The 196672-nt window shown below is 37.8% G+C and carries 201 protein-coding genes, 1 other RNA gene, 2 pseudogenes and 1 riboswitch; of the genes and pseudogenes, 123 read left to right on the forward strand and 81 right to left on the reverse strand.

All coding sequences use genetic code 11. The annotated features are described in order from the left end of the window. The 3 genes from AW165_RS14375 to AW165_RS14385 all read left to right on the forward strand — a co-directional run. On the forward strand, window positions 1-1318 hold a 1318-nt coding region (locus tag AW165_RS14375), incomplete at its 5' end, for a fimbria/pilus outer membrane usher protein (protein ID WP_155859643.1). Further along, complete coding sequence (locus AW165_RS14380) at window positions 1309-2337, forward strand: spore coat U domain-containing protein (RefSeq protein WP_060466206.1); 1029 nt, start codon at window positions 1309-1311, stop codon at window positions 2335-2337. The genes AW165_RS14375 and AW165_RS14380, both read left to right, overlap by 10 nt. 762 nt (window positions 2338-3099) lie before the next feature. Beyond that, the gene (locus AW165_RS14385; RefSeq protein WP_060466207.1) at window positions 3100-4362 is read left to right on the forward strand and encodes an integrase family protein; all 1263 of its coding nucleotides are present in this window, start codon (window positions 3100-3102) and stop codon (window positions 4360-4362) included. Window positions 4363-4367: 5 nt separating this feature from the next. Here the strand turns inward: AW165_RS14385 and AW165_RS14390 are convergent, their stop codons facing one another. The 7 genes from AW165_RS14390 to AW165_RS14420 form a co-directional block, all read right to left on the reverse strand. Continuing rightward, complete coding sequence (locus tag AW165_RS14390; RefSeq protein ID WP_060466208.1) at window positions 4368-4637, reverse strand: hypothetical protein; 270 nt, start codon at window positions 4635-4637, stop codon at window positions 4368-4370. Beyond that, on the reverse strand, window positions 4638-4934 hold the full coding sequence (locus AW165_RS14395; RefSeq protein WP_060466209.1) for a hypothetical protein: 297 nt from the start codon (window positions 4932-4934) through the stop codon (window positions 4638-4640). 28 nt (window positions 4935-4962) lie between these two features. Beyond that, window positions 4963-6084 (reverse strand): ATP-binding protein, encoded by a 1122-nt coding sequence (locus AW165_RS14400; protein WP_060466210.1) that lies wholly within the window; start codon window positions 6082-6084, stop codon window positions 4963-4965. An 11-nt stretch (window positions 6085-6095) separates the two neighbouring features. Beyond that, a complete protein-coding gene (locus tag AW165_RS14405) occupies window positions 6096-6419 on the reverse strand; it encodes a hypothetical protein (protein ID WP_060466211.1) in 324 nt (107 codons plus the stop codon). Between the two features lie 2 nt (window positions 6420-6421). Beyond that, window positions 6422-6862: a hypothetical protein gene (locus AW165_RS14410; RefSeq protein ID WP_060466212.1), complete on the reverse strand. Its 441-nt coding sequence runs from the start codon at window positions 6860-6862 to the stop codon at window positions 6422-6424. Between the two features lie 184 nt (window positions 6863-7046). Beyond that, window positions 7047-7481 (reverse strand): hypothetical protein, encoded by a 435-nt coding sequence (locus AW165_RS14415; protein WP_060466213.1) that lies wholly within the window; start codon window positions 7479-7481, stop codon window positions 7047-7049. A gap of 39 nt (window positions 7482-7520) precedes the next feature. Further along, the gene (locus tag AW165_RS14420) at window positions 7521-8177 is read right to left on the reverse strand and encodes a LexA family protein (RefSeq protein ID WP_060466214.1); all 657 of its coding nucleotides are present in this window, start codon (window positions 8175-8177) and stop codon (window positions 7521-7523) included. Window positions 8178-8289: 112 nt separating this feature from the next. Between AW165_RS14420 and AW165_RS14425 the strand changes: the two genes are divergently transcribed. The 44 genes and pseudogenes from AW165_RS14425 to AW165_RS14635 all read left to right on the forward strand — a co-directional run bounded on the left by AW165_RS14425 (window position 8290) and on the right by AW165_RS14635 (window position 39706). Further along, complete coding sequence (locus AW165_RS14425; protein WP_060466215.1) at window positions 8290-8490, forward strand: helix-turn-helix domain-containing protein; 201 nt, start codon at window positions 8290-8292, stop codon at window positions 8488-8490. A gap of 8 nt (window positions 8491-8498) precedes the next feature. Further along, window positions 8499-8855 (forward strand): helix-turn-helix domain-containing protein, encoded by a 357-nt coding sequence (locus AW165_RS14430; RefSeq protein WP_060466216.1) that lies wholly within the window; start codon window positions 8499-8501, stop codon window positions 8853-8855. 57 nt (window positions 8856-8912) lie between these two features. Beyond that, a complete protein-coding gene (locus AW165_RS14435) occupies window positions 8913-9233 on the forward strand; it encodes a hypothetical protein (RefSeq protein WP_060466217.1) in 321 nt (106 codons plus the stop codon). Continuing rightward, the gene (locus tag AW165_RS14440) at window positions 9230-10165 is read left to right on the forward strand and encodes a helix-turn-helix domain-containing protein (RefSeq protein ID WP_060466218.1); all 936 of its coding nucleotides are present in this window, start codon (window positions 9230-9232) and stop codon (window positions 10163-10165) included. The genes AW165_RS14435 and AW165_RS14440 overlap by 4 nt, the downstream gene beginning before the upstream one ends. Next, a complete protein-coding gene (locus AW165_RS14445; protein WP_060466219.1) occupies window positions 10162-10554 on the forward strand; it encodes a DUF559 domain-containing protein in 393 nt (130 codons plus the stop codon). Before AW165_RS14440 ends, AW165_RS14445 begins: the two co-directional genes overlap by 4 nt. A gap of 2 nt (window positions 10555-10556) precedes the next feature. Beyond that, on the forward strand, window positions 10557-11069 hold the full coding sequence (locus AW165_RS14450) for a hypothetical protein (RefSeq protein ID WP_060466329.1): 513 nt from the start codon (window positions 10557-10559) through the stop codon (window positions 11067-11069). Window positions 11070-11178: 109 nt separating this feature from the next. Continuing rightward, entirely contained in the window at window positions 11179-11778 is a 600-nt protein-coding gene (locus AW165_RS14455) for a hypothetical protein (RefSeq protein ID WP_060466220.1), read from the forward strand. Window positions 11779-11832: 54 nt separating this feature from the next. Next, window positions 11833-12045, forward strand: a pseudogene (locus AW165_RS19760) (hypothetical protein). Window positions 12046-12047: 2 nt separating this feature from the next. Then, a complete protein-coding gene (locus AW165_RS14460; RefSeq protein WP_060466221.1) occupies window positions 12048-12440 on the forward strand; it encodes a hypothetical protein in 393 nt (130 codons plus the stop codon). A gap of 197 nt (window positions 12441-12637) precedes the next feature. Further along, window positions 12638-12982 carry a hypothetical protein gene (locus tag AW165_RS14465; RefSeq protein WP_060466222.1) on the forward strand — a complete coding sequence of 115 codons (345 nt, stop codon included), beginning with the start codon at window positions 12638-12640 and terminating at the stop codon, window positions 12980-12982. Between the two features lie 57 nt (window positions 12983-13039). After that, window positions 13040-13687 (forward strand): putative metallopeptidase, encoded by a 648-nt coding sequence (locus AW165_RS14470; RefSeq protein ID WP_060466223.1) that lies wholly within the window; start codon window positions 13040-13042, stop codon window positions 13685-13687. 46 nt (window positions 13688-13733) lie between these two features. After that, window positions 13734-14243 (forward strand): DUF2280 domain-containing protein, encoded by a 510-nt coding sequence (locus tag AW165_RS14475; RefSeq protein ID WP_060466224.1) that lies wholly within the window; start codon window positions 13734-13736, stop codon window positions 14241-14243. Continuing rightward, complete coding sequence (locus tag AW165_RS14480) at window positions 14240-15898, forward strand: hypothetical protein (RefSeq protein ID WP_060466225.1); 1659 nt, start codon at window positions 14240-14242, stop codon at window positions 15896-15898. Before AW165_RS14475 ends, AW165_RS14480 begins: the two co-directional genes overlap by 4 nt. Before the next feature lie 11 nt (window positions 15899-15909). Continuing rightward, window positions 15910-17325, forward strand: coding sequence for a DUF1073 domain-containing protein (locus AW165_RS14485; protein WP_060466226.1), 1416 nt, complete (start codon window positions 15910-15912; stop codon window positions 17323-17325). Between the two features lie 70 nt (window positions 17326-17395). Further along, a complete protein-coding gene (locus tag AW165_RS14490) occupies window positions 17396-17986 on the forward strand; it encodes a phage minor head protein (protein WP_060466227.1) in 591 nt (196 codons plus the stop codon). Continuing rightward, on the forward strand, window positions 17987-18304 hold the full coding sequence (locus AW165_RS14495) for a hypothetical protein (protein ID WP_060466228.1): 318 nt from the start codon (window positions 17987-17989) through the stop codon (window positions 18302-18304). It abuts the gene before it with no gap. Between the two features lie 20 nt (window positions 18305-18324). Next, window positions 18325-19650, forward strand: coding sequence for a DUF2213 domain-containing protein (locus tag AW165_RS14500; protein ID WP_060466229.1), 1326 nt, complete (start codon window positions 18325-18327; stop codon window positions 19648-19650). Window positions 19651-19655: 5 nt separating this feature from the next. Further along, entirely contained in the window at window positions 19656-20144 is a 489-nt protein-coding gene (locus AW165_RS14505; RefSeq protein ID WP_060466230.1) for a hypothetical protein, read from the forward strand. A 61-nt stretch (window positions 20145-20205) separates the two neighbouring features. Next, a complete protein-coding gene (locus AW165_RS14510) occupies window positions 20206-21231 on the forward strand; it encodes a DUF2184 domain-containing protein (RefSeq protein WP_060466231.1) in 1026 nt (341 codons plus the stop codon). A gap of 13 nt (window positions 21232-21244) precedes the next feature. After that, window positions 21245-21655 carry an STY1053 family phage-associated protein gene (locus tag AW165_RS14515; RefSeq protein WP_060466232.1) on the forward strand — a complete coding sequence of 137 codons (411 nt, stop codon included), beginning with the start codon at window positions 21245-21247 and terminating at the stop codon, window positions 21653-21655. Window positions 21656-21658: 3 nt separating this feature from the next. Continuing rightward, window positions 21659-22045: a DUF4054 domain-containing protein gene (locus AW165_RS14520; RefSeq protein ID WP_060466233.1), complete on the forward strand. Its 387-nt coding sequence runs from the start codon at window positions 21659-21661 to the stop codon at window positions 22043-22045. Then, window positions 22042-22596, forward strand: a complete 555-nt coding sequence (locus tag AW165_RS14525; protein ID WP_060466234.1) for a hypothetical protein — start codon at window positions 22042-22044, stop codon at window positions 22594-22596. Before AW165_RS14520 ends, AW165_RS14525 begins: the two co-directional genes overlap by 4 nt. Further along, on the forward strand, window positions 22589-22957 hold the full coding sequence (locus AW165_RS14530) for a hypothetical protein (RefSeq protein ID WP_016802836.1): 369 nt from the start codon (window positions 22589-22591) through the stop codon (window positions 22955-22957). The genes AW165_RS14525 and AW165_RS14530 overlap by 8 nt, the downstream gene beginning before the upstream one ends. A 3-nt stretch (window positions 22958-22960) precedes the next feature. After that, on the forward strand, window positions 22961-23506 hold the full coding sequence (locus AW165_RS14535; protein ID WP_060466235.1) for an LIC_12616 family protein: 546 nt from the start codon (window positions 22961-22963) through the stop codon (window positions 23504-23506). Next, window positions 23503-24978 (forward strand): DUF3383 domain-containing protein, encoded by a 1476-nt coding sequence (locus tag AW165_RS14540; RefSeq protein WP_060466236.1) that lies wholly within the window; start codon window positions 23503-23505, stop codon window positions 24976-24978. The genes AW165_RS14535 and AW165_RS14540 overlap by 4 nt, the downstream gene beginning before the upstream one ends. 15 nt (window positions 24979-24993) lie before the next feature. Continuing rightward, on the forward strand, window positions 24994-25437 hold the full coding sequence (locus AW165_RS14545) for a phage structural protein (protein WP_060466237.1): 444 nt from the start codon (window positions 24994-24996) through the stop codon (window positions 25435-25437). Beyond that, window positions 25437-25901 (forward strand): phage tail assembly chaperone, encoded by a 465-nt coding sequence (locus AW165_RS14550; protein ID WP_016802832.1) that lies wholly within the window; start codon window positions 25437-25439, stop codon window positions 25899-25901. The genes AW165_RS14545 and AW165_RS14550 overlap by 1 nt, the downstream gene beginning before the upstream one ends. A 5-nt stretch (window positions 25902-25906) precedes the next feature. Further along, complete coding sequence (locus AW165_RS14555) at window positions 25907-26089, forward strand: DUF6889 family protein (RefSeq protein WP_016802831.1); 183 nt, start codon at window positions 25907-25909, stop codon at window positions 26087-26089. Window positions 26090-26096: 7 nt separating this feature from the next. Next, complete coding sequence (locus AW165_RS14560) at window positions 26097-28154, forward strand: cell wall hydrolase (protein WP_060466238.1); 2058 nt, start codon at window positions 26097-26099, stop codon at window positions 28152-28154. An 11-nt stretch (window positions 28155-28165) separates the two neighbouring features. Continuing rightward, entirely contained in the window at window positions 28166-28618 is a 453-nt protein-coding gene (locus AW165_RS14565; RefSeq protein ID WP_060466239.1) for a hypothetical protein, read from the forward strand. A 136-nt stretch (window positions 28619-28754) separates the two neighbouring features. Next, window positions 28755-29051, forward strand: coding sequence for a hypothetical protein (locus tag AW165_RS14570; RefSeq protein WP_228138760.1), 297 nt, complete (start codon window positions 28755-28757; stop codon window positions 29049-29051). Between the two features lie 82 nt (window positions 29052-29133). Then, complete coding sequence (locus AW165_RS14575) at window positions 29134-30036, forward strand: endonuclease/exonuclease/phosphatase family protein (protein ID WP_060466241.1); 903 nt, start codon at window positions 29134-29136, stop codon at window positions 30034-30036. Next, window positions 30033-30527 (forward strand): hypothetical protein, encoded by a 495-nt coding sequence (locus tag AW165_RS14580; protein WP_060466242.1) that lies wholly within the window; start codon window positions 30033-30035, stop codon window positions 30525-30527. The genes AW165_RS14575 and AW165_RS14580 overlap by 4 nt, the downstream gene beginning before the upstream one ends. Before the next feature lie 73 nt (window positions 30528-30600). Further along, window positions 30601-31194 carry a phage baseplate protein gene (locus AW165_RS14585; RefSeq protein ID WP_060466243.1) on the forward strand — a complete coding sequence of 198 codons (594 nt, stop codon included), beginning with the start codon at window positions 30601-30603 and terminating at the stop codon, window positions 31192-31194. 1 nt (window position 31195) lies between these two features. Then, a complete protein-coding gene (locus AW165_RS14590; protein ID WP_016802827.1) occupies window positions 31196-31489 on the forward strand; it encodes a phage baseplate plug family protein in 294 nt (97 codons plus the stop codon). Then, window positions 31490-32449 carry a phage protein gene (locus tag AW165_RS14595; RefSeq protein WP_057095618.1) on the forward strand — a complete coding sequence of 320 codons (960 nt, stop codon included), beginning with the start codon at window positions 31490-31492 and terminating at the stop codon, window positions 32447-32449. It begins immediately after the preceding gene. A gap of 1 nt (window position 32450) precedes the next feature. Continuing rightward, a complete protein-coding gene (locus AW165_RS14600) occupies window positions 32451-33113 on the forward strand; it encodes a Gp138 family membrane-puncturing spike protein (RefSeq protein WP_060466244.1) in 663 nt (220 codons plus the stop codon). 34 nt (window positions 33114-33147) lie between these two features. Beyond that, window positions 33148-33501 carry a hypothetical protein gene (locus tag AW165_RS14605; RefSeq protein ID WP_060466245.1) on the forward strand — a complete coding sequence of 118 codons (354 nt, stop codon included), beginning with the start codon at window positions 33148-33150 and terminating at the stop codon, window positions 33499-33501. A 2-nt stretch (window positions 33502-33503) separates the two neighbouring features. Then, the gene (locus AW165_RS14610) at window positions 33504-34688 is read left to right on the forward strand and encodes a baseplate J/gp47 family protein (RefSeq protein ID WP_060466246.1); all 1185 of its coding nucleotides are present in this window, start codon (window positions 33504-33506) and stop codon (window positions 34686-34688) included. Further along, entirely contained in the window at window positions 34688-35278 is a 591-nt protein-coding gene (locus AW165_RS14615) for a DUF2612 domain-containing protein (RefSeq protein WP_060466247.1), read from the forward strand. Before AW165_RS14610 ends, AW165_RS14615 begins: the two co-directional genes overlap by 1 nt. After that, window positions 35271-35879: a hypothetical protein gene (locus AW165_RS14620; protein WP_060466248.1), complete on the forward strand. Its 609-nt coding sequence runs from the start codon at window positions 35271-35273 to the stop codon at window positions 35877-35879. Before AW165_RS14615 ends, AW165_RS14620 begins: the two co-directional genes overlap by 8 nt. Before the next feature lie 64 nt (window positions 35880-35943). Further along, window positions 35944-38676, forward strand: coding sequence for a hypothetical protein (locus AW165_RS20160; RefSeq protein WP_060466249.1), 2733 nt, complete (start codon window positions 35944-35946; stop codon window positions 38674-38676). A gap of 52 nt (window positions 38677-38728) precedes the next feature. After that, the gene (locus AW165_RS14630) at window positions 38729-39118 is read left to right on the forward strand and encodes a hypothetical protein (RefSeq protein ID WP_033848481.1); all 390 of its coding nucleotides are present in this window, start codon (window positions 38729-38731) and stop codon (window positions 39116-39118) included. A 42-nt stretch (window positions 39119-39160) separates the two neighbouring features. Beyond that, entirely contained in the window at window positions 39161-39706 is a 546-nt protein-coding gene (locus tag AW165_RS14635) for a glycoside hydrolase family 108 protein (protein WP_060466250.1), read from the forward strand. A 65-nt stretch (window positions 39707-39771) separates the two neighbouring features. Here AW165_RS14635 and AW165_RS14640 read toward each other — a convergent pair whose 3' ends face one another. From AW165_RS14640 to AW165_RS14660, 5 genes are all read right to left on the reverse strand, one after another. After that, the gene (locus AW165_RS14640; protein WP_060466251.1) at window positions 39772-40458 is read right to left on the reverse strand and encodes a hypothetical protein; all 687 of its coding nucleotides are present in this window, start codon (window positions 40456-40458) and stop codon (window positions 39772-39774) included. Between the two features lie 60 nt (window positions 40459-40518). After that, complete coding sequence (locus AW165_RS14645) at window positions 40519-41478, reverse strand: hypothetical protein (RefSeq protein ID WP_060466252.1); 960 nt, start codon at window positions 41476-41478, stop codon at window positions 40519-40521. Between the two features lie 32 nt (window positions 41479-41510). Further along, on the reverse strand, window positions 41511-42809 hold the full coding sequence (locus tag AW165_RS14650; RefSeq protein WP_060466253.1) for a Y-family DNA polymerase: 1299 nt from the start codon (window positions 42807-42809) through the stop codon (window positions 41511-41513). A 3-nt stretch (window positions 42810-42812) separates the two neighbouring features. Further along, window positions 42813-43307, reverse strand: a complete 495-nt coding sequence (locus AW165_RS14655; protein WP_060466254.1) for a LexA family protein — start codon at window positions 43305-43307, stop codon at window positions 42813-42815. Window positions 43308-43422: 115 nt separating this feature from the next. Continuing rightward, complete coding sequence (locus AW165_RS14660) at window positions 43423-44067, reverse strand: SOS response-associated peptidase (RefSeq protein WP_060466255.1); 645 nt, start codon at window positions 44065-44067, stop codon at window positions 43423-43425. A 291-nt stretch (window positions 44068-44358) separates the two neighbouring features. Here AW165_RS14660 and AW165_RS14665 point away from each other — a divergent pair, with 291 nt between their 5' ends. The 3 genes from AW165_RS14665 to AW165_RS14675 all read left to right on the forward strand — a co-directional run bounded on the left by AW165_RS14665 (window position 44359) and on the right by AW165_RS14675 (window position 47238). Beyond that, window positions 44359-44895 carry a hypothetical protein gene (locus AW165_RS14665; RefSeq protein WP_155859644.1) on the forward strand — a complete coding sequence of 179 codons (537 nt, stop codon included), beginning with the start codon at window positions 44359-44361 and terminating at the stop codon, window positions 44893-44895. A 520-nt stretch (window positions 44896-45415) separates the two neighbouring features. After that, a complete protein-coding gene (locus tag AW165_RS14670; protein ID WP_081410676.1) occupies window positions 45416-46579 on the forward strand; it encodes an MFS transporter in 1164 nt (387 codons plus the stop codon). Between the two features lie 155 nt (window positions 46580-46734). Continuing rightward, window positions 46735-47238: a hypothetical protein gene (locus AW165_RS14675; protein WP_002115710.1), complete on the forward strand. Its 504-nt coding sequence runs from the start codon at window positions 46735-46737 to the stop codon at window positions 47236-47238. Between the two features lie 46 nt (window positions 47239-47284). On the opposite strand, the gene accC is transcribed toward AW165_RS14675, so the two are convergent. The 11 genes from accC to sbnA form a co-directional block, all read right to left on the reverse strand. Then, entirely contained in the window at window positions 47285-48652 is a 1368-nt protein-coding gene (gene accC / locus AW165_RS14680) for an acetyl-CoA carboxylase biotin carboxylase subunit (protein ID WP_002115704.1), read from the reverse strand. A 17-nt stretch (window positions 48653-48669) separates the two neighbouring features. Continuing rightward, window positions 48670-49089: an acetyl-CoA carboxylase biotin carboxyl carrier protein gene (gene accB, locus AW165_RS14685; RefSeq protein ID WP_000354611.1), complete on the reverse strand. Its 420-nt coding sequence runs from the start codon at window positions 49087-49089 to the stop codon at window positions 48670-48672. Window positions 49090-49106: 17 nt separating this feature from the next. Beyond that, entirely contained in the window at window positions 49107-49562 is a 456-nt protein-coding gene (gene aroQ / locus AW165_RS14690; protein ID WP_002115614.1) for a type II 3-dehydroquinate dehydratase, read from the reverse strand. Window positions 49563-49797: 235 nt separating this feature from the next. Beyond that, window positions 49798-51123, reverse strand: coding sequence for a Y-family DNA polymerase (locus AW165_RS14695; RefSeq protein ID WP_060466258.1), 1326 nt, complete (start codon window positions 51121-51123; stop codon window positions 49798-49800). A gap of 266 nt (window positions 51124-51389) precedes the next feature. After that, window positions 51390-53627, reverse strand: coding sequence for a TonB-dependent receptor (locus AW165_RS14700; RefSeq protein ID WP_060466259.1), 2238 nt, complete (start codon window positions 53625-53627; stop codon window positions 51390-51392). 153 nt (window positions 53628-53780) lie between these two features. Continuing rightward, a complete protein-coding gene (locus tag AW165_RS14705) occupies window positions 53781-54554 on the reverse strand; it encodes an HpcH/HpaI aldolase family protein (protein WP_060466260.1) in 774 nt (257 codons plus the stop codon). Further along, the gene (locus AW165_RS14710; protein ID WP_060466261.1) at window positions 54547-58074 is read right to left on the reverse strand and encodes an IucA/IucC family protein; all 3528 of its coding nucleotides are present in this window, start codon (window positions 58072-58074) and stop codon (window positions 54547-54549) included. The genes AW165_RS14705 and AW165_RS14710 overlap by 8 nt, the downstream gene beginning before the upstream one ends. Further along, window positions 58071-59276: an MFS transporter gene (locus tag AW165_RS14715; protein ID WP_060466262.1), complete on the reverse strand. Its 1206-nt coding sequence runs from the start codon at window positions 59274-59276 to the stop codon at window positions 58071-58073. The genes AW165_RS14710 and AW165_RS14715 overlap by 4 nt, the downstream gene beginning before the upstream one ends. A gap of 3 nt (window positions 59277-59279) precedes the next feature. Continuing rightward, a complete protein-coding gene (locus AW165_RS14720; protein WP_081410681.1) occupies window positions 59280-60920 on the reverse strand; it encodes an IucA/IucC family protein in 1641 nt (546 codons plus the stop codon). A 71-nt stretch (window positions 60921-60991) separates the two neighbouring features. After that, window positions 60992-62005, reverse strand: coding sequence for a 2,3-diaminopropionate biosynthesis protein SbnB (gene sbnB / locus AW165_RS14725; protein WP_003652251.1), 1014 nt, complete (start codon window positions 62003-62005; stop codon window positions 60992-60994). Between the two features lie 21 nt (window positions 62006-62026). Next, window positions 62027-63031 (reverse strand): 2,3-diaminopropionate biosynthesis protein SbnA, encoded by a 1005-nt coding sequence (gene sbnA / locus AW165_RS14730; protein WP_005803491.1) that lies wholly within the window; start codon window positions 63029-63031, stop codon window positions 62027-62029. A gap of 507 nt (window positions 63032-63538) precedes the next feature. Between sbnA and AW165_RS20165 the strand changes: the two are divergent. Next, a pseudogene (locus AW165_RS20165) lies at window positions 63539-63634 on the forward strand (hypothetical protein); the annotation flags it as partial. Window positions 63635-63659: 25 nt separating this feature from the next. On the opposite strand, the gene AW165_RS14735 reads toward AW165_RS20165, so the two are convergent. Further along, window positions 63660-64682, reverse strand: a complete 1023-nt coding sequence (locus AW165_RS14735; protein WP_060466264.1) for an ABC transporter substrate-binding protein — start codon at window positions 64680-64682, stop codon at window positions 63660-63662. Then, on the reverse strand, window positions 64683-65273 hold the full coding sequence (locus AW165_RS14740) for an ANTAR domain-containing response regulator (RefSeq protein WP_060466265.1): 591 nt from the start codon (window positions 65271-65273) through the stop codon (window positions 64683-64685). A gap of 386 nt (window positions 65274-65659) precedes the next feature. Here AW165_RS14740 and AW165_RS14745 point away from each other — a divergent pair, with 386 nt between their 5' ends. From AW165_RS14745 to AW165_RS14800, 12 genes are all read left to right on the forward strand, one after another. Then, window positions 65660-66001: a hypothetical protein gene (locus tag AW165_RS14745; RefSeq protein ID WP_060466266.1), complete on the forward strand. Its 342-nt coding sequence runs from the start codon at window positions 65660-65662 to the stop codon at window positions 65999-66001. Between the two features lie 11 nt (window positions 66002-66012). Next, window positions 66013-68559, forward strand: coding sequence for a nitrite reductase large subunit NirB (gene nirB, locus AW165_RS14750; protein WP_060466267.1), 2547 nt, complete (start codon window positions 66013-66015; stop codon window positions 68557-68559). A gap of 12 nt (window positions 68560-68571) precedes the next feature. Beyond that, the gene (gene nirD / locus AW165_RS14755) at window positions 68572-70194 is read left to right on the forward strand and encodes a nitrite reductase small subunit NirD (RefSeq protein ID WP_060466268.1); all 1623 of its coding nucleotides are present in this window, start codon (window positions 68572-68574) and stop codon (window positions 70192-70194) included. Between the two features lie 18 nt (window positions 70195-70212). Next, window positions 70213-72993: a nitrate reductase gene (locus AW165_RS14760; protein ID WP_060466269.1), complete on the forward strand. Its 2781-nt coding sequence runs from the start codon at window positions 70213-70215 to the stop codon at window positions 72991-72993. Next, window positions 72990-73619: a molybdenum cofactor guanylyltransferase gene (gene mobA / locus AW165_RS14765; RefSeq protein WP_060466270.1), complete on the forward strand. Its 630-nt coding sequence runs from the start codon at window positions 72990-72992 to the stop codon at window positions 73617-73619. Before AW165_RS14760 ends, mobA begins: the two co-directional genes overlap by 4 nt. Before the next feature lie 148 nt (window positions 73620-73767). After that, entirely contained in the window at window positions 73768-76041 is a 2274-nt protein-coding gene (locus AW165_RS14770) for a molybdopterin-dependent oxidoreductase (RefSeq protein ID WP_060466271.1), read from the forward strand. Between the two features lie 229 nt (window positions 76042-76270). Then, a complete protein-coding gene (moaA, locus tag AW165_RS14775) occupies window positions 76271-77311 on the forward strand; it encodes a GTP 3',8-cyclase MoaA (protein WP_081410677.1) in 1041 nt (346 codons plus the stop codon). Continuing rightward, complete coding sequence (locus tag AW165_RS14780) at window positions 77312-77566, forward strand: MoaD/ThiS family protein (protein ID WP_057068338.1); 255 nt, start codon at window positions 77312-77314, stop codon at window positions 77564-77566. It begins immediately after the preceding gene. 3 nt (window positions 77567-77569) lie between these two features. After that, complete coding sequence (locus tag AW165_RS14785; protein ID WP_060466273.1) at window positions 77570-78055, forward strand: molybdenum cofactor biosynthesis protein MoaE; 486 nt, start codon at window positions 77570-77572, stop codon at window positions 78053-78055. Between the two features lie 23 nt (window positions 78056-78078). After that, window positions 78079-79002 (forward strand): bifunctional molybdenum cofactor biosynthesis protein MoaC/MoaB, encoded by a 924-nt coding sequence (moaCB, locus tag AW165_RS14790; protein ID WP_000799986.1) that lies wholly within the window; start codon window positions 78079-78081, stop codon window positions 79000-79002. After that, a complete protein-coding gene (locus tag AW165_RS14795; RefSeq protein ID WP_060466274.1) occupies window positions 79002-80237 on the forward strand; it encodes a molybdopterin molybdotransferase MoeA in 1236 nt (411 codons plus the stop codon). The genes moaCB and AW165_RS14795 overlap by 1 nt, the downstream gene beginning before the upstream one ends. 217 nt (window positions 80238-80454) lie before the next feature. Beyond that, the gene (locus AW165_RS14800; protein WP_005068860.1) at window positions 80455-80937 is read left to right on the forward strand and encodes a winged helix-turn-helix transcriptional regulator; all 483 of its coding nucleotides are present in this window, start codon (window positions 80455-80457) and stop codon (window positions 80935-80937) included. A gap of 16 nt (window positions 80938-80953) precedes the next feature. On the opposite strand, the gene AW165_RS14805 is transcribed toward AW165_RS14800, so the two are convergent. Then, window positions 80954-82345, reverse strand: coding sequence for a PLP-dependent aminotransferase family protein (locus AW165_RS14805; protein ID WP_060466275.1), 1392 nt, complete (start codon window positions 82343-82345; stop codon window positions 80954-80956). Between the two features lie 129 nt (window positions 82346-82474). Here AW165_RS14805 and AW165_RS14810 point away from each other — a divergent pair, with 129 nt between their 5' ends. Beyond that, on the forward strand, window positions 82475-83338 hold the full coding sequence (locus tag AW165_RS14810; RefSeq protein WP_005068864.1) for a DMT family transporter: 864 nt from the start codon (window positions 82475-82477) through the stop codon (window positions 83336-83338). Between the two features lie 2 nt (window positions 83339-83340). On the opposite strand, the gene AW165_RS14815 is transcribed toward AW165_RS14810, so the two are convergent. The 4 genes from AW165_RS14815 to tusD are packed head-to-tail and all read right to left on the reverse strand — an operon-like array spanning window position 83341 to window position 84736. Continuing rightward, on the reverse strand, window positions 83341-83652 hold the full coding sequence (locus AW165_RS14815) for a TusE/DsrC/DsvC family sulfur relay protein (protein WP_002115694.1): 312 nt from the start codon (window positions 83650-83652) through the stop codon (window positions 83341-83343). A gap of 18 nt (window positions 83653-83670) precedes the next feature. Beyond that, on the reverse strand, window positions 83671-83955 hold the full coding sequence (locus AW165_RS14820) for a hypothetical protein (protein ID WP_060466276.1): 285 nt from the start codon (window positions 83953-83955) through the stop codon (window positions 83671-83673). A gap of 17 nt (window positions 83956-83972) precedes the next feature. Then, a complete protein-coding gene (locus tag AW165_RS14825; RefSeq protein WP_002115699.1) occupies window positions 83973-84323 on the reverse strand; it encodes a hypothetical protein in 351 nt (116 codons plus the stop codon). Window positions 84324-84367: 44 nt separating this feature from the next. Beyond that, window positions 84368-84736 carry a sulfurtransferase complex subunit TusD gene (gene tusD / locus AW165_RS14830; protein ID WP_002115623.1) on the reverse strand — a complete coding sequence of 123 codons (369 nt, stop codon included), beginning with the start codon at window positions 84734-84736 and terminating at the stop codon, window positions 84368-84370. A 65-nt stretch (window positions 84737-84801) separates the two neighbouring features. On the opposite strand from tusD, the gene galE reads away from it, so the two are divergent. Together galE and fumC are read left to right on the forward strand one after the other, a co-directional pair. Next, window positions 84802-85809, forward strand: a complete 1008-nt coding sequence (galE, locus tag AW165_RS14835; RefSeq protein ID WP_060466277.1) for a UDP-glucose 4-epimerase GalE — start codon at window positions 84802-84804, stop codon at window positions 85807-85809. 116 nt (window positions 85810-85925) lie between these two features. Beyond that, on the forward strand, window positions 85926-87320 hold the full coding sequence (gene fumC, locus AW165_RS14840) for a class II fumarate hydratase (protein ID WP_005068873.1): 1395 nt from the start codon (window positions 85926-85928) through the stop codon (window positions 87318-87320). A 98-nt stretch (window positions 87321-87418) separates the two neighbouring features. Here fumC and AW165_RS14845 read toward each other — a convergent pair whose 3' ends face one another. After that, on the reverse strand, window positions 87419-87712 hold the full coding sequence (locus tag AW165_RS14845) for a hypothetical protein (protein WP_017398949.1): 294 nt from the start codon (window positions 87710-87712) through the stop codon (window positions 87419-87421). 175 nt (window positions 87713-87887) lie between these two features. Between AW165_RS14845 and AW165_RS14850 the strand changes: the two genes are divergently transcribed. Then, window positions 87888-88598, forward strand: coding sequence for an alpha/beta fold hydrolase (locus AW165_RS14850; RefSeq protein ID WP_060466278.1), 711 nt, complete (start codon window positions 87888-87890; stop codon window positions 88596-88598). A 45-nt stretch (window positions 88599-88643) separates the two neighbouring features. On the opposite strand, the gene AW165_RS14855 is transcribed toward AW165_RS14850, so the two are convergent. Beyond that, on the reverse strand, window positions 88644-88907 hold the full coding sequence (locus AW165_RS14855; protein WP_060466279.1) for a hypothetical protein: 264 nt from the start codon (window positions 88905-88907) through the stop codon (window positions 88644-88646). 228 nt (window positions 88908-89135) lie between these two features. Between AW165_RS14855 and AW165_RS14860 the strand changes: the two genes are divergently transcribed. From AW165_RS14860 to AW165_RS14870, 3 genes are all read left to right on the forward strand, one after another. Beyond that, window positions 89136-89579, forward strand: coding sequence for a BLUF domain-containing protein (locus AW165_RS14860; protein WP_060466280.1), 444 nt, complete (start codon window positions 89136-89138; stop codon window positions 89577-89579). 241 nt (window positions 89580-89820) lie between these two features. Next, the gene (locus tag AW165_RS14865; RefSeq protein WP_002115670.1) at window positions 89821-90312 is read left to right on the forward strand and encodes a hypothetical protein; all 492 of its coding nucleotides are present in this window, start codon (window positions 89821-89823) and stop codon (window positions 90310-90312) included. A gap of 150 nt (window positions 90313-90462) precedes the next feature. Continuing rightward, window positions 90463-90551: riboswitch (glycine riboswitch) on the forward strand. Window positions 90552-90727: 176 nt separating this feature from the next. After that, complete coding sequence (locus tag AW165_RS14870; protein ID WP_060466281.1) at window positions 90728-91972, forward strand: D-amino acid dehydrogenase; 1245 nt, start codon at window positions 90728-90730, stop codon at window positions 91970-91972. 44 nt (window positions 91973-92016) lie between these two features. Here AW165_RS14870 and AW165_RS14875 read toward each other — a convergent pair whose 3' ends face one another. Beyond that, window positions 92017-92661: a hypothetical protein gene (locus AW165_RS14875; RefSeq protein WP_060466282.1), complete on the reverse strand. Its 645-nt coding sequence runs from the start codon at window positions 92659-92661 to the stop codon at window positions 92017-92019. Between the two features lie 100 nt (window positions 92662-92761). Here AW165_RS14875 and ispF point away from each other — a divergent pair, with 100 nt between their 5' ends. Next, window positions 92762-93253 (forward strand): 2-C-methyl-D-erythritol 2,4-cyclodiphosphate synthase, encoded by a 492-nt coding sequence (ispF, locus tag AW165_RS14880; RefSeq protein WP_005068887.1) that lies wholly within the window; start codon window positions 92762-92764, stop codon window positions 93251-93253. On the opposite strand, the gene AW165_RS14885 is transcribed toward ispF, so the two are convergent. The 5 genes from AW165_RS14885 to glnL all read right to left on the reverse strand — a co-directional run bounded on the left by AW165_RS14885 (window position 93241) and on the right by glnL (window position 98499). Beyond that, window positions 93241-93765, reverse strand: a complete 525-nt coding sequence (locus tag AW165_RS14885; protein ID WP_019767677.1) for a protein tyrosine phosphatase family protein — start codon at window positions 93763-93765, stop codon at window positions 93241-93243. The genes ispF and AW165_RS14885 overlap by 13 nt on opposite strands. A 193-nt stretch (window positions 93766-93958) precedes the next feature. Then, on the reverse strand, window positions 93959-94879 hold the full coding sequence (gene argF / locus AW165_RS14890; RefSeq protein WP_060466283.1) for an ornithine carbamoyltransferase: 921 nt from the start codon (window positions 94877-94879) through the stop codon (window positions 93959-93961). 112 nt (window positions 94880-94991) lie between these two features. After that, entirely contained in the window at window positions 94992-95645 is a 654-nt protein-coding gene (locus AW165_RS14895; protein WP_005803466.1) for a TetR/AcrR family transcriptional regulator, read from the reverse strand. A gap of 264 nt (window positions 95646-95909) precedes the next feature. After that, window positions 95910-97403 carry a nitrogen regulation protein NR(I) gene (glnG, locus tag AW165_RS14900; protein ID WP_060466284.1) on the reverse strand — a complete coding sequence of 498 codons (1494 nt, stop codon included), beginning with the start codon at window positions 97401-97403 and terminating at the stop codon, window positions 95910-95912. Then, the gene (gene glnL, locus AW165_RS14905; protein WP_002115631.1) at window positions 97390-98499 is read right to left on the reverse strand and encodes a nitrogen regulation protein NR(II); all 1110 of its coding nucleotides are present in this window, start codon (window positions 98497-98499) and stop codon (window positions 97390-97392) included. The genes glnG and glnL overlap by 14 nt, the downstream gene beginning before the upstream one ends. A 342-nt stretch (window positions 98500-98841) precedes the next feature. On the opposite strand from glnL, the gene rimO reads away from it, so the two are divergent. From rimO to lpxA, 12 genes are all read left to right on the forward strand, one after another. Beyond that, on the forward strand, window positions 98842-100185 hold the full coding sequence (gene rimO, locus AW165_RS14910; protein ID WP_002115588.1) for a 30S ribosomal protein S12 methylthiotransferase RimO: 1344 nt from the start codon (window positions 98842-98844) through the stop codon (window positions 100183-100185). A gap of 51 nt (window positions 100186-100236) precedes the next feature. Continuing rightward, window positions 100237-100965, forward strand: coding sequence for a UMP kinase (pyrH, locus tag AW165_RS14915; RefSeq protein WP_000852257.1), 729 nt, complete (start codon window positions 100237-100239; stop codon window positions 100963-100965). Window positions 100966-101049: 84 nt separating this feature from the next. Continuing rightward, a complete protein-coding gene (gene frr, locus AW165_RS14920; protein ID WP_002115638.1) occupies window positions 101050-101604 on the forward strand; it encodes a ribosome recycling factor in 555 nt (184 codons plus the stop codon). Window positions 101605-101609: 5 nt separating this feature from the next. Next, complete coding sequence (uppS, locus tag AW165_RS14925; RefSeq protein WP_002115643.1) at window positions 101610-102362, forward strand: polyprenyl diphosphate synthase; 753 nt, start codon at window positions 101610-101612, stop codon at window positions 102360-102362. Beyond that, window positions 102362-103186: a phosphatidate cytidylyltransferase gene (locus AW165_RS14930; protein WP_014206990.1), complete on the forward strand. Its 825-nt coding sequence runs from the start codon at window positions 102362-102364 to the stop codon at window positions 103184-103186. The genes uppS and AW165_RS14930 overlap by 1 nt, the downstream gene beginning before the upstream one ends. Further along, window positions 103187-104383: a 1-deoxy-D-xylulose-5-phosphate reductoisomerase gene (gene ispC, locus AW165_RS14935; protein ID WP_060466285.1), complete on the forward strand. Its 1197-nt coding sequence runs from the start codon at window positions 103187-103189 to the stop codon at window positions 104381-104383. It begins immediately after the preceding gene. A gap of 1 nt (window position 104384) precedes the next feature. Beyond that, window positions 104385-105740 (forward strand): RIP metalloprotease RseP, encoded by a 1356-nt coding sequence (rseP, locus tag AW165_RS14940; RefSeq protein ID WP_060466286.1) that lies wholly within the window; start codon window positions 104385-104387, stop codon window positions 105738-105740. Window positions 105741-105776: 36 nt separating this feature from the next. Next, window positions 105777-108308: an outer membrane protein assembly factor BamA gene (gene bamA / locus AW165_RS14945; protein WP_057068308.1), complete on the forward strand. Its 2532-nt coding sequence runs from the start codon at window positions 105777-105779 to the stop codon at window positions 108306-108308. A 40-nt stretch (window positions 108309-108348) separates the two neighbouring features. Further along, a complete protein-coding gene (locus AW165_RS14950) occupies window positions 108349-108849 on the forward strand; it encodes an OmpH family outer membrane protein (RefSeq protein ID WP_014206985.1) in 501 nt (166 codons plus the stop codon). Window positions 108850-108853: 4 nt separating this feature from the next. After that, window positions 108854-109924, forward strand: coding sequence for a UDP-3-O-(3-hydroxymyristoyl)glucosamine N-acyltransferase (gene lpxD, locus AW165_RS14955; RefSeq protein WP_014206984.1), 1071 nt, complete (start codon window positions 108854-108856; stop codon window positions 109922-109924). Between the two features lie 6 nt (window positions 109925-109930). Continuing rightward, window positions 109931-110416, forward strand: coding sequence for a 3-hydroxyacyl-ACP dehydratase FabZ (gene fabZ, locus AW165_RS14960; protein ID WP_002115603.1), 486 nt, complete (start codon window positions 109931-109933; stop codon window positions 110414-110416). After that, the gene (gene lpxA / locus AW165_RS14965) at window positions 110413-111201 is read left to right on the forward strand and encodes an acyl-ACP--UDP-N-acetylglucosamine O-acyltransferase (RefSeq protein ID WP_017385998.1); all 789 of its coding nucleotides are present in this window, start codon (window positions 110413-110415) and stop codon (window positions 111199-111201) included. Before fabZ ends, lpxA begins: the two co-directional genes overlap by 4 nt. A gap of 58 nt (window positions 111202-111259) precedes the next feature. Here the strand turns inward: lpxA and AW165_RS14970 are convergent, their stop codons facing one another. Next, entirely contained in the window at window positions 111260-112135 is an 876-nt protein-coding gene (locus AW165_RS14970) for a YbgF trimerization domain-containing protein (protein WP_060466287.1), read from the reverse strand. A 314-nt stretch (window positions 112136-112449) separates the two neighbouring features. Here AW165_RS14970 and ffs point away from each other — a divergent pair. Further along, an RNA gene (gene ffs, locus AW165_RS14975) (signal recognition particle sRNA small type) lies at window positions 112450-112546 on the forward strand. Between the two features lie 13 nt (window positions 112547-112559). On the opposite strand, the gene AW165_RS14980 is transcribed toward ffs, so the two are convergent. From AW165_RS14980 to AW165_RS14995, 4 genes are all read right to left on the reverse strand, one after another. After that, window positions 112560-113042, reverse strand: coding sequence for a regulatory protein RecX (locus AW165_RS14980; protein WP_005068912.1), 483 nt, complete (start codon window positions 113040-113042; stop codon window positions 112560-112562). Window positions 113043-113101: 59 nt separating this feature from the next. Next, window positions 113102-114148 (reverse strand): recombinase RecA, encoded by a 1047-nt coding sequence (recA, locus tag AW165_RS14985; RefSeq protein ID WP_002115680.1) that lies wholly within the window; start codon window positions 114146-114148, stop codon window positions 113102-113104. Window positions 114149-114293: 145 nt separating this feature from the next. Further along, window positions 114294-114722 (reverse strand): RNA-binding S4 domain-containing protein, encoded by a 429-nt coding sequence (locus tag AW165_RS14990; protein WP_005068915.1) that lies wholly within the window; start codon window positions 114720-114722, stop codon window positions 114294-114296. After that, the gene (locus tag AW165_RS14995) at window positions 114706-115392 is read right to left on the reverse strand and encodes an HAD-IA family hydrolase (RefSeq protein WP_060466288.1); all 687 of its coding nucleotides are present in this window, start codon (window positions 115390-115392) and stop codon (window positions 114706-114708) included. The genes AW165_RS14990 and AW165_RS14995 overlap by 17 nt, the downstream gene beginning before the upstream one ends. A 424-nt stretch (window positions 115393-115816) precedes the next feature. On the opposite strand from AW165_RS14995, the gene AW165_RS15000 reads away from it, so the two are divergent. Then, window positions 115817-116110, forward strand: a complete 294-nt coding sequence (locus AW165_RS15000) for a hypothetical protein (RefSeq protein WP_025465974.1) — start codon at window positions 115817-115819, stop codon at window positions 116108-116110. Between the two features lie 37 nt (window positions 116111-116147). Here AW165_RS15000 and AW165_RS15005 read toward each other — a convergent pair whose 3' ends face one another. Continuing rightward, on the reverse strand, window positions 116148-116684 hold the full coding sequence (locus tag AW165_RS15005) for a GNAT family N-acetyltransferase (protein WP_060466289.1): 537 nt from the start codon (window positions 116682-116684) through the stop codon (window positions 116148-116150). A gap of 29 nt (window positions 116685-116713) precedes the next feature. Continuing rightward, window positions 116714-117163 (reverse strand): Lrp/AsnC family transcriptional regulator GigD, encoded by a 450-nt coding sequence (gene gigD, locus AW165_RS15010; protein WP_017386002.1) that lies wholly within the window; start codon window positions 117161-117163, stop codon window positions 116714-116716. A 147-nt stretch (window positions 117164-117310) separates the two neighbouring features. Between gigD and kynU the strand changes: the two genes are divergently transcribed. The 5 genes from kynU (at window position 117311) to AW165_RS15035 (ending at window position 123392) form a co-directional block, all read left to right on the forward strand. Next, window positions 117311-118561 carry a kynureninase gene (kynU, locus tag AW165_RS15015; protein ID WP_060466290.1) on the forward strand — a complete coding sequence of 417 codons (1251 nt, stop codon included), beginning with the start codon at window positions 117311-117313 and terminating at the stop codon, window positions 118559-118561. Between the two features lie 40 nt (window positions 118562-118601). After that, window positions 118602-120008 (forward strand): amino acid permease, encoded by a 1407-nt coding sequence (locus tag AW165_RS15020; protein ID WP_060466291.1) that lies wholly within the window; start codon window positions 118602-118604, stop codon window positions 120006-120008. A gap of 7 nt (window positions 120009-120015) precedes the next feature. Beyond that, window positions 120016-120762, forward strand: a complete 747-nt coding sequence (locus tag AW165_RS15025) for an alpha/beta hydrolase (protein ID WP_060466292.1) — start codon at window positions 120016-120018, stop codon at window positions 120760-120762. Window positions 120763-121368: 606 nt separating this feature from the next. After that, window positions 121369-121650 (forward strand): DUF6527 family protein, encoded by a 282-nt coding sequence (locus AW165_RS15030; RefSeq protein ID WP_060466293.1) that lies wholly within the window; start codon window positions 121369-121371, stop codon window positions 121648-121650. Window positions 121651-122210: 560 nt separating this feature from the next. After that, entirely contained in the window at window positions 122211-123392 is a 1182-nt protein-coding gene (locus AW165_RS15035; protein WP_060466294.1) for a S8 family peptidase, read from the forward strand. A gap of 41 nt (window positions 123393-123433) precedes the next feature. Here the strand turns inward: AW165_RS15035 and AW165_RS15040 are convergent, their stop codons facing one another. Together AW165_RS15040 and AW165_RS15045 are read right to left on the reverse strand one after the other, a co-directional pair. Further along, window positions 123434-124888, reverse strand: coding sequence for a SulP family inorganic anion transporter (locus AW165_RS15040; RefSeq protein ID WP_060466295.1), 1455 nt, complete (start codon window positions 124886-124888; stop codon window positions 123434-123436). Between the two features lie 226 nt (window positions 124889-125114). After that, entirely contained in the window at window positions 125115-125747 is a 633-nt protein-coding gene (locus AW165_RS15045; RefSeq protein WP_060466296.1) for an SOS response-associated peptidase family protein, read from the reverse strand. A gap of 393 nt (window positions 125748-126140) precedes the next feature. On the opposite strand from AW165_RS15045, the gene AW165_RS15050 reads away from it, so the two are divergent. Beyond that, window positions 126141-127577 carry a glucose/sorbosone family PQQ-dependent dehydrogenase gene (locus AW165_RS15050; RefSeq protein WP_060466297.1) on the forward strand — a complete coding sequence of 479 codons (1437 nt, stop codon included), beginning with the start codon at window positions 126141-126143 and terminating at the stop codon, window positions 127575-127577. A gap of 54 nt (window positions 127578-127631) precedes the next feature. Here AW165_RS15050 and AW165_RS15055 read toward each other — a convergent pair whose 3' ends face one another. The 8 genes from AW165_RS15055 to AW165_RS15090 all read right to left on the reverse strand — a co-directional run bounded on the left by AW165_RS15055 (window position 127632) and on the right by AW165_RS15090 (window position 139314). Further along, window positions 127632-128075, reverse strand: a complete 444-nt coding sequence (locus AW165_RS15055) for a universal stress protein (protein ID WP_002120966.1) — start codon at window positions 128073-128075, stop codon at window positions 127632-127634. Window positions 128076-128222: 147 nt separating this feature from the next. Beyond that, window positions 128223-130313, reverse strand: coding sequence for a putative bifunctional diguanylate cyclase/phosphodiesterase (locus AW165_RS15060; protein ID WP_060466298.1), 2091 nt, complete (start codon window positions 130311-130313; stop codon window positions 128223-128225). Window positions 130314-130892: 579 nt separating this feature from the next. Then, a complete protein-coding gene (locus AW165_RS15065) occupies window positions 130893-131108 on the reverse strand; it encodes a hypothetical protein (protein ID WP_002120955.1) in 216 nt (71 codons plus the stop codon). 195 nt (window positions 131109-131303) lie between these two features. Next, entirely contained in the window at window positions 131304-131768 is a 465-nt protein-coding gene (locus tag AW165_RS15070; RefSeq protein ID WP_002121027.1) for a MarR family winged helix-turn-helix transcriptional regulator, read from the reverse strand. 844 nt (window positions 131769-132612) lie between these two features. Next, window positions 132613-134331 (reverse strand): fructose-specific PTS transporter subunit EIIC, encoded by a 1719-nt coding sequence (locus AW165_RS15075; RefSeq protein WP_060466299.1) that lies wholly within the window; start codon window positions 134329-134331, stop codon window positions 132613-132615. Next, on the reverse strand, window positions 134318-135265 hold the full coding sequence (gene pfkB / locus AW165_RS15080; RefSeq protein WP_060466300.1) for a 1-phosphofructokinase: 948 nt from the start codon (window positions 135263-135265) through the stop codon (window positions 134318-134320). Before pfkB ends, AW165_RS15075 begins: the two co-directional genes overlap by 14 nt. Before the next feature lie 15 nt (window positions 135266-135280). Next, on the reverse strand, window positions 135281-138136 hold the full coding sequence (gene ptsP, locus AW165_RS15085; RefSeq protein ID WP_019767689.1) for a phosphoenolpyruvate--protein phosphotransferase: 2856 nt from the start codon (window positions 138134-138136) through the stop codon (window positions 135281-135283). Between the two features lie 317 nt (window positions 138137-138453). Then, entirely contained in the window at window positions 138454-139314 is an 861-nt protein-coding gene (locus AW165_RS15090; RefSeq protein ID WP_025464285.1) for an alpha/beta fold hydrolase, read from the reverse strand. 141 nt (window positions 139315-139455) lie between these two features. Here AW165_RS15090 and AW165_RS15095 point away from each other — a divergent pair, with 141 nt between their 5' ends. Further along, complete coding sequence (locus AW165_RS15095) at window positions 139456-139911, forward strand: hypothetical protein (RefSeq protein WP_060466301.1); 456 nt, start codon at window positions 139456-139458, stop codon at window positions 139909-139911. Window positions 139912-139936: 25 nt separating this feature from the next. On the opposite strand, the gene AW165_RS15100 is transcribed toward AW165_RS15095, so the two are convergent. From AW165_RS15100 to brnQ, 3 genes are all read right to left on the reverse strand, one after another. Then, entirely contained in the window at window positions 139937-140191 is a 255-nt protein-coding gene (locus tag AW165_RS15100; RefSeq protein WP_005068965.1) for a hypothetical protein, read from the reverse strand. A gap of 259 nt (window positions 140192-140450) precedes the next feature. Next, window positions 140451-140870 carry a GlcG/HbpS family heme-binding protein gene (locus AW165_RS15105; RefSeq protein ID WP_060466302.1) on the reverse strand — a complete coding sequence of 140 codons (420 nt, stop codon included), beginning with the start codon at window positions 140868-140870 and terminating at the stop codon, window positions 140451-140453. Window positions 140871-141059: 189 nt separating this feature from the next. Continuing rightward, window positions 141060-142361 carry a branched-chain amino acid transport system II carrier protein gene (gene brnQ / locus AW165_RS15110; protein WP_060466303.1) on the reverse strand — a complete coding sequence of 434 codons (1302 nt, stop codon included), beginning with the start codon at window positions 142359-142361 and terminating at the stop codon, window positions 141060-141062. A gap of 352 nt (window positions 142362-142713) precedes the next feature. On the opposite strand from brnQ, the gene map reads away from it, so the two are divergent. Next, the gene (gene map / locus AW165_RS15115; RefSeq protein ID WP_002121088.1) at window positions 142714-143508 is read left to right on the forward strand and encodes a type I methionyl aminopeptidase; all 795 of its coding nucleotides are present in this window, start codon (window positions 142714-142716) and stop codon (window positions 143506-143508) included. A 47-nt stretch (window positions 143509-143555) separates the two neighbouring features. Here map and AW165_RS15120 read toward each other — a convergent pair whose 3' ends face one another. After that, a complete protein-coding gene (locus AW165_RS15120; protein WP_002120927.1) occupies window positions 143556-144455 on the reverse strand; it encodes a LysR family transcriptional regulator in 900 nt (299 codons plus the stop codon). A 242-nt stretch (window positions 144456-144697) separates the two neighbouring features. Between AW165_RS15120 and AW165_RS15125 the strand changes: the two genes are divergently transcribed. Further along, window positions 144698-145021 (forward strand): hypothetical protein, encoded by a 324-nt coding sequence (locus AW165_RS15125; RefSeq protein ID WP_060466304.1) that lies wholly within the window; start codon window positions 144698-144700, stop codon window positions 145019-145021. Window positions 145022-145068: 47 nt separating this feature from the next. On the opposite strand, the gene grxD is transcribed toward AW165_RS15125, so the two are convergent. After that, entirely contained in the window at window positions 145069-145410 is a 342-nt protein-coding gene (grxD, locus tag AW165_RS15130; RefSeq protein WP_002120913.1) for a Grx4 family monothiol glutaredoxin, read from the reverse strand. A gap of 227 nt (window positions 145411-145637) precedes the next feature. Between grxD and AW165_RS15135 the strand changes: the two genes are divergently transcribed. Further along, window positions 145638-146846, forward strand: coding sequence for an aspartate aminotransferase family protein (locus AW165_RS15135; protein ID WP_002121101.1), 1209 nt, complete (start codon window positions 145638-145640; stop codon window positions 146844-146846). A 55-nt stretch (window positions 146847-146901) separates the two neighbouring features. Here the strand turns inward: AW165_RS15135 and AW165_RS15140 are convergent, their stop codons facing one another. The 3 genes from AW165_RS15140 to AW165_RS15150 all read right to left on the reverse strand — a co-directional run bounded on the left by AW165_RS15140 (window position 146902) and on the right by AW165_RS15150 (window position 148285). Then, the gene (locus tag AW165_RS15140; RefSeq protein WP_032036362.1) at window positions 146902-147333 is read right to left on the reverse strand and encodes a CBS domain-containing protein; all 432 of its coding nucleotides are present in this window, start codon (window positions 147331-147333) and stop codon (window positions 146902-146904) included. A 144-nt stretch (window positions 147334-147477) separates the two neighbouring features. Beyond that, window positions 147478-147852, reverse strand: coding sequence for a DUF2750 domain-containing protein (locus AW165_RS15145; protein ID WP_060466305.1), 375 nt, complete (start codon window positions 147850-147852; stop codon window positions 147478-147480). A 199-nt stretch (window positions 147853-148051) separates the two neighbouring features. Beyond that, window positions 148052-148285: a hypothetical protein gene (locus AW165_RS15150; protein WP_002121063.1), complete on the reverse strand. Its 234-nt coding sequence runs from the start codon at window positions 148283-148285 to the stop codon at window positions 148052-148054. A 216-nt stretch (window positions 148286-148501) separates the two neighbouring features. Here AW165_RS15150 and AW165_RS15155 point away from each other — a divergent pair, with 216 nt between their 5' ends. From AW165_RS15155 to AW165_RS15180, 6 genes are all read left to right on the forward strand, one after another. After that, entirely contained in the window at window positions 148502-148861 is a 360-nt protein-coding gene (locus tag AW165_RS15155) for a hypothetical protein (RefSeq protein WP_002120892.1), read from the forward strand. A gap of 99 nt (window positions 148862-148960) precedes the next feature. Then, on the forward strand, window positions 148961-149287 hold the full coding sequence (locus AW165_RS15160) for a hypothetical protein (RefSeq protein ID WP_002120920.1): 327 nt from the start codon (window positions 148961-148963) through the stop codon (window positions 149285-149287). Between the two features lie 120 nt (window positions 149288-149407). Next, window positions 149408-150520, forward strand: coding sequence for a signal recognition particle-docking protein FtsY (ftsY, locus tag AW165_RS15165; protein ID WP_005068978.1), 1113 nt, complete (start codon window positions 149408-149410; stop codon window positions 150518-150520). 189 nt (window positions 150521-150709) lie between these two features. After that, window positions 150710-151306: a nitroreductase family protein gene (locus AW165_RS15170; RefSeq protein WP_002121011.1), complete on the forward strand. Its 597-nt coding sequence runs from the start codon at window positions 150710-150712 to the stop codon at window positions 151304-151306. A gap of 220 nt (window positions 151307-151526) precedes the next feature. Continuing rightward, entirely contained in the window at window positions 151527-152198 is a 672-nt protein-coding gene (locus tag AW165_RS15175; RefSeq protein WP_060466306.1) for a DUF2057 domain-containing protein, read from the forward strand. A gap of 78 nt (window positions 152199-152276) precedes the next feature. Next, window positions 152277-152801 carry a GNAT family N-acetyltransferase gene (locus tag AW165_RS15180; protein ID WP_060466307.1) on the forward strand — a complete coding sequence of 175 codons (525 nt, stop codon included), beginning with the start codon at window positions 152277-152279 and terminating at the stop codon, window positions 152799-152801. Window positions 152802-152813: 12 nt separating this feature from the next. On the opposite strand, the gene AW165_RS15185 is transcribed toward AW165_RS15180, so the two are convergent. The 8 genes from AW165_RS15185 to AW165_RS15220 all read right to left on the reverse strand — a co-directional run bounded on the left by AW165_RS15185 (window position 152814) and on the right by AW165_RS15220 (window position 158487). Beyond that, complete coding sequence (locus tag AW165_RS15185) at window positions 152814-153113, reverse strand: cyd operon YbgE family protein (protein WP_081037740.1); 300 nt, start codon at window positions 153111-153113, stop codon at window positions 152814-152816. Then, window positions 153114-153215, reverse strand: a complete 102-nt coding sequence (gene cydX / locus AW165_RS15190) for a cytochrome bd-I oxidase subunit CydX (protein ID WP_000270276.1) — start codon at window positions 153213-153215, stop codon at window positions 153114-153116. Window positions 153216-153225: 10 nt separating this feature from the next. After that, the gene (gene cydB, locus AW165_RS15195; RefSeq protein ID WP_060466308.1) at window positions 153226-154371 is read right to left on the reverse strand and encodes a cytochrome d ubiquinol oxidase subunit II; all 1146 of its coding nucleotides are present in this window, start codon (window positions 154369-154371) and stop codon (window positions 153226-153228) included. After that, on the reverse strand, window positions 154368-155954 hold the full coding sequence (locus tag AW165_RS15200; RefSeq protein WP_060466309.1) for a cytochrome ubiquinol oxidase subunit I: 1587 nt from the start codon (window positions 155952-155954) through the stop codon (window positions 154368-154370). The genes cydB and AW165_RS15200 overlap by 4 nt, the downstream gene beginning before the upstream one ends. After that, window positions 155954-156148, reverse strand: a complete 195-nt coding sequence (gene cydP, locus AW165_RS15205) for a cytochrome oxidase putative small subunit CydP (RefSeq protein WP_005306157.1) — start codon at window positions 156146-156148, stop codon at window positions 155954-155956. The genes AW165_RS15200 and cydP overlap by 1 nt, the downstream gene beginning before the upstream one ends. Window positions 156149-156523: 375 nt before the next feature. After that, window positions 156524-157132: an OB-fold-containig protein gene (locus AW165_RS15210; protein ID WP_060466310.1), complete on the reverse strand. Its 609-nt coding sequence runs from the start codon at window positions 157130-157132 to the stop codon at window positions 156524-156526. Between the two features lie 25 nt (window positions 157133-157157). Further along, window positions 157158-157466, reverse strand: a complete 309-nt coding sequence (locus tag AW165_RS15215) for a Rieske (2Fe-2S) protein (RefSeq protein ID WP_003652095.1) — start codon at window positions 157464-157466, stop codon at window positions 157158-157160. A 16-nt stretch (window positions 157467-157482) separates the two neighbouring features. After that, a complete protein-coding gene (locus tag AW165_RS15220) occupies window positions 157483-158487 on the reverse strand; it encodes an adenosine kinase (RefSeq protein ID WP_060466311.1) in 1005 nt (334 codons plus the stop codon). Window positions 158488-158724: 237 nt separating this feature from the next. On the opposite strand from AW165_RS15220, the gene AW165_RS15225 reads away from it, so the two are divergent. From AW165_RS15225 to AW165_RS15235, 3 genes are all read left to right on the forward strand, one after another. Beyond that, window positions 158725-160821 (forward strand): TonB-dependent receptor, encoded by a 2097-nt coding sequence (locus AW165_RS15225; protein ID WP_060466312.1) that lies wholly within the window; start codon window positions 158725-158727, stop codon window positions 160819-160821. Window positions 160822-161072: 251 nt separating this feature from the next. Further along, window positions 161073-164012, forward strand: coding sequence for an insulinase family protein (locus AW165_RS15230; protein WP_060466313.1), 2940 nt, complete (start codon window positions 161073-161075; stop codon window positions 164010-164012). Window positions 164013-164033: 21 nt separating this feature from the next. Then, window positions 164034-165185 (forward strand): phospholipase A, encoded by a 1152-nt coding sequence (locus AW165_RS15235; RefSeq protein ID WP_060466314.1) that lies wholly within the window; start codon window positions 164034-164036, stop codon window positions 165183-165185. 39 nt (window positions 165186-165224) lie between these two features. Here AW165_RS15235 and AW165_RS15240 read toward each other — a convergent pair whose 3' ends face one another. The 3 genes from AW165_RS15240 to ilvA form a co-directional block, all read right to left on the reverse strand. After that, on the reverse strand, window positions 165225-166562 hold the full coding sequence (locus AW165_RS15240) for a TrkH family potassium uptake protein (RefSeq protein WP_060466315.1): 1338 nt from the start codon (window positions 166560-166562) through the stop codon (window positions 165225-165227). A gap of 18 nt (window positions 166563-166580) precedes the next feature. Further along, the gene (locus AW165_RS15245) at window positions 166581-167231 is read right to left on the reverse strand and encodes a potassium channel family protein (RefSeq protein ID WP_005069007.1); all 651 of its coding nucleotides are present in this window, start codon (window positions 167229-167231) and stop codon (window positions 166581-166583) included. Window positions 167232-167374: 143 nt separating this feature from the next. Further along, window positions 167375-168922 carry a threonine ammonia-lyase, biosynthetic gene (gene ilvA, locus AW165_RS15250; RefSeq protein ID WP_014206951.1) on the reverse strand — a complete coding sequence of 516 codons (1548 nt, stop codon included), beginning with the start codon at window positions 168920-168922 and terminating at the stop codon, window positions 167375-167377. 101 nt (window positions 168923-169023) lie between these two features. Here ilvA and rpiA point away from each other — a divergent pair, with 101 nt between their 5' ends. After that, window positions 169024-169695 carry a ribose-5-phosphate isomerase RpiA gene (rpiA, locus tag AW165_RS15255; RefSeq protein WP_002046900.1) on the forward strand — a complete coding sequence of 224 codons (672 nt, stop codon included), beginning with the start codon at window positions 169024-169026 and terminating at the stop codon, window positions 169693-169695. Beyond that, window positions 169695-170375, forward strand: coding sequence for a SprT family zinc-dependent metalloprotease (locus AW165_RS15260; protein WP_002120938.1), 681 nt, complete (start codon window positions 169695-169697; stop codon window positions 170373-170375). Before rpiA ends, AW165_RS15260 begins: the two co-directional genes overlap by 1 nt. Here the strand turns inward: AW165_RS15260 and AW165_RS15265 are convergent. After that, complete coding sequence (locus AW165_RS15265; protein ID WP_060466316.1) at window positions 170372-171892, reverse strand: hypothetical protein; 1521 nt, start codon at window positions 171890-171892, stop codon at window positions 170372-170374. The two genes, AW165_RS15260 and AW165_RS15265, sit on opposite strands and share 4 nt — an antisense overlap. A gap of 184 nt (window positions 171893-172076) precedes the next feature. On the opposite strand from AW165_RS15265, the gene argC reads away from it, so the two are divergent. From argC to AW165_RS15295, 6 genes are all read left to right on the forward strand, one after another. Further along, the gene (argC, locus tag AW165_RS15270; RefSeq protein WP_016805956.1) at window positions 172077-173132 is read left to right on the forward strand and encodes an N-acetyl-gamma-glutamyl-phosphate reductase; all 1056 of its coding nucleotides are present in this window, start codon (window positions 172077-172079) and stop codon (window positions 173130-173132) included. 75 nt (window positions 173133-173207) lie between these two features. Beyond that, window positions 173208-173966, forward strand: coding sequence for a DUF6776 family protein (locus AW165_RS15275; protein WP_014206946.1), 759 nt, complete (start codon window positions 173208-173210; stop codon window positions 173964-173966). Window positions 173967-173975: 9 nt separating this feature from the next. Next, window positions 173976-174389 carry an ATP-dependent Clp protease adapter ClpS gene (gene clpS, locus AW165_RS15280; protein WP_002121129.1) on the forward strand — a complete coding sequence of 138 codons (414 nt, stop codon included), beginning with the start codon at window positions 173976-173978 and terminating at the stop codon, window positions 174387-174389. Between the two features lie 9 nt (window positions 174390-174398). After that, entirely contained in the window at window positions 174399-176675 is a 2277-nt protein-coding gene (gene clpA, locus AW165_RS15285; RefSeq protein WP_060466317.1) for an ATP-dependent Clp protease ATP-binding subunit ClpA, read from the forward strand. Window positions 176676-176678: 3 nt separating this feature from the next. Continuing rightward, window positions 176679-177041, forward strand: a complete 363-nt coding sequence (locus AW165_RS15290) for a YnfA family protein (RefSeq protein WP_060466318.1) — start codon at window positions 176679-176681, stop codon at window positions 177039-177041. 425 nt (window positions 177042-177466) lie between these two features. After that, a complete protein-coding gene (locus AW165_RS15295) occupies window positions 177467-178522 on the forward strand; it encodes a 3-deoxy-7-phosphoheptulonate synthase (protein ID WP_060466319.1) in 1056 nt (351 codons plus the stop codon). 49 nt (window positions 178523-178571) lie between these two features. Here AW165_RS15295 and AW165_RS15300 read toward each other — a convergent pair whose 3' ends face one another. Both AW165_RS15300 and AW165_RS15305 read right to left on the reverse strand, forming a co-directional pair. Continuing rightward, a complete protein-coding gene (locus tag AW165_RS15300) occupies window positions 178572-179489 on the reverse strand; it encodes an alpha/beta fold hydrolase (RefSeq protein ID WP_060466320.1) in 918 nt (305 codons plus the stop codon). A gap of 2 nt (window positions 179490-179491) precedes the next feature. Further along, complete coding sequence (locus AW165_RS15305) at window positions 179492-180052, reverse strand: PadR family transcriptional regulator (RefSeq protein WP_005069032.1); 561 nt, start codon at window positions 180050-180052, stop codon at window positions 179492-179494. 135 nt (window positions 180053-180187) lie between these two features. On the opposite strand from AW165_RS15305, the gene AW165_RS15310 reads away from it, so the two are divergent. The 4 genes from AW165_RS15310 (at window position 180188) to AW165_RS15325 (ending at window position 184560) form a co-directional block, all read left to right on the forward strand. Then, the gene (locus AW165_RS15310; protein WP_060466330.1) at window positions 180188-182212 is read left to right on the forward strand and encodes an NADPH-dependent 2,4-dienoyl-CoA reductase; all 2025 of its coding nucleotides are present in this window, start codon (window positions 180188-180190) and stop codon (window positions 182210-182212) included. 71 nt (window positions 182213-182283) lie between these two features. Next, entirely contained in the window at window positions 182284-182691 is a 408-nt protein-coding gene (locus AW165_RS15315; protein ID WP_060466321.1) for a nuclear transport factor 2 family protein, read from the forward strand. 38 nt (window positions 182692-182729) lie between these two features. Continuing rightward, complete coding sequence (locus AW165_RS15320) at window positions 182730-183446, forward strand: SGNH/GDSL hydrolase family protein (protein ID WP_060466322.1); 717 nt, start codon at window positions 182730-182732, stop codon at window positions 183444-183446. Window positions 183447-183465: 19 nt separating this feature from the next. Further along, the gene (locus AW165_RS15325; RefSeq protein WP_060466323.1) at window positions 183466-184560 is read left to right on the forward strand and encodes a YheT family hydrolase; all 1095 of its coding nucleotides are present in this window, start codon (window positions 183466-183468) and stop codon (window positions 184558-184560) included. A gap of 63 nt (window positions 184561-184623) precedes the next feature. Here AW165_RS15325 and AW165_RS15330 read toward each other — a convergent pair whose 3' ends face one another. Next, window positions 184624-185469, reverse strand: coding sequence for a metal-dependent hydrolase (locus tag AW165_RS15330; RefSeq protein ID WP_060466324.1), 846 nt, complete (start codon window positions 185467-185469; stop codon window positions 184624-184626). A gap of 241 nt (window positions 185470-185710) precedes the next feature. Further along, window positions 185711-186166 carry a hypothetical protein gene (locus tag AW165_RS15335; RefSeq protein ID WP_032003774.1) on the reverse strand — a complete coding sequence of 152 codons (456 nt, stop codon included), beginning with the start codon at window positions 186164-186166 and terminating at the stop codon, window positions 185711-185713. Between the two features lie 223 nt (window positions 186167-186389). Here AW165_RS15335 and AW165_RS15340 point away from each other — a divergent pair, with 223 nt between their 5' ends. From AW165_RS15340 to eno, 3 genes are all read left to right on the forward strand, one after another. Further along, window positions 186390-188027 carry a CTP synthase gene (locus AW165_RS15340; RefSeq protein ID WP_002121060.1) on the forward strand — a complete coding sequence of 546 codons (1638 nt, stop codon included), beginning with the start codon at window positions 186390-186392 and terminating at the stop codon, window positions 188025-188027. Between the two features lie 30 nt (window positions 188028-188057). Next, window positions 188058-188915: a 3-deoxy-8-phosphooctulonate synthase gene (kdsA, locus tag AW165_RS15345; RefSeq protein WP_017400378.1), complete on the forward strand. Its 858-nt coding sequence runs from the start codon at window positions 188058-188060 to the stop codon at window positions 188913-188915. Window positions 188916-188978: 63 nt separating this feature from the next. Next, a complete protein-coding gene (eno, locus tag AW165_RS15350) occupies window positions 188979-190268 on the forward strand; it encodes a phosphopyruvate hydratase (protein WP_002121066.1) in 1290 nt (429 codons plus the stop codon). Window positions 190269-190351: 83 nt separating this feature from the next. Here the strand turns inward: eno and AW165_RS15355 are convergent, their stop codons facing one another. Continuing rightward, the gene (locus tag AW165_RS15355; RefSeq protein ID WP_060466325.1) at window positions 190352-191029 is read right to left on the reverse strand and encodes a DUF421 domain-containing protein; all 678 of its coding nucleotides are present in this window, start codon (window positions 191027-191029) and stop codon (window positions 190352-190354) included. Between the two features lie 370 nt (window positions 191030-191399). Further along, on the reverse strand, window positions 191400-192080 hold the full coding sequence (locus tag AW165_RS15360; RefSeq protein WP_060466326.1) for a hypothetical protein: 681 nt from the start codon (window positions 192078-192080) through the stop codon (window positions 191400-191402). A gap of 374 nt (window positions 192081-192454) precedes the next feature. On the opposite strand from AW165_RS15360, the gene AW165_RS15365 reads away from it, so the two are divergent. The 4 genes from AW165_RS15365 to AW165_RS15380 form a co-directional block, all read left to right on the forward strand. Then, entirely contained in the window at window positions 192455-194647 is a 2193-nt protein-coding gene (locus AW165_RS15365; RefSeq protein WP_060466327.1) for a TonB-dependent siderophore receptor, read from the forward strand. A gap of 275 nt (window positions 194648-194922) precedes the next feature. After that, entirely contained in the window at window positions 194923-195312 is a 390-nt protein-coding gene (gene ftsB, locus AW165_RS15370) for a cell division protein FtsB (RefSeq protein WP_005069056.1), read from the forward strand. Next, the gene (gene ispD, locus AW165_RS15375) at window positions 195278-195994 is read left to right on the forward strand and encodes a 2-C-methyl-D-erythritol 4-phosphate cytidylyltransferase (RefSeq protein WP_060466328.1); all 717 of its coding nucleotides are present in this window, start codon (window positions 195278-195280) and stop codon (window positions 195992-195994) included. Before ftsB ends, ispD begins: the two co-directional genes overlap by 35 nt. Window positions 195995-196344: 350 nt before the next feature. Continuing rightward, window positions 196345-196672: 3-oxoacid CoA-transferase subunit A (locus AW165_RS15380; protein WP_155859645.1), on the forward strand; the 328-nt coding region annotated here is incomplete at its 3' end.

Here is a 196672-nt window from a genome sequence, read left to right on the forward strand (position 1 = left end):
CTCACTGACCTTAAGTGGCGGTGCAGAAGCTTCAACAGATGGGTTATCGAACCTCGGCACAGGATTTGCCAAGAATGTTTTGGGTATTGGGGTGATCAATGCCGACATTGCAGCAAGCCAGTATAAAGATGAAAATGGCTATTCTGCCTTGCTGGGTTTGGAAGGCCGCATCAGTAAGAACATTTCATTTAACACCAGTTACCGCAAAGTATTTGATAACTATTTTGACCTAGCCCGTGTGTCTCAAGTGAGATATTTAAAAGATAACCAGATTAATCCCGAGTCACAGAACTACCTGAACTACAGCGCACTGGCAGATGATATTTTCAGAGCAGGGATTAACTATAACTTTTATGCAGGTTATGGGGTTTATCTGGGTTATAACCAGATTAAATATAGCGATAACTCTTACAAGTTATTGTCTACCAATCTAAGTGGAAGTCTGGACAAGAACTGGGGCTTTTATGCATCAGCGTATAAAGATTATGAAAACCACAAGGACTATGGAGTTTACTTTGCGCTGCGATATACACCGTCCAGTAAAGTGAATGCGATCACGAGTGTTTCTAATGACAGGGGTAAAGCAACCTATAGACAAGAAATCAATGGATTTACTGATCCACAAATTGGTTCATTTGGCTGGGGTGGCTATGTTGAGCGCGATCAGGATGCAAATGAAAACAATGCATCGGTCTATGCATCTTACCGAGCACGAGCAGCTTACCTGACAGGACGCTATAACCGATTTGGAGACAACGATCAGGTTGCAGTTTCGGCGACGGGTTCATTGGTTGCGGCAGCGGGACGTATCTTTGCGGCTAATGAAATTGGAGACGGCTATGCGGTCGTAACCAATGCAGGGCCACAAAGTCAAATTTTAAATGGTGGTGTTAATTTAGGTGCGACCGATAAGTCTGGCCGATTCTTAATTGCGAATTTAAGACCCTACATGTCTCATCATATCTACCTAGACCCATCATATTTACCTTTAGAGTGGGAAGTTAGCTCTACGAATCAGACAGCGTTTGTAGGTTACCGCCAAGGAACCTTGGTTGACTTCGGTGCTCATCAGGTCATTTCTGGATTAGTGAAACTGGTTGATCAAAAAAATTCACCGTTAAAGCCGGGTTATGCCGTTCAAATTAATAGTCAGCAAGATGGAATAGTTGGTTACGACGGCGAAGTATTTATTCCAAACCTATTGAAGCAAAACAAACTTGAAGTTGATCTTCTGGATCATGGTTCATGCCAAGTTGTTTTTGCGTATGAAAATAAGCAATACAGTGCTAAAAAATTGGGGCCTTATGTATGTCGATAAATATTGCTAGCTTTAACCAACCGACAACATTTAGAGCACTTTCATTTATCCTGAAATATTTTTTGGGAACGGGTTTGCTATGCCTGATCTTTACATTTTTTAATTCCGCCCATGCAGATTGCACAGCTACAGCGCCAAATTCTGGCACATATACATACACTGCTGCAACAATTAACAATGATGCAGTACTGACGTACACTGGGACAATACGTTGTTATGGAGCACGTTCAACACCAGAAATTTCAGGTTATATGTGTATGAAAACCGTTTTTACTGGAACCACGAGTAGTAATAATAATATTTCATTACCCTATACGGTAACTGCAAGTGTAGGTGGGGCTGGCTCTTCTACCACTAATCAAAATTCGAATGTCTGGTATGGGCCTGTGAAAACCGTCTCTTCAAAGAATGTTATAAGTTACTCAATAAATATAAAAGTACCAGCTCGTACGGGTTCGCTCATGGCATATCCTAAAGGAACCTATACGGGTACGGTTCAGCTATTTTGGGACATGCAAGCAAGCTCTAGCACTGTGTGTGAGGGGGATAGTGGTGGAGGTTGGGATTCGGGTAATACCACCATAACTGCTAATTATGTTGTGCCAAGTTTGTGTCAAATAGATTCAACATCAAATGTCGATTTTGGAAATATTAATGATATTGGTAAGACTACTCGTGATTATACAGCTCAAGGAGTGGTGAATACGACCTGTAATAATGGACTGCTATATAGTATTTATTTGGGGGATGGGAATAACCGTATTGCTGGTGGCTTTAGGCAGATGACAAATGGTAGTGGTCAATACATCCCGTATCAGTTATATCAGAACTCGAATTATAGCGCGGTATGGGATACTACTGGTGGTGTAAGCGCAGTTGGAGGTTCTGGAGGTGTTTCTAAAACAGGTTCGGGCAATTCTCAGGGTACAAATGTCTATGGAAAAATTCCGCAAGGTACCACTATTTCAACAGCTCCGGGTAATTACTCAGATGCTATAGTTGTTACAGTAACTTATTAAGAATTTATTGGAATTTTATGTTGAGTATATTTTTAGGATTTGAGTTGAACACTTAGCATTTAAAAAGTGGTCTATAAATTTGGTGTTTAATTGTTCTAATTTAAAAGAAGCAGCTAGGTTTTTAAAAAGTAGGGGTGATAAGTGGTTAGCGGTAATGTTGTTTCAAGATGAGTAAAAACAGAAAAAGACAAATTAAAAAAATAAGAAAAAACATCTGATAAATATATACCTTATGAATATTAAATGTATTTTTACACAAGTTAACAGATTGTACAAATTAAATTACAGTTCTCTTTTCTTTATTTATTCTTTCTTATCAATAAAAAAAACTTATAGAGACAAGTCGATTCTCAATAATTTAATGATTTGTATTGGAAAACAAAGTGTTAAAATTGAAAGGCTGAGATGCTCTGATATGTTTAATTGTATTTTATTCGGTGAATCTACGAATCGAAATTTGTGGATGCTTAGTAGTACTAAAGACAAATGGCTACATGCGTGACAGCTATCCCGAATTTTAACCTCATGAAAATACAAAGGTTTATAAATTGTTTCAACCACTTACTATCCAAACTCGACTCGGTGGATTTTACTTTTTCTATAATATACCTGTGGGTTTTGTTGGATTATAAATTTTATTAAAATTAAATACTTATGTTGTGAAAAGGATGTATTTTATTGAGACTGAAAAGCGCTTGTAGACTATTTGTAGACTGTTGAGAAACATGCTTAAATTAAAGTTCGCTAAAACTGGTTTAAGACATGAAACTCAACAAATCTAATGTTGATGCTATTCCATTGACAGATAAAGGTCAAAAAATATATCGAGACTCAGAGCTCATTGGTTTTGCTGTTCGGATAACCAATAAAAGCAAAACATATATCGTTGAACGTCGACATGAAGGTGAGTTATTTCGGGTAACGATTGGTAAGACGACCGATATTCCTGCTACAAATGCTCGAGCAAAAGCTCAGATGATTCTTGCGAAAATTTCAAACAACGAATATGAAAAACCAACCAGATTAAAAAGTGTTTCTAATCCTTTAGACATTACTGTGAATGAAGCGCTTCAAATTTATATTGAAAAAAATGACTTTAGACCAAAAACCATAAAGCAGTACAACAAATACTTTGATCTTTATTTAGGGTGGGGCAATAGAAAGCTTTTTCAGATTACCAAACAGGAAGTATTAGATCGTTTTATAGAGGTATCAAATATAAGTGAATCATCTGCAAATGGATCCGTATCCCTTTTGGGTACCTTGTGGAAGTACATCCATGTCCTTTATTCAACAGATGAAAACCCAATTCTTAAAACCAATCCTGTTGACATCATTTCCGTAACTAGAGGTTGGAACAAGATTGGTAGTAGAGATAGGCATCTTCATAAAGACATTATTCACAAATATTACAACGCAGTACTCAACTATGAAGATGAGGTGAATCTTGAAAATACAGCAAGATCAAATACACACCGAGATATTGTATTGATGTGCATGTATACGGGATGCCGTAAACAAGAGGCATGTTGTTTAAAGTGGAGTGATTTAAATATTAAAAATGGCACCTTAACTTTTAGAGATACCAAAAACGGTACAGATCATACTTTCCCAATTGGTGATCATTTACATAGTATTTTGCGAGAACGCTGGTTATTAAGAGAAAACGATTGGGTGTTCCCAGCAACGAAGATGCCTACCTCTTGGAATATGCATGCTACAAAAGTGGATACACTATTAAATAGAGTTGGTGAGCAGGTTGACTATTACGTATCAATGCATGATTTCCGCCGTACATTTGCCTCTATATGCAATCTATTAAGGTTTAATATCTATGTGACAAAAAGACTTCTTAATCACACTGCTCGTCCAAGGGTCGACGTTACAGGTGGATATGTTCAAATTCCTGATGAGGAATTAAAAGCATCGATGAATATGATTGAGGCGGTTTACCAAGGGAAAATTGATTGCTTTAACTATCAATCAGTTTGGGCGGAAAGGTTAAAAGAAATAAAGGCGGTATAACCGCCTTATATCGTAGCAAGTTGTGCTGTGTTTAGCACAGTCTTGCTTTGTTCATACTTTAATACGTCTTTCTTCTTATATGAGACACGTCTTCCAATTTTAGAAAATGGCATAGATGACTGATCGCAGCGCATTCTTGCTAAAGTCCATGGCGAACAATCTAGATAAAGAGCCACAACTTCCTGAGGGAATTTCTGTTCTTCATTTGCCATGATAAAGCGGTCTAAATATTCTTGCTGTTCATCATCAGGTAGATTTCTCAAATCTTTTAGCATTCACGCCACCATTTTATAAATACGTTTAACTTCATGATTCAGCTCATCCATTGCTGAGCGACCTTCTTTGAAATACTTCAAAAGCATTAACTTGTAGCGCTCTTGAGCTGCTTTGTTCATCTCACCTTTATCGTTCAAGGTGAGGGTAGCTTTATTACCTTTTATTAGGTTCACCCCGTTTGGTGTACCACGTCCTCGATAGCCAGCATTAACATTGAAGACAATGAATTTCTCGAAAAGCTGCTGGGGTAGCAGCTTTGGCTCGAAAAGAAACTCTGGAGTAGTTTGTTTCGACATTAGAAAGGTTCCTCCAGTAAATAATTTTTCATGCTCTAATCCCTGTTTTAGACAATATTTCAATTTCTTGTTTAATGGCTTGAAGCTTTGCTGCTTCAATTTGAATAAGGGCATCTATGCCGAAGTGCTCACAAACTGTTTTTATATCGAGGCCACTTTCAGCAATAAAGTTTTGAAGTTCATCTCTTTGTTGATCTGAGATGCCGTTAAAATCAGGTGGACTAATCCATGTGCCACGTTGCTTATCAAATGTGCAATTCAAGGCTTTAGCACGCATTAACATTGTTTGACGCATGTTCTGGTAATACATGTGCTCTTTATCAAGCGACTCAGTTAATTGATTTAGGTCACTTGCATGCTCAGCTTCTTCACAGCTTTGTTTCCAATTTTCTAAGTCTTCTTGAGCTCTAGCTGCAGCAAGTTGTGCTGGTGTTAAAGTGTTGATGTGGTCCTTAGCTTGAGCGATAAGATCAGCTAAGAAAGTTGGATGAGATTTAAGATCTGGAACCCATACCTCACCAGTTTCACCACCTAATGCACCTGAGTTTTTCGCATGGTGAGTAGGAGAAGGTTTGAAGTTAATGACACGTGCATTTTTACCTTCACTCGTGGTAACGGTAGTTAGATAACCCATAATGTCTGCAATACGATAAAGTTCATTACGGTTTTTACCGCCTAGATCTGGTCGATAAATGATTTGTTCACCGTTTTGATCTTCTGAAGCATGGGCAATGAAAACCACATCTTTACCTAGGCTTATTAAGGTATTGATGTATTGCTTGAATGTCTGATTAGCTAGACCTTGAGCTTTAAGCTTTAATGCACCATCTTTTTGACGGTTGTTCGCCGTAAGTAATAAATGAGTTTTAATGCATTCAAGCATTGCGCCTACAGTATCAATAACAATAGTTTTATAGGGTGCAAGGTCTTGTGGTGTGAGGTCAGCAATATCTTTCCATTGCTGAACCTGAACAACTGCACCGCGACGGAGTTCACCAGTACGATGAGCACCACGGTCAAAGTCAAATGAAATAGCTTTATCCGCAGTAAAGCCCATAGATGTTTTACCTAGACCAGGATCGGCATATAGGTAAACAATGATTGCTTGAACCAAAAGGGTTTGGTCAGCAGTGATAATAGGTAGAGCCATTTTTATTATCCTTATCGTGAGCCTGTGAAGCCGCGCTTAGTTTTATAAGCTTTGCGTTCAATTGAAGTGATATGTGAGTTTCCCAAATCGATAGCCAATTTCTTTTTACGTTGAAAGCTGATCTCTTGCTTAAGTTCTTTCCAAACTTTTGGATACTCAGATTGGAACTTGGCCACATCTAAAGGCGTCTTAACTGAGTCCTTGATCTTGTAAAGAACCGAGCCATTAGCATTTGATGCATAGACAGTCCAGCCAATGCGAACAGAGTAGAGGCCAGTATTGTCACGTCCTAGATAAGACTTATAGCCGTCTGGATGCTTTTTGAAGTTAGCCATGATTAAGCCTCCACCAACTTATTACGTTCGATGAAGCCTTTTAGAATTGCATTGATATTGCGGTGATCGTTGTAATCAGTGAAATCGCCGTAAGACTTACCGTTTACATCGGTGATTTCATTAATTGTGAGCTGAGTTACATCAACTGCTGTAAATTCAGAACCGGGTACACCGTAGCTGTCTGGATGAGCTTCAAAGTCAAAGCTAACGTTTACTCGGAAGCCATCAAGTTTGATTACTGCTATACCTGAGGTTTTACCTGTGATCTTTGCTGTTTGAACGCCGTAAGTACTAGGTTGAATTTGCGGTGTAAAAGCCTGAGTGGTTGTTGCAAAACTAGATTGAGCTGTTTTGTATTCACAAGAAGCTAAACCAGCAATCAAAACAAGAGCGGTAACACCCGTAACTTTGATATGGTTGAATAGAATTGCATTTACGTTCATAATTGATCTCGCAGTTTGCAAAGCACATCGGAAGGTCAGAGAGTCGGTGTGCTTTTTTGTTGGCTACGAGACAAATATCGCATTTCCGATATTAAGAGTCAATAGGAATTCCGATATTATATAGAAATTCCGATTTTTTGATATTAAAAAACCCACCTTAAAGTGGGTTTGTAAAAGAGATTATTTATATATTAACTATTTGAACATTGTTGATGAGTCTAGAAACTTCTTCATATGTTTGTACTTCATCAATATTAAATTCTAGTAACTTCTGAGGCTGCATTTTTCCTATATGAAAACGGTAAGCTAAGCTATATGCATCATCTACTAACTGTCCAGTAGGCTCACTGTTTTCATCAACAAAACTTTTTATACATGAGTAAAAGCAGATGCCATTTTCCATTTTAACATTGATATGCTTCAATTTATTCGCTTGCTCAACAATACTATTAATCAAACTTTGCTCATCATAAAAGAAGTTTGATTCAAGTTCGATTAATTCTTCACCTTCCATATATACAAAACGATGTAAAGCAACGATAACTGCGGGTTCATATTTAATAGGGGATTCTGCAGTAGGTTGCCAATATGCTTGGTAAATTTTATTTTGAATGTACATTTAATCAATTCCATTTTAAGTGGTTTATATAAATTCTAATTAGCTTTTTCTTACTCTTCGTTTTCCACGATAAGTATATCTCATTGAATCAATAACTTGACCAATAAAAAAACAATCCTCGTCTATTGGAATAATATTTGGATGAAAATTCGGATTCATTGCTTGTAAAAAACGTGAACCATCCGATTCAATGACTAACTTTTTAAAAGTGGCATCTTTATCTTTACGCACTACAATAATATCGCCAGATTGCATATCCGAGTAATAAACTGTTGGGTCTACTACAATATAGTCTCCCTCAATGAAATCGGGCTCATTACTAACGCCACGTACTTTCAAATAGAAGCATTGTTCACAATCATCAGGTAGGGGAAACCATTCTGTTATTTGTGACATGTCAACTGATTCAACATTAGTGAAGTTCCCCGCTTGCACCCAAGATAAAACTGGAGCCATACGCGCTTGGATAGGTGTTACATTTGTAGCATCAATTTCTCCAACAACACCTTTTCTTAAATCTTCGGCAGTTACTCCTAATGCATTTGCTAATTCAAGTATTGAACCAGTTGATTTTGCATTACCAGTTTCAAGATCAGAAATAACAGATTGCTTGACTCCAGATTTCTGAGCTAATTCCTTTTGAGTCATCTTTTTAGCTTTTCTAATTGCTTTCAAGTTTTCGCCCAAAGTTGCCATATGGATTTCCTTAAATACCAATATCGGAATTCTGATACAAAACAGTATCGGTTTGGCTATTGTTAAAATATCGGAAAACCTATATATTTGTTTAAAAATATAGGAGCTTCTTATGAATCAATGGCCAACCATGATTTCAGATTTACGTGAAAAGGGCTTAACACAAACTCAAATTGGTACCGAAATTGGATGCTCACAGAATTACATAAGTAATTTAGAGCGTGGTGTATGTGGTAAGCGCTTATCTCATGAAATTGCAACCAGATTGCAAAAGCTTTGGAAAAAGCATTGCAAACACAAACAAGTGGCATAGGTAACAACATGACCAAATTATCAATTGATCTTTCTGCAAGCGCCAGAAATGACGTATCTCGCATATTGCATGGCCTTGATTCAGGTAATCAGAAAGAGATTGCTGAACAATTAAAGGTAGATCCAAGCACTATAACTCGACTTAAAACAGACAAGAAAAACAATGGGTTAAATGAAATTGAAATGTTTTGCGAGCTATTGAGTTTGCTTGGATTGAAGGTGGTACCAAAAGATTATCAAAGTATCGATAAAGAAAGAGTTGCAGCACTTTTAGTTATGTCTAAAAGCTGGATGAACCGCATAGAAACAGTGGATGACTTATTTCATGACGAAATCAGTGGTCAAAAAGAAAAGCTTGGATATTAAAAAAGCCTGATTTCGTGGATCAGGCTTCTTAATTCATCAATTTAGGAACCAATGAATATGCAAACTAATTTATCAAATCAATCGTCTAAAGACAATCTGCAAGAACAGAAGAGGCAGCAAATCATTCAATCTTGGTATGAGCCAGCTCTAAAAACGTTAGATGATTTACTTGAAAAGCGTAGAGAGAATTTGAGAAACCAAAACCGCAAAGAAAAAAATGCAGCGGTAAAACGTGATGAGTTTATGCAAGCACTTTCAGATCAGCACAGAATGCCACTTTTCCATGCTGGTCAAATCATCTCAAGTTTATATCGGGCTAAAAGAATCCGTTACTTAGGTAGCACTTTCATTCAGTTGAATGAAGAGGGGGATAAATGAGCTTAGATGCAACAATTTGGGCTTTCAAAGCAGAAGTGAAAACCTCAAGTCAAAGACTCGTTTTACTGGCTTTGGCTGATAGAGCGGGAGAGTCCCATAAGTGCTACCCAAGCATTAAACGTATGGTTAAAGACACCGTGCTTAACCGTAAAACAGTGATCAAAGTATTAGATGAACTCGAAGCAATTTCATTAATTAAATTTACAGGTGAAATCACTGGAAATGGTGTGAAGGTTTACCAGTTAATTGGTGTGATGGGCCGTGAAGAAAATGATTTAACTAATCCCAAAAATGGAACTAGTACCAATAACGGAACTAGTTCCAATTTCGGTACTGGTTCCAAAAACGGTACTAGTACCAATAATGGGACCGCAACCAGTCCCAAAAACGGTACCGAGACCAGTCCCAATATTGGGACACAGAACCTATCAGGGAATCTAACAATAGAATCTAAATATAAAAAAACATGGTTGAGTTTAAAAAAACTTGGTGAAGAAATTCTTTTGGCAACTGATCAGGAAATTTACGAGCAGATCAAAAACGCTACTTGGTTCGATCGAGAGTTACGTGCTTTTGAACTCTACAACGCTGAGAAGAATCTTTGTGATGAACTCATGAATTACCACTTTGCAGATTGGTTAATCAACGCATGTGGAAAATACCAAGCACGTGAACAATCTAAAAAACCAAATTCTGGAACACAGGTTCGAGTCCCGCAGGGAGAATCAAGCTCTCTTAGCTCAAAACAGATTTACTCATTTGCTCAAAAACTTTCTGTTCATCCAGAGTTTGCAAGCAAATACGCAGAAGGAAACGAGAGCTATGAACAACTAGCTGCTCGTATCGCAGTGAAGCTTACAGATCCTCAGCAACAACAGAAATTAATGCCATACCTAATTCAAGTTGGTTTCACTGGAAAGGGGGCCGCATGACATCAATGAGCCTTGCTGAATACCGTAAATTATTTCCTATTCAGAAAAATAAAAAGCGCCGTTCAGCAAAGGAAACTAGGGAACCAAGTGTAGGGGAGGTTTTATTAGCAACTCATCTTAAAGCCTGCAAGATTGATTTTGCGCAGGAATATAAGTTCCATCCAAAACGTAAGTGGCGGGCAGATTTTTTAATTACGGGAAAAAAGATATTGGTAGAGGTAGAAGGCGGGATCTGGAGCGGAGGCCGCCATACTAGAGGCAAGGGCTACATAGGGGATATGGAGAAATACAACGAAGCGGCAATGATGGGGTTTATGGTTTTACGGTTCAGCACAGAGCAAGTTAAAGCAGGCGTGGCGATTAAACAAATTGAGCAATTGGTGGGATGAAAATGAATATGCCAGTACAACACATTTTACAAGCGGTCGATTGGTCTAAATATAGTTTTGAAGAGTGGTGTCGCCAGCTTGGAGCATGGCTAAACGGTGATACAGAAACAATAGTCAAAATCGTTAAAACCATGCCAACTAAACGCATCACTCAAAAGCAACGTGAAAAATTAATGGCTATGTACATGAGTGATGAAACCTTAAAAGATCGCTTGTGTACTCGCCGTAAGGGTACTTGTTGTCAGTTAAATGATATTGAAGCACGTGCTATCCACAGATTAATACTTGATCTTCAATCTATAGATGATGAGGTTCTTCAGGAATGGATTGGGGCAATCTGGTGGCATTACGTTATGGGTGAGTCAATTCGTGATATTGCAAAGAGTAATGATACATATGGTTCGCAAATTCAACAGGACATTAAATGTGGCTTAGCTTTTATCAAATCTCGTTATCCGCATTTTCAAATTGAAAAGTTCATAAAAGTAGTTGTAGTAGAAAATCAATCAACTTGACTGTAAATACAGGGTATGGCATATTCGTGATAACTTGGCGATTTTGCATTTAAATCGACACTTTAAAAGGCTCGCATATGCGGGCTTTAATTGTATTATAGGATAAGAAATGTCTGCTGAAGTAGCTTCAATAACATCGGCTCTAATACAAGGCTGGTTTTCATTTGTTGGGGCACTTTTAGGTGCATTAGCTTTAATTGGTACTGTATGGTTTGGTGCTAAGTCTGCATTAAATGCACATAAAGCCGATAAGTTAGCAGAAGCGAAAAGGGATATTTACCTCGAACTTGTTAGAAAATGGCAAAAGTTCTTAATTACATGTCATTCATATAGAATTTTAAAAGATGAAGAATTTTTTGATGAATTCTTCATAATTGTTAAAGAACTCACGGCATCTTTACATGAATCAAGTTTTATTTCTGATCCCAATACTAAAGAAAAAATAATGATTTTTACGATTAGGTTCAGTGACTCACTAAAAGTAATAACTTTATATTTCAGGAATTGGTATGACACAGTCTCACTTGAGAAAAAAGAATTAATTAATAATGAAATATATGAATTTACGGAATTATTTGGTTTGGACGCATTATTTTTACAGAATGAATTGAGAAAAGAATTGGGACTTAGTGAGGATGAAGAAGTAAATCGAAGAATATTTGAAATGCAAAAAGAATTTTCAGCTAGAGTAAAGGCTGATTTGAAATAGTGGATATAACTTAAGACATGCTATAGTCCAGTCTGGTTAAAACTGGTAAGTAAGATGAATATCTGTGTTGGTGGTGAGCTGGATGGGCAAATGATAGAGAAAGAAGGGAAGTTATTATAAGCTTCTGACATCGATCCATTTTTTAAAACTGAATAATACAAACAGATTTATAACCGTTCTAACACCGTATACCATTTATGGTTACCGGTGGGATCTGATCTTCATGAAATGTCAAAAAGAGTATTAGATATTTTAAGAGCTAATTAATCATGAAAATACTAATATTGAGTATAGTTGTTTTCATAACTCAAATAGCAATTGCTGAATCACCAATGCAACCAGCATCAAAAGAATATGATTATTGTAATAAGACAGGAACTACATGTGGAGTAAGCTTTATTGAAAAATCTTTTGAAAATGGACAGATGGTAAATTCTGTAGGAACCATAGATGACTCAAATGAAGAACAACTATTAAATTTAGACCATTACTACAGAAAGGAATGTCTAAAATTTCTTGGACTAAGTACTGAATATGGAGTTCCAAATGATAAAAAGAGAAACTTTGGTAAGTGTCTCATTGAAAAATTAACTATAGCTATAGAAAATAGAAATTTGGAAAATGCTCATTATCTTGAAAGAACTATGCAAATATTTGAATAATAATTTAAAGAAGATTATTTTAATTAACGAAGTATAATTTAAGGTTTTGCAATTTATATTAAACTTCTTAAAGATTCGTTGAATAAGCAATTTTTGCTTAGATCATTATTTATATTTGTACTTTTAATAAATTCAAGTATTCTTAAAACTGCTTAAATATTAACTAAATTCTTACTTATGTAGGGGTGACTTTGAATATGACTAGACCAAAAGCAACAATTGGAAATCTCAACGTTACTGATTGTGATTTCGGTATAATTCAAGTAGGGAATTGCGAGATAGAAGTTACTGGAGATGCTAACTTCACTAGAACTGGTACTGCGATTCAGCAAATAGAGCAATATTTTGATTATGAAAAATTTTCCCGATTATTTAATAATCCTTCTACTGAGAAAATTGATGGGTTAATAAAAGATGTTCAATCACTTAAAGATAAAAAGTCTTTTAAATTGAATGAATTATTAGCTAAAAATGGTCTAACCGCTGCAGCAGAACTTGCAACAATTGCAACTTTTTTAATGCCTTTTTTAACTAATGGTTAATTTGAAATAATCTTTAAAAAAAACCACCTTCGGGTGGTTTTTTAATGGGTTTTATTTATGAAAAATGAAGTCAGCTTTCATGTACCAGTTCGACCAATGCCTCCAGAATGGATCTTTGAATTGGATACTCCAAACTTTGCACCAGCTCCAGAAATGTGGGAATGGATAGGCAAAGTATTTCTAGATCCAAAATCCAAATTATTTAACTCTGATCATATGCATTTACGTTCATTTCGATATCCCGATATCGCTGTGATGTGGGCTAGATCTGGCTTTAAAAAGCAAGGCCGTCAAGTCATCGGTACTACTGAAAAAGTCATGATCAATGCTGGTGGTTGGAAGAAAGAACGACAAGAAGAACAATACATCCAGTGGTTCAATTATTTACCTGAATACTTAATTACTTTTGATGCTTCATATTCACGCATAGCTAGTGATGTGAATTTTTGTGCTTTGGTTGAGCACGAGCTTTACCATATCGCCCATAAAAAAGACCAATGGGGAACACCTTCATATAACAGAGAAACGGGTATGCCTAAGTTAGCAATTCAAGGGCATGACGTTGAAGAGTTTACAGGTGTTGTTCGTCGTTATGGAGCAAGTGAGGATGTTAAAAGAATGGTTGAGGCAGCAAATACAAGGCCAGAGCTGTCACGTGCAGATGTTCATTACACATGCGGCACTTGTTACTTAAAGGTGGTTTAAATTTTTTTGCCACTCTACTTGGACTTACTTGGACGGATAGAGATAAATGGCAAGGCTTAATAAACGGGTAAAACTCTATATAGTACGGTCACTTGCTACCTATGAGACACCCTCTGAAACAGCGAAGGGTGTCCAAGAAGAATTTGGTATTACCGTCACAAAACAGCAGTGTGAAGCATACGACCCAACAAAGAAAACAGGGCAGGACTTAAGCGAAGAATTTAAAACTGAGTTCTACAAAGTCCGTAAGGAAATGAACGACAACCTTAGCGCAATTCCCATCGCAAATATTGCCTACCGCCTCAAGCGCCTACAACGCTTTATCGATCATGAACAATTCAAAGATAACCCGGTATTAGTACCTAGCTTAATGGAGCAGGCAGCTAAAGAAGTCGGTGGACTTTATACAAACCGTAAGGAAATTACAGGGGCAGGCGGCGGGCCAGTTAAAACAGAAAATACTGAAAAGCCAACCGCGCCAGTATATACACCTGATGAATTAGCAAAACTCACCCCGCAAGAGCTTTCGCGCTTAGTGATTAATGGAAAGCTATGACATACGCATTAGATGAAATAGCCCCTTTAATTAAAGAGTGGACTATTAACGTACGCTTGCCTGAAGTAATGACCGAGATGACACGGCGTTATTACTACAAGGCTGCAATTGAGCAAAACGAACTTAGTATTCAGGCGGAGTTATACAAGTGCCGTAAAGATCCAGTCCATTGGTTTAACAATTGGATTTGGACATATGACCCTCGTGGTATGGCATTTGGTTTGCCTGCCAACATTCCTTTTGTATTGAGACCTAAACAGGTTGAACTTGTGGCGTGGCTAGAGGAACGTGAAAGCACTCAAACACACGGACTAATTGAAAAGTCCCGTGATGAGGGGATGAGCTACGTTGTACTGGGTTTTTTCTTACATCGATGGTTATTTGTTGAAGGTTTTGCGGGTGGTGTTGGTAGTCGTAAAGAGGAATTGGTAGACAAGAAAGGCGACCCTAAAACCTTATTCCATAAATTCCGCGATATGTTCAGCAAAATGCCTGGTTGGATGAAACCTAAGGGCTTTGTTGAGAAAGTGCATGATAACTACATGCGCATCATTAACCCGGATAACGGCGCAACAATTACAGGTGAAGCTGGCGACAATATTGGCCGTGGTGGACGTACCACAATGTACTTTCTTGATGAATGGGCATTTGTTGAACGTCAAGAAGCTGTAGATGCTGCTATCTCGCAAAATACAAACGTTCATATCAAAGGTTCTACTCCTAACGGTATTGGTGATCGATTCCATCAGGATCGATTCAGCGGCCGTTACGCCGTCTTTACAATGCCTTGGCGAGCTAACCCGGATAAGAACTGGACCGTTACATACAACGGCAAAGTTATTTACCCCTGGTATGAAAAGCAGCTGGCCACACTTGACGATGTGGTACTTGCCCAAGAGGTCGATATTAACTACGCCGCTTCAGTGGAAGGTGTCTTGATTCCTTCAGCTTGGGTTCAGGCTTCATTAGATGCGCACGTTAAGCTCAATATTGAGCCTACTGGCGACCGTATTGGCGGCTTGGATGTAGCTGATGAAGGTAAGGATAAAAACTCATTTACAGGTCGTCACGGCGTTGTCATGAATTACTTGGCCACATGGTCGGGTAAAGGCGATGACATTTTCGGAACTACTCAAAAAGCAATGGATCTTTGCATTGAGCAATATATAGATACCTTGTTTTACGATGCCGATGGTCTTGGAGCTGGATGCCGTGGTGATGCCAGGGTAATTAATGAAAAACGCCGTGAGTTGGGATTATCTGAGGTTAATGTTGAATCATTCCGAGGATCTGGATCGGTTTATGACCCTGAAGGGGAAATGGTCGAGAAACGTCTTAATAAAGACTTTTTTGCAAATCTTAAAGCACAGTCTTGGTGGTCTTTGCGTTTGCGTTTCCAGGAAACTTTTAGAGCGCTCGAAGGACGTGATTATGATCCGGATATGATCATTTCACTCTCTACTGAAGATATCGATGCCAAGGAATTGGCATTACTCACTACTGAGTTATCACAACCAACCTACACAAAAAATGGTGTTGGAAAAATCCTGGTCAATAAACAGCCTGATGGTACTGCCTCACCTAACCGGGCGGATAGCGTCATGATTTGTTTTAACCCACAAATTGCTGAGCTCAACGTTTGGGGCAAGCTGTAAAAGAGAAAGTTATGGGCTTAATTAAATTTACTAAAGATTCATTCCAGAACTTTGCCGCTCGCGTTGGGTTAGGTACTGGAAATCAGCATGATCAGTCTGTTTATGGCTTTAATTTTTTAAGTCGTGACAGATTAAAGCTTGAAGCGATGTATCGATCATCTTGGGTAGTTGGCCAAGTTGTTGATGTAGTTGCTGACGATATGACACGTAAGGGTGTCAAATTGAATGGCCTATCAGATCCTAAAGAATCGGAAAAGATAGATCAGGAGATGGATCGCTTACAAGTATGGGGGCGGCTTAATAAAACAATTAAGTGGTCACGTCTTTATGGTGGTGCCATTGCTGTCATGATGATCGATGGTCAAAACGTATCAACACCTTTAAATGTCAACACTATTGGTAAAGATCAGTTTAAAGGTTTATTGGTTCTTGATCGATGGATGGTTCAGCCAACATTACAAGATTTGGTCACAGATTTAGGGCCTGATTATGGCACTCCGCGCTATTACGATGTGATTACCGATTCAGTTGGCTTGTGCAATCAAAGAGTCCACTATTCGCGCGTCATCCGTATGGATGGCGTTGAGCTGCCATACAACCAATCAATTGCTGAAAACCTTTGGGGTCAATCAGTTATTGAGCGATTGGAGGATCGGCTAACGATTTTTGATAGTGCTACTTTAGGTGCTGGCCAGTTGGTTTATAAAGCTCATCTACGGACTTATAAAGTTAAAGGGTTGCGTAGTCTTATTGCTGCTGGTGGCCAACTTTATGAGGCTCTTGTAAAACAGATCAATCAGATCCGACAGTGGCAGTCTAATGAAGGCTTAACACTAATGGATGCTGATGATACCTATGAAGCACATCAGTACAACTTTTCTGGTTTAGACAATATTCTGCTGCAATTTGGGCAACAGATTTCAGGTGCTACAGGCATTCCGCTTGTACGTTTATTTGGTCAGTCACCAGCGGGTTTAAATGCTACAGGTGAGTCTGATCTAGCCAACTATTACGACAATATCAACCAGCAACAAGAAGGCCGTTTACGTACACCATTGCAGATCCTGTATGCCGTGGTTCATATGTCAGTACTTGGTAAACCTATACCTGATTCATTTAGTTTTATATTTGCGTCTCTGTGGCAATTAGACGATGAGAAAAAAGCAAATGTTGCTAAAGGTGTTTCTGAAGCGGTTATTGCGGTTGAAGAAGCAGGCCTTATCAAACGATCCACAGCTCTAAAAGAATTGCGCCAATCAAGTGAAGTTACGGGTGTTTTCTCTCATATCACTGATGAAGAAATTAAAGACGCTGATGGTAAGGATCCACCGCCACCGGGTGAAGGTGTAGATGATGAAGAAACAAATAAATCGGATAACACCGAACCTGACGAGAAAGACCGAGATACGGTACAGCCAGCAGCTTAGAAAGATTGCTGGTTATGTCGATACTATCGTTAAGGGTTTTGATGTAAATGACCCCCGCACATATCCCTTAATGGTGGCTTCTTTAAATAAGTATGCCAATACTCTCCACCATTGGGCACAAAATGCCGCTGGTCGAATCATTACCGATGTTGCATTACGTGATGAGAAAACTTGGCTCATCTATGCACAAGGTCTTTCCCGTGGTGTGCGTGAACAGATCCGGAATACCGAAGTTGGTGCAGTATATCAGCAGCTTCTAAATGACCAGGTAAGGCTTATTAAGTCATTGCCATTAGATGCAGCTCAGCGTATTCATGACATTTCTACACGTTCGTTAATTGAGGGCAACCGTTCAAGTGAGATTGCCGGCTTGATTATGGCAACTGGCCGCGTCACAAGATCAAGAGCAAACACAATTGCACGTACTGAGGTTAGCCGAGCATCCTGCGTATTTACTCAAGCGAGAGCCGAGAATCTAGGTTCAGAGGGTTATATCTGGCGCACAAGTGAAGATGGTGACGTGCGGCCAAGCCATAAGGCTATGAATGGGAAATTTGTTGCTTGGAATAATCCACCAACCTTGGACAATTTAAAAGGACATGCCGGGTGTTTGCCAAATTGTCGTTGTTATGCCGAACCAGTTATTCCAGAGGATATTTAAATGCAAATTTTCTTCACTATTTTTGGCGGTCCACATGATGGGTATAGGTTCTCTCTTGGTATTCCAATGGATTGCGTTCATCTAATTGAACATTCACCAGTAGGCAATGTAAGAGGCCATGGCGAGCCAATTTATCGAGAGAGAGTAAAAACCGTTCGGTACGAAAAAAGAAGAATGTTCGTTAAAAAATATGGAAAGGTATTTTTTAAAGATGTTTATGCTTTTGATGAATATGATTTCAGAGAAGCATTAAAAGAGTTTCGGCATTCATTCAATCCAGTTTATAAAAAACACGACCACCTTCGGGTGGTTTTTTAATGCCTGAAAAAAGGTGAACCATGTTTAAAAGCAAAAAGACTAAGGACCAAAAAACGGTTGATCGATCCGAGATTTATACAACTGGTCAGTTGGGCCGTACACGTGAAATAACTCCAGAGGGTTATTTACTTTGTCGTGATGTGCCGATCGCTCGCATTGGCACATTGATGTATGCGGATGGTGAAGTTCCCATCACTGCTGACAATACTGGCTTGATCATCATTTATCGTGGTGAGGATGTTTTATTCCATCCAATTACCATTGCTAGCGCAGAAGGCAAGCCCGTAACAGATGATCATCCAAGTGATTGGGTAACACCAGATAACTGGAAACTTTTATCTAAGGGTTTTGTTAAAGATGTTCGCCGTGGTGAGGGTGCCGATTCTGATTATCTTATGGCCGACATATTGGTAACAGATAAAGAAACTATCCAAAAAGTTTTGGATGGGAAAGTAGAAATTTCTCTAGGCTACGATGCTGATTATACAGAAACCAGCAAGGGCAAAGGGTTACAGAGCAATATTCGGGTAAACCATATTGCATTGGTTGAAAAAGGGCGTTGCGGTTCCCGCTGCTCAATAGGAGATAGTTTTATGTCTGCTAAAAAGACACAAAAGAAAGAACCTTGGTATCAAAATTTGCTTGGATTAAAACGCACAGTTGACCAAGCTCTCGAAGAAGCAGACAAAACTGCGGATTCGGATGATGATGACAAAACTGAAGATGACGATGATGAACCTGAGGATAAAAAATCCAAGACTGGTGATGCTGCTATTAATCGTGAAATCCTCAAAATGCTCAAAACTATGGATTCTCGTCTGGTTAAGTTAGAAAAGAAAACCAAAGATAGTGATGATCCTGAAAAGAAAACGGAAGATGAAGACGACGATCCGGAAAATAAGACAAAGGATGACGGTGATTTAACCGAGCCAGAGCCAGCTAAAAAACTTGATGAATCTGGTACGCAAACTTATACCGGTGACTCATTAAAAGAAGTCATTTCACGTGCTGAAATTCTTTCACCTGGTTATCGCATGCCTACCTTCGACAGTGCGAACAATGGTAAAGCTGTTTTAAATACTAAACGCGCAGTACTTAAAACTGCATTTGCTACTGAAGACGGACAGAAAGCTATTACCCCATTTGTTGGTCAAAATCCTGATTTTGATAGCTTGCCAAGCCACACCATTGATGCTGTATTTGCAGGAGCATCGGAACTCATCAAACAACAGAACAATGCAAAGGGCATTCGTTCTGGAATTAAAACCACTGATTTTGGCCGAGCTGCTCCAACGCCAGCTGAAATTAATAAACGCAACCGTGAATTCTGGAACAAGCAAGGATAAGAATTATGTCTAATGCATTTTTATATCGCATGCCGAGTGGTATCCCTGGTGATGTCTCTCGTAAAAGCCAATCAACAATTGAGTCTCATCCAGTAGGTGGCCAATTTTCTGCATTTGGTCTATTCGGCAAAATCAGCAAAGTGAATGGTAAATTTATTCCACTGGAGGCGGCAGATACCGCAGCGGATATTTATGGACTATTAGTCCGTGCTTATCCAACTCAATCTGCCCAAAATGAGCTTGGAAAAGCCACTCCTTTACCTAACGGCATTCAGGATCAATTGCGCCGTGGTTATATGACAGTGAAATGTAATGCTGGTAATGCTAAGAAAGCAGGCACGGTATATGTACGAATCGCTGCTGCTACTGAAGCTAAACCAGTTGGAGGTGTTGAAGCCGCAGCAGATGGAGCAAACAGCATTATCTTACCTAATGCATTTTTTATGCATGATGCTGATGCGCAAGGCAATGTAGAAATCTCATTTAACATTTAAAAATTATTGAACAGCACGGCCACCGATTAGGTGGTTTTTTTGTGCCTGGAGAAAAGACAATATGAGTAAGCTATTAATTGCGAACACTATGGCTCAAGCTTTGGCCATGGGGACAGCAACACCAGTACGCGCACGTACTCTTGACCATATGATGACTTTTGATTCTCGAACAATTGATAGCACCGGTGCTTTCATGGTCGGTGAATTAGAACGTCTTGATCAAACAATGCATGAGCCTTTGGTAGATGTGACCTGGGGGCGTGATGTTGACTTACGTTCTGATGTATCAATTGCCGATGAGATTTCGAGTTTCTCAAATGCAACATTTGCAGCAGCTGGAGGCGCTTCACCTCAAGGTAAATCTTGGGTAGGTAAAAATGCAGATGCGATCCAAGGTATCGCGTTAGATATCGGTAAAACCGCACTGCCTTTAACTCTTTGGGCTAACCAAATTGGTTGGACCATTCCTGAGCTGGAATCTGCTCGTCAAGCTGGTCGTCCAGTTGATGCCTTAAAACACAGTGGTTTAATCCTTAAGCACAATATGGATACCGATGAGCAAGTTTATATCGGTGATGAAGTTATCGGTGTTCAAGGTCTTTTGAACTCTGACAAGGTAGGCGCTACCAACGTTAATAAGAGCTGGAAGTTGGCAACAGCAGACGAAATGTTGGCCGATGTGAATATGATTTTATATAACGCATGGATTGCTTCAGGCTTTGCAGTTTGTCCTTCTAAATTGTTATTGCCGCCTGAACAGTTTGGCTTAGCAGTAACACGTAAAGTTTCTGAAGCCGGCAATATTTCAGTTTTGGAATATATCAAAGTCAACTGTATTTCAAATGCTAAAAACGGTAAGCCATTAGATATCCAGCCTTCTAAATGGTGTATGGAGCGAGGTACGGCGGGTACTGATCGTATGATGTGTTATACGCAAAGTGAAAGCCGTGTTCGCTTCCCAATGGTTCCTTTACAGCGTACTCCCGTTGAATACCGAGATCTACGTCAATTAACTACCTACTACGGTCGTTTAGGTGCAATTGAATGGATTTATCCGGAAACAGCATTCTATGCAGATGGTCTATAAGGGGAATTAAGTCATGAGCAAACAAGTACAAATTCTTCTTTCTCGTCCAATAACTGTAAATCTTGGAACTGATGAAAACGGGCAACCGAAGTCTTTGAAATTACCCGTGGGTTTACAACACGTAGATGAAGAGGTTGCCAAAAACTGGTTTGTTAAGGCGCACTGCCAAGAGATTTCTAATAATGATATCCAGACAAGTGAGCTGCAAAAGCAACTAGAAATAGCAAATGAAGAATTAAGCATTCTTCAAACGCAGTCTGATGAAGCCGCAAAGAAAATCGGACAACTTGAAGGGACTATTAAAGAACGTGATACCGAAATCGCCAACTTGAAAATCCAGTTAGATAAAGCCCTACAAACGCAAGCTGCTGAAGTAAAGGCAAAAGAATCGGCTAAGGCAAAAGAACCACCAAAGGAAACTTAACCTATGATCAGTGAATCCTCTTTTCGTGAAGAAATGCCGGCATTTGCTGATACAACGCAATATCCGTCATTTCAGTTTAATTTCTATTTAAACCTTGGGAAAAAGTTACTTCGTGAGGAGCGTTGGGGGGATACGCTTGATTATGGTTTGACACTGTTTATTGCTCACTATCTCACGCTTTATAAGCGTGCGATGGGTGCTGCAAGCATTGGTGGTGATGCTGGAAAGATTGTGGGGAATGAAACATCTAAATCAGTTGATGGTGTTTCAAAGTCCATGGATGTTTCGGGCGTACTAATCGCTGATGCTGGCCACTGGAACCAGACCACATGGGGAGTTCAGTTTTATCAGTTCTTGCTGATGGCTGGCGCTGGAGGCATCCAACTATGAGCAGCGGTGTTAAATCAAGTGGTAAAGGCTTGACTGATATTTTCCAAGCAATGGCTGAACTATCGCAAATGGATGTATTAGTTGGGATTCCGCACGGGGAGGCTCGAACTGATGGAGATGGCCTAACTAATGCGCAGATTGGCTACCTTATGGAAGGTGGTTCACCTTCTCAAAACATTCCTGAGCGGCCATTCCTTGTGCCAGGCGTTGAAGAAGTTCAAGAACCGGTAGGCGATAAATTAGTTAAAGCGGTTGATGCTGCTTTAGCTGGTAATAGCCAAAGAATGATGATGTTGCTTGAATCCGCTGGAATGATTGCAATGAATTCAGTTCGGGCTTACTTCGTAAATGGTGAATTTGCCCCTCTATCTCTGGCCACAATCCGTGCTCGAGCACGCCGTGGACGTAAAGGAGCTAAGCAGTATCTAAAACAGCTTGAATCAGGACCTGCCGAAACAGGCCTAGTTCGGCCGTTGATCGATACGGGTGAGCTTAGAAAGTCGGTTACTTACGTAATTATGAAAAAGGATAAGGAGGTTAAGCGTGGCTAATCTTGATGTTTCAGACGTTTTACTAGATCCCGACTTTATGGAGACGGGCATTATTTGCAAGCGTACTGAGGTCATCGTGGGAAACAACGGACGATCGCAAGAGACGATTACAAATACCTCTTTTTCTGGTGTTGTTACTACAAATAACGGTATCAAAATGGACCGCCGTGCCGATGGTACTTTGATCAAGGGTGCGATCAACATTCACACGCAATTTGCTTTGATTCAGGGTGATGCAAATAACAAAGCTGATGAGATTACTTGGAAGGGTAAAACCTACATTGTGACTCAAGTCTTAGATAACTTGCATTATGGCCAAGGTTTTATAAAAGCTATTTGCGAGCTTAAACCACTGGGGTAAATCATGGGTGATTCTGCTACAGGGGGATATATCACCCCTGGCGGTGGATCTGCTTATGACCAAGAACTTGAGGACATCTTTCAAGCATTCATTGTCGGGATGACATCTTTACCAGGTGCAATGGTTCGGCCACGTTTCCAAAGAGATCCACCACCAATTCCCGAAATTGGTGAGGATTGGTGCGCCTTTGCTGTAAAGTCAATAATTCCTGATGATGGGCCTTACTTCGACCAGAAAGACGAAACAATGGATTCAATTCGACATGAAGAATTGACGCTGTTTTTATCGTTCTATGGCGACCATGGCCAAACGATCGCAAACGTCCTCAAAGATGGTCTAGGCATTCCGCAAAATATCGCGCAACTCAAAGCGCAAAAAATCAAATTTATCAAGGTGGGTGAGATCATCACCGCGCCTGACTTTCTCAATAATCAGTATGTACATAGATATGACCTAACCGCTGTCTTTAAGCGGCAAACATTACGTACGTTTGCAGTTAAATCTTTTGTAGATGCTGGACCTATAGAATTTCCGAGGAGTAATCCATGACATTGTCCACCTCTGATGTTGTTAATGTCTCCATTAGTTTGGCGGCTTTAGCAGCGGGGCCGCGTAGCTTTGGCTCTTTGCTTGTATTGGGGGCTACCGATGGCGTAGTAGATCCAGTTGAGCGTTTACGTGAATATTCAGATCCAACGCCAGTAGCATTAGATTTTGGCACTGATGCACCAGAATACAAAGCGGCTCAAAAATACTTTGGGCAAGTGCCTAAACCTCGAGTTTTATACATTGGCCGTTGGGTTAAATCGGCTAGTTCAGCTGTTTTAAAAGGTGCGGTTTTATCGGCGGATCAGCGAGATATTGCAAACTTCACAGCTATTTCTGACGGTTCGATGAAAATCACCATTGATGGTGTTGAAAAAATTGTCACTGCATTGAATTTATCAGCCGTGACTAATTTAAATGGTGTAGCTTCGGCATTAACAACAAAGCTTAGTACAGCGTCAGTAACTTGGAACGATGTATACAATCGCTTTGAAATTACATCATTAACTACTGGCACCACATCAACGATTTCTTACGCTATTGCCAATGCAACCGGCACAGATGTTTCTTCATTGATGGGCTTAACAGTCGGTCATGCTTCGGTACCAGTCAATGGTTATGCAGCGGAACCTTTAATGGATGCGATTACTCATTTAGCTGATAAATCCCTTAAATGGTACGGGTTAGATATCGCTGAGCCAATTTCTGACGCTGATGTTGAAGCAGTAGGAGATTTTATTCTTGCTGCAAATCCACCCCGTATTTATGGCCAGACAATTACAAATGCTTTGGCTTTGGAGGGTACCAGCACAACTGATCTGGCTTATAAACTCAGCAAATCCAACAATGGCCGAGTATTCACCATCTTTTCTGGTGATACCCCACATGCAGCAGCATCGGTGTTTGGCCGTGCATTTAGCGTCAACTTTAATGGCACAAATACAACCATTACATTGAAGTTTAAACAGCTACCTGGTGTAGAAGCTGAAGACTTGCAAGTCTCACAAGCGAAAGCTTTGAATGCTAAAAACTGCAATGTTTTTGCTGGATACAACAACGACACAGCCATTTTACAAGAAGGCGTGATGTGTGACGGCTCATTCATTGATGAGCGTCACGGTCTTGATTGGTTGCAAAACCATTTAGAAACAGCACTGTGGAATCTTTTCTACACCACACCAACCAAAGTTCCACAGCTGGAAAGTGGCGTAAATCGTCAATGTACGGTACTTGAGCGAGCATTAGAGCAGGCAGTAACTAACGGTCTTATTGGTCCCGGTCAGTGGAATGGTGATTCTTTTGGGGCCTTAGAAACTGGTGACTATCTTCCAAAAGGATATTACGTCTTTGCTAATAGTTTAGATGATCAGGCTCAATCAGAACGTGAGGCGCGTAAATCTCCAGTTTTCCAGATCGCAATCAAATTGGCTGGTGCAACACATTTCTCTGATGTGCTTGTCTCAGTTAACCGCTAATAAGGACAAGAAAATATGTCTACATATTCATTTATGGATACTCAATGCACGCTTGCCAGTGACGATGGGGTAATCGACCTAGGTTACGGTGCGGGCGTTGCAGATGAAGGTATTACCATTGCGATGGCTGGCGATGCTAACACCATGACTATTGGCGCTGATGGTGAAGGGATGCATTCATTAAGTGCCAATAAGTCAGGCACTGTGACTATACGATTATTAAAAACATCGCCAGTTAATGCCAAGCTCTCCAATCTTTACCACATTCAACGCTCAAGCACGAAAAAGTGGGGTAAGAACACTATCACACTGAACCATACCGGATCTGGTGACAATGCGACCGCCACGAAATGTGCTTTTAAGAAGCATGCTGATCTAGCTTATAAGACAGTCGGAGACTTTAACGAATGGGCTTTTGATGCAATTAAGATCGATCAAAAATTAGGAGCTTATGACTAATGCAAATTGGTAATCATAATTACGAAATTGGCCGCTTAGATGCTTTTGATCAATTTCACGTATCCCGAAAAATTGCACCTATTGTTCCTACGATTGTTCCCTTCATGACTGAGATCCTGAAAAGCAATGTAATGGATCTCTTAGATAAGTTTGGGGATGATCCCGATAACCCGGATCTAAGCGCTTTAGAAGATTTTGATCTAAATAGTTTTGGTGAGGCGATTCAGCCTTTTATCGATGCATTTGCGAAAATGCCAGAGGAAGATGCTAACTACGTTATGAAAAAGTGCTTATCAGTCGTTACACGCGATGGTGCACGATTGGTAGTTAAAGATGCCTTGATGTTCGATAACTTAGGTATCGAGCACATCCTCCCGCTAACAATTGCAGTGATCCGTATTAACTTGGGAAATTTTATTCAAGGGTTGCTTACTCAGGCATTGAGCAAGAAACAGCCCACATAAAATTTATGCATTTACCAGACCACGAAGATTGGCTTTTACGGCCGGTGATTCGTGGTCTTTGTCGTTTTGAGTCTTTAAAAGATGGAACTGTAGATCTAGCTGATATTGCATTGATGAACGATGCATTAGATGTGCAGGCAGATAACCAGCTTTTACTTGAAAGATTTAACGATCAAAAGAAAGGTTGAGATAAACATGAGCGATACAGTTATTCGTGATTTCTTAGTGTCCTTGGGTTTTTCTACGGATAACGAAGGCGCTAGAAAAATGGGCGATGCCCTCAAAGGGGTAGATCTCAAAGCAACATTACTGCATAAAACACTTTTGCTTTTGGCAACTGGTGCCGTTGTTGCTGTTGCTAAGACAGCAAGTGAACTCGATAAGCTGTATTACTCATCTCAACGTATTGGCGCATCTGCTTCAAATATTAGAGCCTACGGTGATGCAATCTCACAGATGGGTGGTAATGCACAAAATGCACTACAGTCTCTTGAGAATGTTTCGCAGAAAATGCGTAATTCACCCGGTTATGAAGGCATGCTAACAGGCATGGGGGTTGCTACCCGTGATGGTAACGGCCAATTACGTGACCGTGTGGAAGTAATGAAAGACCTTTCAAAGACTATGAAAGGCATGGATTACTACCAAGCAAATGCTTACGCAAGTTCACTAGGTATTGATGAAAATACTCTTATGGCCATGCGTGATGATAAGTTCATCAGCAACATGGAGAAATACCAGAAATTACGGCAGGACGTTGGTTTAACTGACGAACTAACTAAATCTGGTACCGAATTCATGGTCCAGTTCCGTGATATTACGATGACAACTAAGGCAATTACTGAAGTTGTTGTAATGACCGCAGGGCAAGCACTTATACCCATCCTCAAGATGATTAATAACTTCTTGCGAAGTGCTATTGCTTGGTTCGCTGAACTAGATCCAAGATTTAAAGCAATTCTGGCCACTGGATTAAAGTTTGCCTTACTCGCCGTCATCTTTGGTGGTTTTATTGGAACGATTGCTAAATTGGCCTCAGTATTGCCAATGTTGAAAGGACTCCTTTTCCTGATCAAGTCGTTACGTTTAGCTTTCTTAGCTTCTCCTATCGGTATTGTATTAGCGCTTGCCGCTGCAATTGCTGCATTGTGGGATGACTACCAAACTTGGAAAAATGGTGGTGAGAGTCTTATCGACTGGTCTAAATGGGAAGGTGGTATTGAAACGGCTATTGCCCGCATAAAAGAATTGGCTGAGTTAATCAAAAACCTAAAAGATAAAACTGTAGAGTTTGTCACTAAGGCAATTGATGATCCAGCGGGTACCGCGAAAGAAACAGCCGCAGCAATTACTGAAGCTGCTAAAACTGGTGCAGCTGCTGTGGTTAGTGCAACACAATCTACTGTTAATGCAATTAAGGAAAATGTGAGCATATCTAAAACTGGAAAAACGTTGCAACTTTCCAACCAAGATGTTGAAGATTTAATCAAAGTTACTTCAACTGAAGTGGTAGCATCACTTAAAGGTGAGGCTTTTACAAAACAGACCCATGGTATTGTTGATACTATTTTAAACCGTGTTGTGTCTGGTAAGTGGGGTAATACTGTTCGAGACGTAGCAAATGCAAGAAGGCAGTTTACTAAAATTACTGGACCTAAATCTTATAAAACAAAATCAGGCAAGGTTGTTAAATTGAATCCATACGGTTCTGTTCAAAATATGCCATTAAAAGATGTAAATCCTAAGGTCCGTGCAGAAGTATTAAGTTATCTTGAAAGACGGGTGAATGGTCAGGGATCAAGTGTAGGTGAACACTTGAACTATGCTAATCCTTATGTTTCAGATAAGAAAAATAGGGATGCATGGGTTGATGCATTTTTCGAAAAGTCAAAAAAAGATGGTTTGGTGTTTGGCTCGGGAAGAAGTGTTCATGGTCACGGAACTACGCAGGATTTAATTAAATATAAACCTAAGCCATTTTCGATAGCTGTGTTAGGAGGTAATAGCTCAATTGTTAATGGTCTTAATAACATGAGCATTAGAAATACATCTGCACCTGAGAATAACCCTCATAAAGATCAAGTTAATGCTGTAAACTCTAAAATCTCAAACGTTACTATTTATCAAAGCCATAAAACCGAGATGACTATTAATGGCGCCAATAATCCATATGAAACAGCTAATATGGTGAAACGACATAATGAAAATACAATGGTTCAAATGGCTAGAAATGCTAAGAGTATTGTGTCTTAAAAAGAGGGTATATGAAGTATTTACTTTTAATGTCTTGTTTATTGCTGCCAATTTCTTCGATGGCAGCACCATCACCTTATGCTGAAAATACATTTGGTCGAATGCCTCATAAAGATATTATGAGACTAAATAAAGATGCTTGTGAAGTGGAAGGGAATGCAACAGGAGATACAGCCAGTATTGAAGAATGTATTGATTATCAAGAAAAAGCATTCGATAAACTTGTTGAGATATACAATAGACATGACATAACTGCATCTTCATGGGGATTATGTATTGGTCAATCACATATTCATCCATCATTTAATTACGTGATTATGCTTGGTTGTATGAAAGTGGTTAAAGACATTTGTAAGGAGACAAAAGACGGTAAATGGGAAAATCCGAATCTATGTATGAAAAGTATAGAGTCTGGAGCATGGATTAATAATCCAAAAGTATATCAACCGTACAATCCTCAATAGAAATTTTGAAAGCATAAATTAAATAAGAAACGGATTATTTTCCATGAAAACTATTACTTGTTTACTAAGTTCTCTTCTAATTTCAGCCGCAGCATTTGCACATGAAAATCCTGACCGTATCGGGAAGTGTTTTGTTGTGGATGGGAAGAATGTTACTAAAGGATGTATTGTTGCCTCTGGTGGCGGTGCAGGTGGGATGTATACGCTTCTTACAATTGGTGAGAAAGAATACTTAATAGAAGAGTCAACCATGAATCCTGATATTGAAGAACGATCTATATCTATGGGTGGTGACTCAGATGAGCTATTGGAAGCAAAAGAGTACTATCGTGATAAGAAGACTAAGAAAGAGCTTAAAGAATATAAGGATGGTGCTTGGCTTTGTTATAGGCAAGTGGGTGGCAAGATGGATGCTTGCTATAGAACGCGTTAATTTTAAATAATTGATGAAAGTAGATTTTACTTAATGAGATAAGTAAGATGCTACGTTAACTAAATTAACTTTATGATTTAAAATGTCTTTAGATAGTTTGTCTTTAATTTGGTGGAATACAAGTTTGTCACCACCTACTGAAAAAAAAGATCTAAAAGAAAAACCATTAACAAAAGAGGAGCAATTGAATGCATGCGCAATTTATATTGAGTCACTTTTTTTATTAAATTATGATTTTATATGTTTGGGAGAGATTAGCCCTTCCGATATTAATCATTTAATTTCTCTATTAAATGTAGTTGATAGTAATTACTCATATATAAGTGGAGCTGAAAAAGTAGGAAGATTGATCTTTGATACCTGCATTTTCTTCAAAAAAGAATATGCTTTAATTGAAGATAGCTCTCAAACTAAAAATTTTATTTATTCGATTGGCGGTAGAAATATAAAAAGCGGTCAACGTTATGAATTTGAATTACCTTATAGTAAGAGTAGCTTAGTTTTTTATCTTTCTCACTGGCCAAGTAGGCAGACCTGTGATGATTCACTCTATAACAACATTGCGCAATCAATTAGAGTAAATATTGAAAAGGATCTTCTTTCTTCAAAACATGTAATTTTATTAGGTGACTATAATGTTGAACCTCATCACACTAGTATTGTTTCATGTCTACAATCCTCAAGAGAAAAAACATTAGTAAAATATAGAAAATTTCTTTTCTATAATCCTTGCTGGAAATTCTTATCTAGCTCTCAATATGTAGAAAATGATAATCAGTTGTTTGGAACTTATAGATTAAGAAAGTCTGGTTTATTCAGTGATTGGCACACAATAGATCAAATTCTGATTTGTAAAAAATTCCTTTTAAATGAATGGAATTTTAAAGATGAGCATGTAAAAATTATAGATGTTAATTCTTCGATGGGATTGCAAATATCAGATCATGCTGCTGTAAGTTTTTATATTGAAAGGAAAATTAAATGAGTAATTCGGAAAGAAGAGATTTTCTTGCATCTCTTAAGCATGGAATTGATGCTTCAGCAATACGCGAGAATAATTTAAATATTATTTTTGAAACTTTAATTAATGTAAAAGAAGATATTGAAAAATTCTCTGAGAAGAAAATTTCATTAAAATGGAGAGATAGCCAACGACACACTATGTTAAAAGCGGCTGCATTAGCTTCTACATTTGATCCAAGTCTTTCAGTATTACAAAAGCCAACAAGCCAAGTAATTTATATATTTTCCACTATTAATGAAACCCTGAGGGAAGATTTAACAGTTTTAGAACTAGGAACTGAAGGGTTCCCTTGCTCTGTAACTATTGATGGGAATAGGTTTACTTCTGCTGATATTGAAAGCTTTCAAGATAGTCTTGATCAATTATTATCATCACCATCAACTGGTGAAAAAATTAAAAAATTATTAAAGTTTGACCCAGACCATATAACTAGTCTTGATTCTCCTGAATAGTTCCTGAGTTAATAAAGAATCTAAATTAATTAAACCCTGCAATTGCAGGGTTTTTTATTACCCGGAGAAAAGCATGGCTATCACTGAAACAGTTGGCTCCCTCTTACTTGGTGGTCATCGTTCAATAATGGGTTTATTTGCTGATGTAGTAATTGAAGAAAACCTTTCTGATGAACTAGTTATTACAGAGCATCCAGTTGAAAAGGGTTCACCGATTTCTGACCACTGCTATAAAGCCCCCCCAGAAGTAACAATGAAAATTGGCTGGTTTGAAAGTGCTGGCAGAATGAATGGACTTATTGGCAATACGTTTATCGGTTCTGATTTGTCTCTACTAGGAATCTACCAAGGATTACAGGCTTTACAAGGTCAGCGTCTCGTTATCTCTACGGGCAAACGCCTTTATACAGATATGCTCATTAAGTCTTTAAAGAACGTCACAGAGGAGACTTCCGAAAATGCATTAATGATTGATATTGTTTTTAAGAAAGTTTTTATTTCAACCACTAAAGAAACATTAGTTTCTATTGCTGATCAGAAGAATCCAGAAGTTACCTCTGATGTGGTTGACTCGGGATCTAAACAGCCTAAACAAGTTGAACAGTCTATGTTGTCTCAAATCACTGGTTTAGGGCAGGTTGGTGGTGCTTATACGGTAGGGCTTTAAAATGGCTTTGTATGAAATCCCTTTGCTCGATCGCAACCAAAAGTTTTTTATCAAACTGAACAAGGTTAATTACCAGCTCAAGCTTGTTTATCGAAAACGATGGTACCTAGATATTTTTCAAACTAATTCTGAGCCTGTTGCCTTAGGTATTCCCTTAGTCTCAGGTATCGATATTTTAAGCCCATTTAGTCATGTAATTAGTGGCTCAATGTACGTTCAAAACCTCAATGAAGATGAGAGCCAATCATTTAGTGATTTAGGTACCAACATAAAGCTTTTTTGGCAGGATCCTTAAATGACTGAACAATGGAAGCGAAATTGCCGGCTAACCGTCCAGCTTAAATATGGGGAGCCAGAGGCATTAGATTTATCAGAAATGCGGATTGTTTTTCGTATTAATCAACCTACAGCTGAAACACCCAAAGCAGCGGAGTTTTATATCTATAACTTATCAGTCGATACCATGAACCGGCTTGCTGGCGAGGATAATTCCAACGTAGGGGCAATGGTGACTTTTGAGGCTGGTTACGGTGAAGAGTTGGCCACAATTTTTAAAGGTTCAACATTCCAATATCGTCGTGGACGTGAAAGCCCGACTGATACCTTTTTATGCATTCTGGCTCAGTCAGGTGATAAAGCTAAAAACTATGCGCTGGTTAATAAAACTATTGCAGCTGGTACCTCAGTCGATCAAGTCAAGAATGAGCTCGCAAAAGAGTATCAAGCGAATGGAGTGGAAACAGGCGAACTGCCACAGCTGAGTGATCAGAAATATGTTCGCGGCAAAGTAATGTTCGGGTCATTAGACGACCAGATCAGACAGTTTTGCAAAGATACCAACACTGAGTATTTCATTGATGATGAATACTTATACATGGTTGGCATCAGTAGCTTTTTACTTGACTCAGTTTTTGAAATGGATGCCAGCTCGGGCATGATTGGAATGCCTCAACTCACAACAGAGGGGCTAATGGTGAATTGCTTGCTCAATCCACAATTGCGCCGTGGTGGGCGAATTCATGTTGATACGACAAGCATCCAAACTCAAGCTTTTGATATTGATTATCAAAGTCAGGGAGTAGACCAGCCGCAGAAAGATCTTAAAACAGCTGGTGGCATTAATGGGATTTACATCATTAAAGCGGTCGAGCATTACGGAGATACACGCGGCGATGATTGGTATACGAGCACAGTTTCAGTTGGTCAGGGTGCTGTAGTTCCTAAATCAGGTATTACAATTACGGCGGTGGATTGATATGGCTTTAAGTAATAACGAAAGATCGCCTCATTTACTCAACATCATTAATGATGCGATTAAATCAGCCTTGGCCGTAGTCTGGACCAATCTTCCTTGTATTGTTGAATCTTATGATCCAGATAAACAAACAGTATCTGTTACCCCAGCTATTCAAATACCGGTTATGCGTGAAGATGGTTCAATGGATTTAGTGGATCTACCATTAATACCAGACGTGCCAGTGTGTTGGCCTAAAGCTGGAGGTTTTGCTTTAACATTTCCAGTTAAGCGGGGTGATGAATGTCTAGTACATTTCTCATCTCGATGTATTGACTTGTGGTGGCAAAACGGTGGCATTCAGCCACCGTTTGAAAACCGTAAACATGATCTATCTGATGGCTTCGCTACATTTGCGCCGCAATCTCAGCCTAACCGTTTAAAGAGTGTGGCCACTGATGCGGTTGAATTAAGAAATGATGCCGGTAATGCCAAGATCCGGATTAATGATGCTGGCGAATTAGAGTTTTTCGGTACCAAGGCATCTTTTAATTGCCCTGTTGAAATGAAAGATGGACTGGGTGTCTTAGGGGCGTTAAAAAATAACGATATTAATGTTGGTTCTAGCCATGGCCATTCTGGAGTTCAACCCGGTAGTGGTGATTCTGGTCCACCAAAACCTTAAATAAATGAGGGGTCGCCGAAAGGCGGCTTTTTTTATGCGCTATAGAAAGCTAGATGATGATGGGGATTATAGCTTTGGCCAAGGTCAAAATAATTTCCATATAAATACACCTGAGGGTGTAGCGCAGGCGGTAATGACTCGCCTTAAATTTTGGGTAGGTGAATGGTTTGCTGATACTTCCGACGGCACCGGATGGACTACGGACGTTTTAGGGAAATTCACCGACCATTTGTTTGAGCTCATGATTCGACAACGCATTTTAAGTACTGAGGGTGTTTTAAGAGTCGATTCGTTTGATAGTCAATTTGATGGTGAGACACGAAAGCTATCGATTCAATCAACCATTACAACGATTTACGGTTCAGCCAGTTTACAAGGGGAGATTTAAAGATGGCATTAACTAGCATAGCCCCTGTAATTAATCAGTATGGTGCTACAGCTGCAACTTATAGTGAAATTGTCGAGTACCTAAAGGATAAGTACCGAGGAATTTACGGCCAAGATGTTTACTTGGAAAACGATAGTCAAGATGGTCAGTGGATTGGTGTTATCGCACGTGCAATTGCTGACTGTAATGCTGAAGTTATAAATGCTTATAACTCTATGTCACCAAGTACTGCCGATACTGATGCGCTATCGCGTAATGTAAAGATTAACGGTATACGTCGTGCAGTGGCCACACAATCAAGTGTTTCGGTAGTATTGGTTGGTGTTGCTGGCACAACCATTAATAACGGTATTGTGAGTGACAAGAACAACAATCGTTGGTTATTGCCAGCACAAGTTATTATTCCATCTGAAGGGGAAATTGTTGTAACTGCTATAGCTGAGAAAGCTGGAGCAATTCTAGCGCTACCCAATGCTGTTACTACTATTTCAACACCTACACGAGGCTGGCAATCTGTAAATAATCCTCAGGCATCTACCTTAGGTGCTCCAGTTGAAAGCAACACTAAATTACGTCAACGCCAAGCCTTATCAACGGCCATTCCTTCGCGTTCTTATACAGAGGGGATTTTAGGCGCTCTATTTAGTCTTGATGGCGTGAGCCGTTGTAAGGTTTATGAAAATCAAAAATCATTTAATCATCCGCTAGGCTTGCCGCCAAACTCTTTGGCCGTTGTCGTAGCGGGTGGAGATGATCAATTGATTGCTGAGACGATTCGAGTAAAGAAGGCACCCGGTTGTGATCTGTACGGAAATACAACTGTGATTCGTCCAACAGTGTATGGTGATCCTGTCTCAATCGAGTATTGGCGACCTATTCAGAAGTCTATTGGTATCCGTTTTGAATTAACGACTAATTCAGATTACACGGTAGATATTGGGGAGCAAATAAAGAGCGCTTCAGCTGATTACATTAACCAGCTCGATATTGGGGACCGTATCGCAATTAATAAACTGTATGTACCAGCTGGCTTATACGGCGCATTAGATGCAAGGTCTTATGAAATTGAAAGCCTTCAATTAACTGTAGATGGTGTGCCTGTAGAAGGTGATTACACATTAGCCTTTAACGCCGTAGCCTATTGTGATTCAGACAATATCGAGATCAGTGTTGCCGGAGGTGGTTAATGCAAACAGATGATTACTTGAATCTGATCATTAATGAACACCGATCTAAACCAAACTTTAATGAGACAGTCAAAGTATCAATAGAGCCGATTATTGATTGCATGAATGTGCTGCAAAGCATGAATGAAAAGTTTGATTTAGATACAGCAAGTGGGGATCAATTAAACATCTTGGCCGAATGGGTAGGAGCTCCAACAGTTGTACCTGACATTGTGCCACTTCCTTTCTTTGGCTTTGAGGGGCAACCAGAGTCACTAACATTTGGTGAGACGGATGATCCTGATATTGGCGGCTTTTGGCGTGAATCAGGTGTAAGCAGTTACCGTGGCCAAAGTATCCCACCTCAAAAATTACCCTCTGTAGTGAAAGCAAAGATTTTGCTTAATAACTGCGATTGCACACTGGATGAAGCATTTGAAATCTGCAAGTTATTGACTGATGTGCCTTTCAAATTAAAGGACAACAGAGATATGACGGTCACGTTTGAATTTCTTGCCGAGTTTCAACCCATAGATAAAGAACTAGTTCGCTTGTTGTTTCCATTACCAAGCGGAGTTGAGCTAATTTTTTCGGATGAAGTAGATGGATAAGTTAGAAGAATTTAGCCTTAATGGGCCAAAAAATACCAATGGGTTAACTTTATTGAGCGGCTTCCCATCAAATAAAAAGCCAGCTCGTCAATGGTTCAATTGGTTATTCAATTCACTAACCAAAAAGATCAATGAAATTATTGATGGCAAGTTAGATGCAAGTGCTAATGCAGTTTCTGCAGCGAAATTAGAAACAGGTCGAAAGATTACTTTTACAGGAGTTGTAAAAGGAGAAGGAACTTTCGATGGATCTCAAGATATTACAATTGAGACTAAAGATGGTGGAACATTAGGCGAGAAAGCAATCGCTATTATTAGACTTAACGGTGTAAGTTTTGATTTAGTTAAAAGCCGAGGATTTGCTTCAGTTGCAAATATGGGTGGTGGCCAAATCGAATTTACTTTGACTGAAGATGCACCGGACCTAGATTACGGAGTTGTTTGTACTGGTACTGCTAATGACACAGCAGCAGTGAGCCTTCAGGAACGCGAAGATTTTGCACGTACTCAATCTAAATTTCGATTAATGGGAGCATATGGTGGTGATAACACTCAAGGGCCATACAACCCTAAGATCTGTACTGTAGTTGTCTATTACTAATCATATTGAATAAATTTTTCTAACCGCCGCAAGGCGGTTTTTTGTTGCGTGGAGATTCTCGAAGATGGCAACAAACTGGAATGCGGTTTTAGCAAATATTAATAATGCCTCTGACATCTTAGCTATTCTACGGAAAGTTTTAGGCTTGTTAGATGGCAAGGTCGATTTAACAAAGATCGATGAAATTATTAATGACATTACTAACATGCAAATGGATGTCGATACAGCATTAATAAACGTAACTTCCGCTTTATCAGAATTTGATACTGATGCTCAAGAAGCAATTGAACAGGTTATTGCAGCGGGACTAATGGAGGGTTTTACAACAGAAGCCGAGCTTTTAGCATCTCGTCCAACAGTCTTAAAAAAATATGCAAAGGCTGAAGACACAGATGTAATTTGGTTTTGGAATAAGCCAGAAGGTTCACCAGATGGCAGCTATTGGGTTAATACGGGTTTAAGCGAATTAACGCAAGCAAAAGACTATACAGATCTACGCGAGCGCTTAGGTTTATCCCGTAATATTTTTACATTGGATGAGATTAAAGGGATCGACTTTTCACGTATTACCAATCTCGCAGGCCGAACCGCTGTTAGCCGCATTGCACCAAAATCAATTAAAGTTGTTGGCACACCAAGTGCTCCATTAGAAGTACGTTGGCGTTTCAGCGCAGCACACTTTAAAGATACCGGAACTATATCCGCTTCTATTAGATTAAAAAGCGTTACTGCTAATGCTGGAGCTGCGGTAAATGCTGTTCGTTTTATGTTGTTTCAAACTTTAGTAAATGGTCAGTCAATTAAGACTGATTCAAAAACCATTGCTGGATCAGAAGCTATTACTTCTGAAAAAAATATAGTAATCGAAAACATACCTCTTGATGCAAATGCAGTATTTGTTGAAGTCGGATTTAGCATCACGGCCGTAACGAATCCGCGAGAACTAGTCTTTGAAGACTTTTGTATTTGCTCAGCATCGAAGGCTGTTTTTATTAGACCCCATGACAATCCAAAGAATTTATTCCCTGATCCATTGTACAGCGGCCAATATTCGACCACTTTTCAGGGTTTAGCACGTAATGAAAATAATCAGTTAATAATGACTTTTGAGGAGTCAGCAACCACTTTTCAAAGCCTTTATTCAATTCCAGCTGTTAATCAATTTGCACCTGGTGCAATTGTACGATTTGGTTCTGAAATTTTTAGTACTGCAACAAATGCGACTCATATGACGATGTTTTTCTATGATGCAGCTGGCGTGAGTATTGGGAGCTCTAACCAATCTGCACGTATTGCGAATAGTTACGATATTCTCTCTTCAGAATTTGAAATTCCAGCAAACTGCGTTCGTATTGATTTGAGATTAATGAAGGATGTAAATGCAACATTAGCAAAATTTAAACCCGCATTTTTATATAGTTCATTTCAAGATCGGGGCACATTTACACCTCAATTCCCACTCACTCTTATTCATGTCGATGCTGTAAGAGGTTTAGACAATAATAATGGAACACAGACATCTCCGCTAAAAACTTTAGACCGGGCAATGTTGATGGCTGGCTATAACACTCATGTTGTAGTCTATGGTGGCGACTATTATGAAGCTCCCCAAGTTTCCCCAAAAATTGGCATTCTCACTGTATCGGCTGCACGTAATTCTCGTGTTCGTCTTATTGGAGGAAAAAAGCTAACAGGTTTTACAAAAACTAATGGCTATACAAAAGTCTGGCAAGTTCCCCTAGCTACCAATCCAGTCAATGATGGGCAGGGAGGAACTGATCGATCAGGTTATTGGTTATATCAGTTAGATGTTACTGATGCTAAAACTGAAATTTTACGCAGATGGAAACATCAACTAGGGCGAATAAATCGATTATCAGATTGCGCTCAAATTTGGCGCGTTTACAGCATTTCAGAAATTGAGAATGCAGTTAAACCTAGCTGGTTCTGGGAAGCTGGCGTTTTATATCTGAGTTGTGTTGGCTTTGGCGATCCTAATACAGCTGAGATAAGAGTACCTGACACATTGTGGAGTCCTTTCTATACAGGCAACACAACCAAAAACCAAACAATCAGATTGGTTGGCATTGAGTCATATTTTTGGTTAAGTGGTTTTAGAGTTTGGGATTTTGCAAGTGTAGTGCTTGAGCGTCTTAAAGCTATTGGTAATCGTGTAAATGGTTATGAAATATCTGACAATGTTTTTATTCGTCAAGTAGGCTGCGAGGGTGCCGGTAATTGGGTTGATGGTAACGGCGGACATGTGTACAGGGAAAACGTCACAAAACAATCTTGTCGCTATGAAGGTGAAGATAATTATTTCCACGACAACGGTGATGATGGTTTTTCGTATCACGAGCTGTGGTCGGGATATACACTAGGAATGCTCTGTGAGTATAACGGTGACCGAGGCATTGCCGATGCTGTGGGCAGTCATATGGCTCATTATCAACCAATCCTCTATAAGAATGGTCAGGGGGACGGTAAATGGCCAATTGATGACGGCGCGGGGATTGCATGTGTAGGAACCGCTACAGATGGCGGAGTTAGTACTGATTCTGCGGTTTTTGGAGGTTTTTCAGAAGGTAACATTGTTAATTATAACGTTGGTGGGTCAAATGAAAATTTAATGAATCTATTTTACTGCGATTCTCACAATCCTGTTATCCATCATTTTAGCGCAACAAACGGTAAGTTGAATTTGCATAATTGTGGATATAGAGGAATGGGCACCGGAGAAATTAAATACACTTCGAATGGTGTCATAAACGTAATAAATTCTGAAAGAGTAACTTGATAACTCTGCAAATGCAGGGTTTTTTTATTGTCTTAATTTTCTGGAGAAATAAATGGAACCAGTTTCCACCAGCGGTTTAACAGCATTATTAAAATTTTATGGGGCAGCTATTATGGTGACTTTAGCGGTCGCTTTAGTTGCAGCAGTAGTATTAATGACACGTATGCCACGCTCACCACAAGAATGGGCTGTAGGCTTGATTTGTACAGTTGTATCAAGTCTTGCTGGCGGCTCATTCATTATCGTGAAGTGGGGGCTTCATGAATGGATTACGGACATTTGGGGAATGATCGCTCTTGGTGGCTTCTTCTTTATATGTGGTATTCCAGGTTGGGCTTTGGTCCGATGGATCTTCAACTTTATTGATAAACAGGAAGGTAAGACGATTGTCGAAGTAATTAAAGAAGTTAAGAAAGCCAAAAGAGATATCGAAAACAGTTAATGCCGCCTTCGGGCGGTTTTTTTACATCTAAAGGAAACAGAAATGAATATTGAACAATATCTTGAAGAGTTGATTAAGCGTGAAGGCGGGTATGTTAATAATCCTGCGGATCGAGGAGGGGCAACGAAATACGGTATTACTGAAGCTGTAGCACGTACAAATGGTTTTAAGGGTAATATGAAAGATTTACCACTTGATGTGGCCAAAGCAATTTATCGAAAAAACTATTGGACAGCTCCGCGATTTGATCAGGTGAATGGTGTTTCTACTGCTGTAGCTGATGAGTTATTAGACACAGGAGTAAATTGTGGTACCGGCTTTGCAAAACCGCTTTTACAACGTGCATTAAACTTGCTGAATAATCAAGGCAAAGGCGGTTGGCCAGATCTAACGGTAGATGGAATTTATGGCCCAGCTACCTTAAATGCTCTTAAAATCTATTTGGCCAAACGTGGGAAAGAAGGCGAGAAAGTGCTTGTGCGAGTACTTAATATTATGCAAGGCCAGCGTTATATTGAAATCTGTGAGCGTAATCCCACGCAAGAACAGTTCTTTTATGGTTGGATCGCTAACCGTATTTCACTATGAGGGTTATGGTTTTGCTGTGCATTCTACTATCAGGTTGCTCAGCATATGCAACAAATAAATATTTTTCATGGAACTCTATTTGAAGAGTTATTATCAATTATCACTTGTGGGAAGTAGTCTTTGATACCAGGTATATGGATTCCAAGCGATTCCATTGCATCTTTTGAAGGGTAACTTATCAACATAGTAATATCTATAATTTCACAGTCTTCAATCGTACAATCTTGTAAACCAAGCACACCAACAATTGAAGCGTTCTTGGGAAGTAATAATACACTTCCGTGACCTATAAAGTGCGTGTTTATATATTTTCCTCCAATGATTGCTATACATCCAGGTCCAACAATTTTACATCTCTTAAATACTTTATTTTTTTGGACTTGCATTGTGGGCAAATATAGATCACTTAAATTAATAATTTGGTCTGTGAAAAGATCTGAAAGGGGATTAATTGTAGATTTTGGAGTGGCAAGTGTTGCAAGATAATTTGCCTCAATCGATAACTTAGTAGCTTCGGCATTTTTCTTTTTTGATAAACTAATTAGATAAACCATAAGTGTAAAGATTAATGCACTTATGATAGCCACTATCACCCAGGTGAAAGAACCTAATTGATTTATTTCCTTAGATGCTCGAGCCCACAAAGCGGTAACAGTGGTTCCTAGTAAAACGAAAATTAACGTTATTATTTTCCATAATAGTTCCACCCATTCAGCACTAAGTTTAAATTTGTTTAGTAAATTTTTTAACATTTTATTTTCCTAATTCTTAATAACAGATATGTTTTATCATAACTATATTATTGATCTACTTTAATTTATATTAATTAAATCAGGCTTAGAAATTTTAAAGTTTTCATCGAGGATTATATTATCATCCAGATAAATATTTTGATATACAGATTCATCTTGTAGAATTGTAGTTTGTATTATCCTTAAGTCACACCAATCCTCTACCTTTAAATTAGTATTAAAAATTGGTGTAACCATCTCTAAAACTTGACCATTTAGTCCATGAATTACAAAACTACCAGCTACATATAAATTTGGAAGAGTGTTTTCTGCTATATCTTTTTTAGAACTGTAATGTGGATTAGCTGAAATAAATGTTTCGGCATTGTTTAGGTCTTCAAATTTATATTCTGTTTTATGTAGTAGAAGTAGAATACATATAGTAATTTTATCTGCATTTTTCCTAATTAGAGTTTCATTAATAATTATGTTATTCTTTTTTAATACGCCAATAATTTCTTTGATAACATCATTTTGTGTCAAAGGGGCTATGATACTGATACCAACAAAACATTTCTTTACCGCATCCCAGAAAAATTGTGGAAATTCACACTCGGTATATTTCGCAATCTTCGTTTGATCATCAATTACATAAGCTGTATCTAACATTTCCAAAAAGGTTTCTCTAGAAAATTGAAATTCCTGTAAGAAAACTTTGTTTTTTATTTCAAATGCCTGATTTTTAATTAATCTAATAATCCATGAAGGTAAATCATTAAATAGATCTAGCGGCTCATTGGGAGGGGAATAATGGAAAAGTGCTGTAAGTCTTAAACACCTGTCTAGCAGGGCTCTATTTACTATACCCCTATCTCTTACATCACTGTGGGCAACAAAATCTGCAATTTCTTTAAATTGTTTGTATCCTTTACAATATGGTCTCAAACTTATAAATAAATTTTCAACATTCGATTCATCGAAAACACCATTTTGTATTTTTGCTATATTTTTCTGAATCTGGTTTTTCTTAATTGGTTTCATTTTCTTTATGCTAATTTAATTAAACATATATATTAATTGGTAATAATTAATAATTCATCCCATTTGAATGGATTTCTACTAAGTTTATCTCGTGACATCGACCAGTTCCGACCAGGAACAAAACATGGTCCGACACCAATTTTTTTCTTTCCAAACTTGCTATGGATACCATCCATAGCTTTCATCAAACATTCTTTCTTTTCTATCATTTCAAAGTCGGTTAAAAGGTCATATGTATGGCCAGTTTTTGGCTCAAGTCCAGTCAGCACAACACCGCATTTTTTGTATTTAATTCCTTCTTTATAGATTTCGTTCAACATTCTTGTTGCTGCTTTAACAAAATCAATAGCGCAATCTGTGGGTTCAGAAAATGAACCAGTAATCGACTTATTATAAAAAGGTACATTTGGATCAAATGGATTTGAATGAACAAAAGCAATCATACACCCACATAAAAGCCCTTCATCACGTAGCCTTTTACAAGCATCTTGTGCATACATCGAGATAGCTTCCTTTAGGTCCGTTAGTTCAGTTACGCGACCACCGAAAGACCGGCTTGCAACTATTTGTTTTTTTGATGGGGGAGTATGTTCAATCTCAATACATGAGATGCCCTGTAATTCGTAAATAGTCCTTGCCATCACAATTGAAAACTTCTTTTGCATTTCACGTGGTTCAGCACAAGCTAGATCAAGCACAGTATTAATTCCCATGCTTTGCAACTTTTTTGAATGCTTACGGCCAACACCCCAAACTTCAGATACTTCAATTAATGAGAAATAATATTCTTTGTTGCAAGGATCCATATTTACGAGATCGCAAACACTATTAAAGCCTGCATTTTTTTTAGCTATATGGTTAGCTATCTTCGATTCTGTCTTACTTCTACCAATACCAACACAAACTGGCAAGCCTAGCCATTTCCATATTTGTTGACGCATTTGCTGACCAACTTTTTCTAAATCAAAGTTCTTCTCATAAGCAGAAAAGTCAACAAAACACTCATCGATAGAGTACGGTTCAACTTCTTCTGCAGTTACGTACGAGCTCAAAATCTTGTGAAAACGTCTCGACATTTCTGCATACATTGCATAATTACTAGAAAGTACGATTACGCCATGTTGCTGAACTAAGTCTTTAATTTGAAAAAGAGGCACACCCATCCTTATTCCAAGTGCTTTAGCTTCATTTGATCGCGCAACAGCACAGCCATCGTTATTTGAGAGCACGATGGTACTTTTACCATTCAAACTTGGATCAAAGACTCTCTCACATGAAACGTACATGTTATTTACATCGATGAGGAAAAAGACTTTGTTTTCATGTTTCATGACTTAATGCCGTGTCATTTTAATGATATGAGTGACAACGCCCCAAATAATCAATTCTTGTCCATCTAATAAGTAAATATTTTTATAATCTGGATTCTCTGCTTTTAACCACTGGCCAGACTCATCAATCATTAACCGCTTAACAGTAAAATCATTGTCTATCAGTGCAACAACAATATCACCATGTTTCGCGTCAAGGCTTCGATCAACAATTAGCTCATCATTAATATCTATTCCTGCGTTGAGCATTGATAGAGATGCAACTTTGACAATAAAAGTTGCAGTTTCATTTTTTATTAAGTGCTCGTTCATGTCGAGTGCTTTATCTACATAATCTTGTGCCGGGCTTGGGAATCCTGCAGAAATTTTTTCTAAAGCATAAGGGACAAGCATATGAGTTGTTGGTAAAACTAGCTTGATAGACATAACTTCAGACAAAGCAAAACCTTGAGTAAGGTAAGGCTTTATCTGGATAATGGATGGTGCAATTTCGCTCATAGAATACCCACTAACTTGAATTTGTAACATATTCAAGATGATATGCTAGAGCTTAGTTAAATTTCAAATTTAAAAAGTTGTGGATAAATAATGACTAGTCGTAACTTGTCGCGCTTCATTGCGCATTTGGTCGGAATTTCTTCAATTCTGACCTTGGTTGTGCTACGAACTCATCAGCAGGCATATCTAAGAAAAACTCCTTAGCTTCTTCATGTTTGCAGTGAAGCCAGTCATCTCTTAGCTCTGGTGGAATAACAATGATAGAGCGCTTTTCATCAGTAGGGGCATGGAATTGCTTCATGAAAGGGTGGTGATCAGAATTAATGGTCAGCATACTCATGGATCTGATTTCTTCACCGTTTACTACCGCATATTCATAAATACCAGCAATTGTAAAAGGCATATCATCTTTTCGATAGATTCCCCACCATTCCGGCTTATTGTTGATGTACTTTGGTTCAAAAATTACATCGGCAGGTATTAAACAGAATTGGTTTTTCTTCCAAGCATTTCGGAAGCTGGGCTTTTCGTGAACTGTCTCAGTTCTTGCGTTGTAAGTGTTATGAACTTTCTTAAGTTCCTTAACCCATGGGGCGACTAAGCCGAAGCGTGCTAATCGCCATTCCATTTGTTCTTTTTTAGAGAATAAAAGGGGAGCTTCATAGTTAGGATAGATATGAGATTTATATTCAAATGTTGGCTCAAACAGATCCAGCAAGTGAATTCTATCTTTTGCGATTGGTTCGTAGTTTGAGCACATTTTTTATATCCCTATTAAGCTTATTTATTCTTTATAAACAATGACTATAGGAAATTGTGAAAAATTGATCAATGAGCAATCATTAAAAATTCAAAAGGATGTTAGACTTTTATCATCTAGAATCTGCTGACTTATTAATAATATTATTTTTGCATCTACCTTATACAAAAGTATTATAAATAAATTTGCAAAAAATAATTTAGCAGCATTCTTAGGATTTAATATTTGTAATTATTATTAAATGTTATAATAATTTATATAAAAAAGATTTTTATTTATTTTGGGTAGGGTATGTATACAAATAGCTGTAATTATTGTGGAACTAGATTTTCTACGGATAACTATAATAAAGTATTTTGTTCAGGTCATTGCGCTGATAACTATAGAACTGCAATGCAAAATAAAAACACTCCAATAACTCGCACTCATACTCAGCATGATCATAATATTACACCTGCCCCAGGAATCTCTATTGAAGCTGTAATAGTTATTGCTGTAGGTGGAATAGCTTGGAAATCAATGAAAAATTGGGATGAATTTGAACCAGTAACTAGTCATATTTTACTTGCATTTAATTATCTTTTTTATAAGCCCCTTCATTTTACCACCAATATTTATGATTATTTTACTAGTATAGAGCAGAATCACGGGCATTGGTTATCTGTTGTTAAGTGGGGAGGATCTATATTTTATGTTCTTTTTGTTTTTTCTTTTTATTTAGCAATTATCACAATATTAAATGAAAAAAAGCTTACATGGGTTTGGGTTTTATTTTTAATCTCCCCTTTAATAACACATGGAGCATGGTATTTTTTATATCATAAATGAGATAAAAAAGCCTTGCCTGAATAAAGATTTATTATTTATTGTATTGAAAATAGTAAAATACTATTACTATCAATCAATTCGGCTGCTGAATAGGCCTGATAAACTCTCTTGTCTTTATCTAGCTTCGTATCATGCTCACAACTACATAATTATTTTCCAAACCTAATGACCAGCCTGCCTCTTTAAAGAATGGTTCGCCATACTTAATTGTGTACTCGATATAGAAGTAAACCCAATCTTTCATAAGTTCTTCACTCACTCTTAATAAAAAACAACTATCAACTAAGAATCGATAATAATTCATTTATAACTTATTCAAAATGATAGAATTACTCAGGTTTGAAAGTTGGGTGTGTTTTGCTTAAAAAGCATGCAGTCTACAAATTTTTTTAAATTAATTGAAAAATAAATTTGTAGACTGATTTGTAGACTGTTGAATTGCAAAATACAGCATTGTGGTACAAGCGGATGCAACTTTAATTATGATTAACTATTTGAAAATGCAAGATAAAGCAACCGAATGCAACCATTAACAATCACAGCTAGACTGTCAGGATTCTACTTTTTCTACTATTCCATTGTTGGCACATTCATGCCGTATTGGAATTTATATCTTCAAGATCAGGGATTTAATTATCAAGAAATTGGTGTTTTATCATCAATTGCGATTGTAACTCGTTTTTTTGCGCCTTTAGTTTGGGGTTGGATTGCTGATAAATCTGGTAGGCGGATGTTGCTTGTTCGGGTAGCAACTTGGATGGAGTCATGTATATGGTTGGCTATTTTTATAGTGCCAAATACTTTTCAATCAGTTGCTTTGCTTATGCTTATTTTTAGTTTCTTTCAAAATGCGATTTTAGCTCAATTTGAGGGAGTGACTTTATTTTGGTTGGGTGATCAAAAAGCTAAACTTTACGGCAAAATTCGTAAGTGGGGATCGGTTGGGTTTATTGTTGGGGTATTCACTATTGGGGCTATTTTAGAAATAGTGCATATTTCAATGCTCCCAATTTTACTATTAATTATCGCGTCTCTAGCGTTTATTTGGTCTTTCACAATCCGCGAACCTGATAGCGCGCCTACTTCCCAAAAATATTTAGAACCTTTACTTCCTGTTCTTAAGCGCCCAACAGTGGCTGCATTTTTTGCAATTGAATTTATTCTACTTTTTTCACATGCGCCTTTTTATAGTTTTTATAGTAATTTTCTGAAATCTTTGAATTTCAGTACGACTGAAATTGGATTTTTATGGGCCATGGGCGTTTTTGCTGAAATTTTTATGTTTTCAATTGCCTCAAAGATTTTTCAACGTTTTTCGTGGCGCAGTTTAGTGATAGTGTGTCTGCTAGTGACGAGCATACGTTGGATGCTAGTTGCAGTATTTTCACATTGTTTTATTGGTCAACTTTTTGCGCAGTGCTTACATGCCTTTAGTTTTGGTTTATTTCACTTGATCGCAATGAGAGTTATTTTTCAAAACTTTTCTGCTGGACAGCAAGGGCGTGGACAAGCACTTTATAGTACCATGTGGGGGTTAGGTGTAGCTTTCGGTAGTGTTCTGGCTGGGCATTTCTGGAAAATTCTTTCTGGTGAACTCATCTTTATGTGTGCCAGCGTGGTTGTGCTCTTAGGTTTGTGCTTTGTAAAGTGGCTTCCGAAACAAGTCGATTCTTCAACTACCTAAGCTTGAGATCATGCAAAACAAAGAATTTATATTGAAAAAAGCAAGTAAATATAAAATTGTTTGATGACTTGTTGTGACACGTTACAGTTGAAAAATATTGTTTTTATATGGTTATGGAGCAGTGATTTTGTCAAAAAATATGCTAACTTAACTTCATGCGTTTAATGATTAATAAATCTATGAAAAATATTTATATTATTGGATTATTGTGGGCTTGTTCTGGTTTAGCTGTGGCAGAAACGGCTACTCAACAGCCAGCTGAACAACCCGTTCGGACTGCAAGTAATCCTAATGCTATACGTATTGTTACGCGCCCTGAAATTATGGGATTATGGGGAATGGAAATTCCAAATAATAAGAAATGTGTGGAATATTATAACTTTCGTAGTAGTAATGATGTAGTGATCAAAAGCGGTCAGGAATGGTCTTATGGTATTTATGAATATCAACCATCTGATGACCCTAAAGAGCAGCTAGCCGCTTTAGTAATGCAAATTAAATTTGATAATAATAAAGTAGATTGCTCTGGTCAGAAGCAAGACCAAACAGGTGATGTCTCACAATATTTTGTACAATGGAAAAACGACCATACAATCAATTTCTGTTCAACGGCTAAGGGTGAGCAGTGCTTTGCGACTTTACGTCGGGTATTACCATAAAATTATAGATATAAAAAAGCCTCTTAAAAATAAGAGGCTTTTTTTATTATGCAGTTTCAGCTTTCTTTTCTTCCACTTGCTTTAACAAGTGTTTTTCAAGGTAATGGATATCCATTGCTTGAGAGCAGAAGCTCTTATCTTGCAAAATAAGATCTTTATGTAGAGGAATATTTGTTTTAATTCCCGTAAGGATCATTTCATCTAGTGCTTGACGCATACGAGCAATTGAAGTTTCACGGTCTTTACCATGAGAAATCAATTTAGCAATCATAGAGTCATAGTAAGGTGGAATGCTGTATTCTGGGTAGATATGAGAATCTAAACGAATACCAGCGCCGCCTGGCGCATAGAAACTTTCAATTTTACCTGGTGAAGGTAAGAAGGTTGTAGGATCTTCTGCATTGATACGGCATTCAATTGCATGTCCTTGAACTTTGATATCTTCTTGTTGAAGCTCTAGTCCTAGGCCACCAGCAATACGTAACTGTTGTTCAATAATATCGACACCGGTAACCATTTCAGTTACAGGGTGCTCAACCTGAACACGAGTATTCATTTCAATAAAGAAGAATTCACCGTCTTCAAATAAGAATTCAAACGTACCAGCACCACGATACTGCATCAACTGACATGCATGAACACAAGCTTCTAAAATATCAGCTCGAGCTTGCTCTGGTAGGTTTGGTGCAGGTGCTTCTTCTAGTACTTTTTGATGGCGACGTTGTAATGAACAGTCGCGGTCATATAAATGAATTGCATGACCATTACCATCACCAAGAACTTGAACTTCGACATGGCGAGGTTTTTGTAAGAAGCGTTCCATGTAAACGGTATCATCACCGAACCACATTTCTGCATCGCGCTGCGCTGCTTGAACTGATTCAAGTAGTGTATCTACACGCTCAACAATACGCATACCACGACCACCACCACCAGAAGCCGCTTTAACAATAAGCGGGAAGCCGATTTCTTTCGCTTCTGCCAAGGCATTGTGGATGGTTACTGCATGGTCGCAACCTGGTACAGTAGGTACGCCAGCTTTTTTCATGGCAACAATCGCAGAAACTTTATTCCCCATAAGGCGGATATGTTCTGGACGTGGACCAATAAAAGTAAAGCCTGAGCTTTCTACAATTTCAGCAAACTCAGCATTTTCTGAAAGGAAACCATAACCCGGGTGAATAGCATCAGCACCGGTAATTTCTGCAGCAGTAATAATTGCCGGGATATTTAAATAGCTATCACTACTTGCGCCCGGACCAATACATACTGCTTCATCAACAAAACGTAAATGCATCAAATCCTTGTCGGCATCTGAATAGATACCAACAGTCTTGATTCCTAATGTTTTACAAGCCCGGGTAATACGTAAAGCGATTTCACCACGGTTTGCAATTAAAACTTTTTGCAACATAGACGTCCCCGGGGTAATTACGCGCGATAACGGAATAAAGGTTGACCGAATTGGATAACTTCACCATTTTTCACTAAAATTTCTTCAATCACGCCACTTTGAGTTGCTTCAATTGGGTTCATGATTTTCATTGCTTCAATAATACCCAAAGTTTCACCAGCAGATACTGTTTGGCCTACTTTAACAAATGGTGCTTCACCTGGGCTTGGAGCAGCGTAGAACACGCCAACCATTGGAGAAGTTTCAACTGCTCCACGCGGTGTTTTTGCAACTGGTGCTTCTGCAACAGGAGCAGCCGGAAGTGCTACACCAGCCGCAGCAACGACAGGATTGCGACGAGTTAAAGCGATTGATTGATCACCTTCTTTAACTTCGATCGCTTGCAAGTCAGACTCAATCATTAAATCGATGAGTTTCTTAATTTTGCGGATATCCATGGGCGACTATTCCTAAACTAGTTTGGGTTAGATGGTTGAATTTTTTCAATAGCGTAATCGAGCGCAAAACGATAGCCTTTTGCACCTAGACCACAAATCACGCCAATTGCTTTATCAGATAAATAAGAATGATGTCTGAATGCCTCTCTTGCATGGACATTAGACAAATGAACTTCAATGAATGGAATCGCAACGCCAAGTAGAGCATCACGTAGAGCAACTGAAGTGTGGGTGAGGGCAGCAGGGTTAATAATAATAAGTTTTACGCCTTCAGTTTGTGCCTGATGAATACGATCAACAATGGCACCTTCCCAGTTGCTTTGAAAAGTATCTAATGTGATTGAAGCTTGTTGAGCTTGGCTAATAAGTTGTTGGTTAATATCATCTAAGGTAAGATGACCATATACTTCTGGTTCGCGTTTTCCCAGCAAATTCAAATTCGGTCCATGAATCACCAAAATGGTCGAACTCATTCAGATTGCTCCAGCTCTAAAGTTGCAAATATTCTTTGCAAGATGTCTGCAAAGTTTGCTTATTATGGCATATGTTTCTACAATTTTTTTATAATTTGTTTTCATCGTCGCAGAAAGGGTATACCAAATTCGGCTTATATATTGTAAATTTTGCGATGATTTAGCAATGTTAAAAAATGACAAAATTTCAAGTAATTTAATGGAGCTTATTTTAAACTGAATTGACAAAAACAGTTCATGTATTTTGTGTAACGGCTATAGAGTTCTCTCCAATCACTAATAGCTCATTCCATCGAGTTAGATAATTTTTTGAACGGTGACATTGTTTCATGTGCCAAGATGGATTACGGGAATGATAACCGACTTGTAAATAGTGACTGCCAAATCGGTTACGAACTGTGCTGAGCGTTTGCATTAATTGTTGTCTTTGCTGAATCAACTCAAGAGGTTGCCATAAATCATCAATGTGATGTTGACGAGGATGCAAACCACAAAATAAAACTCCAATCTTTATATATTTTTTATTTTCTTTATATAAAACATCAATTTGCTGCATGGCTGCTTTTGTTAATATGCATAAATCATCTGTTGCATAATTTAAGCCTATCGCTTGAGAAGATGCTTTTTTATAAGGTGGTTTATCTATTTTTTCATAAAGCAAGACTTGAACGCAGGCACAGAGCTGTTCTTGTTTCATTAAACGGCGATGAGCTCGGTTGAGATGAAAAATAAGTGCTTGCTTAATAATTTCAATGCTGGACAAAGCTTGAGCAAAACTACGTGATGCTAAAATTCGTTTGGTGACAATTGCAGGATCGTCGAGTTGAATACAGGATTGGCCTTTTAGCTCACGAATGGTACGCGCCATAACCACAGAAAAAGCTTTTGCTAGATGATGCTCATTGGCAAAAGTTAAGTCTAAGCATGAATAAATCTCATAACTCCGTAATTGTTTGACTAATTGATAGCCAATTCCCCAGACTTCTTTGACTGAAGTGTGTTGCATGAGGTCTTCAAGAAGCAGAGGATCTAAAGTGGTGAAATTACAAATTCTATTAAAGCTTCTAATTTTTTTAGCATAGTGATTGGCTAATTTTGCTTGAGTTTTTGAATATCCGATGCCAATACAACAGGGTAAGCTTAACCATTCTTCTAAGGTTTCTACGACTTTGACACAATAAGAATGAATATCTAGAGATTGAAGGTAAGGGGTAAGGCGAATAAAACATTCATCTATAGAATAAGCTTCTAAATCATCGGGCGAGAAAAACTCACCAAGAACTGAAAAAAAGCGACGTGACATTTCAGCATACAAAGTGTAGTTGCTTGAATAGACGTGTACACCTGCTTGAAGAGCTTCTTGTTCGATTTGATACCATGGAATACCCATTTTGATACCCATATTTTTTGCTTCTTCACTACGTGATACAACACATCCGTCGTTATTAGAAAGTACTACAACTGGTAGGTCAATAAGTTTGGGATTAAATAGTCGCTCACAACTCACATAACAATTATTAATGTCTACGAGCGCGTAAATTTCGCGGTGTGAGATTTCCATTATGATTTGCCCCATTAAAAATATTGGTAAAACTACATATTGATATTGTTTTCATAAACACAGTGAGAGGAAGTGTTGGATGAAAAAGTTGCATCTTGAATATGTAACAAAATCAAGTTAACAAAATTTTTAGCAGAATGCTAGGGTGGTTGTGTGGGTTTGCCTCAGGTTAATAATGGAAAAATTAGATAAGGAATTAATATTTTTAATAAAAAAGGAGATCGTATGGATCTCCTTTTTGTGACACATTCAATGTCAGTTTTTGATTACCACTTATGGCTATAAGAAACTTTAAGCGTTGCACCATTTGCCACTAAATGGCTAGTGTTATCGCTAGTTCGTAATAATTGGCTATATAGAGGATAATACTTGCGGTTAAACATGTTCTCTAAACCAATCGTCACAGTGTCTTTTTTGTTAAGCGCAAAGCTACTGATTAAATCTGCTGTTGTATAAGATTTTACATCATAGCGACCAAAACTATTTTTACCATTTAAGCGATAATCTTCTGAACCGAAGTAAGTAGCTTGTAGACGATTCGTCCAAGTTTCCGTTGGACTATAGGAAATATAACCTGTGAGTTTTAATGGTGGAATACGGAAGCCTGTCATGTCTTGTTCAGCACCGTTTTGCGGCTTTTCACGACCTTTCATCCATGTAACACTACCACCAGTTCCCCAAACATTGGCATCATCAAGATAGTCAAAAGTTGCTTCAACACCAGTGACTTTTTCTTTGGTTCTAGCGAGTACTAAACCATTGTTGAACGATTGCACAGCACCTAGGTCGGAAGTGGAGTGGAAGACCGCTAAACTTGAAGAGAAGTTATTGAAGTTTCCTTTCCAGCCTAACTCGTAGTTATCTACTTTTACGGGTTCTAAGAATGACGAACCAAGGTTAAAACCTTCACCAGCATTACGAATAATCAAACCAACATCAGGTAATTGGAAACCTTGGTTAAAAGATGCATAAATCGAGTGTTGGTCATTTGGAGAGAAAGTCACGTTAGCATTGTACAACCATGCATCAGCTTTCACTTTCCCGCCCTCAACGGTGTAAGGGTTGGGCTTACCTAATTGCGATAATGGAACAAAGCTATCAATTTGGGCATAGCTGTCTTCATAACGCGTACCTGCTTCAGCTGACCATTGGTCATTAAAGCGGTGTTTTAACTGTATAAAACCACCCACACTTTGCGTGGTGAGTTCAGGTAAATAAATAAGTTTGCCAATTTTTACAAACTCTAAGCCACCAGATTGATCATAAATTTTTTGATCGAAAATATCTAAAGGCATTTCGCTTTTTTCGCGGCTAAAGTCACCACCCCAAACCAGTGAGGTGTCACCTAAAAACTCAAGTGGTGTAGTAACAGTTAAGCGGCTACCGAGTACATTATTTTCTTGATAGATCTGATCTACTTGTCCTCCACGATTCGGATTTTTTCGTGCATCAAATGGTGAAAAACGGGTAAAGAAGTCGCGATAATAAATTTGTGCATCAACCTTATTACCAAAAAAGTCTTTATGGTTATAAGTTAAATTGTAGATCTGGTTTTCGTTTTTATTTTGGTCTTTGAGCTTTAAGCCTTTAATTGCTTTCGCTGGTACAGTTCCAGCAGGAGCATTTTTCACACTTGGGTCAGATGCATAATCTGAGTCTTGCTCGGCATTATAATAGTTTGCAGCGAATTGTAGGTATTGGTTGTCATCAATATGATAACCAAGTTTACCACCGATACTATAGCCATCAGAATCATATAAATCGCCCTGACTTGGTTCTGGTGCAACACGGTCACCACTTGCATCGTACGGGCTACCAATACGCTGATAACCAAAGTCTAGTGCATAGTCAAAAGCATTAAAGCTGCCTGTGAAATATTGATGAATATCGCCACTTAAAGCATTAGAACGGAAATTTGTTAAAGGTGTTTGAAGTCCAACAACTGTTTTTGCTGTAGGTTCGCCACCAGCCGCTTTCGTGGTAATTGAAATAATACCACCTGCAGCGCCACCACCATAAATTGCGTTACTGCCTCGAATCACTTCAATGTTGGCAATACTTTCAGGGTCAATTGCTGAAAGTCCGCGTGATGTGTCACGTGTAAGGTTCATTGGTACGCCATCAACCAAGATGAGGGCATTACGGCCACGTAAAGTTTGACCATAATCGGTAATGGTTCGGCTTGAATCTGACAGGCCCGGTACGGCTTTTGCTAAAACGGTTGCAATACTTCCAGATGAACCATTTCTTAAAAGTTCAATTTGTTTTTCATCTAGCTTGGTGACTTGTTTGGCAGAGGTAGAGAGTTCATCTGCACGTGAAGCGGTAATTGTAATTGTAGGAAGTGCCTCAGGCTTTTTTTCAACATCTGTTGTTTCAGAGGCTGAGGCTGCAAAGGCCGAGTTTGAGAGAAAGATGGCCCCACCAAGTGAAAGGAGTGGAATGATATTTTTTACTTCAGACTTCCTGGTAAAAAGTTTGTGACTTTTTATCTTATTTCCCATTGTCTCGCCCTGAGAGTGATTTTAAATTTGTCGAATTATAAGTGAGAATGATTGTAATTCACAATATCGTTGTTGGACAAAAAATAATAAAATTTATTTTTATTAATTGTTGTGTAGAGGAAGGTGCACCCATCGCTCTACACAACTGAAAATTTATGAGATTTCTTTATAAGAATTCAAATGATTTTGATGAGCACGGCGAATAATGCTGCGGTCATCACCGAGTACAAAAAGCTGAACGGATTGTTGTTTCCATGCCGCAATATCTTCAGGTTGTCGGGGAATAGCACAGAAATGCTTTTGACTATTTTTAGTCTTTGCATACATCTCTTGAACTTTTTCTTTCACTTTTGGATGGCTAGATTGCCATGGCATTCCCATAGATTGAGAAAGGTCGGCAGCACCTTCTAGAATAATATCAATACCTTCAACTTTTAATATTTCATCTAGTTGTTCTAGTCCTTCTAAGCTTTCTATCATGGCAACGACAACCGTTTCGTTTGCTGCGTGTTGAACAAAACTAGCTAAATCATCCATGCCATATCGATTTAACCTTGTCGAGTTGAGACCTCTTTGCCCAAGCGGCATATAGTGACAATAGTTCACGGCTTCTTGTGCTTGCTGAGCATTTTCTATACGCGGAAAAACAATACCCGTTACCCCTGCATCGAGCAGAGGTAGAACTAAATGGTTGGCGTTTAACGGCACCCTCACAAAGACATCAAGATTCATGGTTCTAGCGGCTAAAATCATCGTCTCGACTTGAGACGTAGTAAATAAAGTATGTTCCAAGTCGATAATAATAAAGTTGTAGCCCGCAAGTGCCATTTGCTCGACATTAATCGGAGAAGCTACGGAACAAAAGATTCCGTAGAGCGTCTCGCCATTTGCTATTCGTTTCTTAAAAGAAATCGAATGCTTATTCATATTCAATTTCCTTAATAAGGCTGAGCGGGTTCGGCGTGGTTTGTACTCTTAAGCGAATTTCCGGAAGGAAACGGCGGCTTGCGAGCTGTTCAATATCAATGGTGTCATCTGTAAAGTTAAACAATTCATATCGTTCGCTAAACTCTGGGTGAGCTTCTTTATGCTGATTAATAATGGTTCTTAACATGGTCCAGAATTTGATTTCATCGAAGTCATAATGTTCATTTAAGAAAATCGCTAACTCAGCCAGATTTACAAACCAGAGCGCATCTTGAGTAAAGTCTCTTAACTCATTTGGAGAGTGGGTTTCCAAGAACGAGTTCGGGTTAATCTTGGCGTGCTCTTTTGGCGCATCTTGTAAGTTGGGTAAAAAGTTCGGCTCACGTAAAAGATGACGACTAAAACGAATTCCATCATGGAAATCTTTCAAAGCAGCTTTAACGGGTAAGCCATTTTTATGAATTAGTACCATGTTTTGTGCATGTGACTCTAAAGCGAGACCGTGACACCACAAAATATGCATGATTGGTAAATAAGCATTGGTAAGTAATTTTTCTAACCAGAACTCAATACCATACTCTTGGATCCACTCATCGATTAGCGGTTTTTGGTCTGTATCGAGTTGCATTAGTCCTGTTACTGGCGTTGCCGATTCGCCTTCTTTTAAGTAGCTGTAAATACTTTCGCGCCAAATGCAAGCCAGTGCGCCGTATTGAACAGGTAGCGCAATTTGCTGGTTCACTGAAAGACCGCCGATCTCTCTTAAAATAACAGGCTTACGCTGTTTTTCTAAAATATGGTCTTGTTCAATAATGTTATAAAGCCAGTCACTCATTTTTGCCGCATTTTGAACGGTATGCGGTGCCAATACACGAGAGGTCGAGGTATTGACCAAGTTCATTGCCAATTTAAGAGAAAGCGCTGAGATGTCGCTAATATTTGATAATGTGCGAATGGACTGTTGCGGTAAATAAGTCGGACCTTCAATATCTAACGGAATGATCAGTTGGTTGCTGATTGCATCTTGATAATATAATTCAATAATTTTATCCCACTGCCACGGGTGAATTGGAGTGAGGATATAATCTTTAAAATCTACATTTTGCTCTTTCAATTGATTGTTAATGGCTTGTAGATCTTTTTCTGAAAAATGCTGTTTATAAAGCTGCTCTAAGTTAATGGTTTCACTTAAAACCAGTTTGCATAGACTATTATGAGTTGCAACCCATTGAACCGTAAAACCTTCAGAAAGCTCGGGTGCATATTTCTGGTTTTCTTTTAAATCGAAGCCGATACGAGACTTAAAACTCGGGTGATATAAATGGGCGTTGGTAATCCGCGCTTCTTGTTCTAAATAAGGCAAAGTTCTTAAAGGTTGGGCAGGTATTTGGCTCAAAGTCTGCGCATGTTTAACGTAAGTTAAATTGAGTTCATCATTAAAGTTTTGCCATTTAACTGGGTCAGCTTCAATAATATTTTTTAAATCGTCAAGTAGCGTTTTTAAGCTAGGACGAGTTTCAGCATCTAAAGTAATATCAGAACGGACTAAGCTTGAAGGATCTAACTTAATTCGTTTAAAACTGAAATGTCGTTTAGCCACGCAAGTATAAAAAACGGTATCGGAAACATAAAACTTGATCTGACCTTTAGAAAACTCGTATTTAAAAGTATTTTCAAAAATGAGTGCTTCTAATAATTGACTCATTACGCGATTTTCCGCGAGGGTTTTATAATTGGTTTGTTGTGTTGGTTGAAGAGGACAAAGTGCTTCTGCGCCGCGATATTTATAAATAGGGTTTTCAACTTCAATCCAGATAGGATTGCCACCACTGTGGTAGAGCGTATTTAACATATTTGCCTTAATTGGTAATGTGAGTGAATTAATTAATAAATCGCGATATTGCTGGCCTTTGGCGCTAAAATTTTCTTGTGTGAGCGTAAGGCGTGTGGCTTGCCAAAGTTCAGATTCTTCAATCACGGAAACTCGTGCAATTGCACTGATGAGATGAGCAATGTGATTGATCACGAGGTAATATTTTAAAAAGGTCCACGCATCTTTCTGAGAGAACCAAACGGTACTATCTTCAGAAATAGATGAGTCATCTTCTATCATTTCTGGAACAATGCTAATGCCTTCCATGTCTCGAAGAATAAGGCGATGTGGATAGCCGTTTTTAAATTCCATTAAACTATTTTGCATGTGCGCTTCTACGCTAATACCTTTATTTGCAAACAACTCAATTAATGGAATAAGCGAAACCTTAACGTACTGTTTCCACCAGAAAGTAATGAAGTCTTTCGCGTCTTTCGATTGTAGATTTTGGTTGGGTGCTGCTTGCTGAATAAAGCTGAATAGAGGAATCTCATGATGTTCGCTTTCTTCAACCAAGCCGCCCAGCATTCGGGTATTTTCTAATACATCAGGAGTGAGTCCCGCTCTATAAAGGATACCAAATGAACTTTCAAGCTCTGGAATTTTGACTGTTTTTGCCTCTAATTCTGGCAGAATCACAAGGTCGGGATATTGCTCATTAATCTTGTGATTGATAATGATTTTGCTCGCATCAATGGCACGTTCCATTTCATCCATTGGATTATTACGGATGAAACTGGTAATTCGTACATCAATTGATAGCTTTAAGAATAGATTCGATTGAGGTAACCACACGGTACGAACGGATGAGGTCGGCCATACCGTTTGACCTAAAGCGCCCAGATAGATCACGTCTTGGTTATCTAAATATTTCTTCAAAGATGGATGTTGACGTAAGAAGTTGGCTTGCCACGGATGCGTTGGCATGAGCTCGTAATTTGCTAAGTTTTCTTGCAAATGCTCTTTTGCAGCTTCTAAAACTTCATTTTCAATATGGTGAGAAGGCTGTTCTTCACTTACCAGCTTTTGAATTAAAGAAGAATGAATTGCAAAGTAATGAAGTTGGAAATTTGCGCCTAACTCAGGGCTATACTTTTTCATGTCTTCTTTAGAAAAACCTAAGTTGGCCTTAGAGGTCACATGAAAAGGGTGCCCATATAACATGCCTTGTTCGGTTGCCTGAAAACCACTAACTACTTTAGATGCTGTTTGAGATGGCTTATTTTCTAAAAAGAATTTTGTGTTCTCGATACTATTTACAATATCGGAGTACAGGTTCTTATTTTGGTTTTTATCTTTAAATAAACTATTCAACTCATCTGTAATCAGTTTCACTAAATTTTTAGGGTCGGTGAGCGAGTCGAACGTATTGTCATTTAAGTTTTGCAGGACAAAACCACGTTGATATCTGTGATAATCCGTAGTTGAAAGATGCTGAACTGCGCCATAAACAGTCGTGTTAGATGCATTAAACGTATAAGCAAAATACAGGGTACTGGGTTGCTCCGCATATAGGGTGAATAAAGGAGAGTCTTGAGCTGGGATAATATGCTCTTCAAGATTTACTTTAAGTTCACGAAAGAAAGTATTCAGGTACTGTTCGAAAAGTTTATAAGACCATGCATCTGTTGTAATAATTGAGTTCATTCTTGTGCCTCTTCTAAAATTGTATCCATTAAGAATCTGTTCAAAATCACCACTAATCCCGCACCGATAAAAAATAGTGAGGTGCAGATTAATGCAGCGGTGATATTGAAAAATGAGTAGGTGAGCGTGATGGTGATTGGGCCAACAAGTTGACCTAAGACAAAGGCACTGTTAGAAATACCAATCACTTTTCCTTGGCTTTGAGCGCCAGCTTTTAGAGAAATGGTGTGTAAGATCGAAGGAATAAGGGCTGCAAAGCAGAAGCCTTGTATGAGTCGTAATACAAGAATCAGCCAGAGATTAGAAACCCAGATCAATGCGAAAATCGTGATGCCGCAAATTAAGGATGCGTAAATGAAGTTATTAAAAGAATCTCCTTTATCATCATTTCTTTTTCCCCAATAGGTTGCAGCAATAAATGCTGCTCCCCATGAAAGCGCATGAATTGTTCCCGTTAAACTCGCAGCAGATAACGATGAATGAGTGCTTTGGCTTATTTCACTAATGTATAAAACGAAGCAAGACACCAAACCAAAACCGCCGGCTTGAACCAAAATGCCGGCGCTTAACCATGAAAAAATCGTTCTATCAAAGAAAGCGGGAAGCTTGGATTTCTCTTTGGTTTTTGTGACCTCTGCTTTAACGGGATTGGTTAATACAAATGACGCAATCAAAATTAAGGTCATCACAACAAATGCTGTCGCGTTAAGTAATACTTCAACCTGCCATTGATCCATAAATATCCCGCCGAGCACGGGACCACATAGGCAAGCTAGCGCAACACTACTTTGTAGTTGCCCAAAAGCGGCACCACGTTGTTGTTCATTAGAAAGATATGAAACATAGGCATTTAAAATCACGGAAAGACCGCAAAAACCGAGTAAAATTCGCGCGAAAATAAACAGGTATAAATGCTGGGCGCTCGCCATGAGCAGTATTGAAATACAGAAACCAGCCAGAGAAAGTAACAAGGCTTTTTTATGGCCGAATGTGTCGGATAGGTGACCCACAATCGGTGCGGTAAATAAACTGCCAATAGCCGGAGCCGCGAGTGCCAAACCTGCCCAGATAGTGGGAGCACTCATATGCGCCGTCAGTTTTTTCATATAGAGCGGCATGATCGGAATCAGCACCATAAGCCCGAAAGTGGAAAAAAACTGACAGAGCAAAATAATGAAATGATCTAGGCGAGATGAGCGCATGATTTAGATATCCATGGTCTCATAGCTAGAAACAGATAAGCTGTGATAAGGGTTTGGCGTACTTCCGATTTTACTTGGCATGCCTGTTGAGTCACTTTCTTGCGCAAGTAAAGGCGTAAGTAGTTGTTTGAATGGCCAAGTCTTATTGTCGAAAAGATAGGTTTGAATTTGCGATTTTGTTTGTTTTGAAATCGGTTGGGTTTCTACAAAATCTTGAATAATGTCTTGAACCATCTCCCAAAAATCGCTTTCTGTACGATCCGTATATTTCAAGGTAGCTAAAGCAATCGGGTAGAGATTAATTTGAATCCCTAAGGTAATGAAGTAATTAAATAAGTCTTCATTTTTAGTAAAGATAAGATTGTTCGGTGTACTCGTGTCAATGGTATAAACTGGAGGTGTAAAACCACTTTCTTCAATGGCTGTGGTACATATTCTTAATGTATCGTGGTCACGCAAAATAAAGCATTTCAACTTATTATTTTCATAACACACCATGGTGTTTTGCCCGTGACATTCAGGCATGATTCCTTTTGCCCAAAGTGTTAAGAATGTTTGAATAAAATGAACACTTAAGTCTTTTAGTAATGACCATTTGTCACCTTTAACGCCTAAAGTTTCCCAAGGGTCAACATATTTACAGCTTAAAGCTGACATAGTGATTGAGGCGATGTTTTTATCTTGGCAAAAATTGGGTAAATGTCTGACTTGACAACCGATTACACCTAAATTTTTTACAATCGGCTCTTGTTTACCGAGTACCCACCAATGCGTTTCATTACTCAAAAAGAGGCGATTTTTTATTAAAGCAGTTTGATTAATGACTTCATTTAAAAAATCGTAAGCCGTATGCCCATTCATTAAATAACGGCCTGGCATAGAGCGGATTGCACCTAATGTCTTGGCATTTGTTGAGAGTTTTAAATGCAAAGTAGGGTTTGCATTGTGAATAAGCGTTCTTAAAGAAGAAGTCGGTAAACCAATCGTGGTGACATGGTTTAGGTCAATACCGTCGTACTTATTTTCTTCAAACTTTAAATAGCGATGTTGCGTCTCTAACAACGGCAGGGCTAAGTAATCATCTGAAAGCTGAGCCATTTTGTCAGCAATAAGACTTTCCTCAACTTCTGTTAACAGAAGCTCTTTATGAGGAATCGACTCCATATTATTGATCACGTCATCTTTCTTAAATGCCCACCAATACACCTCAATTTCTTTTTGAGTTGTGAGTGGTGCAAGTTCACCTTTTGAGTGAGCGAATGGATGAAATGGACGATCAGCGACCAGTGATAGCAACTCGCTTTTGATTAAAGGTGAAGAAAATGAAAGGGCTGACTGTAAAATTTGAGGAATTCTTTCAGCCGTTACTAAGTTGTCGAGCCAATAATTAATCGCTTTTTGATGGTGTGGCGATGGCCACCAATTTGCTTGGGTTAAATAGTTAAAAACTTCAGAAATAGAAATTTCAGACGTTGTATTGTTTAAGACGTTATGAAGCAAAACTTCGGCTTGGGTAACATAGAAAGGATTTACACCATCTACTTTTAAACAGCTGAAATAGAATTCCAACTCATCATTGAGAGTAATTGCCAGATAAGGCTTTTTATAGGAAATATGATCTTTAAAATCTCCATAATTCTCCATGTAGAGTGCATCTATCGTTTTTTGTAGTTGTGCTGTGTAAATCCGATCTAACATTTTAGTTATTCCTATTCTTATAAAAGCGGTAGAACCGTGCCAACGTTTTGTTCTTGTGCAGCATTGAAGAACCATTTAGCGCAGACAATATCGTCAATCGCCATGCCCATTGGATTGAGCAAAATGATTTCATCTTCGTGTTCGCGGCCGTTTTTATGACCAATAATGATGTCGCCAAGTTCAGCATGTAGTTTTTCACGGCTGAATAAGCCATCTTCAACCAGCACGTTGATGACTTTCTTTTCTCGGTTTGATTGGTCCCAGTCATCTACAATCACTTTGTCTACTTTTAAGAAGACTTCAGGCTCAATATCCATAATTGAAATATTTGAAACAAAGCAGCCTTTTTTTAGCCACTCAAATGGAATGTAAGGCTTATCTGAAACGGTGCAGGTAATGAGGACATCGGCTTGCTGAATCGCAGACTTAGCGCTGTCGTGAATTTCAATTTCTAGATGTGGATATTCAGATAAGAACAGTGCTTTGAGTTTTTCAGCTGCTTCAGGGTTCACATCAAATAAATGGATTTTTTTCACTTGAGCATATTGTTCAAGCACAGTCTTAATTTGCATTTGAGCAATTGGTCCGCAGCCAATCACGGTAATGTCTGAAAAGTCTTTTTTCGCTAGATATTTAATCGAAACACCAGTAATTGCCGCAGTTCGCATGGCACTGATGAGACTGCCTTCCATCACCGCAACTGGATAATTTGTTTCTGAGTCATTTAAAACAATCAGTGCGCTGGCACGCGGAATATTGAATTTTTTAGGGTTATGTTGTCTTGAACCAATCCATTTGATTCCGGCAATCGGGTCGTTGCCGCCTAAATAACAAGGCATTGCGATAATACGGTCGGCAATATGGTCTGCACCTTGCCAGCGAAGATAAGGTTTTAAAGGTTGAACAAACTGTTTATTTGCATGCAGAGTTAAACCTTCAGTAATCGCTTCAATAAATGAATTACTATGATTTGCGCCAAGATTTAATAAATCTGATTGACTTAAGTAGCGAAGGGTAGCCAAATTGCTCATGAATATTTCCTAAGGAGAAGGTTAAACAGCATTTTGTAAAGTAAGGTTTTCTTGACGTCGTACGTTTCGATTGAAGTGACGCTTCTTGATCATTTCGAACCATTCATCTTCATAAACAAGATCGAGATAACGATCGCCGCGATCGGGCAACAGTGTTAAGACGCACGATCCATCAGGAATGGTTGGAATCAGTTTTTTGATGGCTGAAATTGATGAGCCACTTGAACCGCCAGCAAAGATTCCTTCGTGTTCAAGAAGTTCTCTGCAACCGAGTGCCGACTCATAGTCATCTACATAAATGACATCATCAATTTCATCGGGGGAGAGTAGTGGTGGGACAGTACTTGCCCCAATCCCAGGAATTTCGCGTGGACCAGATGTGCCACCGAACAACACAGAGCCGACGATATCGACTGCGATCACTTTTAATTCTGGAAATCTTTCTTTAAGGCGACGAGATACGCCCATAATCGTGCCAGAGGTACTTGCCCCAATCACGAGGTAATCAATCTTGCGATCAATTTGATTTAGGATTTCTTCTGCTTCTCCAAAATAATGGCTTTTCCAGTTATTTGGGTTTGCATACTGATTAATCCAAACAGCATTTGGAAGCTGTTGGCAGAGTCGTTTTACAGTATCAATTCTGGTTTTTAAATAACCGCCGTTTTGATCTTTTTCAGAGACCATTTCGATATTGGCCTTGTAGAGCTTCAACATTTGTAAGTTTGCTGAGGCAATTTTCGGGTCAATAACGGCAGTAAATTTTAATCCATATATTTTGCAGGCCATTGCAAGCGCAATCGCTAAGTTCCCTGATGAACTTTCAACAATATGACTATCTTTATTAATCACTCCAGATTTCAGGCCTTCCTGTAGCATGAATAATGCCGGACGGTCTTTAATACTTCCTCCTGGGTTTAACAATTCCATTTTCGCAATCACTGAGATCGATTGATGCGTGAATAGCCTTGATAATTGTAGTAGTGGCGTTTTACCTATGCAGTCGAGAATATTTTCATGGATCATGGTAGATCTTCTCAGGTTTTTATGTGGTGTGAATGATAATGATTATTAATTAAATTATTATTACCATTTGTGCCATGATTGTTGCGGTTTGTAACTCAAAACAGGAGGGACTTAGAGGATTTTTCACTAATTTTTTTTATCTAATTATTTGAATCGTAATATTTAAGTTTTACAAAAGGATTAATAAATAAATCTTTTTAAATATAATGACATAGGCAATAAATTACTTTATGGCTAAAAAAATTAATTTAATTAAGACAGATGCGAGAAATTATTTTGAAGAAATAAAATGAAATTTATGACCTCACCCGCGTAATTGATGCATCACTATTCTGTTTTGAGCATGGGTAGATTTAAGGCTTAAAGAAGGGATAAATATTTAAAGACTGACTTAAGATGCTTTGAATAATGAACTGAAAGTGATCAAGTGGCAGTTATTGATATGAAAATGTCTGAAAATGATACGCTTAGATAGATATGATCATTTCCATAAGCGCTATATTTTCAATGGATCAGTTGAGCGTAGAAAATATAGGAATGCGTGTTTCGCATTTTGTCTTATGGGTCTTTCAAGCTGTCTTTGTCATAAAAGACAGCTTTTTTTATGGTGATTTAATAAGTAGAAAAGTTATGAACGATAACGTTGTTTAGCTTGTTCATAAGCCTCAAGATTAATGCATTGAGCACCCAAGCTTGTGATTTGTGCTTGGTCGAGTTGAAGTTCATCCCATTTTTGCATTTGCTCGAGCAGCCAATAAAAGTCTTCAACTTTTGGAAGTGCACTTTCTTTTACTAAATGACGGACAATATCCTGAATCACATAGTATTTGTCGACATGTACTTCTTCTGAACAATGGAAGCGCACAATTCCAAACTCGACCAATAATTTTAAAATTGGAGCAAAATCGTCTAACTCACTCAATTCTTGTTGGGCTTTCATAATTGCCGTGGTGAGTGCAACCAGTGTTTGTGGATGCTGTTCAGCCCATTCTTGAGTTACGGCTAAAACCTTATCAGCCACAGGTGGAATAATGTTTTGACTTGAGCAAATCATTTTACTTAAACCTAAAAGCTCTCCTTGAGTATTCCAAGGTTCTCCTACACAAAAACCATCAATCACATGTTTGTCTAATGCTTCAACCATATAAGGTGGCGGTAATGTTTTGAGCTGGATAGATTGAGCAAGTACAGGGTTTGCTAAGGCGAGCCACTCTCGTAAACAATAATGATGAATAGAATGCTTAAATACATGCGCTAAAGAAATGGAGTGACCTTGTTCGAGATAATCTGCCACTTTTTGCGCTGTTACTTGAGCCGTATCATTTTTTTGAATTGCAAGTTGATGAGTAAGTTTTTGGCTTAAGCTAATAAAAGCACGGTTTTCACTTAAAACGAGTGATGTTTGCAGTGGCGTGCCAATTTGATCTGATCCTACTGCGGCCGCAGGTAACATTGCAGATAAGCAGTGAGCTGAATCTAATAAACCAAAAGCAAGGCGGTCGCGAAGACTTGCCCATGAAGCTTCTTTAACTAAAGTAACATCGAGCCCTACTTCGTCAAAGAAACCTCTTTGTTTTGCCCAAAGCAGTGCAAGACAATCAAGCAAAGGAATATAGCCGAGTTGTAATTGAGTCTTTTCTAATGTGCTCATTTATTCATCCTTTAGTTGATTGCCAAGTAATTTTTGGGCGTCAAGTAAACGCCGAGCCATTTCCCCAATCGTAATGCGGTGGCTCATGGCATTTTTTCTGAGCAACTGGAATGCCGTATCTTCAGGAAGGCCATGGAGTTGCATAAGTAAAACTTTGGCTTTTTCAACATCTTTACGATCAGCTAGTTTAGTTTGAGCATCTTTTAAATCTCCTTCGAGTTTTTTGTGTTTTTTATATTGCTCAATAGAGATTTCTAAAATGGTATGTAAGCGGGCAGGGTCTATGCCATCAACAATATAAGCAGTCACCCCCGCATCTATGGCTTGTTTGATTGTGTCTTTATCTGAATTCTTGGTGAACAGAACGGTAGGAAGGTCATAGCTACTGACACAGCTTTCAATAATGTCACGGTGAGGATGGTCCATATCAAGCAAGATCACATCAGCTTGTAAATGTTCGAGGCGAAAGATATTCAAGTGGTCCAAAGTAAGGCAAGCGACCACTTCAAAATTATTTTCAAGCAGACTTTTTCTTATATAGTCGGCTCGCGCATGATCATCATCAATAAGGGCTATTTTGAGTTTTGGCATAAGTTCAGAAAATCAGGCTAAGAAAATGCGCCAATTCGACGCGTTTTTTGTTATCAGTTTTTTAAGCAAGATTAGTGCCATCGAAAACTAGAGAAAAAATCGAGCTTTAATGGCACTTTAGCATGCCAAAGCATGGGGCTGATCAATCTTGGTGCAAAAATACGATTCATTTTGTAGCAAGGCGTATTTTTATTTAAACCATATAAGTGTGCAGTGATGGAGCAGGGAAAATAAGACTTAATTCTTTATGTGCACATTAAAAATCATTATCTATATGAAATTAAATATAAAAAATATTATCTTATTAAGTTTTTAAAATATTGGCATGCAAAGTGCTTACTTAATTACAGGTCGAAGACGACCATGAGTTTTAAAGACGGCCAACGATGTCCGTTCTGATCGAGTTTGTGAGTGCAACCGTACACACAAAGAAGTTACGTTCAGTCGGAGTGAAGGTCATGTCTTTATTTTTATTGCATAAAAAAGTTACATCTGAATTATCTAATTTTTCAGTTCCAGCGATGCGAGCCTTCTCTATGAGGGGGCTCGCTTTTTTTATTTCTTTTTATGACTTTGCTGTGTATTGGGCGTCGTCAACGAGTGAAAAAAATTGGTTTCAAGCAGCTACATGCTTCGTGATGTTGATTCGCTTCTCGGTAGAGCACAAAGCAAAAGAACAACGTCTATTTGAGAACGCAATAACGCAGCTTAAAAGCAACGTGATTTGAGGAGAAACACTATGAAATTGGTAATGATTGGTCATGGTATGGTGGGCCACAAATTCATCGAAGCCATTTTAGAAAAAGCAGATGATGAACTGGAAATCACGATTCTCGCGGAAGAACCTCGTATCGCGTATGACCGTGTACATTTGACAGAATATTTCTCTGGGAAATCAGCAAAAGATTTATCTTTAGCACGTTTTGACTTTGCTGATGCTCATGGCATTGACTTACGCCTAAATACCAAAGCAACTGCAATTGATACAGCTGCACAAACAGTCACAACCAATCATGGTGATGTCATCAGTTATGACAAATTGGTGTTGGCAACTGGTTCGTATGCATTCGTTCCACCAATTCCGGGTAATGACCGTGAAAACTGCTTCGTTTACCGTACGATTGAAGACTTAGACGCGATTCGTGCAGCGAGTCTTAATGCAAAAACAGGTGTAGTGATTGGTGGTGGTTTACTTGGACTTGAAGCTGCAAAAGCTTTACGTGATTTAGATTTAGAAACACATGTTGTTGAGTTTGCGCCACGTTTAATGGCAGTTCAAATTGATGATTTGGGCGGTAAAGTTTTACGCCGTAAAATTGAAGACCTTGGTGTAAAAGTTCATACACAAAAAGCGACACAATCTATCGAATGTGGCAACAGCACTACACATGTAATGAAATTTGCAGATGGTAGCGAGCTTGAAGCAGATGTCATTTTATTCTCTGCGGGGATCCGTCCACGTGATGAACTTGCACGTAACAGTGGTCTCGCGATTGGTGAGCGTGGCGGTATTGTCATTAATGATTATTGCCAAACTTCAGATAACAATATTTATGCCATTGGTGAGTGTGCGCTTTGGCAAAATAAAATTTATGGTTTAGTTGCACCGGGCTATGACATGGCGCGTATTGCAGCAAAACATATTTTAGATGAAGCGTGTCATTGCTTCGCTGGTGCAGACATGAGCACCAAGTTGAAGTTGATGGGTGTGGACGTTGCCTCTGTAGGTGATGCTCATGCCATGACTCCGGGTGCATTAAGCTACTTCTATGCAGATGAGCATGCATTGGTTTATAAAAAGATCGTTGTAAATGCAGATAAAACCAAATTGCTGGGCGCAGTTTTGGTGGGCGATGCCAAAGAATACAATGACCTTTTACAAATGATGTTAAACGGTCTGGCTTTACCTGAAGTTCCTGAAAGCTTGATTATGCCTGGCTTTGAGCAATCAGCAGGTAAGTCTGGTGGTAGCGGTGTAGATTTACTTCCAGACAGCGCGACCATTTGTTCATGTAACAATGTATCAAAAGCAGACATCTGCCAAGCAATTAGCGATGGTTCGACCTCTTTAGGTGCATTAAAGAAATGCACCAAAGCAGCAACAGCATGTGGTGGCTGTGCACCATTAGTGACACAAGTGTTGAAGTCAGAGTTGCAACGTCAAGGTGTGACTGTAAATAACCACATTTGCGAACACTTCCCGTACTCGCGTCAAGAGTTGTATCACTTGGTTCGTGTCAATGAAATTAAGACATTCGATGATTTGATTCATCAACATGGTCATGGTTTAGGTTGTGATATCTGTAAACCTGCTGCCGCAAATATTCTGGCATCTTGCTGGAACGATTTCGTACTTGAGCCAAGTCATGCAGGCTTACAAGACAGTAATGACTACTATTTGGGTAACATCCAAAAAGACGGTTCTTACTCGGTTGTACCGCGTATGGCCGGTGGTGAAGTGACTCCAGATGGTTTAATCGCGATTGGTCAAATTGCGAAGAAATATAACTTGTACACCAAAATTACTGGCGGTCAACGTGTTGACATGTTCGGGGCGCAAGTTCATGAGCTTCCATTCATTTGGGAAGAGCTGAATGCTGCGGGCTTCGAGTCTGGTCATGCTTACGGTAAATCATTGCGTACCGTGAAATCTTGTGTAGGTAGCACATGGTGCCGTTACGGGGTAGACAACTCCGTTGGTTTAGCGATTGAGCTTGAAAACCGCTACAAAGGTTTACGTTCACCGCATAAATTAAAAATGGCAGTGTCTGGCTGTACTCGTGAGTGTGCAGAAGCGCAAGGTAAAGATGTAGGTATTATCGCGACCGAAAAAGGGTGGAACCTTTATGTCTGTGGTAACGGTGGTATGAAACCACGTCATGCCGAGTTACTTGCATCTGACCTTGATAAAGCAACATTGATTCGTTATATCGACCGTTTCTATATGTTCTACATCCAAACCGCAGACCGTTTACAACGTACGAGTGTATGGCGCGACAACATGGAAGGCGGTTTAGATTACCTTAAATCTGTAGTGGTGGATGATTCACTTGGTTTGGCTGCCGAGCTTGAGCGCCGTATGGAACACATCATTGGTACATATCAAGACGAATGGCGTACTGCGGTGGAAAATCCTGAAGTTCGCAAACGCTTCCAAACGTATATCAACGCAGGAGCAAATGAACAGGCCGATCCACACATTCAATTTACAACTGAACGTGGTCAAATTCGCCCATTAACTGAAGCTGAACGTTCAGAAGACCGTATTCCAATGGTTGAAGCATAAAGGAGAGTTTCTATGAATATTGTACAAGACAAAAATATGCTTCCTGATAATCAGTGGATTGACGTTTGCGCACTCGATGATTTAACCCCAAACACTGGTGCGGGTGCGCTAGTTGGTGGTCAAGCGGTAGCAATCTTCCGTGTGGGACATGAAAAACGTGTTTACGTGCTGAGCAATAAAGATCCGTTTAGCCAAGCCAATGTCATGAGCCGTGGGATTATCGGTGATTTACAAGGTGAGCGTGTTATTGCATCACCAATCTATAAACAACATTTCAGTTTAGCAACGGGCCGTTGTTTAGAAGATAAAGACCAAAAGCTTTCAGTTTATCCAAGCAAAATTGTTGATGGTCGTGTTTGGGTCAATGCGGTGCCGCAGAAAACTTATATTACCAATACAGGTGTATCACAAGACAAACTTAAACTGGTATTGATTGGAAATGGCTTGGCGGGTATGCGTTGTCTGGAAGATTTACTTGATATGGCGCCAGACCGTTATGAAGTTACGGTGATTGGTGAAGAACCATGGGGTAACTATAACCGTATTATGTTGTCTCCGGTTTTATCGGGTGAAAAAACCATTGAAGACATTATGTTGCATCCACCAAAGTGGTATGACGATAAAGGCATTAAATTTATTGCCGGTGATAAAGCCGTAAAAATTGATCGCCCACGTAAAGTGGTTTACACCGAAAAAGGTCGGACAGTTGATTATGATCGTTTGATTCTGGCAACAGGCTCGGCACCATTTATTCCACCAGTTCAAGGTGTTGACTTAAAGGGTGTGTTAACTTTCCGCGATATTTATGACGTCAACACCATGATTGAATACTGCGATTCAAAAACCAATGCAGTGGTGATTGGTGGCGGTTTACTCGGTTTAGAAGCGGCGTATGGTTTAAAACAACGTGGTATGAATGTCACAGTTCTACATTTGATGGACCGTATTATGGAACGTCAACTTGATGGGCGTGCAAGTCAGTTACTTCGTCATAGTATTGAGCAAAAAGGCATTCATATTATTACCGAAGCCAATACAGAGGCGTTAATTGGTGATGAAAACGGTCATGTCAAACAAATCCGTTTGAAAGATGGCACAGTGTTAGATGCTGACCTTGTGGTGTTTGCAGTGGGCATTCGTCCAAATATTGCTTTGGCGCAAAGTGCTGGTTTACGTTGTAATCGTGGTGTATTGGTGAATGACACCATGCAAACATTTGACCCAAGTATTTACGCGGTGGGTGAGTGTATTGAACACCGTGGTCAAACTTTTGGTTTAGTTGAACCACTATGGGGTCAAGCTTTTATTTGCGCGACCCATTTGGCTGAACACGGCAGCTTAACTTTTAAAGCACCCACTGTACCGACTCAGTTAAAAGTCAGTGGTGTCGATGTATTCTCTGCTGGCAATTTTGAGCCGAAAGATGATTATGAAGACATTATACTGAACGATGAAAAACGCCAGATTTATAAGCGTATTATCATTCAAAGCGATCGGGTAATCGGTGCAGTACTGTTTGGTGATACTGAAGATGGCATGTGGTATGCAGAGTTAATTGCAGACCAAACACCTGTTTCTTCATTTAGAAATAAACTGCTATTTGGTCGAGATTTTGCATTAAAAAATGCAGGCTAAATAGGGAAAGGAGCAGTTATGAATAGTATTCCAAGCGTTGAAGTCGATAGCTCCGATCATGTTGCAAAAAACACTAAAACAACATGTCCATATTGTGGTGTAGGTTGTGGTGTTAGCGTAAACGTCCAACAAAAACCTCAAGGACCTGTGGTGCAAGTTGAGGGGGATGCTGAGCATCCTTCCAACTTTGGGCGCTTATGTATTAAAGGTAGCCGACTTGCGGATACTTTAGGGTTAGAAACACGTGTTTTACAGCCAATGATGGGGCGCAAAGCTGATCGGGTGGTAACGACATGGGATGCGGCAATCAATAAAATTGCCGATAAATTCCAATCTTGTATCGATCAATATGGTCGTGACAGCATTGCATTTTATGTTTCAGGTCAGCTTTTGACTGAAGACTATTATGTGGTGAATAAGTTTGTAAAAGGCTATTTAGGCACTGCAAATATCGATACCAACTCACGCCTTTGCATGTCATCTGCGGTGGCTGGTCACAAACGTAGTTTCGGTGAAGATATTGTGCCTGCGAGTTATGAAGATTTTGAACATGCAGATATGGTGGTATTGGTCGGTTCTAATACCGCATGGTGCCATCCTGTGCTGTATCAGCGGATTATGCAGGCTAAAAGCCACAATCCCGATATGTTTGTGGTGGTAATTGACCCACGTTTTACCAGTACTTGTGAACAAGCGGATTTACATTTACCGATTTTGCCGGGCCAAGATGTCGCATTATTCAATGGTCTATTCCAATATCTATATCAAAATGGTCATGCCGATCAGGCATTTGTAGAGGCTTATACCGAAGGTCTGCAAGATGTTTTGGTAAGTAGTCAGCAAGAAACGGATATTGCCTATGTTGCCAAACGCAGTGGTATTTCTTTAGACAAATTACAGCAGTTTTTTGAGAAATTTGCGCAGACTGAAAAAGTCATTACCCTATTTTCAATGGGTGTGAATCAATCAAGTCAGGGTGTAAATAAAACCAACAGTATTATTAATTGTCATTTACTAACAGGCAAAATTGGTAAGCTCGGCGCCGCACCATTTTCAATGACAGGCCAACCCAATGCGATGGGTGGCCGTGAAGTCGGTGGCTTAGCCAATATGCTAGCGGCACACATGGACTTAGATAACCCCTTACATCAAAAAGTAGTGCAAACCTTTTGGGATAGCCCATTTATTGCAACTCAAGCTGGTTTGAAAGCAGTTGATTTATTTAATGCGGTTGAAGCTGGAAAAATTAAAGCCATCTGGATTATGGCAACCAATCCAGTCGTGAGTCTGCCAGATGCCGATCAAGTTAAACGTGCTTTAGAGAAGTGCGAGTTAGTCGTCGTATCAGATATCTGTGCTGATACCGATACTACGGCTTATGCCGATGTTTTGCTTCCAGCTTTAGGGTGGGGAGAAAAAGATGGAACTGTGACTAACTCTGAGCGCCGTATTTCACGTCAGCGTGCTTTTTTACCTGCACCAGGTGAAGCAAAAGCAGACTGGTGGTCTGTTAGCCAAGTCGCGAAAAAATTAGGGTTTAATGGTTTTGATTTCACCACTGCTGTTGATATTTTCAATGAGCATGCAGCGTTATCTGCACAAGACAATGCAGACATAGATGCTCGTGAACAAAGTAATAATTTCCGTTATTTTAACTTAAAAGGCTTAATGAATCTGAGCGCTGTGGAGTACGACGCTCTACAACCAATTCAATGGCCAGTATGGGATAAAAACCAAGACGCTAAAGCCGTTCAACAATTGTTTGGCAAGGGCCAGTTTAGTCATAAAAATGCCAAGGCAAAATTGATTCCGACTGTTGCAATTGATCCGGTACATGCAGTTTCAGAAGATTATCCGCTCATTTTGAACACGGGACGTATTCGTGATCAATGGCACACCATGACGCGTACTGGTTTGTCATCAAATTTGACCAGTCACCGCGCTGAACCATTCTGTGAGATTCATCCAAGTGATGCCTTGAAGTTTGGTGTACGTGATCAAGGCTTGGTAGAAGTTCGTTCGAAATGGGGCAGTTGTGTACTACGTGTGACCTTCTCATCGGGGGTACGTCGTGGGCAAATTTTTGCACCGATTCACTGGACTGAACGGGTTGCATCCGACGCCCGCATTGGTAAAGTCGTTAATCCAGAAGTTGATGCAATTTCAGGTGAACCTGAGTTCAAACATACGCCTGTAACCATTCAGCCGTTCTATACCACTTGGCAAGGCGTGCTCTATATTCGTGAAGGATACGATTCGTATATCCAAGAATCGCTGCATCACTGTGCATGGTGGACCAAAGTCAAAATGGTGAAAACCAATCGTTATGAACTTGCAGACCGTCAAACTTTTCACGATACTCAAAAGAATCTGAAAAGCTTTTTACCATTTGCCGATGAAACCTTTGAATGGTTAAGCATAGAAGATATCTCTTCACAACTGAGCCATAGCGTTATTTTGAAAGATGGCATTGTAATTGCAAGTCTATATATTGCACCGCCAGATTTATTGCCAGACCGTGATTGGGTAGCGAGTCTGTTTAAACGAGAACGTTTGAGCGCCTTGCACCGAAAAGCTTTACTAGCGGGTATGCCAATGTCGGCTACTAATAATGATGGGCCTTTAGTGTGTAGTTGTTTTAAAGTAGGTAAGAATAAAATTATCGACGTGATAAAAACACAAAACATTACCCATGAAAAACAGGTTACTGCATGTTTAAAAGCAGGTGGGAACTGTGGTTCATGTTTACCTGAGATTCGTGGCTTGGTTAAAGCTTGCCAACAAGAGGTGGAAGTGTGAATAAGGGATATCCCGTAACTGATCTGGTCATTTTGGCGGGTGGACAAGCCCGCCGTATGAATGGTTTAAATAAGCTGTTGCAGCAATTTGATGGCGATACGCAACTACTCAAAATTCATCAAAAACTAAAGTCATCTGTATCTGAAATTTGGGTAAATAGTCATCGTGATTATTCGATTTATCAAAGTATTGTGCCTGATATTAAGTGTTTTCAAGATGATGCTTCCGGTTTTTTCGGCCCACTTATGGGCATGAAAAGCGCATGGTCACATGTAAAAGCAGATTATGTTTTGTGTATTCCCTGTGATGTGACGTATATACCTACGCAAGTCGTTGCGAAATTACACAGCGCACTACGCAAAAATAAACAAGCTCAGGCAGCCTATGTTTCAATTAATGGGGATGCTTTATACCCATTTTGCTTATTAAAGCGTGAAAGCCTGATCACGATAAGAGAGCAAATTGACAAACAACGATTAAGTTTAAAAGAGTGCTTTAAGTTTTTACATGCACAAGTCGCCGTATTTCAAAAACAAAACTTATTTTTTCATAGCATTAACTCTTTGGATGAGCTTCAACAATATAAACAAATCAATGCTTTTAAAGAGATATTTACCGCGAGTTAGACATTGGATTTTATCAATTTACAAACTAAAGTGATGTTATAAACAAATTTAAAATGATGCGTTCTTGACTATCTAATATATAAGTTCTATTTTGGAACCTGTTGTTTTAATACTAGCTAGATGTATAAAAATAAACGGAGCCAGAAAAATGATGGACGCAGCTCAGCAAAGTAAAACAGATGTGACCGCATGTATCTTATGTTCTAGAAACTGCGGTTTAAGTGTCGAAATTAAAGATAACCAGTTTGTCAAAATTAAAGGCAATCCTGAACATCCTTTTTCTCAAGGTTACATTTGCCAAAAAGCTGCCAGATTACAGCATTACCAGCAACACGCAGACCGTTTGACCATACCTTTAAAACGTCAGCCTGATGGATCATTTCAAGAAGTAAGTTGGGATGTTGCCATACAAGAAATTGCTGATCGATTAGTACAGATTAGAGATGATTTTGGTGGGACTGCTTTTGCTTCGGTTGGGGGTGGTGGTCAAGGCAATCATTTAGGTGCAGCGTATGGTCGACAACTTTTATTGGCTATGAAAAGTTATTATGCATATAACTCACTTGCCCAAGAAAAAACAGGTGATTTCTGGCTCAATGGCCGCCTGTTCGGTAGTCAGGCCTGCCATACTACAGAAGATATTGAACATGCAGATTACGTACTTTTTATTGGAACGAACCCGTTTCAGGCACATGGTATTCCCAACGCACGAGACACGCTAAAACATATTAAGAAAGATCCGAACCGAACCATGGTGGTGTTCGACCCGCGTGTTACCGAAACGGCAAAACAAGCAGACATTCACGTGCAGCTAAAACCGGGAACAGATGCTTTTTTAATGTCGGCCATGATTGCAATCATTATTAAAGAAAAGCTTTATGATGCAGCGTTTATTGAGCAGCATACACATGCGTTTGAAGAAGTAAAAGCTGCATTTAACCATGTCCCGATTGAAGACTATATTGCTAAAGCTGATGTACCTGTCGATTTGATTTATCAGGTTGTTCGAGATTTTTCAAAGGCAAAAAGAGGCTGTGTACGTATCGATTTAGGTATTCAACATACTTTGAATACAACATTAAATGGTTATTTAGAAAAGCTTTTATACTTACTGACAGGGAACTTTGGAAAACAGGGTACCAATAATTTGCATACCATGTTTATTCCAATTTTGACCGATACGGATGAAAGAAAACCAAAATATCGACGTAGTGTTTATCATAAAATGTTCCCGATCTCTGGGTTTTTTCCACCTAATATTTTACCCGATGAAATCCTAAAAGCAGGGGAAAAGCGAATTCGTGCTGTGTTTGTAGATAGTTGTAATCCACTATTAACTTACCCTGACACACCTGCCTTTGAGGAAGCCTTTAAAGCCTTAGATTTGTTGGTGGTAGTTGATGTTGCGATGACAGAAACCGCGAGACTCGCCGACTATATTTTACCTGCTCATACTCAGTTTGAAAAATGGGAATTTACTGGTTTTAACTTGGAATTTCCTAAGAATGGTTTTCACCTGCGTCATCCCGTATTGGCTGCTCAAGCAAACACTTTACCGGAAGCCGAAATTTATACTCGATTACTGGAAGCTATGAATGCTATTCCAAAGAATTTTCCAATTCTAGAAAAAATAGCTGCGGTCGACTCGAAAAAAACAGCCTATTTACCCTACTTGTCGGCGCTAGGACTTACCTTAGCACGACATAAAAAATATATTCCTTTTGCTGCCTCTATTATTTATCGAACTCTTGGCAAACGACTTGGAAATTCAGCAGATTCAGTTGCTTTTTTATTGCCGCTCTCTATTCAATATGCTGTTTTACATACCAAAGCAGTATGCCGTGCAGGTTATAAAGGTAATCCGTTAACACAAGGTGTCAAACTATTTGAGCAGATATTAAAGCAACGTTCAGGTATTGTTTTATCGCAACATGAATATGACGAAGTCTGGAAACTGGTAGCTTATAAAGATAAGAAAATACGTCTTGCAATTCCCGAGATGTTAAGTGAACTCGCAAGATTGAAAAGCCATAACGTTAATGTTGAAGAGTTTCCTTTCATCCTTTTGTCAGGTGAACGCCGTAGTTACAATGCCAACCAAATTTACCGTGACCCTGCTTGGCGAAAAGTAGATGCAGAAGGTGCACTGCGTATTCATCCTGAAGATGCAAGACACTTAAATGTAGATGCAGGAGGGCAGCTTAAATGTATCTCAGCGCATGGAGAAATTCAGGTAGTTATTGAGTTGGATGATGGGATGAGAAGAGGTGTTGTATCACTTCCACATGGCTATGGTATGCGATTTCAAAATGGAGAACCGATTGGGCCACAATTAAACTTACTTATTTCTGCTGAACATTGTGATCCATTGTCGAAAACGCCATACCATAAATATGTACCCATCCGTTTAGAAAAGTGCTAGAAATAAAGTAGGGCATATAAAAGGTTGACGCCGCACTGATTTTGTAAAGCTTTAAAGTTTAAACTAAAACGATACGGCCGAAATTTCAAATACAACCCAAAAAGTTATGGATGATAAATAGAATTGGAACAAATTTTGCAATAAAGATCAAAGCACTACTAAGGCGCAATTTTAAAAGTTTAATTGCTCTTAATGAGTGCTTGCAATATTTGAACTGTTCTCGATATGAGTGCAAATAATGAAACAATATCACTCTGAAACTGCGCCAATGCTTTTGCAAGATCAATATGGGCGCATCAAGCGAAAATTACGTATTTCAGTAACTGATCGCTGTAATTTTAAGTGTGTGTATTGCATGCCTGAACATCCTGAATGGCTAAATAAACAAGATTTGCTTAGTTTTGAAGCGCTCTTTCAGTTTTGCAGTTTTATGGTGCAACAAGGTATTGAAAGCATCCGTATTACGGGTGGTGAACCATTAATGCGTCAAGGTATTGTTCATTTCGTTCGCGATTTACAAGCTTTAAAAGCATTAGGTTTAAAGCGTATTTCAATGACCACCAATGGACATTATCTTGCAAAATACGCTCAGCAATTAAAAGATGCTGGTCTAGATGATTTAAATATTAGTTTAGATAGCCTAGATCCGATTCAATTTAAAGAGCTCACTAAGAAAAAGTTAGAACCAGTTCTTGAGGGTATTCAAGCTGCAAAAGATGCAGGGCTACCTTTTAAAATTAACTGTGTGTTAATGAAAGATAAAAATGACGATCAAATCTTACCAATGGTGAAATGGTCTATCGCCAATCATATCCCGCTACGTTTTATCGAGTTTATGCCGCTTGATGGTGATGGACTCTGGTCAAATAAAGATGTGGTGAGTGAAGCTGAAATTTTACAGGTGTTGCAACCGCATTATTCAGTACAAGTCATCGAGCAACAACATGAGCCAGCGCGTCAATATCTGCTTAACAATAGTTACGCGCTAGGCATCATTTCTACCATTACTCACTCATTTTGCCACCAATGTGACCGCATAAGACTAACGGCGCAAGGTGAGCTATATAACTGTCTATTTGCGCAGCAGGGTTTAAATATTAAACCGCAGCTTCAAGCACTATCACGCGCACAGAACTCAACCGATCATATGCTGCATAGTCAGCACTTAAAAGATCAAGTTATGCCGTATATCTGGAATAAAGCCAAAGGCTTTCATGCCTTACAACATCAACAAACCCGTAAAATCAGTATGCATATGCTTGGGGGATAAATGCAGCAATCTATCCAAATTAAAATCGAATCATTTGGTGCAATTGAAAAATTGCTTCCACAAAATCTTTCGTTAGTTTTCCCCATCGATATTTTAGTTAAAGATGTCTTAAATGAAATTGTTGCGTTGCATCCGGAATGTACACAGGCCATGGAAAAATGTGCATGCGCTATTGGCGATAATGTCATAACAAGACAATCTGCCTTAAGTGAACCGTGTACTTTGGTTTTATTATCACCAGTTGCAGGAGGCTAAGCCATGCGAGATTTTGCACGTATACAAGAGCAGGCTTTAAGCCTAGATATTTTTGATCCTATTGAATCTTTTCCAGAATGCGGTGGAATTGATATTTTTATGGGTACGGTTCGTAATCACCACGAAGGTAAAGCTGTTAAGGCGTTGAAATATACCTCGTATAAACCGCTTTCTGAAAAAATGATACGTGAAATTGAACTGGAAATTGAGAAAAAGTATCAGGTATCTTATGTGCGAGTGGTTCATCGGATTGGGCATCTAGATGTCGGTGAAACAGCCATTATTGCAATTGCTTATGCAGCCCACCGCCGTGAAGCTTTTCAAGCATGCGAAGAAGTGGTTGAGCGGGTAAAACATGAAGTGCCTGTTTTTAAAGAAGAGTTCTTTACAGATGGCACGAGTCATTATGTAGAGGGCTGCTGTATTCGTAAGGATGCACCGCACGAACACAAGCATCACCATCATGCCGGCCATGAACACTCACACTGAAATAAGCAAGACTAGGATAAATAATGAAAAATGTAGGAATGAAGCCGGAAAGTTATCGCGTTGCCGAAGCACAAGCAATTTTATATGCACCACCACACTGTATTGAATTATTAAGACAAGGAAATACCGAAAAAGGGGATGCATTAAAAACTGCACGTGTTGCAGGAATTTTGGCAGCAAAACGAACTGATGAGCTGATTCCTTTGTGTCATCCATTGCCGATTTATCGTGCAGATGTTGAATATGAATTAGAACATGATTTTGTAAAGATTATTACCGTGGTCGAAACTATCGGTCCTACTGGCGTAGAAATGGAAGCCTTAACGGCTGCAAGTCTTGCAGGTTTAACCATTTACGATATGTTAAAACCACATTGTGAACCAGAAGAACTCTGGATGGACCAATGTAAATTGCTTAAGAAAAAAGGTGGTAAATCACACTTTAAGCGAGTTCTTCGTCAGCCTGTTTCGGCTGCGGTTATTGTGTTGTCAGACACCGTAGCGGCGGGTAGAAAGCCCGATACTGCCGGAAAATCTGTGGTTGAAACTTTAACCGAAGCAGGATTCGATCCAATCCATTACCAAATTTTGCCAGATGAAGCGGATACTTTGAAAAACTTAGTGCTTGAGTTGAGCAAATCATATGCTTGCATTATGACCGTTGGTGGAACTGGAATTGGTAAGCGTGATATTACGGTTGACACATTAGAACCGCTTCTTGAGCGTAAGCTAGATGGCTTAATGGAAGCTGCGCGTTCATTTGGACAAAAACGCACGCCATATGCTGCAATGTCGCGTGGAGTAGCTGGTTTTATTGATCGCTCTTTAGTAGTGACTTTACCGGGAAGCCGTGGTGGAGCAAGCGAATCAATGGCTGCTATTTTACCTGCCTTAGTGCATATTTTTGATGTTTGCCGTGATTTACCACATCCGGGAGGCTATGAGTAATGACTGGTTGTGGTGCAGAACGTGGGTTGATTAGCGTGGATGAAGCAATTGAGCTGATTAGTAACCGACCTAAAAAATTAGACTCAATTCAGCAAGTTCTTCAAAATAGCCTAAGTAGATATCTTGCTAAAGAAATTTATTCAGAAATTAATTTACCAAGTTTCTCTCAAAGTGCTGTAGATGGTTACGCACTTTGTAGCCATGCAGAAGATTTAAATAATCAAAAGTTTCAGGTTACTGGCGAGATTCGCGCCGGAAGCGAAAGTCATGACATTCTGAATGAAGGACAGGCAATTCGCATATTTACTGGTGGCAAAATTCCTGAAGGCACAACACATGTTGCGAGGCAAGAAATAGTAGAGGTCGTTTCAGCACAAGAAATTTCGTTAACTGAACATATTCGCCCTAAAGCTGATATCCGTTTTACGGGTGAAGAAATCCAGAACGGGCAGTTGCTTGCCCAAGTTGGACAATTTTTAAATATTGGAAGCTTGGCTGCCTTAAGTATGGCAGGTGTGCAAACCGTTGAAGTCTATCGTGCGCCGAAAGTCGCTGTTTTGATCACGGGTGATGAAGTTGCCGAAACAGCAGAAGATCTAGCTGAAGGTAAAATCTTTGATGCAAATGGCCCGTTACTAAAAGCTTGGTTTGAAGATTATGGTTTAGATGTTGAACTCATTCATGTGGCAGATGAGGCAGCACAGGTCACACCATATTTCGACCAATTAAAAGATAGCCATGATGTCATCATAACCACAGGTGGAGTCTCTGTTGGAGACTATGATTTTGTTCGGCCATGTGCTTTTGAAGTTGGTTTTGAACAGATCTTTTGGAAAGTAAAACAAAAGCCGGGTAAGCCACTCTTTTTTGCTGAATATTCTCAGCCTGAATCAGATCACCACTGTTATTTACTGGGGTTGCCTGGTAATCCTGCTGCGGTCTATGTGTCTATGCAGGTTTACGGTAAAGCATTGCTTGACACTTTGCAGGGAAACCACGCTGGCCTAGTGTGGTTTAGTGCAATTTTAGATCACGATTTAAAAGAAGATGCACGCGAGCGTTTTCTAAGAATGCATGCCTATTTTGACAATGGACAACTCAAAGTTAAAAGTTTGGCAAAACAGCAATCACACATGCTCAGTAATTTAATGCAAGCCAATTGTCTGGTCCGAATTCCGGCAAGTGCAAAATTGGAAGCGGGTTATATATTGAAGGGCGTATTCATCTCAAATTAATGATGAGTAATAATAGATATAACTCACTATACAATTGGGTGAGTTATATTTGTTAAATGAATTTATATAATAGCTTTCTATTTTTTTATAATAAAAATTCTTTTATAAAGTTGATAAGAAGTTATTTTTATAATGAATCTTGCATAACTCGTAGTAAGTGGTTTAGGGTATAAACAATAGGGCCATTAGGCTAGGAAATATCGAGGAACGCATAAAGATGAAATGGGATGACATCGGTGATCAACCTTGTTCGGTTGCTCGTATGCTATCAGTGATTGGCGATCGATGGACGATGCTAATATTACGTAATGCTTTTATGGGAATACGCCGTTTTGACGATTTTCAAAAGTCATTAGGTGTCACTCGTCATGTCCTTTCGGATCGTTTAAAGCGTTTGGTTGAATATGAAATTTTAGTCAAAGCCCCTTATTTTGATCGTCAGGAACGCTTTGAATATAAATTGACTGATAAAGGTTTTGAACTTTATCCAATTATTTTGTCTATGGCGAATTGGGCAGATAAATGGATGGATCAGGGATTAGGTAAACCTTTAGAATATCGCCATAAAACTTGTGGTCATAAATTTGAACCAGTCATGGTATGTTCGGTTTGCCGTGAACCTTTACATGCAAAACAAGTTCAGGTTTCAGCTGGGCCGGGTTATTTTGCATATATGCAGCAAAAACAGAAACAAGCTTAATTTTCTTCTCTATAAATTACGAAGACTCTTGTTGAATCGCATCAGCTAGAGTCTTATAAATGTGGTCATGATTTGACTGTGTCACATTAAAGCGTATGAATTGGCCAGCATTGGAAGCTTGGCTAAACGCATTTCCCGGCGCAAGAATAACCTGATGATTAATACAATATTTTGCAATTTCTGAAGCTTCAACTCCCTTTGGCAAATGACACCAAACAAAAATTCCAGCTTGAGGCTTAATCCATGGTTTTATACCCATTGGTTCTAACTGAGTAATGGTATCGTGCATCGCTTTTGCTAATCGGACCTTTAATAATTCTATATGTTTACGATAAGATCCATCTGTTAAAGCACTTAATAAAACTTCAGCTGACACACCATTGTGAGAAAAGCTTGTGGCAATTTTCAGGTCGGTGAGCTGATCAATCCATTCTGGTTTAGCAATGATATAACCACAACGAATAGATGCGGATAAAGTTTTAGAAAAACTTCCAATAAAGATTACACGTGAAAGATTATCCAAAGCAGCAAGCCGAGGAGCAGGGCTATATTCAAAATCTGAGAAAATATCATCCTCAACAACAATCAAATTTGATTGTTCAATAAGTTTTAATAATTGATGCGCCGTAGAAAGAGAAAGTACTGCGCCAGTTGGATTATGAATTCCTGAGTTGGTGATATAAAGACGTGGATTATAAGTCTCGACTGCTTTCTTAAATGCCTCTAAGTCAGGACCTGTTGGTGTGTAGGGAATACCAATAACTTTGACTTGATGGACTTTAAGTAATGCATGAAAGTTGAAATAACAAGGATCATCAATGAGAACGACATCATTAGGCTTTAGTAAAAATCGGCAAACCAGATCAATCGCTTGAGTCCCTGAGTCTGTTAAAAGTACTTGATTAAGATTTGCATTGATACCTTTTGATTGAGCGCGTCTTGCCAGTAAATCACGTAGAGCTGGTAATCCTAATGGCGTTGAATAACCCATCAAACAATCATCTGGGCTTCTTGCAGCCGACCTTAATGCTTTACGAATACTGTCTAATGGCATCCAGTCATCGGGTAACCAACCGCAACCGGGCTTAAAAACATCTGCTTTTGCTTCCAAAGATTGACGTGAAATCCATAATGGATCGACTGAGCGATCTAATTTAGGGCCTAATTCGCTTAAAGAAAGAGGGGCAAGCGGACCAACAATATAAAAACCAGACCCAGTTCTTGATTCGATTTTGCCTAGAGCAATTAATCTTTCATAGGCTTCTACGACGGTTGAAACCGAAAAGCCAAGATCATTCGCTAATTTGCGTACAGATGGTAAGCGTGCTCCAGGCATTAAAGACCGATTTTTTATTTGTTGCTCAATCTCTGAAATGACAATTTCAATTTTGGTTTTGTTCTGTTTCACTTTCACTGGCTTACAATCCGAACTGTACTGGTTATTAATGCATTACAGTTCTTTTGAATTGTACTGCTTTGTATCTGGTTTATTCACCTTAGCACAGCTTAAATTCTTCGTATAGTGACGGAGAAAATTATGAATAGGTTTATGAATGGCTGGGTGAATGGTTTTATTGGCGTGGCTATTTTTGCGGGATCACTACCAGCAACACGCGTAGCCGTAATGGGGTTCGAACCGGGTTTTCTAACTGCGGCACGTGCGGCAATTGCAGGTATTTTAGGTCTTATTCTTATTTTGGTTTTAAAACAAAAGAAACCAGCCAAGCAAGATTGGTGGCCTCTTGCCATCGTCTCTTTAGGCGTGGTGATAGGTTTTCCTCTATTTACAGCGCTTGCCCTCCAATACATGAATGCAGCCCATTCAATTGTATTTGTTAGTCTTTTGCCGCTTGCAACGGCAATATTTGCTGTGTTGAGAGGTGGCGAAAAACCTAATCAATTTTTCTGGATATTTGCAGTCTTAGGGAGTGCGGTTGTCTTCGCTTATATGTTTTTGATTTCTGGTGATACCTCACTTGGGATAGGGGACTTTTATATGTTGATGGCGATCATTTTTTGTGGCTTTGGCTATGCAGAAGGCGGTGTACTTTCAAAAAAAATTGGCGGATGGCAGGTCATTTGTTGGGCGCTTATTTTGTCACTACCTTTTATGCTATTTCTGACTATTTTCTATATGCCAGCTTCATTTCAGAACATATCTACATCAGCTTTAGTAGGTCTTATTTATGTGTCTTTATTTAGTATGCTGATTGGTTTCTTCTTTTGGTACAAAGGGCTTGCGCAAGGAGGAATTGCTGCGATTAGTCAACTACAACTTTTACAACCTTTAATGGGATTAGGTATTGCTGCGGTCTTGTTACACGAACAAGTAAGTTGGTCAATGTTGGTGGTTACAGCAGCAACGATTTTATGCGTCGCTGCTGCTAAAAAATTTACTTAATTTTATAAACAATTTGCTGGTTTAGGGATTCCAGCTAAACGACTTAAATGACGCGCCACTAAACCAGTATTAAATTGTTGCTGTAAAACCGCATTATTAATCTCTGGACTGACCGTTTTCATTAAAAATTTAATGAGAGGACGAGTTGCTGGAGAGTGTCCAAACTGCTGATAAAACTGACGTACAGCCGCTAAAACTTCAAAATGCCAATCGGTGAGTTCAAGATCAAGCGATTTGGCAAGTTCTTGCGCAACTTCAGGATTCCAGATTGTGTAATCAACCAAATGACCATCTTGGTCTAATTCTAAATTCATGAAACCAGCCTAAATATATTATTTAAGAGAAATACAGCGATTAAACGTTAAAACCAGATCAGCAAATTGATCATAATCTAATACCTTCACCTGAGCTAAAGTATCCGTATCGATTAAATCTTTTTCGATGCTTAAACATGAAACAGATTCAAATGGTTGAATCATTTCAGCAAAAAGGTGTGCAGTTGCATCACCCATAAAAACAATTTGGTCACCTACCTGAAAAAGATTGCGTAATTCATCAATAATTTTCGGCGTAGAATGGTAAGAAGATTGCACAAGATAAAGTGTTGACGGATTCATTAAACTTACACCTTAATCTACCAATATAGAACATGATCAAAAGATTGAATAAACTCAGCATTCAACTGAACGAATTCAATTTCTTGTTCGGTTTTTTGTACAAGAGGATGCTGCTGATTTTTACATTCAATCAGAATAGGGCTCAAGTCATAGAACTCAAAACTTTCGACCATATTTGAGGCCACTTTGAAAGCCTGACGAAACTGATCAAAGCTCAAATCATTTTGCAAAAGACTAAGAGCTGCATCTTTCAATAATACTTTGACTGGTGAGCCAAAGGTTGCTAAAACCATAGTAGCAGAAAGGCTTTCATTGATTTGAAGACTGGTTAAATTGGCTTGGCTTAAAATGACGAGTACAGATTTCACACAATATACCTTTTAAAAGCAACAATCTAAGCAAACAAAGTAACTTAAAATTGAATAAGACGAGATGCTGACTGTACTGCATCAGCAAGTTCACCTAACCCGACAAGTTCAAAGTCTTTGGCAAGGTTGTGATGAGTAAGGTGATGACGACTGGCATTTTCTGCATCTGTAATACCACGAGCGAGGGCAGCACTCACACAAACAGGAAGACGAATCGCAAGCTTTTGCCATTCATGCGTTAAATTACGCTGGTCGTCAGGAACCCATTGAAAATCATTAGCAACCTGCACGCCATCTTGGTAAAAGAATACACGGAAGTCTTCATTTTTACTTTTGAGTGCCTGAGCAAGTCCTAACGCATGCCAAGCATGAATGGAAGTAGGAGCAGAGGTAATTAGTAGTAATGTACTCATTGAGAATTCACTATGGTCATACGTCTAAATGGGCGTAGATACATTAAGAGAAAGGTAAGTATACAATGATTTTAGTGACAGGTGGTTTAGGCTTTATCGGTTCACACATTGCGTTGAGTCTAATGGCTCAAGGGCAAGAGGTGGTAATCGTCGATAATTTGGCTAATTCAACCTTGCAAACTTTGGAGCGGCTAGAATTTATTTCTGGTATGTACGTTCCATTTGTCAAACTTGATGTACGCAATACACCAGCGCTGAATAAGGTGTTTGAGCAATATTCAATTGATGCAGTTATTCATACTGCCGGATTCAAATCAATTGAAGAATCTAACCTTAAACCTCTTGAATATTATAATGATAATGTTAGTTGTATCATGAGCTTGCTTCGTGCCATGCAACGTACGGGTGTTCGTCACTTTATTCATCTGTCTAGCCTTGCAGCTTATGGGAAATCTGGCTTGCAATTGAGTGAAACAGAAGAATTTAATTATGCTTATCCTAATCCCTATATTAAGTCTCAACAGATGATTGAAGAAATTATCCGTGATACTTATAAAATTGACCATGAGTGGAAAATTGCGATCTTACGATTGTCTAATATCGTAGGTGCATTTGAACATGGGGTACTCGGAGAGTATGTCGCTCAGCTCCCTAAAAATATTGTTCCGCTTGCGATGCAAGTCGCAGCAATGCAGCGTGATTTAATTGAATTACAAGATCAAGCTGAAACGTCAGATCATACGACTGAACGTAGTTTTTTACATGTTTTAGATTTATGTGAAGCCGTCATCGCGAGCTTACATTGGCTGCGTGAACAAACGCATTGTTGTGAAGCATTTAATATTGCACATGACCAAGTTCATTCAATTCGTCAATTACTCAATGAAATTTCACAAGTTACTAAAGCTGAAGTTCCTACACAATCAGCAATTTATAAACATGTCGAGTTAGATCAAGTTGGGGCTAATATTGAGAAAGCAAAAACCTTATTGCAATGGACACCGAAGCGCCCATTAAAACAAATGATCGAAGATGAATGGCGCTTTTATCAAAATACTTTAAATGGAAGATAGGATAATGATTCTTATTTACAATACTGGTATGCTTGAGTACGATATTCAAAATTAACTAGCCAGAGCAAACACTTGCTTCAGCCCGTGAGTTCTTTATTGAGATAACCGAGGTTTCTATGCAAACACGAATTGAACATGACACTATGGGTGAGATTGAAGTTCCAAATGAAGCATTGTGGGGGGCACAGACTCAACGCAGCTTACAGAACTTTAAAATCGGGCAGGAACGATTACCCCGTGCCATGATTCGAGCGATGGGTTTGGTAAAAAAGGCTGCTGCAATAACCAATGCTGAACTTGAACAACTACCACAAGATTTGAGTCAATATATTGTGGGTGCTGCTGAAGAGGTAATTGATGGCAAGTGGGATTCCCAATTTCCTTTAGTTGTCTGGCAGACAGGTTCTGGTACGCAAAGTAACATGAACTGCAATGAAGTGATTGCCAATATTGCAAACCAGAAATTAGGACAAGCCTTAGGTGCCCAAAAACCAGTACATCCAAATGATCACGTTAATCGTGCTCAATCAACAAACGACTCCTTTCCAACGGCCATTCACGTGGCAGCAAGTTTGCAAATTAATGAATTACTCATCCCTGCTGTAGAGCAGCTCAAAGCGACTTTGCAAAAAAAGTCAGATGAGTTTCAGGATATTGTCAAAATTGGCCGTACCCATTTGCAAGATGCTACTCCATTAACCTTAGGTCAAGAATTTAGTGGCTATGTATCACAGCTTGAGCATGGATTGGTTCGACTACAACAAGCTTTGAGTGGTTTATATGAGTTGCCATTAGGTGGCACAGCGGTAGGTACAGGATTAAATGCACATCCTGACTATGCAGTAAAAGCAGCAGCTCAGCTTGCATTACTCACAGGTTTACCTTTTGTAACCGCGCCTAATAAATTTGAAGCACTAGCAGGACGGGACGCCGCTGTTTTTGCATCAGGTGCATTAAAAACTTTGGCTGTAAGCTTAAACAAAATTGCGAATGATATTCGTTGGCTGGCAAGTGGACCTCGTTGTGGTTTTGGTGAAATCCGTATTCCAGAAAATGAGCCTGGTTCAAGCATTATGCCTGGGAAAGTAAACCCAACACAAAGTGAAGCAATGACCATGGTTGTTGCGCAAGTGCTTGGAAATGATACGACCATTAACGTAGCAGGTGCTTCAGGTAACTTTGAATTAAACGTCTTTATGCCAGTGATTGCTTATAACTTATTGCAATCTATTCAGTTACTTGGTGATGCATGTAATAGCTTTAATGATCACTGCGCGGTGGGAATTGAGCCTAATCGCGATAAGATTGATCACTTCTTGCATAATTCTCTGATGCTAGTTACAGCTTTAAATCCAGTAATCGGCTATGAAAATTCTGCAAAAGTTGCAAAGACTGCTTATAAAGAAAATAAAACGTTGAAGCAGGTCGCTGTTGAGCTTGGTTTGGTTACAGCGGAACAATTTGACGAAGTAGTTAAACCTGAAAAGATGGTTTCACCAAATAGTAAGTAATCACTAAAAACAATGTAAGCGCTAATATTTATATAAAGCCCTCAAATGAGGGCTCTTTTGGGGGTAGAATTTAGCTTGTATCTTGAAATTTGAAAATATCAAAGTAAGCCGTCTATGTATTCCCAACCATGAGATTTCATAGCTTCAAACTTCTTTTTTAGCTCTTCTTTTTCGTACTCATGTATATCGCGTGCTAAAAGAACATGATACGAGTTAGATTCTGGTTCTATAGTCACTTCAATAATCTCTACTGGTTCAATCACTCCACTCTCAGTTAAACCAGAGTCTATAAAACACATTCCTTTTACAGGAATAACAATACAATCATATTCCTTGGAAATAAAATAATTATTTGCTGAAGCGGAATACGTACGTGATGCTCTAACTTTCATATGTATCTCCTTCTCAAGCATAAAAAGGGAATGTTTTAGTCTGGCGTGCTTCCACAGTTATTTCTGTTTAATTTATATAGTGATTTTATTTTTTACTTGAATATTCTAATTATAGATTTTTTATTAGCATAAAATGCTGTTAGTTATAGTTTACAAGTAAGGTATTAAAAAACTTATGAATCAAAAGCCAATTTCAGTTGTTTTAATTCCTGGTTATATGCTTGATGAATCTCTCTGGAATGAACTCATAGATGAAATGCCTAAAGAGTGGAATATATATAGAGCTACTTTAAAACAAGGGCAAACAATCAAAGAAATTGCTCAAAATATTGTTGAACATGCGCCACAAAGCTTTGTACTGATTGGATTCTCACTTGGAGGATATATCGCTAGATCTATAGCAGAGCAATTTCCTGAAAAAGTTAAGGCACTTATTTTAATAGCGTCTTCACTACGCTCAGATACAGAAGAGCAGAAAAATCAAAAGTTAACGGCAATTAAACTTAACTCTGGGAAAACTTTTCATGGACTAAGCTCAATATCGATTGAAAAAACACTTCATCCATCGAATGTGCAGAATCGTACTCTTGTAAAAAGAATCCAAGAAATGGGGAAAACTTTGGGTTATGAAGAGTTCGTTAAACAATCGATGTTAGATAGAAGTTCTTATGATATGAGTAAAATTACATGCCCAACTTTAATTATTTCTGGCTCTGATGACCAGCTCCGCTCCAAGGAAGAAGCTATAGAATTATTAGATCAGTTACCCCATGCAAAGCTTGAGATAATTAATAATACTGGTCATATGATTCCGATTGAACAACCTAAGTCGCTGGCATCAGTGATTTCCATATGGTTAAGTGAAAAGAATTTAAGGGCAAGTTAGAGAGCTTTAAATAACTTAAAAAATAGTTACTTGAGGACTTATGTTTCAGGAGGGCCTAACTTTCGTTTTCTTCGTCAGAATCTTAATAATCCTGAAAACTTGATTGTCGAGTTTGATCTTTTGATGAATGGTTGCATTATCAAGCTGATCCCATAACTCAAATGGGAAAAACTCTGAACTATGATCAAATATCCATAACCATTGGTAGCTATTGTTAAGGGTATTCTTATCAAAACGAACATCTTGGACTTTAATAATCTTAAACTGTTTATGATGTTCGTCTTGAAGAATAATTTCATGATTCTCCATTAGACATCCATACATTAAAGATAATTTTCAATTGTACTAAAATTAATAATGTCTGATTAACCTGTTAAGTTGGTATTAATTTACAAAAGATTTCGGGTTGTTAAAGTTTGTCATTTTCAAAAAGAAAATAATCTTTACTTTTGAAATACAAGGTTTTAATTAGGTTACATTGTAAGAAATGTGTGCAAATGTCAGAATGTACAGTGAAATTTATCTTCGAGTATCGCTATGAGTTTAATAGGCTTTATGTATGCAAGTAAAACCAATAGTGAACATAGTCAAATAAAACAAGATTTAATTGATATTCTCACTGAAGCAGTCAAATTCAACTCACATAATGATATTACAGGAGTACTTTACTATGGTAATGGATACTTCTTACAGTATTTAGAAGGTGAGAAAGAACAAGTCGAATCGCTATTTTATAAATTAATTTTGAAAGATTCGAGACACCAGAACTGTGAAATCATCTTTTCAGAACCATCCGAACAACGGCTATTTAAACATTGGAGTATGAAATTTGCTCCCATTAACACGAAAATAAAAGAGTTCTTTCATTATCATCATGTTGATGAGTTTAATCCTTATTTGCTTAACACTACATCTATTCCGTCTTTTATTGAATTGCTTGTAGATCAGCCAAACCATAAAGTTGATCAATATCAAGGGTAGTCGAAATCAAGAATTACAACAGATTTTTGATGTTCTATTTAAAATTAAGCTCTCTTCGGAGAGCTTTTTATCATAAAGGCTGAAACTTTCACTAATTAATGGCGAATTGGCGTTGAATAAGCCGTCATAATTGTTAAAATGCCCACCTTGTCCTGTTTTTATATTGTTTTTTGTTTTGCATGTATTTCGCAAAGTTAGAGATAAAATTATTAAAAACAGTTGCTTAGTTAAGGATTTTTGAATGCTCTCTATTTATTTAACAGATACCCAACAACATGTGCAATTTAATGATTATCCTAGTGATCAGCCGGTTAAGTTTCTGTTAAATCTTAAAAAGATTTTCCCAAGTACAGCGGATTTATTATTACCAGTTTTACCTGAAGATAATGATCTAGAAAACGTAACGTGGGAATCAACCTCAAAAGATTTTGAAGTTTTTAAAAAACTATTAGCGGGATGGGGTGTTATTGAGCTTCGTTTAAATGCAATTACTGCTTATAAAGATAAAAACTTTGCAAATGAGCTAGTGAAACAAGCACAGGTAAAACGTAAGAAAACAGCGCAAAAAAATCATCAGCTTTCTTTAGTTGCTCTAGATTATATTTTTATGCACGAAGTTCATGCATTGATTGATGCTGAATTGGTCACTATTGGTGAGAAATTTTACTTACCAACCTTGCGTGAGCAATGGAAGGGTACGGTTTCAGACCAAGTGCTTAACGGTAAACTCTAATTTAAGTGTAAAAGGTGGATTTATAAAAATTCACCTTTTTTATTTTCTAATTAAATCAGTATTTTATAATTTTAAGATTGCTTATACAAAAGTTTACAAGAAAAGAATGCGTTTTTTTCAATGTGGCAGATACATTGCTTATATAAATACAAAATTATTGCGGGAGAGAGGTTCATTGAGAACCCGCCGAAGGAGCAACAAGCCCGGAAACTCTCAGGCAAAAGGACTGTAATAATTAAAAAATCTGGAGAGAAGCTTAGATTTATAAGAATGGAAAACAATAACTTATAAATTATAAACTCACCGAAGGGGAAGATCTAAACGTTAAAAGGTAACGTTGGGGTCGAAACTCTCAGGTACCAATGACAGATGGGCTGTACTGATGAAATGTTTTTGCATTTCTGAGGAGTCTGTTATGCCACATGTTATTGTGATAGGTGCGGGAATCACAGGGGTTACCTCTGCTTATGAATTATCGCAACTGGGTTATCAAGTCACAGTGATTGATCGACATTTATATCCTGCAATGGAAACATCATTTGCCAATGGAGGGCAATTATCGGCCTGTAACGCCGAAGTATGGAACCAAAAAGCCACCGTGATTAAAGGCTTTAAATGGATGAGACAAAAAGATGCTCCTCTATTGTTGAACCCTTCATTTAGTTTGCATAAGTATAGTTGGCTAGTTGAATTTCTATCACATATTAAAAACTATGAAGCAAATACGATCGAGACTGTCCGTTTGGCATTGCTTGCTCGTAAGCGTTTGTTTGAAGTTGCTGAAAAAGAGCAGCTTGAGTTTGATTTGGAGAAACGTGGAATTCTCCATATGTATCACAGTAAGGCTGACTACGAGGTTGCTAAACAAGTTAATAACGTATTGAACAAAGGTACATTGGAACGCTATTCAGTTTCCCCTGATGAAATGAAAACAATAGAACCATCTTTGACGGGTGACTATTTCGGTGGCTATTACACACCAAGTGATGCGACGGGTGATATTCATAAATATTCAACCTCTTTGGCCGAGAAGACTAAAGAATATGGCGTTCAATATAAGTTCGGCCTAGAAGTTATGGATATTAAGTGCAGCGCAGACAAAGTAGTCGTAACTTGTCAGCCAAGTGCTGAGCATCCTTATCTGGTTGAGTCCGATAACATTCAGCTAGAAGGTGATGTACTTGTAGTTTGTGGTGGTGTAGGGAGTTATCAACTTGCCGATATGATTGGTGAGCGAGTAAATGTGTATCCAGTAAAAGGTTATTCAATTACCGTGCAATTAAAAGATGAGCACAGTGTAAAGAATGCTCCTTGGGTGAGTTTACTAGATGAAAGTGCAAAAATTGTGACTTCTCGTTTAGGTAAAGATCGACTGCGTGTGGCAGGGACTGCTGAGTTTAATGGCTATAACCGCGACATACGGGCTGATCGTATTCAACCATTAGTGAATTGGGTTAATCGTAACTTTGATATTTCAACTGAGCATGTGGTGCCTTGGGCAGGGTTAAGACCAATGATGCCGAATATGCTGCCTGTTGTTAAGCAATCTAAACAACCTCGTGTTTTTTATAATACAGGGCATGGGCATTTAGGTTGGACTTTGTCTGCGGCAACCGCAGTTTTAGTCGGTCAGGATATTGCTCAAAAATATCCAGCGTAGAAAGTAAAAAGCCAGTGTTCAAACACTGGCTTTTATTTTAAGCGTTAATCATATAGGCGGTAGATTCCGCTAAAACGTTCACAGCCTTTTTGCTGAGTTTTCACATTAAGTAAAGCTTTTTGAAAATTAAACTGATATTTACAGTTGTGCTCATTGTCTAAAATCTCACTTTTTTGTTCAGGTGAACTATAGGCCATCAATGAGATCGTTTGAGTTTCTTTGCGGTTATTTGGATTGCGGTATGCTATCCCTTCAATCTTAATTTTATCTTTTGCGAGCTGATGGACTTGAATGTGTACAGGCTGAGCTGCTATATGTCCATTTTCAAACTTAAGATAATGCTGGGTAAGCGTTTGCTTAAGTGAAGCATAAAAATTTAAGTCATCAGTACGTAAATCAAACTGTTGTTGAATACATGTATTACTCTTACATTGCTGAGTATGCTTAGACCATAACTTTTGTGTATCCTGTAAAAGCTGTAAGGGGGCATCAGTAACTAAATATGCAGAAAGATATTTATTATTGAGTTCTTTTCTTGATTCACTAAATGTTTTTGAGCAGATTTTAAGCTCAGCTCCAGTATTGGGGCAGTCTATTGATTCTGCAAAGACAAAAGTTGAACATAAACAACTCAGTGTCACGACAAAACTTAATCTTTTCAATTGATTCATATCAGTATTAGACAGCATGATCGCTTATACTTTCAGTCTACTTTGCTAGGTGTACTATAGCGAAACAGAACGGCTGAATACAAGATTTCTTAAGTTTTTATGGAAGGTAATAATTTATATGGTTGCTCAGATTCGTATTGGACAAGGAATGGATGTGCATGCCTTTGAAGAGGGGAACTTCGTTACATTAGCGGGTATTCAAATTCCACATACACATGGTTTGAAAGCGCACTCTGACGGTGACGTTGTACTTCATGCGCTATGTGATGCTTTATTAGGTGCTTTAGCGCTTGGAGATATTGGACAACATTTTCCTGATACTGACCCAGAATACAAAGGCGCAGATAGCCGAGTATTGTTAAAGCATGTTTATCAATTAATCTTAGACCGTGGTTATCAGTTAAATAATGCCGATATTACGGTGGCTTGCGAGCGTCCAAAATTAGCTAAGCATAATCTGGAAATGCGTCAAAGCATTGCTGACGTTCTAAATGTAGATATTAATCAAATTAGTATTAAAGCAACGACAACCGAAAAACTCGGGTTTACCGGTCGTCAAGAAGGAATTTTGGCTACAGCGACGGTTTTAATTTCTCATCACACCAAGTGATCTGCCTGTTGTAAAGACTGTTGAAGTTCTAAAGTTGCCTTACGGCCTTGTAGCTGTAAGGTAATACTATGAATGAGTCCAGTCCAAGTCTCATTAGGTTCCCAAATTTCGTGCAATAAATCCTGAGAAGTCGGCATATCCATATTCATATAAAACTGTCTATAGACATACATCAGGCAACTTACGCGTTTATTTTTGGCGCAATGTATCCAAATAATTTCATTTTGCACTAAATGATCAATCAAATCTAAAACTAATAAGCACTGCTCAGCAGAAGGCATCTCCCAATCAATTGGAATATGAATATAATTTAAACCTAGGTCTAAACAAATACGGTCTTCATTTTCAAGATGATTTGAAGCATTAGTTAAAGCAAGGTTAATGACTGTGCTACAACCAAACTCTTTAATCAATTTTAGTTGTTCAGCAGAAGGCTGGGCCGAGCTAAATAAATGTTCATGAATAATCGAAAATGCGGGAATTTGAGATAATGATTGTTCAAGGGTTGTCATGATCGCACTCTACAAGAGTAGGCTTAGCTTATTGTGTAGAATGTTATACACGATTCTAGAGAATAGTTAAAATACAGCCTGCTTATATATTCGGCAACGTTATCAAATTTTTAAAAATAATTAACTGGAAAAGTACAAGTCTTATAAAATAAAAAACAGCATCATAAAGATGCTGTTTTTTTAAACTCAAAATTTAAGCTTTTTTTAGATTTTCATTCAATAAAAATTCGACTAAAGCTTTTTGAGCATGGAGACGGTTTTCTGCTTCATCCCATACGACTGCATTTTTATAATCGAGCATGGTTTCAGAAATTTCTTCGCCACGATGAGCAGGTAAGCAGTGCATGAATAAACAATCTGGGTGAGCAAGGCTCATTAATTTTTCGTTAACCTGAAAATCAGCAAATGCTTTTTCACGAAGTTTTTGCTCTTCTTCTTGGCCCATACTTGCCCATACATCAGTCACGATGAGGTCAGCATTTACTGCTGCATCTTCCGCATTATCATAAAGCTCAACGCAATGACCAAACTCCGCTAAAAATTCAGGTTTAGGTTCATATCCTTTTGGCGATGCAATTTTGAGTTTGAAACCCATCATGTGCGCAGCTTCAATATATGAATTACACATATTATTGCCATCACCAATCCAAGCAATGGTTTTGCCTTCAATGCTACCGCGATGTTCAATATAAGTCTGTAAGTCAGCAAGTAACTGGCATGGATGATGATCATCAGTTAAGCCGTTAATTACAGGAACTTTTGAATAAGATGCAAAGCGTTCAACAATGTCATGACCGAAAGTACGAATCATCACAATATCAAGCATACTTGAAATTACACGTGCTGAATCTTCGATTGGTTCACCACGGCCTAATTGTGTGTCACGAGGCGATAAAAAAATCGCACTACCGCCAAATTGATTAATACCTGCTTCAAAAGAGATACGTGTACGCGTACTTGATTTCTCAAAAATCATTCCCAATACTTTACCGACAAAAGGCTGGTAGACCTTATTGTCATGTTGCATTTTTTTAAGTTCGCTTGCGCGTTCTAAAATGCGATTAAGTTCTAGAGTGGATAGATCACGTAAAGTCAGGAAATGTCTTAGAGCCATGTAGCTACTCCATAATAATTGTTTTGAAATATAACAATTATCTGTTGTTGGCTGGGTGGATGTGGGAAAAAAGAAGTCTACTATACTATAAGCATTTTAAAATGCAAAAGAATTAGACTTTATGATGGCCTTTTAAGAAAATATCTACACAATATTCAATATAATCAAAAGCTTCTTTCTCATCTGGAAGAGCTGGCATACCCATAATCATACGCCATTCAATATCTCGTAAAATCCCAAAATACATGAGTGAAGAATAATACGGAGAATTACATGTAATTTCGCCTGATTTATCCGCAAACTCTAATGCTTGAGTAAGTGTATTTTGTAAATTATGTACCCATTTGTCATATAAGTATTGTATGAGGACAGTGTTACATTCGGTCTGTTCAATAATAAGCCTTAAAAATGCAACATGTTCGGGCTGAATAATATGAATATACACACGATTAAGTGTTTGAATCAGATATTCTCTTAAAGTGCTTTTCTCTGGTTGGAATGGAATGCAAATGTCTTTAAAAAACATTTCACGCTTATGATCACATATAGCCGTAAAAAGTCCTTCTTTATTGCCAAAATATTTATAAATAGAAGCCTTAGAGCCACCTGCATGATTAACAATATCATCGAGAGATACAGCATCATATCCTTTCTCTAGGAACAGCTCGGTCGCGCTTAACAATAGAGCTAAACGACGTTCAATACCGCGGCGTGTTTGAGGTTTCTCACATGCAAGGTGATGTGAATCCAGGACTGAATCATGCATAAAATTTAATAACAACAACTGACTTTGCTTATCTAGTATAGCAAAACTATCTTTAGTGATGGTCATAACCATTTTTTTAGATCATATGCTGAACAGTAAGTGGCTAATTCAAAAAATAAACTAATAGAAAATATAAGCTTAGTGTTGGTTGTAGAAGGGTTTGATGATGTAACCTTATGTTTACATTATATTTTAATCAAAAATCTGATTGAAAAAAAGCGGCTAAGAATGACTTAACCGCTTTGAAGTTAAATAATGAGATTTCTAGGCTTCAGTTTGAGTAACCTTGTGCTCATCTTCTTCGTCATCATCTGCAGAATCCATTCCAAGTTCCTTTAACTTGCGTGTTAAGGTGTTGCGACCCCAACCTAATAATTCCGCTGCGTGACGTTTGCGTCCACGTGTTTGTTGCAAGGCTGCGTTAATCAATGTGCGTTCAAACATTGGTGTGGCAATATCCAAAATTTTCATTTCACCATTTTTAAGCTTTTGAATAGCCCATTGATTTAGTAGTTCATCCCAATGATGTAGAGAAATACGTTCAAATGAAGGTGCTGTTTGACTAGAATCACTATTCTTTTGCAATGGAACTTGTTTGAGCTCAGAAGGTAAATCTTCCGGATAAACTTCGCGGCCCGTAATCATTACAGTTAGCCAGCGGCAAGTATTTTCAAGTTGTCGTACGTTACCCGGCCATGGTAACTGTTGCATGTAGTCCGTTGTTTCAGTGCGTAGGATTTTTGGACTTACGCCAAGCTCTTTACCTGCACGCGCAAGGAAATGCTGCGAAAGCATTGGAATATCTTCACTACGGTGGGCAAGCTTAGGAATGTGAATACGAATCACATTTAAGCGGTGATATAAGTCTTCACGGAAGCGGCCTTCATTTACCAGTTTCTCTAGATCCTGATGCGTTGCCGCCACAATTCGAACATCTACTTTAACGGGAATATGTCCGCCTACACGATAGAACTCACCGTCAGCGAGTACGCGAAGCAATCGAGTCTGAGTTTCAAATGGCATATCACCAATTTCATCAAGGAACAGTGTTCCACCATTTGCCTGTTCAAAGCGGCCTTGATGCTGAGTATTTGCCCCTGTGAAAGCGCCTTTTTCATGACCAAATAACTCGGTTTCAATCAAGTCTTTTGGTATCGCAGCCATATTTAAAGCAATAAAAGGCTTGGCACGGCGTGGGGAGTGCTTGTGTAAAGCATGAGCAACTAATTCTTTACCCGTACCCGATTCACCATTAATTAAAACAGTAATATGAGATTGCGATAAACGGCCGATAGCACGGAAAACCTCCTGCATTGCCGGAGATTCACCAATAATTTCTGTTGATTGAAGAGGTGAGGCTGTTTTTGTAGCTTCTTGCTGTTGTAGTTTATTAATATGCAGGATCGCACGATTGACTAAAGCTAAAGCTTCATCAATATCAAAAGGCTTTGGTAAATATTCAAACGCGCCTGTTTGATAGCTTGATACAGCAGACTCTAAGTCAGAATGTGCTGTCATAATAATGACAGGTAAATCTGGATGAGTGTTTTTGACTTTAGATAAAAAAGTTAAACCATCAATTCCAGGCATGCGGATGTCAGTTAAGATGACATCGGGAGCATCATGGTGCAAACGTTCAAGCGCAGTTTGAGCTTCTTCAAAATTGGTAACATCAAAACCTTCCTCTTTAAAGGTCTTTTCCAATACCCATCGCATGGCGCGATCATCATCAATAACCCATATTTTATTTCGCGACACGGTCTGACTCCCAAGGTAAATATAAGCTAAAAATTGTTTTTCCAGGAACAGATTGGCATTCAATCATTCCGTTATGTTGATGCATAATATTCTGTGCAATACTCAGGCCAAGCCCAGTACCTTTTGCTCGTCCAGTAACCAATGGATAGAATACTGACTCCAAAATACTTTCAGGAATGCCTGGTCCATTGTCCTCTATGTCGACTCGCACTGTAGATCGATTTAGTACACCGTTAATTGTGACAAGACGTTGTATACGTGTACGTAGAATTAACTCCGGTTCGTGATCTATAAAAAATGCTTTGTTTTCTGTGATGGCTTGAATTGCATTTACACTAATGTTGAGCATGACTTGTATTAACTGATCACGATCGGCATTAACATCGGGTAAAGACAAATCATAATCCCGTATAATTTTAATTTTCTTCTTTGTCTGGTTGGCGATAAGTGAACGCACTCGCTCCAAAGGCTCGTGTACGTTAACATTTTCATAACTTGGGAGTTGTCTAGAACCCAACATAGTATCTGCCAAGTTAGTTAAACGATCTACTTCATTAATAATGACATCTGTAAATTCAGCATAACTCTTATCGTTTAAACTGCGAGCGAGTAATTGAGTTGCACCACGAATACCTGCCAGTGGGTTCTTAATTTCGTGAGCAACGCCACGTACAAGTTGTCTGGCCACCTGATGTTGTTGTACCAGATTTTCTTCTTTAGAAATCTTTAACATACGATCAATCGGGTTGAGCTCAATCAAGAGTAATGGGTGATAACTTTTACCTGCATTTAATTGAGACACTGTGTAATCAACATGAAGGTCTTTAAAGTTGACATTAATAACCGCTTCTCGACGAGTATAAGGTTGACCCGTTTTAATAGTGTTTAATAACGCTTCATGTGTATTAAAAGTATCATCTGGTGCATGAAGTAAGTTCAAAACCGGCTGTCCTGAAGCTCGAAGCAAACTAATGTCAAATAGTGCTTCGCAGGCAGAATTTAAGTAAAAAATATTCAAGTTACTATCGATCAATAAAATCGCAGTAGTTAAGTTGTCTACCAATAGGCGATAGTCGATAGGGTTGTGTTGATCCATTAGCGAATCGTTCCTGTCTTAAAATAGCGCAATGGCATCTTCATTGATTATCGGATTTTCACCGTTATAGAACATGAACGATGCAAAATATACGCCAACTTTGTTTATGGGTTATTTTAAAGTTTTAAAGTATTTAAAAACGCGCTGAAATCGGTCTTTATATCGGTTGATCAAAACTGATAGCTTGAATATAGATAATAACATGATCCAACTTGGTGCAAAGGTGAGTTTTGGTGCAAATGTTGGTCGTATTTTGGTGCATTACACAAAGAGTAGGCTTTCCACCTATGCTTGAGACGAGAAAAGACATACAATACGCGCATTCAAGTGGAGCGCAGATTCATGAAGACCCCCAAAGTCGGTTTTGTTTCTTTAGGTTGTCCTAAGGCATTGGTAGATTCTGAACGAATTTTAACTCAGTTAAAGACTGAAGGTTATCAAGTTGCATCAGATTATGATGGTGCTGATTTAGTTGTTGTTAATACCTGTGGTTTTATCGAATCTGCGGTACAAGAGTCGCTAGATGCAATTGGCGAGGCCATGAGTGAAAATGGTCGAGTAATCGTTACTGGATGCTTAGGTAAAGACGAAGACAAAATTCGTCAAATGCATCCAAACGTTTTAAAGGTTACTGGTGCAGCAGCTTATCAAGATGTAATGGAAGCTGTACATGAATATGTACCAGCACCACCTAAACACAACCCGTTTGTTGATTTGGTTCCTGAACAAGGAATTCGCTTAACACCAAAACATTATGCCTATTTAAAAATATCTGAAGGATGTAACCACCGTTGTACCTTCTGTATTATCCCAAGTATGCGTGGCGATCTAGTATCGCGTCCAGTTGGAAGTGTACTGGAAGAAGCCGCTGCGCTTAAAAGAGCAGGTGTTAAAGAAATCTTGGTTATTTCCCAAGATACATCAGCATATGGTGTAGATACCAAGTACAAACTTGATTTCTGGAATGGACAGCCTGTTAAAACAAAATTCTTTGATATGTGTGAAGCACTAGGCCAACTTGGTATCTGGGTGCGCTTACATTATGTTTATCCATACCCACATGTTGATGCGGTTATTGACTTAATGGCACAAGGTAAAATTCTGCCATATCTTGATATTCCATTCCAACATGCAAGCCCGCGTATTCTTAAGTTAATGAAGCGTCCGGCTCACAGTGAAAATACACTCGAAAAAATTAAATTGTGGCGTGAAAAATGCCCGGATCTTGTGATTCGTTCTACATTTGTAGTGGGTTTCCCAGGCGAAACTGAAGAAGATTTTCAAATATTGCTCGATTGGTTAGTTGAAGCTGAACTTGATCGTGTTGGCTGCTTTACCTACTCACCAGTAGAAGGCGCTACGGCAAATGATTTACCCGATCATGTGCCTGAAGAAATTAAGCAAGAGCGTTACGAGCGCTTTATGCAAGTGCAGCAACAAATTTCTGCTGCTAAGTTGCAAAAACGTATTGGTCAAACGATGACTGTATTAGTCGATAGTTTGGAAGATGAATATCCTGTTGCTGTTGCACGTTCTTATGCCGATGCTCCGGAAATTGACGGTAATGTCTTTGTAGAAGATATCGATAAGAGCACTATTCAACCAGGCGATATGTTGGAAGTCGAAATCACCGATGCGGATGAATACGACTTATTTGCAAAGTTAATTAAAATTAAGTCGGTTTAATCGATAACGATTCAAAAAAGCATTCAGTTTAAGAGGTTTTGGAGCAAACTCATGGCGGAAACAATTAGCCCCCGTTATTCACGCATTTTATTAAAACTATCTGGTGAAGCATTATCAGGTAACAAAGACATGGGTATTGATGCCCAAGTTCTTGATCAAATGTCCCTTTCAATTGCTCACTTAGTTGGCTTAGGCGTGCAAGTGGGTATCGTTGTTGGTGGCGGTAACTTGTATCGTGGTAGTCAGTTGCAAAAGGATGGCTTGGTTGGTCGTGTAACAGGCGATCAAATGGGTATGCTTGCAACTGTAATGAATGGTTTGGCTATGCGTGATGCATTGGTTCGCCGTAATATCAGAACTCGCCTTATGTCTGCATTACCAATTGGTACAGTAGTAGAGTCTTATTCAAGTCGTGATGCTATCCGTCACTTGAGTCAGGGTGAAGTTTGTGTTTTTGTTGCTGGTACAGGAAATCCATTCTTTACGACTGATACGGCAGCTTGCTTACGCGGAATTGAAATTGAAGCAAATTTAATTCTAAAAGCGACCAAAGTAGATGGCGTATATAATAAAGATCCAAGTAAATACGAAGATGCGGTTAAATATGATCATTTAACCTTTGATCAGGTATTGGACGAAAAACTTGGTGTTATGGATTTGACAGCTATTTGTTTATGTCGTGACCATAATGTGCCATTACAAGTTTTTGATATGAATAAATCAGGCGCGCTATTGTCAGTAGTCATGGGCGAAAAAGAAGGTACACGCGTTACTAAATAATGTACGTGTTGACGAAAGCTCTTTATACTAGCGCTAAATTAAATTTGTTAAAACATCCTTGAATAAATAAGTAAGGTAGATCATATGATTAACGATCTGAAAAAAGACAGCGAACAGCGTATGTTGAAAACTCTTGAGTCTTTGGAACTAGGGTTTGCTAAAGTTCGTACCGGCCGTGCACACCCATCAATCTTAAATGGGGTAATGGTTCCTTACTACGGTTCTGATGTGCCTTTAAATCAAGTGGCAAACGTTGGGGTTGAAGATTCTCGTACACTTCTTGTTCAGCCATTTGAACGTACAATGGTTTCAGCTATTGATAAGGCAATTCGTGAGAGTGATCTTGGTTTAAACCCGATTACTGCGGATGCCATTCGTGTACCTTTACCTGCATTAACTGAAGAAACACGTCGTGATATGCAAAAAATTGCGCGTAGCGAAGCAGAAAATGCAAAAGTTGCAATTCGTAATATTCGTCGTGATGTATTAGGTGATATCAAAGCATTATTAAAAGAGAAAGAAATCTCTGAAGATGATGAGCGCCGTGCAGGTGACGATATCCAGAAAATCACTGACAAATATGTTGCAGAAGTAGACAAGCGTCTTGCAGCGAAAGAAGCAGAATTGATGAAGGTCTAAATTTTATGACCGATTCAGAAGAGTATCATCTTCCTAAGCATGTTGCCATCATCATGGATGGCAACAACCGCTTTGCAAAAAAAAATCAAATGCAAAAAGGTGATGGACATCGAGAGGGTAAAAATGTTCTTGATCCTATCGTTGAACATTGTAAAAAAACAGGTATTCGTGCTTTAACGGTTTTTGCATTTTCAAGCGAAAACTGGAATCGACCACAATTTGAAGTCGATCTGCTTATGAAGCTTCTTGAAGAAACTATTCATGAGCAAATACCTCGCATGAAGAAATTTAATATTGCTTTGCGTTTCATCGGTGATCGTTCCAGATTACCGTCACACCTAGTTGCCTTAATGGAAGATGCCGAGCAACAGACAGCACACCATAACACTATGACCTTAACTATTGCTGTGAGCTATGGTGGGATGTGGGATATTGCAAATGCAGCAAAACAAGTTGCTGAAGCGGTTTCCCGTGGTGAATTTGGTGCTGATCAAATAAATGTTGATTTGTTCGAAAAATATGTCAGTCTAAACGATCTGCCAGCTGTGGACTTATTGATCCGTACAGGTGGAGATTATCGCATATCTAATTTCTTGTTATGGCAAGCAGCATATGCGGAGCTGTATTTTACTGATACTTTATGGCCAGAATTTACAGTACAAGAATTCGATCATGCATTGAATGTTTTTTCAGGGCGTGAACGTCGTTTTGGCAAAACATCTGAACAAATTCAGCAAGAGAAAATAGAGAACTTATAATGTTAGAGCGGATTGTTACCGCATTGGTACTTGTCGCAGTTGTTTTAGGCTGTATGTTTGCTACGCAATCACATTATCCAATGTTGGTTCTTATGATTGTAGCAGCAGGGGTTGCGGGGTATGAATGGTATAAATTAATGCCCCATGAAACTGTAAATGCTGTAAAGCCAAAAGCTTGGTGCTACGGTCTGCTTGTTGCATTCGTTTCGGGCGTTGCTCTATTTTTCCATGATATTGCATTACTGTTGTGGTCAGCTTCAATTTTGACTTGGCTTGTAAGCGTTTATTGGGTCAAATCTTTTCCTGAATTTGATGGGTGGTATAACGCTACTCTATATGTAATTGGCATTATTTTAGTTTGTGCTGCGGTAACTTCAATTTTTGTTGTCTGGCAAAGTTCGCCTTGGTGGTTAATGTATCTGTTCTTGCTTGTGTGGGGTGCAGATAGTGGTGCTTACTTTGTTGGCCGTAAATTTGGTAAAAGAAAACTAGCGCCAACCGTAAGTCCGAACAAATCAGTAGAAGGTTTATATGGTGGTGTTATCACGACCATACTGGTAATGTTGGTTGTGCAATATCAGTATTTAAATTTAACTTTAATTCAGCAAATTCTGTTTCTTATCTTGTCACTGATTACAGTATTCGGTTCAGTTTTGGGTGATTTATTTGAGTCAATGATTAAACGTCGTGCTGGTATTAAAGATTCTGGACGTGTACTACCTGGTCATGGTGGTGTTTTAGATCGTATTGATTCTTTACTTGCTGCAGCCCCGATCTTTGCAACGGGAATGTATATATTAAAACTTATTGGTGTAGATTTATAAATGACACAATCTGTTTGCATATTGGGTGTAACCGGTTCCATTGGGCAAAGTACCTTAAAAATTTTAAATCAACATCCTGATAAGTATTCAGTATTTGCAATTTCAGCTCATAGTCGAATTTCTGAATTGGTTGATATATGTAAACAATTTCAACCAAAAGTTGTAGTTGTTCCAAAGCAAAAAGTTGACGAATTAGCAGCTTTATTTGTAAAGAGTGAATTACAAAATATTGAAATTTTGACTGATCAGGAAGGGCTGGTAAGTATCGCATCTCACCCTAATGTTGATGTAGTTATGGCTGCAATTGTTGGAGCGGCTGGTTTATTACCAACATTGGCGGCTGTAAAAGCTGGTAAACGCGTATTGCTTGCTAATAAAGAAGCTTTGGTCATGTCTGGTGAAATCATGATGCAAGCAGCACGTGATCATCAGGCATTATTATTACCAGTAGATTCAGAACACAACGCTATTTTTCAGTCATTACCTCATAATTATTTAGAGGCTGAAAGAAATGGACAACCGCAACAGGGTGTATCAAGAATCTTATTGACCGCTTCAGGTGGACCATTTTTAAACCATTCGTTAGAACAATTAGAAAAAGTTACTCCTGCCCAGGCTTGTAAGCATCCCAACTGGTCTATGGGACAGAAAATCTCAGTTGACTCAGCTACTCTTATGAATAAAGGGTTAGAGTTGATCGAGGCGTGTCATTTGTTTTCAATATCTGAACATTTTGTTACAGTTGTTGTTCATCCGCAAAGTATTATTCATTCTATGGTGCAATATGTTGACGGTTCAACATTGGCTCAAATGGGTAATCCAGACATGTGTACACCGATTGCCCATGCATTAGCATGGCCAGAGCGTTTACAGACTAATGTTCCTGCTTTAGATTTATTTGAATATTCTCAGCTTAATTTTCAAGCACCGGATATTCAGAAATTTCCAGCACTTGATTTAGCCCGTCAGGCAATGCGTGCGGGAGGGCTGGCACCTACTATTTTAAATGCTGCAAATGAGGTTGCCGTTGCTGCATTTTTAAAGGAACAGATTGGATTTACAAATATCCCACAAGTGGTAGAGCATACTTTGCAAAAATTGGAAAACTCAGTTGCTGATAATATCGAGTCTATTTTGAATAAAGATGAAGTAGCACGACATGTAGCACAGCAGTATATATCAAGTATAGGAGGCTGAAATGAGCGCATTATTTATGATTGCAGCAGCAGCTCTCTTGCTCGGTCCATTAATTGCAATTCATGAGTTTGGTCATTATTGGGTGGCAAGAAAACTTGGTGTTAAAGTTTTAGTCTATTCCATCGGTTTTGGTCCGACATTACTTAAATGGACATCAAAAAAATCTGGAATTAAGTACCAACTTTCAGCTTTGCCTCTAGGTGGTTATGTAAAAATGCTCGATGAGCGCGAAGGTAATGTTGCAGAGCAAGATTTACCTTATGCATTTAACCGTCAAAAACCATGGAAGCGTATAGTAATTGTTGCGGCTGGACCTTTAATTAATTTGATTTTTGCTGTTTTACTTTTCTGGATTTTATTTTTACCAGCACAGGAACAAATAAATACAAGAGTGGGTAAAGTTATACCCAACTCGCCAGCTGCAACAGCTCAACTGCAAGTAGGTGATAAGATTGTTGCTGTTGACGGAAAGGAAACGCAAACTTGGGAAAAACTTAACTTTGCTTTGATTGATCGTGTAGGTGAAACTGGTAGCTTGAATATCGATGTAGATCGTGCAGGTACTGAGAAAAATATTGTTTTACCAATTAAAGATTTTTTAAAAAACCAAAATGAATCAGCTTTAGATGTATTAGGTTTTTTACCCTATCGTCCCGTTATTCCTGCTGTTGTAACGGAGTTGACTGCAGATGGGGCAGCAATTCGTCAAGGAATGAAAGTCGGTGATCGTATTGTTTCAATTAATGGTCAAGTAATGAAAGACTGGTTTGATGTTGTGGAAGTTGTGCAACATTCACCAGAAAAATTACTAAGTATTGATGTGTTGCGTAATGGTCAACTCGTTCATTTGCAAGTCATGCCTCAAGGAAAGCGTGACAATATGGGACAAGTGAGCGGTGTCTTAGGCGTAAAAAGTGATGCAGGAAAAATTACAATTCCTGACGAATATAAGCAAACAATTCAATATACTCCAATACAAGCTTTCCAGATGTCGCTAGATAAGACTGGCCAAATCTCTAGCATGATATTGAGTTCGATAGTAAAAATGGTTAAGGGTTTAATTGGTTTAGAGAATCTTTCTGGACCAATTACAATCGCGAAAGTAGCGGGACAAAGTGCAGAAATGGGATGGCAAACTTTCATCTCATTTATGGCTTTAATGAGTGTAAGTCTTGGAATTTTAAATTTATTACCAATTCCAATGCTAGATGGTGGACATCTCGTTTATTACATTATTGAAGCTATTCGTGGTAAGCCTGTTTCTGAACAAATACAAATGTTTGGTCTAAAAATTGGTATGGTACTGCTCGGTAGTATGATGCTTTTAGCTTTATTTAACGATTTTATGCGTTTGTAAACGTATATGGATTTATAACTTACTGGAAAAACTGGCATGCGGCACACACATTTTTTAATGCCTTTGGCACTTGTTAGCGCTATGGCAGCGGTACAACAAGCATATGCAGCTGATGATTTCGTTGTTCGAGATATTCGTATAGATGGATTGGTCCGTCTAACTCCTGCAAATGTTTCTACCATGTTGCCAATCAACAGTGGCGATCGCGTTAATGAACCGATGATCGCAGAAGCAATTCGAACATTGTATGCCACTGGACTTTTTGACGATATTAAAGCATCACGAGATAACGATACTTTAGTTTTTAATGTTGTAGAGCGCCCAATTATTTCAAAACTTGAATTTAAGGGTAACAAACTTATTCCTAAAGAGGCTTTAGAGCAAGGCCTCAAAAAAATGGGCATTGCCGAAGGCGAAGTTTTTAAGAAGTCAGCTTTACAAACAATTGAAACTGAATTAGAGCAGCAATATACTCAGCAAGGACGTTATGATGCTGATGTAACGGTTGATACTATAGCTCGCCCAAATAACCGTGTTGAACTTAAATTAAATTTTAATGAAGGTACGGCAGCTAAAGTTTTTAATATCAATATTATTGGTAATACTGTTTTTAAAGACAGTGAAATTAAACAAGCTTTCGCAGTTAAAGAAAGTGGTTGGGCTTCAGTTGTAACCCGTAATGACCGTTATGCTAGAGAGAAAATGGCAGCGAGCCTTGAAGCTTTGCGCGCTATGTATCTCAATAAAGGTTATATCAATTTTCATATCAATAACTCACAGCTTAATATTAGTGAAGATAAAAAGAATATCTTTATTGAAGTTGCTGTAGAGGAAGGTAGTCAGTTCAAATTTGGTCAAACCAAGTTTTTAGGTGATGCACTTTATAAACCTGAAGAACTGCAAGCTTTAAAAATCTATAAAGATGGCGATACTTATTCTCAAGAAAAAGTAAATGCTGTTAAGCAGTTGTTATTGCGTAAATATGGTAATGCCGGTTATTACTTTGCAGATGTGAACGTTGTTCCGCAAATTAATAATGAAACGGGTGTTGTTGATCTAAACTACTATGTAAATCCAGGTCAGCAAGTAACCGTACGTCGTATTAACTTTACAGGTAATAGCAAAACTGCTGATGAGGTATTGCGTCGTGAAATGCGTCAAATGGAAGGCGCTTTAGCGAGTAATGAAAAAATTGATTTGTCTAAGGTTCGTTTAGAGCGTACAGGATTCTTCAAAACAGTTGATATTAAACCAGCTCGTATCCCAAATTCACCAGATCAGGTGGATTTAAATGTAAATGTTGAAGAACAACATTCTGGGACTACAACATTAGCCGTAGGTTACTCGCAAAGTGGTGGTATTACATTCCAAGCAGGTTTAAGTCAAACTAACTTTATGGGAACTGGTAATCGTGTTTCGATCGATTTATCTCGTTCTGAAACTCAAGACTACTATAACTTAAGTGTTACTGACCCTTACTTCACGATTGATGGGGTAAGTCGCGGTTACAACGTTTACTATCGTAAAACGAAACTAAATGATGACTATAACGTTAATAACTATGTTACCGATAGTTTTGGTGGTAGTTTAAGTTTTGGTTATCCAATTGATGAAAACCAAAGTTTAAGTGCTTCGCTTGGTGTTGATAATACTAAAGTAACGACTGGTCCTTATGTCTCTACGTATGTACGTGACTATTTGTTGGCAAATGGTGGCAAACCAACTGGTAAGTCGACTTGGTGTCCAAGTGGTAAGAATGAGACTGATCCTAGTACACAGAAACCAATACCGGATACATGTGAAGGTGGGTTTGAAGAATATAATAGTGCTTTCGAAAGTGAATTTTTTACTTATAACTTAAACTTAGGTTGGTCATATAACACCTTAAATAGGCCAATTTTCCCAACTTCAGGTATGTCACATCGTGTTGGTCTAGAAATTGGTTTACCTGGTAGTGATGTGGACTATCAAAAGTTGACTTATGATACTCAGGCATTCTTACCAATTGGTAAATCAGGATTCGTACTTCGCGGTTATGGTAAGCTTGGTTATGGTAATGATTTACCATTCTATAAAAACTTCTATGCGGGTGGTTATGGCTCAGTTCGAGGATATGATAACAGTACACTTGGACCAAAATACGCAAGCGTAAATTTACAAGAAACTAGGCAAAATGATAGTTCACCAGAAGAAGTGGGTGGTAATGCTTTAGTTCAGTTTGGTACAGAGCTTGCTTTACCTTTACCATTCAAAGGTGATTGGACTCGTCAAGTGCGTCCGGTTTTATTTGCTGAAGGTGGTCAAGTTTTTGATACTAAATGTGATATTAATAATACTGCCTACGGAACTAAAGGCATGAAGATTAATGGTCAGCAAATTGATGATGTTAGAAAATATTGTGAAGATAACTATGGTTTTGATTTAGGCAATATGCGCTATAGCGTAGGTGTTGGCTTCACATGGATCACCATGATCGGACCATTATCTCTTAGCTATGCATTCCCTCTAAATGATAAGCCTGGTGATGAAACTAAAGAGATCCAGTTTGAAATCGGTCGTACTTTCTAAGTACGACTTGACTAAACATGAAATAAGGACACAAATTTAAATGAAAAAATTAAATATATTAATGTTAGGACTAGGTCTGACAGTTTCTGCCATGACTAATGCTGCTGGTTATGGTGTTATTGATCTTGCTAAAGTTGTTGAAAGTAGTACTTATTTAAAACAACAAAATGCAAGTTTAAATCAATCTGTTAAACCAACAACAACTCGTCTTGAGCAGTTGGGTAAAGAGTTAGAAGGCCTTCAGCGTCAAGCCCAAACTCAAGGGCAAAAAATGAAAGAAGATGATATTAAAAAGCTTCAAACTCAATATCAGTCAAAATTAAATGAATTTAATTCAACTCAACAAGGCTTGCAATCTAAAGTTCAAACTAGTTTGCAAGGAATGAACTCAACTTTTGAGAGTCGTGTGAAGCAAGCAGCTGAACAATTACGAAAAGAAAATAATCTTGACTTCATTTTGAATAAAAATTCGACCGTTGCCTATGACGCTAAATATGATTTAACTGATAAAATGATACAAAAGGTTAATTCAATGAAATAAATTAATGAAAGTGCAACATTATCGTTTAGATGAACTAGCTCACCTAGTGAATGGTGAGTTAGTCGGTGCGGGTAGTCTTCAATTCATAAACCTAGCAAGTTTAGAAAATGCTGAACCTTCTCATATTACTTTCGTAAATGGCGAAAAGTATATCGATCAAGCAAAGGCTAGCCGTGCGGGTGCGTACATTGTTACAAGCTCTATTAAAGAACAGCTTACTGATAAACAAAATTTTATTATTGTTGATAATCCATATTTGGCTTTTGCCATCCTTACCCATGCTTTTGATAAAAAGATCACATCAATAGGTATTGAAAGTACTGCTCAAATTCATCCTTCTGCAATTATTTCTGAAAAAGCATATATTGGCCATTACGTTGTAATCGGTGAAAATTGTGTAGTAGGTGAGAACACGATTATTCAGTCTCATACTCGTCTGGATGATAATGTGGAAATTGGAAAGGATTGTTTTATCGATTCTCATGTCACCATTACTGGCGGTTCTAAATTACTTGATCGTGTTCGAGTTCATGCAAGTACTGTAATTGGTAGTGAAGGCTTTGGCTTTGCACCATATCAAGGTAAATGGCATCGTATTGCACAATTAGGTTCAGTTATTATTGGTAATGATGTCCGTATTGGATCAAATTGTAGTATTGATCGAGGGGCACTAGATAATACGATTTTGGAAGATGGGGTAATTATTGATAATCTTGTGCAAATCGCACATAACGTTCATATTGGTTCCAATACAGCTATTGCTGCTAAATGTGGAATTGCTGGAAGCACTAAAATTGGCAAAAACTGTATTCTTGCAGGAGCTTGCGGTGTGTCTGGTCACCTTTCAATCACTGATAATGTGACTTTAACTGGAATGTCAATGGTCACAAAAAATATTTCTGAAGCTGGTACCTATTCTTCAGGAATTGGATTATTTGAAAATAGTCATTGGAAAAAGACAATTGTACGCTTGCGACAATTAGCAGATGTGCCATTGACCCAAATCACTAAACGACTTGATCATATACAAGCTCAAATAGAGTCTCTTGAATCAACTTTTAATTTGCGTAAATAGAATATTATGACCGAGTCAACTACACCTAAATTTGCCATCCCTGAATTACCAATGCAGATTCAAACGATTCGTCAATATTTGCCGCATCGTTATCCTTTCTTATTGGTTGATCGTGTGACTGAAGTTACTGACAATAGTATTGTTGGTTATAAAAATGTTTCTATCAATGAAGAGTTCCTACAAGGACATTTTCCAGAATATCCAATTATGCCGGGTGTTCTAATTGTAGAAGCATTAGCTCAAGTTTCGGGCGTTCTAGGTTTTATTATGAACAATGAGACGCCAAAACCAGGTTCTTTATTCCTCTTTGCTGGTGCAGAAAAGGTAAGATTTAAAAAACAAGTAGTTGCTGGCGACCAACTTGTATTAAAATCTGAATTAGTAATGCAAAAACGCGGTATCTACAAATATAACTGTACGGCTACCGTTGACGGTATTGTAGCAACAACCGCTGAAATTATGATTTCACACCAAAAAACAGAGCAGGCATGAGCAATCACGATTTAATTCATTCTACGGCCATTATTGATCCATCTGCAGTGATTGCCCCGGATGTCCAGATAGGACCTTATTGTATTATTGGTCCAAATGTGACGATTGGCGCTGGTACTAAATTACATTCACATGTTGTAGTTGGTGGTTTTACCAAAATTGGTCAAAATAATGAGATTTTCCAGTTTGCAAGTGTTGGTGAAGTTTGCCAAGACTTGAAATATCAAGGTGAAGAAACTTGGTTAGAGATTGGAGATCATAATTTAATTCGTGAGCATTGCAGTTTACATAGAGGAACTGTACAAGATAATGCTTTAACTAAAATAGGTAGTCATAACTTATTGATGGTTAATACACATATTGCACATGACTGTATTGTTGGTGATCATAATATTTTCGCAAATAATGTTGGTGTTGCTGGACACGTCCATATTGGTGATCATGTCATTATTGGTGGTAATTCGGGAATTCATCAATTCTGTAAAATCGATTCTTACAGTATGGTTGGTGGAGCATCTTTAATTTTAAAAGATGTGCCAGCTTATGTTATGGCATCTGGTAATCCAGCACATGCGTTTGGTATTAATATAGAAGGTATGCGCCGAAAGGGTTGGTCTAAGGATACAATTCAAGGTCTTAGAGAAGCTTATAAATTGATTTTTAAATCAGGCCTGACTTCTGTTCAAGCTGTTGAGCAGATTAAAAATGATATTCTTCCGAATGTTCCAGAAGCTCAATTATTAATTGACTCTGTTGAGCAATCAGAACGTGGTATTGTGCGTTAAGCCGAGATATTCAAAAAAAGACACCGCAATCTGCGGTGTCTTTTTTTCTTAAAAACTTTTATTTGTTAAAAAATTTGGCTTCTTCAGATTTTGGATACTGACTTAAAATTTTAGCTTTATATTGGTTTGCTGATACAGTGTTTTTATCAACATCTTTGGCAATACTGTAGAGTTGATAAAGCGCGCGAGGAGCTTTACTAGAATTTGGGTATTGCGTAGCGACTACATTATAGTTCTTTTTAGCTTCATTATAATTTACCGGATCAGTTGCTAAATTAAACTCGGCTAACCAAAAATAGGCATTGCCTGTATAAACGCTATTAGGATGATTTTTGATAAAGTTTTGCATTGGAGCAATCGCTTTTTTCGCTCCACCTTGTTTGTAGGCATCTAAAGCGACAGTATAAGCTGCTTTTTCAAGTTCTACAGGGTTCGATTGATTTTGCGTAGCAGGCGATGAAGCTGGTTGTGTTACTTGCGTTTGTGAGGGGGAAGTAACTTGACTTGCAGCAGTTGTAGTAGTACTAGCTGCTTTATTGTCGGTAGGAGGAGCTACTGAGCTGCCGGTAGCTGTAGCATCACTATTTGCTGTATTGTCTGGTGCTGCACTTTCTGGATCTACTTTTTGATTTAGTAATTCCAAACGCTGGTCTAAATCAGTATAGCGATTAGATAAATCTTTTTTCAGTTGTTCAATATCATTTGATTGTTCTTCTAACTGTCCGCGTAAGGTGCGTATATCATTTTCTAATTGTTGGTTTTTTTGCATCAATTCCCAATTTAAATTACTAGGGACTGAAGCGTTATTCGATGAAGTGTTGGTTGAACTACCACCACTTTGACTTAAACCGCGCGATTCAATTGGAATATTGGCATAGAGAGAAGTAGTGCTCATTAAGGCAATAAATAATAAAGAATGCTTCATCAATCGCATGAGTATAGGTCCATAATTTTATGTAAAAGCTAACTTGAGAAGGGAATATGTAAACTATTCACATTAGCTATCTAAGGTTTTAATTGATCATTGCAATTAAAACAGCTAACAATATAAATGCAAGAATAGTTTACAATCTTCAAGCATATTTTATTCAAAATAAGTATCAAGAAAGAATATAAGATAAGAGATTCTAGGAATTTATATGTTTTTGACGATGAATTAATCAATTGAAACATAAACTTGCTTAAAATTGAGAAGAAGGCTTGCAACTCTTTTAAAAATCTCTATACTCTGTTTTGCAATGGTAGCCCCGCTGGTGGCTTCGCAATTGTACTCTGTGAACCCCGCCAGGACCGGAAGGTAGCAACGGTAGCAGATCTATGATGTGCCGAAGTTTTGCTAGTGGGGTTGCCACCATCTTCTAATCCGATCTCCGTTGGATTGCCTTCATAATTACATCTAAATCAAATCCTCTATATTGTAGAAACCTCATCTGTTTTGCTTTAAGTTTAGGATCTTTTTCTACTTCTTCACCAAACTTTTTCACTTTAAGTTGATAAGCCTGTTCCACCCAATCAATATTATGAATTTCATCTGCAATTAAATCATTTTCGATTTGTTTAGTTTTTAAAGCTTGTTTAATGCGTTTTGGCCCTTTACCTTTACGAATTTGGCTAGCTAATGTTAGTTCTGCAACGCGTTGGTCACTTTGATAATTTTGCTCAGATAACTCTTCAACAAGTTGCTTAACCTCTTCAGGGTTTTGTGCGTAACGATTCAATTTCTCGATCAGTTCTGCTTTCGAATAATCTCGACGAGTCAATAATGCAAAAGCATATGAGCGCAAACGTTGCCCTGTAAGCAAAGCGCGTTGTTGGGGCTGTTCTTCTGTTCTTTTGAACATATTTAATATTTCCTTGTAAAAAACGCCCCGAAGGGCGTTTTAAGACTTATAAGCGGTAATTAAGACTCTAATAAAAGATCTTCTTCTTCATCTTCCACTTGTACAGCACCATTAGTACCCGTAGTTAGCAGTTGTTCACGGATAATCTTTTCAATTTCTCCAGCCATTTGAGGGTTCTCTTCAAAGTGGCGGATAACATTGTTTTTACCTTGGCCAATTTTATTGCCTTGATATGAATACCAAGCGCCTGCTTTTTGCACGATATCTTGTTGTACAGCTAAATCTACAAGTTCGCCAAGCTGGTTTGTACCTTTACCATATAGGATTTGGAAAATAGCTTCTTTGAAAGGAGGAGCCATTTTATTTTTAACAACTTTAACTCGAGTTTCAGAGCCGATGATTTCATCACCTTCTTTGACTTGACCAATACGGCGGATATCTAAACGTACAGAAGCATAGAACTTCAATGCGTTACCACCAGTCGTAGTCTCAGGGCTACCAAACATTACACCAATTTTCATACGGATCTGGTTAATGAAAATAACCATACAGTTCGAGCGTTTAGCGTTACCCGTAATTTTACGTAATGCCTGACTCATTAAGCGAGCTTGTAAGCCCATGTGAGAGTCACCCATTTCGCCTTCAATTTCTGCTTTAGGAGTAAGAGCAGCCACTGAGTCGACAACGATTAAATCAATTGCACCAGAGCGAACTAGCATGTCTGCAATCTCAAGTGCTTGTTCACCGTTATCAGGTTGCGATACAAGTAGATTATCAATGTCCACACCCAGCTTACGTGCATATTGTGGATCTAATGCGTGTTCTGCATCGATAAATGCACAAGTACCACCAGCTTTTTGACATTGTGCAATCGCTTGGAGAGTCATTGTGGTTTTACCAGAAGATTCTGGACCATAAATCTCAACGATACGACCTTTCGGTAAACCGCCAATCCCCAATGCAATATCTAAAGTCAAAGAACCTGTAGATACAGCTTCAACTGCTTGAACAGTGTTATCACCGAGACGCATCACCGTATTTTTGCCAAATTGCTTCTCAATTTGACTTAGCGCGGCTTGTAATGCTTTGCTTTTATTCTCATCCATCTCAAAAACCTCAATACTCTAAGTTCATCACGTTTAACCCAAGTGGATGCATTGAATCTCAACTTGTTTCACAGGGCTAATAGTGACAGATTTTTTCTATAGCTTCTATGTGTTGTCTGTGTGTGTGCGACACAACTCGACGTTTTTATTCATCACCATACGACCAGTGTTGATCATTGTCCTGTTTAAACCGATTAATCTGTCTACGATCCTTTTTACTCGGTCTATGATCAGGTCGAGCAAGATTATGCAATTTTCGTTGGGATGCAATCAACTCCCGTCTAGCAATACTTACTTCTGTTTCTTCATAAAGTTGCTGGGCAACTGGTGCTGGACCACGTGTGTTCGAAAGCGCTTTTACGACAACGGTTTTTTTATCAAAACCTTGTTGAATAATAAGTTCCATTCCAACACGAATTTCTTTGGAAACTTTTACACGCTCATTATTGTGATGTACTTTACCTCCTTCGATTGCTGCTTTAGCAATTGAACGAGTTTTAAAAAAACGAGCAGCCCATAGCCATTTATCGATACGCATGGTCTCTACAGCATCGTTTTCAAGCGATTTTGACATCATTATCCTTTCTATCAATTTGATTCAATATAGACAGCAATTCTGTAAGTCGATCTAGTGCTTTATATTCTAAATCTTCATGCTTTCTTACATCCTTTAGACTTGAGGGCTGTAAGATAGTAAACAAGTGTTTGATACCAAATTTTTCAGCTGTTTTTAGTACAGGAGCTGTATCATCAATAAAAATGGTTGCTTCTGGGGCGAAAGGGTGTAATTTTTCGAGCTCTTGCCAAAAATGAATATCTTCTTTTGCATAACCAATTTGTTCACTCGATACGATTACGTCAAAGAAGTGTTCAATTGCAACATTATCGAGCTTTAACCGTAAGCTTGCACGATCGGCATTTGTAACTAACCAACAACTATATCCTTGCTTTTTCAGTTCCTGCAGAAGCTCAATACAACCAAACCGAGTTTGAATTTTTGTCTGAAATTCTTGCTGTAATTTGAGTACATCTACACCTACAGTTTTGGTCCAATAAGTTGATGAATACCAAACAAGCGTATGTTTATGTGATTGATAAAACTGATATAGTGTTTTTTGGCTTTGGTCGAGTGGAAGTTGATGTATCTCTGCATGTCGCTTGGGAAGACATTCATTCCAGATGAAATCATCAAAAGCGAGATCTAATAGCGTACCATCCATGTCAAACATTACGATTTTAGACATATCTAAATATCTCCAAAATCATTTAAAGCAAAATTTTTAAGACACATCTCCCATATATCCTTTTTAAAATCATTAATTAAAGAAACTTCGAGATATAAAATTAATTTAAAACTCCACCCATTAATTCTTTCAAAAGGTGTTTTGATTAATGTGATGGGTAGGGAGGATAAATGATTTGAAAATTATAGCGTGTAATTTTGAAAAACAAAAAACAATAATAAATGCTTTTTAATAGAAAACTTTTCCTGTATTTAAAGTAAAAATAGGGAGTCAAAGTTTTGCAATTAAGAAATCTTAAAAGCCATCTATATTTATGGTTAATTTTGCTTACATAGGATACGTATTGACATACATTTTATAAATTGAAGGATACTTGTTTAAAGTTATATTTAAAATTAACCCTAATAAGAATTTAGAGAAAGCAATGAAAATTGGATTTATTGGCGGAGCCAATGACGGTATTGTAATCAATGCTGCTGATGGCCTTGATACTTATAAGCTTGAATGGCATTACAAAGCAGAAAAGCACTGTGAATCACAGCCAACATTAGGTCTTAATGGGCCTGAGTATGATTACTACAACCTCTTAATACTAAGAAAAAATAAAGAGGCTAAACTCTTTTATGTACTCACTACCATGGGAAAAGATGATATCGCAAGTAAAATCCATGAGTATTGGGAGTGCTCTACATCTGTTGGCTATGATTTCGATGATTAAGAAAATTTTTATTAATAATTTAAAATTTTGACTTTAATCAAAAATTAAATGAAGAGCTCGTAATTTCATATAACACATGTGCTTTTAGGTGGTGATGGAGAGGAACCTTGGGATGATCAAAGTTTTTAACTTTGTGCATCCCAAGTCTTTCCATGACAGCTTGAGAGGGTGTATTTATGTTAGTAGTAAATGAAACGATCTTATCTAAATTCAGTACATTAAAACCATAGTCTAAAGCTGCTTTTGCTCCTTCAGTTGCATAACCTTGTTTCCAGAATTCTTTTGCAAGTCGCCACCCAATTTCCACACATGGAGAAAAATCAAATTGTTCAGGTTGGCTATGTAAACCAATAAACCCGATAAATTGATGGGTTTCTTTTAATTCTACTGCCCAGAAGCCCCAACCATTTTCATTAATGAGAGATGAAATTTTTTGGATTAAATTAAGGCTTTCTTGGGGTGTTAATAGAGTTGGGAAAAATTGCATAACATCTTGATCCAAGCCCATTGTTATAAAAGGCTCAACATCACTTTCTTTCCACTGTCTTAAAATTAAACGCTGAGTTTCGATCATGAGATGGCTCTATAATTAAAAATGATGGGTCAAAGTGGCTTTTGCACAATCTTCTGTAAAATGATCTTGGAATTGATGCTCACTACACCTTTTATTTTATTTAAGGTATTAATGACGAAATGAGAAAAAGAACTCAAATCTTTGGTCGCAACGTGTAAAACATAATTAGATTCGCCAGTAATAATATATGCATTAATGACTTCATCAAAATTTTTGATCTGACTTAAAAAGAAGTTGTGATCATTTTCTGTGAGTTGGGCAAGCTTTATTTCGACAATTGCCTCAATTTTTATACCTAGTTTTTCATAATTAACTTTCGCTTGATATTTTTCAATTACACCATTGCTTTCTAAAATTTTCACTCGCCGATGACAAGCTGAAGCCGAAAGGTTAACGAGATCGGCCAGTTCTTGGTTACTTAACCGAGCATTATCTTGTAAATGTTTTAAAATTTTAAGATCAATTGCATCTACATTCATTTTCGAATTTCATCCATGTTTTTTAATTTTAATTTGAATTTTATACGAAAATAGCAAATTTTAATCAAATATTATCGAATAAATCGAAAGAATTGGCGTGATAAAATTCAAATACAAAGGAAATGTTGAAAATAGGTGAAATAACAAATGATTACTCACGAACAATGCCTCTATTGGGATCAGGAAGATGAACTCAAAAAGTTTAAAGACGAATTTGCACTACCAGAAAATGTCATTTATTTAGATGGTAATTCTTTGGGTGCAAGACCAAAAAAAACATTAGAGGTTGCTCAGCATATTATTGCAAAAGAGTGGGGTGAGGACCTTATTAATAGTTGGAATAAAGCAGATTGGTGGGGACTACCGACTAGACTCGGAGATAAAGTCGCGCAGCTTATCGGTGCTGAAAAAGGTGAAGTGGTTATTTCAGACTCAACGACCCTAAATTTATTCAAAGTTTTATCAGCAGCGGTAAAAATTCAAGCTGAAAAATTTCCGGAACGTAAAATTATTGTTGCAGAAAAAGATGCCTTTCCAACCGATATTTATATTATTGAAGGCTTTATCGATTTGATTCATCAGGGTTATCAAGTTGAATTGATTGATGGCGCAGATGATTTATCTCGTGTTTTAGCAAAAGATGTTGCGGTAGTTGTTCTTTCTCATGTGAATTATCGGACTGGATATTTCTATGATATGGAGTCTATTAATCAACAAATTCACGCTAAAGATGCTTTGATTATTTGGGATTTATGTCACTCGGTTGGTGCAGTGCCTATGGATCTTAATCAGAGCAATAGTGATTTTGCGATTGGTTGTACTTACAAATACTTAAACGGCGGCCCAGGTTCTCCAGCGTTGTTATGGGTAAATCGAAAGCATCGTGATCAATTTTGGCAACCTCTCTCAGGCTGGTGGAGCCACAAGAAACCTTTTGATATGGCTCAGCACTATGAACCAGCTAACAGTATTCGCCGTTACTTGTGCGGAACTCAACCCATCATTTCTATGAGCCTAATTGAATGTGGTATCGATATTTTCTTACAAGCTGATATGCAACAAATACGCGAGAAATCACTCAAATTAACTGATTTGTTTATTCAACTTGTTCAACAAGAGTGTGCCCAGTTTGGTTTTGAGCTGATTACACCTTTAAATCATAAATATCGTGGCAGTCATGTCAGTTATAGGCATGAGTTCGGTTATGAAATTATTCAGGCGCTTATTGCGCGTGGGGTAATTGGGGATTATCGCGAGCCGGAAGTATTACGTTTTGGAATTACACCTTTATATCTAGGATTTGAAGATATTTGGAATGCCGTACAACAACTTAAGCAAATTATGCTGAATAGTGAATGGAAAAATGAACGTTATCTGGTGCGCAGTGAAGTGACCTGATCGTTAGAGATCAACATTAGAAAAATGGCTAGGAGGGCCTATGAGCAGTTTTGATGAAATACAAAATCGAGAAGCGGGTTTACATAAAAAATTATCCGCAAAACAGATGGGAATGATTGCAATTGGAGGAGCGATTGGTACAGGGCTGTTCATGGGAAGCAAGTTCGCAATTAGCTTTGCTGGCCCAGCCGTCATTGTGAGTTATGCCATTGGAGGCTTAATCGCATTTGCTATTATGGCTTGTTTGGCTGAGATGACGGTCCAGCACCCTACGTCAGGCTCATTTGGGGCATATGCTGAGCATTATGTAAGTCCGCTCGCTGGGTTTTTAGTCCGTTATTGTTATTGGGCGTGTATTGTATTAGCAGTCGGTACAGAAATTACAGCGGTGGCTGACTATATGAAATTATGGTTTCCACATGTAGGTTCTTGGGTCTGGATTGCGTTTTTTTCGCTAACCTTACTTGTGGTTAATGCATATAGTGTTAAAGCTTTTGGATTGGTTGAATATTGGTTTTCGACCATAAAAGTCTTTGCAATTATTGTATTTATTCTTTTAGCAATTGGTATTTTGACTCAAGGTCATGGAGGAACAGCTCAGGTTGTCTCTAATCTAACTGATCATGGGGGCTTTTCCCCTCATGGTTTTAGTGGAGTCTGGATTGGAGTAATCATTTCAATATTTAGTTATTTAAGTATTGAAATGATCGCTGTTGCAGCAGGTGAGGCTAAAGATCCAGAAAGAGCTGTTAAGAAAGCTTTTAAAAGTACGGCAATTCGCTTAATCCTATTTTATTTACTGTCTTTATTTCTTATTGTGGCACTTGTTCCATGGACAACTTTAATTGGAGCCGATGCGACCAGCCCTTTTGTGATGGTGATGAAAATTGTAGGGATTCCATATGCAGACAGTATTTTAAATTTTATTGTAATTGTCGCGGCCTTATCAGCCATGAATAGTATGTTGTATATCTCAACACGTATGCTATTTAGCTTGTCACGAGCAGGAGATGCGCCAAAACTATTTGGCCGTATTAGTCATAATGGCGTACCAATTAATGCGTTGTTATTGTCAGCTGTTGGTATTGGTATTGCGAGTATTGTTTATACGATTAACCCAGCTTCGGCTTTCCCGATCATGATTGCTTTATCTATGTTTGGTGCGTTGTTCACTTGGGGCAGTATTTTTGTTACCCATATGTTTTTTAGAAGGAATATGGCACGAAAAGGAGAACAGTTAAAATTTAAGGTTCCAGCGAGTCAGTTAATCTCCCTTTTAGGATTAATCGCAATTTTAAGTATTACGATCACAACGTGGTTTACCAATGAATTCAAGTCAACTTTACAATTTGGAGTTCCATTAGTTGTTGTGCTTACTGTTTTCTATTATTTAAAACGGTCATCAGCCAAGCTTGCTTTAAATGCTCATGAAGAATCGTTGAAGTGAGAGACCTATGAGACGCTATGACAATGCTAGAACTGTGGCCAATGAACATGAGATATTGGCAGAATTTCAAAGAAGCAGCTTGGTGGCCTATCAACAATGCACTCATATTGCAGATATCCAATATGGGACGCATCCAAGGTCAACCTTAGATTTTTTCCCATTAGAACAAGCCAAAAAGACTGTTATTTTTATTCATGGTGGATATTGGCAATGGTGTGATAAATCAGATTTTGCATTCATCGTACCGTATGTTCTAGCCAAGGGTGCACAGTGTATTCTTTTAGAATATGATCTGGCCCCACAAAGCAAAATTTCAGATATTGCTTCTCAAATTAATCAAGCTCTCGATTTTATTCGAGAGCAAGACTGGAAAACTAATGAGGTAGTTTTGGTTGGGCATTCGGCAGGGGCGCATCTGGCTGCTTTGTCATTAGGCCATCCACTCATATCTGAGATGGTTTTGTTAAGTGGAATTTATGATCTGGAGCCTATAAGAAGAACCCATTTAAATCATGCTCTCAATCTTTCAAGCGAAGATATCTTAAAATACAGCCCTATTCATCAGTCAAAACGAATTACTACTCCATGTTCAATTTTCTGTGGTGAACTCGAACTTGATGAGTTGAAATGGCAAAGCCAAAATTATTTTGAAATGAAGAAAAGGCAAGATCAGGATTTTGTTTCTTTCAAGCTTATTCCTAAAATTAACCATTATTCTATTTTAAATCATTACTTTAATAATATTTTAATTTAAGTGTTTGAAATAGAATGTAATTGAGTAAAGAAAAACAGATTAAACTTATTAGAAGATAAAATGTGAGATAAATCACAACTCAACCTAATTTTTATAAAAATTAAGTATCCTTATTGACCTGACTATAGAACTTAATTAGATTAAAAAGATAGTGCTTTCTCACTAAGCGGCAAAATGTTTAGCTGTTGTTTAGTTGAGTTTCAAGTCCGTAGCTTCCCAAGATGCGGACTTTTTTATTTGATTTTTAAAAACAATAAGATAAATCGAATTTTGTTCTTGGATATGACGGTAATATCTATTTAATGATTAATATGAGTTAATCACATAGCCCTCTGCCAAATAAGAAACAAACTAGTATTTGCTTTTCATTATTTAACTGGAATTATCATTTAATTAATAGATTATATAAAATATATTTTACCAAACTAACAAAGTGTGAGATTACACTCGGAACTTCATGAATTTGTCATATAGGTTAGATAAATTAAAAACAGAAAAATAAAAGAGAGAAGGCTATAGCACATAATTTAATAATATATAGCATCTGTAAATAAATGGTTTAGTCGGCTCTTATGAGTTGGCTTTTTTATTTTTAAAGGAGTGTTAATGAAAGTACAGTATTTTGAAGGAGGCATGTATAAACATATGTGTCCTGCTTGCGGATATCTTCATTATATTCCTGTACATTATCCTTTCTCTAACGGCAACCAATGGTTTTTTAATGGTAACTTGGAAAAACCGACATTTGATCCCATCATAAGTATAAATGAATATTGTAATTACTTTATTAAAGATGGCTTTATCGAATATAGCGTTAATTGTAGGCATCATTTAGCTGGTTGTAAGGTTGAGCTGCCAGAACTAAAATTAAAAAGCTATACAATATAATTGATATTAGTATTTATTAATTATAACCATTTAAAAAACAGTATATTCATTAATTATCACATATTTTTGCAATATATCTTTACATATTTGATACTGAACACCTATAGTTTAAAAAATTGTAAATCTCTTTTAGTTGAAGGCTATATTGTAATTTGCAAGAATTTTCATAACTCACTGTTTTATATTTTTATTTATGGATATCTGGAAATTTTTAAAAAGCTTTAATACAACTGGAACATATCTCATTATTTCTACATTTATATTATTTTTAATGATTATATATTTTTACATTATACATCCCACCTAAACTAAATTATAAATAAAGTAAGATAATTATTTATTCTAAAATGTTTGATGTATTGGTTTATTTGAATTGGTTCTCAATTTTAAATGAAAAAAGATAATAGCATTGTATAGGTCCAAGTTTTATGAAAACATGATGTGGTTATAATATATGGAGAATATAATAAAAATTCCTTTCTAAAGATGTTAATCCCTAAATATAAAGACTGTACTGATCATAACAATGATGTCTAAAGTAAAAAATATGGAGATTTTCTATGAAGTTTTGCCAAGTTTCGACTTTTCTTTTAGCAATAGCGCTGAGCCATTTAACCTATGCTGCACCAGCTACAACAAATTCTGTACTAAGCTCGTCTGAAGCAAAAGGAATTATTAAAAATCAATATATTATTATTCTTAATAAGGATGTGGGTTCTTCTAACGAGTTTGCACAAGGTATTGCTAAACAACATGGTGGGAAGGTATTACAGACCTATGATGCTGTACTTAAAGGATTTGCAATTTATTTACCCGATGTTGCCGGTCCTGCTTTTGTTGAAGCAATGAAAAAAAATCCGAAAGTCGTTTCTGTTGAAAATGACACAGTCATGAAAATTGATGCGACTACGCAAAGTAACCCAGATTGGGGACTAGATCGTATTGACCAAAGAAACTTACCTCTAGATTCAGCCTATTCGTACTTACAAACAGGTTCAGGCACAACCGCTTATATTGTTGATACAGGAATATTGTCTACACATCAACAGTTCTCTGGACGGGTATTAAGTGGCTATACCGCGATATCTGATGGAAATGGTACAAGTGACTGTCATGGTCATGGTACACATGTGGCAGGAACAGTTGGTGGTAGTACCTATGGGGTTGCTAAGAACGTAAGTTTAGTACCAATACGAATTTTAGGATGTGATGGATCTGGTGCTTCGAGTAATGTGATTGCGGGGCTAGATTGGATATTGAAAAATGGTAAAAAGCCAGCTGTAGTGAATATGTCTTTAGGTGGTGAAGCAAACACATCTTTAGATAGTGCAGTAGAAAACTTATTTAATAATGGTTATGTAATGGTTGTGGCTGCAGGAAACTCGAATACAGATGCATGTAGTTCTTCTCCTGCCAGAGTAAGTAAGGCAATTACTGTTGCTGCTACAGATAGTACAGATACTCGAGCGAGTTATTCGAATTATGGAAGTTGTGTTGATATTTTTGCGCCCGGAAGCCAGATAAACTCTTCTTGGATTGGGAGTAATACAGCAACCAAAGTTTTAAATGGAACTTCAATGGCTACTCCACATGTGGCTGGTGTGGTGGCTGAAATGTTGCAAAGTACGCCCACTGCAACACCTCAGACAATCTCGACCAATCTTTTAAATCAAGCAAGTAGTAATGTTGTAAAAAATCCTTCTGGTAGCCCAAATCGGTTGCTATATAAATCTCCTCAGTAAAAGCAGTTATTTAAATTAGAAAAGGTCCCGAAGGACCTTTTTTAGATTTTTGCATGAGTACCGTATTTATCAATCATGATTGAGCTGGCTTCATTTAGACCGCGAACCGTTACCTTAGCACCGTTCTTTTGAAATTTATTCACAACTGAATCTAACATGGCAACTGAAGTCACATCCCAAATATGTGAGTGGGTAAGATCAATAATGATTTCTTTAACATCTTCTTTAAAGTTAAAAATTTGCATAAATTTTTCAGATGAACTAAAAAATATTTGACCTCTTAATTCGTATAGACGAGCTTGATCTTCGAATGAAGTTTCAATACGAATATCGTTTTCTAGTTTATTTGCTAAGAAAAGTGCTGAAAGCAATACGCCAGTTAATACACCTAGCGCTAAGTTATGGGTAGCAACTACTACAATAACGGTTGCGATCATAACGGCATTACTACTTTTAGGATTATTTTTAAATTGAGTCAGAGAGCTCCACTCAAAAGTACTAATCGACACCATAATCATGACAGCAACCAGAGCAGCCATAGGGATTACTTTTAACCAATCACTTAAAAACACAACTAGAATAAGTAAGAATATTCCCGCGCAGAAAGTAGATAAACGTGTACGGCCACCAGATTTTACATTAATCATTGATTGACCAATCATGGCACAACCCGCCATACCTCCCATAAAACCTGAAGCGATATTTGCAATGCCTTGACCTTTACATTCTTGAAACTTATCACTAGATGTATCTGTCATTTCATCAACGATTGTTGCCGTCATCATTGATTCAAGTAAGCCAACCGCGGCAAGGGCTAAAGAATATGGAAGAATAATAAGGAGGGTTTCTAAATTTAAAGGAATATTCGGAATTAGAAATATAGGTAACGTATCCGGTAATGATCCCATATCACCAACCGTTCGAACGTCAAATCCTAAAAAAATAGCGAGTAATGTGACTACTACAATACAAATAAGGGGCGAGGGAAAGAACTTTCCAATTTTTGGAATATAGGGGAAAAGGTAAATAATTCCTAAACCAATTGCTACTAGTAAGTAAACATGCCATGTCACATTTACCAATTCTGGTAATTGAGCCATAAAGATGAGTATGGCGAGGGCATTAACGAATCCAATAACCACCGATTTAGAAACAAAACGCATGAGTTTAGCGAGTTTGAAATATCCTGCCAAAATCTGTATAACGCCAGTTAATACTGTTGCTGCAAATAAGTATTGAAGACCATGATCCTTTACAAGCGTTGTCATAACCAAAGCCATTGCGCCTGTAGCCGCCGAAATCATAGCCGGACGACCGCCTACGAAAGAAATAATAACGGCAATACTAAAGGATGCATATAAACCGACTTTGGGGTCTACACCCGCAATAATTGAAAATGCAATTGCTTCTGGAATTAAAGCAAGACCCACAACAAGACCGGAAAGAATATCTGCGCGGACATTAGAGAACCATTGTTCTCGGACATTGGATAACATGAGAAATAGCCTAAGTTCTAAATTTTGAAAAGGCTAGTGATGTGATATACCAACACAAGCGACTACACCACATCACTAAACAGTGATGAGTTATTTACAATAGATAAGGGTAAATAAACTTAAGGTGGCGTAAGTGTCATAGGTATAGAGAGTTTGAGGCATTTAAAAGTGCCCGAAGAATAGCATAAGTTTTTAAGGCTGACTAATCTAAGTCGACTAAACCGATTTAATCATAATTTTTCATTTCAGCTTTTGGCATTGAGGCAAATTCATTCGCAGGCATATCTAAGAAAAAATCTTTGGCTTCAGAATGAGTGCAGTTGAGCCAATCATTTCTAAGATCGTCTGGTATTACAATAACTGAGCGTTTTTCATCATCCGGTTTATGAAATTGTTTCATAAAAGGGTGATGATCAGCATTAATTGTTAATAGCGACATTGACCTAACTTTCTGTTCATCTATAAGTGTTTCTTCATAGATTGCAGCAAGGGTAAAAGGTTGCCCATCTTGACGGAAAATACCATACCAATGTGCTTTCCCATTGATATATTTAGGTTCATAAATAGCTTCAACAGGAATAAGCGCAAACTGGTCATTTAACCAAGCATGTTTAAAAGAGCGCTTTTGTTCTACTGTCTCTGTTCTGGCATTATAAGTTGCATATTTGAATGCGATTTCTTTGGCATAAGGAGGAAGCATTCCAAATTTAGCTTTTCTCCACTCAAGCTCATTTTCATTCGATAAAATGAGTGGACAATTATCACTTGGGAAAATATCCATCTTATATTCAAAAGTGGGTTCAAATAACTCTAATTGATTGGCATGTATTTTCTTAATAGGTTTAAAGTTTGCACACATAAGACACCTTCGTTGTAAAAATAGCTCTCAATTACAGCTTCTAACTTTTAGTCTTTAGTGATGTATATTTTTATAATTAGAATTGTCTCTTTGAGTATTAATTTTTAACTATCAATTACTTCGTTAATAAATATTTATTTAACTCATGGCCATTTCAAAAAAGTTTCAGATATAAAATTAATAGAATAGATAAATCGTATAGTTAAGTTGCTCATCTTAAAGAGAGTTTATTCAGTTTTAATAGCTACTTTTATGCAACAGAGCCTTTCAGAAATTTAGATTTTAATAGATTCGTTATTCATCATAATACAAATCATATAGAGAACTCGTACAAACCAGTTGCTAAAGGTTTAAAAATTCTCGGAAAATTTTGACAATTTATAAGGTGGACACATGAATAAACATTTATTGGCTAAAATTGCTTTATTAGGCGCTGCTCAGCTAGTTACACTCTCAGCATTTGCTGATGTTCCTCTAACTCCATCTCAATTTGCTAAAGCGAAATCAGAGAACTTTGACAAGAAAGTTATTCTATCTAATTTAAATAAGCCACATGCTTTGTTGTGGGGACCTGATAATCAAATTTGGTTAACAGAGCGCGCAACAGGTAAGATTTTAAGAGTGAATCCAGAGTCGGGTAGTGTAAAAACAGTTTTTCAGGTGCCTGAGATTGTAAATGATGCTGATGGACAAAATGGTTTGTTAGGCTTTGCCTTCCATCCTGACTTTAAAAATAATCCTTATATCTACATTTCAGGTACATTTAAAAATTCGAAATCTACAGATAAAGAATTGCCTAATCAAACTATTATTCGTCGTTATACCTATAATAAATCAACAGATACGCTCGAGAAGCCAGTAGATTTATTGGCAGGATTACCATCATCGAAAGACCATCAGTCTGGTCGTCTTGTCATTGGTCCAGATCAAAAGATTTATTATACGATTGGTGACCAAGGGCGTAACCAGCTTGCTTATTTGTTCTTGCCAAATCAAGCACAACATACGCCAACTCAACAAGAACTGAATGGCAAAGACTATCACACCTATATGGGTAAAGTACTACGCTTAAATCTTGATGGAAGTATTCCAAAGGATAATCCAAGTTTTAACGGGGTGGTTAGCCATATTTATACACTTGGACATCGTAATCCGCAGGGCTTAGCATTCACTCCAAATGGTAAATTGTTGCAGTCTGAACAAGGCCCAAACTCTGACGATGAAATTAACCTCATTGTCAAAGGTGGCAATTATGGTTGGCCGAATGTAGCAGGTTATAAAGATGATAGTGGCTATGCTTATGCAAACTATTCAGCAGCAGCCAATAAGTCAATTAAGGATTTAGCTCAGAATGGAGTAAAAGTAGCCGCAGGGGTTCCTGTGACGAAAGAATCTGAATGGACTGGTAAAAACTTTGTCCCACCATTAAAAACTTTATATACCGTTCAAGATACCTACAACTATAACGATCCAACTTGTGGAGAGATGTCCTACATTTGCTGGCCAACAGTTGCGCCGTCATCTGCCTATGTCTATAAGGGCGGTAAAAAAGCAATTACTGGTTGGGAAAATACATTATTGGTTCCATCTTTAAAACGCGGTGTTATTTTCCGTATTAAGTTAGATCCAACTTATAGCACTACTTATGATGACGCTGTGCCAATGTTTAAAAGCAACAACCGTTATCGTGATGTGATTGCAAGTCCAGATGGGAACGTTTTATATGTATTAACTGACACTGCCGGAAATGTTCAAAAAGATGATGGCTCAGTAACAAATACATTAGAAAATCCAGGATCTCTCATTAAGTTTACATATAAGGCTAAGTAATACAGGCCATTAAAAAACCGATCTATTAAAGATCGGTTTTTTAGCTTTAGAAAACTATTCAGTTACGACTAATACCGGTAAATGAATTTCTCCTAAAAGGGCTTGAGTCACACTTCCTAAGAAGAACTTTTTAAACCCTTTTCGCCCATGTGAGCCAATCACTAATAAATCTGCTTTTAGCTCATTAGCTGCTTTAATAATTTCTGTGTGGATTGTTTGACCCTCAACAATTTTTGTTTCAACAGAAATTCCATGTTGGCTAAATTGTTCTTTAGCTTGGTCTAAAATGCTCTGAATCGATGCTCTAGCTTTATTAAAATAATCCTGTGCTAATTCTGTACTATCAATGAATTCTACAGAAATGAAAGGATCTATAGTAAGCGCATATACTAGAGTCACTTTACTGCCAAAGGCTTTAGCAATTGCTGTTGCATGATTGACGGCAATAAGTGAAGTAGGAGAACCATCGACTGGAACCAAGATATGGTGATAACTCATATATTGCTCCTTATTGTCTTGTGACAATGTATGGTGCGGGAACACCGAAATTATTATCTTTATGCTTATATTATGAACAGTTTTTTAAAAATTATTGTTTATTTTTAGTATGAATAAAAACTAAAAGGTTTATTAAACATCTTATTTTCAAAGATTGTAATGACTTTCTAAGTAAGGCTGATTTTGTTTAAGTATGGAAATAACCTGAGTAGCATCTATAGCAGATTCAAACAAGAACCCTTGGCCTATGCTGTAACCAAATTGTCGAAGTAGTTCTTCTTGTTCAGGAGTTTCAATTCCTTCAGCGATAAGCCCGAGTGATAAATTTGGAGCGAGTAAACCAATTGCTTGGACAATCGCATAAATTGATGGGTCATGTTGCATCTTTTGGATAAAGCTGCAATCTACTTTTAAACTGTCAATCGGGTAATCGCGAATATGGGTTAGCGATGAAAAACCAGTCCCAAAGTCGTCAAGTGCAATACGTACCCCATGCTGTTTTAATTTATTAAGTGCACGAATCACATATTCCGAACCTCGGTCGCCTAGCATGTGCTCAGTGACTTCCACTTCAATATATTGCGTCGGTATTTGAAATTGATTAATCTTTTTCAAAAGTCTCTCAGCATAATTATCTCTTAAGAACTCAACTGGTGCAGCATTTAGTGAAACAGGGAGTGGGGTAATACCAAGATTTATCCATTTAGCGATGTCACGTAAAACTTGGTGTTGCATCGTTTCACCGATCTTACTCGCTAAATTATAATCTTTAAAAGCTTCTGCAATTTGTGCAGGGTAGCCTCTTTGAGCTGAGGTTGTATGCCATCTTAATAAAGCTTCAAACCCCACTACACGATGGGTTCTTAAATCTACTTTAGGTTGATAATAAGGTTGGATGGTATGATGGCGAATCAGCTGACGAGCTAAATTAAGCTGAGAAGCGACTGTTTCGGTCATTTGCATCATGCATGGATCATACATGCGAATACCACCACGACCACGCGCTTTTAGATCATGCAATGCCATATCGGCACAACTGAGCAAACCTGACTGGTCTACGGCATCTTGCGGGTAAATTGCGCAGCCAATGCTCATCCCACCATTTAAGACATTTCCTAAATAGGTAATCGGCTGATTTAACTGTTGAAGTAAAATGGTTGCTAACTCTCGGACATCATTTTCAGAATTAAGGTTATTAATAATAACCGCAAATTCGTCTCCGCCTAGTCGCGCGACAACGCACTTTTCATCATCTACACAATGACTAAAGCGTTTGGAGAGAACTTTTAATAGATGATCGCCTGCGCTATGCCCTAAAGTATCGTTAATATGTTTAAAGTGGTCGAGGTCAATTAAAAGTAACCCTACACTTGTTTGAGTGTCTTTTGAATATGAGAGAGTGCGCTTAAGTTGAAATTTAAATGAACGCCGATTATATAATCCTGTCAGTTCATCTCTCTCACTCATATTCCTAAGCTGGTTTTCTGCCAAATGTTGTTGAGTAACATTACGTGAGACACAAAGGATTTGTCCAATTTCACCATTTTCCCGATGAATCGGGGTAAGCATATTATCCCAATACTCAGGATCCTGATCTGGCAAACAGCTCATTCCTGCAAATCTAGCAACTTTACCTTGAAGAGCTTTTTTCAAAGCGACTCGACCGCGTTTACGAATGTGCGGTGGTAATAGTTCGAGCCATTTCATTCCAAATTCTGTTTCATCAACAGGTACACCTAAAGCGAGGCACCCTGATTTGTTCATGTGAGAAAGTGTGCCGTCTACATTTAAAACTTTAATGCAATCTACACTGATATCTAACATCTGATTTTGTATCTCAATGTTCTTTTGCAAGTTTTGTTGTTCTTGAATATCATGATCTATATCTAAAAAGCTAACATACCATTCGCTAGTTTGTGAGGAGCTGCGATACTTAGATGCTTGAATCGATAGTTTGCACCATCTATATTGATTTCCAGCTCGTAAAAGTCGACATTTTAATTCGATTCTTTTTTGCAGGCGAATTGCTTCGAGCCATCTGTTTTTGACTTCATCTAAATCGGTAGGATAAATAAAATCTAGCCATTGCGCTGGCAATGGAGAAAAAGTATCCAACCAATATTCTGTACACTCTATATTGCAATATAATATCAAGCCATTTTCATCACTCACCCAAGTTGGGAGTGGAATTTGCTCAACAATAAAATGCTTTTGGGTGTTGTTCGACATTGAAGTCATAACATGCCTAGAAAGATTGTGTTGATTAATCTATTTATTAGCCATTATTGTAATCTTTCTGTAGTAAGCAAAACAGCAAATAATAAATTTTATGTGTATTTTTTTTGAACTAAAATTGAGTTATTAAAACTAATATATACTAAAGATTTAATTTATGTTTTTGTTATTTATTAATTTTTATTTATCTTTCTTTAAAAAAATATTTATGCTTATTTTTGTAAAAAACTTATTAAAACAGCAGCTTATAATTATGCATATATATTTGTCATATTAAAAATAAAACTAAGAAAGTAGAAGGAGTAAAGATAAAAAATAAAGAATTTGATAAATCAAATTTTATTCATAATATAAACAAAGAAGCTCTCAAAAGAGGTTAATTAAATACAATAATCGCTATTAAGTTTACAAAAGTAATATAAAATAATAGCTTGTATTATCGTAAAATTCTTTTTGTCAAAAAGGATATATATTTCCTTTTTGTGCATTTTATAGCCTACATTTTCCCCAAGATGTAGGTTTTTTTTATGCATAATTTTTATAGATTTTAATTATAAAAATAAAAAAAGCCAAAATGGCTTTTTATACAGTTTCTGGCTTGTTCAACTGTTGTTGTATGTACAGATTCATATAGTACTGTTCGATATAATCATCAGCATAGTTGTTTGCTAAGGTTTTTGTTGCCACTTGCTCATGTTTTAAATAGCAGTTTGATTCAAGGTCTTTTTCAAGTACCCACCAGCTACGGTTAATACGACGTACCTGAAATTTGTCACTTTTGTATTTTCTTTTAGCCATTTTCCGAAATTTGCTATTCAGTTATTGAAAGAGAATTTCTACTGGAGTTAAGAGCTCAAGTCAACAGATGGAAGGTTAATTGATTATTTTATGTGGGATGCCATTTCTCTTAATATCAAAGTAGAGACATTAAAATAGTTAAGCTCTCGTAATGAGAGCTTTAACTATTGGGTATAAATAGATTCTTATTTCATCTTAGCGAGAAAGGTTCTTTAAAAGTAATTTTAAACTTTCCATCATTTTTTCTAGCTGTAAGGGAGTAATACCTTCAAAAGACTGCTCAAGTACTACACTTGTTAGATCATTGATCTTGTTGATCATTTCAGTCCCTTTTTCTGTAAGTACTACACGAGTAATACGACCATCAGTTTGGCAAGAGTAAGTTTCAACCAAACCTTCATCTTTTAAACGATAAACAATTTTTGTGGTAGTCGACATTTTTGAAATAATCATATCTGAAAGTTCAGAAACACTCGCATGGGGCTTGCTGCTTAAAGCCAACATGATGCGTCGACGTGAGTTATCTAAACCATATTTTTTTAAAGCATTATCAATGTTTTGTACATATTGAGCATGTACTTGAGTAATCCAATAATATGGAAAATCTTCAAGAGTAAAAGATTCTGTTGTAGGTAAAAAACGCGCATACTTCTTTGTCATTGACTTTTCCCCATACCTTGGTGGATCGCATTCCTGGTGAACTATCTTTAATAGTTGAAAAATATAGTTTCATCAAGCAAGTTATAGCAGGACTTTACTTGATGAGCAAAAGTTATATAGCTTCATTTAACAATGACATGGTTTAATTGTCCTTAACTTTATAAAGCGTTCCTATAACTTTGCGAACTTTAAATACTCTTCAGCTATAATCAAAGATTATTAAAGGTAAAAACTGCTTAACAGGGCTGTACCTAAAACTCTTTAAGTGGATATGTAAGATTGCATCTAAGCTTGCTTGATCGTTAATTGAACGATATTGCTTGCAAGGGCATCGTAGAAAAAAAATTATGATTTGAACGTGGCATTGAACGAGAAAGTTTTTGTCTCTAAAGTCATAACTATGAAAAATTAATATATTTAAATAAAAAATATTTATATATATCATGACATTGTATTGTTTTGGTGTTGCCGAAATTTACCATACATTTAACATGAAACATCTATTATTTAGTAAAATAAAATTAGATTTCTATATTAAATAACTGATTTTTATTAATAAATTTCAAACATTATTTTAAATACTAAGCTTTTGAAATAGAGGTATTTTTGTCTATAAATTATAATTTCAATAAATTTTATCCATTAAATCTCAAAAGAGCCAACTCTAACCGTAATGCTCGCAGAAGAAGTGCCAACACAGATTATGGCAAGAGCTATTCAGATTAAATGATTTAAGTCTCAGAGAAAGAAAATTAAATATTAAATAGTTTTCAGTTTAAATTTTTATGAGATCAGGCACATATAATTTATAAAAAAAGGGAGAATTTATATTCTCCCTTTTTAATTATGCAGTGGTCACAGCTTTTTCTTCTATTTTTTTCTTAACAATCGCATAGCTTATCCCTGTAACAATACTACCAGCAGCAATTGCACCAAGATATAACCAAGCATGATTAATCGCATTGGGAATTAAAAGAACAAATACACCGCCGTGAGGAGTAACCAACTCACAATGGAATAAGGCAACGAGTGCTCCAGTCACAGCTCCACCTAAAATACATGTTGGGATTACACGCATTGGGTCTTTTGCTGCAAACGGAATAGCGCCTTCAGAAATAAAACATAAACCTAATACGAAAGCTGCTTTTCCGGCATCTTTCTCTCCCGTGCTAAATTTATTCCTTGCAATGAAAGTCGCAATAGCCATACCAATAGCAGGGACCATGCCGCCTGCCATCGTGGCTGCCATAGGCATATAAGTATTTGTTGTCAGCAACCCAACAGTAAAAGCATAGGCCGCTTTATTGATTGGTCCACCTAAATCAATACACATCATGCTTGCTAATATAATTCCCATTAACACAGCATTTGTTGTACCCATGTTATTTAAGAAATCTTTCATTAGCTCAAAAATATGTGCTACGGGCTGTCCCACCACGTAAAACATAATCAGACCAACAAATAATGTGCCTAATAACGGAATAATTAGAATAGGTTTAAGTGCCTCTAAACTTGTAGGGAGTTTAAGTTTTTTAGCAATAAATAGTGCGATATAACCCGCAAGAAAACCTGAAACAATACCGCCTAAAAAACCTGCTTGTAACTGAGAAGCAAGTAAGCCGCCAATTAAACCAGGTGCGAGGCCAGGACGATCAGCAATCGAGTAGGCGATATAACCAGATAACATTGGAACCATAAGCATAAATGCAGCGGCACCAATTTGTTTTAATATAGCTGGTAAGCTGCCTGCTTGTTCAGCTGCATTAAGGCCAAAGCATAAAGACAGAGCAATTAAAAGACCTCCCGCCACCACCATAGGTAACATATAAGAAACACCTGTTAAGAGATGTTTATATACGCCAACTTTTTCGGTTTTATCTTTGTTTTCTGCAGATGTTTGTTGCTTACCTTGTTCTAAAACTTGAGCATTGCTGATTGCTTCAGCAAGTGCTTTATCTGTTTGCTTTAGAGCAAAACCTGTACTACATCGATAAACACGTTTACCTACAAAACGGTCTGTATTAACTTCAATGTCAGTCGCAAGAATGACGATGTCCGCATCAGCAATAGCTTGAGGTGATAAGATATTTTTTGCGCCAACGGAACCTTGAGTTTCTACTTCAATCTCATAACCGAGCTTTTCTGCGCCTTGCTGTAAAGCTTCGGCTGCCATAAAAGTATGCGCGACACCCGTAGGACACGCAGTGATCGCAACAAATTTTTTAGCTGTAGTTGCTGATAAGCTATTATCATTTTGCCAGTCTTGAGCAGATTTAAAATGATCTAAAGCAGTTTGAAGAGCTGAATCAGTATCACTTTTGATCTCTTCAATGTTAATGAAAGATAAAGGGTGTGTACCAAAAATATTAAGATTTTTCGGGCGTTGTCCAACAACGATAACTTGGTCAAAGCTTTCATTCACCTCGAATTCATCAAGCGAAACAATGCTGTTTTGATAACCCTGTTGAGACGCGACTTGTGCAAGCTTCCGAGCTAAAATCAAAGCATTGACTTGCTGTTGCGGACTATTAATAACAAATAATAAACGTTTAGCAGTTGGCATCAGATTCACTCAATGAATTGATTGTAGTTTGGGCTTTTAATTGGTTTAGCTTTTCAGCATTAGGAATACGAAAGCCTATTTGTGTTACAGCGTGGCTTGCAATTGCGGTAGCAGTCTTTAATGTTTCTTCGGCAGAGAAGCCACTTAATAAGCCATGAATCATCCCTGCTAAAAGAGAGTCACCCGCACCAACTGTACTTTTAACTATCACTTTGGGGGCTTTTGCATGAAGCGGGTGAGTGTCGTGTAGCCAGTTTACACCGTCTTCACCCATCGAAATAACGACATGTTCAATTTTAGCTAAGTTTGCAAAAAGTTTTTTTTGTTCAGCATAGGTTGTAGCAGGAAGTTGATAACTTTCTACTAACTCATCTGTATTTGGCTTAATCATCCATGGTTGGCATTCAATTGCAGCAACCAACGCTTTACCACTTGTATCAAGTGCAACATTTTTACCTTGCTCTTGAATAAGTTTAATAAGTTGTTGTAACTCATCAACACTAAAACCTTGTGGTAGGCTTCCAGCAATAGCAACCACATCTACCTGAGGCAAAATCATCTCGATTTTTTGAAAGAGGTTTTTCTTATCTTGTTCAGATATGAAAAAACCTTTTCCATTCAAATCAGTCATACGTCCCGAATGTTCAGCAATTTTTATATTTTGGCGAGTTTCACCTTCAATATAAATAAATTCAGGTTGAAATTGAGCTTCTTTAAAATGATCATCGAAAATCTGTCTGTTTGTTGTTCCTAGAAAACCAGAAACAACAACCTCATGCCCCAAATCTTTTAAAACTTGTGCAATATTTAAACCTTTGCCTGCCGCATGTATTTCTACAGATTCTTGGCGGTTTACTTGACCTATCTGTAACTCTTTGAGTTGTATAGTCACATCAATTGCAGGATTTAAAGTAATTGTTAAAACTTTAGCCATTACCATTCCTAATCTTTACATTTCTTGTTCGGATAACTGACGTACAGCAGTAGCGCTATCACATTCAAGTGCACGCTTTGCAAGCACTTGAGCTTGACTGTAGTTAAGTGTACGAATTTGGGCTTTAACCAAAGGAATACTATTTGGTGACATACTAAGCTCATCTACCCCTAAGCCCATTAGAATGGGCACAGCTTTTGGATCGGCTGCGAGTTCACCGCATATACCAACCCATTTGCCATACTTATGCGCAGCTTTTACAGTTTGATCAATCAATTGCAAAATACTTGGGTGTAGTCCATCAGCTTCAGCTGAAAGGATAGGGTGTCCACGGTCAATGGCTAATGTATATTGAGTTAAATCATTTGTTCCGATACTGAAAAAGTCCACTTCTTTCGCGAGAATAGGTGCAAGTAAAGCAGCAGAAGGAACTTCTATCATAATACCAACTTGTAAGTTAGCGCATGGATGTTCAGCTTTAACCTCATCAAGAATAGCTTTTGCAGCACGCCATTCTTCCACACGGCCAATCATTGGAAACATGATTCTTAGAGGGCGGTCATCTGCAGCTTTAAGCAAAGCAATAAGTTGTTGACGCAACAGCTCTGGCTGTCTTAGCGTTAAACGGATACCTCTTAGACCTAAAAATGGATTTTCTTCTTCAGCAATTGGAAGGTAAGGGAGTGGTTTGTCACCACCTACATCTAGCGTACGTACTACGAGTGGTCGGCCCGCTAGAGCATCTAAAACAATACGATAATCTGCTTCTTGGGTAGCTTCGCTCGGAGCGCTACTATGCGCCATAAAAACAAGCTCAGTCCTGAGTAGGCCAATGGCTTCAGCACCATATTCAACCGCATGCGCTGTTGATTGAACTTTTCCTAAATTGGCAGCAATTTCGATTTGATGTTGATCTAGAGTAATCGCAGGTTCTTGGCTGTGACGTTCAGCTTCTTCACGAATTTTTTTCTGAAGCTCTCGTTCTTGTTTTGCTTGTTCGATTTGTTGAGCATTGGGATTTAAGATAAAAGCTCCAGTATCTCCATTAATTAAAAGAGAACTTTTATGCTCAATATCTAGTACTTGATCACCAGCCCCAACAATTGCAGGGATACCTAAAGCACGAGCAACAATAGCACTATGAGCGCTTGCACCACCTACAGCTGTCAAAATACCTGCTACACGATCTTTATTAAGTCGGGCTACATCACTTGGTCCTACGTCATACATGATTAGTATATAAGGCTCTTTAGGTTCTTCGATGATAACCTCACCGCAAAGTTGAGCCAAAACGCGATCACCAATATCACGTAAATCTGTAGCACGTTCAGCCAGTAATCGATCTGGTAAAGCTGCTTGCTCTTTGGCTGCTGCTTCAATATGTTCATGCCACGCAGCAGGGGCAGAAAGATTTAAGTTAATTTTTTGATAAACACCATTAATAAGATCTGGGTCGTCAAGCATTTCCAAATGTGCTTGGAAGATTTGCTTAATCTCAGCCACTTCAGATTTTGCAATAACTTGGTGAATATTGTTTTTAACAGCGTGAAGAGCAATATCAAGTTTTTCTTTTTCTACTTTGACACTTAAACCCATACGTTCATATTGGTAAACCTTTGGCTTAATTACATGTACAGGTCCGAAAGCTAAACCGCTTGAGGCTGCAATTCCTGTATTTGTACTCAATATTTTTGGCGGTGGGGTTGCTGTTTGAGATGATTGAGCTTCTTGGGTATCTAGAGATTGAATTGGTTCAACTTCTTCACCTAAGCCTTGTTGCACTGCCAGTATAACTTTATCTAAAGCTTCAACTGCATCCGTTTCTGGTTCGGCAATGAAACGTAAAGTTTGGCCACGTTTACAACCTAAAGCCAAGAGGCGCGTCAAGCTTTTAGCAGAAACAAAATTTCCGTCATCTACTGCGACTTGAATATCACCTTGAAAACTTTTGGTTAAGTTCACTAAATGAGTTGCTGGTCGAGCATGTAATCCATGGGCATTGGCTAATACAACTGAACGGTGAGGCCAATCTGGAATAACATCTGCACCAATGATTTTAGCAATTTCATTTGGTGCTTGTGTTTGGTCTAATTGCGCAACTTGCTCTGGATTAAATAGAATATCAATCAGTCGATTAAATCTCTGACTATCTAATTGCTCATTGGCAGCGATACACACGAGTGTGTTTAATTTTTTTCCGTTTAGCTCTAGAGCATGGCGAGGTTTTACAATACTAATCGCTGGTTGTTGAACAAACTTACTACTTGAAATAGACCAGATCTGATCTTGTAGTTGAATAACTTGATCAGGGTCAAGTGAACTTAGAAAACCGCACTTTACGAAATTGTGTTTTTTTAAAATCTGAGATGCAGACCAAAATAAATCTTCAATATCTTGAGATTCAATTTCAGTTTGAATTAAATTCTCATGTAGAGTTAAAGATAATGGTTGAGCTTGTAAGATTTCAATAATTTGTTCAGGTTGTTTAGCATTTTTTACCTGTTCACTTACATCATGCATTAAAGCTCGAGTTAATATTTGTAGAACTTGTAAATGTTCATCAGATTTTGCTGCAATAACAACAGCTAAATAAATTCTGTTTTCACCATCCCATATAATTCCTTCTGGAAAATGAGCTAAACGGATACCTGTTTCTAGAATAAATTCGCGCGATTGGGGTGTGCCGTGGGGAATAGCAATGCCTTGACCTAAATAGGTGGCACTTTGTTGTTCCCGATTGATGAGTCCTGTAATGTAGTCAGGTGTAACTAACCCATCTTTTACCAATATATCTACTAGACACTGTAATGCATGCTTTTTATCAACAGCATGTTGATTCATATGAATATGTCGAGGCTCTAGTGCTAGCATACTTATCCTTGAACAATTTCTTTGGTTTAGCTAAACAGAAAAAAAAGAAGCTGTTTGTATTAAAAATAGGTTAGTTTAACCGTTTTTAAACAACAGCTTCGTATAAATAACGATAGCAGAACTTTAAAGCTATATCGACGTATTTACGTAAAAAATGCTTGTTTTTAATACAAAGGAATGGGTGATTAATATATTTTAATTTCTTATGATAATTATCAGGTTAATAAAGTAACTTTATAAAAGAAGTGGGTATTAATATTAAAAAAAACCTCTATACCGGATTACGGGTATAGAGGCAAAAGTAAAAGATCAATAGATTAGTGTTGGATTTCCTGTTCTAGGAGTGACCATAAGTTTTGATGTGATTTTTTAAACATTAGCATGTGCCCAATTGATTTATGCCCAAGTTTCATGGGATTTAGCTCTAGCATTTTTGTAGGTGCATTAGGATAAAGTTTTAATAAATCTTCAACGTTACGCTCGGTTGCAATTTCATCGTCACTTGCCCAAATTGAAGTAATAGGGCAGATAATTTCACTATGAAAATCATGATGGACTGTTTTACCTATAGCATTTTTCACATAGCCTGGATGGCTGCAAAATTCTCGCCACTGTTGGGCGACTTTTTTAGGTAAGTTTTCTCCCATTCCAATAAATTGAGTAGCACCATAACCTTTAAAAGCACTAGAAATTGGAAAGATGACATTGAACATTACCGGTGCTAAAAACTTCGTTTTACCTTTAAGACCTTTTACATGGCCAGTGGAACCTGCGACCGCAATAACTTTTGCTACTTTATGAAAATTAGGAACAATTCCTAATAACTGACCACCAGCACTGTGGCCCAGAAGGGTAACTTGTTCTGCTTTAGTTTTTTCTAATAACGTATCAATTGCGCAAGGAATATCGAGAACTCCCCAATCATTAATACTTGCTGTACTTTGCTTCAAAGACCCGTGTAAGGAGCCTCCAATTCCACGGAAATCAAAGCTTAATACGTCATATCCTTGTTCGCTTAACCATGTAGCAAAAGAGTGATAGAAGTTTTTAGTAATACCTGTTGCAGGACAGATCAACACGGGATTTACTGATTTTGGGGATTGAGCTGGATAAAAATGTGCAGCAAGTTGATAACCATCTTTACAGGTCATCCAAAATGATTCAAAAGTGTTATCCATAATATTTCGTAGTGATTGGTTTATTGATATCTTTAATTTACACGAGTTCTAAAACGAAACTTGGTTAAAATGTGACTATAAAGTCAATATTTATGTTATATAGCTCATTAAATTTGAATAAAACAAATAATTGGAAAAAAGATGGATTTACCGAAAGCTGTACAGCTCGCAATTGTGTTTAGTGGCATATTTTTATGGATAGGGATGTTAACTGGGGGATGGAAATATTGGCAAATACGCCGTTCAGAATTAAGTCGTGCTCATTATTATGTGGATATCGCTCATCGAAGTAGTTTGTTATATGCAGCTGCTAGCCTAATTCAAGCTGTATTAAGCTATTTTACTGTTTTAAATGAAAATATTACTTTATGGTGTGTGTTTGCAAATATTCTTTTTTTTAGTTTTTCAATTCTGGTTTATATCATACATGGCTATTTACAGGACACAACAAATCAATTCAAACGTCCTCACAAGCTAGGTCGTTTTAGCTTACCTTCATGGATAATGACTTTAATGATGGTGGGATTAATTTTGACTGAATTATTAGCTACAGCTATTTTAGTTATCGGAACAATTTTTTTATTTTTGGATATATAAAAATGGATGATTGCTCATCCATTTTTTAAGTATTCGAGTTTTGTTGACTAAGACGTCTTTTAGCTAGTTTTCGCATCTTATGGTCGACAAAGGCCCACACACAAAATATGAAAGAAACAACCATCGCATACATAAAGTATTCGGGCTTCAGATTTCCTTTAATCATACCTTGAAACAGTAAAGTCAGCATAAGAGCAAGCGGTGTTACTCCATAAACAACTGAATCTTTGCTGTTCAGAGTGTTAATGAAGACTTGTTTGTTGAAATGTAATGATAACATCTCCATCCCTCCTTGTGGTTGCGCTAAAACCGAATGTTTTAGTCAAGAATAAGTTTAATGTTGTACTTCTATTTTTAATTCAATTCAATAGTGAATAGAAAATTTTTTGAACAGTTTTATAAAAAACTCTATGTTTATAAAAGGTTAAGGTATTAAAAAAGTAAATATTAAATATTTTTGTATAAAATACTTAATATTTTAGAAAAGAGAAAATATTTTAATGAAAAGTGTAATAATTTCTCTTTTCTATCATTTCAGGTTAGCTGTTTTGTTTTTTTAAAAATGTATCAATCGCATGTTGAGCAATTTCTGCATCTTCAAAAGATTGGACACCAGAAACGCCAATGGCCCCTAAAATTTGTCCGTCATAAATAATTGGTTTTCCACCTTCTAACATTCCTTGAGCACTAGGCATACTTAAAAAACCTAAGCGTCCACTTTGCAGAAGTTCTTCATAAAATTTTGAAGGTCTACCTGATATTGAAGAGCATTTTGCTTTTTCGGAACATAAATGTGAGGATAAAGGTGAAGCACCATCTAAACGCTTCATCAACAGTAGAGAACTTGTTTCATCAACAATAGCAATGCTGACTTTAAAGTTGTGTTCAATTGCATATTTTTGAGCTTCTTCCATTAAAAACTCTGCATCTGCTTGTGTTAGGTAATATTTACTTTTCATTGTTGCTCTTCTTTCCTAGTAAGCTAAAAATTATTTTAGTGTAATTTTACAGTAAAAACTGATTATATCTATAGTTGATTTGTCATTGAAAGTAGTGTGGAAATAAAATGCCGGTTGGGTAAACTCAGCATTTTATTCAATATATAAAATCATGTTTGGGTAAAACTCGATTTCAAAAGAGACACTAGATTAAATGTTTTTAAATTTAACTTTGTCAATAATTACGGTAATTGCTAGAACAACTAAAGATGGGATCAACCAAGCTAAGTTTTGTTCATTTAAAGGTAAATGTTGAAGAAATGCAGGTAAATAATCACCAAAACCAGCAACTTTAATACCGTCAATAATACCGAAAATTAAAGCAATACTTGTTACTGAACCGACAATAAAAGAGGGTTTGTGCCAAAATTTCCAAAAGAAGCTCAGCATAATCACAACAATGGCTGGTGGATAAATTGCACTTAAAACAGGTACTGATACGGCAATAAGTTTGGTTAATCCAAGATTAGAAATAATGAAAGAGAAACCAACTAAAATGAATACTAAAAGTTTGTAAGGTAATTTAGTTAACTGAGCAAAATACTCACCGCAAGCACAAGTTAAGCCAATCGCTGTCACCATACATGCTAAGAAAATGAGGCCAGTTAAGAATAATGAACCCATATTGCCAAAAGCATGTTGAACATATGCATGTAAAATTACTGCACCATTTGCTGCATTTGGTGCTACTTCATGACTACCTACACCTAATTTGAATAAGCTTAAATAGACTAAAGTAAGACCTGCACCAGAAATAAGACTGGCAATAATCGCATACTTAGTGACTAATTTTTTATCGGTAACACCACGCGAATAAATCGCTTGAATAATTACGATACTGAATACTAATGCGCCTAAAGTATCCATAGTGAGATAACCATTTACGAAACCTTCCGAAACTGGAGATTCAACGTAATGGTTGATTGGAGCAGGGACGTAACCCGCTGGGATCATAACTGCTGCAATACCTAAAATTGCTAAAGCAATAATTTTTAGGGGAGCAAGCACATGGCCAACAGTATCTAATAACTTGTTTGGATAAAGTGAAACTACAGTTACAAATGAAAAATAAATTGCGCTGTAAATTAAAAGGCTACTACTTGATGTTCCAAAATAAGATGAAAAACCAATTTCATAAGAAACAGTAGCTGTACGTGGAGTAGCAAATAAAGGGCCTACTGATAAATAACAAACAACGGTTAAAATCAGACTTGCTACTCGACCAAGAGGAGAGCTAATAATTTCAATGGAACCCTGCATGCGAGAGAGTGCCATGATGGTAATTACAGGTAGACCAACTGCAGTAATCAAAAAGCCTATAGCGGCTAGCCATACATGATCACCGGCTTGTTGAGCGACAATGGGAGGAAAGATAATATTGCCAGCCCCAATAAAAAGAGCAAAGGTCATAAAACCTAGGGCAATAATATCTCCAGTACGAAGATGTTGCATAAATTAAAATTAATAAAAAAGAAGGAATTTTAGAGCAAAAGAGATCATGATCAAGCGGTATTTTATGTGAAAAAGATTTTTTTCAGAGCATAAAAATCTTTAATAGATATTAAAAATATCAACTGGTTAAGGTATGTATTTGAAAAACCATTGAAAGAAATTAGGAAATCATTTTTTGTCTCTGACTTTTTAAAGAAATTATGCAAAAATAAAAGTATGAATTTCTATTATGAATGTTGAATATTTGGGCATTTAATGCTTCCAGCCTATCCTATATCCGTTCTAGAATATTCTAAATTAACTTACATTTTTGTAGGCGTGGTAAAAGCAGTGTCTACGAGGATAAAACTGAATGAGAGCTTCTACTGTTACAATAAAAACTGAACAAGATCTGGAAAAGTTAAGAATTTCTGGACGCTTGGCTGCACAAGTTTTAGAAATGATAGGGGCATATATTAAACCGGGTGTATCTACTGAATATTTAGATAACCTGTGTAATGACTATATTGTAAATACTTTAAAAGTTATTCCTGCGAATGTGGGATATCATGGTTTTACTAAAACAATATGTACATCAGTAAATGAAGTAGTTTGCCATGGAATTCCTTCACCGAATAAGATTTTAAAAGATGGCGATATTATTAATATTGATGTCGCAATTATTAAAGATGGCTATTTTGGTGATACGAGCCGCATGTATTTTGTGGGTGATGTAAACCCGCAAGCAAAAAAACTGGTTGATACAACTTATGAAGCGATGGTTGCTGGGATTCATGCTGTTAAGCCAGGAGCTACACTAGGCGATATTGGTTATGCTATTCAGTCAGTTGCTCATCGAGAAGGGTATAGCATTGTTCGAGAGTATTGTGGTCATGGGATTGGTAAGGTTTATCATGAACAACCCAATGTTTTACATTATGGACAGCGTGGCCAAGGCTTAGTATTAAAAAAAGGTATGGTCTTTACGATTGAACCGATGATTAATGCGGGTAGACCACAGGTTAAAGAATTAAATGACGGATGGACAGTTATTACTCAAGATCTTTCGTTATCTGCGCAATGGGAACATATGGTTGCTGTAACTGACACTGGCTTTGAACTCTTAACACCTTGGCCTGAAGGTGTAGGAAACTATCCTGTAATTTAAAAATAAAAGAAGTTCGATAATTATCGAACTTCTTTTTTAAATTCATTTTAATGCTCAGAAAGATGTTCTACCAAATAATCAATAAATACTCGTACAGCAGGTAATAACCCTCGGCGTGATGGATATACGGCATGTAATATACCGTGAGGAGCTTTCCATTCCGGTAAAATTTGTACAAGCTGTCCAGATTTTAGAAAATCTTCTGCTGCGCTCTCTGGTAGTAAAGCGATCCCACAGTTTTGACTCGCTAATTGCGCCAACATATGGATATTTGTACCCATTACGATAGGGCTGACTTTGATTTTCTTTTGCTGATTGTCTGGACCATGCAAAAGGAATTGTTGATCAAGATGCTCTTCTGACAAACTTAAAATGCGATGCTCACTAAGTTGTTCTGGATTTTTTATATCTCCAAATTCATTTAGATATGCTTGACTTGCAAATAGACTCTGTTCAATAAGTGCAAACTGTCTAAGAACTAAACTTGGATCATCATCTAGTTTTGAGCGAACACGTAAAGCAATATCAATTCCTTCATTAATGACATCTACTCGACGATTGCTGACCATAAGTTGCAAACGAATTTCTGGATATTTTTTTAAGAAAGCAGGCAAAATTTTAGGCAGTTGATTTTGAGCAATATCAACAGGAACACTAACCTTTACAACACCTCTAGGTTGAATGCTTAAATGATCAACCAAATCATGAGCAGCCTGTGCAGCATTCATCATGACTTGAGCATGTCTATAAATATCCATCCCAATATCTGTAACAGCAAAATGACGAGAGCTGCGTTGAATCAGGCGAACGCCTAAGTTTTCTTCTAGGCTATATACACGACGACTTAGTTTTGATTTTGGTATATCCGTTACACGCTCAGCGGCACTAAAACCACCATGCTCAACGACGAGAGCAAAACAATAAAAATCATCAAGATCAGTGAGCATTAAAATATCCTATTTCTGCAACAACCATGATTTTACATTATTATTTTTGCAACGATAATTCTTAAACTAAATTTTTTGTAATTAAAACATATATTAAGATATTTCCTTTAATTGAGAATTTGAAATTATATTGTCATTACAATGTAATTTTATTGTGTGTTTTTTGATGAGTGGTTCTAGCCTTTTCTAGAACTTTTAATTAATTTCTTTTACACTACAATTTTCTATTCTTTTCTAATCTAATGCACTATCAATTGATTGAACTTAACGATGCTTCTGCGAATATTGAATGTCCATTTTGCAAACAAGCAATAATTGACTGGGCGCAAGAACAATATATTCAGCCATGTGAACATACTTTATTTATTGCTATGGATTTGGGGTTTGAATTTATTGCTGATCGATTTGAAGAGTGTATAGATCAAAATGTGGATGAGTTGCACGAAGATCCGAATATGAATATTTTTGAAGCTCTCACGACAACAACTTATGAAAATCTAATTATTTTAAAATCTGATTTAGGTGTGGAAAATTTATTTCGCTATGTCGGGGTAAGTGATCGTTAAAATTGAGAGTATAAAAAAGCCAATCTATTGATTGGCTTTTTTATTATTTATGCTTCTGGCGCTGCGCTATATTGTTCAACTAATGGTTTTAATTCGCCATTTTGGAACATTTCAAGCATGATATCGCTACCGCCAATAAGTTCGCCATTTACCCAAAGTTGCGGGAATGTAGGCCAGTTCGCAATTTTTGGTAAGGTTGCACGAATATCAGGGTTTTCCAAAATATTTACATATGCAAATGGACGACCAATTTGACTGAGCGCCTCTACAGCACGTGCAGAGAAACCACATTGTGGAAACTGTGGAGTGCCTTTCATGTAAAGTAAAACGGGATGCTTCGCAATTTGATCGCGGATTAACGCTTCAGTATCACGTGCTTGTTCAGTCATAAAGAGATCCTCAACTAATCTAGCAGCATTATAGGGGGTGTTCATACCGCTTTGCAAACCACCTGATTACTTAAAGTTGCATTGAATATTCAATATTTTATTGTATAAACCGAAGCGATAGCAAAAAGCGGACGAAATTTTAGATAAATGAGTGATGAGACTTTTCATCAGAGCTAGTTTTTGCTTATATAAACCCTTCCTAAAACCTCATACAGACAGAGTTCGTTATGAATGATATTACCCTAGCTCCAATACAACCTGATCAACCATCACATTTAATGGCTACTTATGGTCGCCAAGCGATCAGTTTTGTACGAGGCCGAGGAGCATATCTATATACCGAAGATGGCACAGAGTATTTAGATGCTTTAACCGGTATTGCTGTATGTGGTTTAGGTCATGCGCATCCAGTCATTGCAGAAGCAATTGCTGAACAAGCTGCAACACTTGTGCATACAAGTAACTTATTTGAGATTCCTTGGCAAACGGCAGCTGCTCAGAAGCTTGCTGAAGTTTCAGGGATGGAAGAGATCTTCTTTTCAAACAGTGGTGCAGAGTCAAATGAAGGCGCCATTAAAATTGCTCGTAAATTTGGTACTCAACAAGGTGTAAGCTCCCCAAAGATAATTGTGGCAGAGCAATCATTTCATGGTCGTACTTTAGCAACACTTTCAGCTACTGGTAATAAGAAAGTACAAGATGGTTTTGCTCCTTTAACCAATGATTTTATTCGTGTGCCATTTGGTGATGTAGAAGCAATTCAAGAAGCTGCTTTGCAGCACCCAGATATTGTTGCGATTTTGATTGAACCTATTCAAGGTGAGGGTGGTATTAATACAGCACCTCAAGGCTTTAGCTATCTTGAAGAAGTCCGCACCATATGTAATCAACATAACTGGCTAATGATGCTAGATGAAATCCAAACAGGTAACGGCCGTACCGGTAAGTATTTTGCTTATCAACATACAAACATTGTGCCTGATGTTTTGACGACTGCTAAAGGACTTGGTAATGGCTTTCCAGTAGGCGCGGTAATGACCCAAGGTAAAGCTGTTGGCTTATTAGGACCTGGTAGCCATGGGTCTACTTATGGTGGCACAGTGCTAGGTTCTCGTGTGGTTTATACAGTAATTGATACAATCCAAAAAGAGAATGCTGTAGAAAACGCGGCAGTTGTTGGTGGTTATATTGTTGATCAATTACGTGCGCAATTGGCAGATAAAAATGTGCAAGTACGTGGCTTTGGTATGATGATTGGTATTCAATTGCCTAAAGACTGCGCTGAGCTCGTTGCAATAGCTCGAGATCAACATAAACTTATTATTAATGTTACAGCTGGTTCAGTAGTGCGTTTATTACCACCAATTAATATGACTCAAGCACAGGCTGATGACTTGTTAGAGCGTTTAGTTGCTTTAATTAATAACTATCTTTAAATTTTTACATCAATAAAAAATGGGCATATAAATGCCCATTTTTTATATGAAATAATTAACCAGAGATGTACTGTTTTAATTGTTCAATGAGATTTTTCTGATCTTCCATCGCTGCTTTTACCAAGTCACCAATAGAGATAAATCCAACTAGTTTTTCATTGTCTAATACAGGTAAGTGGCGTAAGTGACGATCTGTCATAAGCTGTAAGCACTCTTCAACTGTATTGTTTAGGCTTACTGTAAGCACTTTGGATGTCATAATTTCAGCAACTGTAGTGCTATATGATGAACGTTCCATAAGCGTTACTTTTCGTGTGTAGTCACGTTCAGATAAAATTCCGACAACTTTTTCGCCCTCAGATACGACGAGTGCACCAATTCCTTTATCCGCCATAATCTTAATTGCTTCAAGGACAGTGGCTTCTGGAGAAATTGTAAAAATATCTTGTTCTGCTTTGTTCTTGATTACTTGTGCAACGATTGTCATTTCTTCTGTCCTATGTTTTATCATTTTGTTTTAAATTAGCTTGATTTTATAAAAATGCAAAGACTGGATAGTCATTCAAATACAAGTTTTACATTCAAGCGTTCAAAAAGCATTCTAATAGAGGTTAAGAACCTAAAGAAAAGTTTACGCTCCTTGCCAATTCGGATGTTTGAAAAAGAAATGTTGCATTTGCTGAGTAGATAACTTTAATTTTCTATGAGATGAATTAAACAAAGCAGGAGTGACGTTGAGTCGTGTTAAAGTTGGTAGTAAAAACTCATGGAAATCTTTAGGTGTAATTCTTCTTGGTTTGTAATGTGGCCAATGCTCTTTTGCGTAGCGATGTGCCTGCAAACCATTAAGCCAAAAAGGAAAAATAAAGTCTTCCTGATCTGATTTAATTGCCCATCCCTGATGAAATAATCCCCAAAGAACCCCGCAATACATCATGGTTCTTAAAATATAAATCTTAATCATCAAGTCTCTTGAAACCGGTTGTAGATTACTTAAACTTTTCATTGTGAATTTAAAGGTTCTAACTTGTCTTGCTTATTATAAAAAAATCAGATGACATTTCAGTTTAAACAGGTATCAAATCGTAAACAAATATTCCAGCTGTGAAATTCATATCCTTTACTTAAAGTGGCTAAAGCTTTATATAAATTGCTAGTTTTACTTATTTCCAGACGTAAAAAAACGCCACCTAGGTGACGTTTCTTTATGCTTGCATTGTGGCTAACTTTTGCCAATATTGTGCTTTAAGTGAGTCACGTTCAACACGGAAACCTTGATAATACAATTCAGCTAAAAACAGAGCAGCTTTACCGTGCCCAGCGCGAGCAACTTCTTCTAACTGTGCAACTGCATCCTGAAAATTCATTTGAGAGTGAATTGTGTTTACTGCAGTTGCGTACACATGTTCTAAATCATGATGAGAGATACGTTGAATCATAGAAAACTCCTTATTGTAATTATGATTACTTTTTCTAAAGGCTACTGCCTTTAAATTAATTTAACTTAGAATTATTAAACTAATATTACAAATTAATGGATTTGTCAACTATTGGTGCATACCAGTTAATTCACTATTAGGATACATGATTAAACATTATTCACAAATAATTTTGAGTAAAATCAATATGAGAATAAAAGACAAGGAGAATAAAATATGACAAATACTATCGATGGCTTTGTTTTTGATACTCCACCTAGAGAGGAACAAATCATAGAACTAGCCCATTATCATCGTAAACTATTAGACGAAGCGATCTTTCATCAAGAGATCCATTTAGGGGATTATTGTCTTGCTCAGCGCAAAAGAGTATTTGACTTTGCAAGGCATTTGGAACCTGCACAAAAAAACTGGTTTTATCAAGTTTATGATGGTGAACTGAGAAAAATTGCCGACGAAGACGAACTGCATCCAGCCGATGCTGAAGAAGGTTTAAGTATTTTTGCGATGTTTTTAGTCTTGGTGATTATTGCAGCAATTTTATACTTTTCCGTCATTCGTTCACTAATAAGCTAAGTATTATTATCCAGTAAGGTACGATTCTTGGCCTTACTGGATGTTTGATCTTGTGCTTATGAGTATTGAACCCTACACTACACTAATTCGAGGTAGGTCATGCTCATATTCAAACAAAATTTTCTTAAATTAAAATCTGAGTTAAAAGTTGATCAATGTTTTAACCTATTTGTGGTTATTGTCATTGGCTGTATTTTTGTGCTGTCATATTTAGCATTACTTCGGCCTATTAGTCCGGAACAATATCAACGAATTATACAACTCTCTCATCAAGCTACTTATCCTAAAACTCAGGATATGGCTGAGCTGTTAATAGCTCAATCAGAAATTCATAGAGCAGAGTATTTAAAGTTAATGCATGCATATCAATTTGAAGGTGCTCATATTAGACAATATCCAGCACTTGCTCAGGAAGATACTCAGTAAATGGGTTAATCCGGCTAAATCTTGGTTTCCAAAGCTTTTTGAGCACTATTGTGGCAGGCAAAATTTTGAATTTATGCTAAACTTTATCTTTTTAAACGCGCTGCTTTTCAAGGAATCCGCATGGAGCAACAATCGAATATGCAAAATAAATTCTTGATAGATGCTGAGATCGGTGATGACGATGTCACATTACCTAATTTACCTGCTATCGATGTTCCCATCGTTGAATCTCCTGCTAAATCACAAGAAAATATTGAAGTAGCCAAAGACGAAGTGGCTTCTACAGGAACAGCGGCTGAACAACCAAAAACTGGTTTTTTTGGCCGGATGAAAGAAGGCTTAACCAAAACTCGTCGTAATTTCGCTGATGGTATGGTCAATATCTTGATTGGCGGAAAGGAAATTGACGATGAGTTACTTGAAGAAGTCGAAGAGCAATTATTGGTTGCAGATATTGGTGTTGAAGCAACAAAAACGATCATTACCAATTTAACAGAGCGTACAGCTCGTGGTGATTTGATCTATTCCCACTCTTTATATAAAGCGTTACAAGAAGAGTTGGTTGCTTTGTTGGCTCCACGTGTTAAGCCATTGCATATTGACCCTAATAAATCACCGTATGTGATTTTGATGGTTGGGGTAAATGGAGTAGGTAAAACTACAACTATTGGTAAGTTGGCGAAACGTTTACAAGGTGAAGGTAAAAAAGTGATGTTGGCTGCTGGTGATACATTCCGCGCCGCAGCAACTGAGCAATTACAGATCTGGGGTGAACGTAACGATATCTCTGTAGTAGCTCAAGGTCATGGAGCTGATAGTGCTTCTGTTATTTTTGATGCCTTTGAAAGTGCTCGTGCTAAAGGAATTGACGTATTAATTGCGGATACGGCAGGTCGTTTACATAATAAAAGTAACTTGATGGAAGAACTCAAAAAAGTTAAACGTGTTATGCAGAAAATTGATGCAACTGCACCTCATGAAATTATGTTGGTGGTAGATGCAGGAACAGGTCAAAACGCGATTAACCAAGTACAAGAGTTTGATCAAGCTGTAGGTTTAACGGGTATTACCATTACCAAGTTGGATGGAACTGCGAAAGGTGGGGTACTCTTTAATATTGCAAGCCGCACCCATGTGCCAATTCGTTTTATTGGTGTAGGTGAAAAAATTGATGATTTAAGACCATTCTCGGCTAAATCTTTTGTTGCTGCCCTGTTTGAAACTGATAAGTAAATTGGTTGGTAACCTTAAAAAGCTTCACTAAATCGTGAAGCTTTTTTTATATGTATATCTTTTTTTATTGTTGCGAAAATAAAACGAACTGTCATATTTTTAATGCTGATTATGAAAAATGACTTTAATACACTGTATTCATTCCCAAACAACGGCCCTTGGTCAAATCAATAGGTAGGAAATAACAAAATGTCTACTTTCTTAGATAAAATTAAAAACCGTCGTACAATTTATGCAATTGGTAAAAACGTTGCATTAGATCGCACTAAAATTGAAGAAACTATTCGTGAAGCAGTTAAACATAGTCCTTCAGCTTTTAACTCACAATCTTCACGTGTAGTGACACTATACGGTGAATCTCATGCTAAATTCTGGAATTTAGTTCGTGAAGCTTTGCGTAAAATTGTTCCTGCAGAAGCTTTTGCTGGTACAAATGCAAAAATTGATAGCTTCGTAGCTGGTGTTGGTACGGTTTTATTTTATGAAGACCAAGCTGTTGTTAAAAGCTTACAAGAGCAATTCGAACTATATGCAGACAATTTCCCTGTATGGTCTGAACACTCAAGTGCAATTGCTCAATTTGCAACTTGGACTGCGCTTTCAGAGCTTGGTTTAGGTGCTTCTTTACAGCACTATAACCCAATTGTCGATGCAGACGCAGCTGAAGCATTTGATGTTCCTGCAACTTGGAAATTACGTGCTCAATTAGTATTTGGTTCGGTTGAAGCACCAGCAGGTGAAAAAGCATTTATTAATGATGCTGATCGTTTCAAAACTTTCAATTAATTTAGTTGAAATTAAAAAAAGCACCTATTTTAGGTGCTTTTTTTATGTTTTTAGAATGAATAGGAGGAATACATAAAACGAAAATTTATGAAATTCAAATGTATATTTCAAAATAATAAATCAAGAAATTAGTCGATAACTGCTTTGTCATAAAATAGTCACAATCATATTGCATATTGCTCATGATTTAATAGCTTATCAAACACAGAGAAAGAGACAGATGACTTTAAGATTAGGTGTTGCTGCAATTGGTTTATTACTCAGCGGTTCGGTATTTTCAGCAGTTACAATTACAGCACCAGAGGAAATTGTAATCCTTGCGGTGAATGGTCAGGAAGTCAACTCTGGGTTATTTCGTTCATCTAAAAATAATTATAAAGTCGATGCTGGTGAAGCAAGCTTAAGTGTGCGCTATCAAGAATACTTTGAACATTTAAGCGGGGAGCATGACATTGTTAAATCTGGAGTAGTCACAATTCAAACGCCTGCATTGCAAGATGGGAAAACTTATAAGCTTTCGATGGTAGATGTACCTAAAGATTATGAAAATGCGAAAAAATATGCTGAACAACCAACAGTTGCTTTATACAGTGCAAATAATGAATTAATTGTGAAACAAACGGGCGCAAACAATGAAGCAAAACCATGGTTTGCAACTGGCTTGTTGGGTAAAGTAACTGACTTTACAACTAGATCATCTAAGCCACAGCCTGAAGCAGTATATGCATCGGCTAAACCTACTTCCGCTCAAGTTGTTGTGCCAACTGCAACGTCTATGGCAGCAACAGGTGGAGTACAAACGAATGATCAACGTTTAGTTGAAACTTGGCAGAAAGCATCTAAAGCTGAGCGTCAAAAATTCATGGCATGGTTAGCTGAACAATCAAATTAATTAATTGCTATTTAAAATAAAGCCGATTTAATATCGGCTTTATTTTTAGAATTTTTATAAATAGCCTAAGTGTACTTTATGAATAATTTAAAATTTCGTTTATCTTCATTTGCTGATATTCCACAGCTTGTAGATTTAATTAATAAGTCTTATCGAGAACAGCAGGGTCGAAGTTGGACAACAGAGCTAGAGTGGGTAAAAGGAGTGCGTATTACAGAGCATCAATTAGAAGAACAACTACAACTTATGAATTCAGCATTATTGGTAGCGGAAACTGAATTTTCTAAAATTGTTGCGTGTATTGGGCTCACATTTGAAAATAGTCAGGTTGAGATTGGAACATTCTGTACGGATCCTCAAGTTCAAAATATGAGAGTAGGTCGGTCTGTTTTAGAATATGCAGAGCAATATGCATTGAAAGAAGATCCACATCTGACTAACGCCGTAATGCATGTACTCGATGTCCGTTCTGAATTGATAGCTTATTATGAAAGACGTGGATATGTGAAAACGGGTAATGAACAGCCATATCCAGTTGAGGCAAATGTAGGCGTGCCAAGGGTGCCTATTAAATTGGTTAAAATGAAAAAAGACCTCATTTGAGGTCTTTTTGATTTAGGTTAGAAACCAGATGTAATAGCCTAAAAGCATGAGAGGCCAAGCCACCCATGGGCTAAATAGCCATTTCCATAGCCAGAAGTTGGGTACGAAACCCACTCCATAAATAAAACCACCAGAAATACCAATCATCACCAGCATAAGCTGGCTATGATTGTAATGTCCGTTAGCATCTAGCATGAGTGAAGGGTAAACCAACAAAATTGCAGCAAGAGGCAATGCCAACAGAAAAGAAAGGGCCATTGCAAATGCTTGAGCTTTTCGATGATTTGATGCTGCCATTGCTTTTGCCATCATTTATTCCTCATCTAAATTTTGATGATGTTCGATATAAAGTGCACTGAGTACACCCGCAAAACATGCCATCAAAATGCCTAGGATCCATGCGAAATACCACATTGTGTTCTCCTTAATACAAGCTATGCGAGTTTGACTCGATGTGTTTATTGGTAATGACTCCCCACATTTTGTAATAAGACCAACTGGTATAGATCAAAATAAGAGGAACAAAAATGCAGGCTGCGACAGTCATAACGCCTAACGTAAGATGACTTGATACAGCATCCCACATCGTCAAACTAGAATTAGGATTAATACTAGATGGAAGCAGGAACGGAAATAGGGCAAAGCCAGCAGTTAAAATTGCTCCTACAATCATTAAACTTGTGCCAGTAAAACTTAAGCCCGCTTTTGCTTTTGAGGATGCAAAAATTGCAATGATGGCGCCTAATATTGCAAGAACTGGAGCAACTTTAGTCACTGGATAGGTGGTGTAATTATTCATCCAACCAGGATTGCTATTAGTCACCACTTCTTTAGCTAAAGGGTTAAGCGCAGCATTTGGGTCTATAGCAACAGCATAGCTATAACCTGGCACTTGCCCGAAATAGAGCCATGCTCCAATCACAAGGAAACAAATTAAAAATATAATTGCCATAATTTGAGTAGCTTTGGCAGAGCGTTGTTTTAAAGCTTCATCTGTGCGCAACATGAGCCATGCACCACCATGTGCACAAAGCATAGATAAACTCACAACACCGCAAACTAGGGCAAATGGATTGAGAAGAGCAAAAAAGCTGCCAGTATATTCAGAGCGTAAAGTATCGTCTAACCCGAATGGTAGTCCTAGAAATAAGTTGCCGAACGCTACACCAAACACAAGCGCTGGAACGGCACCACCAATGCACAGGCCCCAATCCCAAGAATTACGCCACTTTGTATTATCTAGTTTAGAACGATAATCGAAGCCGACTGGTCTTAGGAAAAGTGCGAATAAAACTAATAACAGTGCCCAGTACATGCCAGAGAAGGCAACAGAATAGACCATTGGCCAAGCAGCAAATAGTGCACCGCCCGCCGTAATAAACCAGACCTGATTCCCATCCCAGTGTGGTGCAATCGTGTTGATTGCAGCACGGCGTTCGCTATCGGTTTTTCCAACGAAAGGCATGAGAGCCATAGAACCCATATCAAAGCCATCAGTCAGAGCAAAGCCGATCAGTAGTACGCCAACTAACACCCACCAAATGATTTTTAATAATTCATATTCAATCATGATAAGGCCTCCCCATTAACAGATGCTTTTGGTTCTTGCTTTTCAAAATGATATTTGCCAGTGTGCAGAGAACTTGGCCCTAAACGAGCAAATTTGATCATTAAATACATTTCAATAATTAAAAGCGCTGTATAGAACGCTGCTAAGGCAAGAATCGAACCCCATACGTCACCAGTACTTAAACTAGAAGTAGATAGGTGGGTTGGTAAGATTTCACCAATTGACCATGGTTGACGTCCTCCTTCAGCTACATACCAACCAGTTTGTGCAGCAATCCAAGGAAGCGGCAGTGCAAACAATGCATATTTAAGTAGCCAAGGTTTGTTTTCAGCATTTCTTTTTGCTACCGCCCAAGTCGCTAAAATGAAAAGTAATAGCATTAAGAAGCCAGAGGCAACCATGGCGCGGAAAGAGAAAAATAGCGCTGTAACATTTGGAACAGTATCTTTTACAGCAGCTTTAATATTTTGCTCGCTTGCATCAACTACATTTGGTGCATATTTCTTAAGAAGTAGGCCATAACCTAGATCTTTTTGATTTTTCTCAAAAGAAGCCAATAACTCTGGTGAGCGATCGCCTGCACGTAATTTTTCAAGTTCAGCATAGGCAAGCATACCGTTACGAATACGGACTTCATGCTGTTGCATGAGGTCTTTAAGACCAGTAACTTCTTTGGTTGTTGAGCGAGTTGCAATTAAACCTAATGCGTAGGGAATTTTAACTGCATAATCTGTCCGCATTTCTTCATGATTTGGTACGCCAAACAAGGTAAATGGAGCAGGAGCAGGGTGAGTATCCCATTCGGCTTCAATCGCAGCGAGTTTAGTTTTTTGAACATCACCTAGCTCATAGCCAGATTCATCACCTAACAAAATCACTGAAAGTGTAGATGCAAGACCGAAAATTGCAGCAATTGCAAATGAACGACGTGCAAAAGGTAGATCACGTTTTTTAAGCAAGTAGTAGCTTGAGATAGCAAGTACAAAAATTGCACCAGTTACATAACCCGCAGATACAGTATGGACGAATTTAACCTGAGCTACAGGGTTAAAGATAAGCGCGCCGAAATCAACTAGTTCCATACGCATCGTTTCAAAGTTAAATGCAGCACCTACTGGGTTTTGCATCCAACCATTCGCCACTAAAATCCAGAGCGCTGACATGTTAGAACCTAAAGCGACTAACCATGTTACGCCTAGATGCTGAACCTTCGTTAACCGGTCCCATCCAAAGAAAAATAGACCTATAAATGTCGATTCAAGGAAGAATGCCATAAGGCCTTCAATTGCTAATGGTGCACCGAAAATATCACCTACATAGTGAGAGTAATAAGCCCAGTTTGTTCCAAACTGGAACTCCATTGTTAAGCCAGTTGTAACTCCTAAAGCAAAGTTAATACCAAATAATTTTCCCCAAAATTTAGTCATATCTTTGTAAATTTCTTTACCAGAAATGACATAAGTGGTTTCCATGATGGCAAGGATAAATGCCAAACCTAAAGTTAAAGGGACGAAAAGAAAGTGATACATTGCGGTCATTGCAAATTGAAACCGCGAAAGATCAACCACGCTTTCAGAAATCATCAACGTGTCTCCTTAATGTTGGAAATGTTATCGCCAGCAATATGCTCAGCGACCTGATTGTCGAAATTTTTGGGGATGGTGGGAGCATCAAACCAAATATGTTTAATCGTTAAAAGAAGTACTATTTTTATTATTAGAATAATAGTGATTTCTTTAATTAAACGACTATTAAGATTTTTAAAATAAAGGCTCATATATTAAACCTCATTTGATAATAATTTCATTATTAATCAAAACATAATAAAAATAAACATTAAATATATTTAAAATGAATATTTAAATAATTAGTTTATATAAAACAATATCTTATTATTTTAAAATGAATATCATACTAAAATAGTTTGAATTGATTATTAATTCCTACTAAAACACTTGTAAATAAAAATATAAAGTTTATTAAAATAGTTTGTTTTTATTTAATACCAACTAAAATGGTTGTATATAATATTTATTAAATTTATTTCCAACTAAGGTGCTCGGAATAATAATTAATTAAAAAGAAAAATAATAAAATGCAGGCGTAATGAAGCCTGCAAAAAGTGATAGGAAACTACAAGAATAATTAAGAGTTAATCGGGTGCAAAAAGATCGTTAGATACAGAAATTTTCTTAGCTACATAATGACTTTTATGAACTCTGACAAGAATAACTTGAGAGTATAATTCGAGTTCGCCGTACTCTGGTTCTACTTGAACGTAGTGGAGTTGACCAAATTCATCACGCACGCGGGCTTGGGCAGAAAATCCAGGTCTGGCATTACCACTGGAAATAGTTGCTAATCGCCCTAAAAGATTATAGTTAGTATGAGTGAGCTTTGGTTTAATCACTTGGTCAAGGCAGTGAATCATGAACACAGTAAAAAAGATTGCGATCACAAGTGCAGGGACGATTAAATAAAATGGGGAAATAAAATAATGCTGAATTGCGAAGAAAGAGAGTTGTAAAAAGTAGCCTGCATAACTGAAATTGATGAGTAAAAAAACGAAAATTAGAGCTTTAGAAAATTTAACATTAAGTAGCGGCGAATTAGAAAGCCAATCGGGTGCAATTTTTTTGAGTAACTGACTTGGACGGAGTCCAATATACATACCAATGGTTTCTACCACGCTGAGCAATATCAAAGCCACTACACTTAAGTGAAATGGCATAAGATAATAATTGAAAAAGAAATTAGCCATGGCAGAAACTCTAATGTTTATAGCTTCAGTCTACGATATAGATACCGCCATCTGAATGTACTTTAAGCTCAACTTTATTTAAAAAATCGCCTAAACATGGTCCAGAAATACATTCACCTGTTTCCACGGTAAATAAAGCACCATGAGTAGAACATTGGATGTATTCTTGATCTTGGTCAAGAAATTGATTTTCTAAATATTCAAGCTCAGTTTGCAAATGTGGGCATAAATTCTGATAAGCATAGAATGCGCCGTCACGTTGCGTAACGAAAATAGTCGTTCCTTGTAAAGTGTCAAAAGCTCTAGCTTCACGCTCAGGAACTTCTTCCGTCATACAGATCCTTTCCATTTCAAGCACATTCCTTCTGAAAATTTTCAAGAAGTTTAGCATAATCATTAATTGCTAAACGTGGGCCAAATTGAGAAACAACTTCACTCGAAATTAAGACAGCTAACTGTGCAGCAGCATTCAAATCTTGATGATGGTTGAGGGCATAAAGGAATGCGCCTGCAAATGCATCGCCTGCACCATTTGTATCAACGGCTTCTACATGACGGCCTGCCACATGGAAATGTTGGGTAGGGTTAGAAACTAAAGTACCTTTAGCACTTTGTGTAATGACTACTGTATGATTTTTAAAACTTAGTTGAGCAAGAGCATCTTCTACAGATGTTGTATTTGTATACATTAAGGCTTCTTGTTCATTACAAAATAGTAAATCTACGCCATCATCCATAAGTTCTTCTAAGCCTTCGCGAGCGTATTGCACCATCGCAGGATCTGAAAGAGATAGGGCAATTTTAACACCATTTGCTTTTGCAATTTCTCTCGCTTGTTTTACAGCTTTACGCGCTGTTTCACTTGTAGAAAGATAACCTTCAATATAAAGCCATTTTGCTGTTTTTAATGGTTCAAAATCAATTTGATCTTGAGAGAGTTCCGCAGTGATACCTAAATAGGTGTGCATTGTGCGTTCAGAGTCAGGGCTAATGAGTACCATGCAAGTACCTGTAACACCTTCACTGATCGATTTTGGGGTAGTCTTAATGCCAGCTTCATTTAGACCTTGCAGATAAATTGAACCCAAATCATCGTTACCAACACGGCAACCATAGAAAGCAGTTCCGCCTAATGCACTAAAAGCCACTGTCGTATTTGCTGCCGAACCGCCACTCGCTTGACCTTTGTAGTCTTGGTGTTGTCTTAACTCTGCATAAAGAGCAGATTGAGTGTCACCATCGGACAACTGCATTGTGCCTTTTTGCAAGCCTTGTTGATTTAAAAAATCATCAGACACTTTAAATTCTTGGTCGATTAATGCATTACCAATTGCAAAAAGATCTACAGTTGCCATATGTGTTGTCACAAATAAAAAAATCAGGTTGCTAAGTTTACACCATTGCTTGGATTTGCTGTAGTTTGTTGAATAAAATTCAGTTAATTCATAGATTAATGGAAAATTATTGTTTAACTAAGCTATTGAAATGCTACTTTTAATAAATATTATCAATTAATAATGATTCTTGCTAATATTTACAAATACAGTGTACTTCATTGAAACTTCGCATGAAATTTTTCGTAGCGAACTTACATGAAGCGTTCTATTTTATTTATTTCATCAGTTGGGGTTATGACGAGCCATGTATATGCCGTCGAGGCAGAGCAACAGGCTGTAACCAATCTTCCAACAATTTCGGTAAAAGCTGAAAAGGAACAAAGCTTAAAACAAGAAGTGGGACAAGCATCAACTGCAACTAAAGGACTTATGCAATTAAAAGATGTTCCTCAAATCGTAAATGTGGTGCCTAAACAAGTTTTAAGAGAACAAACTGTCACTTCAATGCAAGGTGCCTTGCAAAACGTTGCTGGTCTGAGCTTTAGTGTAGGTGACGGGCAACGTGATCAGGTCATGATTCGTGGTTTCTCTGCAATCACAGATAACTATGTAGATGGTATTCGTGACGATGCATTGTATTTTCGAGACATGTCGAATGTTGAGCGTATTGAAGTATTAAAAGGGCCTGCTTCTGTATTATATGGACGTGGTTCTGCGGGTGGATTAGTTAATAAAATTAATAAAAAACCAATGGATGAATCTTTGCGCGAAGTCAGTCTTATTGGCGGCACAACAGGGCAACGCCGTGCAGAAGTCGATGTGAGTGAAAAAGTAGCAGAGAATGTTAAGGTTCGTTTAACTGGCGCAGTTGAAGATTCAGATGGTTATCGTGATCAGGCTTTTTTAAAACGCCAAGCGGTTGCTCCATCTTTACAATGGGATATTTCAGATAAGACGAAGCTTTTAATTCAGGCTGATTATTTGCATGATGACCGTTTAGCAGATCAAGGTTTTCCGACAGATCCAATTACAGGTAAACCAGTTAAAACCAACCCTAAAACTTTTTATGGTGCATTAAACGGTAAAGAGGTTGGTGATGTTGACACTGAAATCTCAAGCCAAACTATTAGCTTAGATCATGAGTTTAATGACAATTTGAAATATCATGGTGCTGTTCGTCACTATAACTATTCATTAGACCGTCAATATAGTGTTGATTCACATCAAAAATTGCCAGCTGATCAAATCCAATTGACTCAAAATAAACGTTTACGTAATGAAGATGGCGTATATGTTCAGCAAGAGTTGAGTGCTTTATTTAATACAGGTTTCTTAAAGCACAGTACTTTAATTGGTGCTGAATTTAGTAAGCAGCATAAAGATGAGATACTTTGGCAAGGTGCTAAAACAATCACTGATTTGTATAACCCTAAATTAGAATATTGGACACCTATTAATACAGGGACAACAGTTGCAAGTAATAATAATAGCAATACCTTTGAAAATTATGGCTTATATGTACAGGACTTAATGACAGTTACAGATCAGCTTAAAGTTTTAATTGGTTTACGTTATGACAACTTGTCGCAAGATCGTGACGATAAAACGAGTAAGAATCTGGATTTAAATCGTACTGATAATACTTATTCACCACGAATAGGGATAGTTTATCAGCCAGTAAACAATATCTCACTTTATACTTCTTATAACCGCTCTTTCCAACCTTTGGCAGATTCATTTGTTTTTTATCAAAATAGTGATGATTTAAGGCCAACAAAAACCGAGAATATTGAGGTCGGTGCGAAGTGGGATGTGAATGATCAATTGAATGTGACATTGGCTTTATTTGAAATGAGCCAAACTAATATTCAAAACCAAGATCCAGCAAACCCAAATCAAGCATTGTTAGCAGGTGAACAAAAAACTAAAGGTGTTGAGTTATCAGTAGCTGGTCAATTAACTAATCAATTATCTGTATTAGCTGGCTATTCTTATATGGATGGTAAGATTGAAAAATCTACTATTGGACTGACAGGCAATCGTTCTGCGCTTACGCCAAATAACACCGCTAACTTATGGTTAAAATATCAAATTAATGATCATTGGTATGCGGCTGTAGGTGGTCGTGCTGAATCATCACGTTTTAGTGCGCCAGATAACAAAAACGTGTTACCAGGTTATGCTGTTGTAAATGCAGCATTAGGTTATCAAAGTGAACGTTACGATGTGAACTTCAACTTAAATAACTTGTTTGATCGTGATTACTTTGTTTCGGGACATAGCGGAGCCAATGATTCAAATATGATGGGCGATCCACTGAATGCTCAAATTGCACTTCGTTATCGCTTTTAAGTAAACGTTTTTCTAAAAGCTCATCAACTTGATGGGCTTTTTTATTTATTGGTTAATATATACATAGAATTAAAAGCTTTTGTTCTGGTAGGATAAAACATTCATGGCTATGTGCTTGATATCAAAGCTGTGCCAATGAAAACTAATACTCAACAAAAACATAGTATTTTACTTGGCTTTTGTTCGCCAATCTCAAGCTGACTCAGGCTATAATGAGACTTATTCACTTATCCGATATGTTAGGAGATCACATGACTGTAGATGTCACTGAAACCATTTCTCAAACTGTTCACCCTGCGTTTCAGTTGCTACGTCAGCACCATGTAGAAGCATTAGATATTTTAGTGTCTGAATATAAGCATAAAGTCACAGGTGCGGTGCATTATCACTTGGCAACTGATTATGATGAAAATGTATTTCTTGTTGCTTTTAGAACACAGCCTATGGACTCTAAAGGCACGGCACATATTTTAGAACATACGGCTTTGTGTGGCTCTGAAAAGTTTCCGGTACGTGATCCATTCTTTTTAATGATTCGTCGTTCTTTAAATACTTTTATGAACGCATTTACAGCAGCAGATTGGACAGCATATCCATTCGCTACTCAAAACAAAAAAGATTTTCAAAACTTACTTTCTGTTTATCTTGATGCGGCATTTGCTGCCAATTTGAATCCACTTGATTTTGCTCAAGAAGGTATTCGTATTGAACTTGAAAATGGTCAACCTGTATATAAAGGTGTTGTTTTTAATGAAATGAAAGGTGCGATGAGTGCGCCGTCTGACCAACTTTATCATCAGTTGGCCCATCATTTATTTCCTGAAACGACTTACCATTACAACTCAGGCGGTGACCCGAAAGATATTCCTGATTTAACGTATGAGCAGTTAGTCGATTTTTATAAAGTACATTACCATCCAAGTAATGCTGTATTCATGACCTTTGGTAATCAAACAGCATATGAACTACAAGAGCAGTTTGAAAAACTAGCTCTACATAAGTTTTCTGCGGGAACAACTCTATATTCTAAGCCCGAAAAACGCTTAGTAGCACCAATTGAAGTAACAGAAAACTATGGTGTTGATAGTGATGATTTAAAAGATAAAACTTATCATGTTCTATCTTGGTTATTACCAGAAGCAAATGACATTAAATTGCGTTTAGGAATGCGTTTAGTTGAAGGGATTTTATTAGAAAATTCAGCTTCGCCACTCCGTCATTACCTGGAAACTTGTGGTTATGCTCAATCTACAGGTCCATTAATGGGCGTAGACGATAGTAATTTTGAAATGACTTTCTACTGTGGTGTTCAAGGTTCAAATCCTGAACATGCGCAAAGCTTTAAAGATGGTGTTCTAAATATTCTGCGTGATGTTGCCGCAAAACCAATTGATAGTAATTTAGTCGATGCAATTTTGCATCAAATCGAGTTACATCAACGTGAAATTAATGGTGATGGTACACCGTATGGTTTAAGTCTAATTTTAAATGGCTTAAGTGGTGCGATTCACCACAATGACCCAATTCAAATCTGGGATGTTGACAGCGCAATTGCACAAGTTAAAGAAGAGTTGAAAGACCCAATGTGGTTATCAAATCTGATTCAAACACATTTGCTCGACAACCCTCATCGCGTACAGATGACTTTAGTTCCAGACCCGACCAAGTCTGTAAAAGAGCAGGAAGCGGAAAAAGCTCGTTTAGCGGCTATTGGTGAAAAGCTAACAGATGCTGATAAGGCTGAAATCATTGCTAAGACTAAGGCTTTAGAGGAACGTCAGGACACTCCTGATAATCTTGAGTTATTGCCAAAAGTAGGTTTGGAAGATGTACCTGCTGACTTGCATATTGTGCAAGGTCAGTTACGCGAAATTATTTGTAATCGTATGGATACGCCGTTGAACTTGTACCATGCGGGTACTAACGGCATTTACTATCAACAAGTACTTATCCAGATCCCTGAAGATATTGTGAAGTCACCTTACTTCAATTTGCTTTCTATTTTGATGGGTGAAGTGGGTGCAGGCGAATATGGCTATCTTGAACTACAAAACTTGCAAACCGCTGTAAGTGGTGGTTTAGGAATGGGCGCTTCTTTACGTAGTAAAGTTGATGATAAAGATAAAATTAGTGCTTGGCTGACTTTAACGACTAAATCGTTGACTCAGAAATTTGATGCAATTCATTTATTAAAATTAGCATTTGAACAGCTTCGATTTGATGAGAAAGAACGAATTATCGAGTTACTGCAACAACGTAAAACACGTTGGCAATCTCGTTTATCTGGTTCAGGTCACAGCTATGCGATGCAGATTGCTTCTCGTAACATGAGTGCTCTGGCTCAACGTGACTATCAAAACACGGGTTTAGGTGCATTGAATTGGTTGGGTGAGCTTGTTACTAAAATTACCCAAGATGATGCCGCTTATGATGAGCTGATTGCAGAATTAAAACGTATTCATAGTAAGTTGTTGCAAGCACCTAAACAGTTCTTACTAGTGTGTGAAGAACATCAATCTGAACGTTTGGTTGAAGAAATCCAGAATGTTTGGGATAAGTTGAATGTTGATACAGCTACAACTGAGTTAACTCAAGTAGAACAAGCTAATGATAATAATCATGAAGCATGGTTAATTCAGGCAAACGTTCAATTCTGTGCGTCTGCATATCAAGCCGTAGAAGTATCACATCCAGATGCGGCTCCATTAATGGTATTGGCAGCTTATTTACGTAACGGATTCTTGCACAGTGCTATCCGTGAAAAAGGTGGTGCTTATGGCGGCGGTGCTAGTTATGATGGAAATGCGTGTTCATTCCGTTTCTTTAGCTACCGTGACCCACGTTTAGCAGAGACGTTTAAAGACTTTGAAGCAAGCGTGCAATGGTTATTAAATACAGAGCAACAACCTCATCAGCTTGAAGAAGCAATTCTTGGTTTAGTGGCAAGTATGGATAAACCAGGCTCTCCAGCGGGTGAAGCGATTACAGCATGTTATGCATTGTTGCATGCGAGAACACCAGCTTTCCGTCGTACTTTGCGCGAAAGATTGTTGCATGTAACATTGGATGATTTAAAACGTGTTGCTCGTCAATATTTAGTAGAGCAAACTCCTGTAAAAGCTGTAGTTGCGCCATTTGCTAAACGTGATGAATTGCAGCAATTAGGTTTTACCATTCAACAAGTTAATTAAAATAAAAATTGGAGATTGAACATGGCGTTCAAACAATTTGAACGCACATCTTTACAGCTAAGCATGGGAATCGTGCTTAGCTGTTTATGTGCGTCTGTAACATATGCTGATACCTTAGCTCCAGCAAACCCTGCCACAGTTGATGCATGTGTTGCTCTTGCTTCGAATGCCGATCGTCTGGCTTGTTACGACTCTGTATTTAAACCAGCAGCTCTTCCTGTTGTGCAAGCCGCTGTAGTACCTGAGCCTGTTAAAAAAATCGATCAGCCTGTTGTTCAACCAGAAACATTTAAAGATAAGGTTGTAGATACAGTTAGTAATATTAAAGTGATTGGTAAAGCACCTACACTTGAACCTACTACTTCTTTGCTAGATCAACGTTGGGAATTATCTGAAAAAAGTAAGCTAGGTGTTTGGAATATTCGTGCTTATCAACCAGTCTATTTACTACCTGTATTTTGGACTAGTGATAAGAATGAATTCCCGAGTAGTCCAAATCCAAATAATACTGTAACGGATGCTCAGAATCTGAAATCAACAGAAAGTAAGTTTCAGATTTCTTTGAAAACCAAAGCTTGGGAAAATATTTTTGGAAATAATGGCGATTTGTGGGTAGGGTATACGCAATCTTCACGTTGGCAGACGTTCAATGCTGAAGAATCTCGCCCATTCCGTGAAACGAACTATGAGCCAGAAGCAAGTTTAATGTTTAGAACGAACTACGAGTTGCTTGGTTTAGATGGGCGTTTGCTTGGAGTTACCTTAAACCATCAGTCAAATGGTCGTTCAGATCCATTATCTCGTAGCTGGAACCGTGTAATTTTTAATGTTGGATTGGAGCGTGGTAATTTTGCTTTAATGCTTCGACCATGGATTCGTCTTGAAGAAGATAGTAAAGATGATAATAATCCGGATATGGAAGATTACATTGGTCGTGGTGATTTAACAGCGTTTTATAAGTGGAAACAGAATGATTTCTCTTTAATGCTGCGTCATTCATTGAAAGGTGGTGATGACTCTCATGGCGCTGTGCAATTTGATTGGGCTTTTCCAATCAGTGGCAAGTTACGCGGACATTTCCAGTTGTTTAACGGTTATGGTGAAAGCCTAATTGATTATAACCATCGAGCAACTTATGCTGGTTTGGGTGTATCGCTCTTGAATTGGTACTAAGACGCTATAAGAAAAGCCGCTTTTAAAGCGGCTTTTTTATTATCCAATTTGAATATTGGCTTGAGGGTGTTTAAGTCGACTCTTTTTCGGAGTAGCGATTAAATAGGCGAGTGTTAAAGGTCCAAGTCGTCCAGCAAACATGAGTAGGCTTAAAATAAATAAACTACCATTATGTAAATCTGGTGTGATTCCACGAGAAAGACCTACTGTACATGCTGCTGAAACAACCTCAAAAAGCAAATTCATAAAATCTGCTTTAGGCTCTAAAAGCAAAAGAATAAAGAAGCCCATGAAAATCAGTATGCTCGTAATAGCAGTTACCGCTAATGCTTTATAGGTGGTTTCGTGAGATACAGAGTGATTAAATATTCTAATTTCATCTGTACGGCGTAAAAATGAAATTACACTAAGTACTAAAATGACAAAGGTGCCAACTTTGATTCCACCCGCTGTACTCAGTGAACCACCACCAATAAACATCAGTAACATCATCAGTAGGGAGCTACTGTTGGTCATTGCACCTGTATCAATGGTATTAAAGCCTGAAGATCGTGGGACTGTTGCTTGAAACCAAGCGTTTAAGGCTTGTTCACCTGAGTTTAACATCCCTAAAGTCGCGGGATTTTGAGCTTCTAAGGCCCATATTAAAATAAAGGCAACGAGGTTGATAATTGCAATAGTGGTAAGAATAAGCTTGCTATTGGGTGTTAGTTTTTTCCATTTTTTGTTTTGTTTAATATCCATGAGCACTAAAAAACCAAGACCACCTAAGGTGTAAAGGATGCTAATGGTTATACAAATAATATAGTTACTCTGGAAATTCATTAAACTATTGGAAAATAATGAAAAACCAGCATTGTTAAATGAGGAAATACTGTAAAAAGCTGCATAATATAAACCGCGTGCAAACCCATAGGTTGGTGCAAAAGCAGCGGTAAGAATAACTGTACCAATCAGCTCAAAAATAAGGGTATAGGTGACAACTCCTTTAGCAACAAAAGTAACTTTTGATAGGCTTGTTTGTCCGAGACTATCTTGAGCCATCATTTGCTGTTTAAGACCAACTTTTGGTGACAAACTTAATGCGGCCAATATCGCAAAAGTCATAAAACCCAAACCGCCAGACTGGATCAGTAATAAAATAATAGTTTGCCCAAAGAGGGTAAAAGATTCATGAATATTTAAAACAGATAGACCGGTAATTGTAACTGCTGAGGTGGCTGTAAAAAGCGCATCCATCCAACTGACATTGCCTGTATTCGCAAATGGCAATTTAAGTAATAAAGTGCCAAAAGTAATAAAGCCTAAAAACCCTAGCGCTAAAAGTGAAGGAGGGCTTAAATTTAAGGTTTTATGAGGCTTGGGATATATGGACATATTCTAGAGTTCGTTTTCTTATAAGAAGCAATTAGAAAGTTTCTTTAACTGTGATAAATGACCTTCTAAAATAAGAATATCATGTGTTTGCAAAGTGAAATTTTCTTCAGTCTCAAACAAAATTTGTTGCTGTCTTTTCACGAGCAATGTTTTGACTTGAGGAGCTTGCTGCATAATGCCATATAAATTGATGCCATTAAGCTTATCTGGGATCTCAATTTTGATAATGTAATGATCATCTTCTAAAGACATATAGCGACTTACCATTGGGTAATTCAGGGCTTGAGCAACTCTTACCCCCATATCTTCTTCAGGATGAATAATCTTATTGATATTAAGGTGTGACAAAATGGTGTGATGAGCTTTGGTTTTTGCCTTTACCCAAATTTTATCAATGCCGAGATTTTTTAAGTTCAGTACACACAAAATACTGGCTTCAATATCTTCACCAATTGCAACAACGACCGCATCACAGTTCTGAATGTTTAATTCATCAAGCACATGTTCGTCAGTAGCATCAGCAATGACGGCATGAGTTAAAACGTCGGCAAGATTTTCGACATTCTTTTTTACCGTATCGATGCCAATAACATCATGATTCAATTTTGTGAGTTCTTGAGCAACTGTTGCTCCAAAACTACCTAAGCCAATGACTGCAAACTGTGCCATGTTGTTCCTTTTTTCCGAGTTAGATCATTATTTTTAAGGATATTTTCTTTAAGATAAAGAGAAGCAATGTAAAGATGCTAGAAATATAAAAGATTGTATAAAAAAGCCGACAACTTTGTCGGCTTGTTCATTAAAACTAAAGATTATTTCAAGAAACGTTTGTAGCCAACATTATCAGTAATTTCTGCATACGGATAATTAATCTGCTCAAGCGTTTCAATCAATCCGTCAGGGTTTTGTTTCGCATCGGTTGCTTGTAAGCCAACTAAAACACGTCCTTCTGCTGCACCATGGTTACGGTAATGGAAGAGGGTAATGTTGTGAGTTGGACCTAAACGAGTTAAGAATGTTAAGAGGGCGCCTGGACGTTCAGGGAACTCAACACGGAACAATCTTTCATCATCTAGATTTGCATGACCACCAATTAAATAACGAATATGTAATTTGGCAACTTCATCGTCAGAAAGGTCATCTACAATATAATCTTGCTGTTTTAATTGTTCCAAAATTTCATGGCGCTCTGCATCTCCACCTTTTAAACTAATACCGACGAATACTTGTGCTTCCTCTGTATTGTTTGCTCGGTAGTTAAACTCAGTGATATTGCGGCCTTGTAAAGCACGGCAGAAGCCTAAGAAAGCACCTTTTTCTTCAGATAGGGTAACCGCATAAATCGCTTCGCGTTGCTCACCTAACTCGGTGCGTTCAGCAATATAACGCAAGCGGTCAAAATTCATATTGGCGCCGCAAACAATCGACACCATATTTTTATTACTGATTTTATGTTCGTGAATATATTTTTTGATACCCGCTAATGCCATTGCTCCAGAAGGTTCAACAATGCTGCGGTTTTCATCAAATGTGTCTTTAATTGCTGCACAGATTTCATCTGTATTTACAGTGACAATATCAGGATCAACAATCGGGCCTGAGTTATCAGATTTGCGCAAACGAATAATATCAAAAGGTAAAGCACCAATTTGGGCAACAGCTGTACCATCTGCAAATAAGCCCACGTGTGGCAAAATGACACGTTCATTTGCTTCTAAAGCTGCTTTTAAACAAGCAGACTCTTCATATTCAACGCCAATAACTTTTACGTGCGGTGCAACTTCACCAAGGTAAGCTGCTACGCCTGAAATAAGACCACCGCCACCTACGGCAACAAACACGTATTCTACATCACGCCATTGACGTAATATTTCATTGGCAATTGTGCCTTGACCTGCAATGACAAGTTCGTCGTCATAAGGTGGAATAAATACAAGACCTTCAACTTCAGCACGTTGTTGAGCATATTTATTTGCGATATCGAAGCTATCGCCATGTAATACGACTTGACCACCTAAGCGTTTAACAGCCTGAACTTTAATGTCAGGTGTTGTGCTTGGCATAACAATAATAGCGGGAATTCCTAATCTTTGTCCTGACAATGCTACGCCTTGAGCATGGTTGCCAGCAGAGGCACAAATCACCCCACGTTCAAGTTGTTCTTTAGGTAATTGACTAATACGGTTATAGGCACCGCGTAATTTAAAAGAAAAAACGGGTTGTAAATCTTCACGCTTAAAACGAATTGTATTGTTTAATTTTTGACTAATTCGTGGAGCTGCTTCGAGAGGTGTTTCAATTGCAACATCATAAACCGTTGCTTGTAAAATTTGTCGTACCACACGAGACAGCATGTTCATCTTCCCTATAACAGTTTAAAATAGGAAATTATTGTAGCAAACCCTTGTGCATTTGCGCCGTTTATTGGCGCATAAATGTCAAAAAATAGTTGAGTGATGTAATGAGCCTATATGCAACCCAAGATGAAAAGAAACAAGCTGCTGCGAAAGCTGCTTTAAAACACTTACCCAAAGGTGGCATTTTGGGTGTTGGGACTGGAAGTACCGTAAATTTTCTAATTGATTTACTCCCAGAATTACAATTAGAAGCAGCTGTGGCAAGTTCTCAAGCAACTGCTGATCGTCTTAAAAAACTTGGTATTGAAGTGGTTGATATGAACCATGTAGGTAGCCTGGATGCTTATGTTGATGGTGCAGATGAGATCGACCGTCATATGCATATGATTAAAGGTGGTGGTGCTGCATTAACACGTGAAAAAATCGTTGCATCAATCGCTAAGAAGTTTGTGTGTATTGTTGATGATTCAAAATGGGTTGATCAACTTGGACGTGATTTCCCATTACCAGTAGAAGTTATTCCAATGGCGCGTTCAGCTGTAGCTCGTAAATTGGTAAGTTTAGGTGGTGATCCGGTTTATCGTGAAGGTGTAGTTACAGATAACGGTAATGTTATTTTGGATGTTTTCAACCTTAATATTTTAAATGCTATTGAGCTGGAAAAAACAATTAACAATATTCCTGGTGTGGTAACTAACGGTATCTTCGCCTTAAATCCGGCAACGATTGCAATTGTTGCAACAAATAATGGTATTGAAGAGCGTACAGCACAGTAATGTCTGCAAAAATGCCAGAGATTAAAATCGTTCGACACGTAAGAGCAAGAAAATTGCGCTTACGTGTTGAGCCTGCTTCAATCCGTCTTACGGTTCCTTTATTCTGTAGTAAGAAGCAAATTCAGCATTTTTTAGCGCAATCTGAACAATGGTTAACCGAAACGTGGAATAAACAACAAAACGTTCAATCGGCATCCATTGATATTCCCTCAGAAATTTATTTTTTTAATAAAGAACAGCCATTTCAAGTCGTTGTTCAAAAGCAGCATCGTGTTTTTCAATTCGACTGGGAAAACAATTCTTTATTTATTAAAGACACACAGCCATATTTGGCATTGCAAAACGCAGTTATTGCCTATGCGAAACAAGAATTACCAGAGCTTTTGAAAGAATTAAGTGAGCACACTCATTTGGCTTATAGGGAGTGTACAATTCGTCGCCCGAAAACTCGATGGGGAAGTTGTAGTAGTCAGCATAATATTATGCTACATGCAGGACTGGTGCTTATGTCACATGAAATTGCTCGCTATGTGGCTATTCATGAGTTGGCGCATACTAAACATTTTGACCATAGTCCTGCATTTTGGGCAGAAGTTGAAAAATACGATCCATATTTTCAAAAACACCGCAGACAACTTAAATCAAATCCATTGCCTGCATGGTGGTATGTTTCAGCTTAATTAAAGGCACATTCTAATTGCGGTGTTTGTAAGCTATCGGGTGCTTTCCGGCTATCTAAACCTGCTTTAGCACTAATAATCTTATTTGCTTTAATAGATAATTGGATAAAGTTGTATTGTTGCGTCGAGTTATTTGGTTCGGCTGAACTTGAATTGAGTAAATAACTTGAGCTGGCAGCATCTGTTTGCAATAAATTATCGGTACTATCAGCACTTAAAGCAGCACGATAAATTTGTGAGCCTTTACTCAAGTCGATTTGACCGTTCGCACGAAAATTAAGCTGACATCCAGTTGAGGTGTCTTCATAGTGACCCACTAAATAGTCTGTAGCTGGTAGGTTTGGATCTGATAGATTGATGCTGGTTAAGCCTTGTTTGCATGGGTAGGTTGATCCATTACACGTCGCTGTGGTGGTAAACCCAACAGCTCTACGGTAATCTCCAGCACCGTCAATGCGAATGAATGTTGTTGAATTTACAGTAGGAACAATTCCTGTATATTGTTTTTTTTGTAGAAGTTCATAACCCGTCTGATCTAAAGACTGTTGTGAATTAGCCTGAGCCAATTGCAAAGTAGATGCTTTTAGGTTGGTTCCAAAGTAATCGCGCGTTACTTTTTGATTAGCTGCAATATCTAACAGCGTATTTTTTAGTGGATCAATATTATCTGGAGCAGGTGTGAAAATAGGAGTGAAGGATGTTTGATCCCCATGAAGTTTTTTCCCATCCAAAAAGCCATCTTTTAAATCAGTTGCTAAACTTTTAACAAGTTCTTGGTAGGTGTTTGCTCCGCCATGAATCGTTGACCAATATTGTAAGTAACCAAAGCTAAGATAACTATCTACATATGTACTAGGTTTAGTAGTTGAGTATCGCAACAAAGTTAAATTCAGAAGGGAATTCGCTGGACTTAAACTTGGAATGTCACCATCTTTAAACGCATTCATTAAGGATTTGTAGACATCTTGAGAAGCTAAATCTACATGTAATTGCTCAATACGGGTTGGGTCAAACGTTTCTTGAGGGAGTTGTCCTGAACGTATGACAGCTCGTTGATAAACTGCTTCACTGCTTGGGCTAATGAATTGAATTCTGCCACTTACACTGTTTGGTGTAATAAATGCATGATAAATACCTGACAAATTTTGGTATTGTGGAGTAATTGGGTCAAACACTTGAGATGAGCTTTGAGTTGTAATTTCTACGCGATATAAACGATTCAATTTTGCAGTAGGAATTTTGACATTAAAGCTATTTAAACTCGCAATTGGAGTATCCACTAAAACAGCGTTGTTGGTGTTGTCATATACCTTAAGTTGAATATTACGCATCTCTACAGGAGTTTTTAAGGTCACATCAGTTGTTGCTTCAGGTGTAGGGTCAACAGGCGTTGGGGTAGTGGGTGAATTGCCTCCACTACTACCTCCACCTCCGCAACCAGTAAGGGCTACACTTAAAATTAATGAGCTTAAGCCAAGGTATGTGCGTAATTTTGTTTCTTTTGATTGTTGAAGCATCCTAGCTCTCCAAAAATTAATCTGGTATTTATTTGCTGATATTTATGTGGTTATGACAGTCCAGTAAGTGCTATCTGATTGTCGCTAAAATTAAAAAAATTAAAATTACCAAGCATGAAATGGTTTTGTAAGCTTGGACATCCTGTCATACTACTGCCCAAGTATAGATTCAAAAATTGAGGTAATGCACGTGATTTCTGTCGGAATTGTTGGTGGAACGGGTTATACAGGCGTTGAACTATTACGTATTTTATTACGACATCCTAAAGCGCAGGTTCGAGTTCTTACTTCACGTACAGAAGCGGGCAAACCAGTTGCAGATATGTTCCCTAATTTACGTGGACATACAGATCTTCAATTTTCAGATTTAAACATTGATGCATTAAAAGAGTGTGATGTTGTATTTTTTGCAACACCACATGGTGTTGCTATGCAACATGCCAAAGATTTAATTGCAGCTGGAACTAAAGTTATTGATTTAGCAGCAGACTTTCGCTTACAAGATCTTGAACAATTTGAAAAATGGTATGGTATGGAGCATGCTTGCCCAGATGTACTAAAAGATTCTGTATATGGTCTAACTGAGTTAAACCGCGAAAAAATTAAACAAGCTCAAGTTATTGGTAACCCTGGTTGCTATCCGACGACTGTTCAATTAGGTTTAGCGCCACTATTAAAATCAGCACAAGCACTGATTGAAACCAAAAATATTATTATTGATGCGAAGTCTGGTGTTTCTGGTGCTGGCCGTAAAGCAAGTTTAGGTATGATTTATAGTGAAAACGCTGATAATTTTAAAGCGTATGGTGTTGCAGGTCATCGTCACCATCCAGAAATTGTAGAAGCCTTAGAAAATATTGCAGGACAAAAGGGTGGATTTGATGGACTCTTATTTGTTCCGCATCTAGTACCTATGATTCGCGGTATGCTGAGTACAATTTATGTAGATTTGACAGAAGCTGGTAAGCAGACAGACTTACAAGCTTTGTATGAAAACTTCTATGCTAATGAAAAATTCGTAGATGTTATGCCTGCAAATAGTTCACCTGAAACACGTAGTGTACGCGGTGCGAATGAACTTCGTATTGCATTATATAAACCACAACCAAATAAACTGATTATTTTGGCGGCTCAAGATAACCTTGTAAAAGGTGCATCTGGTCAGGCTGTACAAAATATGAACCTTATGTTTGGCTTTAATGAAGACGAAGGCTTACAAGGGATTGGTTTATTACCATAAAAAACTCTTTTTTGCTTCACACACATTTAAATTTCGATTTAAATGTGTGTCTTGACTCTGATCTTGAACACTGAGATGACGATGCAAAACTCTGGACAGACGACTTCAGCAGAAAGTTCGTTGCAAAAGAAAAAATTTTTAAACACCAATAAGCCTTTGTTTATTGGTGCTGCTATTTTAATGAGTGGTTGTTTTGCGCTCGGCTATACAATTGGGCACCGTCAAGGTTTAACTGTTGTTGGTTACGATGCAGATGCGGAGCAATTGGTTGAAGTGGTGCAAAAGCAAAAAACAGCTTTAGATGCTGTTAACAAAAGCCTTAATGCAGCGGTGCAAGAGCGTGATGTGGCTGTGACCAATGCAAATGATCTGTTTGAGGCACTTAATCAAGCGAATGCCGATAAGACTCAGCAAGAAGGTATGAGTAATATCTATCGTGAGATTTTGAGACAGCGCGGTGGTTTGAGCTTAACAATCCAAAATCTGGCCATTAAGCCGTTGCCTGAAAATGCTTATGAATATCAACTAGATTTAGTTCAAGTAAGTCCAAGTAAGCGTCGTGCTTTAGGATCGGTTGAAATCAGATTGATCAAAGATACTGAAGTTTTAGTCGTACCGCTTGAAGCGAAGAACTTCAACTTTACTGACTTTGAACGTTTAACAGGTCGCTGGACAATGCCTAAAGGCTTCACGCCTCAATTTATTGAGGTACGTTTAACTGGTGGTTCTGATACACCGATTATTAAACGTTTTAGTTGGCAGCGTGGTAAACCTGTCGAAACATCTTCTGCTTTCGTGGCAGAAATTCCTCAAGCTGAAGCAAATTCACAATAGTAACATCCTATGCGAACAAATAAGCGTCAAACAAACTTAAAAGATATCAAGGCTTCTTTTCAGCAGTCTGGCTATGTCGATTGGCACTTCCACCCACGCTTAAGTGATTCGCAAAACGAAGATCATGATGGAGAGGTTGTTGTACAAACAGCTCCTCCTGAACTCAAGCGTCCCCCATTATATGCAGTCGTATTAATGAATGACGATTACACTCCAATGGACTTTGTAATTGAAATTTTACAACAATACTTTGCAATGAATCTTGACCAAGCAACTCAAGTAATGCTAACAGTACACTATGAAGGTAAAGGTATTGCCGGAGTATATCCAAGAGACATCGCGGAAACTAAGGCAAACCTTGTTAATAATTACGCTCGATCGCAAGGTCATCCATTACTTTGCCAGATTGAGCCTAAAGCATAAGGGGGTTACATGCTCAGTCGTCAATTAGAAGTATCATTACGTTTGGCTGTTAGCATGGCTCGTCAAAAGAGACATGAGTTTCTTACAGTTGAACATTTATTATTAGCATTACTCGACAACGATTCAGCCGTGAATGCATTAAAAGCATGCGGGGCTGATATAGTTTCTTTGCGTAAAGAATTAGAAGAATATGTAGAACAACATACTCCTAAGCTTGGCGAAAATAGCGAGCAAGCTCCTCATCCAACAGAAAGTTTTGACCGCATTTTGCAACGTGCTATTTTCCACGTGCAATCAAGTGGCGGCGATCGTACTGTTGAAGGTGCAGATGTTTTGGTCGCAATGTATTCAGAGCGTGATTCTTTTGCTGTGTATTTACTTAAACGTCATCAAATCAATCGTTTGACATTGACTCAATACTTGTCTCATGGGACACGTAAAGACGAAGTACAGGTTGAAGAAGAAGTTGAAGATATTGAAGGTGAAACTAGCGCAAGCAATGCAGGGCCACTTGAGCTTTATACGCTGAATCTAAATATTGAAGCGCAAAAAGGCAAAACTGACCCACTGATTGGTCGTGAAAAAGAAATTGAGCGTACAGCACAAATTCTGTGCCGCCGTCGCAAAAACAATCCATTGCTTGTAGGTGATCCGGGTGTGGGTAAAACCTCGATTGCCGAGGGTTTAGCATGGTTAATTGTGAATGGTAAAGCACCTAAACCTTTAAGTCAGGCTGAAATTTATAGTCTGGACATTGGTGCATTAGTTGCTGGAACGAAATATCGCGGTGACTTTGAAAAACGTTTAAAACAACTGCTTAATGCATTGAAGAAAAATCCAAATGCGATTTTATTCATTGATGAGATTCATATGATCATTGGTGCAGGCTCAAGTATGGGCAGCACAATGGATGCTTCAAATCTTATTAAGCCAGCTTTAGCTAATGGTACTTTACGTTGTATTGGTTCAACGACTTTCCAAGAATATCGTCAGGTTTTTGAAAAAGACCATGCGTTATCACGTCGTTTCCAAAAAATTGATGTTAATGAGCCAAGTATTTCGGAAACGATTGATATTTTACGTGGATTGAAAACTAAGTTTGAAGATTTCCACCACGTACAATATGACGATAAGGCTTTGGTATCAGCTGTAGAGCTTTCTGCTAAGTTCATTAATGATCGTTTCTTGCCAGATAAGGCAATTGATGTCATCGATGAAGCAGGTGCTCAACGCCGTTTGAAAGCTGAAAGTGATGATAGCTTGATTACTGTAGAGAATATCGAAGATATCGTTTCTAAGATTGCTCGTATTCCACCAAAAACTGTGTCTAAAGATGATAAGTCAGTGCTTGAAAATCTTGAGCGTGATTTAAAACGTGTGGTGTTTGGTCAAGATGAAGCAATTACTGCATTAGGCTCAGCGATCAAATTATCTCGTGCTGGATTGAAGTCACCAGATAAACCAGTGGGTAGTTTTGTTTTTGCTGGTCCAACAGGTGTAGGTAAAACTGAGGTTACTAAGCAACTCGCTAAATTATTGGGTGTAGAGCTTGTACGTTTCGATATGTCTGAATATATGGAACGTCATGCAGTTTCACGCTTAATTGGAGCACCTCCAGGGTATGTGGGTTATGACCAAGGTGGTTTGCTTACTGATGCGATTCACAAAAATCCGCATTGTGTCTTGTTGCTTGATGAAATTGAGAAAGCACATCCAGATGTGTTTAATCTATTGCTACAAATCATGGATCATGGTGCTTTAACGGATAACAATGGACGTAAGTCAGATTTTAGAAATGTGATTATTGTTCTGACTACGAATATTGGAGCAGAAAGTATTTCTCGCGCGAGCATTGGTTTCACGGAACAAGATCATAGTTCTGATAACCAAGAAGCGATGAAACGTGCTTTCTCTCCAGAGTTCCGTAACCGTCTAGATGGTGTTATTCAATTCAAAGCATTGCCAACAACTGTGATTGAGTCTGTAGTCGACAAATTCTTGACAGAATTACAAGCGCAATTGGATGAAAAACAAGTTGTTCTTGATGTTGATCAAAGTGCACGAGATTGGTTAGCTACAAATGGTTATGACCGTTTGATGGGTGCTCGTCCAATGCAACGTCTCATTCAAGAACACTTGAAGAAACCACTCGCTGAAATGATTCTGTTTGGTGAACTTGCAGATCATGGTGGTAACGTGGCTGTATCGGTGAAAAAAGAAGATGGCAAAGCTGTCGGCTTAAAACTTGAAGTGTTTGAAGATCATCATACGGCAGAACCAGCATAACTTATGTTAATTGATAGTCTTGCTATAACCCGAATACTCAGTGTATTCGGGTTATTTATTATCACAGCAATTGCTGAAATTCTTGGTTGTTATTTTCCTTATCTGATTTTAAAAGAGGGCAAGTCGGCTTGGCTGTGGCTACCTACGGTCTTAAGTCTGGCTATCTTTGTATGGTTGTTAACTTTACATCCAGCAGCTTCTGGGCGCATTTATGCGGCCTATGGTGGTATTTATATTTTTACTGCGCTTATGTGGCTACGCTTTGTTGATCAGGTGGGATTAACAAGATGGGATATATTAGGTGGTCTAATTGTGCTTTGTGGAGCTAGTTTAATTATTTTGCAACCTCAAGGGTTGATTCGTTAATGCCTCATTGAATCAAATCTTAAGCGAGAAAATAAGAAGTTTTTTTCAAAAAAAAGACTTGTCAAACTCATCAACAATGCGTATTTTAGATTTAAGGAACATTTTTTAATATTTGAGATAAAGATGTTAAATCAATCTGTGAACACTAACGCTTATTATTACTTTTGGCAATTTAGATAGTTGCCTGAGCGTATTCGGGCATGAGAAAGTTGCCCATCACAGTTAATACCTGATCGGCAACCCCGATCAGGTTTTTTTATGCTTTATCTTTTTAGAATCGAGGAACTTAAAATGAACAACATGACTTATTCGTACTTTAGCAACTTTTATTGGTTTTACTTTTGCTTACCTTTACCAACGAATAGATCCAAAACGCTCAAATAAATGATCGGACTGAGTAGATTGCAGTCCCAAGGAAAAAACCAATGAATGCCCTAAATACTTTACTGACTCAAACCAATACAAAAGAAACACCAGTTAGTTTACCTATCCAGTTAAAAGCGAAATACCTGCTTGCACACTCTTTCGCACGTCAAATTGCCGAACACCGCCAAATTATTCAAAATATTCTTAACGGCAACGATCATCGTCTAATGGTAATTACAGGGCCTTGTTCAATTCATGATCCAGTTGCAGTACTTGAATACGCTGAAAAACTGCAAAAATTACAAGAAAAAGTTAAAGATCAGATTTTTATCGTGATGCGTACATACATTGAAAAACCACGTACCACAGTTGGTTGGAAAGGGTTCATGTATGATCCAAATTTAGATGGTTCATCAAATTTACAACTTGGTTTAGAAAAATCTCGTGAACTCTACCTACAGATTATTGAAAAGGGTTTGCCAATTGCGAGTGAAATTTTAAGTCCAATGGCAACTGGCTATTTTGATGATTTATTGGCTTGGGGTGCAATTGGAGCTCGCACAAGCGAATCTCAGATTCACCGTGAAATCTCAAGTCATATGCCATACAGTATTGGTTTCAAGAATGGTACTGATGGTTCTATTCAGATTGCACTAGATGCGATTCAATCCGCGCAAAATGAGCATCAATTTTTAGGAATGAATCAACAAGGCTTGCCTTCAGTGATTCAGAGTGCTGGAAATCCATTACCTCACTTGATCTTGCGTGGTGCGAATCATGGGCCAAATTACGATTTGGCTTCAATTCAGGCGATACGCGAAAAGTACAAACAAAATTTACCTGCACTGGTGATTGATTGTAGTCATGGTAACAGCGGTAAGGATCCATTGCGTCAGCCAGAAGTTTTACAGCAAATCGTTGCTGAACGTTTAAAAACACAAGTTCGAGGTGTCATGATTGAAAGTCATTTGGTTGATGGTAACCAAAAGATTTCTTGTGATATGACTTATGGCCAGTCAGTAACTGATGGTTGTTTAGGGTGGGAAAAAACAGAGCAGCTTTTATTAAATGTCTCGAAGCAATTAAAGACAAAAGAATTAGCTCATTCCGCTTAATTATTTATGGACTTTAAAAAGGGATCTGTAAATAGATCCCTTTGTTTTTTTAAGAAGCATGCTTGAGTTCGGATAAGAATGTAGTGATTTCATGACCAAACTTTTTAGGCTCGGTTAATAAAGGTGTATGGCCTGAACGTTCAAAATATATTGCTTTTGCATGCTCAACGCTATGTGCAATTAGTGTCTGACCAGTTTCTGGATAAAGTGTCGAATTACGACCAATAAAGAAAGTGGTAGGACATGCTAACTGCTGAATTGCTTCTCGATAATCTTCATTATGATAAAGATAGTTTTCAACATACCAAAACAAATAATCTAAACGTTGAATAGGTAATAAATATTTTTGTAGAAAAGGCTGTTTTAAAGCTGTTTTAAAAACTAGTGGACTAAATGGATTGCTACTTTGTAACTCAATAAAATCTACCCATAGACGGACTAGTTCTTGTCGATCTGGAAGTGATAGCTCATAAAGGTATTTGGCATTTTTATGCTTTAGCAATAATTGATAAATATCATTTAATAATTGTTTGAACTGAGTGTGAAGAGGGCCGAATAAACCATATTCCCAAGTTGAATCTACTGATATTTTGGGTGTCTGATCAATATGTAAATAGGCTTTTAACTGCTGTGCCAGTTGAGCGTGTTTCATGCCATGCATGGCAGTTGTCGCGCCCATTGAATAACCCATCAAGATAAAGTTATCGAGTTTTAATTGATCTATCAAATGAGCAACATCTTGCCAATGACTAGAAATGGCATCTTGCTCGGGAATTGCACAATTTTTTGACCCACCGAAACCACGCCAGTCTGGAATAATAAACTCATATTCTTTACGGTTTGCATAAATAAACGGTAGCCACTGCCAACTTTGCATGCCAAGGCCAGATAAAACCAAAACAGGCTCACCACGACCAACACGGCGTACAAATAAATTTTCCTGATCGGGCATGGTGTAATACGGCATGGCTATTCTCCAGATGGGTTATCTTGGGCAAAGCGTTTTAATTGAGGGATGACTTGTTCCAACCATTTGATCCATTCACTTTCCATCGTAATTCCAAGTTCTAAGATCATTTTGTGGATGTATAACACACGGTCATTTAGATCATCACTGTCTTTAAAATCTTTATCATAAATACTTTGATAAAGTTTGAGCTTCTCTTGATGTAAACCAAGATGCCTTAACAGTTCAGGTAATATCTGATTATTGCTCAATTGTGCTTCTGCACGCAATCTAACCATTAAATCATCACGAAGCTGCGCAGGTTCACTTTGTTGAGTCATCCATGAGGCTAGTTCTATACGACCCAGTTGTTCGACCTGATAGGTTTTTTTACGGCCATTATCCATTTCATTTTCTAAAGTGGAAACCCAGCCTTTTTTAAGCATGTTATTGAGTTCACGATAAATTTGCTGGTGAGTGGCATTCCAGAAAAAGCCCATTGAGCGGTCAAAGCGACGGGCAAGTTCAAACCCCGTACTTGGACGTTCAAGCAAGCTGGTCAATAAAACATGAGGAAGTGACATGGCAATCCAGTTTGTAAGCAAAAGTAAAGTGTGACTCATGAGATTATGCAACATGTTGCATAAAAGTCAAAATTTGATTATAAATTTATGCAACAAGTTGCATTAGCAAGCTTATTGCTAGCCATAGGAGAAAATATGTCAGCTTATCCACATTTATTAAAGCCACTTGATTTAGGCTTTACTACTTTAAAAAATCGTGTGCTTATGGGGTCGATGCACATTGGATTAGAAGAAGCACCGCAAGGATATGAGCGCATGGCTGCGTTTTATGCTGAGCGTGCGAAAGGTGATGTGGGATTAATTGTAACTGGCGGTGTTTCTCCAAATGATGATGGTGTTGTATTTAGCCACGGCACCAAACTAGATACAGTTGAAGAAGCTGAAAAACATAAAGTGATTACCCAAGCTGTCCATGAAGCTGGGGGTAAAATTGCTATGCAGATTTTACATACGGGTCGTTATTCTTATCAGGCAAATAACGTTGCACCTTCAGCAATTCAAGCACCGATTAATCCGATTAAGCCTAAAGCTTTAAGTTCTGCCGAAGTACAACAAACCATTGATGACTTTGCTAACTGCGCCAAACTTGCTCAGTATGCGGGCTATGATGGCGTAGAAATCATGGGCTCTGAAGGTTATTTAATTAATGAATTTATTGCAGCTCGAACGAATCATCGTGATGATGAATGGGGTGGTAGTTACGAAAATCGTATCCGCTTTCCAATTGAAATTGTAAAGCGCACGCGTGCTTTAGTTGGTGAAAATTTTATCATTATTTATCGTTTATCTATGCTTGATTTAGTTGAAGGCGGTTCAAGTTTTGATGAAGTGATTCAGCTTGCAAAAGAAATTGAAAAAGCAGGCGCAACAATTATCAATACAGGTATTGGCTGGCATGAGGCACGTATTCCTACAATTGCAACCAAAGTTCCTCGTGCTGCGTTTACATGGGTTACTGAAAAACTTAAAGGTGAAGTGTCTATTCCCTTAGTTACTTCTAACCGAATTAATACGCCTGAAATGGCTGAACATGTATTGGCATCTGGTCATGCTGATATGGTGTCTATGGCACGACCAATGTTGGCAGATGCTGAGTTTGTCTTGAAAGCAAGTGAAGGCCGCAGTGATGAAATTAATACGTGTATTGGGTGCAACCAAGCTTGTTTAGATCATATTTTCTCAATGAAAATTGCAACTTGTTTAGTAAACCCGCGCGCATGTTATGAAACTGAACTGATCTTTAAAGAAGCTCGGGTTAAAAAGAGTATCGCTGTTATTGGCGCAGGTCCGGCAGGTTTAAGTTTTGCGGTATATGCAGCTGATCGCGGACATCAAGTTAAAATTTTTGAAGCAAGTCATCAAATTGGTGGTCAGTTTAATATTGCAAAAACAGTTCCTGGAAAAGAAGAGTTCTACGAAACTTTACGCTACTTTAGTCGTCAAATTGAATTGCGACCAAACATTGAACTTGTGTTAAACCATCAAGCAACTTACGAAGAATTAAGCCAAGCAAATTTTGATGAAATTGTGGTTGCAACAGGTGTAACACCTCGTCAATTACAGTTTGAGGGAATTGATCATCCTAAAGTGCTGAGCTATTTGCAGGTTTTAAAAGAGCGTGTACCAGTAGGACAACGTGTTGCCATTATTGGAGCAGGTGGTATTGGCTTCGATACAGCTGAATATCTTACTCATGAAGGTGAAAGTGGCAGTTTAAATCCAGAAAAGTTCTATGAAGAATGGGGAATCGATACTCAATATGAACATGTAGGTGGTTTAAAACAACCAAAAGTTGAGGCATCTGAACGAGAAATTTATTTACTGCAACGTAAAACTGCTGCTGTAGGCGCTGGTTTAGGGAAAACAACAGGCTGGATTCATCGTACAGGACTAAAAAATCGTCAGGTCAAAATGTTTGCTGGTGTGCAATACGACAAGGTAGACGATCAAGGCTTACATATAACTATAGATGGAAAACCAAGTGTACTTGAGGTTGACCATGTGGTGATTTGCGCAGGCCAAGAGTCATTTACTGCAATGTATGATCAATTAAAAACAGATGGAAAAAATGTTCATTTAATTGGTGGCGCTAAAGAGGCGGGTGAACTGGATGCAAAACGTGCAATACGCCAAGGTGCTGAATTAGCAGCGACACTATAAATTTTTATGGGCATTTCTTTTAAAGAGAAATGCCCGTTACTTCTTTGGTTAAATTATAGGATATAAAAACAATGACACTCGAAACAACAAAACAGTCTTTAGAAAAATGGCATGAAATGGTTCAGGCTGGTAACTTATCCGATCTAAATGACTTGCTAGCGGATGACGTGGTTTTTCGCTCACCAGTTGCTTACAAACCTTATGAAGGAAAGCAGGTTGTTTTCTTCATTCTTACCAATGTGATTCAGGTGTTCGAAGACTTTACTTATCATCGTGAGTTCTACACAGAAGACGGTGAAAATGTAGTGCTTGAGTTCAGTGCCAATGTCAGTGGTAAATCATTAAAAGGTATTGATATGATTCGTTTTAATGAACAAGGCAAAATTATTGATTTTGAAGTAATGATTCGTCCAATGAGTGGCTTAGCTGCATTGGCTGAACAAATGGGTATAAGAATTGCTAAGTTTCAACCTCAATAATTTTAGTAAATAGCCTAAGTAAGATAGAGATCAATAAAATGTGGTTAAAGCTTTCAACTCTAGCATTGCTTCCTGTACTGTTTGTACAGGGAGCAAAGGTTCGTAAGAATACGCCACGCTTGCTAGAAGCCAGTGGTGAGAGACAAGGCATCGTTGGCAAGGGAAGACCTCTATCATTGCTTATTTTAGGAGACTCTGCCGCAGCAGGTGTTGGGGTAGAAAACCAAAAAGATGCTTTATCTGGTGCAATTATTTCTGAGTTGCAAGATCAATATTCGATACGCTGGAAACTGCATGCAAAAACCGGTGATACAACTAAGCTGGTTTTTCAAGCAGTACAGCATTTAGAGCAGCAAAATTACGATGTGGTGGTTACGTCGATTGGTGTTAATGATGTCACGAAATTAACCTCAGCAAGTTCATGGATAAAACAACAAAAACAATTATTTCAATATATACAGGCACATTTTCAGCCTAAGCTCATTATTGTTTCTGGTGTTCCGCCAATGCAGCATTTCCCAGCGTTACCAAATCCATTGGCTTGGTTGTTTGGAAAATATGCGGAACAAATGAATCAGGTACTAGATAAATGGTTAGAATCACAAAACCAATTTAAGTTCATTCAATATGATATTGAGCATTTTCAAGCGATGAATCTGCCTATGGCAAGTGATGGTTTTCATCCGAGTAAGGAAATTTATGCAATTTGGGGACAACAGGTTGCAGCCTTAGTGCGGCAATCATTTAACTCATAATCAGAGGTAGTGATTGAAAATGGGCATATCTACTTTAAATAAAATTAAAGCTTTCGGTTCAGAATTGTTCGATTTGGTATTAGGTGCTGAACAGCCAAAAATCTATTATGATCCAAATGGGAAAATAAAAGATATTCTGGAGAAATTGCCCCAACTCAAGCAAAAATATCGGCCCACACCGTGGTTAAGCAACAATCACGTTCATCTTTTATATTTTGATATTATTAGAAAAAAAACCATTAAGCTTGAATATGATCGTATTGATCAGCTCACCATGAAAGATGGTGGCGTAACTGCGATCGCGTGGTATGGCTATGATCTTCCTCCAGATACTCCAACAGTTGTCATTATGCATACCATTACAGGGACCCCTGAAAGTATGCGTGAACTTGTGAAAGATATACATCACTATACAGGATGGAGAATAGCGCTATGCTTACGCCGTGGGCATGCTGGCTTACCTATGCCTGTACCACAGATTTCTCTTTTTGGATCAACAAGCGATCTTAAAGAGCAACTTGAACATATTCAAAATTTGTTTCCTAAATCGGATTTATACGCTGTAGGTTCCTCTGCTGGAACAGGACTACTGGTTCGCTACTTAGGAGAGCAAGGTACTGACACGCCATTTAAAGCTGCCTTTGCAATGTGTCCAGGCTACAATACAGAGATAGGCTTTAAAAATGTTCATCCGTTTTATAGCAAAATGATGACCAAAAAGTTATTCAAGTATTTTATTCATCCTTATCAAAATACATGGAACCAACTTTCTTCTATTGAAAAAGTTCTGGCGACCACAAGTCTGGAAGAGTTTGAGAAAGAATATTTTGAAATGGCTGGCTTTGAAGATTATCAAAGCTATTGCCAAGCCATTAATCCAATTTATGTATTTGAGAATGTCAAAATACCATTAATGATTCTTAACGCTGAGGATGATCCTGTCTGTTCTATTAAAAATTTGGAACCTTACAAAGAAACGATTCAGCAAATGAGTAATATTGCGGTAATCACCACAAAAAAAGGAAGTCATTGTGGCTTCTATGAAGGTTGGAAAAGTACATCATGGGCTGCCAAATTAATATCAAATTATTTTTTGGTCGAACATAAGCAATAACGGTAACTTTGCAATAAGTTAAATAAAGCCCATTCAATAGATGGGCTTTATAATTTTATTAGATCAAGATAAAAGCAATTTGGGATCTTTTAGTCCAATTTTGATTTTTGTGCTAGCCACGAGGTCTTTTTCATCTGTTTGGTTGGGATGAAAATCAAAGCGATAATAATCAAAAAATTGGGGGATCAATGTTCTATATTGTTTATTCGCAAAACTAAAGAACTTACGCCAAGATTTGAAATTTAAAAGTTGATGATCCCGTTTCATAAGAACAAATTGATAAATTGTTGAAAAACTGGTAATCAAAAATAGACTTAAAGTAAAGACTGTAATGCGAGGAAGGTATGCGCTTAAGCCACTTCCATATAAATGTTGGTAGAGATCAAAGGCCACAGCTTTATGTTCAGTTTCTTCAATACTATGCCATAGCCATAAATTGCGAATAGTTGAGTCTGTCATCAATTCATTAACGGATTGCATCATGCTAACCACAAGTACTGCTGTGTAGTGTTCTAGACCTACTGTTACAAGCAAATTCCATTTTTTACTAAAAACTTTTTCAATAGCTTTTAAAACGATGCCAGTTACTTTTTCTAAAGATTGAGGATCTAAACCATATTGCTGTGCACTTACATGAAAAGCATGATGTTCTTTCGAATGCATTGCTTCTTGGCCAATAAAAGCACTGATTTCCCGATCTAAAATTTCATTCGACTTTGCTTTGGCGCGTAAAGCTCGAACAGAGCGAACAAAATATGATTCACCTTCAGGGAACAATGTTGATAAACCAGTAAAATAATGTGTAAAAGTAGGCTCGTTATTACACCAGTAGCGAGGTACGTTTTCAAAATTATAGTCCATACGACGGACTGGAAATGAGGCGGGGACACGATTTGATACTGTATTCATTCTAGGCTCCAATCTTCTTTTAATTAAAGTTCCAAAAAGGAACTTGATCAAAAACTACACCGCCCTATATCTATCGTCAATGCTTTTTTTGGCAGAAAAAGTAGATTGTCCCTAATTGATAACTAAGAAAACTTTAAAGATAAATAGAAAGAAAAGTAAAACTTATTATTGTGTTGATAATTTAAATAATATTTAAAAAGCCCAAACTGATGGTTCAATTTGGGCATATTCGCATACGAACTTAGTTCTTAAGCGCTGGAGTAGCAGCCGCAATTGCAGCAGCAACAGCATCATCTTCACTTTGAGCTGGTTCAGCTGGCTTAGATGGTTTTGGCTCTGTTTTTGGCTCAGGCTTAGGTTCTGGTTTTGGTTTCGGCTCTACTTTAGGTTGCTCAGAAACTGTTGTTTGTGAACCTTGATCAGGTTGGGCAGGGCGAGTTTCACGGCGAATTTCAGTTGTCGTATTTGCTGTTTCTTCGTGATGCACCTCAACTTGCGTTGGTTCCTGAGTTTGAGCTTCTTCAGTTTGAACACTTTCTAAAGACTCAAATTTTGCAGGTTCAGCAGGTGTAGGTTCTGAAACAGCAGTTTCAACCTTTTCTTGCTCTTCTTCTTTAGGTGTTTCTTTTTTGACACATGCGGTTAACAATAGTCCAGCAGCAATTGCAGCACAGATTAAAAGTTTTTTATTTGCCATTGTCCTAAACAACATTTAATTGAGGAGCTGGCATTATAACAGCAAAAGAGAATGAAAAAATCATGTGAGATTGACCTAAATTTTTATTAAAAATGCTGATAGAATAGCCAGTTGTTTAATGATCTTTGAATTGATGCGGTTTGACTTTGCTTTATAGGGGCAGAGTACAGTAAAATTGCCAAACATTGTAGGCCGATTTCGGCTTGATTGTACGAGAAACTTAATGACCCATTTTATTTTTGTCACTGGTGGTGTAGTTTCATCGCTAGGTAAAGGTATTTCTGCTGCTTCAGTTGCTGCACTTTTGGAAGCCCGTGGCTTAAAAGTCACAATGGTTAAAATGGATCCCTACATTAATGTCGATCCAGGGACAATGAGCCCTTTCCAACATGGTGAAGTTTTTGTCACAGAGGATGGTGCCGAAACTGATCTAGACTTGGGTTATTACGAACGTTTCTTACGTCGTGCGAAAATGACCAAACTTAATAACTTTACCAGTGGTCGTGTATATCAGGACGTTTTAAATAAAGAACGTCGTGGTGACTACCTTGGTGGTACAGTTCAAGTTATTCCACATATTACCGACAACATTAAAGAACGCGTACTTCGCGCAGGCGAAGGCTACGATGTTGCAATCGTAGAAATTGGCGGTACGGTAGGTGATATCGAATCACTTCCATTTATGGAGTCAGTTCGTCAGTTAATGGTTGAGCTTGGTCATAAAAGAACCATGCTTATGCATTTAACTTTGTTGCCATATATCAAATCTGCAGCAGAGCTTAAGACAAAACCAACTCAACACTCTGTAAAAGAGTTGCTTTCGATTGGTATTCAGCCGGATATTCTTATCTGCCGTACTGAATATGATGTGGATGTTGACACTAAACGCAAAATTGCATTGTTCACTAACGTAGAAGCGCGTGCTGTAGTGGTATGTAAAGATGCGAAAACGATTTATCAAATTCCACGCACATTCTATGAACAAAACGTTGATGACTTGATCTGTGAGCGTTTTGGATTTAATGATCTTCCAGAAGCAAACCTAGAAGATTGGGACAATGTAGTCGAAGCATTACTAAATCCTGAATACACTTTACGTGTAGCTATGGTTGGTAAATATGTTGAATTACCAGATGCTTATAAGTCTGTGAATGAAGCGTTATTACACGCAGGTATTAAAAATCGCGTAAAAGTACAAATCGATTATGTCAACGCTGAAGAACTTGAAAGCCAAGACGTATCTATTTTAAGTACAGCTGACGCAATTTTAGTTCCAGGTGGTTTTGGTGAACGTGGTACTGAAGGCAAAATGAAAGCTATTCAATACGCACGTGAAAACAAAATCCCATTCTTGGGTATTTGTTTAGGCATGCAATTGGCTGTTATTGAATACGCTCGCCATGTTGCAGGTATGCCAGAAGCTTCTTCTACAGAATTTAACCGTTCTACAAAATATCCACTCATTGGTTTAATTACTGAATGGTTAGATGAGCGCGGTGAATTACAACAACGCAGCCTTGAGTCTGACCTAGGTGGAACTATGCGTTTAGGTGCTCAAAAATCTGAATTGGTTGAAGGCACAAAAACACGTGAAGTCTACGGTAAAGCTGAAATCACTGAGCGTCATCGTCACCGTTATGAAATGAATAACCGTTTCATCGAGTCGATTGAACAAGCTGGTATGAAGATTTCAGGTTACTCTTCAGCACAACATTTAGTTGAAACTGTAGAAATTCCTGAACATCCTTGGTTTATTGCTGTACAATTCCACCCGGAATTTACAAGTTCACCACGTGATGGACATCCATTATTTGCTAGTTTTATTGACGCTGCAAAAACACAGCATCAAAAAAGTAAATAATGCGATTTTAAATAAACTGGGAAAGTTTAAATGTCACAATTAAAACCACAAGAAGTTGTACGTTTAGGCGATATACAAATGGCAAATCATTTGCCATTTGTATTATTTGGCGGAATGAACGTACTTGAATCAAAAGATTTAGCTTTTGAAATTGCAGAAACGTATGTTGATATTTGCAAACGCTTAGATATTCCTTATGTATTTAAAGCGAGTTTCGATAAAGCAAATCGTTCTAGTCTGCATTCATTCCGTGGTCCTGGACTTGAAAAAGGTATCGAATGGTTAGGTGATATTAAAAAACATTTTAATGTTCCTATCATTACTGATGTGCATGAGCCATATCAGGCTGCGCCAGTCGCAGAAGTAGCCGATATTATTCAATTACCCGCTTTCTTAAGTCGTCAGACTGATCTTGTCGAGGCGATGGCAAAAACACAGGCTATTATTAATATTAAGAAAGCCCAGTTTTTAGCACCTCATGAAATGCGTCATATCCTGCATAAATGTTTAGAAGCAGGAAACGACAAACTTATTCTTTGTGAACGCGGTTCAGCATTTGGTTATAACAATCTTGTTGTAGATATGCTTGGCTTTGACACAATGAAAGAAATGAATGTGCCAGTTTTCTTTGACGTGACACATGCGTTGCAAACCCCTGGTGGTCGTGCTGACTCAGCAGGTGGTCGTCGTGCTCAAATTACAACTTTGGCACGCGCTGGAATGGCAACTGGCTTGGCTGGATTGTTCTTGGAAGGACACCCAGACCCAGAACATGCAAAATGTGATGGACCTTGTGCATTACGTATGTCGCAACTTGAACCGTTCTTGGCACAAATAAAAGAATTGGATACTTTAGTTAAAGGATTCAAAAAGTTAGACACCCATTGAGTTGTTTTATAACCCTTACGCTGCTTTAACCGCAGCTCATATTCATTCAAAGAGGAATTGTTCATGAGCCAAATCGTTGACATTCGTGCACGTGAAATTTTGGACTCTCGTGGTAACCCAACCATCGAAGCAGACGTAATTTTAGAATCTGGGGTTGTTGGTCGTGCATGTGCACCATCTGGTGCTTCAACTGGTTCTCGTGAAGCTTTAGAACTACGTGACGGTGATAAATCGCGTTACTTAGGTAAAGGCGTTCGTACAGCAGTTAATAACGTTAATACGTTGATTCGTGATGCTTTGTTGGGTAAATCAGTTTTTGAGCAAAAAGACATTGATAATACAATGATCGCGCTTGACGGAACTGAAAACAAAGAGAAATTAGGTGCTAACGCAACTTTAGCTGTGTCATTGGCTGCTGCGCGCGCTGCTGCTGAAGAAAAGAAACTTCCTCTTTTCCAATACATCGCAGATCTTCGTGGTCAAACAATTTTGACAATGCCTGTACCGATGATGAACATCTTAAATGGTGGTGAGCATGCGGACAACACTGTTGATATTCAAGAGTTCATGATCGAGCCTGTAGGTTTCACTTCATTTGCTGAAGCTTTACGTGCTGGTGCTGAAGTATTCCATTCTTTAAAATCAGTTTTAAAGAAACAAGGTTTGAATACTGCTGTAGGTGATGAAGGTGGTTTTGCTCCTAACTTACGTTCTAACGAAGAAGCAATTCAAATCATTTTACAAGCAATTGAATTGACTGGTTACAAAGCTGGTTCAGACATGATGCTTGCACTTGACTGCGCATCTTCAGAATTCTACAAAAACGGTCAATACGTTTTAGAAGGTGAAGGTAACCGTGCATTTACAAGCCATCAGTTTGCAGATTATTTAGCTGGTCTTGTAAATCAATATCCAATTATCTCAATCGAAGATGGTCTTGATGAGTCTGATTGGGAAGGCTGGAGCTACTTGACTTCAATCCTTGGTGATAAAATCCAATTGGTTGGTGATGACTTGTTCGTAACTAATCCTAAGATTTTACAACGTGGTATTGATGAAAAAGTTGGTAACTCAATCTTAATCAAATACAACCAGATCGGTACTTTGACTGAAACTTTAGATGCAATCTATCTTGCTAAAGCAAATGGTTATTCGACTGTTATTTCTCACCGTTCTGGTGAAACAGAAGATTCTACTATTGCTGACTTAGCAGTAGGTACAGCTGCTGGTCAAATCAAGACTGGTTCACTTTGCCGTTCTGACCGTGTGTCTAAGTACAACCAATTACTTCGTATTGAAGAATTGACTAAAGCTGCTTACCGCGGTAAAGCTGAATTTAAAGGTTTAAACTAATCTTTAAATAAAAAGTTAAAATTAATTTTTTAACATTTGAAGGTGCTATTTTCTGTTTTTAATAGGAAATAGCACCTTTTTTATTATCCTAATCGGCGTGTTTTTAAAGACTCAGCCCAACTGTGATGTTTACAGCGGGTACATTCTTGATCGATCTTATTTAAAATTTTTGTTTCACCACATTTCATACATGAATAAAAAGTATTAATTTTCAGTACATCGGCTTTAATGTAGGCATCAGGGAATAGTGGCAAGCCCCATTTTACATCTTCATCCTCAAAATAAAGCAGACTGAGAATACCGTCCGACTCCAACAAGGCTGTTCTTACTTGTCCAAGGTGCTCAACATTTTGTTGACGCATTTCTGAGAAAAACTCATCATGCGAATATGATTGTTTTTGGAAATCTTTGTAGACTACAAGGCCATCCTTAACAATACAAAGCGCTTTTCCTTCTAGTAAATCTTCAATTTTTTTATGCTTTACCATACTCCATGTAGCAAAGCGATAAAGAAAAAGGATAACAACAAACGCGACGAAGGCATGGGCAATAGGTAAGTCTTCGGTAAACATCGGGTCACCGGCGGCTGAACCTAAACATAAAATAATTGCGAGTTCAAAAAGGGAGAGCTGACGTATACCTCGTTTACCGGATAATCTTAAAAAACTAATAATGATGATGAACATTACGGTACATCGAACCAAAATTTCTAAAACAAATTTCCAAGTCGTGTCACCAATGAAAATATTAAAAAAATCCATTTTTTTCTCCTTATTAAAATAGTTAGAAGAGATCCTTATAAATTCTTAACAAAGTAAAAAATAAAAAAATATACTTTTTAGGTAGTTATTGGTTAAAAGCTCGAAATATATGTGACTTTTTATAAATTTATTTCAACTAATTCTCTACAAAGGAGTTTACTGTTGATAGCGTGACCAAGCTGATTTATTGCAAAGTAGATCTATTAAAAAGTACTTTTACTTTATATGAGCTTGTATTTACATGAGAGATAAAAAATATAAAAGATATACTTTGTGGGTGGTTTCTTATTATTAAATAAATTCTCCTTAAGAAAGATATGACTATGAATATGATTAATAATAAAAAATTTATTATATTTAATAAGATAGTTTAACGACAATTAGAGGTATAGGGGATAGCATCTAAACGTTTTTGAAAAGCATGAGGATCCATAATATTTTTATACATTTGCTGATATGTTTTTTTGTGATCTTCAATATTATGATAGTCGATAATTTCTTGGAGTTTGTCTTTGTATTCTATATGGCCAGCATTGAACATCGCTGCATAGTGTCCCCATAAAGCATATTGATATCTTAAAGCAGCTTTTGGGATCAAATTTATCTCGGTTAAATAACTATTAGCAGTTTTTTCATAGCATTCTTTTATTTGATAAGGGTCTCTTTTCATTTTGCTTAAAAAAATACATTGCATCTCTTGTAGCTTTGAACTATCTGTTTTAGCTAGTATTTTTTCGGTAACACTATATGCTTCATTAAGACAACCTAAATGTACAAGTATTTTGCGTTTAGTTTTTAAAATATTTAGATTGTTCTCGTTAGAAGGTATCTTTTTCAATAAGTTTTTAAATCTTAAGTGAGCAGTTGTTTGGTCTTGTTCCATGTTTAATTTATACATAATCTCATTATATTCATATATATAAGTATTATTTGATTTTTGTTGCTTCTGATAGTCCTTCGTATTAATTATTTTAGAAGGACTATCATCAGTATGGTTATTACAAGCGCTCAAACCTAAGCTTACTAAAGAAAATGCTAAAACTTTATGCACTACAACTTGTACCTTTTATTCTCTCTTAAGAGGTTTGAGAAGAATAATAAAATATAAAAGAAAATACTGTTTAGTTTGTTATTTTTTGAGTTAATCATAAAACTATTGCATAACATTTTATTGGCTAATCGAAAGAGCAATAAATTTAAAAGATGTGATGACCAAACAAGGTTTGAAGAGAGTGAGAATATATAAGTGATTAGAACCATTGATAATTTAATTTAAACAAATAGGAATAATTATTAATATGTTGTTGATAATAATTATCATTCATGTTAATTTTTGTGCCGACTTTTGCTGCTGTGTAACAAGGACCAAAGTAGCAAAAGGCTAAGGAATCTCGCACAGCACATTGGTTATTATGGAATTTTCTTATGTACACTCCACCCTTTAGAAAAGCGTTTACATCTCATCCCTTAGCACTTGCTATGGCTTTAATTGCTCCTTCAATTGTTTATGCAGATGAGACAAATGGAACAGCCACTTTAGAAACGATAAAAGTGCAAGCAGAAGAAGATTCCGCTGTTACCGAAGGTTCGGGCAGCTATACAGCAAAAAGCACAAATACTTCTACAAAATTAAATTTATCTCTTCGTGAAACACCACAGTCGGTGAAGGTTTTAACCCGTGAATATTTAGATGATCGGAAAATCGATTCTTTTCAAGATTTAATGAACAATATTACGGGTGTTTCGACGTCACGTACTGATGAGCGTCAGAAAGTTTATGCGCGTGGTTTTGAGGTAGATTATTACTTAATAGATGGAATACCGAGCACGATTAATTTAGGTACAGGGGACCTTGATTTAGATATTTATGATCGCGTCGAGGTGGTGAAAGGTGCTAATGGCCTAACCACAGGTGCGGGAAATCCAGCGATGGCGCTGAACATGATTCGTAAACATGCAAACTCAAAAGAACTTAGTGGTAATGTCAGCACATCATTAGGCTCATGGAACTCTTGGAGTAGTTCAGCAGATATTTCTACACCGCTTAACGCTGATGGTTCATTGCGTGGACGTATGTTTGTGAAGCATTCTGATGAAAATTCATTTATGGATTTTTATGAGAAAGAACGGAATGTATTTTATGGTGCCCTTGATTATGATCTGAGCGATAAAACAAGTATGTCACTTGGAGCTACTTATCAAGAATTGCATCGTGATGGTATCCGCTGGGGTGGTACACCTGCGTTTTATACTGATGGGACCCGTACTAATTTTTCCAGAAGCTTAACAGTAAGCGCACCTTGGACATATTGGGATGTGAATACAACGGCAGTGTTTGCGAACTTAAAACAGAATTTATTTAATGACGTTAATTTAAATGTTGCTTATACCTTCCGCAAAGAAGATACGGACTCTATGTTGCTATATACAGCTGGAAGAGTAGACAAGGCAACCAACACCAGTCCATTAGAAAATCCAAATGATAATTCTGAGAATAAAACTGATTATGTTTCTGTATATGGCGCAAAAGCTGCCAGTGAAGAAAACAATATTGATATTTTTATTAATGCCCCATTTATGCTTTTTAATCACCCACAAGAAATCATTATTGGTGGATCTTGGAATAAGAATGAAAAAACCAAAGATCTTTCTGGTGGTTCTAATGCAAACAAAGAGATTGAAAAATATTTAGGTAGCCCGCTTAACTATAATGATATAGCGCAAGAATTACTTCAGCCACTGGTACTAAATACCAGAGGTGCACTCAATGAAACCACACAAACTGCTGCATATGTTGCGGGTAAATTTCAAATTCTCGATCCTTTAAAAATTATTGCTGGTGCACGTTTATCTAACTGGAAATATAAATCTGAAAATGATAAAGGTAACCGTGAATTTAACAATGAATTAGCACCATATATTGGCGCTATTTATGATTTTGCCCAAGATCATTCTGTATATGCGAGTTATACAGAAATTTTCAAACCTCAAGATCGTAAAGATGTAAATGATCAATATATTGACCCGATTACTGGTAAGAGTTATGAAGCTGGCTTAAAAAGTGAGTGGTTTGGGGGGCGTTTAAATACAGCGTTGTCAGTATTTCGAATAGAACAGTCTAATTTTGCTGAATCGATACCTGACACGTTCATTATTCGCAATGGTACACAAACTACCGAGCAGGCCTATCGCGCTGTAGATGGGGTTGAAAGTAAAGGTTTTGAGTTTGAAGCTGATGGCGAGATTAATGACAATTGGGGTATTAACTTTGGTATTGCTAATTTTGAAGCAAAAGATGCAAAAGGTACGAAGGTTAATACGACAAACTCTCGAACAACCTCGAATCTATTTGTTAAGTACAAACTTAATCAATGGAGTGCAGGGCTTGGTTTAAATTATAAGAGTAAATACTATACGGGAAGTGGAAGCTCTCGTATTGAGCAAGATGCGTATGTTTTAGCAAGTGCGATGCTTGGCTATCAAGTAGATAAAAATATCAAACTTCAATTTAACATCGATAATATTTTTGATGAGAAATATTATGAAGGTATTGGTGAAAACTCAATGAACTGGGGAACACCACGAAATGCAACGCTGAGTGTTCGTTATAATTTTTGATATAGACATATTCATAAGTAACCGATTTATAAAAGCCCTCAAAAGAGGGCTTTTTTGTGCGTAGATTGATTTATAAGCAGTTGTACTTATAAATATTATTTCCCTTTCAAATTCCATTCATTTTTGACAAAATGAAACATGTCACAATGGTCAATTAAAGTAATATGCCCATTAATAATTTTGCTTAAATTTTTGCAGGAATTTCGCATGCTACTTCTTAATTACTATACAATACAATCTCTTAACGAAAGTTTTTAATTAAAAATCTTAATGATATGTTAGAAGTATTTCGATCCACTTCAAGCAAACTGATATTGCTACTGGTTATTGTTTTAGTAGCCATACTGCAATATCAATTTTGGTTAGGTGAGGGTGGTTATCTCCCTCATCAAGCTCTCATGCAACAAATTCAGCAACAAGCTGAAGTAAATGAAGAGCTTAAAGAACGAAACCGTATTTTGGCAGCAGAGGTTTTTGACCTGAAAAATGGTACAGAAGCAATAGAAGAACATGCTCGCCTTGATCTTGGTTTGGTTAAACCACATGAGACATTTGTTCAAATGAGTACCATCAGTACCCATTACAAGCCTATTTATATTGACCCGAACGCTAAAGTTGATTTGGAAACGAATGAGACACCTGCATCCCCAGATATCCCAGACTAAATTATGGGCAGTTATTCCAGCTGCAGGGTCAGGAAGTCGATTTTCTAAAACTGAATTGAAACAGTATCAATATATTCAGAATACGACTGTTTTAGAACATACTGTTCGGCGCATAAGTCAACTTCCATTAAATGGTTATGTTCTGGCAATTGGTACCCAAGATACCTTTGCTCAGACTCTCGCATTTCATGATATGGATAAGGCCCATTTTTGTATGGGTGGGGCAGAACGAGTCCATTCAGTATTAAACGCATTAAATCATCTTTTAACTTTTGCTGACGAAAATGATTGGGTGCTTGTGCATGATGCAGCACGGCCTTGTGTAACAATTGAATGTTTAAATACCCTTGTTGAACAAGCAATTAAATCAAATCATTGTGCTATTTTAGCGATTCCTGTTCGTGATACGTTAAAGCGGGTTAGGGTAGATAATTATATTAATAAGACGGTAAGTCGGGATTCATTGTGGCAAGCTCAAACTCCTCAAATTGCTAAAATTGGGAAGCTCAAAAAGGCAATTGAATACGCTTTAGAAAATAACATTGCTATTACCGACGAGGCAAGTGCACTCGAATATATGGGTGAAACTGTGCAGGTTGTAATGGGGCGTTCTGATAATATTAAAATTACTTATCCTGATGATTTAGAGCTTGCACGTTTAATTTTACAATCACAGTCTTAAGATAGATATACATAATAATATTTTGTAGTTTTATTTGAGAAATAGCCTAAGTAAATATTTCATTTCTACATATCTATTTATAAGAATTAATATTTTTTTACACCCCAAGTCTATAAGATTAGTTGAGTAATTTACTTAGATAATGTTCGATCATCGAACAAAATATATTTATACCGAACAAAACTGTATGTAGCTTACTAGATCAAATTATAAAAATTATCAAGAATGTTTAAAAGGGAAATCTAAGGGAAACACTCGGGATTGAGTGAAATATTTATCTATTCTTCTCGCCTCAGTGTGCCTAACTCTCTTACCTATCTCTTCTTCAATGAGCACAATGGAGTTGTCTAATGATTGACAAAAGTAAGTCCTCTCTTAGCGAGGTTCTATCGCAGATTAAAGATGGTGCAACCATCCTGATTGGTGGTTTTGGTACCGCAGGACAACCCGCTGAACTCATTGACGGTCTTATTGAACTGGGTGTTAAAGGCCTAACCATTGTCAGCAACAATGCCGGTAATGGCGATTACGGTCTGGCTAAACTGCTTAAGGCTGGTTCAGTTAAAAAAGTCATCTGTTCTTTCCCACGTCAGTCCGACTCTTATGTGTTTGATGAGCTGTACCGTGCCGGAAAAGTAGAGCTTGAAGTGGTACCGCAAGGTAATCTGGCGTGTCGTA

It is taken from the genome of Acinetobacter sp. LMB-5, from assembly GCF_001541635.1.
GTDB lineage: Bacteria > Pseudomonadota > Gammaproteobacteria > Pseudomonadales > Moraxellaceae > Acinetobacter > Acinetobacter pittii.

Excerpts from the sequence above, each read along its gene's own strand:
- AW165_RS14640 (WP_060466251.1), bottom strand. The coding sequence starts at position 40,458 with ATGTTAAAAAATTTACTAAACAAATTTAAACTTAGTGCTGAATGGGTG.
- AW165_RS14710 (WP_060466261.1), bottom strand. The coding sequence starts at position 58,074 with ATGAACTCAATTATTACAACAGATGCATGGTCTTATAAACTTTTCGAA.
- fabZ (WP_002115603.1), top strand. The coding sequence starts at position 109,931 with ATGACCGAGTCAACTACACCTAAATTTGCCATCCCTGAATTACCAATG.
- AW165_RS14505 (WP_060466230.1), top strand. The coding sequence starts at position 19,656 with ATGTCTAATGCATTTTTATATCGCATGCCGAGTGGTATCCCTGGTGAT.
- AW165_RS15310 (WP_060466330.1), top strand. The coding sequence starts at position 180,188 with ATGTCAGCTTATCCACATTTATTAAAGCCACTTGATTTAGGCTTTACT.
- AW165_RS14500 (WP_060466229.1), top strand. The coding sequence starts at position 18,325 with ATGTTTAAAAGCAAAAAGACTAAGGACCAAAAAACGGTTGATCGATCC.
- AW165_RS15365 (WP_060466327.1), top strand. The coding sequence starts at position 192,455 with ATGTACACTCCACCCTTTAGAAAAGCGTTTACATCTCATCCCTTAGCA.
- AW165_RS14870 (WP_060466281.1), top strand. The coding sequence starts at position 90,728 with ATGCCACATGTTATTGTGATAGGTGCGGGAATCACAGGGGTTACCTCT.
- AW165_RS14415 (WP_060466213.1), bottom strand. The coding sequence starts at position 7,481 with ATGTACATTCAAAATAAAATTTACCAAGCATATTGGCAACCTACTGCA.
- brnQ (WP_060466303.1), bottom strand. The coding sequence starts at position 142,361 with ATGCAACATCTTCGTACTGGAGATATTATTGCCCTAGGTTTTATGACC.
- AW165_RS15000 (WP_025465974.1), top strand. The coding sequence starts at position 115,817 with ATGAAAATTGGATTTATTGGCGGAGCCAATGACGGTATTGTAATCAAT.
- AW165_RS14780 (WP_057068338.1), top strand. The coding sequence starts at position 77,312 with ATGCAGCAATCTATCCAAATTAAAATCGAATCATTTGGTGCAATTGAA.
- AW165_RS15125 (WP_060466304.1), top strand. The coding sequence starts at position 144,698 with ATGCACTATCAATTGATTGAACTTAACGATGCTTCTGCGAATATTGAA.
- gigD (WP_017386002.1), bottom strand. The coding sequence starts at position 117,163 with ATGAATGTAGATGCAATTGATCTTAAAATTTTAAAACATTTACAAGAT.
- map (WP_002121088.1), top strand. The coding sequence starts at position 142,714 with ATGAGAGCTTCTACTGTTACAATAAAAACTGAACAAGATCTGGAAAAG.
- AW165_RS14495 (WP_060466228.1), top strand. The coding sequence starts at position 17,987 with ATGCAAATTTTCTTCACTATTTTTGGCGGTCCACATGATGGGTATAGG.
- moaCB (WP_000799986.1), top strand. The coding sequence starts at position 78,079 with ATGAAAAATGTAGGAATGAAGCCGGAAAGTTATCGCGTTGCCGAAGCA.
- sbnB (WP_003652251.1), bottom strand. The coding sequence starts at position 62,005 with ATGAGCAATTTGGCTACCCTTCGCTACTTAAGTCAATCAGATTTATTA.
- AW165_RS14675 (WP_002115710.1), top strand. The coding sequence starts at position 46,735 with ATGCGTTTAATGATTAATAAATCTATGAAAAATATTTATATTATTGGA.
- AW165_RS14480 (WP_060466225.1), top strand. The coding sequence starts at position 14,240 with ATGACATACGCATTAGATGAAATAGCCCCTTTAATTAAAGAGTGGACT.
- AW165_RS14650 (WP_060466253.1), bottom strand. The coding sequence starts at position 42,809 with ATGAAACATGAAAACAAAGTCTTTTTCCTCATCGATGTAAATAACATG.
- AW165_RS14560 (WP_060466238.1), top strand. The coding sequence starts at position 26,097 with ATGAGCGATACAGTTATTCGTGATTTCTTAGTGTCCTTGGGTTTTTCT.
- AW165_RS14470 (WP_060466223.1), top strand. The coding sequence starts at position 13,040 with ATGAAAAATGAAGTCAGCTTTCATGTACCAGTTCGACCAATGCCTCCA.
- nirD (WP_060466268.1), top strand. The coding sequence starts at position 68,572 with ATGAATATTGTACAAGACAAAAATATGCTTCCTGATAATCAGTGGATT.
- argC (WP_016805956.1), top strand. The coding sequence starts at position 172,077 with ATGCACGTGATTTCTGTCGGAATTGTTGGTGGAACGGGTTATACAGGC.
- AW165_RS15320 (WP_060466322.1), top strand. The coding sequence starts at position 182,730 with ATGTGGTTAAAGCTTTCAACTCTAGCATTGCTTCCTGTACTGTTTGTA.
- AW165_RS14740 (WP_060466265.1), bottom strand. The coding sequence starts at position 65,273 with ATGCCAAAACTCAAAATAGCCCTTATTGATGATGATCATGCGCGAGCC.
- AW165_RS15055 (WP_002120966.1), bottom strand. The coding sequence starts at position 128,075 with ATGAGTTATCACCATATCTTGGTTCCAGTCGATGGTTCTCCTACTTCA.
- AW165_RS14545 (WP_060466237.1), top strand. The coding sequence starts at position 24,994 with ATGTCTACATATTCATTTATGGATACTCAATGCACGCTTGCCAGTGAC.
- AW165_RS14510 (WP_060466231.1), top strand. The coding sequence starts at position 20,206 with ATGAGTAAGCTATTAATTGCGAACACTATGGCTCAAGCTTTGGCCATG.
- AW165_RS15225 (WP_060466312.1), top strand. The coding sequence starts at position 158,725 with ATGAAGCGTTCTATTTTATTTATTTCATCAGTTGGGGTTATGACGAGC.
- AW165_RS15180 (WP_060466307.1), top strand. The coding sequence starts at position 152,277 with ATGAATAATTTAAAATTTCGTTTATCTTCATTTGCTGATATTCCACAG.
- AW165_RS14410 (WP_060466212.1), bottom strand. The coding sequence starts at position 6,862 with ATGAACGTAAATGCAATTCTATTCAACCATATCAAAGTTACGGGTGTT.
- AW165_RS15315 (WP_060466321.1), top strand. The coding sequence starts at position 182,284 with ATGACACTCGAAACAACAAAACAGTCTTTAGAAAAATGGCATGAAATG.
- AW165_RS15170 (WP_002121011.1), top strand. The coding sequence starts at position 150,710 with ATGTCTACTTTCTTAGATAAAATTAAAAACCGTCGTACAATTTATGCA.
- pyrH (WP_000852257.1), top strand. The coding sequence starts at position 100,237 with ATGGCGGAAACAATTAGCCCCCGTTATTCACGCATTTTATTAAAACTA.
- AW165_RS14525 (WP_060466234.1), top strand. The coding sequence starts at position 22,042 with ATGAGCAGCGGTGTTAAATCAAGTGGTAAAGGCTTGACTGATATTTTC.
- AW165_RS15290 (WP_060466318.1), top strand. The coding sequence starts at position 176,679 with ATGTTAATTGATAGTCTTGCTATAACCCGAATACTCAGTGTATTCGGG.
- AW165_RS14395 (WP_060466209.1), bottom strand. The coding sequence starts at position 4,934 with ATGTCGAAACAAACTACTCCAGAGTTTCTTTTCGAGCCAAAGCTGCTA.
- AW165_RS15325 (WP_060466323.1), top strand. The coding sequence starts at position 183,466 with ATGGGCATATCTACTTTAAATAAAATTAAAGCTTTCGGTTCAGAATTG.
- AW165_RS15120 (WP_002120927.1), bottom strand. The coding sequence starts at position 144,455 with ATGCTCACTGATCTTGATGATTTTTATTGTTTTGCTCTCGTCGTTGAG.
- AW165_RS14465 (WP_060466222.1), top strand. The coding sequence starts at position 12,638 with ATGACTAGACCAAAAGCAACAATTGGAAATCTCAACGTTACTGATTGT.
- AW165_RS14535 (WP_060466235.1), top strand. The coding sequence starts at position 22,961 with ATGGGTGATTCTGCTACAGGGGGATATATCACCCCTGGCGGTGGATCT.
- AW165_RS15030 (WP_060466293.1), top strand. The coding sequence starts at position 121,369 with ATGAAAGTACAGTATTTTGAAGGAGGCATGTATAAACATATGTGTCCT.
- AW165_RS14800 (WP_005068860.1), top strand. The coding sequence starts at position 80,455 with ATGAAATGGGATGACATCGGTGATCAACCTTGTTCGGTTGCTCGTATG.
- AW165_RS15065 (WP_002120955.1), bottom strand. The coding sequence starts at position 131,108 with ATGGCTAAAAGAAAATACAAAAGTGACAAATTTCAGGTACGTCGTATT.
- AW165_RS14460 (WP_060466221.1), top strand. The coding sequence starts at position 12,048 with ATGAAAATACTAATATTGAGTATAGTTGTTTTCATAACTCAAATAGCA.
- clpA (WP_060466317.1), top strand. The coding sequence starts at position 174,399 with ATGCTCAGTCGTCAATTAGAAGTATCATTACGTTTGGCTGTTAGCATG.
- accB (WP_000354611.1), bottom strand. The coding sequence starts at position 49,089 with ATGGATATCCGCAAAATTAAGAAACTCATCGATTTAATGATTGAGTCT.
- nirB (WP_060466267.1), top strand. The coding sequence starts at position 66,013 with ATGAAATTGGTAATGATTGGTCATGGTATGGTGGGCCACAAATTCATC.
- ftsY (WP_005068978.1), top strand. The coding sequence starts at position 149,408 with ATGGAGCAACAATCGAATATGCAAAATAAATTCTTGATAGATGCTGAG.
- AW165_RS14645 (WP_060466252.1), bottom strand. The coding sequence starts at position 41,478 with ATGAAACCAATTAAGAAAAACCAGATTCAGAAAAATATAGCAAAAATA.
- aroQ (WP_002115614.1), bottom strand. The coding sequence starts at position 49,562 with ATGAGTTCGACCATTTTGGTGATTCATGGACCGAATTTGAATTTGCTG.
- clpS (WP_002121129.1), top strand. The coding sequence starts at position 173,976 with ATGCGAACAAATAAGCGTCAAACAAACTTAAAAGATATCAAGGCTTCT.
- AW165_RS14930 (WP_014206990.1), top strand. The coding sequence starts at position 102,362 with ATGTTAGAGCGGATTGTTACCGCATTGGTACTTGTCGCAGTTGTTTTA.
- AW165_RS15035 (WP_060466294.1), top strand. The coding sequence starts at position 122,211 with ATGAAGTTTTGCCAAGTTTCGACTTTTCTTTTAGCAATAGCGCTGAGC.
- tusD (WP_002115623.1), bottom strand. The coding sequence starts at position 84,736 with ATGAGTACATTACTACTAATTACCTCTGCTCCTACTTCCATTCATGCT.
- AW165_RS14485 (WP_060466226.1), top strand. The coding sequence starts at position 15,910 with ATGGGCTTAATTAAATTTACTAAAGATTCATTCCAGAACTTTGCCGCT.
- AW165_RS14400 (WP_060466210.1), bottom strand. The coding sequence starts at position 6,084 with ATGGCTCTACCTATTATCACTGCTGACCAAACCCTTTTGGTTCAAGCA.
- rseP (WP_060466286.1), top strand. The coding sequence starts at position 104,385 with ATGAGCGCATTATTTATGATTGCAGCAGCAGCTCTCTTGCTCGGTCCA.
- eno (WP_002121066.1), top strand. The coding sequence starts at position 188,979 with ATGAGCCAAATCGTTGACATTCGTGCACGTGAAATTTTGGACTCTCGT.
- kdsA (WP_017400378.1), top strand. The coding sequence starts at position 188,058 with ATGTCACAATTAAAACCACAAGAAGTTGTACGTTTAGGCGATATACAA.
- AW165_RS14440 (WP_060466218.1), top strand. The coding sequence starts at position 9,230 with ATGAGCTTAGATGCAACAATTTGGGCTTTCAAAGCAGAAGTGAAAACC.
- kynU (WP_060466290.1), top strand. The coding sequence starts at position 117,311 with ATGATTACTCACGAACAATGCCTCTATTGGGATCAGGAAGATGAACTC.
- AW165_RS14590 (WP_016802827.1), top strand. The coding sequence starts at position 31,196 with ATGGCTTTGTATGAAATCCCTTTGCTCGATCGCAACCAAAAGTTTTTT.
- AW165_RS15210 (WP_060466310.1), bottom strand. The coding sequence starts at position 157,132 with ATGGCTAATTTCTTTTTCAATTATTATCTTATGCCATTTCACTTAAGT.
- AW165_RS14385 (WP_060466207.1), top strand. The coding sequence starts at position 3,100 with ATGAAACTCAACAAATCTAATGTTGATGCTATTCCATTGACAGATAAA.
- AW165_RS20160 (WP_060466249.1), top strand. The coding sequence starts at position 35,944 with ATGGCAACAAACTGGAATGCGGTTTTAGCAAATATTAATAATGCCTCT.
- glnL (WP_002115631.1), bottom strand. The coding sequence starts at position 98,499 with ATGGATCAACACAACCCTATCGACTATCGCCTATTGGTAGACAACTTA.
- AW165_RS14745 (WP_060466266.1), top strand. The coding sequence starts at position 65,660 with ATGTCCGTTCTGATCGAGTTTGTGAGTGCAACCGTACACACAAAGAAG.
- AW165_RS15040 (WP_060466295.1), bottom strand. The coding sequence starts at position 124,888 with ATGTTATCCAATGTCCGAGAACAATGGTTCTCTAATGTCCGCGCAGAT.
- AW165_RS14475 (WP_060466224.1), top strand. The coding sequence starts at position 13,734 with ATGGCAAGGCTTAATAAACGGGTAAAACTCTATATAGTACGGTCACTT.
- AW165_RS14615 (WP_060466247.1), top strand. The coding sequence starts at position 34,688 with ATGCAAACAGATGATTACTTGAATCTGATCATTAATGAACACCGATCT.
- bamA (WP_057068308.1), top strand. The coding sequence starts at position 105,777 with ATGCGGCACACACATTTTTTAATGCCTTTGGCACTTGTTAGCGCTATG.
- ispC (WP_060466285.1), top strand. The coding sequence starts at position 103,187 with ATGACACAATCTGTTTGCATATTGGGTGTAACCGGTTCCATTGGGCAA.
- AW165_RS14990 (WP_005068915.1), bottom strand. The coding sequence starts at position 114,722 with ATGTCAAAATCGCTTGAAAACGATGCTGTAGAGACCATGCGTATCGAT.
- AW165_RS15135 (WP_002121101.1), top strand. The coding sequence starts at position 145,638 with ATGAATGATATTACCCTAGCTCCAATACAACCTGATCAACCATCACAT.
- AW165_RS14430 (WP_060466216.1), top strand. The coding sequence starts at position 8,499 with ATGACCAAATTATCAATTGATCTTTCTGCAAGCGCCAGAAATGACGTA.
- cydB (WP_060466308.1), bottom strand. The coding sequence starts at position 154,371 with ATGATTGAATATGAATTATTAAAAATCATTTGGTGGGTGTTAGTTGGC.
- AW165_RS14885 (WP_019767677.1), bottom strand. The coding sequence starts at position 93,765 with ATGACAACCCTTGAACAATCATTATCTCAAATTCCCGCATTTTCGATT.
- AW165_RS15235 (WP_060466314.1), top strand. The coding sequence starts at position 164,034 with ATGGCGTTCAAACAATTTGAACGCACATCTTTACAGCTAAGCATGGGA.
- AW165_RS15175 (WP_060466306.1), top strand. The coding sequence starts at position 151,527 with ATGACTTTAAGATTAGGTGTTGCTGCAATTGGTTTATTACTCAGCGGT.
- AW165_RS14700 (WP_060466259.1), bottom strand. The coding sequence starts at position 53,627 with ATGGGAAATAAGATAAAAAGTCACAAACTTTTTACCAGGAAGTCTGAA.
- frr (WP_002115638.1), top strand. The coding sequence starts at position 101,050 with ATGATTAACGATCTGAAAAAAGACAGCGAACAGCGTATGTTGAAAACT.
- AW165_RS14855 (WP_060466279.1), bottom strand. The coding sequence starts at position 88,907 with ATGGAGAATCATGAAATTATTCTTCAAGACGAACATCATAAACAGTTT.
- AW165_RS14550 (WP_016802832.1), top strand. The coding sequence starts at position 25,437 with ATGCAAATTGGTAATCATAATTACGAAATTGGCCGCTTAGATGCTTTT.
- AW165_RS15340 (WP_002121060.1), top strand. The coding sequence starts at position 186,390 with ATGACCCATTTTATTTTTGTCACTGGTGGTGTAGTTTCATCGCTAGGT.
- AW165_RS15070 (WP_002121027.1), bottom strand. The coding sequence starts at position 131,768 with ATGACAAAGAAGTATGCGCGTTTTTTACCTACAACAGAATCTTTTACT.
- AW165_RS14515 (WP_060466232.1), top strand. The coding sequence starts at position 21,245 with ATGAGCAAACAAGTACAAATTCTTCTTTCTCGTCCAATAACTGTAAAT.
- AW165_RS15220 (WP_060466311.1), bottom strand. The coding sequence starts at position 158,487 with ATGGCAACTGTAGATCTTTTTGCAATTGGTAATGCATTAATCGACCAA.
- AW165_RS14660 (WP_060466255.1), bottom strand. The coding sequence starts at position 44,067 with ATGTGCTCAAACTACGAACCAATCGCAAAAGATAGAATTCACTTGCTG.
- AW165_RS14860 (WP_060466280.1), top strand. The coding sequence starts at position 89,136 with ATGAGTTTAATAGGCTTTATGTATGCAAGTAAAACCAATAGTGAACAT.
- AW165_RS15330 (WP_060466324.1), bottom strand. The coding sequence starts at position 185,469 with ATGAATACAGTATCAAATCGTGTCCCCGCCTCATTTCCAGTCCGTCGT.
- AW165_RS14995 (WP_060466288.1), bottom strand. The coding sequence starts at position 115,392 with ATGTCTAAAATCGTAATGTTTGACATGGATGGTACGCTATTAGATCTC.
- AW165_RS15100 (WP_005068965.1), bottom strand. The coding sequence starts at position 140,191 with ATGTTATCATTACATTTCAACAAACAAGTCTTCATTAACACTCTGAAC.
- AW165_RS14490 (WP_060466227.1), top strand. The coding sequence starts at position 17,396 with ATGGTGGCTTCTTTAAATAAGTATGCCAATACTCTCCACCATTGGGCA.
- AW165_RS15005 (WP_060466289.1), bottom strand. The coding sequence starts at position 116,684 with ATGATCGAAACTCAGCGTTTAATTTTAAGACAGTGGAAAGAAAGTGAT.
- AW165_RS15155 (WP_002120892.1), top strand. The coding sequence starts at position 148,502 with ATGACAAATACTATCGATGGCTTTGTTTTTGATACTCCACCTAGAGAG.
- AW165_RS14850 (WP_060466278.1), top strand. The coding sequence starts at position 87,888 with ATGAATCAAAAGCCAATTTCAGTTGTTTTAATTCCTGGTTATATGCTT.
- AW165_RS14810 (WP_005068864.1), top strand. The coding sequence starts at position 82,475 with ATGAATAGGTTTATGAATGGCTGGGTGAATGGTTTTATTGGCGTGGCT.
- ilvA (WP_014206951.1), bottom strand. The coding sequence starts at position 168,922 with ATGAACATGCTGTCTCGTGTGGTACGACAAATTTTACAAGCAACGGTT.
- AW165_RS15185 (WP_081037740.1), bottom strand. The coding sequence starts at position 153,113 with ATGATGGCAAAAGCAATGGCAGCATCAAATCATCGAAAAGCTCAAGCA.
- AW165_RS15045 (WP_060466296.1), bottom strand. The coding sequence starts at position 125,747 with ATGTGTGCAAACTTTAAACCTATTAAGAAAATACATGCCAATCAATTA.
- AW165_RS15060 (WP_060466298.1), bottom strand. The coding sequence starts at position 130,313 with ATGACTTCAATGTCGAACAACACCCAAAAGCATTTTATTGTTGAGCAA.
- AW165_RS15335 (WP_032003774.1), bottom strand. The coding sequence starts at position 186,166 with ATGGCAAATAAAAAACTTTTAATCTGTGCTGCAATTGCTGCTGGACTA.
- AW165_RS15150 (WP_002121063.1), bottom strand. The coding sequence starts at position 148,285 with ATGATTCAACGTATCTCTCATCATGATTTAGAACATGTGTACGCAACT.
- AW165_RS14455 (WP_060466220.1), top strand. The coding sequence starts at position 11,179 with ATGTCTGCTGAAGTAGCTTCAATAACATCGGCTCTAATACAAGGCTGG.
- AW165_RS14565 (WP_060466239.1), top strand. The coding sequence starts at position 28,166 with ATGAAGTATTTACTTTTAATGTCTTGTTTATTGCTGCCAATTTCTTCG.
- AW165_RS14895 (WP_005803466.1), bottom strand. The coding sequence starts at position 95,645 with ATGCATGATTCAGTCCTGGATTCACATCACCTTGCATGTGAGAAACCT.
- AW165_RS14610 (WP_060466246.1), top strand. The coding sequence starts at position 33,504 with ATGGCATTAACTAGCATAGCCCCTGTAATTAATCAGTATGGTGCTACA.
- AW165_RS15020 (WP_060466291.1), top strand. The coding sequence starts at position 118,602 with ATGAGCAGTTTTGATGAAATACAAAATCGAGAAGCGGGTTTACATAAA.
- ftsB (WP_005069056.1), top strand. The coding sequence starts at position 194,923 with ATGTTAGAAGTATTTCGATCCACTTCAAGCAAACTGATATTGCTACTG.
- pfkB (WP_060466300.1), bottom strand. The coding sequence starts at position 135,265 with ATGGCTAAAGTTTTAACAATTACTTTAAATCCTGCAATTGATGTGACT.
- AW165_RS14425 (WP_060466215.1), top strand. The coding sequence starts at position 8,290 with ATGAATCAATGGCCAACCATGATTTCAGATTTACGTGAAAAGGGCTTA.
- AW165_RS14555 (WP_016802831.1), top strand. The coding sequence starts at position 25,907 with ATGCATTTACCAGACCACGAAGATTGGCTTTTACGGCCGGTGATTCGT.
- AW165_RS15240 (WP_060466315.1), bottom strand. The coding sequence starts at position 166,562 with ATGTCCATATATCCCAAGCCTCATAAAACCTTAAATTTAAGCCCTCCT.
- AW165_RS15105 (WP_060466302.1), bottom strand. The coding sequence starts at position 140,870 with ATGAAAAGTAAATATTACCTAACACAAGCAGATGCAGAGTTTTTAATG.
- AW165_RS14405 (WP_060466211.1), bottom strand. The coding sequence starts at position 6,419 with ATGGCTAACTTCAAAAAGCATCCAGACGGCTATAAGTCTTATCTAGGA.
- AW165_RS14580 (WP_060466242.1), top strand. The coding sequence starts at position 30,033 with ATGAGTAATTCGGAAAGAAGAGATTTTCTTGCATCTCTTAAGCATGGA.
- AW165_RS14980 (WP_005068912.1), bottom strand. The coding sequence starts at position 113,042 with ATGTTCAAAAGAACAGAAGAACAGCCCCAACAACGCGCTTTGCTTACA.
- fumC (WP_005068873.1), top strand. The coding sequence starts at position 85,926 with ATGCAAACACGAATTGAACATGACACTATGGGTGAGATTGAAGTTCCA.
- AW165_RS14630 (WP_033848481.1), top strand. The coding sequence starts at position 38,729 with ATGGAACCAGTTTCCACCAGCGGTTTAACAGCATTATTAAAATTTTAT.
- recA (WP_002115680.1), bottom strand. The coding sequence starts at position 114,148 with ATGGATGAGAATAAAAGCAAAGCATTACAAGCCGCGCTAAGTCAAATT.
- AW165_RS15160 (WP_002120920.1), top strand. The coding sequence starts at position 148,961 with ATGCTCATATTCAAACAAAATTTTCTTAAATTAAAATCTGAGTTAAAA.
- AW165_RS15275 (WP_014206946.1), top strand. The coding sequence starts at position 173,208 with ATGACGATGCAAAACTCTGGACAGACGACTTCAGCAGAAAGTTCGTTG.
- AW165_RS15090 (WP_025464285.1), bottom strand. The coding sequence starts at position 139,314 with ATGGATAACACTTTTGAATCATTTTGGATGACCTGTAAAGATGGTTAT.
- AW165_RS14845 (WP_017398949.1), bottom strand. The coding sequence starts at position 87,712 with ATGAAAGTTAGAGCATCACGTACGTATTCCGCTTCAGCAAATAATTAT.
- accC (WP_002115704.1), bottom strand. The coding sequence starts at position 48,652 with ATGTTGCAAAAAGTTTTAATTGCAAACCGTGGTGAAATCGCTTTACGT.
- AW165_RS14865 (WP_002115670.1), top strand. The coding sequence starts at position 89,821 with ATGCTCTCTATTTATTTAACAGATACCCAACAACATGTGCAATTTAAT.
- ispD (WP_060466328.1), top strand. The coding sequence starts at position 195,278 with ATGAGACACCTGCATCCCCAGATATCCCAGACTAAATTATGGGCAGTT.
- AW165_RS15295 (WP_060466319.1), top strand. The coding sequence starts at position 177,467 with ATGAATGCCCTAAATACTTTACTGACTCAAACCAATACAAAAGAAACA.
- AW165_RS15305 (WP_005069032.1), bottom strand. The coding sequence starts at position 180,052 with ATGTCACTTCCTCATGTTTTATTGACCAGCTTGCTTGAACGTCCAAGT.
- AW165_RS14695 (WP_060466258.1), bottom strand. The coding sequence starts at position 51,123 with ATGGAAATCTCACACCGCGAAATTTACGCGCTCGTAGACATTAATAAT.
- AW165_RS14760 (WP_060466269.1), top strand. The coding sequence starts at position 70,213 with ATGAATAGTATTCCAAGCGTTGAAGTCGATAGCTCCGATCATGTTGCA.
- AW165_RS14620 (WP_060466248.1), top strand. The coding sequence starts at position 35,271 with ATGGATAAGTTAGAAGAATTTAGCCTTAATGGGCCAAAAAATACCAAT.
- AW165_RS15140 (WP_032036362.1), bottom strand. The coding sequence starts at position 147,333 with ATGACAATCGTTGCACAAGTAATCAAGAACAAAGCAGAACAAGATATT.
- AW165_RS14820 (WP_060466276.1), bottom strand. The coding sequence starts at position 83,955 with ATGAATCCGTCAACACTTTATCTTGTGCAATCTTCTTACCATTCTACG.
- AW165_RS14970 (WP_060466287.1), bottom strand. The coding sequence starts at position 112,135 with ATGCGATTGATGAAGCATTCTTTATTATTTATTGCCTTAATGAGCACT.
- AW165_RS14815 (WP_002115694.1), bottom strand. The coding sequence starts at position 83,652 with ATGAATTTAGAATTAGACCAAGATGGTCATTTGGTTGATTACACAATC.
- AW165_RS15215 (WP_003652095.1), bottom strand. The coding sequence starts at position 157,466 with ATGACGGAAGAAGTTCCTGAGCGTGAAGCTAGAGCTTTTGACACTTTA.
- rpiA (WP_002046900.1), top strand. The coding sequence starts at position 169,024 with ATGAGCCTATATGCAACCCAAGATGAAAAGAAACAAGCTGCTGCGAAA.
- cydX (WP_000270276.1), bottom strand. The coding sequence starts at position 153,215 with ATGTGGTATTTCGCATGGATCCTAGGCATTTTGATGGCATGTTTTGCG.
- AW165_RS14705 (WP_060466260.1), bottom strand. The coding sequence starts at position 54,554 with ATGAATAAGCATTCGATTTCTTTTAAGAAACGAATAGCAAATGGCGAG.
- AW165_RS14420 (WP_060466214.1), bottom strand. The coding sequence starts at position 8,177 with ATGGCAACTTTGGGCGAAAACTTGAAAGCAATTAGAAAAGCTAAAAAG.
- AW165_RS14795 (WP_060466274.1), top strand. The coding sequence starts at position 79,002 with ATGACTGGTTGTGGTGCAGAACGTGGGTTGATTAGCGTGGATGAAGCA.
- AW165_RS14605 (WP_060466245.1), top strand. The coding sequence starts at position 33,148 with ATGCGCTATAGAAAGCTAGATGATGATGGGGATTATAGCTTTGGCCAA.
- AW165_RS14875 (WP_060466282.1), bottom strand. The coding sequence starts at position 92,661 with ATGCTGTCTAATACTGATATGAATCAATTGAAAAGATTAAGTTTTGTC.
- AW165_RS14735 (WP_060466264.1), bottom strand. The coding sequence starts at position 64,682 with ATGAGCACATTAGAAAAGACTCAATTACAACTCGGCTATATTCCTTTG.
- AW165_RS14445 (WP_060466219.1), top strand. The coding sequence starts at position 10,162 with ATGACATCAATGAGCCTTGCTGAATACCGTAAATTATTTCCTATTCAG.
- lpxA (WP_017385998.1), top strand. The coding sequence starts at position 110,413 with ATGAGCAATCACGATTTAATTCATTCTACGGCCATTATTGATCCATCT.
- AW165_RS14380 (WP_060466206.1), top strand. The coding sequence starts at position 1,309 with ATGTCGATAAATATTGCTAGCTTTAACCAACCGACAACATTTAGAGCA.
- AW165_RS14595 (WP_057095618.1), top strand. The coding sequence starts at position 31,490 with ATGACTGAACAATGGAAGCGAAATTGCCGGCTAACCGTCCAGCTTAAA.
- AW165_RS14715 (WP_060466262.1), bottom strand. The coding sequence starts at position 59,276 with ATGCGCTCATCTCGCCTAGATCATTTCATTATTTTGCTCTGTCAGTTT.
- cydP (WP_005306157.1), bottom strand. The coding sequence starts at position 156,148 with ATGAGCCTTTATTTTAAAAATCTTAATAGTCGTTTAATTAAAGAAATC.
- lpxD (WP_014206984.1), top strand. The coding sequence starts at position 108,854 with ATGAAAGTGCAACATTATCGTTTAGATGAACTAGCTCACCTAGTGAAT.
- sbnA (WP_005803491.1), bottom strand. The coding sequence starts at position 63,031 with ATGATCCATGAAAATATTCTCGACTGCATAGGTAAAACGCCACTACTA.
- AW165_RS14600 (WP_060466244.1), top strand. The coding sequence starts at position 32,451 with ATGGCTTTAAGTAATAACGAAAGATCGCCTCATTTACTCAACATCATT.
- argF (WP_060466283.1), bottom strand. The coding sequence starts at position 94,879 with ATGGCTCTAAGACATTTCCTGACTTTACGTGATCTATCCACTCTAGAA.
- AW165_RS15025 (WP_060466292.1), top strand. The coding sequence starts at position 120,016 with ATGAGACGCTATGACAATGCTAGAACTGTGGCCAATGAACATGAGATA.
- AW165_RS14670 (WP_081410676.1), top strand. The coding sequence starts at position 45,416 with ATGCAACCATTAACAATCACAGCTAGACTGTCAGGATTCTACTTTTTC.
- galE (WP_060466277.1), top strand. The coding sequence starts at position 84,802 with ATGATTTTAGTGACAGGTGGTTTAGGCTTTATCGGTTCACACATTGCG.
- AW165_RS15260 (WP_002120938.1), top strand. The coding sequence starts at position 169,695 with ATGTCTGCAAAAATGCCAGAGATTAAAATCGTTCGACACGTAAGAGCA.
- rimO (WP_002115588.1), top strand. The coding sequence starts at position 98,842 with ATGAAGACCCCCAAAGTCGGTTTTGTTTCTTTAGGTTGTCCTAAGGCA.
- ispF (WP_005068887.1), top strand. The coding sequence starts at position 92,762 with ATGGTTGCTCAGATTCGTATTGGACAAGGAATGGATGTGCATGCCTTT.
- AW165_RS14950 (WP_014206985.1), top strand. The coding sequence starts at position 108,349 with ATGAAAAAATTAAATATATTAATGTTAGGACTAGGTCTGACAGTTTCT.
- uppS (WP_002115643.1), top strand. The coding sequence starts at position 101,610 with ATGACCGATTCAGAAGAGTATCATCTTCCTAAGCATGTTGCCATCATC.
- AW165_RS14665 (WP_155859644.1), top strand. The coding sequence starts at position 44,359 with ATGTATACAAATAGCTGTAATTATTGTGGAACTAGATTTTCTACGGAT.
- AW165_RS14720 (WP_081410681.1), bottom strand. The coding sequence starts at position 60,920 with ATGGAGAATTATGGAGATTTTAAAGATCATATTTCCTATAAAAAGCCT.
- AW165_RS15095 (WP_060466301.1), top strand. The coding sequence starts at position 139,456 with ATGGATTTACCGAAAGCTGTACAGCTCGCAATTGTGTTTAGTGGCATA.
- AW165_RS14540 (WP_060466236.1), top strand. The coding sequence starts at position 23,503 with ATGACATTGTCCACCTCTGATGTTGTTAATGTCTCCATTAGTTTGGCG.
- AW165_RS14785 (WP_060466273.1), top strand. The coding sequence starts at position 77,570 with ATGCGAGATTTTGCACGTATACAAGAGCAGGCTTTAAGCCTAGATATT.
- AW165_RS15145 (WP_060466305.1), bottom strand. The coding sequence starts at position 147,852 with ATGAAAAGTTTAAGTAATCTACAACCGGTTTCAAGAGACTTGATGATT.
- AW165_RS15300 (WP_060466320.1), bottom strand. The coding sequence starts at position 179,489 with ATGCCGTATTACACCATGCCCGATCAGGAAAATTTATTTGTACGCCGT.
- AW165_RS15200 (WP_060466309.1), bottom strand. The coding sequence starts at position 155,954 with ATGATTTCTGAAAGCGTGGTTGATCTTTCGCGGTTTCAATTTGCAATG.
- AW165_RS14635 (WP_060466250.1), top strand. The coding sequence starts at position 39,161 with ATGAATATTGAACAATATCTTGAAGAGTTGATTAAGCGTGAAGGCGGG.
- AW165_RS14585 (WP_060466243.1), top strand. The coding sequence starts at position 30,601 with ATGGCTATCACTGAAACAGTTGGCTCCCTCTTACTTGGTGGTCATCGT.
- grxD (WP_002120913.1), bottom strand. The coding sequence starts at position 145,410 with ATGACTGAACAAGCACGTGATACTGAAGCGTTAATCCGCGATCAAATT.
- AW165_RS14435 (WP_060466217.1), top strand. The coding sequence starts at position 8,913 with ATGCAAACTAATTTATCAAATCAATCGTCTAAAGACAATCTGCAAGAA.
- AW165_RS14655 (WP_060466254.1), bottom strand. The coding sequence starts at position 43,307 with ATGAGCGAAATTGCACCATCCATTATCCAGATAAAGCCTTACCTTACT.
- AW165_RS14770 (WP_060466271.1), top strand. The coding sequence starts at position 73,768 with ATGATGGACGCAGCTCAGCAAAGTAAAACAGATGTGACCGCATGTATC.
- AW165_RS15050 (WP_060466297.1), top strand. The coding sequence starts at position 126,141 with ATGAATAAACATTTATTGGCTAAAATTGCTTTATTAGGCGCTGCTCAG.
- AW165_RS15230 (WP_060466313.1), top strand. The coding sequence starts at position 161,073 with ATGACTGTAGATGTCACTGAAACCATTTCTCAAACTGTTCACCCTGCG.
- AW165_RS14520 (WP_060466233.1), top strand. The coding sequence starts at position 21,659 with ATGATCAGTGAATCCTCTTTTCGTGAAGAAATGCCGGCATTTGCTGAT.
- AW165_RS15265 (WP_060466316.1), bottom strand. The coding sequence starts at position 171,892 with ATGCTTCAACAATCAAAAGAAACAAAATTACGCACATACCTTGGCTTA.
- AW165_RS14450 (WP_060466329.1), top strand. The coding sequence starts at position 10,557 with ATGAATATGCCAGTACAACACATTTTACAAGCGGTCGATTGGTCTAAA.
- AW165_RS15245 (WP_005069007.1), bottom strand. The coding sequence starts at position 167,231 with ATGGCACAGTTTGCAGTCATTGGCTTAGGTAGTTTTGGAGCAACAGTT.
- AW165_RS15355 (WP_060466325.1), bottom strand. The coding sequence starts at position 191,029 with ATGGATTTTTTTAATATTTTCATTGGTGACACGACTTGGAAATTTGTT.
- ptsP (WP_019767689.1), bottom strand. The coding sequence starts at position 138,136 with ATGCTAGCACTAGAGCCTCGACATATTCATATGAATCAACATGCTGTT.
- AW165_RS15075 (WP_060466299.1), bottom strand. The coding sequence starts at position 134,331 with ATGCCAACTGCTAAACGTTTATTATTTGTTATTAATAGTCCGCAACAG.
- AW165_RS14575 (WP_060466241.1), top strand. The coding sequence starts at position 29,134 with ATGTCTTTAGATAGTTTGTCTTTAATTTGGTGGAATACAAGTTTGTCA.
- AW165_RS14390 (WP_060466208.1), bottom strand. The coding sequence starts at position 4,637 with ATGCTAAAAGATTTGAGAAATCTACCTGATGATGAACAGCAAGAATAT.